Source organism: Roseomonas sp. WA12 (assembly GCF_054165765.1).
The window spans coordinates 4,265,277-4,490,563 of the sequence record NZ_CM135108.1 but is presented as its reverse complement, the minus strand read 5'-3'; the positions used below and the strand labels follow the sequence as shown (position 1 = coordinate 4,490,563).

The 225,287-nt window shown below is 69.6% G+C and carries 208 protein-coding genes, 1 tRNA gene and 2 pseudogenes (1 of these 211 only partly in view); 90 read left to right on the top strand and 121 right to left on the bottom strand.

Annotation, left to right across the window (positions count from 1 at the left end):
* Both rfbD and rfbC read right to left on the bottom strand, forming a co-directional pair.
* Positions 1-22 carry the start of a dTDP-4-dehydrorhamnose reductase gene (gene rfbD, locus ACVBD7_RS21275; RefSeq protein WP_458095236.1) on the bottom strand. Its footprint begins 911 nt before the window's first position, so only the first 22 of its 933 coding nucleotides appear in the window; it begins with the start codon at positions 20-22; its stop codon lies beyond the left edge, outside the window.
* 5 nt (positions 23-27) lie between these two features.
* Complete coding sequence (rfbC, locus tag ACVBD7_RS21270) at positions 28-654, bottom strand: dTDP-4-dehydrorhamnose 3,5-epimerase (protein WP_458095235.1); 627 nt, start codon at positions 652-654, stop codon at positions 28-30.
* 249 nt (positions 655-903) lie between these two features.
* Between rfbC and ACVBD7_RS21265 the strand changes: the two genes are divergently transcribed.
* A complete protein-coding gene (locus ACVBD7_RS21265; RefSeq protein WP_458095234.1) occupies positions 904-1,170 on the top strand; it encodes a hypothetical protein in 267 nt (88 codons plus the stop codon).
* Between the two features lie 183 nt (positions 1,171-1,353).
* Here the strand turns inward: ACVBD7_RS21265 and ACVBD7_RS21260 are convergent, their stop codons facing one another.
* From ACVBD7_RS21260 to ACVBD7_RS21220, 9 genes are all read right to left on the bottom strand, one after another.
* Positions 1,354-2,847 carry a CYTH and CHAD domain-containing protein gene (locus ACVBD7_RS21260; protein ID WP_458095233.1) on the bottom strand — a complete coding sequence of 498 codons (1,494 nt, stop codon included), beginning with the start codon at positions 2,845-2,847 and terminating at the stop codon, positions 1,354-1,356.
* Between the two features lie 635 nt (positions 2,848-3,482).
* The gene (gene phoB / locus ACVBD7_RS21255) at positions 3,483-4,199 is read right to left on the bottom strand and encodes a phosphate regulon transcriptional regulator PhoB (protein WP_458095232.1); all 717 of its coding nucleotides are present in this window, start codon (positions 4,197-4,199) and stop codon (positions 3,483-3,485) included.
* Positions 4,196-4,933: a phosphate signaling complex protein PhoU gene (gene phoU, locus ACVBD7_RS21250; protein WP_458095231.1), complete on the bottom strand. Its 738-nt coding sequence runs from the start codon at positions 4,931-4,933 to the stop codon at positions 4,196-4,198. Before phoU ends, phoB begins: the two co-directional genes overlap by 4 nt.
* 17 nt (positions 4,934-4,950) lie before the next feature.
* Complete coding sequence (gene pstB, locus ACVBD7_RS21245) at positions 4,951-5,733, bottom strand: phosphate ABC transporter ATP-binding protein PstB (protein ID WP_458097743.1); 783 nt, start codon at positions 5,731-5,733, stop codon at positions 4,951-4,953.
* Positions 5,734-5,896: 163 nt separating this feature from the next.
* Complete coding sequence (gene pstA, locus ACVBD7_RS21240) at positions 5,897-6,802, bottom strand: phosphate ABC transporter permease PstA (protein WP_458095230.1); 906 nt, start codon at positions 6,800-6,802, stop codon at positions 5,897-5,899.
* A 6-nt stretch (positions 6,803-6,808) separates the two neighbouring features.
* Complete coding sequence (gene pstC, locus ACVBD7_RS21235; protein ID WP_458095229.1) at positions 6,809-7,738, bottom strand: phosphate ABC transporter permease subunit PstC; 930 nt, start codon at positions 7,736-7,738, stop codon at positions 6,809-6,811.
* Between the two features lie 112 nt (positions 7,739-7,850).
* Positions 7,851-8,855, bottom strand: a complete 1,005-nt coding sequence (gene pstS, locus ACVBD7_RS21230) for a phosphate ABC transporter substrate-binding protein PstS (protein ID WP_458097742.1) — start codon at positions 8,853-8,855, stop codon at positions 7,851-7,853.
* A 537-nt stretch (positions 8,856-9,392) separates the two neighbouring features.
* The gene (locus ACVBD7_RS21225) at positions 9,393-10,742 is read right to left on the bottom strand and encodes an MmgE/PrpD family protein (RefSeq protein WP_458095228.1); all 1,350 of its coding nucleotides are present in this window, start codon (positions 10,740-10,742) and stop codon (positions 9,393-9,395) included.
* Between the two features lie 2 nt (positions 10,743-10,744).
* Positions 10,745-11,719: a tripartite tricarboxylate transporter substrate-binding protein gene (locus tag ACVBD7_RS21220; RefSeq protein WP_458095227.1), complete on the bottom strand. Its 975-nt coding sequence runs from the start codon at positions 11,717-11,719 to the stop codon at positions 10,745-10,747.
* A gap of 125 nt (positions 11,720-11,844) precedes the next feature.
* Here ACVBD7_RS21220 and ACVBD7_RS21215 point away from each other — a divergent pair, with 125 nt between their 5' ends.
* The 3 genes from ACVBD7_RS21215 to ACVBD7_RS21205 are packed head-to-tail and all read left to right on the top strand — an operon-like array spanning position 11,845 to position 14,409.
* Entirely contained in the window at positions 11,845-12,624 is a 780-nt protein-coding gene (locus ACVBD7_RS21215) for an SDR family NAD(P)-dependent oxidoreductase (protein ID WP_458095226.1), read from the top strand.
* Positions 12,625-12,668: 44 nt separating this feature from the next.
* On the top strand, positions 12,669-13,628 hold the full coding sequence (locus ACVBD7_RS21210; protein ID WP_458095225.1) for a tripartite tricarboxylate transporter substrate binding protein: 960 nt from the start codon (positions 12,669-12,671) through the stop codon (positions 13,626-13,628).
* A gap of 10 nt (positions 13,629-13,638) precedes the next feature.
* Positions 13,639-14,409 carry an SDR family oxidoreductase gene (locus tag ACVBD7_RS21205; protein ID WP_458097741.1) on the top strand — a complete coding sequence of 257 codons (771 nt, stop codon included), beginning with the start codon at positions 13,639-13,641 and terminating at the stop codon, positions 14,407-14,409.
* 10 nt (positions 14,410-14,419) lie between these two features.
* On the opposite strand, the gene ACVBD7_RS21200 is transcribed toward ACVBD7_RS21205, so the two are convergent.
* Entirely contained in the window at positions 14,420-15,226 is an 807-nt protein-coding gene (locus tag ACVBD7_RS21200) for an N-acyl homoserine lactonase family protein (RefSeq protein ID WP_458095224.1), read from the bottom strand.
* A gap of 43 nt (positions 15,227-15,269) precedes the next feature.
* Between ACVBD7_RS21200 and ACVBD7_RS21195 the strand changes: the two genes are divergently transcribed.
* The gene (locus ACVBD7_RS21195; RefSeq protein ID WP_458095223.1) at positions 15,270-16,292 is read left to right on the top strand and encodes a LacI family DNA-binding transcriptional regulator; all 1,023 of its coding nucleotides are present in this window, start codon (positions 15,270-15,272) and stop codon (positions 16,290-16,292) included.
* Between the two features lie 99 nt (positions 16,293-16,391).
* Positions 16,392-17,288, top strand: coding sequence for an NAD(P)-dependent oxidoreductase (locus ACVBD7_RS21190; protein ID WP_458095222.1), 897 nt, complete (start codon positions 16,392-16,394; stop codon positions 17,286-17,288).
* Between the two features lie 32 nt (positions 17,289-17,320).
* Here the strand turns inward: ACVBD7_RS21190 and ACVBD7_RS21185 are convergent, their stop codons facing one another.
* Positions 17,321-18,289 (bottom strand): Bug family tripartite tricarboxylate transporter substrate binding protein, encoded by a 969-nt coding sequence (locus tag ACVBD7_RS21185; RefSeq protein WP_458095221.1) that lies wholly within the window; start codon positions 18,287-18,289, stop codon positions 17,321-17,323.
* Between the two features lie 158 nt (positions 18,290-18,447).
* Between ACVBD7_RS21185 and ACVBD7_RS21180 the strand changes: the two genes are divergently transcribed.
* Positions 18,448-18,774 (top strand): NIPSNAP family protein, encoded by a 327-nt coding sequence (locus ACVBD7_RS21180; protein ID WP_458095220.1) that lies wholly within the window; start codon positions 18,448-18,450, stop codon positions 18,772-18,774.
* A 6-nt stretch (positions 18,775-18,780) separates the two neighbouring features.
* On the opposite strand, the gene ACVBD7_RS21175 is transcribed toward ACVBD7_RS21180, so the two are convergent.
* The gene (locus ACVBD7_RS21175; RefSeq protein ID WP_458095219.1) at positions 18,781-19,503 is read right to left on the bottom strand and encodes a GntR family transcriptional regulator; all 723 of its coding nucleotides are present in this window, start codon (positions 19,501-19,503) and stop codon (positions 18,781-18,783) included.
* Between the two features lie 160 nt (positions 19,504-19,663).
* Here ACVBD7_RS21175 and ACVBD7_RS21170 point away from each other — a divergent pair, with 160 nt between their 5' ends.
* Together ACVBD7_RS21170 and ACVBD7_RS21165 are read left to right on the top strand one after the other, a co-directional pair.
* Complete coding sequence (locus tag ACVBD7_RS21170; protein ID WP_073134169.1) at positions 19,664-20,074, top strand: carboxymuconolactone decarboxylase family protein; 411 nt, start codon at positions 19,664-19,666, stop codon at positions 20,072-20,074.
* Complete coding sequence (locus ACVBD7_RS21165; protein ID WP_458095218.1) at positions 20,071-20,988, top strand: NAD(P)-dependent oxidoreductase; 918 nt, start codon at positions 20,071-20,073, stop codon at positions 20,986-20,988. The genes ACVBD7_RS21170 and ACVBD7_RS21165 overlap by 4 nt, the downstream gene beginning before the upstream one ends.
* A 35-nt stretch (positions 20,989-21,023) precedes the next feature.
* On the opposite strand, the gene ACVBD7_RS21160 is transcribed toward ACVBD7_RS21165, so the two are convergent.
* Genes ACVBD7_RS21160 through ACVBD7_RS21150 form a run of 3 tightly spaced genes read right to left on the bottom strand, consistent with a single transcriptional unit; the run spans position 21,024 to position 23,079 of the window.
* Complete coding sequence (locus tag ACVBD7_RS21160; RefSeq protein ID WP_458095217.1) at positions 21,024-21,812, bottom strand: N-acyl homoserine lactonase family protein; 789 nt, start codon at positions 21,810-21,812, stop codon at positions 21,024-21,026.
* Positions 21,809-22,738, bottom strand: a complete 930-nt coding sequence (locus ACVBD7_RS21155; protein ID WP_458095216.1) for an NAD(P)-dependent oxidoreductase — start codon at positions 22,736-22,738, stop codon at positions 21,809-21,811. Before ACVBD7_RS21155 ends, ACVBD7_RS21160 begins: the two co-directional genes overlap by 4 nt.
* Before the next feature lie 5 nt (positions 22,739-22,743).
* A complete protein-coding gene (locus ACVBD7_RS21150; protein ID WP_073134178.1) occupies positions 22,744-23,079 on the bottom strand; it encodes a carboxymuconolactone decarboxylase family protein in 336 nt (111 codons plus the stop codon).
* Between the two features lie 151 nt (positions 23,080-23,230).
* On the opposite strand from ACVBD7_RS21150, the gene ACVBD7_RS21145 reads away from it, so the two are divergent.
* On the top strand, positions 23,231-24,217 hold the full coding sequence (locus ACVBD7_RS21145) for a Bug family tripartite tricarboxylate transporter substrate binding protein (protein ID WP_458095215.1): 987 nt from the start codon (positions 23,231-23,233) through the stop codon (positions 24,215-24,217).
* A 21-nt stretch (positions 24,218-24,238) separates the two neighbouring features.
* Here the strand turns inward: ACVBD7_RS21145 and ACVBD7_RS21140 are convergent, their stop codons facing one another.
* The 8 genes from ACVBD7_RS21140 to ACVBD7_RS21105 form a co-directional block, all read right to left on the bottom strand.
* The gene (locus tag ACVBD7_RS21140; RefSeq protein ID WP_458095214.1) at positions 24,239-25,228 is read right to left on the bottom strand and encodes an Ldh family oxidoreductase; all 990 of its coding nucleotides are present in this window, start codon (positions 25,226-25,228) and stop codon (positions 24,239-24,241) included.
* Positions 25,229-25,262: 34 nt separating this feature from the next.
* Entirely contained in the window at positions 25,263-25,979 is a 717-nt protein-coding gene (locus tag ACVBD7_RS21135) for an SDR family NAD(P)-dependent oxidoreductase (protein WP_458095213.1), read from the bottom strand.
* A gap of 61 nt (positions 25,980-26,040) precedes the next feature.
* Positions 26,041-27,303, bottom strand: coding sequence for an ABC transporter substrate-binding protein (locus ACVBD7_RS21130; protein WP_458095212.1), 1,263 nt, complete (start codon positions 27,301-27,303; stop codon positions 26,041-26,043).
* Between the two features lie 46 nt (positions 27,304-27,349).
* On the bottom strand, positions 27,350-28,057 hold the full coding sequence (locus tag ACVBD7_RS21125; protein ID WP_458095211.1) for an ABC transporter ATP-binding protein: 708 nt from the start codon (positions 28,055-28,057) through the stop codon (positions 27,350-27,352).
* A complete protein-coding gene (locus ACVBD7_RS21120; protein WP_458095210.1) occupies positions 28,044-29,825 on the bottom strand; it encodes a branched-chain amino acid ABC transporter ATP-binding protein/permease in 1,782 nt (593 codons plus the stop codon). The genes ACVBD7_RS21125 and ACVBD7_RS21120 overlap by 14 nt, the downstream gene beginning before the upstream one ends.
* 5 nt (positions 29,826-29,830) lie before the next feature.
* Positions 29,831-30,778 (bottom strand): branched-chain amino acid ABC transporter permease, encoded by a 948-nt coding sequence (locus ACVBD7_RS21115; protein ID WP_458095209.1) that lies wholly within the window; start codon positions 30,776-30,778, stop codon positions 29,831-29,833.
* The gene (locus ACVBD7_RS21110) at positions 30,778-32,175 is read right to left on the bottom strand and encodes an MmgE/PrpD family protein (RefSeq protein WP_458095208.1); all 1,398 of its coding nucleotides are present in this window, start codon (positions 32,173-32,175) and stop codon (positions 30,778-30,780) included. The genes ACVBD7_RS21115 and ACVBD7_RS21110 overlap by 1 nt, the downstream gene beginning before the upstream one ends.
* A 305-nt stretch (positions 32,176-32,480) precedes the next feature.
* On the bottom strand, positions 32,481-33,815 hold the full coding sequence (locus ACVBD7_RS21105) for an aminotransferase class III-fold pyridoxal phosphate-dependent enzyme (protein ID WP_458095207.1): 1,335 nt from the start codon (positions 33,813-33,815) through the stop codon (positions 32,481-32,483).
* A 201-nt stretch (positions 33,816-34,016) separates the two neighbouring features.
* Between ACVBD7_RS21105 and ACVBD7_RS21100 the strand changes: the two genes are divergently transcribed.
* From ACVBD7_RS21100 to ACVBD7_RS21075, 6 genes are read left to right on the top strand one after another with little or no spacing between them, the layout of a single operon-like run.
* Positions 34,017-35,138: a C45 family autoproteolytic acyltransferase/hydolase gene (locus ACVBD7_RS21100; RefSeq protein WP_458095206.1), complete on the top strand. Its 1,122-nt coding sequence runs from the start codon at positions 34,017-34,019 to the stop codon at positions 35,136-35,138.
* Positions 35,135-36,688: an ABC transporter substrate-binding protein gene (locus ACVBD7_RS21095; protein ID WP_458095205.1), complete on the top strand. Its 1,554-nt coding sequence runs from the start codon at positions 35,135-35,137 to the stop codon at positions 36,686-36,688. The genes ACVBD7_RS21100 and ACVBD7_RS21095 overlap by 4 nt, the downstream gene beginning before the upstream one ends.
* Before the next feature lie 10 nt (positions 36,689-36,698).
* Entirely contained in the window at positions 36,699-37,646 is a 948-nt protein-coding gene (locus tag ACVBD7_RS21090; protein WP_458095204.1) for an ABC transporter permease, read from the top strand.
* On the top strand, positions 37,647-38,459 hold the full coding sequence (locus ACVBD7_RS21085) for an ABC transporter permease (RefSeq protein WP_458095203.1): 813 nt from the start codon (positions 37,647-37,649) through the stop codon (positions 38,457-38,459). It abuts the gene before it with no gap.
* On the top strand, positions 38,456-40,075 hold the full coding sequence (locus ACVBD7_RS21080) for an ABC transporter ATP-binding protein (protein ID WP_458095202.1): 1,620 nt from the start codon (positions 38,456-38,458) through the stop codon (positions 40,073-40,075). The genes ACVBD7_RS21085 and ACVBD7_RS21080 overlap by 4 nt, the downstream gene beginning before the upstream one ends.
* Before the next feature lie 10 nt (positions 40,076-40,085).
* Positions 40,086-40,985, top strand: coding sequence for a GntR family transcriptional regulator (locus tag ACVBD7_RS21075; protein ID WP_458095201.1), 900 nt, complete (start codon positions 40,086-40,088; stop codon positions 40,983-40,985).
* Positions 40,986-41,103: 118 nt separating this feature from the next.
* Here the strand turns inward: ACVBD7_RS21075 and ACVBD7_RS21070 are convergent, their stop codons facing one another.
* Positions 41,104-42,147 (bottom strand): MYG1 family protein, encoded by a 1,044-nt coding sequence (locus tag ACVBD7_RS21070; protein ID WP_458095200.1) that lies wholly within the window; start codon positions 42,145-42,147, stop codon positions 41,104-41,106.
* Between the two features lie 193 nt (positions 42,148-42,340).
* On the opposite strand from ACVBD7_RS21070, the gene ACVBD7_RS21065 reads away from it, so the two are divergent.
* Entirely contained in the window at positions 42,341-42,544 is a 204-nt protein-coding gene (locus tag ACVBD7_RS21065; RefSeq protein ID WP_458095199.1) for a hypothetical protein, read from the top strand.
* Here ACVBD7_RS21065 and ACVBD7_RS21060 read toward each other — a convergent pair.
* The 13 genes from ACVBD7_RS21060 to ACVBD7_RS21000 all read right to left on the bottom strand — a co-directional run bounded on the left by ACVBD7_RS21060 (position 42,541) and on the right by ACVBD7_RS21000 (position 54,816).
* Positions 42,541-43,326, bottom strand: a complete 786-nt coding sequence (locus ACVBD7_RS21060; protein ID WP_458095198.1) for an anti-sigma factor family protein — start codon at positions 43,324-43,326, stop codon at positions 42,541-42,543. The two genes, ACVBD7_RS21065 and ACVBD7_RS21060, sit on opposite strands and share 4 nt — an antisense overlap.
* Positions 43,323-43,850 (bottom strand): RNA polymerase sigma factor, encoded by a 528-nt coding sequence (locus tag ACVBD7_RS21055; RefSeq protein WP_458095197.1) that lies wholly within the window; start codon positions 43,848-43,850, stop codon positions 43,323-43,325. Before ACVBD7_RS21055 ends, ACVBD7_RS21060 begins: the two co-directional genes overlap by 4 nt.
* A gap of 58 nt (positions 43,851-43,908) precedes the next feature.
* Complete coding sequence (locus tag ACVBD7_RS21050) at positions 43,909-44,262, bottom strand: hypothetical protein (protein ID WP_458095196.1); 354 nt, start codon at positions 44,260-44,262, stop codon at positions 43,909-43,911.
* A gap of 128 nt (positions 44,263-44,390) precedes the next feature.
* The gene (locus tag ACVBD7_RS21045; RefSeq protein ID WP_458095195.1) at positions 44,391-45,353 is read right to left on the bottom strand and encodes a LysR substrate-binding domain-containing protein; all 963 of its coding nucleotides are present in this window, start codon (positions 45,351-45,353) and stop codon (positions 44,391-44,393) included.
* A gap of 91 nt (positions 45,354-45,444) precedes the next feature.
* Positions 45,445-46,647 (bottom strand): CaiB/BaiF CoA transferase family protein, encoded by a 1,203-nt coding sequence (locus ACVBD7_RS21040; RefSeq protein WP_458095194.1) that lies wholly within the window; start codon positions 46,645-46,647, stop codon positions 45,445-45,447.
* Positions 46,648-46,657: 10 nt separating this feature from the next.
* The gene (locus ACVBD7_RS21035) at positions 46,658-47,788 is read right to left on the bottom strand and encodes a zinc-binding dehydrogenase (protein WP_458095193.1); all 1,131 of its coding nucleotides are present in this window, start codon (positions 47,786-47,788) and stop codon (positions 46,658-46,660) included.
* A gap of 14 nt (positions 47,789-47,802) precedes the next feature.
* Positions 47,803-49,086 (bottom strand): TRAP transporter large permease, encoded by a 1,284-nt coding sequence (locus ACVBD7_RS21030; RefSeq protein ID WP_458095192.1) that lies wholly within the window; start codon positions 49,084-49,086, stop codon positions 47,803-47,805.
* Complete coding sequence (locus ACVBD7_RS21025; RefSeq protein ID WP_458095191.1) at positions 49,077-49,661, bottom strand: TRAP transporter small permease; 585 nt, start codon at positions 49,659-49,661, stop codon at positions 49,077-49,079. The genes ACVBD7_RS21030 and ACVBD7_RS21025 overlap by 10 nt, the downstream gene beginning before the upstream one ends.
* Positions 49,662-49,665: 4 nt before the next feature.
* On the bottom strand, positions 49,666-50,673 hold the full coding sequence (locus ACVBD7_RS21020; RefSeq protein WP_458095190.1) for a TRAP transporter substrate-binding protein: 1,008 nt from the start codon (positions 50,671-50,673) through the stop codon (positions 49,666-49,668).
* Positions 50,674-50,854: 181 nt separating this feature from the next.
* On the bottom strand, positions 50,855-51,832 hold the full coding sequence (locus ACVBD7_RS21015) for a Bug family tripartite tricarboxylate transporter substrate binding protein (RefSeq protein ID WP_458095189.1): 978 nt from the start codon (positions 51,830-51,832) through the stop codon (positions 50,855-50,857).
* A 56-nt stretch (positions 51,833-51,888) separates the two neighbouring features.
* A complete protein-coding gene (locus tag ACVBD7_RS21010) occupies positions 51,889-52,758 on the bottom strand; it encodes an HpcH/HpaI aldolase/citrate lyase family protein (protein WP_458095188.1) in 870 nt (289 codons plus the stop codon).
* A 251-nt stretch (positions 52,759-53,009) separates the two neighbouring features.
* Complete coding sequence (locus tag ACVBD7_RS21005; RefSeq protein WP_458095187.1) at positions 53,010-53,645, bottom strand: pyridoxamine 5'-phosphate oxidase family protein; 636 nt, start codon at positions 53,643-53,645, stop codon at positions 53,010-53,012.
* Between the two features lie 199 nt (positions 53,646-53,844).
* Entirely contained in the window at positions 53,845-54,816 is a 972-nt protein-coding gene (locus tag ACVBD7_RS21000) for an alpha/beta fold hydrolase (RefSeq protein WP_458095186.1), read from the bottom strand.
* Between the two features lie 93 nt (positions 54,817-54,909).
* Between ACVBD7_RS21000 and ACVBD7_RS20995 the strand changes: the two genes are divergently transcribed.
* Positions 54,910-55,836, top strand: a complete 927-nt coding sequence (locus tag ACVBD7_RS20995; RefSeq protein WP_458095185.1) for a LysR family transcriptional regulator — start codon at positions 54,910-54,912, stop codon at positions 55,834-55,836.
* A gap of 75 nt (positions 55,837-55,911) precedes the next feature.
* Here ACVBD7_RS20995 and ACVBD7_RS20990 read toward each other — a convergent pair whose 3' ends face one another.
* Both ACVBD7_RS20990 and ACVBD7_RS20985 read right to left on the bottom strand, forming a co-directional pair.
* Entirely contained in the window at positions 55,912-56,889 is a 978-nt protein-coding gene (locus ACVBD7_RS20990) for a Bug family tripartite tricarboxylate transporter substrate binding protein (protein WP_458095184.1), read from the bottom strand.
* A 99-nt stretch (positions 56,890-56,988) separates the two neighbouring features.
* Positions 56,989-57,735, bottom strand: coding sequence for an aspartate/glutamate racemase family protein (locus ACVBD7_RS20985; RefSeq protein ID WP_458097740.1), 747 nt, complete (start codon positions 57,733-57,735; stop codon positions 56,989-56,991).
* Positions 57,736-57,859: 124 nt separating this feature from the next.
* Here ACVBD7_RS20985 and ACVBD7_RS20980 point away from each other — a divergent pair, with 124 nt between their 5' ends.
* The 4 genes from ACVBD7_RS20980 to ACVBD7_RS20965 are packed head-to-tail and all read left to right on the top strand — an operon-like array spanning position 57,860 to position 62,364.
* Positions 57,860-59,014, top strand: coding sequence for a PrpF domain-containing protein (locus ACVBD7_RS20980; protein WP_458095183.1), 1,155 nt, complete (start codon positions 57,860-57,862; stop codon positions 59,012-59,014).
* Complete coding sequence (locus tag ACVBD7_RS20975; RefSeq protein ID WP_458095182.1) at positions 59,011-59,994, top strand: quinone oxidoreductase family protein; 984 nt, start codon at positions 59,011-59,013, stop codon at positions 59,992-59,994. The genes ACVBD7_RS20980 and ACVBD7_RS20975 overlap by 4 nt, the downstream gene beginning before the upstream one ends.
* 28 nt (positions 59,995-60,022) lie before the next feature.
* Positions 60,023-60,997, top strand: a complete 975-nt coding sequence (locus ACVBD7_RS20970) for a Bug family tripartite tricarboxylate transporter substrate binding protein (protein WP_458095181.1) — start codon at positions 60,023-60,025, stop codon at positions 60,995-60,997.
* Positions 60,997-62,364: an MmgE/PrpD family protein gene (locus tag ACVBD7_RS20965; RefSeq protein WP_458095180.1), complete on the top strand. Its 1,368-nt coding sequence runs from the start codon at positions 60,997-60,999 to the stop codon at positions 62,362-62,364. The genes ACVBD7_RS20970 and ACVBD7_RS20965 overlap by 1 nt, the downstream gene beginning before the upstream one ends.
* A 98-nt stretch (positions 62,365-62,462) precedes the next feature.
* Here ACVBD7_RS20965 and ACVBD7_RS20960 read toward each other — a convergent pair whose 3' ends face one another.
* Positions 62,463-63,131, bottom strand: a complete 669-nt coding sequence (locus tag ACVBD7_RS20960; protein ID WP_458095179.1) for a TetR/AcrR family transcriptional regulator — start codon at positions 63,129-63,131, stop codon at positions 62,463-62,465.
* 110 nt (positions 63,132-63,241) lie between these two features.
* Between ACVBD7_RS20960 and ACVBD7_RS20955 the strand changes: the two genes are divergently transcribed.
* Both ACVBD7_RS20955 and ACVBD7_RS20950 read left to right on the top strand, forming a co-directional pair.
* On the top strand, positions 63,242-64,411 hold the full coding sequence (locus tag ACVBD7_RS20955; protein ID WP_458095178.1) for an efflux RND transporter periplasmic adaptor subunit: 1,170 nt from the start codon (positions 63,242-63,244) through the stop codon (positions 64,409-64,411).
* Between the two features lie 8 nt (positions 64,412-64,419).
* Positions 64,420-67,611, top strand: a complete 3,192-nt coding sequence (locus tag ACVBD7_RS20950; protein WP_458095177.1) for an efflux RND transporter permease subunit — start codon at positions 64,420-64,422, stop codon at positions 67,609-67,611.
* Here the strand turns inward: ACVBD7_RS20950 and ACVBD7_RS20945 are convergent.
* On the bottom strand, positions 67,554-68,354 hold the full coding sequence (locus tag ACVBD7_RS20945; protein ID WP_458095176.1) for an SDR family NAD(P)-dependent oxidoreductase: 801 nt from the start codon (positions 68,352-68,354) through the stop codon (positions 67,554-67,556). The two genes, ACVBD7_RS20950 and ACVBD7_RS20945, sit on opposite strands and share 58 nt — an antisense overlap.
* Positions 68,355-68,380: 26 nt before the next feature.
* Positions 68,381-69,406 carry a Bug family tripartite tricarboxylate transporter substrate binding protein gene (locus tag ACVBD7_RS20940; RefSeq protein WP_458095175.1) on the bottom strand — a complete coding sequence of 342 codons (1,026 nt, stop codon included), beginning with the start codon at positions 69,404-69,406 and terminating at the stop codon, positions 68,381-68,383.
* Between the two features lie 98 nt (positions 69,407-69,504).
* Here ACVBD7_RS20940 and ACVBD7_RS20935 point away from each other — a divergent pair, with 98 nt between their 5' ends.
* From ACVBD7_RS20935 to ACVBD7_RS20900, 8 genes are all read left to right on the top strand, one after another.
* Positions 69,505-70,305 carry an IclR family transcriptional regulator gene (locus ACVBD7_RS20935; protein WP_458095174.1) on the top strand — a complete coding sequence of 267 codons (801 nt, stop codon included), beginning with the start codon at positions 69,505-69,507 and terminating at the stop codon, positions 70,303-70,305.
* Between the two features lie 24 nt (positions 70,306-70,329).
* Positions 70,330-70,914 (top strand): carboxymuconolactone decarboxylase family protein, encoded by a 585-nt coding sequence (locus ACVBD7_RS20930; protein WP_458095173.1) that lies wholly within the window; start codon positions 70,330-70,332, stop codon positions 70,912-70,914.
* A gap of 4 nt (positions 70,915-70,918) precedes the next feature.
* Positions 70,919-71,860, top strand: a complete 942-nt coding sequence (locus ACVBD7_RS20925) for an SMP-30/gluconolactonase/LRE family protein (RefSeq protein WP_458095172.1) — start codon at positions 70,919-70,921, stop codon at positions 71,858-71,860.
* A gap of 36 nt (positions 71,861-71,896) precedes the next feature.
* A complete protein-coding gene (locus ACVBD7_RS20920) occupies positions 71,897-72,874 on the top strand; it encodes a Bug family tripartite tricarboxylate transporter substrate binding protein (protein WP_458095171.1) in 978 nt (325 codons plus the stop codon).
* 43 nt (positions 72,875-72,917) lie between these two features.
* On the top strand, positions 72,918-73,718 hold the full coding sequence (locus ACVBD7_RS20915; protein WP_458095170.1) for an SDR family NAD(P)-dependent oxidoreductase: 801 nt from the start codon (positions 72,918-72,920) through the stop codon (positions 73,716-73,718).
* Positions 73,719-73,740: 22 nt separating this feature from the next.
* Positions 73,741-74,739, top strand: a complete 999-nt coding sequence (locus tag ACVBD7_RS20910; RefSeq protein ID WP_458095169.1) for a Bug family tripartite tricarboxylate transporter substrate binding protein — start codon at positions 73,741-73,743, stop codon at positions 74,737-74,739.
* Entirely contained in the window at positions 74,739-75,563 is an 825-nt protein-coding gene (locus tag ACVBD7_RS20905; RefSeq protein ID WP_458095168.1) for an amidohydrolase family protein, read from the top strand. Before ACVBD7_RS20910 ends, ACVBD7_RS20905 begins: the two co-directional genes overlap by 1 nt.
* A 739-nt stretch (positions 75,564-76,302) precedes the next feature.
* Positions 76,303-76,800 (top strand): hypothetical protein, encoded by a 498-nt coding sequence (locus ACVBD7_RS20900; protein ID WP_458095167.1) that lies wholly within the window; start codon positions 76,303-76,305, stop codon positions 76,798-76,800.
* Positions 76,801-77,096: 296 nt separating this feature from the next.
* Here ACVBD7_RS20900 and ACVBD7_RS20895 read toward each other — a convergent pair whose 3' ends face one another.
* Positions 77,097-79,688 carry an ATP-binding protein gene (locus ACVBD7_RS20895; RefSeq protein WP_458095166.1) on the bottom strand — a complete coding sequence of 864 codons (2,592 nt, stop codon included), beginning with the start codon at positions 79,686-79,688 and terminating at the stop codon, positions 77,097-77,099.
* A 631-nt stretch (positions 79,689-80,319) separates the two neighbouring features.
* Here ACVBD7_RS20895 and ACVBD7_RS20890 point away from each other — a divergent pair.
* Both ACVBD7_RS20890 and ACVBD7_RS20885 read left to right on the top strand, forming a co-directional pair.
* Positions 80,320-81,111 carry an alpha/beta fold hydrolase gene (locus ACVBD7_RS20890; RefSeq protein WP_458095165.1) on the top strand — a complete coding sequence of 264 codons (792 nt, stop codon included), beginning with the start codon at positions 80,320-80,322 and terminating at the stop codon, positions 81,109-81,111.
* 179 nt (positions 81,112-81,290) lie between these two features.
* Positions 81,291-82,907, top strand: a complete 1,617-nt coding sequence (locus tag ACVBD7_RS20885) for a GMC family oxidoreductase (RefSeq protein WP_458095164.1) — start codon at positions 81,291-81,293, stop codon at positions 82,905-82,907.
* Positions 82,908-83,024: 117 nt separating this feature from the next.
* Here ACVBD7_RS20885 and ACVBD7_RS20880 read toward each other — a convergent pair whose 3' ends face one another.
* Both ACVBD7_RS20880 and ACVBD7_RS20875 read right to left on the bottom strand, forming a co-directional pair.
* Positions 83,025-83,813: an SDR family oxidoreductase gene (locus ACVBD7_RS20880; RefSeq protein WP_458095163.1), complete on the bottom strand. Its 789-nt coding sequence runs from the start codon at positions 83,811-83,813 to the stop codon at positions 83,025-83,027.
* Positions 83,813-84,139 carry a nuclear transport factor 2 family protein gene (locus tag ACVBD7_RS20875; protein WP_458095162.1) on the bottom strand — a complete coding sequence of 109 codons (327 nt, stop codon included), beginning with the start codon at positions 84,137-84,139 and terminating at the stop codon, positions 83,813-83,815. The genes ACVBD7_RS20880 and ACVBD7_RS20875 overlap by 1 nt, the downstream gene beginning before the upstream one ends.
* Before the next feature lie 55 nt (positions 84,140-84,194).
* Between ACVBD7_RS20875 and ACVBD7_RS20870 the strand changes: the two genes are divergently transcribed.
* Positions 84,195-84,608, top strand: a complete 414-nt coding sequence (locus tag ACVBD7_RS20870) for a winged helix-turn-helix transcriptional regulator (RefSeq protein WP_458095161.1) — start codon at positions 84,195-84,197, stop codon at positions 84,606-84,608.
* Between the two features lie 477 nt (positions 84,609-85,085).
* On the opposite strand, the gene ACVBD7_RS20865 is transcribed toward ACVBD7_RS20870, so the two are convergent.
* Complete coding sequence (locus ACVBD7_RS20865) at positions 85,086-86,477, bottom strand: MFS transporter (protein ID WP_458095160.1); 1,392 nt, start codon at positions 86,475-86,477, stop codon at positions 85,086-85,088.
* 302 nt (positions 86,478-86,779) lie between these two features.
* Here ACVBD7_RS20865 and ACVBD7_RS20860 point away from each other — a divergent pair, with 302 nt between their 5' ends.
* The 3 genes from ACVBD7_RS20860 to ACVBD7_RS20850 all read left to right on the top strand — a co-directional run bounded on the left by ACVBD7_RS20860 (position 86,780) and on the right by ACVBD7_RS20850 (position 89,723).
* Positions 86,780-87,238: a hypothetical protein gene (locus ACVBD7_RS20860; protein ID WP_458095159.1), complete on the top strand. Its 459-nt coding sequence runs from the start codon at positions 86,780-86,782 to the stop codon at positions 87,236-87,238.
* Between the two features lie 372 nt (positions 87,239-87,610).
* Positions 87,611-88,762 (top strand): AAA family ATPase, encoded by a 1,152-nt coding sequence (locus tag ACVBD7_RS20855; RefSeq protein WP_458095158.1) that lies wholly within the window; start codon positions 87,611-87,613, stop codon positions 88,760-88,762.
* Positions 88,763-89,078: 316 nt separating this feature from the next.
* Complete coding sequence (locus tag ACVBD7_RS20850; RefSeq protein WP_458095157.1) at positions 89,079-89,723, top strand: PAS domain-containing protein; 645 nt, start codon at positions 89,079-89,081, stop codon at positions 89,721-89,723.
* Between the two features lie 357 nt (positions 89,724-90,080).
* On the opposite strand, the gene ACVBD7_RS20845 is transcribed toward ACVBD7_RS20850, so the two are convergent.
* The 5 genes from ACVBD7_RS20845 to ACVBD7_RS20825 all read right to left on the bottom strand — a co-directional run bounded on the left by ACVBD7_RS20845 (position 90,081) and on the right by ACVBD7_RS20825 (position 95,972).
* The gene (locus ACVBD7_RS20845) at positions 90,081-91,184 is read right to left on the bottom strand and encodes a hypothetical protein (RefSeq protein ID WP_458095156.1); all 1,104 of its coding nucleotides are present in this window, start codon (positions 91,182-91,184) and stop codon (positions 90,081-90,083) included.
* Between the two features lie 241 nt (positions 91,185-91,425).
* Positions 91,426-92,052 carry a carbonic anhydrase gene (locus ACVBD7_RS20840; protein ID WP_458095155.1) on the bottom strand — a complete coding sequence of 209 codons (627 nt, stop codon included), beginning with the start codon at positions 92,050-92,052 and terminating at the stop codon, positions 91,426-91,428.
* Between the two features lie 676 nt (positions 92,053-92,728).
* Positions 92,729-94,246, bottom strand: coding sequence for an alpha/beta hydrolase fold domain-containing protein (locus ACVBD7_RS20835; RefSeq protein ID WP_458095154.1), 1,518 nt, complete (start codon positions 94,244-94,246; stop codon positions 92,729-92,731).
* A gap of 149 nt (positions 94,247-94,395) precedes the next feature.
* Positions 94,396-95,391 carry a helix-turn-helix domain-containing protein gene (locus ACVBD7_RS20830; protein ID WP_458095153.1) on the bottom strand — a complete coding sequence of 332 codons (996 nt, stop codon included), beginning with the start codon at positions 95,389-95,391 and terminating at the stop codon, positions 94,396-94,398.
* A gap of 128 nt (positions 95,392-95,519) precedes the next feature.
* Complete coding sequence (locus ACVBD7_RS20825; protein WP_458095152.1) at positions 95,520-95,972, bottom strand: DoxX family protein; 453 nt, start codon at positions 95,970-95,972, stop codon at positions 95,520-95,522.
* Positions 95,973-96,008: 36 nt separating this feature from the next.
* Between ACVBD7_RS20825 and ACVBD7_RS20820 the strand changes: the two are divergent.
* Positions 96,009-96,374: pseudogene (locus tag ACVBD7_RS20820) on the top strand (CoA transferase); the annotation flags it as partial.
* A 64-nt stretch (positions 96,375-96,438) separates the two neighbouring features.
* The gene (locus tag ACVBD7_RS20815; RefSeq protein ID WP_458097762.1) at positions 96,439-96,774 is read left to right on the top strand and encodes a hypothetical protein; all 336 of its coding nucleotides are present in this window, start codon (positions 96,439-96,441) and stop codon (positions 96,772-96,774) included.
* Positions 96,775-97,075: 301 nt separating this feature from the next.
* Here the strand turns inward: ACVBD7_RS20815 and ACVBD7_RS20810 are convergent, their stop codons facing one another.
* The gene (locus tag ACVBD7_RS20810) at positions 97,076-98,029 is read right to left on the bottom strand and encodes a radical SAM protein (protein ID WP_458095151.1); all 954 of its coding nucleotides are present in this window, start codon (positions 98,027-98,029) and stop codon (positions 97,076-97,078) included.
* Positions 98,030-98,130: 101 nt separating this feature from the next.
* Here ACVBD7_RS20810 and ACVBD7_RS20805 point away from each other — a divergent pair, with 101 nt between their 5' ends.
* Positions 98,131-99,543: a dihydrolipoyl dehydrogenase family protein gene (locus ACVBD7_RS20805; RefSeq protein WP_458095150.1), complete on the top strand. Its 1,413-nt coding sequence runs from the start codon at positions 98,131-98,133 to the stop codon at positions 99,541-99,543.
* Here the strand turns inward: ACVBD7_RS20805 and ACVBD7_RS20800 are convergent.
* The 3 genes from ACVBD7_RS20800 to ACVBD7_RS20790 are packed head-to-tail and all read right to left on the bottom strand — an operon-like array spanning position 99,540 to position 101,374.
* A complete protein-coding gene (locus tag ACVBD7_RS20800; protein WP_458095149.1) occupies positions 99,540-100,013 on the bottom strand; it encodes a rhodanese-like domain-containing protein in 474 nt (157 codons plus the stop codon). The two genes, ACVBD7_RS20805 and ACVBD7_RS20800, sit on opposite strands and share 4 nt — an antisense overlap.
* Complete coding sequence (locus tag ACVBD7_RS20795) at positions 100,010-100,513, bottom strand: vitamin K epoxide reductase family protein (protein WP_458095148.1); 504 nt, start codon at positions 100,511-100,513, stop codon at positions 100,010-100,012. The genes ACVBD7_RS20800 and ACVBD7_RS20795 overlap by 4 nt, the downstream gene beginning before the upstream one ends.
* 51 nt (positions 100,514-100,564) lie before the next feature.
* Positions 100,565-101,374: a sterol desaturase family protein gene (locus ACVBD7_RS20790; RefSeq protein ID WP_458095147.1), complete on the bottom strand. Its 810-nt coding sequence runs from the start codon at positions 101,372-101,374 to the stop codon at positions 100,565-100,567.
* 85 nt (positions 101,375-101,459) lie between these two features.
* Between ACVBD7_RS20790 and ACVBD7_RS20785 the strand changes: the two genes are divergently transcribed.
* Both ACVBD7_RS20785 and ACVBD7_RS20780 read left to right on the top strand, forming a co-directional pair.
* Positions 101,460-102,077: a TIGR04282 family arsenosugar biosynthesis glycosyltransferase gene (locus ACVBD7_RS20785; RefSeq protein ID WP_458095146.1), complete on the top strand. Its 618-nt coding sequence runs from the start codon at positions 101,460-101,462 to the stop codon at positions 102,075-102,077.
* The gene (locus ACVBD7_RS20780; protein ID WP_458095145.1) at positions 102,074-102,802 is read left to right on the top strand and encodes a glycosyltransferase; all 729 of its coding nucleotides are present in this window, start codon (positions 102,074-102,076) and stop codon (positions 102,800-102,802) included. Before ACVBD7_RS20785 ends, ACVBD7_RS20780 begins: the two co-directional genes overlap by 4 nt.
* On the opposite strand, the gene ACVBD7_RS20775 is transcribed toward ACVBD7_RS20780, so the two are convergent.
* On the bottom strand, positions 102,784-103,842 hold the full coding sequence (locus ACVBD7_RS20775; protein ID WP_458095144.1) for an SDR family oxidoreductase: 1,059 nt from the start codon (positions 103,840-103,842) through the stop codon (positions 102,784-102,786). The two genes, ACVBD7_RS20780 and ACVBD7_RS20775, sit on opposite strands and share 19 nt — an antisense overlap.
* 341 nt (positions 103,843-104,183) lie before the next feature.
* The gene (locus tag ACVBD7_RS20770; RefSeq protein ID WP_458095143.1) at positions 104,184-105,389 is read right to left on the bottom strand and encodes a D-alanyl-D-alanine carboxypeptidase family protein; all 1,206 of its coding nucleotides are present in this window, start codon (positions 105,387-105,389) and stop codon (positions 104,184-104,186) included.
* A 362-nt stretch (positions 105,390-105,751) separates the two neighbouring features.
* Here ACVBD7_RS20770 and ACVBD7_RS20765 point away from each other — a divergent pair, with 362 nt between their 5' ends.
* Positions 105,752-107,044, top strand: a complete 1,293-nt coding sequence (locus tag ACVBD7_RS20765) for a hypothetical protein (RefSeq protein WP_458095142.1) — start codon at positions 105,752-105,754, stop codon at positions 107,042-107,044.
* Between the two features lie 297 nt (positions 107,045-107,341).
* Here the strand turns inward: ACVBD7_RS20765 and ACVBD7_RS20760 are convergent, their stop codons facing one another.
* On the bottom strand, positions 107,342-108,232 hold the full coding sequence (locus tag ACVBD7_RS20760; RefSeq protein WP_458097739.1) for a formylglycine-generating enzyme family protein: 891 nt from the start codon (positions 108,230-108,232) through the stop codon (positions 107,342-107,344).
* A 14-nt stretch (positions 108,233-108,246) separates the two neighbouring features.
* Positions 108,247-109,698 (bottom strand): sulfatase family protein, encoded by a 1,452-nt coding sequence (locus ACVBD7_RS20755; RefSeq protein ID WP_458095141.1) that lies wholly within the window; start codon positions 109,696-109,698, stop codon positions 108,247-108,249.
* 198 nt (positions 109,699-109,896) lie between these two features.
* Between ACVBD7_RS20755 and ACVBD7_RS20750 the strand changes: the two genes are divergently transcribed.
* From ACVBD7_RS20750 to ACVBD7_RS20735, 4 genes are all read left to right on the top strand, one after another.
* On the top strand, positions 109,897-110,943 hold the full coding sequence (locus ACVBD7_RS20750) for a LacI family DNA-binding transcriptional regulator (protein ID WP_458095140.1): 1,047 nt from the start codon (positions 109,897-109,899) through the stop codon (positions 110,941-110,943).
* Between the two features lie 228 nt (positions 110,944-111,171).
* The gene (locus ACVBD7_RS20745) at positions 111,172-112,161 is read left to right on the top strand and encodes a Bug family tripartite tricarboxylate transporter substrate binding protein (protein WP_458095139.1); all 990 of its coding nucleotides are present in this window, start codon (positions 111,172-111,174) and stop codon (positions 112,159-112,161) included.
* A 76-nt stretch (positions 112,162-112,237) separates the two neighbouring features.
* Positions 112,238-114,058: a chloride channel protein gene (locus tag ACVBD7_RS20740; protein ID WP_458095138.1), complete on the top strand. Its 1,821-nt coding sequence runs from the start codon at positions 112,238-112,240 to the stop codon at positions 114,056-114,058.
* Between the two features lie 716 nt (positions 114,059-114,774).
* On the top strand, positions 114,775-116,451 hold the full coding sequence (locus ACVBD7_RS20735) for an alpha/beta hydrolase (RefSeq protein ID WP_458095137.1): 1,677 nt from the start codon (positions 114,775-114,777) through the stop codon (positions 116,449-116,451).
* Between the two features lie 94 nt (positions 116,452-116,545).
* Here the strand turns inward: ACVBD7_RS20735 and ACVBD7_RS20730 are convergent, their stop codons facing one another.
* The 5 genes from ACVBD7_RS20730 to ACVBD7_RS20710 all read right to left on the bottom strand — a co-directional run bounded on the left by ACVBD7_RS20730 (position 116,546) and on the right by ACVBD7_RS20710 (position 124,033).
* Positions 116,546-117,637 (bottom strand): sensor histidine kinase, encoded by a 1,092-nt coding sequence (locus ACVBD7_RS20730; protein WP_458095136.1) that lies wholly within the window; start codon positions 117,635-117,637, stop codon positions 116,546-116,548.
* Between the two features lie 807 nt (positions 117,638-118,444).
* Positions 118,445-119,623 (bottom strand): 2OG-Fe(II) oxygenase, encoded by a 1,179-nt coding sequence (locus ACVBD7_RS20725; RefSeq protein ID WP_458095135.1) that lies wholly within the window; start codon positions 119,621-119,623, stop codon positions 118,445-118,447.
* A gap of 258 nt (positions 119,624-119,881) precedes the next feature.
* The gene (locus ACVBD7_RS20720) at positions 119,882-121,282 is read right to left on the bottom strand and encodes a PepSY-associated TM helix domain-containing protein (protein WP_458095134.1); all 1,401 of its coding nucleotides are present in this window, start codon (positions 121,280-121,282) and stop codon (positions 119,882-119,884) included.
* A gap of 17 nt (positions 121,283-121,299) precedes the next feature.
* The gene (locus tag ACVBD7_RS20715; protein WP_458095133.1) at positions 121,300-123,567 is read right to left on the bottom strand and encodes a TonB-dependent receptor; all 2,268 of its coding nucleotides are present in this window, start codon (positions 123,565-123,567) and stop codon (positions 121,300-121,302) included.
* 97 nt (positions 123,568-123,664) lie between these two features.
* Positions 123,665-124,033: a DUF2946 family protein gene (locus ACVBD7_RS20710; protein ID WP_458095132.1), complete on the bottom strand. Its 369-nt coding sequence runs from the start codon at positions 124,031-124,033 to the stop codon at positions 123,665-123,667.
* Between the two features lie 885 nt (positions 124,034-124,918).
* Here ACVBD7_RS20710 and ACVBD7_RS20705 point away from each other — a divergent pair.
* Both ACVBD7_RS20705 and ACVBD7_RS20700 read left to right on the top strand, forming a co-directional pair.
* Positions 124,919-125,497, top strand: a complete 579-nt coding sequence (locus tag ACVBD7_RS20705; protein ID WP_458095131.1) for a hypothetical protein — start codon at positions 124,919-124,921, stop codon at positions 125,495-125,497.
* Positions 125,494-125,598 (top strand): annotated as a pseudogene (locus tag ACVBD7_RS20700) (PEP-CTERM sorting domain-containing protein); the annotation flags it as partial. The gene ACVBD7_RS20705 and the pseudogene ACVBD7_RS20700, both read left to right, overlap by 4 nt.
* Positions 125,599-125,763: 165 nt before the next feature.
* Here ACVBD7_RS20700 and ACVBD7_RS20695 read toward each other — a convergent pair.
* The 4 genes from ACVBD7_RS20695 to ACVBD7_RS20680 form a co-directional block, all read right to left on the bottom strand.
* Complete coding sequence (locus ACVBD7_RS20695) at positions 125,764-126,267, bottom strand: hypothetical protein (RefSeq protein ID WP_458095130.1); 504 nt, start codon at positions 126,265-126,267, stop codon at positions 125,764-125,766.
* Between the two features lie 386 nt (positions 126,268-126,653).
* Positions 126,654-126,728, bottom strand: a tRNA-Gln gene (locus ACVBD7_RS20690).
* 68 nt (positions 126,729-126,796) lie between these two features.
* Positions 126,797-127,678: a 4-(cytidine 5'-diphospho)-2-C-methyl-D-erythritol kinase gene (locus ACVBD7_RS20685; protein WP_458095129.1), complete on the bottom strand. Its 882-nt coding sequence runs from the start codon at positions 127,676-127,678 to the stop codon at positions 126,797-126,799.
* Positions 127,679-127,691: 13 nt separating this feature from the next.
* The gene (locus ACVBD7_RS20680; protein WP_458095128.1) at positions 127,692-129,368 is read right to left on the bottom strand and encodes a tetratricopeptide repeat protein; all 1,677 of its coding nucleotides are present in this window, start codon (positions 129,366-129,368) and stop codon (positions 127,692-127,694) included.
* 336 nt (positions 129,369-129,704) lie between these two features.
* Between ACVBD7_RS20680 and ACVBD7_RS20675 the strand changes: the two genes are divergently transcribed.
* Together ACVBD7_RS20675 and ACVBD7_RS20670 are read left to right on the top strand one after the other, a co-directional pair.
* A complete protein-coding gene (locus ACVBD7_RS20675; RefSeq protein ID WP_458095127.1) occupies positions 129,705-130,352 on the top strand; it encodes a Tat pathway signal protein in 648 nt (215 codons plus the stop codon).
* A 147-nt stretch (positions 130,353-130,499) separates the two neighbouring features.
* Positions 130,500-131,627 carry a PA0069 family radical SAM protein gene (locus tag ACVBD7_RS20670; RefSeq protein ID WP_458095126.1) on the top strand — a complete coding sequence of 376 codons (1,128 nt, stop codon included), beginning with the start codon at positions 130,500-130,502 and terminating at the stop codon, positions 131,625-131,627.
* Positions 131,628-131,949: 322 nt separating this feature from the next.
* Here ACVBD7_RS20670 and ACVBD7_RS20665 read toward each other — a convergent pair whose 3' ends face one another.
* The 7 genes from ACVBD7_RS20665 to ACVBD7_RS20635 all read right to left on the bottom strand — a co-directional run bounded on the left by ACVBD7_RS20665 (position 131,950) and on the right by ACVBD7_RS20635 (position 138,469).
* Complete coding sequence (locus tag ACVBD7_RS20665; RefSeq protein WP_458095125.1) at positions 131,950-133,545, bottom strand: ABC transporter substrate-binding protein; 1,596 nt, start codon at positions 133,543-133,545, stop codon at positions 131,950-131,952.
* Between the two features lie 107 nt (positions 133,546-133,652).
* Positions 133,653-134,159 carry a F0F1 ATP synthase subunit B family protein gene (locus ACVBD7_RS20660; protein ID WP_458095124.1) on the bottom strand — a complete coding sequence of 169 codons (507 nt, stop codon included), beginning with the start codon at positions 134,157-134,159 and terminating at the stop codon, positions 133,653-133,655.
* A gap of 13 nt (positions 134,160-134,172) precedes the next feature.
* Positions 134,173-134,940: a F0F1 ATP synthase subunit B family protein gene (locus ACVBD7_RS20655; protein ID WP_458095123.1), complete on the bottom strand. Its 768-nt coding sequence runs from the start codon at positions 134,938-134,940 to the stop codon at positions 134,173-134,175.
* A gap of 59 nt (positions 134,941-134,999) precedes the next feature.
* Entirely contained in the window at positions 135,000-135,239 is a 240-nt protein-coding gene (locus ACVBD7_RS20650; protein ID WP_073134617.1) for an ATP synthase subunit C family protein, read from the bottom strand.
* Positions 135,240-135,301: 62 nt separating this feature from the next.
* On the bottom strand, positions 135,302-136,057 hold the full coding sequence (locus ACVBD7_RS20645) for a F0F1 ATP synthase subunit A (protein WP_458095122.1): 756 nt from the start codon (positions 136,055-136,057) through the stop codon (positions 135,302-135,304).
* A 46-nt stretch (positions 136,058-136,103) separates the two neighbouring features.
* Positions 136,104-136,304 (bottom strand): AtpZ/AtpI family protein, encoded by a 201-nt coding sequence (locus ACVBD7_RS20640; protein WP_458095121.1) that lies wholly within the window; start codon positions 136,302-136,304, stop codon positions 136,104-136,106.
* A gap of 296 nt (positions 136,305-136,600) precedes the next feature.
* On the bottom strand, positions 136,601-138,469 hold the full coding sequence (locus ACVBD7_RS20635; protein ID WP_458095120.1) for an ABC transporter ATP-binding protein: 1,869 nt from the start codon (positions 138,467-138,469) through the stop codon (positions 136,601-136,603).
* Between the two features lie 186 nt (positions 138,470-138,655).
* Between ACVBD7_RS20635 and ACVBD7_RS20630 the strand changes: the two genes are divergently transcribed.
* Complete coding sequence (locus ACVBD7_RS20630; protein WP_458095119.1) at positions 138,656-138,817, top strand: hypothetical protein; 162 nt, start codon at positions 138,656-138,658, stop codon at positions 138,815-138,817.
* Positions 138,818-138,899: 82 nt separating this feature from the next.
* Here ACVBD7_RS20630 and ACVBD7_RS20625 read toward each other — a convergent pair whose 3' ends face one another.
* Positions 138,900-139,481 carry a YqaA family protein gene (locus tag ACVBD7_RS20625; protein WP_458095118.1) on the bottom strand — a complete coding sequence of 194 codons (582 nt, stop codon included), beginning with the start codon at positions 139,479-139,481 and terminating at the stop codon, positions 138,900-138,902.
* A gap of 46 nt (positions 139,482-139,527) precedes the next feature.
* On the opposite strand from ACVBD7_RS20625, the gene ACVBD7_RS20620 reads away from it, so the two are divergent.
* From ACVBD7_RS20620 to ACVBD7_RS20605, 4 genes are all read left to right on the top strand, one after another.
* The gene (locus tag ACVBD7_RS20620; RefSeq protein WP_458095117.1) at positions 139,528-140,547 is read left to right on the top strand and encodes a DUF2891 domain-containing protein; all 1,020 of its coding nucleotides are present in this window, start codon (positions 139,528-139,530) and stop codon (positions 140,545-140,547) included.
* 82 nt (positions 140,548-140,629) lie between these two features.
* Entirely contained in the window at positions 140,630-141,421 is a 792-nt protein-coding gene (locus tag ACVBD7_RS20615; RefSeq protein WP_458095116.1) for a lysophospholipid acyltransferase family protein, read from the top strand.
* A 37-nt stretch (positions 141,422-141,458) separates the two neighbouring features.
* Entirely contained in the window at positions 141,459-142,229 is a 771-nt protein-coding gene (locus ACVBD7_RS20610) for a glycosyltransferase family 2 protein (protein WP_458095115.1), read from the top strand.
* A 138-nt stretch (positions 142,230-142,367) separates the two neighbouring features.
* Positions 142,368-143,354: an asparaginase gene (locus ACVBD7_RS20605; protein WP_458095114.1), complete on the top strand. Its 987-nt coding sequence runs from the start codon at positions 142,368-142,370 to the stop codon at positions 143,352-143,354.
* 68 nt (positions 143,355-143,422) lie between these two features.
* Here ACVBD7_RS20605 and ACVBD7_RS20600 read toward each other — a convergent pair whose 3' ends face one another.
* Positions 143,423-143,686 (bottom strand): hypothetical protein, encoded by a 264-nt coding sequence (locus ACVBD7_RS20600; RefSeq protein WP_458095113.1) that lies wholly within the window; start codon positions 143,684-143,686, stop codon positions 143,423-143,425.
* Between the two features lie 255 nt (positions 143,687-143,941).
* Positions 143,942-144,745 carry an EcsC family protein gene (locus ACVBD7_RS20595; RefSeq protein WP_458095112.1) on the bottom strand — a complete coding sequence of 268 codons (804 nt, stop codon included), beginning with the start codon at positions 144,743-144,745 and terminating at the stop codon, positions 143,942-143,944.
* A 157-nt stretch (positions 144,746-144,902) separates the two neighbouring features.
* On the opposite strand from ACVBD7_RS20595, the gene ACVBD7_RS20590 reads away from it, so the two are divergent.
* The gene (locus ACVBD7_RS20590) at positions 144,903-145,307 is read left to right on the top strand and encodes a hypothetical protein (protein WP_458095111.1); all 405 of its coding nucleotides are present in this window, start codon (positions 144,903-144,905) and stop codon (positions 145,305-145,307) included.
* Between the two features lie 40 nt (positions 145,308-145,347).
* On the opposite strand, the gene hslU is transcribed toward ACVBD7_RS20590, so the two are convergent.
* Positions 145,348-146,682: an ATP-dependent protease ATPase subunit HslU gene (gene hslU, locus ACVBD7_RS20585; protein WP_458095110.1), complete on the bottom strand. Its 1,335-nt coding sequence runs from the start codon at positions 146,680-146,682 to the stop codon at positions 145,348-145,350.
* A 49-nt stretch (positions 146,683-146,731) separates the two neighbouring features.
* Positions 146,732-147,073, bottom strand: a complete 342-nt coding sequence (locus ACVBD7_RS20580; protein WP_458095109.1) for an ArsR/SmtB family transcription factor — start codon at positions 147,071-147,073, stop codon at positions 146,732-146,734.
* A gap of 119 nt (positions 147,074-147,192) precedes the next feature.
* Between ACVBD7_RS20580 and ACVBD7_RS20575 the strand changes: the two genes are divergently transcribed.
* Positions 147,193-148,359 carry an MFS transporter gene (locus ACVBD7_RS20575; protein WP_458095108.1) on the top strand — a complete coding sequence of 389 codons (1,167 nt, stop codon included), beginning with the start codon at positions 147,193-147,195 and terminating at the stop codon, positions 148,357-148,359.
* 226 nt (positions 148,360-148,585) lie between these two features.
* Here ACVBD7_RS20575 and ACVBD7_RS20570 read toward each other — a convergent pair whose 3' ends face one another.
* The 3 genes from ACVBD7_RS20570 to ACVBD7_RS20560 form a co-directional block, all read right to left on the bottom strand.
* Positions 148,586-150,088, bottom strand: a complete 1,503-nt coding sequence (locus tag ACVBD7_RS20570; protein ID WP_458095107.1) for a tripartite tricarboxylate transporter permease — start codon at positions 150,086-150,088, stop codon at positions 148,586-148,588.
* Entirely contained in the window at positions 150,085-150,582 is a 498-nt protein-coding gene (locus tag ACVBD7_RS20565) for a tripartite tricarboxylate transporter TctB family protein (protein WP_458095106.1), read from the bottom strand. Before ACVBD7_RS20565 ends, ACVBD7_RS20570 begins: the two co-directional genes overlap by 4 nt.
* 178 nt (positions 150,583-150,760) lie before the next feature.
* Positions 150,761-151,744: a tripartite tricarboxylate transporter substrate binding protein gene (locus tag ACVBD7_RS20560; protein ID WP_458095105.1), complete on the bottom strand. Its 984-nt coding sequence runs from the start codon at positions 151,742-151,744 to the stop codon at positions 150,761-150,763.
* Positions 151,745-152,027: 283 nt separating this feature from the next.
* On the opposite strand from ACVBD7_RS20560, the gene ACVBD7_RS20555 reads away from it, so the two are divergent.
* From ACVBD7_RS20555 to ACVBD7_RS20540, 4 genes are all read left to right on the top strand, one after another.
* Positions 152,028-153,512 (top strand): hypothetical protein, encoded by a 1,485-nt coding sequence (locus tag ACVBD7_RS20555; protein ID WP_458095104.1) that lies wholly within the window; start codon positions 152,028-152,030, stop codon positions 153,510-153,512.
* Positions 153,509-154,402 carry a hypothetical protein gene (locus ACVBD7_RS20550; RefSeq protein WP_458095103.1) on the top strand — a complete coding sequence of 298 codons (894 nt, stop codon included), beginning with the start codon at positions 153,509-153,511 and terminating at the stop codon, positions 154,400-154,402. The genes ACVBD7_RS20555 and ACVBD7_RS20550 overlap by 4 nt, the downstream gene beginning before the upstream one ends.
* Before the next feature lie 44 nt (positions 154,403-154,446).
* Positions 154,447-155,454 (top strand): zinc-dependent alcohol dehydrogenase family protein, encoded by a 1,008-nt coding sequence (locus ACVBD7_RS20545; protein ID WP_458095102.1) that lies wholly within the window; start codon positions 154,447-154,449, stop codon positions 155,452-155,454.
* A gap of 84 nt (positions 155,455-155,538) precedes the next feature.
* Positions 155,539-156,495, top strand: coding sequence for a hypothetical protein (locus tag ACVBD7_RS20540; protein ID WP_458095101.1), 957 nt, complete (start codon positions 155,539-155,541; stop codon positions 156,493-156,495).
* A gap of 31 nt (positions 156,496-156,526) precedes the next feature.
* Here ACVBD7_RS20540 and ACVBD7_RS20535 read toward each other — a convergent pair whose 3' ends face one another.
* Positions 156,527-157,864, bottom strand: a complete 1,338-nt coding sequence (locus ACVBD7_RS20535) for a UbiH/UbiF/VisC/COQ6 family ubiquinone biosynthesis hydroxylase (RefSeq protein WP_458095100.1) — start codon at positions 157,862-157,864, stop codon at positions 156,527-156,529.
* A 143-nt stretch (positions 157,865-158,007) separates the two neighbouring features.
* Between ACVBD7_RS20535 and ACVBD7_RS20530 the strand changes: the two genes are divergently transcribed.
* The gene (locus ACVBD7_RS20530) at positions 158,008-158,346 is read left to right on the top strand and encodes a P-II family nitrogen regulator (protein ID WP_458095099.1); all 339 of its coding nucleotides are present in this window, start codon (positions 158,008-158,010) and stop codon (positions 158,344-158,346) included.
* A gap of 25 nt (positions 158,347-158,371) precedes the next feature.
* Positions 158,372-159,724, top strand: a complete 1,353-nt coding sequence (locus ACVBD7_RS20525) for an ammonium transporter (RefSeq protein WP_458095098.1) — start codon at positions 158,372-158,374, stop codon at positions 159,722-159,724.
* Positions 159,725-160,023: 299 nt separating this feature from the next.
* Here the strand turns inward: ACVBD7_RS20525 and ACVBD7_RS20520 are convergent, their stop codons facing one another.
* The 4 genes from ACVBD7_RS20520 to ACVBD7_RS20505 are packed head-to-tail and all read right to left on the bottom strand — an operon-like array spanning position 160,024 to position 163,605.
* Positions 160,024-161,034 carry an amino acid ABC transporter substrate-binding protein gene (locus tag ACVBD7_RS20520; protein WP_458095097.1) on the bottom strand — a complete coding sequence of 337 codons (1,011 nt, stop codon included), beginning with the start codon at positions 161,032-161,034 and terminating at the stop codon, positions 160,024-160,026.
* Positions 161,035-161,057: 23 nt separating this feature from the next.
* Positions 161,058-161,444 (bottom strand): MAPEG family protein, encoded by a 387-nt coding sequence (locus ACVBD7_RS20515; protein ID WP_458097738.1) that lies wholly within the window; start codon positions 161,442-161,444, stop codon positions 161,058-161,060.
* Positions 161,444-162,772 (bottom strand): aspartate aminotransferase family protein, encoded by a 1,329-nt coding sequence (locus ACVBD7_RS20510; RefSeq protein ID WP_458095096.1) that lies wholly within the window; start codon positions 162,770-162,772, stop codon positions 161,444-161,446. The genes ACVBD7_RS20515 and ACVBD7_RS20510 overlap by 1 nt, the downstream gene beginning before the upstream one ends.
* Complete coding sequence (locus ACVBD7_RS20505; protein ID WP_458095095.1) at positions 162,769-163,605, bottom strand: MurR/RpiR family transcriptional regulator; 837 nt, start codon at positions 163,603-163,605, stop codon at positions 162,769-162,771. The genes ACVBD7_RS20510 and ACVBD7_RS20505 overlap by 4 nt, the downstream gene beginning before the upstream one ends.
* Before the next feature lie 74 nt (positions 163,606-163,679).
* Between ACVBD7_RS20505 and ACVBD7_RS20500 the strand changes: the two genes are divergently transcribed.
* From ACVBD7_RS20500 to glgX, 3 genes are all read left to right on the top strand, one after another.
* Positions 163,680-164,312, top strand: coding sequence for an arylsulfatase (locus ACVBD7_RS20500; protein WP_458095094.1), 633 nt, complete (start codon positions 163,680-163,682; stop codon positions 164,310-164,312).
* A gap of 236 nt (positions 164,313-164,548) precedes the next feature.
* A complete protein-coding gene (locus ACVBD7_RS20495) occupies positions 164,549-166,129 on the top strand; it encodes an aldehyde dehydrogenase (NADP(+)) (RefSeq protein ID WP_458095093.1) in 1,581 nt (526 codons plus the stop codon).
* A gap of 206 nt (positions 166,130-166,335) precedes the next feature.
* Complete coding sequence (gene glgX, locus ACVBD7_RS20490; protein ID WP_458095092.1) at positions 166,336-168,603, top strand: glycogen debranching protein GlgX; 2,268 nt, start codon at positions 166,336-166,338, stop codon at positions 168,601-168,603.
* Between the two features lie 235 nt (positions 168,604-168,838).
* On the opposite strand, the gene ACVBD7_RS20485 is transcribed toward glgX, so the two are convergent.
* From ACVBD7_RS20485 to pdxR, 5 genes are all read right to left on the bottom strand, one after another.
* Positions 168,839-169,540, bottom strand: coding sequence for an MOSC domain-containing protein (locus ACVBD7_RS20485; protein ID WP_458095091.1), 702 nt, complete (start codon positions 169,538-169,540; stop codon positions 168,839-168,841).
* Positions 169,540-170,262 carry a glutamine amidotransferase gene (locus tag ACVBD7_RS20480; protein ID WP_458095090.1) on the bottom strand — a complete coding sequence of 241 codons (723 nt, stop codon included), beginning with the start codon at positions 170,260-170,262 and terminating at the stop codon, positions 169,540-169,542. The genes ACVBD7_RS20485 and ACVBD7_RS20480 overlap by 1 nt, the downstream gene beginning before the upstream one ends.
* Complete coding sequence (locus tag ACVBD7_RS20475; RefSeq protein ID WP_458095089.1) at positions 170,259-170,819, bottom strand: peroxiredoxin family protein; 561 nt, start codon at positions 170,817-170,819, stop codon at positions 170,259-170,261. The genes ACVBD7_RS20480 and ACVBD7_RS20475 overlap by 4 nt, the downstream gene beginning before the upstream one ends.
* 194 nt (positions 170,820-171,013) lie before the next feature.
* A complete protein-coding gene (locus ACVBD7_RS20470; protein WP_458095088.1) occupies positions 171,014-171,772 on the bottom strand; it encodes a hypothetical protein in 759 nt (252 codons plus the stop codon).
* A 338-nt stretch (positions 171,773-172,110) separates the two neighbouring features.
* Entirely contained in the window at positions 172,111-173,571 is a 1,461-nt protein-coding gene (gene pdxR, locus ACVBD7_RS20465) for a MocR-like pyridoxine biosynthesis transcription factor PdxR (RefSeq protein WP_458095087.1), read from the bottom strand.
* Between the two features lie 86 nt (positions 173,572-173,657).
* Here pdxR and ACVBD7_RS20460 point away from each other — a divergent pair, with 86 nt between their 5' ends.
* Positions 173,658-174,779: a catalase gene (locus tag ACVBD7_RS20460; RefSeq protein ID WP_458095086.1), complete on the top strand. Its 1,122-nt coding sequence runs from the start codon at positions 173,658-173,660 to the stop codon at positions 174,777-174,779.
* A gap of 168 nt (positions 174,780-174,947) precedes the next feature.
* On the opposite strand, the gene ACVBD7_RS20455 is transcribed toward ACVBD7_RS20460, so the two are convergent.
* The 3 genes from ACVBD7_RS20455 to ACVBD7_RS20445 all read right to left on the bottom strand — a co-directional run bounded on the left by ACVBD7_RS20455 (position 174,948) and on the right by ACVBD7_RS20445 (position 180,187).
* Positions 174,948-178,055 carry an efflux RND transporter permease subunit gene (locus tag ACVBD7_RS20455; protein ID WP_458095085.1) on the bottom strand — a complete coding sequence of 1,036 codons (3,108 nt, stop codon included), beginning with the start codon at positions 178,053-178,055 and terminating at the stop codon, positions 174,948-174,950.
* Entirely contained in the window at positions 178,052-179,230 is a 1,179-nt protein-coding gene (locus ACVBD7_RS20450) for an efflux RND transporter periplasmic adaptor subunit (RefSeq protein WP_458095084.1), read from the bottom strand. The genes ACVBD7_RS20455 and ACVBD7_RS20450 overlap by 4 nt, the downstream gene beginning before the upstream one ends.
* Before the next feature lie 159 nt (positions 179,231-179,389).
* Positions 179,390-180,187 (bottom strand): DUF3750 domain-containing protein, encoded by a 798-nt coding sequence (locus tag ACVBD7_RS20445; protein WP_458095083.1) that lies wholly within the window; start codon positions 180,185-180,187, stop codon positions 179,390-179,392.
* 235 nt (positions 180,188-180,422) lie between these two features.
* On the opposite strand from ACVBD7_RS20445, the gene ACVBD7_RS20440 reads away from it, so the two are divergent.
* The 4 genes from ACVBD7_RS20440 to ACVBD7_RS20425 are packed head-to-tail and all read left to right on the top strand — an operon-like array spanning position 180,423 to position 186,274.
* The gene (locus ACVBD7_RS20440; protein WP_458095082.1) at positions 180,423-181,181 is read left to right on the top strand and encodes a Crp/Fnr family transcriptional regulator; all 759 of its coding nucleotides are present in this window, start codon (positions 180,423-180,425) and stop codon (positions 181,179-181,181) included.
* The gene (locus ACVBD7_RS20435; protein ID WP_458095081.1) at positions 181,181-182,191 is read left to right on the top strand and encodes a chemotaxis protein CheB; all 1,011 of its coding nucleotides are present in this window, start codon (positions 181,181-181,183) and stop codon (positions 182,189-182,191) included. The genes ACVBD7_RS20440 and ACVBD7_RS20435 overlap by 1 nt, the downstream gene beginning before the upstream one ends.
* A gap of 55 nt (positions 182,192-182,246) precedes the next feature.
* Complete coding sequence (locus ACVBD7_RS20430) at positions 182,247-185,837, top strand: CheR family methyltransferase (protein ID WP_458095080.1); 3,591 nt, start codon at positions 182,247-182,249, stop codon at positions 185,835-185,837.
* Positions 185,837-186,274: a response regulator gene (locus ACVBD7_RS20425; RefSeq protein ID WP_458095079.1), complete on the top strand. Its 438-nt coding sequence runs from the start codon at positions 185,837-185,839 to the stop codon at positions 186,272-186,274. The genes ACVBD7_RS20430 and ACVBD7_RS20425 overlap by 1 nt, the downstream gene beginning before the upstream one ends.
* 103 nt (positions 186,275-186,377) lie before the next feature.
* On the opposite strand, the gene ACVBD7_RS20420 is transcribed toward ACVBD7_RS20425, so the two are convergent.
* From ACVBD7_RS20420 to ACVBD7_RS20410, 3 genes are all read right to left on the bottom strand, one after another.
* Positions 186,378-186,656, bottom strand: a complete 279-nt coding sequence (locus ACVBD7_RS20420; RefSeq protein ID WP_458095078.1) for a hypothetical protein — start codon at positions 186,654-186,656, stop codon at positions 186,378-186,380.
* Positions 186,657-186,799: 143 nt separating this feature from the next.
* Positions 186,800-187,597 carry an ABC transporter permease gene (locus ACVBD7_RS20415; protein ID WP_458095077.1) on the bottom strand — a complete coding sequence of 266 codons (798 nt, stop codon included), beginning with the start codon at positions 187,595-187,597 and terminating at the stop codon, positions 186,800-186,802.
* A complete protein-coding gene (locus tag ACVBD7_RS20410; RefSeq protein ID WP_458095076.1) occupies positions 187,594-188,394 on the bottom strand; it encodes an ABC transporter ATP-binding protein in 801 nt (266 codons plus the stop codon). The genes ACVBD7_RS20415 and ACVBD7_RS20410 overlap by 4 nt, the downstream gene beginning before the upstream one ends.
* A 137-nt stretch (positions 188,395-188,531) precedes the next feature.
* Here ACVBD7_RS20410 and ACVBD7_RS20405 point away from each other — a divergent pair, with 137 nt between their 5' ends.
* A complete protein-coding gene (locus ACVBD7_RS20405) occupies positions 188,532-189,461 on the top strand; it encodes a fatty acid desaturase (RefSeq protein ID WP_458095075.1) in 930 nt (309 codons plus the stop codon).
* 9 nt (positions 189,462-189,470) lie between these two features.
* Here the strand turns inward: ACVBD7_RS20405 and ACVBD7_RS20400 are convergent, their stop codons facing one another.
* Positions 189,471-189,758: a GNAT family N-acetyltransferase gene (locus ACVBD7_RS20400; RefSeq protein ID WP_458095074.1), complete on the bottom strand. Its 288-nt coding sequence runs from the start codon at positions 189,756-189,758 to the stop codon at positions 189,471-189,473.
* A 132-nt stretch (positions 189,759-189,890) separates the two neighbouring features.
* On the opposite strand from ACVBD7_RS20400, the gene ACVBD7_RS20395 reads away from it, so the two are divergent.
* The 8 genes from ACVBD7_RS20395 to ACVBD7_RS20360 all read left to right on the top strand — a co-directional run bounded on the left by ACVBD7_RS20395 (position 189,891) and on the right by ACVBD7_RS20360 (position 195,421).
* Complete coding sequence (locus ACVBD7_RS20395; protein WP_458095073.1) at positions 189,891-190,502, top strand: DUF938 domain-containing protein; 612 nt, start codon at positions 189,891-189,893, stop codon at positions 190,500-190,502.
* Between the two features lie 303 nt (positions 190,503-190,805).
* Entirely contained in the window at positions 190,806-191,261 is a 456-nt protein-coding gene (locus ACVBD7_RS20390) for an opioid growth factor receptor-related protein (RefSeq protein WP_458095072.1), read from the top strand.
* A gap of 26 nt (positions 191,262-191,287) precedes the next feature.
* Positions 191,288-191,812, top strand: a complete 525-nt coding sequence (locus ACVBD7_RS20385; RefSeq protein WP_458095071.1) for an MOSC domain-containing protein — start codon at positions 191,288-191,290, stop codon at positions 191,810-191,812.
* Positions 191,813-191,868: 56 nt separating this feature from the next.
* On the top strand, positions 191,869-192,303 hold the full coding sequence (locus ACVBD7_RS20380; RefSeq protein WP_458095070.1) for a hypothetical protein: 435 nt from the start codon (positions 191,869-191,871) through the stop codon (positions 192,301-192,303).
* Positions 192,304-192,436: 133 nt separating this feature from the next.
* Positions 192,437-192,631 carry a twin transmembrane helix small protein gene (locus ACVBD7_RS20375; protein WP_458095069.1) on the top strand — a complete coding sequence of 65 codons (195 nt, stop codon included), beginning with the start codon at positions 192,437-192,439 and terminating at the stop codon, positions 192,629-192,631.
* 236 nt (positions 192,632-192,867) lie between these two features.
* Positions 192,868-193,620, top strand: a complete 753-nt coding sequence (locus tag ACVBD7_RS20370) for an electron transfer flavoprotein subunit beta/FixA family protein (RefSeq protein WP_458095068.1) — start codon at positions 192,868-192,870, stop codon at positions 193,618-193,620.
* Entirely contained in the window at positions 193,617-194,534 is a 918-nt protein-coding gene (locus tag ACVBD7_RS20365; protein ID WP_458095067.1) for an electron transfer flavoprotein subunit alpha/FixB family protein, read from the top strand. Before ACVBD7_RS20370 ends, ACVBD7_RS20365 begins: the two co-directional genes overlap by 4 nt.
* Positions 194,535-194,584: 50 nt before the next feature.
* Positions 194,585-195,421, top strand: a complete 837-nt coding sequence (locus ACVBD7_RS20360; RefSeq protein ID WP_458097737.1) for a 3-hydroxybutyryl-CoA dehydrogenase — start codon at positions 194,585-194,587, stop codon at positions 195,419-195,421.
* Positions 195,422-195,510: 89 nt separating this feature from the next.
* Here ACVBD7_RS20360 and ACVBD7_RS20355 read toward each other — a convergent pair whose 3' ends face one another.
* Both ACVBD7_RS20355 and ACVBD7_RS20350 read right to left on the bottom strand, forming a co-directional pair.
* Positions 195,511-196,272 carry a DUF992 domain-containing protein gene (locus tag ACVBD7_RS20355; RefSeq protein WP_458095066.1) on the bottom strand — a complete coding sequence of 254 codons (762 nt, stop codon included), beginning with the start codon at positions 196,270-196,272 and terminating at the stop codon, positions 195,511-195,513.
* A gap of 15 nt (positions 196,273-196,287) precedes the next feature.
* Positions 196,288-197,145, bottom strand: a complete 858-nt coding sequence (locus ACVBD7_RS20350; RefSeq protein ID WP_458095065.1) for a methyltransferase domain-containing protein — start codon at positions 197,143-197,145, stop codon at positions 196,288-196,290.
* A 39-nt stretch (positions 197,146-197,184) separates the two neighbouring features.
* Here ACVBD7_RS20350 and gloB point away from each other — a divergent pair, with 39 nt between their 5' ends.
* The 8 genes from gloB to murJ all read left to right on the top strand — a co-directional run bounded on the left by gloB (position 197,185) and on the right by murJ (position 206,243).
* Complete coding sequence (gene gloB / locus ACVBD7_RS20345) at positions 197,185-197,922, top strand: hydroxyacylglutathione hydrolase (RefSeq protein ID WP_458095064.1); 738 nt, start codon at positions 197,185-197,187, stop codon at positions 197,920-197,922.
* 148 nt (positions 197,923-198,070) lie between these two features.
* Positions 198,071-198,691 carry a flavin reductase family protein gene (locus tag ACVBD7_RS20340; RefSeq protein ID WP_458095063.1) on the top strand — a complete coding sequence of 207 codons (621 nt, stop codon included), beginning with the start codon at positions 198,071-198,073 and terminating at the stop codon, positions 198,689-198,691.
* 33 nt (positions 198,692-198,724) lie between these two features.
* Positions 198,725-200,350 carry an ABC transporter substrate-binding protein gene (locus tag ACVBD7_RS20335; RefSeq protein WP_458095062.1) on the top strand — a complete coding sequence of 542 codons (1,626 nt, stop codon included), beginning with the start codon at positions 198,725-198,727 and terminating at the stop codon, positions 200,348-200,350.
* A gap of 35 nt (positions 200,351-200,385) precedes the next feature.
* On the top strand, positions 200,386-200,973 hold the full coding sequence (locus ACVBD7_RS20330) for a glutathione S-transferase N-terminal domain-containing protein (protein WP_458095061.1): 588 nt from the start codon (positions 200,386-200,388) through the stop codon (positions 200,971-200,973).
* A 2-nt stretch (positions 200,974-200,975) separates the two neighbouring features.
* On the top strand, positions 200,976-201,485 hold the full coding sequence (locus ACVBD7_RS20325) for a cupin domain-containing protein (RefSeq protein ID WP_458095060.1): 510 nt from the start codon (positions 200,976-200,978) through the stop codon (positions 201,483-201,485).
* Between the two features lie 57 nt (positions 201,486-201,542).
* Entirely contained in the window at positions 201,543-203,375 is a 1,833-nt protein-coding gene (locus ACVBD7_RS20320; RefSeq protein ID WP_458095059.1) for a response regulator, read from the top strand.
* A 310-nt stretch (positions 203,376-203,685) separates the two neighbouring features.
* Positions 203,686-204,690: a tryptophan--tRNA ligase gene (gene trpS / locus ACVBD7_RS20315; RefSeq protein WP_458095058.1), complete on the top strand. Its 1,005-nt coding sequence runs from the start codon at positions 203,686-203,688 to the stop codon at positions 204,688-204,690.
* A 26-nt stretch (positions 204,691-204,716) separates the two neighbouring features.
* Complete coding sequence (gene murJ, locus ACVBD7_RS20310; RefSeq protein ID WP_458095057.1) at positions 204,717-206,243, top strand: murein biosynthesis integral membrane protein MurJ; 1,527 nt, start codon at positions 204,717-204,719, stop codon at positions 206,241-206,243.
* Positions 206,244-206,362: 119 nt separating this feature from the next.
* On the opposite strand, the gene ACVBD7_RS20305 is transcribed toward murJ, so the two are convergent.
* From ACVBD7_RS20305 to ACVBD7_RS20225, 17 genes are all read right to left on the bottom strand, one after another.
* Positions 206,363-206,581, bottom strand: coding sequence for a DUF4287 domain-containing protein (locus ACVBD7_RS20305; RefSeq protein WP_458095056.1), 219 nt, complete (start codon positions 206,579-206,581; stop codon positions 206,363-206,365).
* A gap of 46 nt (positions 206,582-206,627) precedes the next feature.
* Entirely contained in the window at positions 206,628-209,576 is a 2,949-nt protein-coding gene (locus ACVBD7_RS20300; RefSeq protein ID WP_458095055.1) for a DUF4175 domain-containing protein, read from the bottom strand.
* Positions 209,573-210,937 carry a diaminopimelate decarboxylase gene (lysA, locus tag ACVBD7_RS20295; RefSeq protein ID WP_458095054.1) on the bottom strand — a complete coding sequence of 455 codons (1,365 nt, stop codon included), beginning with the start codon at positions 210,935-210,937 and terminating at the stop codon, positions 209,573-209,575. Before lysA ends, ACVBD7_RS20300 begins: the two co-directional genes overlap by 4 nt.
* Before the next feature lie 138 nt (positions 210,938-211,075).
* On the bottom strand, positions 211,076-211,744 hold the full coding sequence (locus tag ACVBD7_RS20290; RefSeq protein ID WP_458095053.1) for a glutathione S-transferase family protein: 669 nt from the start codon (positions 211,742-211,744) through the stop codon (positions 211,076-211,078).
* 278 nt (positions 211,745-212,022) lie between these two features.
* Entirely contained in the window at positions 212,023-213,054 is a 1,032-nt protein-coding gene (locus ACVBD7_RS20285; RefSeq protein ID WP_458095052.1) for a serine hydrolase domain-containing protein, read from the bottom strand.
* A gap of 136 nt (positions 213,055-213,190) precedes the next feature.
* Entirely contained in the window at positions 213,191-213,427 is a 237-nt protein-coding gene (locus ACVBD7_RS20280; RefSeq protein ID WP_458095051.1) for a CsbD family protein, read from the bottom strand.
* Between the two features lie 127 nt (positions 213,428-213,554).
* Positions 213,555-213,767, bottom strand: coding sequence for a hypothetical protein (locus tag ACVBD7_RS20275; protein WP_458095050.1), 213 nt, complete (start codon positions 213,765-213,767; stop codon positions 213,555-213,557).
* A 293-nt stretch (positions 213,768-214,060) separates the two neighbouring features.
* The gene (locus ACVBD7_RS20270; RefSeq protein WP_458095049.1) at positions 214,061-215,452 is read right to left on the bottom strand and encodes an amidase family protein; all 1,392 of its coding nucleotides are present in this window, start codon (positions 215,450-215,452) and stop codon (positions 214,061-214,063) included.
* A gap of 12 nt (positions 215,453-215,464) precedes the next feature.
* On the bottom strand, positions 215,465-217,150 hold the full coding sequence (locus ACVBD7_RS20265) for a hypothetical protein (protein WP_458095048.1): 1,686 nt from the start codon (positions 217,148-217,150) through the stop codon (positions 215,465-215,467).
* Positions 217,147-218,049, bottom strand: a complete 903-nt coding sequence (locus ACVBD7_RS20260) for a WxcM-like domain-containing protein (protein ID WP_458095047.1) — start codon at positions 218,047-218,049, stop codon at positions 217,147-217,149. Before ACVBD7_RS20260 ends, ACVBD7_RS20265 begins: the two co-directional genes overlap by 4 nt.
* A gap of 63 nt (positions 218,050-218,112) precedes the next feature.
* On the bottom strand, positions 218,113-219,141 hold the full coding sequence (locus ACVBD7_RS20255) for a glycosyltransferase (protein ID WP_458095046.1): 1,029 nt from the start codon (positions 219,139-219,141) through the stop codon (positions 218,113-218,115).
* A 65-nt stretch (positions 219,142-219,206) separates the two neighbouring features.
* Positions 219,207-219,989: an enoyl-CoA hydratase/isomerase family protein gene (locus ACVBD7_RS20250; RefSeq protein ID WP_458095045.1), complete on the bottom strand. Its 783-nt coding sequence runs from the start codon at positions 219,987-219,989 to the stop codon at positions 219,207-219,209.
* Position 219,990: 1 nt separating this feature from the next.
* Positions 219,991-220,644, bottom strand: a complete 654-nt coding sequence (locus ACVBD7_RS20245; protein ID WP_458095044.1) for a 3-oxoacid CoA-transferase subunit B — start codon at positions 220,642-220,644, stop codon at positions 219,991-219,993.
* Between the two features lie 13 nt (positions 220,645-220,657).
* Positions 220,658-221,338 (bottom strand): 3-oxoacid CoA-transferase subunit A, encoded by a 681-nt coding sequence (locus ACVBD7_RS20240; protein WP_458095043.1) that lies wholly within the window; start codon positions 221,336-221,338, stop codon positions 220,658-220,660.
* A complete protein-coding gene (locus ACVBD7_RS20235) occupies positions 221,335-222,168 on the bottom strand; it encodes an isocitrate lyase/PEP mutase family protein (RefSeq protein ID WP_458095042.1) in 834 nt (277 codons plus the stop codon). Before ACVBD7_RS20235 ends, ACVBD7_RS20240 begins: the two co-directional genes overlap by 4 nt.
* A complete protein-coding gene (locus ACVBD7_RS20230) occupies positions 222,165-222,740 on the bottom strand; it encodes a 3'-5' exonuclease (protein WP_458095041.1) in 576 nt (191 codons plus the stop codon). Before ACVBD7_RS20230 ends, ACVBD7_RS20235 begins: the two co-directional genes overlap by 4 nt.
* Positions 222,741-223,048: 308 nt before the next feature.
* Positions 223,049-225,166: an acetate--CoA ligase family protein gene (locus ACVBD7_RS20225; RefSeq protein WP_458095040.1), complete on the bottom strand. Its 2,118-nt coding sequence runs from the start codon at positions 225,164-225,166 to the stop codon at positions 223,049-223,051.
* Positions 225,167-225,287: the final 121 nt, after the last annotated feature.

Here is a 225,287-nt window from a genome sequence, read left to right as displayed (position 1 = left end):
CGGCCCCCAGGTCAGATGGCATCGGGATCAGAAGGCATCCGGCAGGTCGCGCAGCCGGGGATGCCGCCGGTCCTTGTCCGACAGGACCGGGCCTTCGGGGCAGCCGAGGGCGGCGAAGTCTGGCCAGGGCAAGGCGAGATCCGGGTCGTCCCAGGCCAGGCCGCGGTCATGTTCCGGGCTGTAGAGGTCGGTCACCTTGTAGGCGACCTCGGTATCCGGCGTCAGCGTGATGAAGCCATGGGCGAAGCCGGCCGGGACGTAGAGCTGGTCCCCGCCCTCGTCCGAGAGCCGGCAGGCGATATGGCCGCCGAAGGTGGGCGAGTTGCGGCGGATATCCACGACGATGTCGAGGATGGCCCCCCGAAGCACCCGCACCAGCTTCGCCTGGGCGCGCGGGGGCAGTTGGAAGTGCATGCCGCGGAGGGTGCCCGGCGTGGCGGAGAGGGAGTGGTTGTCCTGCACGAAGACGTCCGTGACGCCGACCGCCTCGAAATCCCCCCGATTGTAGGTCTCCATGAAGAACCCGCGGTGATCGCCGAAGCGGCGGACCGTGATCAGCAGCGGGCCGGCGATCTCATAGGGCCGCGCGGTCACGTTGCCGCTGGTCAGCGCGCGGACGGGGGTCGAAGCATCGATCTGACGCAGCGAAGTCATGCGGTGCGCCACTCCTCTAAGGCTGTGCCCTTCTATCCGGTCGGGCACGGTTGGGCGAGACCGTCCTGGGACAGCCGGACCGGGCGGCCAGGAACTCCCTCCTCATGACGGCGAAGGACGGGGTGCCTGCCGCAAGATGGCGGAAGGGCGGCGAAACCTGTCTCAAGGCCGCCGGAAAGGGTGGCCAAGTTCAGCGGGTCAAAGCCGGGAATGGTCCCGGCCCACGGCGCAAGATGAAGCGGGCGCAAGATGAAGAACGCAGTGTTCGGGGCGCTGATCGCCGTAACTGGTGCCTTCGCCGCAATCCCGGACGCGCAGGCCCAGGGCTATGGCTATGGCTATGGCTACGGCTCGCCTCCGCCGTCCTGGGAGCGCGAGCAGTGGCGTGAGCGCATGGAGTGGCGCGAGCGCCGGCACGAGTTCTGGCGGCACCGGCGGGAAATGGCGGAGCGCCGGGCCTATGAGGCCGGGCAGCGCGATGCCTTCGCGCGCCAGCAGTCCTGGGGCTACCGCTAGTCAAAGCGGTGGGGCCGCCGCGGGACGCTGCACCCTTTCGCGCATGGGCAGGCGGGCCGGCGAATTGATCGGGAACTGTGCCCCCGCCGAGTGCGCTAAGGGCGGTAGGACCGTTGCAGCCGGCTCCGCCCCGCGGGCGCCGGCTTCCCTGGTGCCCAAGGAAAGGCCAGGCATCGCGGCGGATCAGGCAGAAGCTACTATTCCCGGCAGTTCCGTATGTTTGAAGCGTTGCCACGCCTTCCGGAGATCCCCGCGCGACCGCGTGCGCTGCCCCTCCGCCCAGGACCGCAGGGCATCGATCGCGGGCGCGAGCGCCTCCTCGCCCTCCCCGAGCTGCCTTGCCAGGGAGACCGTTACGACCGCGTCGTTCAGGCCGCCGAGATCCTCCTGCAGCGCCTTGGCCCGGCGCAGATAGGCGCGCAGCCGCCCGGGCTTGTGCAGGGGCGCCAGGAACTCGATGCCGTAACGCAGGCGCTTCAGCGCCTTGCGCAGGTCGTGCAGCTCCTCCTCCGAGCGGCGGCGGATGCGGCGACCGCGACGGCGCACCTGACGGGCTAGCCGCCTCTCGAGTTCCGGCGCCAGATCGGCCAGCGGCTCGGCCAGCGCGCCGCCATCAGCCTCGCCCGCGAGCGCGGCAGGGTCCTCGGCCCAGGCCGCGAGGCCAAGCACCAGCATCGTCAGCTCCGGCCCGCAGAGCCAGGCGCGCAGTCTCTCGTGCGCCGCGCGCCGGTGCTCCTCCGCCGGTCCGCGCAGCGCGCTGACCAGCACACCATCCACCCCGTCCTCCCCGGCCCGCACCAGGGTCTGGGTGCAGAACACGTCCCAATCCCGCGCCTCCCCGAGAACACGCCCCACCCTGCGCAGCTCCGCCGTGAAGCGGCGCTCCGCCTCCCCGGCCAGCTCAGGCCGGAACAGGGCCAGCAGCGCGCGAAGGCGGCGGGTGGCCACGCGCATGGCATGCACCCCCTCCACCAGCCCGGCCTCGGCGGCGGGTTGGTTGGCCACCAGGCCGGAAAGGGCCGCGGCGGTGATGCGGCGGAAAGCCTCGGCCGCGCTCACCCCTGGCGGCAACTCGGGCTCCACCGTCTTCTCCGACGCGCGCGGCTCGCCGGCCAGCAGCCGCCAGCCACGATCCGACTTGCTCTCGGCGCCGAGCACCATCGGGACGGCTTGCGCCAGCACATGGGCGAGGCGGAGCAGCGGCAGCGCCTCGCCTTTCTTCAGCTCCAGCTCCAGTTCGCGGATCGGCTCCTCAGCCTCGCCGGCCCGGATCGTGCCCCGGTCAAGCGTCGCATGGATCACCGCGCCTTCGGCCGGCAGCACCCATTCCAAACGCCGGACCTCGGCCGTGAAGACCGCGGACACCCCAGCGGGCCCGACCAGCCCGGCCAGTGGCGTTGCCGCAAGATGCGACAGATCCGGCTGGTCCCCCGGGACGGTCCACTCCCATTCGCCGCGGCTGAAGGGCCCGAGGCCGTCGCGCAGCTTGAGCGTCTGCACCCGGCGCCGGCCGCTGCGCCGTACCCGCAGGCTGGCCCCGGCGCGGAGGAAGGCGCGGTCGGGCGTGTCGTAATAGGTGGTCGTCTCCTCGCGCGCTGGGGCGGCGGGCTTTGCAGGGGCGAAGGCTGCGTGAGATGCAATCGCGGCGTCTGCTTCCGCGGAGAGCTGGAATTTCACTTCCAGCTCCGTAGGGCGAGGTGCTGTTTGGGCTGTCATGGTCGCCAGGAACGTGAAGTGCCCGGGGATGTTGCAGGATGAGGTCGCAAGGGGGCAATCGCCACAAAACTGCAACCCATCTGTCATTGATGTGGGACCACTTCCATCACCGCCGTCGGGCACCGCCGCACTTGACCGGATCGGGGAAGCATCGAACGTTGCAGGCCAGATTGGGCGGCCTATCCAGTCGTAAAGGGCGCGGTCGGGGCGCTGTCGTCCACGCAAATAGGAGGTTGGGCAGGCGCAGCCACCTTGCCAACGCGGTGGACCCGGGGTGATTGGAACCGACTTCTCGGTGGCGCGGTGCGCGACACGCCCGAGTTCGACAAATGTTCCCCAACTTGATGACCAGTAGCCGGCTGGGCCTGGCCAACGATATCCGCCCGGTGACTACCAACCTGCTCGGCCCCGAAAACCGCTGCAGCAATGCGCAGCATATCGGCACATCGGGAGGTCAGGGTATCTAAGTCATCGCGAAGGGGATCATAAGCGGCAGTGCCAAGGTCGGGAGCGCTGAAGGCGACGGGACTCCTTGCGTACGGCACGCCAGCAGGAGGGTTGGGCTTCCCCCCTGCTGCTGACGGGTCCGGCCTCCTCTACTCCTCCAGATCCAGCGCGTAGCCGGCGCTGCGGACCGTGCGGATCACGTCGGTGTCGTCGTCGCCGTTCACCGCCTTGCGGAGGCGGCGGATATGGACGTCCACCGTCCGCAGCTCGACATGGATGTCGCGACCCCAGACGGCGTCCAGCAACTGCTCGCGCGAGAACACGCGGCCGGGATGCTGGAGGAAAAACTCGAGCAGCCGGTACTCCGTCGGCCCGAGATGCAGGGTGCGGCCGCCGCGGGTCACGCGATGGGCGTCCTGATCCATGACGATGTCGTGCCAGGTGAGCGCGCCCTTGGTGCTGGGACCGCTCGCGCGCCGCATCACCGCGCGGATGCGGGCCAGCAGCGCCTCAATGGTGAAGGGCTTGCCAATATGATCGTCCGCGCCGGTGTCCAGGGCGCGGACAGCGTCCGCCTCCTCGGTGCGGGCGGTGACCATGATGATCGGCAGGTCCCGCGTTTCGGCGCGGCGGCGGAGCTGGCGGCAGACCTCGAGGCCGGACATGGCGGGCAGCATCCAGTCCAGCAGCATCAGGTCCGGCTTGGATTCGGCGACGCGGATCAGCGCCTCCGGCCCGTCCGTCGCCTCCTCCACCCGGAAGCCCTGCTTCTCCAGGTTGTAGCGGAGGAGGGTGAGCAGCGGGGCCTCATCCTCCACCACCAGGATGGTCGGGCGCTGGCTGTCGGGTAGGGTGGCGGTCCTCATGCCACGGGCGCCTGCGGTGGCGGCGTGATGGAGGAGAGCTCGGCGGAGACGTCGGCCTTGGGCCGGTCCTCGGGCAGCACGGCGCCACGCACGGCGTAGTGCACGGTCTCGGCGATGTTGGTCGCGTGGTCGCCGATGCGCTCGAAGTTCTTGGCGATGAACAGCATATGGGTCGCCGCGGTGATGTTGCGCGGATCCTCCATCATATGCGTCAGCATCTCGCGAAAGATGCCCGTGTAAATATCATCCACCGGGGCATCGGCAGCCCAGACGCGCTCGGCCAGATCCGCATCGTCGCGCACGAAGGCGTCGATGCTGTCCTTAAGGTTGCGCTGCACGAGCTGCGCCATCCACTGGAAGCCGTTCACCCCGCCGAGGAAGGGCTGTCCGGAGACGATGATGGCGCGCTTCGCGACGTTGCGGGCGTAGTCGCCGATGCGCTCGATATCCTGGCTGATCTTGAGGGCTGCAATGATGAAGCGGAGATCGGCGGCCATCGGCTGGCGCAGGGCGAGGAGGCGGACGCAGTAGCTGTCCACCTCGCGCTCCAGCGCATCGATCGGGGCGTCGCGGCCCACCACCTCGCCGGCCATCTCGGTGTCCCGGCGCACCAGCGCATAGGCGCTGTCCGCCACCTGCCGCTCCGCCAGCCCGCCCATGCGGGCGATCAGCTCGCGGAGGCGCTTCAGCTCTTCCTCATAGGACTTCACGGTTCGCTCCGCTTGCTGGTCCATGATTCGTTTCCTCCGCCTCAGCCGAAGCGGCCGGTGATGTATTCCTGGGTGCGCTGATGCTTCGGCGCGGTAAAGAGCTGCGCCGCGGGGGCGACCTCCACCAGCTCGCCGAGATAGAAGAAGGCCACCTGGTCGGCGCAGCGCGCAGCCTGCTGCATGTTGTGGGTGACGATCGCGATGGTGAAGTCGCGCTTCAGCTCATCGATCAGCTCCTCGATCTTGAGGGTGCTGATAGGATCGAGCGCCGAGGTCGGCTCGTCGAACAGGATCACGTCCGGACGCACGGCGATGGAGCGCGCAATGCAGAGACGCTGCTGCTGCCCGCCCGAGAGGCCCATGGCGGAGCTGTGCAGCCGGTCCTTCACCTCGTTCCAGATGGCGGCCCGGCTGAGCGCCCACTCGATCCGCTCGTCCATTTCCGCGCGCGCGAGCTTCTCGTGCAGGCGGATGCCGAAGGCGACATTCTCGTAGATCGTCATCGGGAAGGGCGTGGGCTTCTGGAAGACCATGCCGACCTTGGAGCGCAGCTCGTTGAGGTCCATGTCGTCCGCGATGAGGTTCTGCCCGTCCAGCATCACCTGCCCCTGGGCGCGCTGCTCGGGATACAGGCTGTACATGCGGTTCAGCACGCGCAGCAGGGTGGACTTGCCGCAGCCGGACGGGCCGATCATGCCTGTCACCTGCCGGTCCGGCAGATCGAGTGAGATCCCCTTCAGGGCCTTGTTCGTCCCGTAGAAGAACTCGAGGTCGCGGATCGAGACCCGCGCCGCGTTCATCATTGCCGAGGAACGAGCGGTCATGCCGCCGAAGGAGGAACCCCCGCGGCTGCCGTCCTTGCTCTCGGCACGGGCCACCGCCGCATCGACTGCCGCCGGGTTGTCGCTCCTCGCTGCCGGGAGGGCAGGCGCACCGGGGATGGCCGCGGAAGGGAGGGGAGCACTGCTACCGCTCATGGAACCGATCCTACTGCTTGGGGGCGCGCAGGACGGCGCGCGCGACGATGTTGAGGGCCAGGACGCCGACCGTGATGACCAGGGCACCCGTCCAGGCGAGAGCGATCCAGTCCTCGTAGGGGGACGCGGCGAAGGAGTAGATGGCGATCGGCAGGCTGGGATACGGGGCGGAGAGGTCGATGTTCCAGCCGTTGTTGCCGAGCGACGTGAAAAGGAGCGGGGCAGTCTCTCCCGCCACGCGGGCGACTGCCAGCAGGATGCCAGTGGCGATGCCGGAGGCGGCCGCGCGCCAGCCAACCATGGTGATCATTTTCCACTTGGGCGCACCCAGCCCGATCACCGCCTCTCGCAGCGTGTCCGGGATCAGGCGCAGCATGTCCTCGGTGGTTCGCACGACGATGGGGATCACGATGATCGCCAGCGCCACGCAGCCGGCCCATCCGGAGAAACCGCCAAAAGGCACGACCAGGATCTGGTAGACGAAGAGCCCGATGAGGATGGACGGGGCGGACAGAAGTATGTCCGAGACGAACCGGACGGCGCCGCCCATGGCCGAGCCGCGGGCATATTCGGCGAGGTAGGTACCGACCAGCAGGCCGATCGGCGTGCCGATGACGGTGCCGATCCCGACCTGGACGAGGCTGCCCACGATGGAGTTCAGCAGTCCGCCATTCGAGCCGGGGGGAAGCGTGACCTCCGTGAAGATCCGGGGGCCGAAGGCCTCCAATCCCCGGACAACGAGAGTGACGATGATGGAGATCAGGAAGGCAACCGCGATGGCCGTCGCGAGGACGCAGAGGGCGCGGATGGTCCGGTCGGTCCTGCGGCGTCGGCGGCCCAGGCGTGCGGCCACCTCCGGGTCGCGCTTCACCGAACCTTTGGCAGCGCTCATCGGCGAGGACATGGTCGTGCTCATGGTCGATCAGGCCTTCAGGCGGGAGCGGAGCAGCCAGCGCGAGGTCGCCAGCACCAGGAACGAGATGACAAAGAGGATGAAGCCGAGGGCGAGAAGCGCGGAGAGCTTGAGGCTGCCGAGCTGGCTTTCGCCGAACTCCAGCGCGACCAGCGAGGCGATGGTGTTGCCCGGACCGAACAGCGATGGGGCGATGCGGTTGGCATTGCCGATCACGAAGGTGACCGCCATGGTCTCGCCGAGCGCGCGGCCGAGGCCGAGCATGATGCCGCCGACCACCGAGATGCGCGTATAGGGCAGCACGACCTTGCGCATCACCTCCCACCGCGTGGCACCGAGGCCGTAGGCGCTCTCCTTGAAGACGCCGGGCACCTGGAGGAAGACGTCGCGCATCGTGGCCGCGATGAAGGGCAGGATCATGATCGCGAGGATGAAGGCCGCGGTGAACAGGCCCGTGCCGAAGGGAGGCCCCTGGAACAGGGATCCGATCACCGGGAGCTCGCCGATCGTGTCGATCACCGCCGGCTGCACATAGGCCGACATCAGGGGCACGATGACGAAGAAGCCCCACATGCCGAAGATAATGGACGGGATCGCCGCCAGCAGCTCGACAGCGGTGCCGAGCGGGGCGCGCAGCCAGGCCGGGGCCAGTTCGGTCAGGAAGAAGGCCACTCCGAAGGCCAGTGGCACCGCCAGGATGATGGCGAGAACGGCGGTGAGGATGGTGCCGTAGATGGACACGCCCGCGCCGAAGACCTCCTGCACGGGATCCCAGTCCGTACCCCAGACGAAGGGAAGGCCGAACTCGCGGAAGGCCATCCAGCCGCCGAGCAGCAGGCCGATGATGATGCCGCCGAGCAGCAGGAGGACGAGAAGACCTGCACCGCGGCAGAGGCCGGCGAACAGGGCGTCGCCGAAGGCGGTGGAACCCTTCCGCATGTGCCGTGCCGGAGTGGCTGTCGGCTGGATCACTGCATCTGACACGTCGGTCTCCGAAGCGAGAACGGGCGACGGCGAACCGCCGCCCGCAATTCCAGGTCAGTCGGTCAGATCAGCGGCCGGTCCAGACCGGCTGGCCGTTGGCCATCACCTCGCGGCCCCAGGCAGTCCTGACGGCGTCCTTCACCGAGGCGGGGAGCGGGATGTACTCGAGATCACGCGCGAGCTGGTCGCCGTTCTTGTAGGCCCAGTCGAAGAACCGCATGACGTTGCGGGCCTTCTCGGCATCGGTCGGGTTCTTGGGGATGATGATGAAGGTCGGGGACACGATCGGCCAGGACTTGGCGCCCTGGGTATCGACCAGGTTCGCCGCGAAGTTGGCCGCCGTCCAATCGGCGTTCTCGGCCGCAGCGAGGAAGGCCTCATGGGTCGGGGTCACAAAGGAGCCGGCCTTGTTGCGGAGCTGCGTGGAGACGAGGCGGTTCGAGGTCGCATAGGCGTTCTCGACATAGCCGATTGCGCCGCGGACGTTGCGGACGGTGCCAGCAACACCCTCGTTGCCGCGCGCGCCCGTGCCCGTGGGGAAGCGGACGGAGGTGCCGATGCCAACCTTCTCCTTCCACTCGGGGCTGACGGCGGAGAGGTAGGACACCCACACAAAGGTCGTGCCCGAGCCATCGGCCCGGTACACCGGCGCGATCGCCGTGGAGGGGAGCCGCAGGCCGGGGTTCATCTCGACGATGCGAGGGTCGTTCCAGCGCGTGACCTTGCCCAGGTAGATGTCGGCGAGCAGTTCGCCCGTCATCTTCATCTGGTTGTCGGCCACGCCCTCGATGTTCACGATAGCGACAAGGGAGCCCATCACCGTCGGGAACTGCGTGAGGTTCTGCTCGCGCAGCACGTCGGCCGCCATCGGGGCGTCAGAGGCCCCGAAGTCGACGGTGCGGTTGCGGATCTGCGCCTGGCCCGCACCCGAGCCGACGGACTGGTAGTTCAGCGTGATGTTGGCGGCGGAGCGGGCCGCCTCCGCCCACTTCTGGTAGACCGGGTTCGGGAACGACGCACCGGCGCCAGTGATCTGGGCCTGTTGCGCGAAGGCCGAACGGCCGCCCAGCATGCCGGCCCCAATGAGCGGGGCGGCAGTGAGCAGAAGGCTACGTCGATTCACCGTGTGATCTCCGTGGATCATGTTTCGCGGCCGGGTATCTGCCCCTGGCTGGGCATTCCTGGCCGGGCCGGAACCTAGGGAGAAGGCGCGACACCAAAGTTTCACTTTGATGACCGAAATATGACAGAACACCCGCGAGCTTGGCTATATTTCCGGAGTTCGCCTTGCGGGTACCCGTTCCAGACACGCCCGAAATTCTGGGTTCCGAATGAATGTTTGCGGAACGGAGCGAGAGGCAACACAGCATCGCGATGTTTGAAATGAAACGCCACCGTTAAAGACCTGGGGGGCCGGGCTGTCATTGAAGTTTCTCTTCGCAGCCTCCGGGAGCACGCCAGCACCCTCTGCTCGCCCCTATCTTCGACCGAGCTTCAGCCTTGGTTACAAGGGACTGAAACTTGGCCGTCCCACCCGGAACAAGGGCCTCGGCAGGTGGATAAAGCCTCCCAGTCGCCAACGAAGGCTATCGCAGGAGCCCCACAGCGCTCAGTGCACACCGCCCATCGAGCGAATGAGGGGCGTGAACTCCGCTGTCTCCAAGTTCATGATCGCATCGATCCAGCCGTCGGCCATCCCCGCCCTGCCGCCGAGCGCGGCATTGTCGCGGAATTTAGTCTCCAGCTCGCGGTCGGTCAGTGGCCGCTCTGCACTGCCGCGCGCATGCTCCACCAGCACGCTGTGCTTCCGCCCGTCCACCTCCTGCACCGTTACCCGTGCTGCGCCGCGCGGCAGCGCCTTGTTGAGGCCCGCCCGCACCTTTGCCCGCAAGGCGACGATGGCCGGGTCGCGCAGGGCCTGTTCCGAGAAATCCGCCACTCCCGCCGAGCCCCGCAGAAGCGCCACCGCCGCGCAGTGATGGATGCTGACGCGGCAGTCCCGCTCGGTCCGCACCTCCCGGTCGCCCCGGTCCAGCAGCAACTGGTCTCCCTCCACATGCACGGCTGCGACGCTCTCGGGCGCCACCCGCTCCCGCAGTTCCAGCCCGGCATCGATTACAGCGTGGAAGACGATGCCGGCGGGATAGGGCTTGTAGGTATTGCGGGAGAACTCCCAGCTCTCGCCCAACCCCTCCGTGATCCGCGGCACCCTCGGCACGTCGCCCATGGCGCGCGCCCAGCCGAGCGGGCCCTCGATCGCGGCCGGGGCGGCCGTATAACCGGCCTGGGCCATCAGCGCGGCGAGCAACCCGTTCCGCGCGGCATTGCCCATGCCGACATTCTTCGCCGCATAGGGCAGGTTCTCTACCAGGCCGGCGGACTGGCTGGCCGCGATGCCGAGCGCGTGCCAGCACTGGCGCGCATCCAGCCTCAGCAGCCGCGCGCAACCTGCCGCTGCACCGAACACGCCGGTGGTCGAAGTGATGTGCCAGCCGCGGTCGTAGTGCCCGGGGGAGACCGATGCGCCGATGCGACACTCCACCTCGGCGCCGAGGAGAAAGGCGTGCAGCACCTGCGCACCTGAAAGACCGCGCAGTTCCGCGAGCGCGAGCAGGGGCGGTGCCACCGGCGCGGTGGGATGGATCACCGTCTCCAGATGGGTGTCGTCGTAGTCCAGCAGGTTGGCGGCGATGGTGTTCACGAAGGAGGCGGCCACCGCGTCCAGCCGCTCCGGGCGGCCGATCACCGTGGCCCGCTCAGGCCCCGAGAAGGGGGCCATCACGCGCAGCGCGGTCTCGACCGCCGGATCCCGCGCCACACCGAGAGCGCAGCCGAAGAAGTTCAGCAACGAGCGCTTTGCCTCATGCCGCAGCCCGGGGGAGATGTCCTCCCAGCCCGATCCGGCGATGAATTTGCCCAGCGCCTCTCCCGCGAAGGGCGGCTGTCCGTTGGTGCTCATGCTCACTGGGCCCGCGTGATCAGGCCGTCCCGCGCTGCCTGAGCCCAGCGGGTATCGTCCTCGCGCAGAAAGGCGGCCAGCTCGCCTGGCCCCATCACGCCGAGATCGGCGCCGATCCCGGCCAGCCGCTCCCGAACACGCGGGATCTGGAGCGTCTTCACCACCGCATCGTGCATGCGCGCGGCGATCGGGGCCGGCAGCGCGGCGGGGCCGACCATCGCGTACCAGCCGGCGAAGTCGTAACCGGGGACGCCGGCCTCGGCGAGCGTCGGCACCTCCGGCAGCAGCGGCGTGCGCGTGGTGGTGGTAACGCCGAGCGCGCGGATCCGGCCCGCCGCCAGGTGCTGCGTGGCTGCGACGGTGCTGTTCCATCCCGTCGGCAGATGCCCGGCCACAAGGTCGTTTAAGATAGGGGCAGCGCCGCGATACGGGATCTCGACCATCTCGATCCCAGCCAAGCGCGTGAACAGGTTGCCGGCATAGGAGATGGCGGCATCGGAGGTGCCGAAGCCGATACTGCGCGGCGTGGCCTTCGCAGCCGCGATCAGCCCGGCCACGTCGCGGAACGGTGCGGTGGAGGAGGCCGTCAGCAGCAGCGGGTAGCGCGAGAGGAGCGAGACGGGCGCGAAGTCGCGGAGTGGCTGGTAGGGCAGGCTCGGCATCACGTAGCTGTTCATCACGTGGCTGCCGGTATCAACGAGGAAGAGATAGCCGTCCCCCTCCGCGCGCGCAACGACCTCGGACCCGATGGAGCCGTTCGCGCCCGGCCGGTTCTCCACCAGCACCGTCTGGCCGAGCACCTGCGACAGCCCGTCGGTCAGCGAACGCGCGAAGATGTCCGTCCCGCCCCCGGGCGCATAGGGCACGACGAGGCGGACGGGGCGCTGCGGCCAGGCGGGCTGGGCGTGCAGAATACGCGGAGCCGCCAGGGCGGCTGGCAGCGCGGCCAGCAGCGCGCGGCGATAAAGTTGGGTCACGGTCTCTTCCTCCCGGCCTCCGCTTCGCCGCCACCCGGGCTTGCGGGGCCACCTTGATATCGATATCACGATGGGCGCGGTCAGGGGGAAGGGTCAATGGCGTCTGTGCAGGAAGCAGGGCACGCATGAGCGACGAGCTGCGCGGACGTCGCGCCCTCGTGACCGGTTCCACCGGCGGGCTGGGGCTGGCCGTGGCGCGCCGCCTTGCCGCGGATGGCTGCGATATCGTGCTGCACGGTCTCGCCGCGCCGGATGCAGCCGAGGAGGTGCGGGCAGCCCTGTCCCGCGACTTCGGCGTCGCTGCCGCCTACCACCGCGCGGATCTCGCCGAACCCGGGCAGATCGTGGCGCTCGGCGAAGCCGCCGGCCCGCTGGACATCCTTGTCAACAATGCCGCCACCCGCCACTTCGCCCCGATCGACGCCATGCCGCCGGAGCACTGGGACGCGGATCTCGCCGTGAACCTCTCCGCCGCCTTCCACACCATCCGCCTGGCGCTTCCGGGCATGCGGTCCCGCGGCTGGGGGAGGATCGTCAACATGTCCTCGATCTACGGCCTGATCGGCACGGCGGACCGCGTCGGCTACGTCGTGACCAAGACCGGGCTGATCGGCATGACCAGGGCCGTCGCGCTCGAGACCGCGCGGCAGGGCATCACCTGCAACGCTCTCTGCCCCGGCACGAGCCTGACCCCCGGCATCGAACACCGAATCCAAGTCCTGATGGAGGCCGAGGGAATGGATCAAGCGGCTGCCACGGCGGCGGTGCTGCATGGCAAGCAGCCCACCGGCCGCTTCGTCGAGGCTGACGCGGTCGCCGACATGGTGGGCTTCCTGTGCGGCCGCTCGGGCCGCGACATCACCGGTGCCGTGCTGCCGATGGATGGAGGTTGGTCCGCCGCCTGAACTGGGACGCGACCGGAACACCGGCGCGATGGAGGAGACAGGAGATGCATCGCAGAACACTGCTGGCCGGCGCGGCCGCGCTCGCGGCGCCGCGCCTGGCGCGCGCCCAGGCCTGGCCCGCCAGGCCGATCCGCCTGATCGTCGCCTGGCCACCCGGCGGCGGCGCGGACATCCTGGCGCGACAGATGCAACAGCCCCTCAGCGCCGCCCTCGGCCAGCCCGTGGTCATCGACAACCGCGGTGGCGCCTCCGGCGCCATCGGCACGGCCGAGCTGATCCGCGCGCCCGCCGACGGCTACACCTTCTGCATCGTGACGAGCACCCTCATCTCCATGGCGCTCCTGCAGCGGCAGTCCTACGACCCCGTGCGGGACATCACGCCCATCGCGCTGCACTCGCGCGTGGCGAACATCCTCGTGGTGCACCCCTCGCTGCCCGTGCATTCGGTGGAGGATCTGGTCCGCTTCGCGAAGCAGCGGCCCGGCGGGCTTTCCTTCGGCTCACCCGGTATTGGCTCGGCCGTGCATATTTCGGGGGAGATGTTCAAGCTGGCGACGGGGGCGAACATGGTCCATGTGCCCTATCGCGGTGGCGGGCCTGCCCTGGCGGATCTCGTCGGCGGCTCGCTGCAGCTGATGTTCGGCAATGCCAGCTCCACCCTGCCCTTCGTGCGGGACGGCAGCCTGCGGGCCATCGCCGTCACCTCCGCCCGGCGGGCGCCCTATCTGCCTGAAATCCCGACCATCGCGGAATCCGGCATCCCCGGCTTCGAGCGGGACGAGTGGTACGGCTGCATCGGCCCTCGCGACATGGCGCCGGCCGCGGTGGAGCGTCTGAACACGGCGATCGGCGCCATCCTCTCCGCCCCGGCCGAGCGCGCGCGGCTACTGGATCTGGGCGCCGAGGTTGCGGTCGGGACGCCCGCCGAATTCGGCGGGCTGATCCGCCGGGATATGGAGGAGATCGGGCGGGTGGTGCGCGATGCCCGGGTCACGCTGGAATAGGGTGGTGGGAATGGCACGAGGGCTGGAGGGCCGGTCGGCCCTGGTGAGCGGCGCCAGCCGTGGCATCGGGCTCGCCATCGCGCGGCGCCTTGCGGCGGATGGCGCGCGGGTGATGCTGGTGGCGCGTTCGGCCGCAACGCTGGAGGCAGAAGCCGCCGGGCTGCCCGGCTGCGCCTTCCATGCCACCGATCTGTCCCTCCCCGGCGCGGCGGCCGAGGCGGTGGAGGCCGCAGTCGGTGGGTTCGGCGGGCTGGACCTGCTGGTGCACAGCGCCGGCGCCACGCAGCGCGGTGACTTCCTGTTGCTGGACGACGCGGCCTGGGCTGATGGCTACGCGCTGAAGCTGTTCGGGGCGGTGCGCCTGTGCCGCGCCGCTTGGCCGCATCTCCAGGCTTCGGGCGGCTCCGCCGTGCTGGTCGCGGGGGTGGGCGGGCGTGTGGCCAGCGCGGACTTCACCATCGGCGGCTCAGTCAACGCCGCCCTGATGAACCTCACCAAGGCCCTGGCAGATCGCGGCGTGACGGATGGCGTGCGCGTCAACGCGATCAACCCCGGCAGCATCCGGACGGGGCGGCTGACCGACCGGATCGACACCCTGGCCCAGGAGCGCGGGCTGGATCCGGAAGCCGCCGCCCGGGCCATCGCCGCCGAGACCGGCGTGGCCCGCTTCGGCGAGCCGGAGGAGATCGCCGGGGTGGTGTCCTTCCTGGCGGGGCCGGACGCCTCCTACATCCAGGGCGCCATCCTGGATGTGGACGGAGGGTGGGTCCGCGCCGTCTGAACCGCCGACCTCAGTCGGCCGGGGAGGCGTCCAGCCGCACCGCGATCCCCTCCAGCCCCGGCGCGGAGGCCGGGTAGCGCTGCAACACGATCGGGTCGTGCCCGGGGATGATGTGGTCCGGGGAACTCGCGAGGCGGTGCAGCGTGTCGTAGCCTTCCAGCATCTGCGCCACGTCGGCGACGATCGGGAAAGGCCGCCTTTGCTGGAAATTGGCGTAGAAATGCGTGGCATCGGAGGCGAGCACGACCCAGCCGCGCCGTGTCCTCACCCGCACGACCTGCAGGCCCAGCGAGTGGCCGCCTACATGATGCACGCTCAGTCCCGGCGCGATCTCGGCGGAGCCGTCATGGAACCGGGCCCGGCCCTCGAACACTCGCCCGACCATGGCCGTCACGTCCGCGGCCTCGAAGGGCTGGCGCAGGACCCCGTGGCACATGCAACGCCCCGTGCAATAGGCCATCTCCCGGTCCTGGATGTGGTAGCAGGCGGCGGGAAACATCGAGTGATTGCCGGCATGGTCGTAATGCATGTGGGAGAGGATGACGTCCGGCACCGACGCCGCGTCCACGCCGATCATGGCCAGCCCCTCGGCCGGCGTGCGGATCAGCTCGCGCCGACGCTTGCGGGCGATCTCCGCGTCAAAGCCGGTGTCGAGCACGAAGCGGCGGTTTCGCCCGATGATGGCCCAGACGAAGTAGTCCAGCGGCATGGGCGCGTTGTCATGCGGGTCGCCGCCAATGAAGTTCTCATGCGCGGGCCGGTCGTGATGGGCGTAGCGCACCGCATGGATCTCGTAGGTGTCGTCGTCCTGGCTCATGGCCGGATATCCCCTCCCCTGTTGCTCGAAGTGGCGCCCGGCCTTGCCGGATGATGCCGGCGGCCGCGGCACGTCCAGCCGCATGCGCGACGTGGCGCAACGGGCCGGCGTCTCGCCGATGACGGTCTCGCGCGCCCTGCGCGACCCGTCGAAGGTCTCCGAACCCGTGCGGCGGCGGGTAGAGGAGGCCGTGCGCGCGGTAGGCTACGTGCCAAACCGTCTGGCCGGCAATCTCTCCTCCATGCGATCCAACGTGATCGGGCTGATCGTGCCCAATCTGGACAACTCGCTCTATGCGCCGACCATCCAGGGCGTCTCGGCCGTGCTGCGGGACAGCGGCTTCCAGCTGATGATCGCCGATGGTGCTTACAGCATGGAAGGCGAGGAGGCGCTGATCACCGCCTTTCTGGCGCAGCAGGTCGCCGGGCTCATGCTGCACGACACGCGCCACACCCCGGCCGCGATCGAGATGATCCGCCGCGCGGGGGTGCCGGTGGTGGAAACGGGTACGCTGGTGCCCGACCCGCTGGACATGGCGGTGAGCTATTCCAACCACGACGCCGCCCGCGCCATGGTGCTGCACCTGCACCGGCTGGGGTATCGGCGTATCGCCTTCGTCAGCCTCTCCGCGGCCCAGAACGATCGCAGCCGGGACCGCCAGCGCGGCTATCGCACCGCGATGGGCGAGCTGGGGCTGGCGGCCGACCCGCGCCTGATGCTCGAGATGCCGCCCGGCCTTGCCTCGGGCGCGGAGGCGGTGGTGCGGCTGGTCCAGGGCGAAGCGGCGCCGGATGCGGTGTTCTTCGCCGGCGACGTGCTGGCCGCGGGTGCCCTGTTCGAGTGCCAGCGGCGCGGCTGGGCGGTGCCCGGCCAGGTCGCGCTCGCCGCCTTCGACGACATCGACATGCTCCGCCACGTCGTGCCGCCGATCACCACCCTGCGCCTGCCCCGGGCGGGGATCGGCCGGCGCGGGGCGGAGGTTCTGCTCGACCGGATCCAGGGGCGCTCGCAGGAGCGGGTCGTCGTCGACCTGGGCTTCGAGATTATTCAGCGCGAAAGTACCTGACCGGCAGAATCTTGGTATCGATATCACGTTTCAGCTTGTCCCCTTCTCTTCGGCTGCATAGACCCGAAGCGAAGGCCGGAATGGCCAGGGAGAGACGTGATGGCGGACGAGGTTCTGGGATTCGTCGGGCTCGGCCAGATGGGCAGCCGCATGGCGGCCCGCCTGCTGGAGGCCGGGCACGCCCTGGTGGTGTACGACCCCGTGGAGACTGCGATGGCGCCGCTGGTCGCGCGCGGTGCACGCCGCGCCGCCAGCCCCGCAGAGGTGGCGGATCTCGCCGACACCGTCCTCGCCAGCCTGCCGACGCCGGCGGTGGTGCAAGCCGTCGGCCTCGGCCCGGACGGCGTGCTGCGCGGCCAGCGGGCGCGGCGCTTCGTGGACTTCTCCACCACCGGCCCCCGTGTCGCCCAGCAGGTGGCGGCGGTCTTCACGGAGCAGGGCCGCTTCTCCATTGATGCCCCTGTCAGCGGCGGCATCACCGGGGCCGAAAAGGGGACGCTCGCCATCATGGTCTCCGGCCCGCGCGACGAGTTCGATGCGCTGGAGCCGGTGCTCCGCGTCATGGGCAAGCCCTTTTTCTGCGGCGAGAAGCCGGGCCAGGCACAGGTGATGAAGCTGTGCAACAACCTCCTCGCCGCCACGGCCCTCGTCGCGTCGTCGGAAGCCATTGTGATGGGGGTGAAGGCAGGGCTGGACCCGAGCCTGATGTGCGAGGTCATCAACAGCAGCAGCGGCCGCAACAGCGCGACGCAGGACAAGTTCCCGCGCGCCGTCATCCCCCGCACCTTCGACTTCGGCTTCACCACCGCGCTCTCCCTCAAGGATGTCGGGCTCTGCGTGGATGAGGCGGGGGCGATGGGCGTGCCGATGGTGGTCGGCAGCGCCGTGCGGCAGATGCTCGCCGTCACGGGCGCGACCTTCGGGCCGGAGAGTGACTTCACCTCCGTCGCCAAGTTGGTCGAGGGATGGGCGGGGGTGAAAGTGGGCGGGGGCTGAGACACCGCGCACCCGCTTTGGCTGCGCGCCTCTCACTCCAGTTGGATGTTGAGGTCGCGCACCACATTGGCCCATCCTGCCCGATCCTCGGCGATGAAGGCACGCATCTCCTCGGGTTTCGTGCTCACGGGGAGTGCGGCCTGGGCCCGGAAGATGGTCTGCACGGCAGGCTGGCTCAGCACCTCCGCCACCACCGTTGCGATGCGCTCCGCGACCGGCATGGGCAGGCGCGCGGGCCCGAGCAGGCCGAACCAGTTCCCCGCGCTTACGGGCATGCCCAACTCCGCCATGGTCGGCGTTTCCGGCAGCAAGGGAATGCGCTGCGTGGCGCCGACGCCCAGGATCCTCACCTTCCCATCGCGCGCCACTGCTTCTGCCGGACCGGCATTGAGGAACATCACGTCCACTTGCCCCGCCACAAGCGCCGTGCTGGCCGGCGCCGCGCCCGTGAAGGGCACATGCAGCATCTGCAGCCCCGCCTGCTTGATGAGGGATTCCATCGCCAGGTGCGAGGTGCTTCCGATGCCCCAGGAGGCAAAGGTAATCCGCCCCGGCTCCGCGCGCGCCTTGGCCAGGAAGCCCTGCAGATTGTCTACGCCGAAGCCGGGCCGCGTCAGCAGCACGAAGGGACCGCGCGCGAAGAGCGTGACCGGCGTGAAATCCGTTGCCGGGTTGTAGGCGAGGCGCGGATAGATCAGCGGGTTGATCGCATGCGTCTCGGCATTCGCCAGGATCAGCGTGTGCCCATCCGGAGCGGAGCGCGCGACCACCTGCGTGCCCACCGCGCCGTTGGCACCCGGCCGGTTCTCGATGATCACGGGCTGGCCGAGAGGGCCGGCCATGGCAGGGGCGATGGCCCGCATCACGACATCCGCGAGCCCGCCCGCGTTCCACGGCACGATGACGCGGACCGGCTGGTCGGGAAAGGCGGCCAGGGCCGGTGCGGCAAGCGGCAGCGCGGCCGCGGCACCGAGGAGGGCGCGTCGTGTGATCTGGGCCATGGCGTGTTTCCTGCTCGTCGTCCTGGCCCTTGTGGCGGGCCTTGGTGAACAGGGTTCCGTGCGCCAAACACTCTGTCAACGATTTTCAGATTGTCTGACAGATGACAGGATGGGTCCGATCAGGGCCAATTCGCCCTGCTGTCAATGGAGAAACGACCTTGATCCATGAGCTCCGCATATATCACTGCGTCCCTGGGCGCCTTCCCGACCTGCTTCGGCGCTTCGAGACGATGACGCTGGACATCTGGCAGAAGCACGGGATCCGCCAGGCCGGCTTCTGGACGGTCGCTATCGGCGATTCGAACCAGGACCTCTACTACTTGCTGGAATGGCAGTCCCTGGCGGAGCGCGAGACGAAGTGGAACGCCTTCCAGGCAGATCCTGAATGGATCGCCAAGCGGGCCGAGACGGAGAAGAACGGTGCCATCGTGGCCAGCATCACCAACCTGATGCTGCAGCCAACAGGCTTCTCGGCCGTGAAATAGGCCGCTTCAGTCCGCCGCGGGCGCCGGGACGCGGCCTCGCGCCGCCTCAGCCTTCTCGCTCGCCTGCTGGTTGAGGATACGAAGGGCGACGCGGGCGGCCTGGGTCACATGGTCCCGGCAGGCCTGCCAGGTGCCCTCCGCGTCCCGCCGCTCGATCGCCTCGACAATGCGGCGGATCTCCGTGACCGTGCGTGGCAGCCGCTCGGGGTCCGAGAGGGTGGTGGCACGGAGCTGGGTGTTCCGGTTCAGCACCTGGTCCAGCATCCGCGCCACATAGGCGTTGCGGCAGCCCCGCAGCAGGACATCGTAGAAGCGCCGCTTCAGCCCCAACAGCGCCACGCGGTCCAGGCCTGGCCGGGCCGCCGCGATCTCCTCGAACACGGCCCGCAGCTCCGCGATCTCGTCCTCGGAGGCGCGCTCTGCGAAGCCCTGGCCTGCCAGTGCTTCCAGCACGGCGCGGACCTCGTAGACCTGGCTGGCCTCGGCCGGGGAAAGATAGGCGACGAAGGGCCCGCGATTCGGCACCACGTCGATCAGCCCTTCCGCCTCGAGCAGGCGCACCGCCTCCCGGATCACCCCGCGGCTGACGCCGAACAGGTCGCAGAGCAGGCGATCGGACAGGTGATCACCTGGCATGAAGCGGCCGCTGATGATCGCCTCACGAAGGCGTTCCTCGACTTGCCGCCGTACAGGTTGTGGCGTGATGCGCAAGGACGCGTCGTTCGGCATTGCTCTCCATGTCCCAGGCGATGGGAGAAGTCCCAGCCGGCCCAGGCAATTTGGTTGCTCGCCCGTTCCCCGTCCAGACAGAAACGAGTAAACCGGCGCAATCGGAATTGACCGACAATCAGACAAGTGTCTAGGCTACAGCAACGACGGAGGAAACAGCATGTCCGACGACACTTGGTTCGAGAAAGGGCTGGAAGTCCGGCGCGCCGTGCTCGGCGCCGAATATGTCGATGGCGGCATCGCCAAGGCCGACGACTTCATGATGGCCTTCCAGCGTATCACGACCGAGTGGTGCTGGGGCTATGCCTGGACCCGCGAGGGCCTGGACCGCCGCACGCGCAGCATGCTGAACCTCGCCATGCTGACCGCCCTCGGCCGCACGCCCGAGATCAAGCTCCATGTGAAGGGCGCGCTGACCAATGGCGTGACGGTGGAGGAGATCAAGGAGATCCTGCTGCACGCCACGGTGTATTGTGGCATCCCGGCCGGTCTCGACGCCTTCAAGGCGGCGCATGAGGTGCTGGTCAAGGAGGGCGCGCTGACCGGCGAACCCGCGAAACCCGCCGAATGAGCGATCGGAGCCTCCGCCGGATCGCCTTCATCGGCATCGGCAATATGGGTTGGCCCATGGCGGCCCGGCTGATCGAAGCCAGCTTCGATCTCGTGGTCTTCGATGCAGTACCCGAGCGCGCCGCCCGCTTCGCGACAGAGGTGGGCGGCGCTGCCGCCGATGATGCGGCCTCGGCTGTGCGCGGCGCCGACGCCGTCATCACCATTCTGCCCACATCGAAGCATGTCGGTCAGGCGCTGGAAGCGATGGGGGATGCGCTGGCCCCCGGCACCCTCGTCATCGAGATGAGCTCGGGCGTGCCGACTGCCACGCGCGGCTTTGCCGAAACCCTCGCCGCGCGTGGCGTCACGATGATCGACGCCCCCGTTTCCGGCGGCGTGCCGCGGGCCAAGACCGGGGATCTCGCCATCATCCTCGGTGGCGAGGCGGAGGCGATCACCCGCGCCGATCCCGTGCTGCGCGCCATGGGCACCACGATCACCCATGTCGGCAGCGTCGGCTCGGGCCAGGCCATGAAGGCACTGAACAACCTGATGGGCGCGGCCGGCTTCCTCATCGGGGTGGAGGCGCTGCTGATCGGCCAGCGCTTCGGCCTTGATCCCGCCGTGATGGTGGACGTGCTGAATGCCTCCACGGGTATGAACAACAGCACGCAGAAGAAGTTCAAGCAGTTCGTTCTATCCCGCCGCTTCGATGCCGGCTTTGGGCTAGACCTGATGGCAAAGGACGTATCCGTCGCGCTTGAGGTCGGGCGCGACACCAATACACCCACCCCCTTCGCGGCGCTGTGCCGGGAAATGTGGGCGAGCGCGCAGGGTTTGCTGGGCCCGGGCCAGGATCACACGGCCATGGCGCAGTTCTCCGAGCGGCTTGTGGGCGAGACGCTTGGCGGCGGGAACCGCGCCGCCGAGTAGAGGCGGGGTCGGGATCACCGTCCCGGCCCTCTCCCTCAGCTGCGCGGCGGCACGTCCAGCCGCGCGACGATACCTTCCAGTTCCGGCCGCGGCGCGGGATAGCGGCGCATCACCTCGGGATCATGGCCGGGAATGATATGCGCGGGGCTGTCGGCAACGGCGCGCAGCCGGTCAAAACCCTCCAGCATTTCGCCGACATGAAAAGCGGTGGTGAAGGGGCGGCCGCTCTCCATGTTCTCGTAGAAATGCGTGACGTCGGAGGCCAGCACCACTCTCCCACGCGCTGTCTCGACCGAGACGAATTGCAGCCCCGCCGAATGCCCGCCCGTGGGATGCAGGCGGATGCCGGGCCAGGGTTCCACCACCCCGTCATGGAAGACCACGCGCCCGGCATAGTTCATCCGCACGATGCCCACCACATCCTCCACCTCGAAAGAGTGGGAGAGCTGCTTGTGGCGCATGTAGCGGCCGCAGGCGTAGTGCACCTCCTCCTCCCGCAGGTGGAAGCGCGCGCGGGGGAAAAGGTCGAAATTGCCGACGTGGTCGTAGTGCAGGTGCGTCAGCACCACATCGTCCACGGCATCGGGCGTGATCCCGATCAGCCCGAGCGCCTCCACCGGGCAGCGCAGGAACTCGCGGCGCCGCTTGCGGGCGACCTCCGCGGTGAAGCCGGTGTCCACCACGATGGCGCGGCCGTCCTTCACCAGGGCCCAGGCAAAGTAGTCCATCGGCATGGGTCCGTCATGCGGATCGCCGCCGATGAAGTGCTCCGCCCGCACGGCGTCCCGGCGAGCGTAGCGGATGGCGTAGACCTCGTAGGTCATGGCGCGCCATCCGCATCCAGCACGGCCTGCATCGCCGCCCGGTCCACCTCGATCTCCACCCCTGCCCGCTCCAGCTCCAGCAGCATGGCAGAGCGCGAATCCCGCTGGCCCCAGCCGCGGCCCAGCGCCTCGGTCATCTCCTCCAGCGTCAGCGCCGCCATGCGCATGGGCACGCCCACTTCACGCCCCAGGGCGCAGGCGAGCGACACGTCCTTATGCGCCAGGCGAAGCTGGAAGGCCGGCGTATCGTAGCTGTTGATGAGGAACTGCTCGGTCACCCCGTCATAGGTGCGGCGCCGGCCATGCACGCCCTGCCGGATGGCGGCGAACAGCGCCAGCGGATCCAGCCCGGCCTTTGACCCCATGGCGAAGACTTCGGCCATGATAACGTTCAGCGCGTAGCCCGAAAGATTGTGCGCCAGCTTGGCAATGCTGCCCGCGCCGATCTCGCCCACGCGGATCGGGCGGTCCCCCATGGCCGCGAGCAGCGGCCGGCAGCGCTCGAACACTGCCGCGTCCCCGCCGACAAAGAAGGCGAGCTTGCGGCTGGATGCGCCGCGCGGTCCGCCGCTGATCGGCGCGTCCAACACGTGCACGCCCTTCTCCGCGCCCGCCGCGTGCAGCTCGCGCACCGCGGAAACAGCGTTCGTTGAAATATCAATGAGCACCGATCCCGGGCGCAGCGTCTCGAACAGCTGCGCCCCCACGGCCTTCACCTCCGCGGGGCCCGGAAGGGAGGTAAAGACCACCTCGCAGCCCTCGCCCATTGCCTGAGGCGAGGCCGCCCATTCCGCACCACCCCCTACCAGCGCATCCGCCGCCTCGCGTCGGACATCGTGCACCACCAGCGCCACATCCGGCGCTTTGGCGAGATTGGCGGCCATGCTGGCACCCATGGTGCCCAGGCCGATGAACCCGACGCGCATGGCGCTCAGCCCTCCCGCTTCTCGAAGACCTCGGTCGCGACCTGCGCGCCCGACATCGCCGCGGGCCAGCCGGCATAGAAGGCGAGATGGGTGATGAGGCCCGCGATCTCCTCCTGCGTCACGCCGTTATCTAGCGCCCGGCCGATATGCACGGAGAGCTGCTCCGGCCGATAAGTCGCGACCAGCGCCGCCACGGTAACGAGGCTGCGGTCCCGCTTGGACAGATCCGTACGCTCCCACAGGTCGCCGTAGACGACGCCTTCCGTGTACTCGACGAGCGCGGGCACGGTCTTACGCACGCGGTCGCGCTGGGCGGATTGCGGGATCGGCTTCGTGCTCATGGGCATCTCCTCCGGTTCTAGCTTGCCACAAGCCTAGGACCGTCAGCGGGCCCACATCAAGCCGTCGTATGATTGTCCGACAAATCTGTTGATCGGCTTCTGGCGCCGTGGTCACCTCCCGGAAGAGGATAAAAATTCGGGAGGAACCCTCATGCGCAGCACCGCCTTGCGTCCGGCATTCCTGCTCGGGCTTGCGGCCCTGATCGGTATCGGCCCTGCTGCCGCGCAGGATTATCCCAGCCGCACCCTCACCCTCATCGTGCCCTCGGCGCCAGGCGGCACGCTCGACGCGCTCGCGCGCCTCATGGCCCAGGGGATGGGTGCCGATCTCGGCCGAACCGTCGTGGTCGAGAACGTCACCGGCGCGGGCAGCGTCGTCGGCACGCAGCGCCTCGTCCGCTCCGAGCCCGACGGCTACACGATCGGCTTCGGCAACCTCGCCTCCATGGCGGCGACGGTTGCCCTCGGCGCCGACCCGAACTTCGATCCGCGCCGGGATCTGACGCCCATCAGCATCGTCGCCAACGTGCCCATGGTCATCGCCGCCGGCCCGCGCTCCGGGATCCGCGACCTGGGCACGCTGATCGAGCGCATCCGCTCCCGGGGCGAGGAGGTCACCTTCGGCACGCCCGGCACCAACACCACCGGCCATCTCGCCCCTGCCTATCTGCTGTCGATCCTCGGCGCGAAGGCCATGCTCGTCCCCTATCGCGGGGCGGGCCCTGCCATGAGCGACCTCGCGGCCGGCACGGTGACGGCGGTCATCGACCAGACGGTCACGATGATCCCGGCGCATCAGGGCCGCACGGCGGTCGCCCTGGCCGTCACGGGCTCGAGCCGAATCGCGCAGCTCCCCGAGGTGCCGACCTTCGCCGAGGCCGGCGTACCGGGCTTCGACATGGTCATCTGGAACGCCATCGCGGGCCCTGCCCACCTGCCGCAGGCGCGGGTGGACCGGCTGCTGAAAGCGATCGATGCCGCCCTGGCCACACCGGCCGTGGCAACCCGCTTCGCTGATCTGGCAACCACCATCCCGCCATCGGCCGAACGCGGCCCCGTGGCCATGCGGGACCGCATTGCCTCGGACGTGACGCGCTGGACCGAGGTTGTCGGCCGCGCCGGGCTCGCCCCGCGCTAGCACCCGCGGCGTTGGCGGCTTCTACCGTTGTGCCGCCAGTGCCCGCACCGCGCCCAGGATGGCATCGGGGATTTCGATCTCCCCCTGCCCCAGCCGCTCCGCACGCAGTGCCGAGGAGCGGTCGAAGGGCATGCGCACGGGCGGGCCGCCCTCCACCGGCCGCGTCGCGCGGATCAGCGCCGAGTAGGCGGAGACCTTGCGCTTCACCTCTTCCAGCGGGGAGAGGAGGTCGGGCCGGAAGGCGATGATCAGGTAGCCGAAGTCCGACAGATGCTCCGGCATCACCGGCGACCCCGCGATCATCCCAAGCAGTTGCACGACAATGCCGAGCCCACTCCCCCGATGCCCGCCCCAGGCCATGAAGGCGCCGTTGAGCGCTGCGACGGGATCCGTCGTCGGCCGCCCCTCTGCGTCATAGGCCGCGTCCTTCGGCAATGCCTGCCCCAGCCGCCGCGCCATCACCGCCTGCGCGTGGATGATGTTGGAGATGCCGATATCCCAGATCACCGGCCCTTCCTCGCCCGGGAAGCCGAAGCAGATGGGATTGGTGCCGAAGCGCGGCTCCGTGCCGCCCGCCGGCGCGACCCAGGGCGTGGCGTTGGAGGCAATCATCACCGCCAACCCCGCCTGCGTCGCCATCTCGGCATAGAAGGACAGCATCCCGGTGTACCAAGTGTCGTTCGCGCCGACGATGGCGATGCCGCTCGCCAACGCCTTGCCGATCGCGATGCGCGTCGCCTCATACCCGACGAGGTAGCCAACATTATCGCCGCCGTTCAGCCGGGCGGAAACGGGCGTCTCCGAGAGCAGCGCGATGGGCCGGCCCTGATGCGGCCTGTCGGCATATCGTTCCGCCACGCTCAGCACCCGCGCCAGCCCGGCATAGCCAAGGCCGCGCAGCTCGCAATCCAGCAGGTGCTCCGCAACCCGCACCGCCTCCGCCGCCGAGAGCCCCAGCCCCTCCAGCCCGCGCTCAGCGAGATGCCGCGCCTCGTCGATCCCGATCCTCATCCGAGGTCTCCCCAGAAACGATAGAGCCGGTGGGTCAGTACATGACCATCCCGCCATCGGCGACGAGCGTGGCGCCGTGCACATAGGAGGCCTCGGGCGAGAGCAGCCAGGCGATAGCCGGTGCGATCTCCTCCGCCGTGCCTAGCCGGTTGAAGGAGGTCATGCCCTCCACCCGCGCCCGGGTCGCGGGATCCTGAAGCGGGGTCGCGGCAAAGGGCGTGTCGATCATCCCTGGCGCGATGGTGTTCACCGCGATACCCTTCGGCCCCAGCACGCGGGCCGCGTTCTTCGTCATGGCCAGCACCGCGCCCTTGCTGGTGGCATAGGAAACGGTGCCCGCCAGCCCGCCGCCGCGCAGTCCTGCCACGCTCGCCACCGTGCAGATGCGCGCGCCCGCCTCCATCATCCCCGCCGCTTCGCGCAGGCAGAGGAAGGTGCCGATCACGTTCACCTCGTGCACGCGGCGGAACATCGCGACCGTGGTCTCCTCGAAGGAGGTGGTCTCGAAGACGCCGGCACAGGTGGCCAGGGCATCCAGCCCGCCGAAGGTCGCCCGCACCTCGTCGAAAGCGCGGACCACCGCCTGCTCGTCGGCCACGTCTACGGCGATGGCCGGATGCGCCCCGTCGGCCACGCGCCGCGCCGCCTCGATGTCCCGGTCCAGGCAGGCCACCTGGTGGCCACGCTCGATCAGCAGCCGCGCGGTCGCGGCCCCGATCCCGCTCCCCGCGCCGGTGATGACAATTCGCATGATGCTCGTATCCCCCAATAGGCGACCCGCCGAACCTGTCGTACGGCAGGCCGACTTTTCGTCAGCGCTTCAGCCAGAAGATCTCGGCGGTGGCCGAATCGCTCGGATAGACGGTGACGGGCCTGTTGTTCTGCCACTGCACCACCACTGGCCCCGCAGTTTCCCGCACACCGCTGGCATCAAACTTCACGCGGCGTCCCGGATAGTACAGGGCCGCGCCCTCAGTAATATCGATCGTGCGCAGCGCTTCGGCCACTGCGCGCCGGTCGGCACGCCCGGCCTTCTCCAGCGCGTCCCGCATGATCCAGATGTCGCCATAAGTCGCGATGCTGTTCTGCCCCATCCAGGGCTCGCCGGAGACGCGCTTGAACTCGTCGATGATCGCCTCCTGCCCCTTGGCATCCCAGTTCCCCACCACTGTGATGAAGCCCTCCATCTGCGCAGGGCGGATGTTCTGCAGCAGATCGGATTGCGCCATGGCGATGCCGTTGCCGATCGTCGGAACCCGCCCCCGGCCGAGACCGAACTCGTTCATCTTCTCGATCAGCAGCTTCACGTCCGAGATGACGGTGATCGGCATGATCATCACCTCGGGCCTCGCCGAGCGCACCTTCTGGATCAGCTGCGTCGCATCCGAAAGCGGCGGGGTGAAGGTCTCGTCCATGACGATGCGCAGGCCGAACTTCGCCGCGTTGTCGCGGACGGGCTGCACGAAGGAGAGGGAGGAGGCTGTGTTGTCCGTCAGGATCGCCACCGTCTCCGGCCGCTTGCCCGCGGCCCGCTGCGCCAAGTCCAGCAGAATGGGTAGGGATTCGTTTGCCTGATCGCCCGCCTTGGCCGAGGTCTGGAATACATAGCGGAAGCCGCGCGTGGTGATCAGGTCGGAGTAGCTGAGCGTCAGCATCGGCAGCTCCGCCCGCTCCGTCACCTCCGTCGCCGACAGGGTAAAGGAGGAGAGATAGGCGCCGGAGCAGGCCACGAGATCCGGGTTGTCGGCCACCATGCGCTGCGCCGCGTTCTTCGCCTTCTCGGTCGAATCACCGGCATCGAACAGCCGCAGCTCCAGCTTCGCGCCGCCGAGCGAGGGCACGCCGCCCCGCTCGTTCACATGCTTGATGCCGAGCTCCGCGCCCATGCGCATCAGCTGACCGAAGCGAGAGTAGATGCCAGAAAGGGGCACCAGCAGCCCCACCTTGATCGTGCTACCTGCTGCCGACTGCGCGCGCCCGGCGCCCGGCAGGAGGCCGGTTCCTGCCAGTGCTGCACCCCCCGCAAGGAGATTGCGCCGCGTGGGCCGCAGAACGCCCGTGCCAGAGATCGTCATCCGTCCCTCTCCCCAGTATGGCGCCGGTTTGCCGGCTGCCGTTGCATCACATGCCCAGATAAGCCTGTCGGACCCGGTCATCGCTGCGCAGCGCCGCATGCGTGCCCTCCAGCACGATGCGCCCGGCCTCCAGCACGTAGCCGCGATCTGCCGATTCCAGCGCCTCGGCCACGCGCTGCTCCACGAGCAGGATCGTCATCCCGGCTTGGCGATGGATTTCTGTCAGCCGGTCGAAGATGAACTCGGCGACGGCGGGGGCGAGGCCCATCGAGGGCTCGTCAAGCATGAGCAGCCGCGGCGAGGAGGCAAGACCGCGGCCGACCGCCACCATCTGCTGCTGCCCGCCCGAGAGCGTGCCAGCCAGCTGGTTCCGGCGCTCCGCCAGGATCGGGAACCATTCCAGGACCTGCGCCAGGTTACGCGCCCAGTCGCGGCGGCCCGCTTCTGTGCTGGCACCCATCTCCAGGTTCTCCATCACCGTCAGCGAGGGAAAGAGCTGCCGTCCCTCCGGCACATGGGCGATGCCCAGATGCGGCCGACGCGCGGCGGGGATGGCCGCCAGATCGGTCCCGTTGAATCGGATGCGGCCCGCCCGCGCCGCGACCGTGCCCGAGATCGTCTTGAACAGTGTCGTCTTCCCGGCGCCGTTCGGCCCGACCACGGCGACGAACTCTCCCTGGCGCAGCTGCAGGCTCACGCCCTTCAGCACCGAAGAGCCGCCGTAGCCGGCGTGCAGATCGTCAATCTCCAGCACGGGCGCTCCACTTGCTTCCGAGATAGGCCTCGATGACGGCGGGATTGCCGGTCACCTCCTCCGGCAGGCCCTCCGCCAGTACGGCGCCGTGGTCGAGCACGACGAAGCGGTCCACCAGCCGGACCATGGCGTGCAGTGTGTGCTCGATGATCACCACCGTGACGCCCTCGGCCGCGATGCCGCGGATCACCTCCAGCAGCCTTTCCACCTCCGGCCCGCCGAGCCCTGCGAAGGTCTCGTCCAGCAACACCAGCCGCGGCCGGCCGGCCAGGGCGCGGGCCAGCTCCATCAGGCGCAGGTCGAGGTTGCTCAGGATGCCCGCGCGCTCATCGGCCATCCCGCTCAGGCCGACCCGTTCCATCGCCGCCCGCGCCAGCGCCCGCGCCTCCTCGATGCTGCCGGCCGCCTGGGCGCCGCTCATGACGTTGTCCGCCACCGACATCCGCGCGAAGGGACGCACCACCTGGAAGGTCCGCCCGACGCCGAGGCGGCAGAGCCGGTTGGGGGGCAGACCCGTCACATCCTGCCCGTCCAGCAGCACGCGGCCGGCATCGGGGCGCACGAAGCCGTTCAGCAGGTTGAACAGCGTGGTCTTGCCCGCACCGTTGGGCCCGATGATGCCGAGAATCTCGCCCTTGCGGATCGAGAAGCTGACCTCCTGCACCGCCTTCACGCCGCCGAATGCGCGAGAGACGCCCTCCGCCTGCAGGATCACCGGCGCATCCGCCGCCACGGCGCTCCTTCCCTGCTCGGGCGCGTCGCCCCCCGCGGCCGAAACTGCGGCGGGGGTGAAGGGTCTGATCGCCGTCCCGCGCCGACCCCGCAGCAAGTCGGCCACCTTCCAGTACACACCCTCCGGCGCGAGAAGGATCACGGCGATGATCGCCACCCCGAACACCACGCCCTGGATGCCCGGCAGCACCGCGCCGAACTGCGCGTGCAGCGTCTCCCCCAAGGGGATCAGCACCAGCGCGCCGATCACCGGCCCCCAGACTGTGCCGACGCCGCCGAACATTGCCACCGTCAGCGCCTGGGCGGAAATCAGCATGCCGAACACCGCTTCGGGCGTGACCACGAGGAGGATCACGGCATGAAAGCCGCCGATCATTCCCGCCACGGCGCCGCTCGCCGTGATGGTGATGAGCTTCAGCCGGCGCGTATCGATTCCTACTGCTTCCGCGGCCGCCTCGTTCTGCTTGATCGCCGTCAGCGCCAGCCCGTAGCGAGAGCGCTCCACCATCCGCATCGCGAGCATCGTGACCAGCAGCAGGCCAATGGCGAGAAGGATGTACACGCGGTGGTCGGCAAACTGCATGTAGGCCCAGCCACGCTCGCGAATCAGCGGCAGCGAAACCTCCTGATGGCCGAGCCAGAGGAAGATGTTCAGCAGCGCCAGCGGATAGGCCAGCATCGCCAGCGCGAAGTAATGCCCCCGTAGCCGGAAGGTCGGCAGGCCGATCAGCAACCCGGCAAGCCCACCGAACACGGCGGCAACCGGGATGCCGAACCAGGGCGTCAGGCCGAGCTTCACGAAAAGCAGCGCGACGGTATAGGCGCCCAGTCCGAAGAACGCGGCATGGCCGAAGGAAACAAGCCCTGTCATGCCCGAGAGCAAGTTCCAGGACAGGCCGAAGATGGCCCAGACGGCCACCAGCGTCAGCGTGAGCTGGTGATAGGAATTGGTGACGAACATCGCCAGCACCGCATAGGCCGCGCAGAATGCGACCACGGGCAGGATCATGCGCGCACGGCTCAGGGCTCGGAACACGGCGCTCAGGTCCTTTCCGACACGCGGCCGAGCAGCCCTTGCGGCCGCAGGAACACCACCAGCAGGAAGACGACGAAGATCGCGGTGTTCTGCAGCTGGGTCGGCAGCAGCAACGCGGAGCATTGCTGGATGACGCCGATCAGCAGCCCGCCCCAGAAAGCGCCGACGGTGGAGCCGAGCCCGCCCAGCACCACCCCCGCATACATGATGATGACGTATTCGAGCCCGACATACGGCGTGAAGGGATAGCTCGAGGCGAGCAGCCCGCCCGCCACGGCCGTGATGCCCACGCCCAGCCCGAAGGTGATCCGGTGCGCGCGGTCCACGTCGATACCCATGTAGAGCGCGGCCTGCACGTTGTCCGCTGCCGCGCGCAGCGACTTGCCGAGGCGGGATCGCGTGATCACCAGCACCAGCAGGATGACAAGGGCGCCCGCGATCGCTGCACCCCAGGCGCGGGCCTGGTTGATGAACAGCACAAGCGCGCCATCCGCCAGCTCAATCTCCCAGGCTTCCGAGGAGATGTCGCTCGGGATCGAGACGGGCACGCTGCCGAAAAGAATCTGCCCGCCGCTCTGCAAAATCAAAGACAGGCCGAGCGTCAGGATCAGCTGGGCATAGTGCCCCTCACCTTCCAACGACCCCACCCGAGTGCCCGTGACGCGCGAGAGCAGGAAACGCTGCGCGACGTAGCCCAGCACGAACAGCACAGGCCCGGCCAGGAGCGCAGCGATGAACGGCCCCGCCTCGTTCCCGAACAGAGTGCCGATCCCCAGCAGGGCGAAGAGGTGGAAGGCGGCGTACATCCCCACCATCATGAAGTCGCCATGCGCGAAGTTGATCACGCGCATCACACCGAAGATCAGGCTGAGGCCGACGCACATCAGCCCGTAATGAGCCCCGAGCAGCAGCCCGGCATTGAGCGCCTGCAGCAGGCCTTCCAACTGCGGCATCACGGCGCGGCGTCCCTCTCCGCAGCCAGCAGGCCAACCAGCGGCGCCATGTCCGCCGTGGCCGGCATGTCTTCGACGAAGCGAAGGATTGCCGCTCCGCGCTCCCGGCCCAAGGTGTCCGTCGCGGCGCGCTCGCAGCGCTCGCGAACCTCCGCCGGCGACGCCGCAACGACGTCGGCGAGCGACCCACTGAGCAGACGACCGTCCAACGCCAGCTCCATCTCCGCGCCTTGCCGGGCGGGGAAGGCGGCAGTGAGCGCAGCATCCTCCTCCAGCGTAATTAAACCTACAAGGCGCTCCATCTCCGGCCCGATCGGCAAGCAGTAGTTCGCCTCCTCGATGGCGCCCCGCAGCAGGGTCGCCGCAACGCCGAAGGGGATGCTCATCTTGGCCTGGAGCAGCTTGGAGAAGGGTCCCATGCTGTCGCAGCCCGGATAGCGCGCGGCGGCTTTCGGCACGCGGATCAGGATTCTCCGGATCTCCTCGGCACGCACGCCATGCTCGCGCGAGAGCTGCAAGGCCAGCTGGCACGCGGTCTGCGCAAAATTGCAGGCAGGGACAGGCTTGTTGTAAACGGCCATGATCTCAGGCCGGCCGTCGAAGAAGCGGATCGCCGGCCGTGTTCCGTCGCGCCGGAAGGCCGCAAACATCCCGGCATCGCCGTCGAGGGCGCTTTCAGACGCTTCTGCGCCCAGTTCCGCAAGCATTGCGGAGGTCACTGCGCTCCGGGCGGCGAAACCGGGGTGGAAGAACATTTCCGTGCCGCCCACTGCCGGCCACTCGTTCAGCCCACCGGTCGCGTTGGCTGCCATGCCGATCGCGCTCGTCGCGCGGTCCAGGTCCAACCCCATCAGCACCGCGGCGGCAGCGGCCCCGCCGATCGGTCCCGTGATGCCAGTGGGGCGGAACAGGCGCGCGAGTTCGGTCGTGAACAGCGCGGCGCCGATGCGCGCGCCGACCTCGTATCCCGCGACAGCTGCGCTGATGAATCGCCGCCCCGATGTCGGCCGCATCCGCGAGAGGGCCAGCAGCGTCGGGATGACGACGACACCGAGGTGGCTGATCGAGGCCGCATGCATGTCTTCACGCACCAGCCCATGGGCAAGGACGGCATTGGCGAATGCCGCATCCCCGACCGTCGTGCACCGAGCCGCCCCGATGATTGGCACACCGTCCGCCACAAGGGGGGCGATCCCGACGGCCTGCCGTCCCCAGGGAAGGTCACGGGCTTCCAGTGCCGCACCGATCACATCCAGAAGGCAGGTCTGAACCTTCCCGACAACGGCCTCGTCATGGTGGTGCGGGGCCAGGGCTGCCGATGCAGCCTCTCGAGCCAGGCTGGGCGCAGCTTGCTCCCGGGCCGGCGCTCGCCTCGCCACCACCGCGCTCACAGGCATGGCGCCGCAACCCGGCATGGCCGGCAGTGCAACATCGTGTCGGACAAGAACGTCTCCTCTCACCCTGTTTCCGGGTGATGAAGCAGCGTCCAACGGCATCGGTCACGAGTCAACAATAATCAGATTGTAGGACAGATCGGGGCTCTGAAACCGATGCGGGTTGGGTGCTGCAACCAGCTCCCGCTCCCGTTCGAGCTCATCGTGAACCCTACGTACAGCGCCAATGCATTGTCAGCGCACCTCCCGCAGTGCCTCTCCCTGGGAACGAGGCGAAAGCCGGGACGGCCCTTACCGTCCCGGCCCCGTCATGCCTGCGCCGCGGCCTGCCGGATCGTGTCCACGATCTGGCCGATCTGGTCTGCGCTGATGCCAAGCGGCGGCGACAGCACCAGCGAATCTCCCGTTGCGCGGATAAGCACCCCGGCCTCGAAGCAATGGGCGGCGACGGCCCGCGCCCGGGCCGGCCCGCCACCGGCGTCCGGGCCGAACTCGATGGCGCCGAGCAGGCCGAGGTTGCGGATATCCGTTACGCCCTGCGCATCGCGCAGTCCGTGAAGTGCCTCCTCCCAGGGCCCAGCGCTCTCGGCCGCCCGCTGGAACAGCCCCTCCTCGTGATACACCTCCAGCGTTGCAAGCGCGGCCGCCGCGGCCAGCGGATGGCCGGAATAGGTGTAGCCATGCATGAACTCCGTCATGCTCTCCGGCTGCGAGGTGAGCCCTGCGGCGACGCGGTCGTTGATCAGCACGCCGCCCATGGGCACGGCGCCATTGGTCATTCCCTTGGCGCAGCAGATCAGGTCGGGCAGCACGCCGAGCGCCTGGCTTCCAAAGGCGGCGCCGAGGCGGCCGAAACCCGTCACCACCTCGTCGAAGATCAGCAGCAGGCCGTGGCGGTCGCAGATGTCGCGCAGCCGCTCCAGATAGTTCACGGGCGGCACCAGTACGCCGGTGGAACCCGCGATCGGCTCCACGATCACCGCCGCGATGGTCGAGGCGTCCTGCGCCGCCACGATCCCCTCCAGTGCATCCGCGAAGTCGAGGCCACCATGGAGCGGACGGCCGCGGCTGAAGGCGTTGCGCGCGGGATCATGCGTGTGCGGCAGGTGCGAGGTCCCGGGCAGGAGCGGCCCGAAATGCTTCCGCTGCGCCCCGATACCGGCAACCGAGAGCCCGCCGAAGCCCACCCCGTGATAACTGCGCTGCCGCCCGACCAACTTCACGCGCTGCCCTTCGCCGCGCACGGCGTGATAGGCGAGCGCCAGCTTCAGCGCCGTATCCACCGCCTCGGAGCCCGAGCCCGCGAAGAAGACCTGGTTGAAGCCTTCCGGCGCCGCCGCCGTCAGCCGGTTCGCGTACTCGAAGGCCGCCGGGTGCCCCAATCCGAAGGAGGAGGCGTAGTCGAGCTGCCCCGCCTGGATGCGGATGGCCTCGACGATGCGCGGATGGCAGTGCCCGGCATTGACGCACCACAGGCCGGAGATGGCGTCGAGGATCTCTCGCCCGTCCGGCGCGGTGTAGTGCATCCCCTCCGCGCGGGTGACGAAGCGCGGGTCCTTTTTCCAGGCGCGGTTGGGGGTGAAGGGCATCCAGAAGGCGTCGAGCGCATTCGGGGGCGTTGCGAAGGAGAGGTCGTCCATCATCGGTCCGTGTCGTCAGGGTGTCGGGAGGGATTCAGCGCGCGCCGGTCGGCGCAGCGGCCGGGCGGCCCCGTTCCTGGACGCGGTGGGGAAAGATGAGGGCGGGCGGCATTCCGCTTGAGCTTTCCTGTTGAGATCGCGGGCGGGACGTTGCAGGATGCTTGCACTTTGGTTCTCCAAAGTCCAGTTGAAGACGAGGCTCGGATGAGCGCTGAACCCTTCCCCCTGATCGAGCTGAGCGGCACGCCCGGGCAGCGCGGCCGCGACTACGGTCGCCAGGCCGCCCCCCGCATCCGCCGCAGCATCGAGCACTACACCCTCCAGCTCGCCGCCGACGGCCACGGGGTGGAGAAGGTCCGGGGCTGGGCGCGGGACTTCCTGCCGCGCATCGAGGCCTTCGACGGCGCCTATATCGAGGAGATGCGCGGCATCGCCGAAGGCGCCGCGGTGCCCTTCGAGGACATCGTCCTCATCAACGCCCGCACCGAGGTGCTCCAGCTCGGCAAGCGCAACGCCGCCAGCAAGGAGCCGGATGGCTGCACAGGCGTGGTGGTGCTGCCCGAGGCCTCCGCGGACGGAGCAGTGATCCACGCTCAGAACTGGGACTGGAAGAGCGAGTGCGCGGAAACCGGCGTCGTGCTCCGCATCCGCAGCACCGACGGCCCGGACATCCTCACCTTCGTGGAGGCTGGCGGCCTCGCCCGCGCGGGACTGAACGCGGCCGGCATCGCGGTAACCGCCAACTACCTGCAGAGCGACCGCGACTACCAGAAGCTCGGTGTGCCGCTCGCGCTGATCCGGCGCAAGCTGCTGGAGAAGGAGTTCGTCGCCCAGTCATTCCACGCGGCCTACACCACCGTGAAATCGGCATCGAACAACATCATCATCAGCCAGGCCGGCGGCATTGCCATCAACTTCGAATGCGCGCCGGACGAGACCTTCCAGGTGCATGCCACCAACGGCCTCATCGTACATGCCAACCACTGGATCAGCCCCGTTGCCCTCAGCAAGCTGAAGGACACGGGCATCGCGAGCACGCCGGACAGCCTCTACCGCGACATGCGCGTCCGTCAGTTGCTGGAAGCGCATCGGGGCGGGCTGGACGTCGCGAAGGTGAAGGACGCGCTGTTCGACGACTACCAGCACCCCTGGTCGGTCTGCCGCCCGCCACGGCCGAACGCGGCCGGCAACCTCTCCGCCACGGTCGCCATGCTGGTGATGCAGCCGGCAAAGGGCATCCTGGAGGTCGCGCCACTCCCCGCGCTGAACCGCCAGTTCACCCGCTACGACCTCTTCTCCAACGCAGAAGGCCGCGCCGCAGCATGAGATCCACTCTCCTGGCCGGCCTGGCCGCGGCCGCCCTCGCCGCCCTTCCCGCTGCAGCCCAGCCGCAGGTGCCGCTGCGCGCCTCGCTGAACTCGGACATCCGCAGCACCCAGCCCGGCGGCAACCGGGACTTCAACACGGACAGCGTGATCCTGCACCTTGTCGAGGGACTGGTCGCACTGAACGAGCAGGCGGCGCCGGTGCCGATGCTGGCGGAGAGCGTGGCGGTCTCCGAGGATGGCCGCACCTACAGCTTCACCCTGCGCGAGGGGGTCACCTTCCACAACGGCGCGCCGCTCACCTCCGCCGAGGTGCTGTGGAGCTTGCGCCGCTACATGGACCCGGCGACGCAGTGGCGCTGCCTGCCCGACCTGAACGGCCGCTCGGGCACGGCGAAGATCGTGGACATGGCCGCGCCCGATGCGCGCACCGTTACCATCACGCTGGAAAAGCCCGCCGCTCTCTTCCTCTCCACCCTCGCGCGCCCGGATTGCGGCAGCACGGGCATCCTGCACCCGAGCTCCGTCGGTGCCGACGGCGCCTGGGTGAAGCCGGTGGGCACTGGCCCCTACAGCTTCGGCGAATGGCGGCGCGGCCAGTATGTGGAGCTCGAGCGCTTCGGGGCTTACGCCTCCCTGCCCGGCGATCGGGACGGCTTTGCCGGCGGCAAGCAGGCGCTGATGCCGCGCCTCCGCTTCGTCGTCATCCCCGATTCCTCGGCTGCCAAGGCCGCACTGCTGGCCGGCAACCTGGACGTGCTGACCGACGTCCCCTCGCCCGAGCTGCCGGATCTGCGCGCCAGCCGCGCCGTGCAGGTGCTCTCCGCGCCCAGCATGGGCGTCACCGCCCTGCTTTTGCAGACGCGCGACCCCTTGCTGCGGGACGAGCGCATCCGCCGCGCTCTGGCCCTCGCGCTCGACGTGCCGGAGTTGGTCTCCTCCATCGTCGGAGACGACGCGCCGCAGAATCCCTCCCCCCTGCCCTCCGCCAGTCCCTTCCGCAGCGAGGCGCAGGCGCGCCGCCCGGCGCGGGATCTGGCCGGCGCGAAGCGTCTGCTGGCCGAGGCCGGCTATCGCGGCCAGACCATCCGCATGGTCACCAACCGCCGCTACCCCAATGTCTATGACGCCTCGGTCGCCGCCCAGGCCATGGCCGCGGATGCGGGCATCCGGATCGAGCTGGAGGTGCTGGACTGGGCCACGGAGCTGGACCGCTACACGCGCGGCGACTACCAGGCGATGGCCTTCATCTACTCCCCGCGGCTCGACCCCTCCCTCTCCTACGAGATGATCGCGGGCCCGAAGGACACCCAGCCGCGCAAGACCTGGGACGATCCCCGCGCCCTCGAGCTGATCCAGCGGTCCACGCTCACCACCGAGCGCGCTGAGCGCCAGCGCATCTTCGACGAGCTGTACGGCCTGTTCATGCAGCAGGTGCCGATGATCATTCTCTACAACCAGCCCGACTACATCGCGGTGCGCCGGGGTGTGACGGGCATGCGCCCCTGGGCGGCGGGCCAGACGCGCCTCTGGGGCGTTACCCGGTCGTGACCCGCCTCGCATGAGCGCCGCCTACGCCCTGAAGCGGCTGGCTTGGGCGATCCCCACGCTCCTGCTCGTCGCCGTGGCCGTTTTCACCCTGCTCCGCCTGGTGCCGGGGGACCCCGCGCAGCTCATGCTCGGCGATGCCGCTGACGCGGTGCAGCTGGACGCGCTGCGGGAGAGCATGGGGCTCAACCACTCCCTCCCCGTCCAGTTCACGCGCTGGCTGGCGGCGGCGCTGCGCGGCGATCTCGGTCGCTCCCTCGCCAACGACCAGGACGTGCTGCCGCTGATTCTGGAGCGCTTCGCGGTCACCGCCCCCATCGTCCTCGCCGCCGTGGCGCTGGCGGGGCTGATCGCGGTGCCGCTCGGCACGGTTGCCGCCTGGAAGCAGAACGGCCCGCTGGACCTGGCCGTGGTGGGCGGCGCCACGCTGCTGCTCTCCATCCCGAGCTTCTGGCTGGGGCTGCTGCTGCTGCTTCTGTTCGGGCTGAAGCTGGGCTGGGTACCGGTGGTCGGCTATGTCGGCTTCGGCGAGGATCCCTGGCAGGCGCTGCTCTACATCGCCCTGCCCGTCCTCACCCTTACCCTCATCGAGACGGGCGTCCTCACCCGCATGGCCCGCAGCGCGGCGGTCGACGTGCTGCGGCTGGAATACGTGGCCCATGCCCGCTCCAAGGGCCTGCGCGAGTCCACGGTGCTGCGCCGCCACGTCCTGCCCAACGCCTTCGCGCCCACCCTCACCCTGCTGGGCATCGTGCTCGGCAACCTGCTGGGCGGCATCGCGGTGATCGAGACGGTCTTCACCCTGCCCGGCCTCGGCCGGCTGATGGTCGATGGCATCTACGCCCGCGACTACCCGGTGGTGCAGGGCTGCATGCTCTTCGTCGCCACGGTCTATGTGCTTGTGAACCTGCTGGTGGACCTGCTGTATCCCTTCTTCGACCCGCGCGTGGCGGCCGAGTAGATGCGTCTCCGCCTCAACGCCCTGATCGGGGGCACGCTGACGGCGCTGGTGCTCGGCACCGCCATCCTCTGCACCGTCTGGACGCCGCAGAACCCGCTCCGGGTTGCGATGCGCGCCCGCCTCAACGCGCCCTCCGCCGCCCACTGGCTGGGCACGGACGAGGTGGGGCGCGACGTGGTCAGCCGCCTCATGGCCGGCGCCGGCACCTCCTGCCTCGTCGCGGCGCTCACTGTCCTTTTCGCCGTGGCGCTGGGCAGCCTCATCGGCCTGCTGGCCGGCTTCGCCCGTGGCTGGCCGGACCGCGTGTTGATGCTGGTGAACGACGCGCTGCTCGCCTTCCCCGGGATCCTCCTGGCCCTCGGGCTTCTGGCGGTGACCGGGCCAGGGCAGTGGGGCATCGTGATCGCCCTCGGGCTGGCCTATGCGCCCACGGTCGCGCGCATCGTGCGCGGCGCTGTGCTCTCGATCCGCGAGCGCGAGTTCGTCGAGGCCTCCCGCTCCATCGGCAACTCCGAACTCTACACCATGGTCCGGCACGTGCTGCCCGGCACCATCTCCCCGCTCATCGTCCTGGCGACCAGCCTGTTCGGCTGGGCCATCCTGGCCGAGAGCGCACTGAGCTTCCTCGGTCTCGGCATCCCGCCGCCCGCGCCAACCTGGGGCAACATGCTCTCGGCCGCACGCCCCTATCTCGAATCCGCCCCCTGGCTCAGCCTCGCGCCCGGCGCCTGCATCGCTCTCACCCTGCTCGGCGTGAACCTGCTCGGTGACGCGCTGCGCGACAGGCTGGACCCGCGGAGCCGGCCGCAATGAGCCTTGCCATGGAACAGGCCGCGACGCGGAGCCCGGCCGCGGCGCCGCTGCTGCGGGTGCAGGGCCTCTCGGTCGGCGCCGGCGCCTTCACCGCGGTGGATGGCATCTCCTTCGACATCGCGCGGGGGGAAATCCTGGCGCTCGTCGGTGAATCCGGCAGTGGCAAGACGGCGACGGGTCGCGCCATCATCGGCCTCCTGCCCCCCGGCCTGGCCCGCACCGCCGGCGCCGTCCGGCTCGAGGGCGAGGACCTCGCCCGCGTCTCCCCGGACCGGCTGCGCGAGCTGCGCGGCGGCGCCATCGGCATGGTCTTCCAGGAGCCGATGGTCTCGCTCAACCCGGCGCTGACCATCGGCGCCCAGCTCGGCGAGGCGCTGGCACTGCACAGCCGCCTCTCGCCCGAGGCGCAGAGGGAGGCGGCGCTGGCCATGCTCCGCCGCGTTCGTATCGCGGACCCCGAGGGCTGCCTGCGCGCTTACCCGCACGAGTTCTCCGGTGGGATGCGCCAGCGCATTATGCTGGCCGCGGTGATGCTGCCCAAGCCCCGCCTCCTCATTGCCGACGAGCCCACCACGGCGCTGGATAACCTCGCCCAGGCCGAGATCCTGGACCTGATGGTGGAGCTGGCGCGGGACAACGGCACGGCGGTGATGCTCGTCACCCACAATCTTGGCCTCGTCTCGCGCTATGCCGACCGCGCCCTCGTCATGCAGCGCGGCCGCGTGGTGGAGGAAGGACCCGCGCGCCGGCTCCTCGCCGCGCCGCGGGAGGACTACACCCGCCTCCTCGTCTCGGCCATGCCGCAGCGCCTGCCCCGCCCGGCCCGCCTGCCGGCCGAGGTGCTGCTGGAGGCGCGTGGCCTCGTGGTGGAGTATCCCGGCCGCGCCCGCTTCTTCGGCCGCCGGCCGGGCAAGCGCGCCGTGGCGGGGGTGGACCTCGCCATCCAGCGCGGCGAGACGGTGGCCCTCGTCGGCGGCAGCGGCTCGGGCAAGACCACGCTCGGCCGCGCCATGCTGCGCCTGGTGCAGCCCAGCGGCGGCCAGCTCCTCTTCCGCGGCCAGGACATCACCCATGGCCGCGGCGCCGCCTTCCGCGACTTCCGGCTGGCCTGCCAGATCGTGTTCCAGGACCCCTATTCCTCCCTCGATCCCCGGCAGCGCGTGGGCGAGATCGTGGCCGAGCCCCTGCGGCACGAACCCGGCCTCAGCGCCGCAGAGCGGGCCGCGCGAGTGGCCGAGACCTTCGAGGCGGTGGGCCTGCCCGGCATGGACGGGCGCTTCCCCCACCAACTCTCCGGCGGCCAGCGCCAGCGCGTGGCCATCGCCCGCGCCGTCGTGCGCCGCCCCGCCATGGTGGTGGCGGACGAGCCCGTCAGCGCGCTCGACATGACCGTGCAGAAGCAGATCCTGGGGCTGATCCGCCGTCTTCAGGCGGAACGGGGATTCGCCTGCCTCTTCATCTCGCACGACCTGGGCGCGGTGGCGGAGGTGGCCGATCGCGTGCTGGTCATGGAGAACGGCCGCATCGTCGAGCAGGGCACGCGGGACGCGATCTTCGATGCGCCCCAGCACCCCTACACACGCGCCCTGCTGGACGCCACGCCGCGCCTCGCCTAGGCGGGCCGCCATGAGCGACACCGGCACCACCCCGCTGCGCCGCAACCTGGCGCGCAACATCCTGGAGCTGCTGCGCGAACGGGGTGCGGCGCCTGGGGACCGGCTCAGCCGCATCGCCCTGGCCGAGGCGCTCGGCGTCTCCCGCACCCCCGTGAACGGCGCCATCGCCCTGCTGGAGGAACTGGGTGCGGTCCGCACCGAGGGCCGCGCCGTGCGCCTGACGAGCCTCGACATCGACCCGGAGAGCCTCGGCGCGCGAGAGGGCGAGACGGGCGTCGCCCGCCTGCTGGTCGCCATCGCCCGCGGCCGGGCCGATGGCGCGGTGCCGGACGACGTTTCCGAGCGGCAGCTGGCGCAGCAGTTCGGCGCCGGGCGGGGCGTGGTGGCCCAGGCGCTCTCGCAACTGGCCGAGGCCGGGGTGGCCAGCCGCAAGCGCGGCCATGGCTGGCGCTTCACGGCCGGCTTCGCCTCGCCCGAGGAGCGCGCCGCCTCCTACCGCTTCCGCCTGCTGATCGAGCCCGCCGGCCTGCTCGAGCCCGGCTTCGCCCTTCCCGCGGGCTTTGCCGCCCGGACGCGGCGCGAGCACGGGCGCTTCCTCGACCGCCCCTGGCGGGACGACGACGCGCCAGCCTTCTTCGAGATCAACGCGGCCTTCCATGCGGGCCTGGCCGAGGCCTCCGGCAACCGCTTCATTGCGGCGGCCGTGGTGCAGCAGAACCGGCTGCGCGCCCTGTCCAACCTCAACTGGCAGATGGGGCCGCAGCGCGTCGCCGTTTCCGTGCGCGAGCACCTGGCGATCCTCGACCTCCTGCAGGCCGGAAGCGCTGCGCGAGCGGCCGAGGCGATGCGCCTGCACCTGTCCGACGCCTTGGCCCTGAAGCCGTTGCGGAAGGCCCGACCTGCAGGATAGGCCTGAGCCCAGCGTCATAGTGTAGTTCAGCAGATTTGCTGGGCGGAGCTCTGACCAACCAGGGTCACTCCCAGCCCCACCGGACGGTGAGGCTGGGCTTGCAGCACAGGCCTGGCCGCTAGCGTGCCCAGGCCTTCTTCAGGGCCTCGATGGGGGAGAGCTTGTTGGCCAGGCAGGCCCTAGCCATCGCGATGACGGCATCGCGGGTGGCAGCGATCGCCAGATGTCCGCCGCGATGCACGAAGATCGCCCCGGGAATCCCGCAAGCCTGTTCCAGCGCATCGTCCTGCAGCCCGCGCCAGGCAGCTGGCATGTCCAGGCGGTTGGCAAGGCTTCCCTTCTCGGCCGGCATGGCCTGCAGCTTCCAGCGGCCATCGGGCTCCGGGCTCATCACGTAGAGGATGGGCATGGCGAGCTCGAAGGCTGTCCGCTGCCAGGGCATGCCGCGCGGCAGCTCCAGCACGTCGGGGTTGATGCCGCTCACCCCTGCCTTGCATTCCTCCCAGGCCTGCGCCACCGCCTGATAGGCAAAGGCCGCCCCGCGCTCCTTCTCGACCTGACGCTCCACCGCCTCGGCAACCATCCGGCTGGCGCGAAGGAAGCTCCCTCGCTGGTGCTCCTCGAAGGCGGCAGGGTTCGACTGGCTCGGCGCGTCCCAGGCACTGTTGAAGGTCTCGACCATCGATGTGAGATCGGTCGGCGCCGCGCGCTCGACACCATTGTCCACCAGGTCGACATGGCGGACGAACTTGCTCCGGATCCCGTCGGCGATGCGCGCGACCATGGCCTCCTCAACCTCGGGGAAGCCGGATCTGGCGAGCACCTTCCGCACATAGAGCTGCCCCAGGCTCAGGCCGCTCTCCGGCTGGACGGCCCGCCAGACCAGCCCGGCCGAACTCAGCGGGTCGCCATTCGGCGCCTTCGGTGCCCCGGGCTGGTGATGGTCGAAACGCCAGCTTGCCTCGTCGGCGGCACCGCCCACGTCCCAGACGATGTCGGCGCTTTTCAGGAGCGCGTGGTCGCGTGTCCGCTTCAGCTCATGCGTGCCTGCATCGCCATCCAGGCCCAGGGCACCGGTCAGGACGACATAGGCGAGGCAGTCATCCGCGTGGAAGGTGCCGCTATGGGTGGCCAGAAGCAGGGGGCGATCAGTCGGGAGCATCGAACATCCTCATTGGCACCCGCGCACCGGCGGGTTCTGTCAGCTCTCGCGGGTCGGCTCCCGCACAAGTCACCTGATGCCCGCCACTTAGCACGCCGATCGCGCCGAAGCGCGGGGCCGGCCCCAATCAGCGCCCGGAGGTCAAGGCGAGCCCAGCCAACGATCCCCGGCGTCAGCGCCGAGGGCGCACCAGATGGCCATCCAGCGGATGACCATGATGGGCGCGAACCCGATGACGTGGATGGCGGTCAACGGCGAATGGCAGCGCGACTGGGTCCGCAGGGATCGATCCAACCCGATCATCGCGCAGCTCCTGCTCGTCGAGCGGACCTATACCTCGCGCGCGCACATGCTGATCCGTCATCGGTGGGCAGGGGCGGGCCATACCTTGGTTTAGGTCGGCCTCGCCCCGAGCTGCCGCCGCACCTCATCGGCCAGCGGGTGCAGCCCGTCGAGTGGAAGAACCCCGGCCAGGCTGTACCCGGTCCCGTTCGTGGCCCAGGTGACGGCCTCGACCGGCCCGCGGGAATGGCGGGCCATGCGGGTGTCCCGCTCAACCGCCATGCCGCGCGTGACCAGCACCAGCCGCGTGCCCTTGTCGTCATCGAACATGAACATCGCGGCCGGGCCCTGGGGCGTGGGCACCACGCGCCCGCCCATGAGCCGGTACCCGGCGGCGGAAAGATCCGGCACCGCAACACGCCGGCCCAGGCGGTCCGAGGCCCAGGCGACCAGCTCCGCGCCGCTGCTCGCGCCCAGTTCCACCGGACGCCGCCTATCCGACGCATAGGCGGCGTAGCTGTCGGCCGCCTGCTGCGCGAGGGCGGCGATGCCATGCGGCGCCTCCGCAGGGCCCGCGACGCCGTGCAGCCACCACCCGCCCGCCGCGCCGCAACCCAGGGTGAGCAGCAGCGCCGCCGCGGCCCGCCACCCCGCCATGGCCGGGCGGCGCCGCGCCGCGACCAGCCGGCCGACCTGCAGCTCGGGCGGGAGCGGCTCCTCCGCGATGGGCGCCAGCGCCTCACGCAGCGCGGCCCTCTGGCGCCGGTAGGCCTCCACCCGCACGGCGACGTCGGGATGCGAGGCCAGATAGGCTTCAACCTCCGCCTGACGCACCGCGTCGAGCCTCAGGTCGACGAGGCCGTGCAGCTCCTCCTCGGTGATCGGGCGTCCGCTCATTTGACCCTCCGCAGCCGGGGCGCCGCAGGGCTGACCTCGGCCGCCCCCTCCATGGCCAGCCGCAGCCTCTCCCGCCCCCGGGACAAGCGCGACATCACCGTCCCGACCGGGATCTTCAACACCTCGGCCACCTCCGCATAGGAGAGATCCTCGACCGAGACGAGCAGGACCACGCTCCGCTGCTCCTCCGACAGGCCATTGAGGGCCCGCAGCAGGTCGCGGTGGCGCAGTCCCTGCTCCTGCGCAGGCAGGAGGGCAGTGGAAGCCTCCTCCGCCGCTTCCAGAGGCATATGCGGGCCGCGCCGGGTGGATTGCCGCAGCCGGTTCAGGGCCAGGTTGTGCAGGATGGCGAACAGCCAGCTCCGCGCGTCGCCATCGGGCCGGCGCTGGTGCCAGCGGCCGATGGCGCGCTCCAGCCCGTCCTGCACCAGGTCGTCCGCGGCGCCCTTGTCCCGCAGCAGTCCCCGCGCGTAACGGCGGAGCGAGGGGATGAGCGGCTCGATCAGCCGCGCCATGTCGTTCATGGCCAGGGCATCCCTCCGGGATGGCGGACCTGCCCGCCCGCCGGGCAGGCCCTCGGGCTCAAGGCTGCTGGTCCTGCACCGGCGCCCCGGGCTGCCCCGCGTCGCCCGGTACGATGACGAGGTAGCGCCGGGGCAGGTCGGCCGCGCCCTGCACCACCTGCCGGATCGGGCCCATGGCGTTCACGATAGCAGCGCCCGCCGGATTGGTCATGAAGTTCGCCAGCGGCTCCAGGGCGCCCTGCCCGTCCCCGTGCTGGGCCAGGAAAGACGCCTCACCCGCGGGTGAGGCCGCCGCCGGAGCCGGATAGTGGTGGCCCTCATGCGCCAGGGCCGGTCGTACCAGGAGGGCAGCAAGGAGCATGTGCCTGCCATGGTCGCCGTGGCGGATCCTGGCGTTTCGAAGCGTGTTCAATGGACTCTCCTCGCTCGGCCGACCGCGCCGTCATGGAGAGAGACACCGCAGGCGAGCGAATATTCCACGCGACTGCCGATTTTTCTGCGCAGTCCGCGCCGGGTCGCACCCCAAGCACCTCGTCGGATCTAGGCACTCAGGCCTCTCGCCCTCCACGCCTCCGTCTCTGCTAGCCCTGCAAGGATGTCCACCGCCAGACGGGCAACAGCCATCGTGGCGCGTGACGACGGGCGGCTCAGCGGGGTGGCGAGAGAGACCGTTCGCTGGAATCCCGGCTCGACGATCCGAAAGGTGTGAAGCTTTGGCGCGTCGGCCCCATTCGGCGGTGCCGCAAAATGGCGGGCGGCCAGCGAGCAGATCGTCGAGCCGTGACCGCGCCGCACCAGCTCGAAAATCTGTGGGGAAGCGTCGATTTCGATCGCGACGTCGAGCGGCACGCCGTGGAGACGTGCCGTGGCCTCGACCAGGCTGCGAAGCCCATGCTCCGGGCCCGGCATCACGAGCCGTAGATGACCCAGCGCCCGCATCGGCATCTCCGCCCTTTCGTTAAGGAATGGCTGGATCAGCGATGGATCGTAAGTCCCGAGATAGAGATCCTCCTCGAGGATCGGCTGCACGGAGGCACCACTGTCCTCCGGCGCGGTGTGCCCGAACAGCAGGGTGGCATCGAGCGTCCCTTCGCGCAGCCAGCGCGTGAGATAACCCGACATGCTTTCCACGATACGAAGCCGGACCTCTGGCAACTCGCGAAGACATGTCTCGATCAGCGGAACGCTGAGGACGCCAATCAGCGATCCGGGAACTCCCAGCCGCACCACACCGGAAGGCGGCGTGTCCCGCCCGAGGATGCTGGCCTTCGCGTCCTCGGCCTGCTTCAGGATCGCATAGGCATGCACCAGGAACTCACGCGCCTGATCAGTCAGCGTCAATCCGCGGGCCCAACGCAGGAACAGCGTGGTCCCGAGCTCATCCTCGAGGTTCTTCAACCGCGCGCTGAGCGCGGGCGAGCTGCTGTTCAGCGTCTTCGCCGCCGCCATCAAGGAGCCGGCTTCGGCGATGGCGACGAAGGCACGCAGGTCCCGGAGATCCATGGTGTTGCCGAGGAGGAGGAGCGCCTTTCTCCCTCCATCCGGCCATCCGCTCAAGCCTTGCTGCCCGGATGCCCGGGCGCCGCGGCCGCCTCTACCTTGTCCCGGCCGCCGGGCCAGGGACTGCTACGCCGAGTTCACGCCGCAATTCCTCGGTGTGCTCGCCTACAGCTGGGGCCGGGCGCCGTAGCGGAGAGGGAGTGGCAGAGAAGCGCGGGATGACGTTGTGCATGGGGATTGCCCCCATTTCCTTATCGGCCACCTCGATAATGGCCTCGCGCCCCTGCACATAGGGATGGTCCAGCAGTTCCGCGACCGAGTGCACCGGCCCCACCGTCACACCCGCCGCATCGAACAGCGCTAGGTTCTCGGCCTGCCCGCGCAGGGCGACAAAGGCACCGATGATGGCATCCAGCTCGTCCCGGTTCGCAACGCGCGCCGCATTGTCGACGAAGCGCGGATCGGTCTTCATTTCCGGCCGCCCGATCGTGTCAAAGATGCGCTCCGCCATGGACTGCATGGAGCCGGACAGCGCAACATAGGCGCCATCGGCACAGGCATAGACGTTGCGCGGTGCCGTGTGAGAGGACTGGTTCCCCGAGCGCATGGTCGGCCGGCCCGTCAGCCGCACATGCGCCGCCTCGGCCCCCACCATGGCGTGGATCGGCTCGAACAGCGACAGGTCGATCACCTGCCCCGGCGCCTCGTCCCGCTCCACCGCGCGGAGTGCCGCCAGGATGGCCGAGGCGCCGTAGAGCCCGGCCACCATATCGGCCATGGCGAGCGGCGGCAGCGTCGGTGGCTTGTCGGCATGGCCGTTCATGAAGGCCCAGCCGGACATGGCCTCCACCAGCGTGCCGAAGCCCGGCCGCAGCCGCCACGGCCCGGTCTGTCCCCAGCCGGAGATGCGCAGGATGATGAGGCCGGGGTTGCGGGCGTGCAGTGCCTCCGGCCCCAGCCCCCAGCGCTCCAGCGTGCCGGGCAGGAAGTTCTCCACCAACACCTGGCTGCTGTCGATCAGCCGCAGCAGCAGCTCGCGCCCGTCGGTCTCGTGGATGTCCAGAGCCACGCTGCGCTTGTTGCGGGAATAGACCTTCCAGAAGACCTCGATCCCCTCAACCCGCCAGCTGCGAAGGTCGTCGCCCTTGCCGGGACGCTCGATCTTGATGACATCCCCGCCATAATCGGCGAGGACATGCGTCGTCATGTTGCCCGCCACCAGGCGTGACATGTCGAGGATCCGCACCCCATCGAGCGGTCCCCGGCCATCCGGCGCGAATTGCACCACCCCTGCCATGCGCTTCGCCTCAACCCATCACGATCAGCGGCTTGATCTCTTCCATCCGATGCATGCGATCGAGCGCGGTGTTCACCTCGTCCAGCGTGTAACGGCCGGTGATCATCCGCTCGAAGGGAATGCGATCGATATGGGCGGAGGCGAATTGCAGCGCCTTCCAGTAGGACTTTGCGTCGCCCGAGAAGGAGCCGATGATGCGGATGTTCTTCTTGACGATGGTTGAAGGGCTGAAGGTGGTTGTTCCCGCGCCGAGCTGCCCGACGGTGACGTAACGCCCACCTTTTCGAACAAGATCGATCCCTTCGCCGAAAGCGTCGGGATGGCCGGTGAACTCCATCACCACATCAGGGCCGCGCCCGTCCGTCAGCGCACGGATCTCGGCCGCGCGTTCCGCATGCGTCGTGCCCTGGATGGTGAAGGTATGTGTGGCGCCGAACTCGCGTGCCAGGGCCAGCCGGTCGTCCGGTGCGCCGATGACGCTCACGCTCCGCGCCCCCGCCACGCGGGCAACGGCCGCAGCCAGGATGCCCAGCGGCCCCGCGCCCTGAATAGCAACGTGCTCCGACGGATCGATGCCACCCAGGTTGTCGAAGGCGTTCATCACGGAGCGAAAGGCGCAGCTGCACAGGCTGGCCACCGCGTCGCTCAGGTTGTCCGGCACGCGGATGCGCCCGGATTGCGGCAGCACATAGCCGTATTCGGAGAAGCCACCGAGCAGGTAGGGCGGCTTCTCGATATTCTCGTACATATAGGCGCGACGGTTCTCGCAAAGCGTCGGCTGCCGCGCCACGGTGCACCAGTAGCAGTTCCCGCAAGCCGTATGCGTCCAGAGGATGCGATCGCCGATGGCGAGCGGCTGGCCGACGCTGTCGCGCTCCGCACCCTCCCCGATGGCCATGATCCGCCCGACCATCTCATGCCCGAGGATGATCGGCAGATCGACGGCCAGCGAGAGATTGCCGCGGGAAAGGTGCACATCCGTGCCGCAGATCGAGCAGGCGGTGGTGCGCACGATCAGCGCGCCCGGCTCCGGCCCGCGGGGTACCGGCACGCATTCGATCTTCACCGGCCTCCCCATCTGCCGGACCACGGCGGCGCGGGAGAACTCGGGAAGGGTGGTGGTGTCGCCGTTGATGGTCATTGCGTCCAGACGGGTCAGAGGTGACGGAACCAGAGGGTGGCGAAGGGCACGAAGGTGATGATGGCCTGCCCGACCAGCGCCGCGGCAAAGAACCAAACAAGATAGGGCATCATGTCTCCCAACCTCACCTTCGCAGCGCGCGCGGCGACGTAGAGATTGGCGGCCATGGGCGGCGTCAGCAGCCCGATCTCGAGGTTGGTTGCGATGACGATGCCAAAATGCACGGGGTCGATGCCGAAGCGCTCGGCCGCCGGCGCCAGCAACGGGCCCATAAGCAGGATGGAGGCGTTCGTCTCCATGAAGGTGCCGACCAGCAGCAGGACCAAGTTCACTGTCAGCAGGAAGGCGATGGGGCTCTCGATATAGGTCGCTAGCCACACCGCAATGTCCTGAGGCACTTGGTTCAGCACCATGGCGCGGTTGAAGATGCCGGTCATGGCGATGATGACGAGAATGCTGGATCCCGTGATTGCGGCGGAACGGAAAGAGCGCGCGAAGGCGGATCCATCGAGCAGCCGCCGGGCGAGGGAGACAGCGATGGCGTAGATGCAGCCCACCGCCGCGGCCTCGGTCGGCGTCATGATGCCACCGTAAATGCCGCCAAGGATCACAACGGGTAGAAGAACAGCCGAGAGCGAATTCAGCAGGATGCGGGACGGAGCTTTGCGCTCCATCGCCCCCCCGGCGTCCCGCACCCTCGTCTCCTGCCCGTTCTTCAGCAACCGGCGCGACAGCACGGCGTGGACGACCAGGAACAGTACAGCCATGAGCACGGCCGGCAGCATGGTCGCGGTAAAGAGCTGCGAGATCGAGACGCCGACCGTCGCACCGTAGAGGATGAGCGGGATCGAGGGCGGCACCAGCACGCCGAGCAGCCCGGCCGAGGAGGTCAGCGAGGCCGTGTAGCCTGGCGGGTAGCCGCGCCGGGCCATCTCCGGGCTGACGATCCCGCCGACCGCGGCGACCGTGGCGACCGAGGAGCCGGTGATCGCCCCCATCATGGCGGAGGCGGCGACGGTGATATAGCCGAAAGCGGCCCGGATCCGCCGCAGCATCAGGTCCGCCAGGGCGATCAGTTCGGCCGCCATGCCGCTGACGTTCATCAGCTCTCCGGTCAGCATGAAGAGCGGGATCGCCACCAGCGGATAGCTGGAAATTTCCTCATAGGGGATGTTGCTGAGCCCGGAGACCGACACACCGAAGGTGCCCATCTGCAGGAAAACGACGAGCCCGAAAGTGACGGCCAGCGGCGCCCCGAGGACGAGGAAAAGGCCCATCAGCCCAAAGGTCAGCCCCACGGATCAAATCCCCCGAGCGGTCGGCCGACCAAGGCCCGCCAGATATCCATGCCGGCGTGGAAGGCCATGAGCACGGCCCCCAGGAGCACGAAGCCGGCGGGAACGGCGATCGGCGTGCCGAAGTCGATCAGCTTCTCGCCCGAGGTCCGCGCGTAGTCGAACAGATCCCAGGCGAGGGCGATAAAGGTGAGGCCGAAGCCGAGCGTCAACAGTGCGGCGATGGCTTCCAGCCCGCGCCGCAGCGGCCCTGGCTTCAGCATCTCCACGATATCGGCCGTGAGGTGCCGGCGGAGATGGCTGCACAGGGCGCCACCGACGAAGGTGAGCGGCGCCATCGCCACGATTGCCCACTCCCCGGTGTCGCTGATCGGCAGGTTGAAGCTACGGATCACCACCGACATGCCGACGGCGCCGATGGCCACCGCCATGGCGGTGACCACCACCGCTCCCTCCACGCGGGCCAGCACCCGCTCGCCCCGCATCACGCGGTCGAGGAGGGAGAGGTGGCCCGGCGCAGTATCAGCGCCGGTCTGCAGGCGGGTGCCGATCACGGGCGACACCTCGTCCACGGCCATGGCCTCATTCCGCCTTTGCCGCCGCGGCCATCTCCTGCCGCAGCTCGGCCAGGCGCTGCGCGCCATAGACGCCTTCCAGCTTCTGCCAGCCGATCTGCCCGATGCGCGCGAACTCGGTCATCGCCTCCTGGCTCGGCACGACGATGTTGACACCACCGGCCCGGAGCTTCTGCAGGAACTCCTCGTTCGCCGCGCGGTTCAGCGCGTTGCCCTGCCGTGCCGCATCCAGCGCCGCCTGGCGCACGATCGCGCGCTTATCCTCCGCCAGGCTGTTCCAGAACCGCGAGCTGACGGTGACGGCGCCCATGGCATAGACGTGGTTTGTCAGGGTCATATGGCGCTGTGCTTCGAACAGGCGCGAGTTGAAGGTGATGCTGGCGCCATTGTCCTGCCCATCCACCGTGCCCTGCTGCAGCGCGACGAAGAGGTTGGGCATCGGCATCGTCACGGCCTGGGCCCCAGCGGCCTCGAAGAAGCTGCGGATTGCGGCAGAGCCGGGCACGCGGATCTTCAGGCCGCGCAGGTCGGCCGCCGTGTTGATCGGCTGGCGCGAATTGGTGACAGCGCGGAAATCCAGCTCGAAATAGGCGAGCGCGACCATGTTGTGCCGGGCCAGCGTGCCGGTCAGCGTGCGCTGCAGGACCCCCTCGGGGTTGTAGAAGATCCGGTCGACCTGCTGCGCGTTCGTTGCGATATATGGCAGGTAATGGATATCGAGGAGCGGATCGAGGCCCGATAGCGAGCCGATGTTCAGGAAGGCGAAATCGAGCCCGCCGCGGCTGAGATCCCGCCCCAGGGCCTCGTCGCCGCCGAGCTGGCTGTTCGGAAAGACGGTAATGTCGATCTCGCCATTGGTGCGCTCCTTCACCAGCCGGGCGAAGATCTGGCTGGCCTCATCGGCCGCATTCCCCTGCGCAAAGACATGACCAAGGCGCGCGCGGGCCGCCAGGGCGGATTCCAACGGAACGGCGCAGGCGAGAACCGCCAGGACAGCCAGGACCAACCTCTTCATGACGCGTCTCCTTCGTTGACTCGCTTCAGGAGTCATCCGGCTCTCTGGCCGGGTTTCCGGTGGAGCTTTGACGCGGTCCGGGCATCGGTGAAGGTCGGAACTCGTGAAGCCGCCTTCCAAAAAGCGGAATGCAGGCCCGGGCGGCGGTGTCCGCCAAGGACGCCGCCGCCCGCATCAGGCCTCAGTCCGGCTTGATGGCCGCTACCTGTATTAGCTCGCTCATGCGGGCGCGGTGCTGGCTCAGCCAGGCCGTGAACGCCGCCCGGCTGCTGCCCACAGCCTGTGCCCCCAGCTGGTCCAGCCGCTGCCGCACCTCTGGCACCGCGAGCGCCGCCCGGGCTGCCTCCCCGACCTGATCGAGCACCGCGTCGGGCGTTCCCGCTGGCGCGTAGAGCCCGGCCCATTCATTGATATCGAAGCCCGAATAGGTCTCCGCGATGGCCGGGATCTGCGGCAGGGGCGCGATGCGGGCCAGGCTGGAAACCGCAAGCGGCCGCAGCTTTCCATCCTGCACCAGCGCCAGCACGGCCGAGACGGAGGCGAAGGTGAAGCTGATCTGGTTTGCCAGCAGGTCCTGCACCGCCGGGCCGCCGCCGCGATAGGCCACCTGCGTGACATCCATCCCCGCATGCCACGCCAGGGAGGCGCAGGCGAGATGCCCCGCGGAGCCATTGCCCGGGGTGCCGTAGGAGAGTGTCCCGGGCTGCCGCTTCGCCAGCGCGACCAGTTCTGCCACGCTGTTCACGGGCAGCGAGGGATGCACGGCCAGGATCTGCGGCGAAATGGTCAGCTGCGTGACCGGCGCGAAGTCCCGCGTGTAATCAAAAGGCAGGTTGCGGTAGAGCGCGTGGTTCGAGCCATGGGCCGCGGCATCCACCAGCAGGTTGTACCCATCCTTCGGCGCGCGAGCGATCTCGGCGGCGCCGATCGTCCCCGTCGCGCCCGGTCGGTTCTCCACCACCACGGGCTGGCCCAGCGACTGCGTCATGGGCGCGGCAATCAGCCGTGCCGAGGCATCCGTGCTGCCGCCCGGCGCATAGGGCAGGACGATGCGGATGGGCCGCTGCGGCCAGGCGCCCTGCGCCCAGGCGGCGGAAAACGGCAGGGCGAGCGCGGCCGCGCCCGAGAGCAGGCCGCGGCGCCGGATGTCCAGACTCATCGTTCCTCCTTTGATTCAGCGGGCGGCCATCTGCGCAACCTTCCCCGCCCTGGCAGCTATCCTGCCAGGGTCAGGATCTCCTCCGCACGGCGCACAACGGGCGGGTCCACCATCTTCCCATCGATGGAGAAGGCACCACGCCCCTCCGCCCGCGCCGCGGCATCGGCCGCCACCACGCGTTGCGCCCAGTCGAGCTCCTCCACGGTCGGGGTGAAAGCCTCGTTCAGCGGGGCCACCTGCGAGGGGTGCACGATCAAGGCGCCACGGAAGCCCAGGCGCCGTGCCCGGCGGACCATCTCGGCAAAAGCCGGGATGTCGGAATAGGCGCCGATGCTGCCGACGAAGCCCAGCGGCAGGATGCCCGCCGCGCGCGCCGCGCAGAGCACGGCATAGTTCGGCGTCAGTAGCGTCTCCGGTTCCGGCACGCCGCCCATCGTCGCCGAGTAGTCCTCCGGCCCCAAGGTCATGGCGGCGACGCGGGGATGGGCGCCGGCGATGGCCGGCAGCACGAACAGGGCGCCCGGCGTTTCCACCTGCAGGATCAGCCTGATCCCGCCGATGGGCAGGCCCCTTTCGCGCTCGAGTTCCGCCACCGTATCGGCCACGTCGCGGACGAAGCCGGCATCCTCCACCTTCGGCAGCACCAGCGCCGTCAGCCCCGGCAGCACCGCCGCTTCCAGATCCTGCCCGATATGCCGGAGATTATGGTTCACCCGCACCATGGCGGCCGTTCCGTTGCGGGTGATGCTGGCGATGGACTCCCGCAGCATCGCCCGCCCTTCCGGCTTCTTCTCCGCCGTGACCGCATCCTCGAGGTCCAGAATCACGCCATCCGCCCCACGCTCATGCGCGCGGGCAATGAAGCGCTCCACATTCGCGGGCACGAAGAGAAGCGAGCGCCAGCGCGGCGGGGCGGTGACGGTCATGCGGCGTGGTTCCTTGTGGTGGTTCGGGGCCACGGCAGCTGCCGCCTCGCAGGAAGGGCCGGAATGCCGGTGTCCGGAGGCGTCGCGATCATGCCGTTGGTCATGGCGCCCACTCTAGCCACTTCCCGCCGCAGCGCGAGGGGTGCTCGCCGGCGATGAGGATCGCCGGCTGCGGACAGGTCAGCGCAACGCAGCGGCGGGGCACGCCCTGCGACAGGGACGGGCCGCCGTCGCACGGCCCCTCGCCTGCCTCAAGACGGAGACGGAGCCTGAGTGCCGAGGCGTTCCCGCAGGGTGGTGTTCTCGGCCTCGAGCACTTCCAGGCGCTCGCGCAGTGGCTGAACGGCAACCGCGATCTCCGCTTCGGTGAAGCGCGGTGTAATGTGTTGCGGGCAGTTCCAGTCGAAGGCCTCGAGATGCAGCCGCAGTATCCGCTCCGGCCTCGCCTTGTAGCCTGGCATGGCGACCATCCCGGCCAGCGCCGGATCGGCATCCAAGGGCACCACCTCCGCATGCGCGTAGATCTTCAGCCGCGCCCGGGCACGGTAATCGACGAGGATCAGCGCGACGCGATCGCTGGCCTTGAGATTGCCGGTACTGATGTACTGGCGATTGCCGCTGTAATCGGCAAAGGCCAGCGTCGCGCCATCGACGACCTTGAGGAAGCCCTTCGGCCCGCCGCGGTGCTGAACATAGGGCCACCCCGTCTCCGAGACGGTTGCCATATAGAAGCTGTCCCGCTCAGCGATGAAGGCGGCCTCGTTCGGCGTGAACCGGTCGAACTCGCGATGGCCGCCGAAGTCCTGCCAGTGCCGCGCGCTGCCCATGGCGTCCTGCACCGCGCGCACGTTCGGCGTCACGGCGATATCGAGAAAACCGTATGACACAGGCTGTATCCTTTGCTTTGGCCGGGTGGCCTGACACTCACGCGTGAACTGCCGGCCCATCCCTCGCACCCCGGCCGCATCCACATCGCGTTGCAGCGGTCTGTCGGCCGGCGCGGGGTTGCGACCAGGCGGTTGAGACATCCTCGGCCAGCCGGGCGCGACCCGCATGCGCGCCGCAGGCCCACCGGGCGCCCTTCCGTCAGGCCGGCAGGAAACGCCGGATATGGTCGGCGATCTCCCGGTGATGCGTGGCCAGAGCAAAGTGGCCGGCATCGAGAAGATGCACCTCCGCCTCCGGCAGGTCGTGCCTGTAGGCCTCGGCGCCCGCCGGCAGGAAGTGCGGATCGTTCCTGCCCCAGACGGCCAGCAGCCGTGGCCGGTGCGCCCGGAAATAGGCCTGGAAGGCAGAATACAGCGCAACATTGGTCCGGTAGCTCAGGATGAGATCGAGCTGGATCTCCACCGCGCCCGGCCGGTGCATGTAGAACTGGTCGAGAATGTAGCCGTCGGGCGCGACGCGCCCCGCCGGCGCGCCATGCTCCCACTGCGTGCGGATCGCGTCATCCGTCAGCGCGGCACGGCAGGCCGCACGGTTGGCCTCCGTCGGCTCGCGCCAGTACGCCTGCCAGGGCGCCCACTCGCTGCTCAGGCCTTCGTCATAGGCATTCCCATTCTGCGAAATGATGGCCGTCACCCGCCCGGGATGCACCATTGCCAGGCGGAAGCCGATGGGCGCGCCGTAGTCGAAGACGTAGAGCGCGTAGCGCGTCAGCCCGATTGCCTCGACGAACCCGCCGACCACCTCGGCCAGCTTGTCGAAGCTGTACTCGAACGCATCCCGGCCGGGCGCCCGGGTGAGGCCAAAACCCGGAAGATCCGGGGCGATGACGCGGTACCGGTCGGCTAGGGCCGGGATCAGGTCGCGGAACATGTGGCTGGCGGTCGGGAAGCCGTGCAGCAGCAGGATGACCGGCGCATCGGTCGGCCCTGCATCCCGATAAAAGACCTTCACGGGACCGACCTGCTGGGTGCGGTACTGGACGTCGATCATGGTCAACTCCGTTGCCTGGCTGGGGCGGGCGAGCACCGGCCCGGGGAAGACCGCCAGCGTTGCGGTCGCCGTGGAGAGCAGAAGGGCTCGGCGCTGAAGCGCTCGTTCCATGCGGATCATGGCGGTCTCCTGCTGCGATGCCGCCAAGATAGGAACTTGCAGGAAGGGCTAGAATGAGCTGTTTCGGACAGGCTTGATTGTAGGATCTGTAACATGGACCGGCTGGATGCGATGGCGATGGCAGTGGCAGCGGTCGATGAGGGATCGCTGGCCGCTGCGGCCCGCCGGTTCGGCCGCTCGGCAGCCTCCGCCACGCGGGCGATCGCGCTCCTCGAGGAAACCGCCGGGGAAACGCTGCTTCTGCGCTCGACACGCGGCCTCCGCCCGACAGATGCGGGCGAGCGTCACCTGGCCGTCTGGCGGGACGTTCTCGCGCGGCTCGACGAGGTTCGCCCGGAGCGGAGAACCGGCGCGGTCGGCGGAACGCTGGTGCTGACGGCACCGGAACTGTTCGGGCGCCTAAAGGTCGTGCCCCTTTTGGAATCCTTCCTGAAGAAGCATCCGCGCGTGCAGGCGCGGGCGCTCCTGCTGAACCGCGTCGTGGACATGCTGGGCGAGGGCGTGGACGTTGCCTTCCGGCTGGCGCATCTCGAGGAAAGCAGCCTGATCGCCACAAAGCTTGGCGAGGTCCGGCAGGTCGTCTGCGCCTCGCCCGGCTACCTTGAGCGCCGGGGCACGCCGCGGAGCCCCGCTGACCTGTCCGGGCATTTCTGCATCGGGATGAACCCGGACGGGAACCGGGAACTGTGGACCTTCCAGAGCGACGGCGCGCGCGCACGAGCGGTTCAGGTGCAAACCGCCTTGTCGATCACCAGCGTCGGGGCCGGCATCGATGCGGCGTTGCGCGGCTCGGGCCTTGTGCGCGTCCTGTCCTATCAGGTGGCCGAGGAACTGGCCGCGGGCCGGCTCCGGCGCGTCCTCGCGGGCCACGAGCCACCGTCAGTCCCGGTCAACATGGTCTTCCGATCTGCGTCGCAGCGCCAAGCCCTCCTGCGCAGCTTCGTCGATCATGCCGGTCCGGCGTTGCGGCGAGAACTGGCGCAGATAGCGACGATCACCGACGAATCACTGGCCTCATGATCCTTCCGTCCCACTTCATCCGGGCAGAGGCTCTCACCGAGCGGCAGCCCCCTGCCAAGGCCACCCGCATCAACCCTACTCCGGTCGAATACCAAGGCGACGGATCAGATCGGACCAGTAGGCGAGCTCGGATGAGGTGAAGGCCGCCAGCTCCGTCGGATTCATATAGGCCGCATAGGTCCCGCTCTCCTCGCAGCGGCGCCGGAACTCCGGCGTCTCCGTCACACGCCGGATCTCGGCGGAGAGCTTGTCCACCACGGGCTGCGCCGTGCCCACCGGCGCGTAGATGCCGAACCAGGCCTCGAGCTCGAAGGCCGGAAGGCCGGCATCCGCCGTCGTCGGCACGTCCGGCAGCATCGGATGACGGCTGCCGCTCGCGACGGCCAATGCCTGAACGGAGCCGTCACGCACGAGGCCGACAACGGCGGGCGGCGTGGTGATCATCAGGTCAATCGTGCCGGCGACAAGGTCGTTCATCGCCGGCCCCGCCCCGCGATAGGGCACATGGACCATCGGCGCGCCGATGATCTGGGCAAACTGCTCGCCACCGATATGCTGGATCGTGCCCGCACCGGAGGAGGCGTAGTTCAACCGCCCGGGATTCTGCTGCGCATAGGCCACCAGCTCCGCGAGGCTCCGCACGGGCAGGTCCTTCCGGACCACGATCACATGCGGTGCCCGCAGCACCAGGGCCACGGGCGCGAAGCTGCGCACGGGGTCCCAGCCCAGGTTCGGGAACAGCGCCGGATTGGCGACATGGCTGCCGGAATAGGCCAGCAGCAGCGAGTACCCGTCCGGCGCCGCCCGGGCGACCGCCATGCTGGCGACGTTCCCGCTGCCGCCCACCCGGTTCTCGACGACGAAGGACTGGCCGAGCGAGCGGCTCAGCGCGTCCCCGAGGAGGCGGGCGGTGAAGTCCCCGCCCCCGCCGGGCGCGGCCGGCACCACGAGGGTCACGGCGCGCTCGGGGTAGCGGACCTCCTGGGCGAAGGCGCGCGTGGCGACGCCTGCCGTGCCGAGCGCCATCAGGCCGCGCCGTGTCGTGCCGGTCATTCTTCGTGTCCTGCCGTTTCCCCGGAGCCGGGGCTGCCCGGTTCCGGGCCGAACCCTAGCCCGCCAAGCCGTGCCGGGGGACCCCAGGGCGGGACAGCCTCAGGGCGCGGCGCGCTCAAAGGCGCGGGAACGCCGCCAGCGCACCCGGCTGTGCCGCAGATGCAGCCCCGCCAGCATCGCAGCCATCCGCAGCGGCGCGCCGATCCCCTCCACCACGGGCACGCCGACCTCCCGCTCCACCCAGGCCGGGTCCAGGAGCACGGGGCACTGCGTGACGCCCATGGCGAGGATCACGTCGCAGCCGGACTCCTTCACCAGCCGCCGCGCGCCCTCGACGAAGTTCTCCGTCATCGCCGACAGGTTGGCGCTGAGATCCGGCAGGTCAAAACCCGAGGCGCGCCAGCCCACCACCTTCTGTTCCATCCCGTAGCGGCGGACGATGGCCTGCAGGAGCGGGATGAGGTCATCGTGATAGACGAGCGCGCCGAACCGGTCGCCCAGGAAGCTGGCCACATGCAGCATCGCTTCCGTCGGCGCGATGACGGGGATGTCCACCACCGATCGCCCGCCATCCACGCCGAGATCGAGCGTGCCGAGCGGCACGACCGCGTCGTAGCCCTCCAGCTCCGCCTGCCGGAAGGCGGCAATGAAGGCGGGTGCGGCGAGCTGAACCTCGGCCGGGGTGAGGCCGTGAACGAAGGGAGAGGCGGGCGTACGGATGATGCCGATCTCGACCTCCGGAGAGGCATAGCCCAGGGCGGCCCGCTCCCGCCGGCGGAATTCCTCCTCTGGATAGTCGCCGATGACGAAGGCGACCCGCACGGGGTGGCGCAGTCCGCGTCGCATTTCGCTCACCTGGTTCCTCCGCACGCGGCAGGGGGTAGGCTTTAAACCCGAACCCGACCTGCTCCAAGATGAGGCGCCGGGCCTTGGTGAGAGGCGAGCGGCGCGTCCCGGGAGAGAAACGACCTTGATCCAGCGCCCGATACCGGCCGTCTTCATGCGCGGCGGCACCAGCAAGGCGGTCATGTTCCACGCCCGCGACCTGCCCGCGGACCGGGAGGCCTGGGCGCCGGTCTTCGCCGCCGCCATGGGCTCGCCCGACCCCTATGGGCGCCAGCTGGACGGCATGGGCGGCGGCGTCTCCTCCCTGTCCAAGGTCTGCGTCCTCGCCCCCTCCACCCGGGAGGATGCGGATGTGGACTACACCTTCGCGCAGGTGGTGATCCGCGAGGCGCGCGTGGATTACCGCCAGAACTGCGGCAATATGAGCTCCGCCGTCGGCCCCTTCGCGCTGGAGGAGGGGCTGGTCACGGCCTCGGGCGAGGCCGCCACCGTCCGCATCTTCAACACGAACACGGGGAAGATCATCCACGGCACCTTCCCCGTGGAGGATGGCCGGCCCCGCTATGACGGGGACCTCTCCATCCCCGGCGTCGGCGGCACCGGCGCCCCGATCCGGCTGGATTTCCTCCTTCCCGGCGGCGCCACGACCGGGCGGCTGCTGCCATCGGGCGCGGTGCTGGACCGGCTGGAGGTGCCGGGCCTCGGCACCATCGACGCCTCGCTGGTGGATGCCGCCAACGCCGCCGTCTTCGTCCGCGCGCGCGATGTGGGGCTGAGCGGGACGGAACTGCCGGAGGAATTGGACGCGAACCCGGAGGCGCTGGCGCGGCTGGACGCCATCCGCCGCGCCGCCTCCGTCCGCATGGGCATCGCCCCCGACGAGGAGGCCGCGCGCCGGATCACGAGCGTGCCCTTCGTCGCCATCGTGGCGCCACCCGCCGACGCGCCCAGCCTGACCGGCGAGACGGTGCGCGCGGGCGAGATGGACCTCCTCGCCCGCGTCATTTCCAACGGGCAGCCGCACCGTGCCCTGCCGCTCACCATCTCGCTCTGCACCGCCGTCGCGGCGCGCATCGCGGGGACGGTGGTGGCCGAGGCGCTCTCCCCCACGGCCGGCACCGGCGCGTTGCGGCTGGGCATGCCCTCCGGCGTGCTGACCGTCGGCGCCGAGGTCGGGCAGGAAGGCGGGGAATGGGTCGCCCGCGCCGGTTCCTTCTACCGCACCGCCCGCCGGCTGTTCGAGGGTCGCGTCCTGGTTCCGGGGAGCGCCTTCGCGTGAGGGCGATCCGCATCACCCGCTATGGCGGCCCGGAAGTTCTGCTGCGCGAGGACATTCCCGTCCCGGAGCCGGGGCCGGAGGAAGCGCTGGTCCGCCTCCGCCATTCCGGCATCAACTTCATGGACGTCCACACCCGGCAGGGAAAATACGACACCTCCCGCACCTACCCCGTCCGCCTGCCCACCACCCTTGGCATCGAGGGCGCGGGGGAGGTCGTGGCGCTCGGCCGTGACGTGCAAGGGCTTCGGGTGGGGGACCGCGTGGCTTACTGCCTGCACTGGGGCAGCTACGCCGAATACGCCGCCGTCCCCGCATGGCGGCTGGCCCCGGTGCCGGATGCCCTCCCACTGGATCGCGCCGCTGCCGCCATGTTCCACGGGCTGACCGCGCACTACCTCGCGCATGACCTCGGCCGCGGCGGGCCCGGCGTGACCTGGCTGGTCCATGCGGCCTCCGGCGGGATCGGGCAGCTCCTTGTGCAGATGGGCGCGCGGCTCGGCGTCACGGTCCTCGCCACCACCTCCACCGAGGCGAAGGCGGAAGCCGCCCGCGCCCGCGGCGCCGCAGCGACCATGCGCTATGAAGGCTTCGACGAGGCCGTGCGCGAGATGACCGATGGTCGCGGTGTGGATGTGGTGTTCGATGCGGTCGGCGCCCCCACCCTGCGGGCGAGCCTCCGCGCCACCCGCCGGCAAGGGCTGGTGGTCAGCTACGGCGCCGTCGGCGGCGCGCTGCGCGACCTCGACCCGATCGAGTTGGGCGAGGCAGGCTCGCTTTTCCTGACGCGCCCGCGCCTGGCGGACCACCTGCCGGATGGCCCCACCATCCGCCGCCGTGCCACCGAGATCTTTGGCGCGCTGCTGGACGGGACACTGGGCATCGACATCGCCAGTCGCCACACGCTGGATGACGTGGAGGCGGCGCATGAGGCGCTGGAGGAACGCCGGGTGGTGGGAAAGCCGATCCTCGATCTACCCTGAGCGACAACGAGACGAGGGAACGACCAGGGTGACGAACCGCCGGACCATGCTGCTCGCGGCGCTTGCCGCGCCTGCCCTCTCCAGGACGGGCGCGCATGCCCAAGGCGGCGCCGCCTTCCCCAACCGCCCGATCCGCATCGTCCTGCCCTACGCGCCCGGCGGCCAGTCGGACACCGTCGCGCGGCTGATCGCGCCGCGTATGGCAGCGGTGCTCGGCCAGTCGGTGGTCGTTGAGAACCGCACGGGCGCCGGCGGCACCATCGGCGCCGGGATCGTCGCCGGAGCGCCTGCGGACGGCCACACCCTGTTCTTCGACACCCCGTCCCTCCTCATCGTCCCCTTTGCGGTGAAGAACCTCACCTTCGACTACGAGCGCGACTTCATCCCTCTCGGGCTTGCGGTGTCGCAGCCCTATGTCCTCGGCGTCACCGCCTCCTTCCCGGCGCAGGACATCGCGGGCCTTGTCGCCTACGGTCGCACCGGCAAGTCCATCAGCTTCGGCACGCCGGGCGTCGGCAGTATCGGGCATCTGGCAGGCGCCCTGCTCGGCCACCGCGCCGGGATCACGATGGAGCACGTCGCCTATCGCGGCGGCGCGGACGCCGCGCGCGACCTCGCGGCCGGCAACCTGGAGGCGGCGATCATCACCCCCAACTCTCTGGATGTGGTGGTGCAGTCCGGCCGCGCCCGCGCCCTGGCCCAGACGAGCGAACGGCCCAGCCCCCTGCTGCCGGGTATCCCCACCATCGCCTCCGCCGGCCTGCCGGGCTTCGACCTGCCGAGCTGGAACGCCGCCGTCCTCCGCACCGGCACGCCGGAGCCGATCGTGGAGGCGCTGGACCGCGCCTTCCGGGCCGCCGTGGACGACCCGGGCGTGCAGGAGGCCTTCCGCCGCATGGGCGGCGAGCCCGGCACGGAAAGCCGCGCCGCCTTCGGCGAGCGCCTCGTGCGGGAGCGCGCCCTGGTCAAGGAGATCGTGGAGAGCACGGGAATCACCTTCTGATGCCCGCCCCCCTCTCCGCGCGGATCGCCGATTTCGTCGCGGCGATCTCGCTCGACCGGCTGCCGGACAGCACGCTGCGCGCCGTCAAGCGCCTGGTCCTCGACACGCTGGGCTGCGCGATCGGCGCGGCCGGGGCGGAACCGGTGCGGATGCTGGAAGGCATCCTGCCCCCGCCCGGCGAGCGCGGCGCGCGCTGCATCGGCAGCGGGCGCCGCACCACGGCGGAGGGCGCGGCGGGGGTGAACGGTGCCCTGGTGCGCTATCTCGACTTCATGGACGTCTACTGGTCCCGCGACATCTGCCACCCCGCGGAGAACATCCCCGTCGCCCTCGCCTGCGTGGAGGAGGCGGGCGGCAGCGGCCGCGCACTGATCGAGGCGATCGTCGCCGGCTACGAGGTGCAGATCCGGCTCTGCGACGCCTTCTCCTTCCAGGACCGCGGCTTCCACCATGTCAGCGCCGCGGGCTTCGTCGTGCCCTTCGTCGCCGGCAAGGCCTGGGGGCAATCCGCCGAGGCCATGGCGCATGGCAGCGCGCTCGGCGGGACCCGGCACCTCACCCTCGGCGTGCTCTCTCATGGCAAGCTGAGCATGGCAAAAGCCATTGGCTATCCCGCGAATGCAGCGGCGGCGATCACCGCGGCACGGCTGGCCGGCGCCGGCTTCACGGGGCCACTGGCGGCCTATGAATGGCTTTTCAGCCGGACGGCCGGGCGTGAGGAGGACCCGGCGGCCTTCGTGCTGGACCTTGATCGCTGGCGGCTGGAAGAGGTGAGCCTGAAGCAGTTTCCCGTGCAGTACGCCCTGCAAGCGCCGGTTGCCGCCGCGATTCGGCTTCACAGCGCGCTCCAGGGCCGGCTGGAGGAGGTGACGGCGATCCGCGCCCGTGTTCGCCCGGAAACCCTCGCCCGCGCGGCCGACGCCGAGAAGTTCCGCCCCACCGATCGCGAGACGGCCGATCACAGCCTGCCCTCCTGCGTCTCCATGGCGCTGTGCGACGGCGCGCTGACCGAGCATCAGTTCGAGGCGGCGCGCTTCCGCGACCCCGACGTCATGCGCCTGACCGCCCTGGTGGAGCCGGTCGGCGATGCCGGCTTCGAGCAGCGCTTCCCCGCCGGCCGCCCCGGTGCGGTGGAGGTGATGCTACGGAATGGCGAGCGGATGGAGGCTGTCGAGGAGGTGCCGCTGGGCGACCGCACACGGCCGATGGACGATGCCGCCGTGGAGGCCAAGTTCCTGGCCCTGGCAGCCCCCGTAATCGGCGCCGACCGGGCGACCCGCCTCATGGCCTTCATCGAGACGCTGGAAACCCAGCCGAGCCTCGACCCGCTGCTGGAACTCTGTGCGGGTCCGGCGGCCCAAGGCTGAGGGGGCGGCCGCGGCACTTGCCATGAGCGACGGTTCCGGCCTTCGACCACACGAGAGGTCCGCGCCGTCGTTTCCGGCCCCGGAAGGCCCCGCGCCCCTTACCCCGGCTCGGTCCGCATCAGACCGCTCAGGACCAGCCGGACCTGTGCCGCGCACATCGCCTCGAGCGAGGGCGCCCGCTCCGCCCCGAGCATCCCGCGCCAGACCGACGCCATGGCGACCGGAGCCATCAGCACGGCAGCCAGCCCCTCCGCCTCCGCCACCTCCGGGCGGAACTCCCCGGCGGCCACCCCTGCGCGCATTACGGCCGTGACCAACGCAAGGCCGGGCGAGAGAACCTCCGTACGGTAGAGCTCGCCAAGCTCGGGAAAGTGCTCGGCCTCGGCGAGCAGCAGCTGGAACACCAGGCTGTCCCGCGGATCCATCCCCACGCGCTGATACCCCAGATGGATCAGCCGCTGCAGCAGCTCCGCCGAGGATCCGGCATGGGCTGCGACCAGCTTCTCCGCCTCCGCGAAGACCGGCTGGATGCAGGAGCGGACGACGGCGGTGAACAGCTCCGCCTTGCCCGGAAAATAATGATAGATCAGCCCCTTAGCTATCCCGGCCCGGGCCGCGGCACCGGCCATGCTGGCCCCGCCGTAACCCTGCGCCGCGAACTCCTCCAACGCTGCCTCGAGGATCTGCGGCAGGCGCTCCGCAGGCGTGAGGCGCCGGCGCGGCACGGTGCCGCTGCGCACCCCCGTCCGTTCCGGAACTTCGCTCAAATCCACCCTCCAGACCGCCCCGGCAATTGACCGAGCCGTCAACAAGCCTATATCCGACTCAGTTATTGACCATTCGGTCGGTAAGCAAGGCCCCGAGGCGCTCCTCCGTCATGCCTGACCATAATCTCATCAATCGGGAGGCTCTCACCGGCGCGGCGGAGCGGCCCGCCCCCGCCCGTCGCCGCTGGTTGACGATGGCAGTCCTCTCCTCCCTCGCGATCGGTGGGGCCTTCCTGATGCGTGGCGAGATCGCGGCTTGGCTGCATCGCCCTGCGCCGGTGGCTGCCTCCCTTCCTGCCGAGCCTCCCCCTGCCCTGACCGTCGCCATCGCCTCAGCCACCCAGCGCCCCCTGGCCCGCATCGTCACCGGCGACGGCTCCGTCGTGGCCTGGCAGGAGCTGGTGATCGGCGCCGAGGCCGGTGGGCTGCGCGTGGCCGAGGTCGCGGTCGAGGAGGGCGACAGGGTCCGGGCAGGCCAGCTTCTCGTCCGCATGGACGAAACCCTGCTCCGCGCCATTCTCGGCCAGGCGGAGGCTGCGGTGGCCGAGGCCCGTGCGGCCCTCCGCAACGCCGGGCAGGACCTCGCCCGCGCCGCCGACCTGTCCCGCAGCGGCAACGCGCCGCGCCAGACGCTGGAACTGCGCCAGGCCGCGGCGCTGCAGGCAGAGGCCCGTGTCGCCTCAGCCGTCGCGCGCCAGGGGGAAGTGGCGGCGCGTCTCGCCCAGGCCCGGATCGTGGCACCTGTGGATGGCATCGTCTCCAAGCGGGGCGTGCTGCCGGGCCATGTCACCTCCGCCGGGCAGGAGATGGTCCGGCTGATCCGCGACGGCCGGCTCGAGCTCGATGCCCGCGTGCCGGAGCTGGAACTCGCGGCCCTTCAGCCCGGCCAGCCCGTTCGCGTCACCCATGGCGACCGCGTCGTCACCGGCACGGTGCGCGCCGTGGCGCCGGTCGTCTCGGCCGAAACGCGGCTCGGCATCGCGCATGTCGCGCTACCCGCGAATTCCGGCTTGCGCCCCGGCATGTTTGCCCGCGCCGAGATCCGCCCCGGCGACGCTCCGGGCCTGACCGTGCCGCAATCCGCCCTCCTCTTCCGCGAGGGCCGCCCGGCCGTGCTCGTCCTAGTGGGCGAGCGCGTGGCGCTGCGTCCCGTCACCACCGGCCGGCGCGACGACGCGGTGGTCGAGGTCACCTCCGGCCTTGCCGAGAGCGAGCGCGTCGTCGTCACCGGCGCGGGCTTCCTCAGCGACGGCGACCGCGTGCGGGTGGCCGACCAGTGAGCGAGCCCATGCACACCTCTCCCGTCGCCGAGCACCGCAATCTCTCGGCGTGGTCCATCCGCAACCCGGTCGCGACAGCCGTGCTTTTCGCCGTGCTGACCATGGCCGGCCTGTTCGCCTTCCCCTCGCTGCGGATCAACAACACGCCGGACCTGGACCTGCCGGCCGTCATCGTCACCGTCGCCCAGCCCGGCGCCGCGCCCTCCGAGCTGGAAACGCAGGTGACGCGCCGCGTGGAGGATGCGCTCGCCGGCCTCGGCGACGTGAAGCACATCACCTCCACTGTCGTGGACGGCGCCTCCACCACTGCCATCGAGTTTGCCGTCGGCACGAATGTGGACCGCGCGACCAATGACGTGCGCGACAAGGTCTCGCAGATCCGCGCCGACCTGCCGGCCGCCATCCGCGACCCCGTGATCACCCGTGTCGAGGCCACGGGCGGCGCCATCCTCACCTACACCGTCGCCGCCCCGCGGATGAGCGAGGAGGAGCTCTCCTGGTTCGTCGAGGACACGATGTCGAAGGCGCTGCTCTCCGTCTCGGGCGTCGCGCAGGTGAACCGTGTGGGCGGGGTCGCGCGCGAGATCCGCGTGGCGCTGCGGCCGGACCGGCTGGTGGCGCTCGGCCTCACCGCGGGCCAGGTGAACGAGCAGCTCCGCGCCCTCAACGTCAACCTGCCCGGCGGCCGCGGCAATCTGGGCGATGGGGAGCAGGCGATCCGCACCCTCGGCTCCGCGGCCAGCGTGGGCGCCCTGCGGGACCGCCCGATCGTCCTGCCTGGCGGCCGCACGGCGCGGCTGGGCGACATCGCCGAGGTGACCGACGCGACGGCGGAGATCCGTACCGCTGCCCGGCTTGATGGCCGCCCGGTCGTTGCCTTCGAGGTGCTGCGCACGCGCGGCTCCTCCGAGGTGCGCGTGGCCGAAGGCGTCGCCGCGCGCGTTGCGGCGCTGCAGGCCGCCGATCCCGGCATCACCATCGTGAAGGTCGCGGATACCGTCGGCTTCGTCCTCGCCGGCTATCACGGCGCGATCGAGGCGCTGCTGATCGGCGCGGGCCTCGCCGTTCTTGTGGTCTGGGCCTTTCTGCGGGACTGGCGCGCGACGGCTATCGCCTCGCTGGCCATGCCCCTCTCCCTCATCCCGACCTTCTTCGTCATGAAATGGCTGGGCTTCTCCATCAACAACATCACCCTGCTCGGGCTGACGCTCGTCGTCGGCGTGCTGGTGGATGACGCGATCGTCGAGATCGAGAACATCGTCCGCCACCTGCGCGAGCGATCAGATGGCGATGTCCGGCAGGCGGCGCTCGATGCTTCGGCCGAGATCGGGCTGGCGGTGGTCGCCACCACGGCAACCATCCTCGCGGTTTTCGTCCCCGTGGCCTTCATGCCCGGCATCCCCGGCCAGTTCTTCCGCCAGTTCGGCCTGACCGTCGCGACCGCCGTGTTCTTCTCCCTCGTCGTCGCGCGCATGCTGACGCCGCTGCTCGGCGCCCTCCTCCTCAAGCCCAAGGCCCGTGCGGGCTCGGAGGAGGTGGGGGACGGCGCGGTGGGCCGGCGCTACATCTCCCTCCTTGGCTGGTGCCTGCGGCACCGTTGGACGACGCTGGGTGGCGCCACCGCCTTTTTCATCCTCTCCCTCGCCCTCGTCCCGATGATCCCGCAGGACTTCGTGCCCGCCAGTGATCGCGGCCGCACCTCGCTAGCGATGGAACTGGCGCCCGGCGCGACCATGGCGGATACCCAGGCCGCGGCCGAGGAGGCCATGCGCATCCTGCGGTCGCGGCCGGAGGTCGCCTCCGTCTTCGTCTCGCTCGGCACCCGCAGCGCCGGCGGTGGCCCGGCGCTGGGCAGCAGCACCAAGGAAGGCGAGCCGCGCCTGGCAGGCCTTACCGTCACCCTGGTCCCGCGCTCGCAGCGGGCCCTGTCCCAGCAGCAGATCGAGGCCGCGCTGCGCCCCGAGCTGGAACGCATCCCCGGCGCGCGCTTCCGTTTCGGCGCGGACGGGCAGAGCGGCGCGAAGCTTGCGGTCACCCTCGTCTCCGACGACGCCACCGCCCTGGAAGGCGCGGTGCGCGACCTGGAGCGGCAGGTGCGGACCATTCCCCAGCTGGCGAATGCCCGCTCCACCGCCTCTCTCGCCCGGCCTGAGCTGCAGATCGTCCCCGACGAAGCCCGTGCGGCGGAGCTCGGCGTCTCCCCCGCGGCGATCGCCACGACGGCGCGCATCGCGACCACGGGCGACGTGGACCAGAACCTCGCCCGCTTCAACCTACCGGACCGCCAGATCCCCATCCGCGTCATGCTCGACCAGCCCGCGCGCGGCGACCTCGCCGCGCTGCGCTCCCTTCGCGTCGAGGGCCGCGCGGGCCTCGCCGTGCCGCTGGACGCGGTGGCCGAGATCCGCCACGGCGCCGGGCCGGCGCAGATCGAGCGGCTGGACCGGGTGCGCAAGGCGACCGTGGAGGCGGAGCTGAACGGGCTCGCGCTCGGCGAGGCGACGCGGCTGGTGGCCGAGCTGCCGATCATGCAGAGCCTGCCCGCCGGGGTGCGCGAGCGCGCGACGGGCGATGCCGAGGTGATGCAGGAGCTGTTCGGCAGCTTCGTCGTTGCCTTGCTGACGGGCGTCGGCCTCGTCTATCTCGTCCTCGTCCTGCTCTTCGGCGGCGTGCTGCAGCCGCTGACGATCATGTCCTCCCTTCCCCTCTCCCTCGGCGGCGCGCTGATGGCCCTGCTGCTCGCGCAGAAGGCGCTCGGTATTTCCGCGGTGATCGGGGTGCTCATGCTCATGGGCATCGTCGCGAAGAATTCGATCCTGCTGGTCGAGTACGCGATCGAGGCGCGCCGCGCCGGCATGCCGCGCACCACCGCGCTGATCGAGGCGGCCCGCAAGCGGGCCCGGCCCATCGTGATGACGACAATCGCCATGGCGGCCGGCATGGCCCATATCGCGCTCGGGGTCGGCGCGGATGCCGAGTTCCGCGCGCCGATGGCGCTGGTGGTGATCGGCGGCCTGATCACCTCGACGCTGCTCAGCCTTGTCGTCGTACCCGTGGTCTATGCGGTGCTGGACGACCTGGGCACCTGGCTGAGCCGGCTCCGTTCGCCGGCCCCGCCGCGCCCCGGTACCGTTGCCGGCGCTCAGCCCCGCTTTTCGAGCAGCCCGCCATCCACGGGCAGGATCACGCCGGTGATGTAGCCGGCCTCGTCGGACGCCAGGAACACGGCTGCATTGGCCACGTCCCAGGCCGTGCCCATGCGCCCCATCGGCACCAGCGCCTCGCGCTCCGCGCGGACCACCTCGCGCGGCACGCCCCGCTCCTGCGCACGCCGCTCGATTGCCATGGGCGTGTCGATCAGCCCGGGCAGGATCACATTGGCGCGGATCCCGTGCCGCGCGTTCTCCATCGCGATGTGCTGGGTCAGCGCATTCACACCGGCCTTGCTGGTCTTGTAGGTGACCGTGGGCCGCGCCGAGAGGGACGAGGTGGAGGAGATGTTAATGATGCAGCCGGATTTCTGGGCGACCATCTGCGGCAGGACATGCTTGCAGGTCATGAACATGCCCTTGAGGTTCATGGCCATGATGGAATCCCACATCCCGGCATCCATCTCGGCCGTCTTCCTGTCTCCCTTGGAGCGGCCGACATTGTTGTGCAGCACGTCGATGCGGCCGTAGCGCTCCACGCAAGTGCGGGCGATGGCGGCGCAATCCTCCTCCGACGTTATATCGGCCCGCAGCACGGAGGCGGGGCGGCCATGCGCCGCAACCGCCGCGCGGGTGGCCTCCGCCCATTCCTCGTTGATGTCCACCAGCAGCAGCGTCGCGCCCTCCTCGGCGAAACGCTCCGCCACGGCGCGCCCGTTCCCCACCGTGTCGCCGGGCTGCTGCCCCGCGCCGACGATGATGGCCACCTTGCCCGCCAGCCTGCCTTGGGACATCCGTGCTTCCTCTTCGCTCGTTCTCATCAGTCGGAGGTGATGCGGCCGTCGGTGACCACGCGGCGCCAGCGCGCCTCCTCGGCGCGCATGAAGCGGGTCATCTCCTCCGGGCTGTTCACCGCGACCGTCAGCCCCTCCCCCGCCAGGCGGGAGTGATAGGCCGGCGACTGCGTCACCTTCCGCATCGCCTCGTTCAGCCGCGCCAGGATTGGCGCCGGCGTGCCGCCCGGCGCGAACACGGCGTACCAGACCTCCGCCTCGTAACCCGGCAAGGTCTCGGCGACCGTGGGCACCCCCTCATAGGCCGGCGTGCGCTGCGGCGAGGTCACGGCCAGGGCGCGCATCCGGTCACCTCTCACGAAGGCCGCCACGCCCCCTGCCGTGCCGAACACCATGTCCAGCCGCCCTCCGAGGAGATCGGTATAGGCCGGCCCGGCCCCCCGATAGGGCACATGGGTGATGTCCACCCCGGCGGTCAGCTTGAACAGCTCCGCCGCCAGATGCACCGCGGAACCGTTGCCGGAGGAGCCATAGGTGAGCTTGCCCGGATCCGCCTTCGCCGCACCGATAATGTCCGCCATGCTGCGATAGGGGCTGTCGGGCCGCACCACCACCACGTTCGGCCCGTGGCAGATCAGCCCCACCTCGGAGAAGCCCCTTGCCGTGTCATAGGGCAGGTTCTTTACGAGGGAGGCGTTGATGGCGAGCGCCGAGGTGGTGAGCAGCAGCGTGTAGCCGTCCGGCGCCGCCTTGGAGGCCAGGTCGGAGCCGAGCACCGTGCCCCCGCCCGCCCGGTTGTCGATCACCACGGCCTGCCCGAGCTCCACCGCGAGCATCTGGGCGAGCTCGCGTCCCACCACATCCGTGCCGCCGCCGGCGGTGAAGGGCACGATCACGCGGATCGGGCGGGAGGGGTATGTCTCCGCGCCCAGGGCCGGCAAAGCACGCAGCGTGGCCAGTGAGGCGCCGCCTGCCGCGGAGAGGCGCAAAAGGTCCCGCCGGGCGGAAAGACTTTCGCTCGCGGCGCGGCCGCCCCGTCTCGCGCTGTCCATGGCGCAGCCTCCCCTTTGTCTTGTCGGCACCCTAAGCACCCGCTTCCACGCTGCGCAAGCGACTTCCAACTGACGGAAGACAAGGTTAGGCTGACGCGATGGCAAAGCAGCCCCGACGCGCCCCGGATATCACCACGGACGAAGCGCCCGACCGTGGGCCCGCGGCGCTTCGCACGGTGCCCCCAGCCACCCCCGTCGGCGGCCTGCCGGGGGACGGGGTGCGGGCCGTGGACCGCGCCCTGGTACTGCTGCGCGCGTTCCGGGAGGAGGATGGGCCGCTCGGCCTGACGGAGCTCTCCCGCCGCGCCGGGCTGAACATGACGACCGCGCTGCGCCTGCTCGGCACGCTGGAGGGGCACGGCTTCGTCAAGCGCCTGCCCGCCGGTGGCTACCTCCTCGGCCCCACGCTCCTCCTGCTGGGCGACGTGTTCCGCCGCTCGCTGCGCCTGGAGCACCATGTGATGCCCGCGCTGGAGCGGCTGCGCGCCGAGAGCCGCGAGAGCGCCGCCTTCTTCGTGCGGGAGGGCGACCAACGCCGCTGCGTCTTCCGGCTGGATTCGCCGCAGCTCGTTCGCGACGTCGCCCATGTCGGCGAGGCCCAGCCGCTCGGCCGCGGCGCCCATGGCCGCTCCCTCATCGCCCTGGAGAGCGGGGAAAGCCTCCCCGTCGTGACCCGAGGGGAGCGCCTGCCCGGGATCGCCGCCATCGCCTGCCCGGTGCTCGATGCCGGGGGAAATGTCGCCGGCTCAATCGGCATCTCCGTGCCGCTCTACCGCTTCACGGCGGAGACGGAGGCGCTTTGCGTGCCTCTGGTGCTGCGGGAGGCCTCGGCCATGACGCGCGACCTCGGGGGCGACCCCGCGCCGTTGGCCCGCGCTGCTGAACATGCCGCAGGCTGAGCGCGGCAGGGAGGAGATGGAACCATGGCCCGGATCGAATTGACGCCCGCTGCAGAGCGAACGCCGGAGGAGAGGGAGGTCTGCCAGGAGGCCGTTTCCGGCATCCGCGGCCGCGTGCCCGCCCCGATGATCGCCTGGCTGAAGAACCCGGAGCTGGCGCGCCGAGGTCAGCGCCTGGGTGAGCTGCTGCGCTACCAGACCACGCTGGAGCCGCGCCTCTCCGAACTGGCCATCCTGATCACCGCCCGCCACTGGACCGCGCATTACGAGTGGACCGTGCATAAGCGCGAGGGGCTGAAGGCGGGAATGGATCCGGAGGTGGTCGCCGCCATCGCCGCGCGCCGCACGCCCGCGCTGGAGGATTCGCGGGAAAGGGCCGTCTACGACGTTTCCACCAGCCTGATGGAGACGCGCCGCGTGCCGGATGCGCTGTACCGCCGCGGGGTGGAGATGCTGGGCGAGCGCGGCATGGTCGAGCTGGTGGGCATCCTCGGCTATTACGCCCTGGTCGCGATGACGCTGAACGTCTTCGAGCTCGGCATGCCCGACGCCTTCGCGCCGGAGCTGGGCGCCGAACCGGGCGACCCGCCCGGCGGCCAGGGAGCCTGACGCCATGTGGGAGCCGAGCCTGCGCTACCCGGATCCGGCGATCCGCGCGCTGGACCACAGCTTCGAGCGGTACCAACTCGCGCTCGCCGGGGTGGAGCGCCTCCACACCGGTTGCCGCTGGGCGGAAGGGCCGGTCTGGTTCGGCGCCTGGCGCAGCTTGCTGTTCAGCGATGTGCCCAACGACCGCATCCTCTGCTGGAACGAGGCCACGGGCCAGGTCACGCCCTTCCGCGCCCCCTCCAACCACGCGAACGGCAACACGCGGGACCGCGAGGGGCGGCTCGTCACCTGCGAGCACGGCGGCGAGAACGGCGGCCGCCGCGTCACCCGCACGGAGCATGACGGCGCCATCACCGTGCTGCTCGATTCCTTCGAGGGCAAGCGGCTGAACTCGCCCAACGACGTGGTGGTGAAGTCGGACGGCTCGATCTGGTTCACCGATCCGCCCTTCGGCATCCTCGGGCACTACCAGGGCATGAAGGCTGAGCAGGAGCTGCCCGCCAACATCTACCGCATCGACGGCGTGACCGGGCGCGCCACGGTGGTGGCGGATGACGTGAACGGCCCCAACGGCCTCGCCTTCTCGCCGGATGAGAGCAGGCTCTATGTCATCGAATCCCGCTCTCGCCCGCGCACCATTCGTGTTTTCGACGTGGCGGGCGACACCCTGCGCAACGGCCGCGTGCTGGTGGAGGCCGGTACCGGCACGCCGGACGGCTTCCGCGTGGACCTGGACGGCAATCTCTGGTGCGGCTGGGGCATGGACCCGGAGCAGGATGGCGTGCGCGTCTTCAACCCCGCCGGTGAGCCGATCGGCCACATCCACCTGCCGGAGCGCTGCGCAAACCTCGCCTTCGGCGGCCGCCACCGCAACCGGCTCTTCATGGCCGCCAGCCACTCCCTCTACGCGCTCTACGTCAACACGCAGGGAACGCCCGGCGGCTGACCGGACGCTGCGACAACGAACCGAGGAAACGACCAGATGCCCACCCGTCGCCAGCTTGCCGGCTTCATCGCGGCGTCCGTGCTTTCCCTGGCCCGCCCGGCCATCGCGCAGTCCGCGCGCATCCCGGAAGGGCCCATCCGCCTCGTCGTCCCCTTCCCGCCGGGCGGGCCGAACGACCTCGTCGCCCGCGTGCTCGGCCAGAAGCTGGGTGCCATCCTCGAGCGCAACCTGGTGGTGGAGAACCGCTCCGGCGCGGGCGGCGTGATCGGCACGGACAACGTGGTGAAAGCCGCGCCGGATGGCCGCAGCCTCTGCCTCACCAGCGCGGGTGCCATCGCCATCTCCCCCGTGCTCGGCGCCCCCATGCCCTTCGACGTGGCGAAGGATGTGGCGCCCATCACCCTCGTTGCGCTGATGCCGGAACTGCTGGCGGTGCCGCCCTCGCTTCCCGTGAACACGGTGGCGGAGCTGGTGGACTACGCGAAAAGGAATCCCGGTCGCGTGAACTACGGCTCATCCGGCATCGGCTCCATGCCGCATCTGGCCGGGGAGGCGTTCCGCGCGGCCGCCGGGATCGACATTACCCATGTGCCCTACCGCGGCGCCGCCCCGGCGGTGACGGATCTCATCGCCGGCCAGGTCCAGATGATGTTCGCGGATATGCCGGCGATGATGTCCCAGGTGCAGGGCAACACGCTGCGCCCGATCGCTCTCGCCAGCGGTGAGCGCTCCCCACTCCTGCCGCAGACGCCCACCATGGCGGAGGCCGGCGTGCCGGTGACCGCCGACAACTGGTACGGCCTCGTCACCTCCGCGAAGGTGCCCGCGCCGATCCAGGCCTTGCTGCAGGATGCCGCCGCGCGCGCGCTGCGCGACCCGGAACTGGTGCGCGCCTACGGCGAGCAGGGCGCGCGCCCGATGGGAGGCAGCCAGGTCGAGTTCCGCGACTTCATCCTGGCCGAGAGCGCGCGCTGGGGCGAGGTGGGCCGCCGCGCAAACATCAGGATGGACTGAGGCATCGCGCAGCGACGCCTTCATCAAGCAGAGGAACGATCACATGGCAGGACGCCTCGAGGGCAAGGTCGCCGTCATCACGGGCGCCGGTTCCGTTGGGCCGGGCTGGGGCAATGGCCGCGCCGCCGCCGTGCTCTTCGCGCGGGAGGGCGCGCTGGTCTACGGCGTGGACAAGGACCCGGCGGCGATGGAGGAGACCGCCGCCCGCATCCGCGAGGAGGGCGGCCGCTTCGCCATGGGCGAGTGTGACGTGATGAGCAGCGCCTCCATCGCCGCCATGGTGCAGGCCGCACTGGCCGAATACGGCCGCATCGACGTGCTGGTGAACAATGTCGGCGGCTCGTCCAAGGGCGGGCCGGTAGAGATGAGCGAGGAGGTCTGGGACACCCAGATCGACTACAACCTGAAAAGCGTCTTTCTGGTCTGCAAGCACGTGCTGCCTGTCATGGAAGCACAGGGCGGCGGCGTTATCGTCAACACTGCCTCCACCTCCGGCATTCGCTGGACCGGCGCGGCGCAGGTGGCCTACGCGGCCGCGAAGGCCGGGATCATCCAGTTCTCCCGCGTCGTGGCCGTGGAGTACGCCGCCCGCGGCATCCGCGTGAACACGGTTGTGCCCGGCCAGATGCACACGCCGATGGTGGAGACGCGCCTGGCCGGCCAGCGCTCTGGCGGGGATGTGCAGGCGCTGCTCGCTTCCCGCGTGAAGCGCATCCCGCTCGGCTTCGCGGGGGATGGGCGCGACACGGCGAATGCCGCGCTCTTCCTCGCCTCCGAGCAGGCACGGTTCATCACGGGCACCGAGATCGTGGTGGATGGCGGCATGTCCGTCCGCTGCGACTGAACGAGGAACAGGAAAGCGCCCGATGAACCCCTCCAGCACGCGCCGCACCCTCCTCGGCGCAGTCCTGGCCGCACCGGCCCTCCGTTCCTTTGGCGCTGCCGCCCAATCCTCCCCGGACAGGTCCTTCCCGGACCGGCCGATCCGCCTGGTCGTGCCCTTTCCCCCAGGCGGCCCGGTTGACCTCTCTGCCCGCATCGTGGCCCAGGCGCTGTCGGAGGAGTTGAAGGCCTCGGTCGTGGTGGAGAACCGCTCCGGCGCCGGCGGCGTGGTGGGAACGGATGCGGTCGCGAAGGCCCAGCCAGACGGCTACACGCTGGGCTTCAGCAGCACCGGCGCAGTGGCGGTGAACGTCACGCTGATGCCGAACAACCCCTACGATTCCCGAAAGGACTTCGCCCCGGTCTCCATCGTGGCCGGCGTGCCCACCCTGCTCTGCGTGAACCCGAAGGTTCCGGCGCGCAGCGTGGCGGAGCTCGTCGCCCTCGCCAAGGCGCGGCCCGGGCAGCTGAACTTCGGCTCCTCTGGCCCCGGAGGCACTCCGCATCTCACGGGCGAGCGCTTCAAGCTGAACACGGGCGCCGTCATCGCCCATGTGCCCTATCGCGGCGCCGCGCCGGCCATCACGGCCCTGCTCGGCGACGAGGTGGAGATCGCCTTCCTCGACCTGCCCGTGCTGCTGCCGCATGTGCAGGACGGGCGGCTGCGTGCCCTTGCGGTCACAAGCCCGCAGCGCTCCCCTGCCCTCCCCGATGTGCCGAGCTTCGCCGAGGCGGGGGTGGCCGGCATGGAGATCGAGAACTGGTATGCCCTCCTCGCGCCGGCCAGCACGCCGCCCGAGCGCGTGGCCCGGCTACACGCCGCCACGGCTGCCGCCATGGCGCGGCCCGCCACCGCCGGCCAGTTCACCTCCCAGGGAGCCCGCATCATCGTCAGCGGCCCCGACGAAGCCCTGTCCTTCATCCGGGCGGAAGTGGGCCGCTGGGGCGAGGTGGTGCGGGCCGTTGGGGTGAGGGCCGACTGATGGCCCGCTTCATCCCCCCGCCGGGCGCCTGCGACGCCCATTGTCACATCTGGGGCCCTGCGGCGCGCTTCCCCTTCGCGGAAGGCCGCCCTTTCACCCCTCCCGATCACGGAAAGGAGGATCTCGCCGCCCTCTACGCCCGCCTGGGCATCACGCGGTCCGTCATCGTGCAGGCCATCGTCCACGGCACGGACAACAGCGCCATGCTCGACGCTATCGCCTCCAGTGACGGCCGCTACCGCGGCATCGCCCTGATCGATGACAGCTTTGACGAGCGCGCGCTCCAGGCCTTGCACGATGGCGGCGTGCGCGGCGTCCGCTTCGGCTTCGTGAAGCACCTGAAGGCGCGCCCCGACCTTGGCTTTTTCCGCCGCACCGTCGATCGCATCGCTCCCCTCGGCTGGCACGCCCAGATCCATCTGGACGCTGCCGATCTGATCGAGCTGCGGGAGGAGCTGGACGCGCTTCGCATTCCCTTCGTCATCGACCATATGGGCCGTGTGGACGCCGCGGGGGGCCTGGATCAGGCCCCCTTCCGCGCCTTGCTGGAGCAGATGCGGCGCGAAAACTGCTGGGTGAAGGTATCGGGCAGCGACCGGGTTTCCACCGCCGGCCTGCCCTTCCACGACGCCCTCCCCTTCGCGCAGGCCTTGATCGAGGCGGCGCCAGAGCGCGTGGTCTGGGGCACGGATTTCCCGCATTCCAACCCGCGTCACGCGGTAGAGGATGACGCTGCACTGCTCGACCTGTTGCCCCTCATGGCCGATCGGGCAGCGTTGCAGGGCCTGTTGGTGGACAACCCGGCCCGTCTCTACGGCTTCTGAGGTCTGGCGCATCAGAAACGGCAGGTGTCGCCGGATCGCTCCGCACCATGGCGGACCTGCCGCGATATCCTGTCAGAGGTCCCGGCCCTGCGTAACATGCTAGGCGAAGCAGCCCGCAAGCTGCGCCGGAATATCAGGTGCGTTCTGCTGCACCCAGCGCCGCATCTCCGGCTCCTCATCCATACGGGCGGCCCCGCCCCAGCGGGTCAGGCTTCGTCCCCTCGGCGGGTCGTGACGGTACAACAGGAAGATCTCATCCGTGCGGAAGGTGGCGACGTAGAGGATGCGCAGCCGGCGTAGCGGAAGGATTGCAGAGCCTGCACACGCGGCAGCTCCATTTCCGCCGCAACCGCTCGCTCCAGGCCGGACCTTTCGGCCTTCGGCAGGCGACGGTCCACGCCGGTGCAGGACGAGGCGGCACTGGCAGCCGCGCTCCACAGCGGCGCGAGGAGCGCCGTCCCGCACGGGATTGAACGCCGTCGGCCACCGACACCGCAACGAAGGCGGAAAACACTCATCCGCCAACGACCGCCAAGCCACCGCCGAGGGCAGGATCCGCGCCTTCCCATGTGATCGGCACCATCGTGCATGCCACTTCTTACGACGGCATCCTGCCACTCCGTGACGCCCATCAGAACAACTGCCGCCGGCGTTCGCGTCCTTGTGCACGTCCTCTCGTAGAAGCTGCGCACCACTCCGCCGTTCCAGCCCTGTCATCAGAGGGAAGGAGAAGACCCGCATGGCCGGCGAGACCGAGGAATGGCAGGACCGCGTGGCGACGCCGAAGCAGGAGGGGCCGGCGCGGCGCGCCATGCTCGCTGCCATCACCTTCTTCGCCGCTCTGCACGTGTCCGGCCCGGCCGGCGCGCAGGTTGCCCGCAATGCCGAGGAATTCCGCGCATTCTGGCAGACATTCCGCACCGCGGCGCTCGCCGGTGACATGGCAGCCATCACGCGGATGAGCCGCCTGCCGGTCGAGAGCCGGGGCGAGTTGGACGACGAACCCGTGCTGCGCCTGACCGCCACTGCGCTTCCCGCCGCCTTTCGCCGGCTGCTGCGCACCGTGGAGGAGGTGGAGACAGGGCGGACGGTGCTTCAGACAATCCGGGACACGCCGGAGCCGTGGGGGGACCCCGCGAGCCTCCGCGCCAACCAGGCACGGGTCGGCAGTCTCGAGTTCAGGCGCGGTCGCGAGGCCTGGCGGCTCGCGACGATCTATCGCGGGCCGGAGGAGTAGGTTGTGAGGCGGGGTGCGGCGCGTCCGGCAGCGGAGTCACGGATGGGGTGGCTTCACTGACCTCTTGGCGGCTCCATCTCTTGCTGCTGCCGGCATTGTGCCAATCAGTCTTGGCAGCGTCGCCCGACACGGCACTGGCCCTGGTCGAGTAATTGGTCGCGGCACTGCTTGGCCACATGCAGGCCAGCGGCTGAGCAGCTCACTCGCAGGTGGTTAACTAGAGCGCGTGAACTGCGGCACATTCTTCAATCCGGCCGCTCGTAGGGAGTGGTTCGAAAATGCGACCTCAGTCAGCATCAGGTGCTGCATTCTCGCGGCAAAACGATGGTGAAGGCCTCCGCGACAGCGTCCTCTTCACCAAGGCTGGCGCCATGCGTCGCCATCCGCTCCAGCTCATCCGGGGGCAGGCGCTGGCGAAGTTCCGCCAGCAGTCGATCATGGACTGCCTGCGAGCCGAAGCTCCGCAGAATACCCCGCTGCGCGTGACAGAGCTGAACATAGCCAAACAGCCGCCCCGCCGTTGCGAGGATGCCTTCGCCTGCTGCAATCAGCGCCACTCTCTCAAGATTGGCGGCGACCTCATGCGGCATTTCCATGAGCCGGGCCGCTGCCAGCCTTTCCGCGATGATCGGGCGCGCACGCGTGATGTCGCCCTCTGCCAGTCGATAGGAAGCCACCGCCCCCGCAATATGCTGCACCCAGGCGGAGCGTGCCTGCACCGGCCCGAGGGAGGCCAGCGCTTCCTCGGCAAGCGCGATGGCCTCGCCCATGCGGCCCGCTGCACAGTGAAGCTCGGCCATGCTCCCCAGCGTCAGGGCGACGTCGCGCGGGCTGCGAAGGCGGCGAGCGATGGAGAGCGCCTCTTCCAGTTCCGCCTGCGCCACCTCAGCCTGATTGCCACGCAGGTGGAAGACAGCACGGGCCCTTAGGCAGGAGACAAGAGCCTTGCTCGCTTTTCCGCCCCGCAGAAGCGCTTCGGCCTCGTCGAGCAGAGGCGCTGCCGCAGCGAGGTCGCCGGCCAGGATGTGCTGCCAGCCCTGCCGCCATAGCGCACGCCCAAGATCGATCCGGCTACCGGCCGTACGGAACAGTGCGACCGCCCGGCGCGCAGCGTCCAGGGCCTGGGCGCCTCTCGGAGCCACCCACCCGCAGCGGCCAAGCCACAGCCGGCCCGCGACATCCGGCGGGGTCGCCTCGTCGATCCTGGAGATCGCCAGGTCGAACCAATCCTGGAGTTCCCCCTTCAGGGACAGTTCGGCCCAGACATGCTCGGTATGGCTCGCCAACTCGACGCCGAGACGCTCATCGCCATCTGGGCCAAACGCCCAGGCGAGGCCCGCCCGGAGGTTCTCGATCTCGGGCGCGTAGACGGCGAACCAGTCCTCGTCCGGTATGAACGGCCAGTCCGCCTCGGCGCGCTCATAGGCTGCGACCAGCCAGCGCGCCAGGCTGCGCCGGGCCTCGGCCAGCTCGGCCCCAGAGAGTCGCTCTGCCGCGTAGTAGCGCGTCGAGTCCAGCAGGCGGTAGCGGGCCTGGACCCCCGTCAGGTCTGCCTGGACCAGCGACTTGTCTACCAGCGCGGCGATCAGGCCATAGACTGCGTCCTCCCCGGACTCGCCACCCGCCAGGAAGGCGGCGGAGCTTGCAGTCCAGGTGCTGCCGAACACCGATAGACGCAGCAAAAGAGCACGCTCCAGCGGCTCGAGCAGGTCGAGGCTCCAGCCGATTGTGGCCTTGAGCGTCTGCTGCCGGAGAAGCGCCGTCCGCCGCCCGGCGCTGAGCAGCTCGAAATGACGCTCCAGTCTCTCGCGAAGCTCCGCCAGGGTCATGGCCTGCAGCACCGGGGCCGCGAGCTCGATGGCGAGCGGGATTCCATCCAGCCGCTGGCAGATCCTCGTGATCTCGCCTGCCTCGGCATCACCCGGTGTAAAGTTGCCGAGTGCAGCGCAGGCCCGCTCGAGAAACAGCTCGCAGGCGGGGTCGTCCGTCAACCGCTCGGCGGTGATCGCAGCGCCGGGTGCCGCCGTGCCCAGGGGCTGCAGCCGGTGCAGCCTCTCGCCCTCTGCGCGGAGCGGCTCGCGGCTGGTTCCCAGGATCACGATGTCCGGGCAGCTTCGCAGGATCTCCTCGGCAACATTGGCGGCGGCGCGCAGCAGGTGCTCGCAGCCGTCCAGCACCAGCAGCCCGCGCCGGCCAGCGAGCGCGGCGATCACGACATGCAGCGCATCGCCACCGCCGACATCGACACCGAGGGCGGCCGCGATCGTGGCCGCGACGAAGCGCGGTTCTTCCAGCGGGCCGAGATCGGCGAACCAGGCACCATCCGGGAAGCAGCCCCTGATGCGGTCCGCGACGGCAAGGGCGACGCGTGTCTTGCCCACGCCGCCGGTCCCCACCACGGTCACAAGCCGCGAACCCCGGACTGCCTCCTCCACCCGTTCGAGATCGCCGCTGCGGCCGATGAGCTTCGTCAATGGGCGGGGCAGGTCCCCCGGCCCGGGCGCGGGTCCGAGCGTCGCCACCCGCGACAACTCCGGGCCGGATGATGCCGGCCGGGACTGCCGCTCGTGCGCGGCGGGGATCTCGGTGACGGGCGCGACGAAGCGGTATCCTCGCCCGGATAGCGTCGCGATGATGCCGCTGCCGAGAAGCTTGCGCAGGCCAGCGACATGGACGGTCAGGTTGCCCTCCTCCACGACCCGGCCGGGCCAAACAGCCTCCAGAAGTTCGTCCTTGGGGACGACGCGGTCCCGTCGCTCCACCAGGGCCAGGAGCAGGTCGAAGGCCCGCCCGCGGATCGGCACCTCCCTTCCCTCTGAGGCAAGGCTGCGGCGATCGGGAAGGAGGCGAAAGGGCCCGAAGGCGAAGGCTCTTGCTGTCTCGGACATGGCCCCTCCCCTTCCTTAAAAGATCCTGCGTGTCTTGGACCGGACGAACCCCGCCGCCGCTCGATCATCCCACAGGGAGACGGATCATACCCGGCGAGCGCAGCCGACCCAGCCTCACCCGGGCGGGCGCGGCACGGCGCGACTTGGCCGAGTTGAAGCGTGGCGGCCGGGGCGGCAGAGCGCCTGCTTCAAGCGGCGAAGATTTCCTGCCCTGCTCCTGCACCGGGCAAGGTATCGAGCGCCGAGCATCGCACTTGCCGGCGCGGGCACGAACGAGCCCCGCTCGAGGGCACTGATCCCACCATACCCGTCCGCACGGAATCTTTGGAATTTTTTGGCGGTACGACCACGATCCCCCGGCGCCGAAGCGCGATTATCCGCCCGGTCCTCAACTCGTGGCTGGCAGGCCAGGCAGGCGAGATGTGGCCGCAAGGCCCCGTCCTGAGCCCCTGGGCCGATGCACCGAAGCGGCGCAGAGCGAGACGGTCCGCCACGGCTCGCAGGATGCCTCCATGCAGCACGGCGCAGCGTACAGCGAGGCCGTGTAGCCGGACCTTCTTTCCCTCATGCGGGGCTGAAGTCGTCGGCCACCGCCCACGCCTCTTAACCCTCTCAGAAAGGAACCCTCATTATGTCCACCACGCGCCGTGACCTCGTGGCATCTACCGCCGCGGCCAGCATCGCTGGCGCTGCTCAGGCTCAGTCGCCCAATCAGGGCGCGGGCCAGCAGCCTATCCGGAACGTCGTGCTCGTCCATGGCGCCTTCGCGGACGGCTCCGGCTGGCGCGGCGTCTATGCCGAGCTCACCGCTCGCGGCTACCGCGTCAGCATCGTCCAGAACCCCCTCACCTCGCTGGCCGACGATGTTGCTGCCACGCGTCGCATCCTCGAGCGCCAGGACGGCCCCACCATCCTCGTCGGCCATAGCTGGGGCGGCACTGTCATCACCGAGGCAGGCGTCCACCCGAAGGTCGCCGGCCTTGTTTACGTCTCGGCCCTCTCGCCCGATGCTGGCGAGACCACGGCGCAGCAGTACGACGGCTTCGTCACGCCGCCCGAATTCGTCCTCGATACGCACAGTGACGGCTTCGGCTTCGTGAAGGCTGAGAACTTCAAGGCCGGATTTGCCGCCGACGCCAGCGATGCGGACGTCGCTTTCATGCGCGACGCTCAGGTGCCGATCGCCATGTCCGCCTTCGGCACGAAACTGACCCAGGCGGCATGGCGCAGCCGGCCGAGCTGGGCAGTGATCGCGACCGATGACAAGGCCTTCGACCTTCGCATGCTGCGCCACATGGCGAGCCGCATCGGTGCCAAGGTGACGGAGGTTGCGGCCAGCCATGCCGTCTTCATGACTCAGCCGAAGGTGGTGGCCGAGGTCATCCATCAGGCGGCGCTGCAGGCTGCCAGCCCCACGCGCTGACCAGAACAACACCAATCCAACATCAGCCAGTGTCGGGCCAACCCCGGCACTGGCCGTCGCGCCGATCGGCCTTGCCGTGGCGCGCTCAGTGCAGCCGCCCCCGGATGACGGGTGCGCAGGCATCGGCCGCTCGTTCGCACGCGAACGATGCTGCCCGATGTGAAAAGGACTTTCGGACCATGATCGATGTTGCTTCAACGCAAGACCACGACTTCTCCATCCGCGCGCGCGAAAACCAGGCACGTCTGACCGCCAGGCTGCAGCCCCATTATGACTTCATCGTCTGCGGCGCCGGCGCATCCGGTTCGGTGATCGCGCGGCGGCTCGCAGAGAACCCAGAGGTGCAGGTCCTGCTGCTCGAGGCCGGCAGCAGCGACGAGGCGGAGGCCGTGCTCGACCCTGCCCTGTGGCCGACCAATCTCGGCAGCGAGCGGGACTGGGGCTTTCAGGCAGAACCCAACCCCCACCTGAACGGGCGTCAGCTGCCGTTGTCCATGGGCAAGGGTCTCGGCGGCGGGTCCAGCATCAATGTGATGGTCTGGGCACGCGGCCATCGCGGCGACTGGGACTTCTTTGCCTCCGAGGCAGGCGATGCATCCTGGGGCTACGAGAACGTCCTCGGCATCTACCGCCGCATCGAGAACTGGCAGGGCGCCCCGGACCCGCAGTATCGCGGCACCGGCGGGCCTGTCTGGGTGCAGCCCGCGGCCGATCCCAGCCCGATCGCGCACGCGATGCTCGACGCGGCGGGCGAGATCGGCATTCCCAGCTTCGACAATCCGAACGGCCGCATGATGGAGGGCGAGGGTGGCGCCGCCATCAGCGACATGATGGTCCGCGACGGCCGCCGCCATTCCCTGTACCGCGCCTATCTCTGGCCCTGGCTCGATCGCCCGAACCTGACCGTGCTAACGGATGCCCTCGTGCGTCGCGTCGTGTTCGAGGGCCGTCGTGCGACCGGTGTGGAATTCCTGCACGCCGGGCAGGTCACGAAGCTGGGCGCGACGGCCGAGGTCGTGCTGTCGCTCGGAGCCATTCAGACGCCGAAGGTGCTGATGCATTCCGGCATCGGCGACCGCGCGGAGTTGGAGCGGCACGGCATCCCGGTGCTGCAGCACCTCGCCGGCGTCGGCCGGAACTTCCAGGATCATGTCTCTTTTGGCTGCACCTGGGAGTATGCCGAGCCGATTGCGCCGCGAAACAGCGGCAGTGAGGCTACCCTGTACTGGAAGAGCCGGCCCGATCTCGACGCACCGGACCTCCTGTTCTGCCAAGTCGAGTTTCCCGTCCCGAGCGACCGGACCGCGGCGCGCGGCGTGCCGGCGCATGGCTGGACGATGTTCGCGGGCCTCGCGCAGCCAGCCAGCCGCGGCCGACTGCGCCTGCAGAGCAACGACCCCGTCGCTCCCCTCGCCGTCGAGGCTAACTTCCTGTCCGAACCGGCCGACATGACGACCGCGAGAGCCTGTGTCGAGCTCTGCCGCGCGCTGGGTAATGCTCCGGCCTTCCGCCCTTTCGTACGGGGCGAGGCCATGCCCGGCGATCTCAAGAGCGACGCGCTCGACCTCTACATCCGCGACGCCGCCGTGACCTACTGGCACCAGAGCTGCACGGCCAAGATGGGCCGGGACGAGATGTCGGTCGTGGATGCCAAGCTCAAGGTCTATGGCGTCATTGGCCTTCGGGTGGCGGACGGCTCGATCATGCCGCGTGTAACGACCGGGAACACCCAGGCGCCCTGCGCGATCATCGGCGAGCGGGCTGCTGAGATGATCCGGCGGGAGCACGGCGCGTAGCCGCTCCCCCAAATTTCGGGATCACGGGGTGCGTTCCTGGGCCTTGTGGCCGGCATTGAGGCGAAACGAAGCCACCCGATGCCGGCCACCCGGCGCACTCCTGTGCGGCAAGCGGAACTACACTGTCGGAATGGTTCCTCCATCGATGACATACTCCGCACCGTGAATGGCCGATGCCCGGTCCGAGGCAAGGAAGGCGATCAGTTCCGCCACATCCTCGGGCCTCGCGGGGCGGCCGAGGGGGATGCCGCCGAGCGCGTCCAGGATGCTTTGGCGAGCGGTTTCGGGCGTTCCGCCGCTGCTGGCCGCCAGCCGCTGCACGAGTGCATCCGCCGCCTCCGTGTAGATCCATCCGGGTGAGACGACATTGACCCGCACGCCCTTGGGCCCGACCTCTTTCGAGAGGGCCTTGCTGTAGGTCACCAGGGCGGCCTTCGTTGCGGCATAGGCGGTCGTTGAATCGTGCAGCGGCAGCCGGCGCTGAATGGAGGCGACATGGATCACCACCCCCGCGCTTCGCTCGATCATATGCGGCAGGAGCAGCCGGTCGAGACGGACCGCCGGCATCAGGTTCAGGTCGATCTCGGCGCGCCAATGCTCCTCGGTCAGGGCCGCGAAGCCTCCGCCCGGGGCCGTGGACCCGCCGAGAACATGCACCAGCATGTCGACCCCGCCGAGGCCTTCGATGGCCGCTTCCGCGAGCGCGCGCGCTCCTTCCGGGCTTGCAAGATCGGCCTCCACGAATCCGGCACCGGCGAAATCCTCAGGCCGGCGTCTCGCCGCGGTCATCACGCGTGCACCCGCGTCCAGGAAGCGCTGGACGGTGGCTCGGCCGGCTCCCTTGCTGCCGCCGGTGACGACGACGCGCTGTCCCGCGAACTCGGCAGGTGTGGTTTGCGGCGGCATCAGGCGATCTCCAGCCCGGCTATCGCGTCTTGCTGAAGCAGGAAGCTGAAGGTGAAGCGGATGGGGCTGCCCGGGAAATCGCCTGTGGTGAGGCCGTCCACGACCGTGCGGCCATTCCGCTCGCGCCACGTCTCGGGCATGAAAACAGCGTGGCTGGCGATGGTCGCCGATTCGATCCAGGTCCGGATCTCGTCTCGTCCCGCGTGGCTCCCGCCATCGTCGCGCACCACTGCGTCCCGTGCGAATGGCGCCAGCATGCCCTCTGCGTCGAGGCGGGCATTGGCCGCGACATAGGCCGCAATTGGTGACGGCAATCCGTTGGTCATCGCTTATCTCCGGAGATTTCTTGCCCGGGCTCAAAGCTGTTTCTAGGCTGCAGGGATGACAAGAACGGACGAAGAAGTAAGGGACTTACCCCGAGGTCAGCGTGTTGCTTACACGCCGGAGATGGCTGCGCAGGGTTTGCAGAACGTCATCAAGGTGCTTGAGGGGCGCTGGAAGCTCGTCATCCTGTTTCAGCTCTTCGGCGGACAGGTGCGACGCTTCTCCGATCTCGAGCGGGCCATTCCCGGTGTCTCGCAGAAGATGCTGATCCAGCAGCTGCGCCAGCTCGAGGGCGATGGCGTCGTTGCGCGCATCGTTCACCATCAGGTTCCTCCGAAGGTGGAGTACCATCTGACCGAATGGGGACAATCACTTTGCCCGGCACTCGATGCGCTGCTCTCATGGGGGGAAAGCGCTCCCTCCGAATTGCGCTTGCAGCTTGTCGAGGCGCGGCAGACTGGCGAGGCTTAAGGGGGCGAACAGCACCGCTAGGGCACCGATCGCTCGCGGCCCTATCCCTGTGATCCAAACTTGCCCATGCCGGGATGGGTTCCCGGGTTGAAGGCGCTCCAGCTGGCCGCTCCAAAGTGTCATCCTGCTGGATCGGGCCAGGGGTGTGGTGCCCGGCTGGCCTCAGCGGCTGCCCGATGGTCCCCCCATGTGATCAGTCCAGAATCAGCGATGCCGCGCGCATCGGCCGGAGTGGAGGCGAGAAGGGAGAAGCTCACCGGCCTTCTCGCGCTCGATCATGCGGAACGGAAGTCTATCGATCGCCTCGGCCGAAGCCGGGGGGGGGTGCTTAGGCCCTGGAATGGCGTGCAGCCATCACGGATGTAGCCGAGGCAGTCCTGGAAGATGATCCGCATGACAAGCTGCTCGTCCTTCTCGATCGTCGCGGCGCGTGCGGGTACTGCGGCGATATGTGCGGCGAGGAGCAGCACGGTCTCTTCACGGGGACATGTCTCCGGGAGGTCCACCCACGGCCGGTGCTGCACCGCGCGGCCGCCGTTCACGAAGGCTGAACCAGGCTGCCAGAAGTGCTGTAACAGCTACCAGCCCAAGACCAATGGGCAGGGGAGAACCTGCCGCGCCGTCACGCATCTTCCCGCCGAGCCAGAAAAGCGGGACCAGGAACACAACGAAGGGCGCGAGCACGCCCCCGAGCCCGCCCGCCGCGACGAGAAGACCGGCCGCCGCTGCCTCCCGGCCCCCGGGCGCATGCCCGACCAGCGCCATTGCGTTGCCCGTCTCGAACAACCCGCGACCGGTCCCGAGAAGCAGCATCGCGAGCAGCGCGGCCGGCATGCCGCCCCAGGGGAAGAGGAGCATTGCTGCGCCCAGGGCCAGCAGCAGCGCACCGGGACGTGCCGGCGGCCAGGCCGGTCGGCCCTGCAGGAGCAAGCCGCCCGCGAGCGCTGCCAGGGCCGTCGCTGCCGCGGCGGCCAGGAACAGCGCACCGAGCGCCTGCGCTGGAATGCGCCAAGCCCCCGCAAGATGCGGCGTCGCCGCCGTGCCCACCGCCGCCAGTGCAAGGCTGCCGAGCAGCGTCGCCGCTGCCGCCCTGCAATCCTCTGGATGCGTCAGAAGGTCCAGGGGCAGCATGGGATCGGACCGACGCTGTTGCTGCCAGACCCACAGGGCCAGGACGAGCAGTCCGAGAACCAGCAGCACGAAGCCGCGGAAGGGCCGGAACGGCGCCGTGTAGAGGGCACCCAGGAGGAGCCCGAGGCAGGCCAGGTTCAGCAGCGCGCCGAGGACATCGAAGGGCCTCGCCACCTGATCGGCCGGCAGCGCCTTGAGGCCGAGTAGCAGGGTACAGAGGGCCAGCAGCAACCCAGGCAGCACCAGGCCCGGCACCCCGAACCCCATGCCGAAACCCGAGAGGACCGGCAGCAGGGTCACTCCCAGCACGCCGGCCAAGGTCACGAGGCCGAAGCCGAGCCCGAGTTGCGCCTCGCCGAACACCGGCCGGACAAGGGCAAGCCCCGCGGCGAGGAGCCCGGCGGAAGCCGCACCCTGGAGCAGCCGCAGCCCGATCAGCGGCCCCTGTTCTAGGGGAAGTGCCGCCGCGATCGAAAGTGCGGCCACGAGGACGACCGCAACGAGGAAGCTGCATCGCGCCCCGAACCGCGCGGCGGCCGCCGCCGCCGGCAGCGCCGCCACGAGGAGGCCGATGGCATAAGGCGGGTGGAACAGGGCAATGGTCTGGGCGGGAAGTGCCAGCCGCTGCATGTGCTGGAACAGCAGCATCGAGAACAGCGCCCCCGGTAGCGACGCCAGCGCCACCCCCAGAAGCAGCGCGAGAGGAGCCTGCCAACGCCCGGTCCCAACCTCAGTCATGCGCTTCCTCCTCACCCGCCCTGCGCGACCACCGTCACAAAGCTCGTGCACAGCCCACAGCGCGGCCGGTCTCAAGCCCGACACGGGCGTTTACACTGGGCCCGCGGTCACGCGGCCTTTCCCAAAAACTGCCAGCGGGCGAAATCCATGGCCAGCATCACCCGCGCAAGACGAGGGCAGAGCGACGGCATGAGACATCGAGAACGCTGCGGCATGCCCGACCTTCGGCGATCCTCGGGCTGGATCGGGTGCTGTGCCCCGCCCAGTCCGTTTCGGGCCGCTGTCCCGGAGGGCGCCTCGCAATGAGGCGCCGATGGTGGCTGGCCGGCCTCGCGGCGCTCTGCGCGGGTCCGGCACTCATCAACGTGCTGGGCCGGGCCGTGCAGGGGGAGGACGGCGCAGCCGGTGATGTTGCGGGGCGGGCTGCCACCTATGCCGGGCGGATCGGGTTGCCCTTGCCGGCAAGCACCAAGGCCGAGTTCGCGGAGTGGATGGTCGGCATTGACGCCGCCGCGCGCCTGGTCCTCGTCATGCCCGAGGCGAGCTGGGCGGCGCTCCGGTCCGGCCTGCCACCAGCATCCTTCGAGGCGGACGGGGCCTATCTCGGACTCGACGAGGGCAGCTGGAGGCCGCACAATGCGCCCGGTCTGCTCTCGGCCCAGCTCTACCCGTGGCGAGACAGGGCGGAGGCGCTGAACATCGGCTTCACCCCTGCAACCGCGGGCGAGGTCCGCGTCTTCGTGTTCTGGCACCAGCTCTGATACGAGCGGCTCCAAACCTCGCGGCGGCCGATCCGTCGCCCAATCCCGAACCGCTGTGGCCTCGACCCAAGAGTTCGCGGCGCAGGCAGCCTGAAGTCTCCAAACATCTCTCCTGGGTCGGCCTGGAACGTCTGCAGCATTTCGTCTCGTATTAGTCGCATGCTCGGATGCTCCGGCCACGAGCTGCCATTCCTCATACAGAAAGACCGCGACACCGCGTTATCGGCGAGGGAGCAAGATGTAAGCTATCAGGACAAGCAGGCCGTTCCTGGCTGCATCGGTGCTGTCGGCCTTGCGGCTGGCGATATGCTGATGTCCATGGGGCTACCATTCCCGCGACATCCTCGACCGTAGCTGAAAGGGACGCCAGGGTTGATCACCACGCTCGCCGTCTCCGGCTACCGCTCGCTCCGCGACCTTGTCGTGCCCCTGGGGTCGCTAACGGTTATCACGGGCCCGAACGGCAGCGGGAAGACGAGCCTCTATCGCTCGCTCCGCCTCCTGGCCGAGGCGGCGCAGGGCCGTCTCGTCGCGGCGTTGGCTGCGGAGGGCGGCTTGACCTCAACGCTCTGGGCCGGCCCGGAAGAGATCGGCCGAGGCATGCGCGCGGGGATACACCCCATCCAGGGCACAATCCGCAAGGCACCGGTCAGCCTTCGCCTCGGCTTCTCCGGTGACGAGTACGGCTACGCGATCGACCTGGGGCTGCCGAAGCCGGACCATCCCTTCCCGCTCGACCCGGCGATCAAGCTGGAGGCAATGTGGACTGGCGAGTTGCCTGGCCGCGCCAACGTCTTCGCTGAGCGCCGAGGACCTCATGTCCGGCTCCGTCGCGCGCGCGACTCAACCTGGCGCGACGTGGCCCTGGACCTGTCATCCTTCGACTCCATGGTCACCCACTGCGCCGACGCGGCGGACGGCTCGGAGCTCCTCGCAGCCCGCGAGCGCCTGCGGAACTGGCGGTTCTACGATGCTTTGCGCACCGACCCGGACGCGCCGGCGCGGCGCCCACAGGTGATGACCTACACCCCGGTGCTCGGCGGCGACGGCGCGGACCTCGCGGCCGCCATAGCCACCATCGACGCGATCGGGGATGCAGCGGCCCTGCATGAGGCGGTGGAGCACGCCTTTCCCGGTGCGCGACTGGAAACAGGGCCGGGCAACCACGGCGGCCTCCTCCTGCACCAGCACGGCCTACTGCGACCACTGAGCCCAGCCGAGCTCTCCGATGGCACGCTGCGTTACTTCCTGCTCGTGGCTGCGCTGCTATCGCCAAGGCCGCCGGAGCTGATGGTGCTGAACGAGCCCGAGGCCAGCTTACACCCCTCCTTGATGCCACCCCTTGCGCAGCTCCTCACGGAAGCTTCACGGCGGTGCCAAGTCGTGGTGGTCAGCCATAACGAGACGCTAATCGACGCCCTACATGGCACTGGCGAGGTCACGGCGGTGCGGCTGCACAAGGATTTCGGCGAGACCTCCGCAGCCGACCTCGACCCGCCACCCTGGGTCTGGCCCAAGCGGTAGGAGCGAAGGCCTGCACAGGGGTTTAGCTCCGGCGAGCGATGCACTCTACACCTGCTCTGACACGCCTCAATCCGCAATCCAGAGTGAATTGGCTGCGCCTTCAAGAAGGACCGCAAACGCCATATCGCGCCCGAAGCAACCGTAGTTTCGGCGTTGGATAGGTCTTGAAAGCGTAGATAGTGAATGAGCCGCCCTCACCAATTGCCGATATCAGCCCCATCGCGATTGTGCAGAATCGTTCTTGCACTACTTATGCTTGCGTTATTTATGATGCTGCTGAACACAAGCACAGCTGACGGGAGGCTGTAGGAGGAGCATGGCCTACGCAATCGGGCAGCCAAACGCCAATCTGCTACCGGACGCTCTCTCAGCCACCAACGTTGGCGTCTGGGAATGGGAAGTCGCGGGCGATTGCATGCGGACCGATCCGATCTGCGCCGCCCTTTTCGGGCTCCCGGCTCACCAGGCCGAGCAGGGCCTTCCGCTCCAGGCCGCATCGGACGCCATCCATCCCGATGACCTTCCCGGCTTTCAGCGGCAACTCGCAGGAGTCGTCGCGAATGGGGGCTTGTTCGTCGCGGAGTACCGCACCTGCCCTTCCTTGAGCGACACGCGGTGGATCCTGGCGCGTGGTCGCTTCGAGACGGATACGGACGGTGTCGTCATACGCGGTCGTGGCATCGTCATCGACATCACAGAGAGCAGAGGGGAAGGGCATGCGGAGGATGGGGCGGTCTTCCTGACAACGCACGTTGAGGAGGAGCTGAGCCCGCTGATTCGCGCAACCGACAAAGCGATTTCAACCTACCAGGAGTTGGAGCAGATGGGGACCGAAGGCGCACCCTTGCGTGCAGTTGCCCGGCACCTCTTGATAGCGCTCGGCCGCGAACTGGTAAAATCAACCAGTCAAGAAAGCCAAGAAGACACGCAGGATCAGCCTCGTTCGGAATCGCTGCACTGACAGCGACGCCTTGATGTGTTCGACCGGTGCGGAGCAAGATCGGATTCTTTGTAGCACTCCCTGACAACTACTCCCTGACCGACATGCCGGTATCAGCACCGATCAGAGCTCAAGAGTCTTACGCCCCCCTCCCAGTTCAAAATGTCCTGGATCTTGCAGGCAGCGGAAGGCCTGCTCAGAAGCCGGCGATTGCCGAGAAGCGGAGATCAGCGCTCACAGGTCTCCGACTTTGAATGAGGCAAAAACGGCTCGCATTTTGATCTATCCGGCCAGCCTGCCCAGGCGTCGCTGCGCCCGCACGAAGCGACGCGTCAGTCGGCCTGCCCTGTTCGCACGGCGACGCAAACGGTCGAGCAGTTAATCCCGGACCGGCGCATCGCCTCCTTCCGGCACGATAGCTTCGGCATCGAAGCCGAGCCCCTTGATAAAAACATTCCAGTCCGCTGGCCGCAGCGCCCCGCCCGTCGCTTGGCGATGGCCGGACCCGTACATCTCGTCCGCACCAGGCGGCCGGTGTTCGGCCAGAAACCCGACCAGGTCGCGGTCCTCGCCAGAGCGGACAGCGAAATGCACCCAACCCGGCCGGTACCCCGTATTGGCCGCCACCACGATCCTGTCCCGTAACCGCCCCCGCCATTGCTGGGCGATCAGGGGATGAATCTGTGTGGGCGAAGCGAAGCGGATCAGCGCCACCTCGCCCCGAACCACCGGTGCAACCCGCCGTGCCGCCTCCAGCTCCCGCTTCACCTCCGCCCGTGCTGCCTGCACGGCCGCCGCCTCCGGACGGTCGCCCGACAGCACGTCCTTCGGCCCGTCCGCCTCCATCAGCAGCCGCAGGGCCGGGGCAGCATCGCCCGATGCGCTGCGCCGCGGCGCGTTCACCAGTGCCGCGGCATCCCGCAAGGCGGTCACGCCGTACCGCCGGGCCGCCTCCATCTCGGGGAACCCGGCCTTCTCCGCCATGTCCCCGATCAACCCCACCGCTGCCAGCCACAGCCAGGGCTCCGCCTCGGCAATGGCATTGGCGCACCAGAAGGCTAGCAGCGAAGAGGTCGGGATTGGGTCCATCCCGTGACCGCTGATGACCGTGGCGCCGGCCGGCGGCGCGCCGGGGATGTGGTGATCCACCACAACGGTGGGCACGCCGGGCTTCGGCGGCGTGTCCCGCACACCCAGGTCGGTGATGACGCATCCACCTGCCGACTCATCCGCCAGTTCCGCCCGCATCGCGTTCGACCAGGGACTTTCGCCTCGGCCTAGGATGCGGGTCCGCACCGCCCAACCCGCCGCCTCGAAGGCTCGGGCGAAGAGGGCGGTAGCGGAGAGCCCGTCCGCGTCGTTGTGGCCGAGAATCCAGACCGGCCGGGTTCGGTCGAACGCCTGGACAGCCTTGGCGAAGGTCGCGGCGGTCTCGCTGCGTGCGGTGAGGGTCTGCATTTCAGAGTAAAGCACTGGCGACACGCGGGTTGTCCCTTGGCGCCTGCTTCGTGCGATTTGCTGGCAAGCCCGATGAGATTGCCGCAGCGGTACTCACATGGGCTCAGACGCGGCGGCGTTCATGCTCGGCCCCGCCATGGTCGTTGATGGCTGGTGGACGGCGGGGGAACCCACCCCGTCCGCCTGCCAGGTTGAGCCGCGCGGGCCATCTAGAAGTCCGCCAGCTGAACGAAGTCGTTCGACTATCTCCGGATCAGCCCAGGGATCAGTTATCCTCGTACCAAGTCACATCACCATCATCGAGATCATAACGCGCCGCCACAACCTTCAGCTTCCGCTGCTCGATCGCAGCCGTCAGCACTGGGCTCTGCGTCCGGAGGCGGTTGGCCACCCTGCGCGCGTTCGCAATCACAGCTTCATCGAGCGACACCTTTCCGTTCGCATCACGCACAGAGAGTACGGCGGGGATGATGGGCTGCACCATCTCACCGATCACGCCCGGAAAAGTACCGTTCCGCTCCACAACGTCCAATGCAGCGGAAACCGCGCCACATCCCTCATGCCCCAGGACCACCACCAGAGGGCATCCCAGCACGCCCACACCGTACTCGATGCTGCCCAGTGCTGCGGTGTCGACCGTATTTCCGGCGTTGCGGACGATGAACAACTCGCCGAGCCCTCGGCCGAACAGAAGTTCAGGCGGCACACGGCTGTCGGAACATCCGACCAGAACAGCGAATGGCGCTTGGCCCCTGGCGAGTTCAATCCGGCGCTGACGCCCATGCGCGAAGTTGTAGGGCGCCTCGTGCTGGTACTCGTCGTTGCCCTTTTTCAGTTGAGCCAGTGCCTCGTCTGGCGTGAGCGAGGTGTGTGCAACAGGATCAGCGGCCATGGCCCTCAAGCCACTCACACCCGTTGCAATGAGCCCCATGCCAATCGTCCGCTTGAAGAAGCCCCGTCGGCCCGATGCTTCGATTCGGTGAGCCGCGGAACCGCAGCAACGGCAGCGTTGGTCCAACATCCAGCAATTTCCTTTGAAGACGCCAAGACGTGCGGCGGCTGCGACCTACTGCCTCGTTCATAGCCCATGGTTCGGCAGCCTCACACATCTGCTGCGTGAAGCTTCCTCAATGATCTTGTTCATGAAGCGCTTGTATGTACACGACGCGCGGCTCCCAGAACTCTGTCCGAAGAGACGGCGTGACGGACGCGATCGGCTGGGCGGGCCCGCCGGTGAACCCTGTCCTCGGCTGCGCTCTCCTGCTGGCCGCCTGGATTGTCCTAGTCACCGCGCCGCTCTTAGAGTCCACAGCGTTCCTCTCGCCGCCGCCGAAGCCAACAGACCCGCTGCGGCATGCGACTGCACCGTGTCGCGCCCTTCACGTGGTCGGCGGCACGCAACGGTGCTTCTCGCGGCGGGCGTGCCGCTTCTGCCACCGCCCGAGCGGCAGCCGGACCAGAAGGCACGGCGCGCCGCCGGTCGAGCAATCCGTTCGATGAAGTAGGGCATGACGCGCACAGCCCTGGACCCGCGGGATCTGTCCCCGCGGGTCCATCAGCCATCGTTACTAGTTCCGAAGCAGCTGCAGGTTCTCACCGAGGCGCTGCTGCTGGCCGAGGTCGTTCAGCTTATCGCGCTCGAAACGGGGCAGCGCCTCCAGCTGGTCGCGCGTTATCCGAAGGCGCCCGCGCCCGTCGGCACCGAACTGGATCTGCTCCATCGCAATGATGGCGCGACGCTCGCCGATGCCAAGGAAGCCGCCCCACTCGATGACGGCGCCCACGACGCGGCCCGTCCCGTCTGCTACGAGGTTCTCGATCTCGCCCGCCTTCTCGTCATTGGCGCCGACAAGGTTGGTACCGATCAGGCGGCCCGCCTCCTCGCGGCTCAGCGACGGCACCGCGGCCGGGCTCGCGGGTGCGTTCGTGGCGACGGGCTGGGCAGGTGCCGACGCCTGACCACCCAGGGCCGGACGCAGCCGCTCGACGGCGAAGGCCTGGGCCTGCTGCGCGCTCTGCACCACGGCCGCCATCCCGAAGAACTCATGGGTGGTGCCGGGATAGGTGCGCTGCTGCACATCCACACCCGCCTCGCGCAGCCGCGCCGTGAGGGTCTCGCCCTCGCTCCGCAGCGGGTCGATCTGGGCCGAGACGATCGTCACCGGGGGAAGGCCGCGCAGGTCGTTGCGGCCGACGAGGTTGACCCGCGGGTCCTGCGCCTGGGACGCGCTGTCGAAGGCGTTCTTGACGAACCACTCCATGCCGCCGCGCGAGAGCGGCAGCGAGTTCGCGTTCTCCTGGTAGGAGGGCGTGTTCATGTCGGCGCCCGCCACGGGATAGACAGCGAGGACGTGGTCGGGACGGGTCAGGTTGCCGTCCCGCGCCGCGATCGCGACGTTGAGGGCGAGGTTGCCGCCCGCGCTCTCACCGGCGACGGCGAGCCGCTCCGGATTGGCGCCGAGCTGGCGCGCATTGGCCAGGGCCCAGCGATACGCCGCCACCGCGTCGTCATGCGCCGCGGGGAAGCGGTTCTCCGGCCCCTGGCGGTAATGCACGGACAGCACCGCGGCGCCGGTCATGGCGGCCAGGGCACGAGGCGTTGCGTCATAGGTGTCGAGATCCGCGACGACCCAGCCGCCGCCGTGCCAGTAGACGATCAGCGGCAGGGCCGCGGCGCCGGCGGGCCGGTTGCCGGGCGTGTAGAGACGCGCGGGCAGCTGCCCGACCGCACCGTCCACCTGCAGGTCGCGGGTCTGCACCGCGGCGACCGCGGGCGGCAGCTGGATGCCGCGGTCGCTCATGACGCGCTTCACCGCGTCGGCCGGGCTGGGCTGACGGCGTGCCTCGCTGGGGGAGAGGGTCTCGAAAGGCTTGGCGCCGAGCGCGGTCAGGGTCTGGAGAACGGCTGCCATATCCGCGGCGGGGCTGGCCGGCGCGGTCGCCGGCTGTGCCGTCGTGGCCGGGGTCGTTCCCGTCGTGGCTGTCTGGGCATGAAGCCCTTGCCCCATCCCGCTCAGGGCGAGGCAGCCCGCCGTGGTGCCGGCGAGGAGGGCGGCCCGGAGGCCTCTGGCCGTGGTCTTCGTCATGCTGATGAGTCTCCGATGGTCCTGCTCAGAAACGGCGCGACCTAGCCAGATCGGGCCCTTTCCGGACGCGTCAAAAGCCTTGGGAGCATCGAAGAGTTGCCCCTCTCACAGACGAGTTGGACGCCGCGTCGGCCTTTCTGGACGCACTGTCAGCCCGATCGCTCCGCCTCAATCCCGGTGATCCGCGAGGCGGACTCGACGCAAGGAAGCTTCTCTCGCCGACCATCCGACGAGCCCGGCCATTCCTGGCCGCCCAGGCTGCGATAGGCAGTCGGGTCCGTCCCGAACTTCCCGCGGAACGCGCGGGAGAGTGAGGTGGGGTCGCTGTAACCAACCGCTGCCGCCACAACCTTCAGCGGCAGATCCGTCGTTTCGAGGAGCCGCGCAGCAGCGCGAAGCCGCACTGACTGCACGAACTCCATGGGACCGCTGCCGAGTGCCCGGGCAAAATGATCCGCGAAGGAGGCACGGCTCATTCCGGCTTTCTCGGCAAGGCCTGCGACGGTGTGCGGAGCGCCGGGGTTCTCCAGCACGGCAAGGGCAGCGCGGGCGAGGCGGGGATCGCCGGGAAGATCGGTCGGGAGAGGACTGCCGGCGCGCCTGAAACGCCCGCGCAGCAGGGCGACGAGGCAGGCTTTCATCAGCGCCTCGGTCATCGCTGCCGTGCCGTGGCCAGGCGCTGCGACCTCCGCCCGCATGAGGTCGAAGACGAGACGGCCAGCCTCATCGGCCGGCACCTCCGCCACCGCGTCTCCCATCAGGTCGAAAAGGCCCAGGGCGCGCCCGTGAGGGGCCGGAATGGAGCCGCAGAGCAGAAGCGTGTCAGGGCTGTCGCCGGCCGTGAAAGCCGCGAGCCCGTCCGCGAAGGGGCCGCAATGCTCTTCCGCCTTCGCCTCCGGCGCCTCGGGCCGGACGTCACCGACGACATGGCCTTGGCGCGGCGGCACGACGATGACGCTGCCGGCCGAGTAGGTCAGCGGAGAGGCGTTGCCAACCCGCACGGTTCCCGATCCGGCGAGGACGTGGTGGACGGTCACGGTCTCGAAGGGTCCGAAGGCAAGCCGCCAGCCCTGCCCGATGGTGCAGACCGAGGTGGAGTGGAGATGAACGACGAGGGTCGCCAGAAGCCGGTCGAGACTGGTCACTGTCATTCCTGCCCACACGCGGCGCAGGAACCGTCCCCCTCCGCGGTGCAGCCCCAACGCGCCACACCGGTTCCGGCTTCGGAGATGTCGGATCCGATCCGAAGCCGTCCGCTCCGAAGTTACCCCTGTCAGGGCAGGCGAACAGAGCCAACGGCGCGCCGACCTCGGGGCCTAAACGGCCAGTCCACGACCTCGCCCGCGAACAGGGCCCACCACACCACCACGGGCTGCAGGGCCAGGCGCGGCAGGTGATACCACCAGCCGAGATGCACCTCCCCGGCCGGCAAACCATCGAGCGCGTGCTTAATGTTCGCGGGGAAGACGAGGACGGCGTAGAGCGCGAGCGCGACCCCCGCCGCGCGGCGAAACCTGCGCGTCAGCAGGCCGGCCGCGCCGGCGACCTCGCAGAGACCTGTCAGCAGGATGACCTGCCGCGGAAAGGGCACCCAGTCCGGCGTGATCAGCAGGAAGGGATCGGGCACGACAAGGTGGAAAATGCCGGCCACGAAGTAGATGGCGGCAAGCACCCAGCGAGCGGCGTCGCGGCCCTTTCCGGGGAGGGATCGGTGGTCCGCGATCATGCAAGGCGTTTCCTCACGGGCAGTGGGGCCGACAACATGGGTCGACGCCGGCCGAAGCGGCAGGGCCTGAGCTGCGCTGACACGTCAGCCCTGTCCCAGGGCCGGGTGACATGCGCAAGGTGGGCGGACCCGGCCGCCACGGCTCTGAACAGAGATACGCTCCCGGTAGGTTCGCCTCGATACCATCCGTCCCCGCAGGGAGGGACACACAGCTGTTTTCTCGACCTCAAGAGCGTGAAAGGGGCTGCGCGCTTCGCCGAACTGGTGCGGGTGCCCGACGTTGTGGTGAACGGGTATCGCCCCGATGCACTGGCACAGCTTGGGTTCGGCATGGAGGAGCTCGCTCGCCCCCGTCCCGTCATCATGCAGGCTTTCGTCAGCTGCTACGGCTCGGGCCGCCCTTTCGCAAATCGCGCGAGCTGGGAGCAGGTTGCCCAGGCCGTGACAGGCATCCTATCTCGACGCCTTGGAAGACGGTCCCTGGCTGCGGATTTTTGCGTTCTCGGGGCTGCAGAATCAGCGAGCAAGCCAGAACTACATGACGTCCATCCGGTCGCGGGTGATCCAGCCGGTCGCAGCAGGCTTGCGGGCCATAGCGCAGAATCGCTCCGGACACGCGGGCGCCGATGCCGTGGAACTCGCCTGGGCGATTCATGGAGAGCTCTGCTTTGGTCCGATCTGCAACCGGCTGCTTGGATTGCAAATGGCTCGGCTGACATCCGAAGAGATCCGGCGGCGCATCGAGAAATGCTTGTTGGGCCGCCTGCCGCCTGACAATGCCAGGACAGGCGGAGCTGAATGACCGCCGACGTCGTACACTCGCTTTAGGCTAGTTCGCTGCGCCCTGCATGCGCTTGGCAAGATAGGGGCCTGCAAGAACGGTCTCGACCGGAGGGATCGAGCATCTGACGACCGGCGCACCATTCGCCTGTGCGCCTGTGCGCCTGTGCGCCTGTGCGCTGGAACGCGGTTTATGGGTCCTCGCTCGTCGGTGGGATGCTCAATCTGCTGGTCAACGGCTCAGGCACTGCGCAATCGCGCGAGGTTTGTGGTCTGCACGACCGATAGCATCGCGCTTTGAAAGGTGAGCATCGCCGGTTCCACTATCGACTGCATGCCGCACCGCCGAGGACGCAGAAACGGGCGCAATGAGGGTGGTTCAGCGGCACGGGCCTGTTCGCCTCGGCAAGGGAGGCGCCCAGCTCGAATTGCGGATCATAGGCCAGGAGGGTGCAGGCGAGGACGGCGGGAGCCCTGGCCCCCTTCCGCTTAACCACCATGCGGGAGGAGGCGCACATCACGCTGTTCGGCGATTTGTTCAGAATGCCCCAGCACGCCTCGGTAATTTCCGGAACCTCGGCGGCCGCATCCATTTCCGGGAAGAGCATGAGGGCCACGGGATCGCCCGCGTCCAGCGGGACGCCGCGCTCAGCGAGAAGGCGTGCGTAGCCCTCGCGCAGCGCTGCCTCCGGCTCGTGCCCGAAGGCAGCGCGGCCGGCGATGTTGATCCGCAAGCCGTTCTCCGCGAGCCATCCCAACCCCTGCATCGTCTTTTCGAAAGAGCCGGCACCACGCTCCATGTCGTGCAGGGCTGCAGCATGGTGGTCCAGGCTGATGCGAAGTGTCAGCTGCCCGGGATACGCGCCGTTGAGGGCGGCAAGGGCCTCCGCGTGGCGCATCATCGGCCGCATGGCATTGGTGAGGACAAGGACACGGAAGCCCCGGCCCAGCGCGTCCGCCAGCATCGGCACGATGTCGGGGTTCATAAAGGGTTCGCCGCCGGTGACACCGATCTCCTCCACCGGCCAGGCATCGCGCTGAATCTCATCGAGATAGGACGCGACATCAGCGGCCGAGAGGTAAACGAGGGCGTCGTTGCGCGGGGAGCTCTCGATGTAGCAGTTCGCGCAGGTCAGATTGCAGAGCGTGCCGGTGTTGAACCACAGCGTCCGCAGGGCCGACAGACCGACCGCGGCTCGTCTCTCCCCCTTTGCAGTAGTCCGGGGATCACGGAACTTGGCCGCGGGCGCCGGGGCGATAGGGGTTTCGACTGTCACAGGGCACTCCGAGGCTCTGGTCGGGCAGGATGTGGTCACGCAGGGTCATTCGGCCATAGTCTTCCCCCTCAACATCGCGCGGGCGGCGCGAGGGGGCCGCTTTGGCGCGCACGCACGATCTGATCGTTATTGGCGCCGGTGCCGCCGGACTGACCGCCGCCGGAGGTTGCGCCAGACTTGGCCTGCGTGTTGCGCTGGTGGAGCGTGACCGAATGGGTGGCGAGTGCCTGAACACAGGCTGCGTTCCCTCCAAGGCGTTGCTCGCTGCGGCACACCGGGCGCAGGCCGTGCGGGACGCGGCGCGCCTGGGCATCACGGCGTCAGAGCCGGAGATCGACTTCAACCGTGTGCGCGCGCATCTCCGCGGCGCCATTGCGGCGATCGCGCCGCACGACTCAGAGGAGCGCTTCCGGGCCTGGGGTGTGGAGGTGATCCGCGGAGAGGCACGCCTGCTCGACCGAACGGGGCGCGTTGCCGCGGCGGGGCGGGTGCTCTCTGCGCCGCGGATCGTGCTGGCGGTCGGCTCGCGCCCTGCTATTCCAGAGCTGGAGGGCCTGGCCGAAACGCCCCATCTGACCAATGAAACGCTCTGGGACCTCGACCGCCTGCCGACCCAGCTCCTCGTCGTCGGTGGCGGTGCCGTAGGGATGGAGATGGCCCAGGCCTTCCGCCGGCTGGGTGCTGCCGTGACAGTCATCGCGGGTGGCCAGCCTTTTACGCGGGATGATCCCGAAGCGGCGGCAGTGGTGCTGGACCGGCTTGTTGCTGAGGGCGTGACCATCCTGCGCGACATCCACGCCATGACAGCGGCCCCGGCGGAGGGCGGCGTGCGCCTCGGCATGGACGACGGGAGCGCGATCATGGGTAGCCACCTGCTGGTGGCGACCGGCCGCAGGGCCGCGGTGGAAGGTTTGGGGCTGGACGCGGCCGGCGTCGCGGTGGACCCGGGTGGCATCCGCGTGGATACGCGGCTCCGGACCACCAATTCCCGTATCCTGGCAATCGGCGATTGCCGCGCGGGCCCGCGCTTTACGCACCGCGCGGGCCAGGAGGGAGCACTGGTCGTGACAAGCCTTGGCCTGGGCATCCCCGCAAAGCCCAATGAGGCCGTACTGCCCTGGGTGACCTTCACCGATCCCGAGTTGGCCCAACTGGGGCTAACTGAAGCCCAGGCGCGGGAGCGGTACCCGGAGGTGGAGGTGCATCGCGAGAGGTTCGCGGAGAACGACCGGGCGGTCGCGGAGGGCGATACGGCGGGCTTCTTGAAAGTCGTCGCCGCCCGCGGCCGGGTTGTCGGCGTCACGATTGTCGGCTCAGGCGCCGGGGAGATGGTGCTGCCCTGGAGCTTGGCGATCGCCGGCAAGGCCTCGCTCTGGGCCATGTCCGGGGCGGTGGTGCCCTATCCCACCCGTTCGGAACTCTCAAAGGCCGTCGCCTTCTCCGCCTACGAGGCGCGGATCTTCGGCCCTTGGGCACGCGGCTGGGCGGGCCTCCTGGCGTGGCTGCGGCGCTAGCGGTCCAGCAGCCGTCCCCAGCGCGCATCGAAAGGGTGGACGGCGCGGGTCGGGCCGCGGTCGTCCACCATGGGCAAACCGAGACGCGCCCAGCGGAAGATCCCACCGCGCAGGTTATACACGCGCACTGGAGGCAGTCCGTAATCCAGGAACGCCTTGGCCATGCGGCCGGAACGCAGGCCGACGGAACAGGAGAGGACGATCGAGGTGCCGTCCGCGATCTCGGCCCAGGTCAGCACTTCCAAGACCGGGGTGCCCGGATGTGCGAGGCGTGCGCCGGGGATGCGGCCCACGGCGTACTCTTCCGGCATGCGGACATCGAGCAGAATTGGCGGATCCCTCTCCAGCCGCGCAGAAAGGGCTTCCGCCGTGACCTCCCGCACGTCCGGCAGGAACGCGGCGATTGCCGCCTCGCAAAGGGAAAGCGCGGCGCCGCGAGCAGTGGGGTCGAAGCGGAACGGACTGCTCAACGCCGCAGCAGAGTCCGCAGCCCCCGAGTAGCCTCGGGCAAGGCGAGCGCGAGCGAGGCGATCGAGACGAGGCTGGCGGTCTGGCAGTAGGCGCAGAGCGCCTTGTTGTCCGCCCATTCCTCCTGCGCCAGCTTCAGGTTGGTGCCGACATCGAAGAGCGTCTTGGCCGCCAGCGCCAAGGGCAACCCGGGCTGCTCCTCCGCCCGGTTCCGCCCACCGGCCGCGGCCAGGGCCGCGGTGACCGCATAGGTGGCGATCATCAGGACGGCGTCCGGCATCTGGAGCCGCTTGTAGGCGTAGTCCGAGGCGTTCACCCGCTCGGAATCGAAAGGGCCCACGGGCGGGTCAGGCAGGCGACGGATGATGCCGGTCTGGTACAGCGTGACGACTTGGCCGATGGCCACGCCGAGCAAGGAGAGGCCGACCAGCCAGCGGCGGCGGCGCAGGTCGGGATCGGTGCGCAGCCGCAGGTCGCGGCTCAGCTCTGAGGGCGTGGGCATGGCAGCTTCCAGGATAGGCAGCAGGGAAACGCCGGGCTAGGTGCTGCTGTTTCAGTGGCGCCTTGCGAGACCACCGCCCCAAAGGCGTGGTTCCTGCGGGCGCCAGGCGTCGCGCTGGGTGCGGAAAGGCATCTCCAGTGAGGGGCGCAGCCGCAAATCGGCCGGATCGCGGTAGCCAGGGACGCCGATCCGCATGTCGCGCTGCGCCACATCCCAGCGGAAGGTGCGATGCAGCCGGTCCCAGAAGCTCAGCCCACTCGTCCAGTTCGAGTCCGTTTCGGCCTTCACGGTGGAGTGGTGGATGCCGTGCATCCGGGGCGTGGTCAGCACGAAGGACAGCACCCGCTCCAGCCGGTCCGGCAGGCGCAGGTTGGAGTGGTGGAACAGGACGGACAGGAAGAAGAAGGTCTGCCATGCCCCGAAGGCGCGGGGTGAGACGCCAAGGAGGGCGACCTGCGCCGCGCGCCAGGGCACGGAGACGAGCATGTCCACCGCGTGAAAGCGCAGAGCAGTGGATGCGTCGAGATCTAGGTCGATATGGTGGACCAGGTGCAGGCGCCAGAGGGCGGGCACCTTATGGGTCAGTACGTGCCAGACGTAGATCGTGTAATCCATGAACAGGAAGCCGACGACATCCCGCGCCCAGGGTGGCAAGGGCAGGCGCTGCGCCAGCCCCGATCTCCGCTCGGCAGCCCGCTGCGCCAGGCGCCGGGCCACGGGCCCCTCCACCGCGGCGACCACCGCCATGCTGAGGGCGCCCATGGCGAGGTTGCGGATCGTGCGGAACGGCTCGGCTTGAGAGCGGCGGCGCAAAGGTGCGCGGCTCTCGGCCAGCAGGATCGCCCCCACCGCCAGGGCCATGCCGGCGCCCAGCAATACAGTCCTGACCTTTCCGCCAGGAGCCGTCGCGGCAAGACTGTGGTGGGTTCGGGACGGGGCAGAGGGCATGGCCGGTGACATGAGGGGAGCTGCGCGGGGCGGCAAGGAGCCGCGTGTCGCACTCTTCGCCCGCTTTCCTGAACCGGGCCGGGCCAAGACGCGGCTCATCCCCACCCTGGGAGCCGACGGCGCGGCCGCGCTCCACCGGCGCCTGACGGAGCAGGCCCTGGGCGTGCTGCGGGCCAGCGGCCTGCCATTCGAGCTGCGCCACACCGGAGCACCGCCCCAGGCCTTCAGGGCCTGGCTGGGCGAGGCAGTACCGCTGGCGGAGCAGGGGATGGGCGACCTCGGCGCCCGGATGGCACGGGCCTCGGCGGATGCGCCAGCGATACTGGTGGGGGCAGACCTGCCCGACCTCGCACCTCGTCACCTGCACGCGGCGGCCGCCGCGCTGGAAACGCATCGCGCCGTGATCGGCCCGGCGGAGGATGGTGGCTACTGGTTGCTCGGCTTGCGTGAGCCGATGCCCTTCCTGTTCGAGCCCATGGCCTGGGGCACCGAGACCGTGTTTGCCGAGACATTGGCGCGCTTTGCCATGCAGGGCGTGACGCCTGCGCTGCTGGAGACGCTGGCCGACCTTGATCGGCCCGAGGATCTCAGCCGCTGGCCGGAGCTGACGTCGTGAGTGGTGTCGCCATCGTCATCCCCATGCTGAACGAAGCGGCATCGCTCCCGCGGCTGCTGCGGACCCTCGCAGCGCTGCACCCGTCACCGGACGAGATCGTCGCCGTGGACGGTGGCAGCGGTGACGGATCGGTCGCGATCGCCCGGGCTGGCGGCTTGCGCGTTGTGGAGCACAACCTGCGCGGCCGGGCGGCCCAGATCAACCGCGGGGTGGACGAGGTCTCTGCAAGACTTGTCTGCGTGCTGCACGCAGATACAACCTTGCCCGATGATGCGGTGGAGGTGATCCGGCGCACCATGACCAATCCCGCCACGGCGCTGGCGGGGTTCACGCCGCTGCTGAGCGGGCCGGAGACAGTGCGTTGGGGCACCAGCTTTCACAACTGGATCAAGACCTGGTACGCACCGCTGATCTTCCGTCCGCACCTGTTTCTGCGCGGCGCGCGGCTGCTCTTTGGCGATCACGCCATGTTCTTCCGGCGCGCAGACTTCCTTGCGGTCGGCGGCTGCGACACGACACTCGCCGTGATGGAGGATGCCGACCTTTGCATCCGCTTTGCGCGGCTCGGTCGCACGCGTCTGATCAACCGCGTGGTCCTTACCTCCGACCGGCGCGTCGCGGCATGGGGCGGGCTGAGAGCGAACTGGATCTACCTGAAGGTCGGTGTGCGCTGGGGGCTGGGCCTGCGGAAGAGACTGGATCAACACTACCCCGACGTGCGTTGAGGATCCTTGCTGCGCAGGAAGCCGCTGGCGATGCAGTGATCGATCATGCGGCGCAGGAAGGCCCAGTCCACTGGGGGACAGACACGGCCGCTCAGGGCACGCAGGTTGCCATCGGCGAAGTGTGGATCACGCAAGAAATAGCTGGCGTAGAGCCCGGTAACGCAGGAATGCCACCAGGCTTCGGCCTCATCGAGATCGCCGGAATCAAAGCTATCCGGAAGGACAAAGCGGGGCGTTTCGAATTGCGGATAGCTGACAGCCAGGTCGTGCAGCAACGCCACCGGGACGGGCGCACCGGAGACGAGATGGAAAATGCGCCCGGTGGCTGCTTCCATCTGCGTCACGATGTCCGTGATTCCCTGCACGACATGGTCGATCGGCACCATATCCAAGCTCGCGCCGGGGGCGGCAGGGATGGTGCGGATGCGACCTTCCGTCACCAGCCGAATCATGCCGTAGAGATTGTCGAAACGGGCGATGGCTCCGTCCGCCCAGGCACCCACCACGATGGAAGGGCGCGCGATGGCAATTGACAGGCCGCGTTCCAGCGCGGCGAGGACCAAAGCTTCCGCCTCGGCCTTGCTCTCCTCGTAGCCGTTCGCGAAGCGCGTCCCGGCGGGCGCGGGACGCTCCGCCACAGGTCCGTTTTGCTCACCGCAGACATAGGCCGTACTGACCTGAAGCAGCGGCACCGGTTTCGGGCCGGCTCGCTCAGCCAGTGCCAGGATCCGCGCTGTGCCCTCCACATTCACGGAGCGGTAGGTAGCAGGGTCGAGGTCGAAGCCCGTAACGGCTGCGCAGTGGATGATGATGTCCAGCCCCGTCGCAAGGCGGGTGAGCCGCGCCGCGTCCAAGCCCAGCTCCTCGCGCCGCAAGTCGACAGGCAGGACGAGAGTTTCTCCGGGCTGCGGAGCAGCGCCCGCCCAGGAAAGGGGCGCCGTATCTCGCGGTTGATCGGCCACACGCATCGGGTTCCGACCAGTCATGGCAACAACGCCATGACCGCTCGCGGCCAGGTGGCTGGCCAGGGCACTGCCCAAGAGCCCGGAGGCACCGGTTATCAGGATCTGCAGAGGGCTGCCCTTATCTGAGGCTCAAGGACGCCGTTAGCCGGGAAGAGAGGTGCCGTCCATGATTCACGCGGCAAGGTAGCGCCCGGCTTCTGCATGCCACAATCGTTGAGCGTCCTTCCGGGTCCTGCGGAGCGGGTCTCCTACGGCCCGAATGATAGGGATCGGGTCGGCCATTGGTGGTTCCCTCACTCCGGCGTCCTCAGGCACGGCTCTGAGGGGTCATAGCAGCATGCGGCGCTGAGACAGCTGCGCCGCCAGTATCGAACGACCACTGCGGTGAGTATCCAAGTTCGTGCCGATAGCGTGCCCTAACCCCGAGGGGAGATCACGACACACTCGCTGCGGACGGCACGGCAGACCCGGCGGGCCTGTTGGTGAGCAAGGCCAACAACACGCGCGCGCCAAAGCCAGCTGGATCGGACCCGCACACGCCGAACCTGCACGGCCCCGCCGCGAGACGCCGCACGGCGCGCCACCGCCTGCGCTGCTACGCGGCCGGTGTAGGCGCCGAGCTGCACCGACCAGCCATGCGCCGAAGCACCGGTGGCGGTAGGGCGCGACGTGTGCGGTGCGGCTGTATGCGCCACCACCTGGCGCTGGGGCACAACGCGCGGCACCGGCGGGCGAAGAGGGGGCGCGGCCTGGGCCAAGCCGACGAGCCGCAGCCCGCCCCGTGCCGCCATCATGGTGCGGCCCGCCGCCGGATTAACGGTCTCAAAGCCATGGTCGAGCAATGCCATGACATGGGCATCCCGCGCCGTGCCCGTTGCGCCACCAAACATCACGGCCACGAGCCGCCGGCCATCCCTCACAGCGCTAGCCGCGAGATTGTACCCGCTCGCGTCGATGTAGCCGGTCTTGATTCCGTCTGCGCCCTCGTAAGTTGTGAGCAGGCGGTTGTGGCCGCCAATGTAGCGCCCGCGCCAATCGAAGCCGGATGCACTAAAATAGGCGTAGCGTTCTGGGAAGTCCCGGATCAGGCGCCGGCTGAGCAGGGCGATATCCCGCGCCGTTGTCACCTGCGCCCTGTCTGGCAGTCCGGAGGCATTCCGGAAAGTCGTTCGGCTCATGCTGATAGCCCGAGCCTTGCGCGTCATCAAACCGGCAAATGCGGCCTCACTGCCATTGGCAAGGTGCTCCGCCAGCGCTGCTGCTGCGTCATTGGCCGACTTGGTCACGAGTGCCATCATCGCCTCCTGCACGGTAATCGTCGAGCCGGGCCGCAGCCCAAGTTTGGAGGGTGGCCGTGAGGCTGCGTGGCGGGAAACACGGATAAACGTCTTTTCCGTCACGCGTCCCCGACGCAAGGCCTCGAACGCCAGGTAGAGGGTCATCATCTTGGCGAGGGAGGCTGGGTGGCGCGCAGCGTCGGCCCGCTCGGCAGAGAGGACCTCGCCCGTATCCGCATCCTGCACGAATGCGGCGTAACGGCGGTCACCCGACTGCGCCTGCGCCGGCCGCGAGTGGGAGGCCGCGGCGCAGAGCACGGCGAGGCAAAGCGCAGCTCTGGACAAGCGCCAACGGGCGCCACTGCCGGATCGCAACATAGCAACTCTCCCCTTCGTCATGCCCGCCCCCCAGGCTGGCCGCGCAGGTCCCTCTCACCGCAGCACCACTGCACGGTAAGCCGTCATCAGCGGCTTGGTCGTAGCCAGCGCAGCCGACCGATTTCCCCCGCGATCGCGCGCAGGATGACCTGCTCAGACCATCACTGGAAGCGCACCAGGGCCGCAGCAACGAAGAGAGATCTTCCGTCACAGATGGTCCGGCACGGACGCGCTCTTCGTGTTGACGGCTGCACAGTGCGGCTAGCCTTCGCCCCGTAGAGATGGCATCGAGCACCACTCTCGTCGCTCATTTCGTGGAGGCCCCGCGCTTGCGCTCCATCCGACTTCTTACGGCTCTCCTCATTCCTGCCCAGATCACGCTGGCAGAGCCTGCCATTGCCCAGCGTAGCGGCCGCCAGAGCGGTATCCCGACTGCTTCCGAGACGGCAGTGGAGGTCCGCACGCTGTCCGAACGGGACCTCCTCTTCGCCTATCACCGGATACTCGGGACGGAGCCAGATTTCAGCCCGCTGGCCGCGCTGGATGTCGATAGCCGACCTCAGCCGACCCGCCCGGTGCGCAACCCGGAACGGGAGCGTCAATACCTCCTCGTATTGGCCGATCGGCGGATCCGCGCCGAGTTCGCCGCCTTTGACCTCAACCGCCGTTTCCGGCTGCAGGTTCCCGTCGATGTCCTCGGTTATTCGGAAGCACTGGGCGGCATCCCAATTCGCTCCGGCCTTCGCCGCGGGTTCTCGATGCGTGACGCGGCGGGCGGTGCGCGTGGCTTCTCGCTGCGCTTTGGTGACACCGATGCTGTCGGCGTGATGCCGACTGCCGGCGGGGAGGCGGCTGCAGAGATACTTCAGCGGGCTGGTCTACCCTCCCTTGGCGCTTGGGCCGGAGAGGGTGTGCTGACGATGGAGATGGTCTTTGCCGCCGCCCTTCCGATCATCCCAGACCTGACCGATATTCCCATCATGGCCAACATCGTCTCTGCCCGGGTCGAGAGCCGGGGACGGATGTTGCACAGCTTCAGCTTCCCAGAAGCTCGTGCCGCGGCCGCCGCATCGAGGCGTCATAGCTATCCATCCCTGCCAAACCCGGAACTATCCGGGGTGAGGATCGGCATGGCCATGCCCGACGCCATGAGCCTTGCACTGCGGACGCATCCTCAGGCTCGTGGCACTGCCCTCTACGACGGCTTGCCAGAGGACCCGGACCTGGCCGCGCCCCAGTGCTCCAGCGGCCTCGTCGCTGACATCCGCGCATTCAGCCTTCCAATGCCGCGAAAGGACGCTTACTCCGCCTGCCTCGCCCTCTCACCCGGCATTGACGCGGGAGCACCCGTCGGGCGCGTCGGGGAAGTTGTGCAGGTCCGCTTTCTACCCGATGTTTCAGCTGCAGCGGTGCGGGCCAGCCTTGAGCGTCTTCACGGTGTCGCGGAAGAGCTGGTCAGCGGTCAGCTTCTGTGGACCGGGCGAGATGCCGCCCTTGATGGCGCGCCCGAACTTCTCCAACTCCGTGCAGACTTGGTGGAACTCGAGGATGGTGGCCCGCAGGGCGAACCCGGTGTCCTGATCTCGATGGTGCTCCGCCCCGTACCGGTTCCGGCGCAATGAGGCGGCTGAGCGAGGTGATTCTGGCTCGACGCGCATCGTACTCGCAGCTCTGTCGCAGAGACTGCAGGGATCGGCGCTGCCCGGACTGGCTAGCTGGGCTGCTCTGACGGATATGCTGCCGACGTTGCGACCATACTCCCTGCGTTGCTTCAAGCCTGAAGCGCTTCAACCGCCTCCATGTCTGGCACTAGATTGCTGGTCTACACGACCCGTCGAGCCGCTTCTGCAGTGAAGAGCTCGATCTACTTCAGCCTGCGCGCCACCAAAATATGGCTTCCTTGTGGTCCTCCAAGGTCTCTATTTAACGCACCTGAAGCCGATGTGGGAGGTCCCGGTCTCGACCGATTGCCCTTGCCGCGCCGCAGGACGGTACCGATGGCAGTAATTGGGGGCGCAGAGATGCGAGCCGCCCTTGATGACTTTGCGCGGAATATAGTTCGCTGAAACGCTGGCCTCCGGTTCCGACCGAGTCAGGAGGCGGTCGGGAACGCAGCATGACTTCATCGACTCACGCAAATGGCCGGGAACCCAGTCCTCCGCCGTCCACTCCCAGACATTCCCGATCAAGTCGACAAGCCCGTACTGGTTGGGCGGAAAGCTGCCCACGGGTGAGGTGCCGGCGTAGCAGTCCGCTACCTGGTTCTCGTAGGGAAAGTTCCCCTGCCACGTATTGGCGAAATGTGCCCCCCCGGGCGCGAACTCATCCCCCCAGGCGAACTCCGCGCCGGGTACGGCCCCATGCGCCGCGAACTCCCATTCCGCCTCCGTTGGAAGCCGCTTCCCGACCCAGTTCGCGTAAGCCAACGCGTCCTCGTGGCAGACATGCACCACGGGATGGCTTGGCTCAGGCGCTCCGCTGTTTCCGTCCGGATTACGCCAACTCGCGCCAGGCCTGAACGCCCACCAGTCGCCCCAGAACCGCATATCGTTCGCGCTGCGCGGGGCCTGGAACACTACCGAGCCAGCAACGAGAAGTGCCGGATCGGCGCCGGGGTAATCCTCCGGGCGGGGCGGTCGCTCCGCCACGGTGCGATAGCCGGTAGCAACGACGAAGCGGGCAAACTCGCCCTGGGTCACGGGAGCTCGGTCCATCCAGAAGCCCTCGACGCTTCTGTCATGCGCCGGGGCCTCTTCGGGATAGTGGCGGTCCGATCCCATGCGGAAGGTGCCGCCCGCAACCCAGACCATCCCCTCCACGACGATCAGCGCCCGCCGCGGTCCCGCACGGCCTCGGTCCAGCCCTGCGTCACGAGGTCACTGCGGATCCGCCACTTCAGGATCTCATTGATCAGCGCGCGGCGGACCGGCTCGTGCGCGGGATCATCCCAGAGGTTTCGCAACTCCTGCGGGTCGGCCTGCATGTCGAAGAGCTGGCCCTCCTCGCTGTCCACGAAGTGGACCAGCTTCCAGCGCTCGTCCCGGATCATCGTCATGAACTCGGTGCCGCTGAGGATGCGGTCGCCTGCATGCTCGGCAAAGACGAAGGGCCGCGGGGCTGCCTCACCATCGGTGAGGTAGGGAAGAAGCGAGCGCGCCTCCATCCAGCGCGGCGCCTTGATGCCGGCCAGCTCCAGAATGGTCGGGCCGAAATCGAAGAGGGAGACGAGGTTGTCCACCTTCCGGCCGGCCGCCACGCGCCCCGGCGCCCAGACGATGGCGGGAACGCGCACGCTCTGCTCGTACATCGTCCATTTCTGGCTGTGACCGTGGTCGTTCAGGCAGTCGCCATGGTCCGAGGTGAAGATGATGACCGTGTCCTGCAGCACGCCACGCCGCTCCAGCGCCTGCATCAGCACCCCGATCTGCGTGTCGATCATTGTGACGTTGGCATAGTAGTGCTCACGCTGGCGCTGCATCTGCTCCGGCGTCGGATTGTCCAAATGCACGACGGCATCATGATCCACGGACAGGTGCTGCTCGCGAAGTTTCCTCAAAGCGGTGGGCTGGCTGTCGATATCGGCGCGGTCCCAGATTGGCTTGGGTAGCTCCCGGCCCTTGTAGGATTCCAGCACCTCGGGCGTCGGGTCGTAGGGCGGGTGCGGACCTGGGATTCCGATCTCCAGGAAAAAGGGATCCTCGCCGCGCCAGGTGTCGATCCAGTGCGCCGCAAGACCGGGGACGAAGTTGTCGGAATGCAGGTGCTCCGGCAGTTCCCAGATGAAGGCGCCCAGGCGATCGCGATAGTCCTCCCGCCGGGCGTAGGTCACGCGGCTCGGCTTCTCCAACCCGTTCGCGAAGAAGGCCTTGTCCCAGTTGTCCATGAAGAAGGGCAGGCGTGGCGTGGCCCGATCCTTGTTCTCAACGACGTGGCGTTCGTGGAAGCCGAAAGACTCCTCGAAAGGGTGCGTGTGCATCTTGCCCACGTTGACGCAGCGATAGCCCATATCCGCGAGTTGGCGCACCCAGGTGTGGGTCCAGCGCTCGTCATTCCGGAACACGCCATTGGTGTGGGGATATAGGCCGGTGAACAGGCTCGCGCGGGACGGCGCACAAGAGGGAGACGTGACGTACATCCGTGTGAAGATGACGCCCTCACTCGCCAGCCGGTCGAGATGCGGCGTCGTCATGTGGTCGAAGCCGGCTGCCGCGATCGTGTCGAAGCGCTGCTGGTCGGTGATGACGAAGACGATATTTGGGCGCCTGGGCGTGTTCACGAGTAATCCTGTTCCTTGCGCCGGCTGGGCGACAGATAAAATCAAAACTGGGCATACCCGGGTGGAGTACCCTCGGCTTCGACGTCCAGCCACTCCACGTGATTTTCGTAGCGCTGCGATCAAGCCAGCGTCAAGTTTGCCATGCCGCATCTCCGGTGCCACTTCTCGCCTGGGGCGTTCCATGGATCCGATCTGCCGATGGACAACGAGCGAACACCGCAACGCCGGCGCCGCCGCCGGATGCAGCGCGTCACCATGACAGAGGTGGCGCGAGCCGCCGACGTCTCTCCCTCGACCGTGTCCCTTTATCTTCGGAAGCCCGGACTGGTCTCACCCATGGTCGGGGGACGCATTGCCCGGGTCGTGGAGGAGTTGGGCTATGTGCCCAGCCTCGTTGCCGGCGGTCTCGCTGCCGCGGGATCCCGGGCCGTGAGCGTCATCGTGCCGACGATCCAGAACGACTTCTTCGCCAGCACGATCGCCGCGCTCCAGGCCGAGCTGGAACCGGCCGGCTTCCAATTGCTCCTGGGTAACAGCGGCTACGACCTGGTCCGCGAGGAAAAGCTGGTGCGGACCGCCCTATCCTGGGCGCCGGCCGCCATCGCACTGGTCGGGCTGGAGCACAGCCGTGGGACGAAGCGCCTGCTGCTCCAGGCACAGACCCCGGTTTTCGAGATCTGGGAGTGCGGCCAGAGCCCGCTCGATACCTCAGTGGGATTTCACCACCGGGATGTCGGTGCGGCGGCGCTTCGGCACCTTGTGGCACGCGGACGCAGGCGGCTGGCCTTTATCGGGGCACGGATGGGGGAGGACCTTCGTGCACGACAGCGGGCCGAAGGCTTCTCCCGCGCTGCCCTGGATGCGGGGATGGACGTCCCCGCCACTCTCAACCTCCCGGCAACCGCGAGCACGGAGGCCGGGGGCCAGCTCGTCGCCGAGGCGCTGGCGAGCCAGGATCGGATCGACGGCATCGCCTGTTCCAACGATCTCATGGCGCTCGGTGCCCTGTTCGAATGCCAGCGGAAGGGAATCCGCGTTCCCGAGGACATGGCGATCATCGGCTTCGGCGATCTCGGCTTCAGCGCCTCCTGTGTCCCGCCCCTTACCACCATCAGGCCTCCGGGTGGCGCAATCGGGCTGGAAGTGGGCCGCCTGATCAATGAGCGGCTGAACCAGCCGTCATCGACACAGGAGTCGAGAACCATCGACCTGGGTTTCGAGCTGGTTCAACGCGGCAGTACCTGAAAGGCATCCTCCCCCCGGCCTTCACATTGACACCCCTTTTCGCAGCGCTACGATGATGTGACCATTGAGGGCTGGGCGGCCGAAGCGTCGCCCAGGCGTAACCAGGCCTGCTGGGCCCGGTTTTCCCCACCGCCAGCGTGAGGAGGGGGCGCCAGGCGCCCCCTCCGTCGCGCGGGCCGGGGGCGCCGGGCACTGTCAGCAGCCAGGTCCAAGAACGAGGAGGGAACCATGCATCTCACGCGGCGCCGGCTTGCCACGGCCACCCTCGCGCTTGCCTCCACCGCCGCGTCTGGCACCGGCGCCCGCGCCCAGGAAGCAGGCTGGCCCAGCCGCCCGGTGCGGGTCCTGGTCGGCTTTCCGCCCGGTGGAGGTGTCGACATCGTCGGCCGCATCGTCCTGCCGCGGGTCGCGGCCCGCCTTGGTCAGCCTTTCGTCATCGAGAACCGCGGCGGCGCCAACGGCAATCTGGCGATGGAAGTCCTCTTTCAGGAGCCGCCGGACGGAAACACGCTCTTCTTCGGCAATGTCGGCAACCTGGCCGTCACCAACGCCCTCTACCCGCATTTGCGTTTCGACACGGGGCGCGATTTCGCGCCGATCGCCCAGGCAGTCGAAGTGCCGCTGGTCGTCACCGTGCACAGCCGTCTGCCAGTGCGCACGCTCCGCGAGTTCATCGACTACGCGAAGGTCCGGCCCGGCGAGCTGAACGCAGGATCCGGTGGCTCGGGCGGGCCATCCCACCTGTCGCTGGAATTGTTCAACCGCAGGGCAGGCACGGAGATCGTGCACGTCCCTTACCGCGGCAGCGCACCGGCACTGCAGGACCTGGCGACCGGGCGCATTCAGATGATGATCGACTCCTACAACATCATGCGCCCGATCGTCGAAGCCGGGCAGGTGCGCCTCCTTGCCATCACGTCGAGCGAGCGCCGCACTCTTCTACCGGACCTGCCGACGACCGCCGAGGCGGGGCTGCAGGATTTCGTGGTCTATGGCTGGCAGGGGCTGGTGACGCGCGCCGGCACGCCTCCCACAATCATCGAGGCGCTGGACAAGGCCATGGCCGCCTCGCTCGACGAGCCCGAGGTGCGGCAGGCCCTCGCCGCCCAGGGTGCGGATGTGCGCTTCCGCGGAGCGGCAGACTTCGCTGCCTTCATGCGCGCTGAGCGCGAGCGCTGGGGCGGCGTGATCCGGGACGCCGGCATCACCCTGAACTGATGACCTGCCCTTCAAAGGTGGCTTGCCCGGCAGGAACACCTCACAAGCCTCCGCCGCACCCGCGGCGAACTATCTGATGGACGCCGCCGCGCGGCGCACCAGACGCGTGCAGCGCGCCCGCCGGCTGCGTCGGCTCCGCATGGTGGTCGCGCACCCTGTCCGCGGAATGGCGGCCCTGCGGGCTTGGCTGCGGCGCGGCGAGTTGGGGGTGCTGGTCCTGGCACTCGTTGTGGGCGTGGCCAGCGGGCTTCTCGCTCGCCTGCTGGGCACGGCGGCCGAGCACCTGCACCTGCTTTTCTTCGGCAGCGGCGCGGAACACGGCCTCAGCGCCATGCGGAAGGTTTCCCCGTCCTGGCTCCTGCTCATTCCCGCAGCCGCGGGCCTTGCCCTGGGTCTGCTGAACCTGGCCCTGAGCCGCTGGTTCCCGCGCACCCCGATCGACCCGATCGAGGCCAATGCGCTCCATGGTGGGCGGATGTCCCTCCGGGACGGCGTGGTTGTCGCGGCCCAGAACCTCATCTCTGCCGGCGGCGGAGCCTCCGTGGGGCTGGAGGCCGCCTATGCCCAGGTCGGCAGTGGCACGGCGTCCCGCTTAGGCCTGGCCTTTGGACTGCGGCGGGGCGACCTCCGCCTGCTCGTGGGTTGCGGGGCTGCGGGCGCCATAGCCGCCTCCTTTGGCGCGCCGCTCACAGGTGCCTTCTATGCCTTCGAACTGGTGATTGGCACCTACGCCCTCAGTAGCCTTGCCCCCGTGCTGGCGGCCGCGGTGGCAGGCACGCTGGCTGCGGGGCTTCTCGGCCAGGCTGGCGTGCCCACACCGGCAGGGGCGATCGGGACACCCGACGCGGGCGATTTCGTCTATTCGCTTCTTCTCGGCGGACTTTGCGGGCTTCTCGCCATCGCTCTGATGCGCGCGATGACCTCGGCGGAGGTGCTGATCCGGCGCGGTGTGCCGTGGCAAGTCCTGCGCCCGGCACTCGGCGGCTTGATCGTCGGCGGATTGGCGCTCGTTACTCCCGGGGTCCTCTCCAGCGGCCACGGGGCGCTGCACGGAGTCCTGCTGACGGACAGCACAGCCCAGGCCCTTCTCATCCTCGTATTGTTGAAAGCGCTTGCCTCCGCCGTCTCCATCGGTTCGGGGTTTCGCGGGGGCTTGTTCTTTGCCTCGCTGCTGCTGGGCGCCATCGTCGGCAAGCTTCTCGCTGCCGCTACCGTGGCTACTACCCTGCCGAGCGTCGACCCCATGCTCCTGTCGATCGTGGGGATGAGCGCCTTCGGGGCCGCCGTGATCGGCGCACCCCTCGCCATGACCTTTCTTGCGCTGGAAACAACGCGGGACTTCGCCGTGGCCGGGCCGGTCCTGGTGGCCGTTATCGCCGCTGCAATCGTGGTTCGGCGCCTCTTCGGCTACTCCTTCGCCACCTGGCGCTTCCATCTCCGAGGGGAGGCGATCCGCGGACCGCATGATGTCGGCTGGGTCCGGGATCTGACCGTCGGCAAGGTGATGCGGCGCAACGAGCGAACCATCCGCAGCGACACGCGGATGTCCGCGTTCATGCGCGACTTTCCATTGGGTTCCAGCAACCAGGTTGTCGTGATCGACGAAGGCAGCCGCTACACGGGGATGATCCAGGTCGCAGAGGCTCATGCGCTCGCCCCGTCCGTCGAGGCAGGAACGATCGAGCCCTTGCTTCGGCTCCGTGACCGCGCGCTCCTCCCGGCCATGAACGTGAAGGAGGCGCTGGCGCTCTTCGAGGCCGCTGAAACCGACGTCATGGTCGTGTTGGACGGCAAGGAGTCCCAACGGGTCATCGGCGTCCTGACCGAAGCCCACCTCCTCCGGCGCTACGGCGAGGAGCTGAACCGACGCCGGAGCGAGGAGGCCGGCATAAGGTGATGTTGTGGGCCTGCGTAGCCGAACGGCAGGCACTGAACAGCAAGGGCCGGGCATGACACCGTCGGGGCTGGTGTCGCACGTGCTTTTGAGCCGTTCCCCGCCGCTAGTTCCTCCGCAAGGTCTGTGTCGTTGGCCAGCATCGCGCGCTCGACGAACCGGGCCCGTCTTTCGGCGCCCCTCGTGCTCCGCTCGCACTCACCGAGCAGGCTGGCCCTCACGGGGGTCATTCCCTTCTCCCCGGCCATGGCCGTGGCGATTTCTGCGGCCAGCGCGCCGTAGGGCCTGCGCTCCGTGCTCGTGCCAGGCGCAAGCGCCTCCGTCAGCCGGGCCAATAGGTCAAACGGCAGAGGCTGGCCAAGGGCATCTGGCCGCTCCGGCTCCATCAGGATCACCCCCATGATGGTTACGGACCCGCTGAGGAGGTAGTCAGCGGTCATGGGAAGCGAAGAGGGCTCGCGCCACGACGCTAGCAAGCGCGCCATCGACAGCAAGACGCCACCTCAAGAGGCCCATGCCGAGGGGCTTGCCAACGACGATTTCCACACCGTCCAGTAACATGCGCTCCAATGTCCGGCTCGCTACCAGCAATCCAGGCATTCCGGCACAAGCCAGGATATCGGACGGAGAATGCCCGGTAACGGCCTTCCCACGGGCGGCACGTGACATTGCTTCAGTGCAGTGTTTTACCACGATCGCCGCTGCGCGAAGGAACCGGGATGACCGGCAACACCCTGCCTCACTGGCTTGAGCGGAACTTCATCCGCACCCTCTGTGGAACGGGCGTCTGGCTCGGAACGCTCTTCTTCGCTGGTTCACTCACGCCAAGCCTCATACCGCGTGACGCTGGCCTGCAGGGCGCTCTGTCCGGTATCTCCTTCATGCTGGGCTACGGGGTCGGCGTGTCCCTGCGTGCGGCCTGGCGCTTCCTTGGCTTTCCGGACTTGGCACAAGGGCGCACCGGCGGCTACCTCAAGCTGCTCGCCGCTGCCGTCTGCATCGGGACCGCCGCGCTCTTTCTCTGGCGCGCGTCGGAATGGCAGAACTCGGTCCGTCTGCTCATGGGGATGGCACCGGTGGAAAGCGGCCGCCCCGCTTTCGTCGCCACAATCGCGCTCGCCGCCGCGCTGCTGCTTCTCCTTCTCGGTCGCCTCTTCAAGCTCATCGCCCGCAGGGTCGCTCGGCTGGTTGGCCGTATCGCGCCGCAACGTGTCGCCGCCCTGATTGGCATCGCCTTCGCCGCCGCAACCTTCTGGGCGATAGGCACCAATATTGTCATGGAGGCGGGCATCCGGGCCCTCGATGCCTCCTATAGCAGCCTCGATGCCCTCGTCGACGACCGTCTCCGCGCACCCGCAGAGCCCTTCAAGACAGGAAGCACTGCTTCGTACATCCGCTGGTCCCAACTTGGACGGCAGGGCCGCGCTGCCGTCTCCGCCGCGCCCTCCCGCGCCGAGATCGAAGCCTTAACTGGCGGGGACGCGCTCGATCCGCTCCGGATCTATGTCGGCCTCAACTCGGCCGAGACCATCGCGGATCGGGTCGAACTCGCCTTTCGGGAGATGCTGCGGGTCGGCGCTTTCGAGCGCTCGGTTCTCGTCGTCACCACGCCGACCGGCACCGGCTGGCTCGACCCCGCGAGCCAGATGCCCCTCGAGTATCTTCACCGGGGCAACGTTGCGACGGTGGCGATCCAGTACTCCTACTTAGCCAGTTGGCTGACGTTGATAGTGGAGCCGAATTACGGAGCTGAAACGGCAGAGCAGCTCTTCCGCAGGGTATACGATCATTGGCGAACCCTTCCGCAGGATACCCGGCCACGCCTTTACCTGCACGGGCTCAGCTTGGGTGCCCTCAACTCCGATCGGTCGGTGGACCTGTTCGACGTCATCGGCGATCCCTTCCAGGGCGCGCTCTGGACCGGTCCGCCTTTCCCAAGCCGCACGTGGCGTCAGGCTACCGCGCAACGGCATCCAGAATCGCCGGCCTGGCTGGCGCGGTTCCGCGATGGTTCGGTGGTACGTTTCTTCGGCGGCCATAACTCGCTCGATGATGCGGACGCGCCCTGGGAACCGCTGCGGATCGTCTTCCTTCAGTACCCAAGTGACCCCATTACATTTTTCGAATCCGGGTCTGCCTTCCGCTCCCCGACTTGGCTGCGCACACCGCGGGGTCCCGACGTATCTCCGCAGCTTCGTTGGTATCCGCTCATCACCTTTCTACAACTCGGCCTCGACATGATACTTGCAACCACGACACCGATGGGCCACGGCCACGTCTATGCTCCGGAACATTACGTAGACGCCTGGATCGCCGTGACCCAGCCGGAAAGCTGGACTCCGGACCGCACCGCGCAGCTTAAGGAAAAGCTTCAGCGCCACTTCGAACAGAACTGAGGGCACCTCGCACGGCGATGATGGGCATCGAACTCCGCGTCCTCCTAACGCACGCATCCGCAGGAAGCTCCCGTATCGAGCACTGGGTGAGCCCCTAACGGCTCAGGCCATCTGGGCCCTCTGCCGGAAACCGGACCTCAACAACAGTCCCAGTTCCTGTCTCGGTTGTGTACCGCGAAAAGGATCCGCGAAGCTGGGCGGCTAGTGCTCGCAGTAAACGCGTGCCAAGGCCGGAGCTGAGGGGCGCTGCAGGCACAGCTCCCTGGACTTTACCGTGTTCAGCCAGGCCAACTCCGTCATCGGTGATGAGCAGCAAGAAGCGTTTCTCCTCACGCTTGAACTGCACGCAGATCGTCCCGGATCGGTCGTCAGGGAAGGCGTATTTCAGTGCGTTCGTGATGGACTCATTTAGGATGAGGCCGAGTGGAACCGCCCGCTCAACAGGAAGGGTGTGTGTTTCTATTTCCGTTTCCAGCGTTATGGGCCTCAGCCCCTCGCCGGCCTGCGCGCTCCTCAGATCGGCGCAAAGACCCACAATGAACTCAGAGGTGTCTACCGTCAGGCCATCTTTCCCGTCAGGTCCGAGACGACCATGAATGCGGGTAAGAGCAACAATGTGGTCCGCTACCGCACGCAGTTCATTTTGAGCCTCTGCTGATTGCGCAGCTCGGGCGCGCAGGTGTAGTAGGCCGACGAGGGCATTAAGGTCATTCCGAACCCTGTGACGAAGTTCGTTCATCAGTAACGTCCGGCCTTGCTCGGCCACCCTAAGATCGGCTGTCACGCGCCGCAGTTTACTCAGCCCTTCATGCATTGCATCAACAATGAAGACTATGACAAAGCCTTCGGCAACGAAGATTGCCGTAGCAACCGCTTCGGGTTCGTCCATCGCAAATGTGCCGAACGGCGGCATGTAATAGTAGGCCATCAACGGAACTGAGAGGGCGACAGCCAGAAGGCCAGAGCCTCTCCCGAAGAGATATGCGGCAAGGATCACAGCTGCAAGAAACAGTGTCGCCGGGTGGTGCTCGGCTGAAAGGATTGGATCCAATGCCCATCGCACCATGTGTGTGCTTGTCACGATGGTTGCGACAAAGAGGACCCGTGCCGTTGCAGGCAGGCGGTCGGTCCACGTGGCAATGTCTGCGAGTGATGGTGTGAGGGGCATCCCCAACAAGTACGGCACGCAACTCGCGCTCATAAGACAAAATCGCGAGTTCTTCCCAATGCCCGACCTACGAATCGGAACAAGAACCGATCAGTGGCTGTCGGCTCTCAATCCCGGCTCGCCCCGGATGACATCCTGCAGTGCCCGTGTACGGGGTGGCGCCAACGGGAAACCGATGCCGTTCAGCCAACGAGAGGACCGCTGAAAGGAGCTAACCTGTCCCACGCGGGTACCGGGCCTCTCGGCGTCCTCAAGGCAAAGTCAGAGTCGCCAACGATTTGTACTTGCCCCCGATAAAGCGCGCAGGCGATGCGCCTGATCACCGCCTTGCCCCTAAGCTCCTTGACACTCTGGCTCCTGGGACCGGTTCGCACCAGCATCCGGACCATTGTGGGTACGCCGAACTGACAATCCAAAGGTGGTGCAGCTGCACGCCGTAAATCGTGGTGATCAAGTTGGAAATGGCGACACCCACCCAGCGCTTGCCACTGCCGCGAACGGTGCTCGCGCTACGCCGAAACGACCTGGGCGAAGAGATGCAGAAAGTTGTTCTCCCGTATCTTCTTGCACAACTCTGAGCGCGGTTGAGGAGCGTCCCTTCGGCCTCAGCACTACGATCAAGCTTTCCGCGATCCAAAGGCGGCACGTCTCCGTCGCGCAGGTCAGACCAGGATTCGCAGTACCCTGCATCTTCCACTTCTTAAGTAAACTTCCCGGCGTTCCATAGAAAGAAGCGCGCACCTTGGTGATATCAGTACCGCCAACGGCTTCTTGGTTAGTACACGAACCTCCTGCTCATACCAGGGCGCTATCGGCAGGCGTCTCCTATGGCGCGGGTCCCTGAGCGCCACCTGGATCGGCCAGAAAGGCGCGGTTCTGCTGACGGAGTAGTGCGGCTTCGTCGTCATACAGGAAGGGCAAGGTGGCGTAGCGCACGCCGCGCGTCACCCGCGCGGCCTCGTGTAGCAGAGAACAGGAGAAGACCACCGCCCCGCCCACCGGAGCGCGATAGCGCCGCGGTCCGAACTCAGGAAACCAGAGCTCGCCGCCGTCGAAGTCGTCGTTCAGATTGATGGTCACGGCGAAGCGCCGATGTGCAGTGCCCTTCGTGGTGTTGTCGCGGTGGGCGCGGAAATGCCCGCCGTCAGCTGCATCGTAGCAGGCGACGATGTAGCGCTCGATCCGGGTGGCTTTGAATTGGAAAGCCTTTTGGATCTCGGGCAAAAGCCGGCGATGAAGCTGGGCGCGCAGGGCGGAGCGCACCGTATCCTCTACGATCTCGTAGTCACGTCGGCGCTTGTGGGAAGCGTCCACCATACCGACTGTTCGTCCGTCCACCTCTCGCATGAAGCCGCTCTCCCGGCCGCCATTCCGCTCGTAGAGGAAGATCAACTCCCGGCAGAACTCCGGGTCCAGTATCCTGGGAAGCGCCAGGACCGGAGCCACAGGCTCGAACCCCATATTCTCGCCTGGCTGTAGCAGGGATCGCAAATGCTCCAGGAGCGTCTCGAGCCTTCCAAGCGGGGCGGTGGCAACAACACGCAGGCCAGGGTCAAGCAGGAGGGCCGCTCCATGGTAGATCGGCTGTTCTCCATCTCCTTCGCCGGGCAGGAGAGCTCCGAACAGGCGACTGACGGCGAAGTCGCGATCGCGAAACACCCTCAGTCCCGGGTAGTAATCTCGAATGGTCGCGAGCAACTCAGTGCCTTGTTGAGTAGCATCGGAAGCCAGAGGCGGGTCAGCGGTAATCGCGAAAGCACAGGCGCGAGTGTCATCCAGAAGGCCACTTAGCTGAGCTGCGCGCAACGTGCTCCAGGCAGCCTTGGTTTGGGCGTGAGCCGCAACGGAGCCGATGAATGCCAGCACGACATAGCGCCCAGCAACGCTATCGAAAGCATAACGCGGATTGCTGTCGGTATTGGCGTGGAACCAGGGAACAGGGTCGCCCGGCTTGAAGCGACCGAGCGGCGACAGATTCAACTTCGATGAACTGTCGTCAGGCATGGGCGTCCCAGGAGATTGACGTCAGCACCGCTACCATCCCGACACCGCTTCGGGAAATAGGCACGCCCTTGCGGCGCGTGTTCTCATCACAGGTCGCACCATTGTGGGTCTGCAGGGGGGAAAGGAGTTCCGCCAAGCGAAGGGCCGCTCTGCGCCCATGTCGGCCCACCATCTGCTCCCAGCGGCATCCCGTAAACAGACACCGCCGGATGCGAACGAGTATGTACTGTCCGAGATGCTGCACCGCTTTCCCAACCCTCAAGACCAAAGGCCAGGCCTGAACCATCGCCGCCGCATCCCAAGCACGGCGTCTGCAGCCGCGATGATGAGCATCGATGCGCCGGTCAGCGGGAAGAGGATGCCTAACCCGATGATGATGGCGAGCAAGCTGCCGGGCACGGGGCGTGGAACTCGCGGAGGAGCAGCCAGCTCACCCTTTGGCCGCCGCTTCCACCACATGACAATGCCGGTGGTCACGAGCGTGAGGATGCCGATGCAGGGCAGCAGCATCAGGAGCTGGTTCGCCAGCCCGAAGTAACGGCCCATGTGGATGGCGACGCCGAGCTCGACGAGCTTCGCCACGGCGCCATACTCGCGGAAGCCGACATCCCCGAGGATCTCGCCCGAGTACTGGTCGATATGGACTGTCCGCTGCCCCTCCGGCTGATGGGGATAGGCGACGGCCATGTAGACCCCTCGCTCACCTCGAGGCAGGCTCAGGCGATAGCCGCCCGGCATCCCGGCGTCGGCCAGGATCCCCACGGCCCGGTCGAGCGAGACCGCCGACGTGGCGGAGCAAGTTGGGCCGCCCTCATGATGGTGCGAGGCGTGATTCGCCTCGCAGACCGCGCCGGCTGCCGAGGTCGGCATGGGCGCCTGCTGTAGTGTCCAGGGCGCATCGGACATGGTGGCAGCTACCGGCCCGGCCGTGCTCTGCATCGGGCGCCTGGAGCCCTCCGGGTAACCCAGGCCGACGGCATTGCTGATGGGTGACAGCACCTTCCCTCCCCACACGGTCGCCCAGGGCAGGCCGGTGATGACGAGGAAGACGACCAGCGCGCCCGTGTAGAGCCCGACCACCTGGTGGATGTCCCGCCAGAACGGCCGGCGTCGCGCCCGCAGGCGGGGAAACCACTTCCCGCTCATTCGCCTGCCCCGGGGCCACCAGAGATAGGCGCCGCTAAGGACGAGGATGAGCGCCCAGGATGCGGCAAGCTCGACGATCGCGTCGCCGAAATCGCCGAGAAGGAGCGAGCCGTGCATCCGGTCAGCGAAGCCGACAAGCGTCCGCTCATAGACATGCGAGCCCAGCACCTGGCCCGTCGGCGGATCCACGAAGACGCGGAGGGCCTCGCCCTGGCCCGTGGTGAGGAAGAGCTGTGCCGTGCGTCCCGGCCCCTCGGGCGTGTCGATGCGAGTGACCCGCCCTCCCGAGTAAGCCTCCTCCGCCGCAGACACCATCGCGCTGGCGGAAACGGAAGGGGCGGAAACCGAGGAGGCGAAGCGCAGCCCTGGCTGAAGGGCGTCGTTGATCTCCCTCTCGAAGAGATAGACCGTCCCGGTCAGGGACAGGACGACGAGGAACGGGACGACAAGGAGCCCGGCGTAGAAGTGCCAGCGCCAGATCATCCCGTAGAGCGACCGAGTGGGTGTGGGCATGACGCTACCTGCCCCTCTCAGAACCGAATGCTGTAGGTGAGATCGACGTTGAGCGGCGCGCCCAGGTAGATCTGCTGCGAGCCGTAGCCCGACCACTCCGCGTAGAAGGCGTTGGTCAGGTTCCGGCCCCGCAGCGTCAGCGTGCCGCCGCCGACCTCATAGGCCACGAAGGCGTCCAGCAGGGTGTAAGGGTTCAGCCTCGTGGTGTTGGCATCGTCCGTGTAGCTGGAGCCGACGTGCCGCACCGCCGCCCCAAAGCTCAGGGGAGTGTCGGCCAGATGATAGCTCGTATAGGCGTTGAGGAGGAAGTTGGCCGAGTTCGGCGGGCGCCGGCCGGACAGGTCCCGCCCGGCGGCGTTGCTCAGCTCAGTATACTCCACCCTCTGCAGCGCGACGTTGCCGCCGAGCTTCCATAGCGGGGTGAGGTCCACGGAGGCATCCAGTTCCACGCCCCGGCTTCGCAGGCTGCCGCCCTGGCGGGTGAGCGAGGGCTGCACGGGGTCGCGGGTCAGGATGTCGTCCTGCTCGATCTGGTAAAGCGAGGCGGTCACGACGGCCCGGTTGTCCAGGACCGCCGCCCTGACCCCGACCTCGTAGGCATCGCCCGAGGAGAGATCGAAGCGGGCGTTGGCGGTGTTGCTGGTCAGGAGAGTGGTAATGGGCACGGTGGCGCGGGTGTACTGCGCGAAAAGGGTAAGCCCCGGCTCCACTTCATAGGTCGTGCCGAGGCGCCAGGAGATGCTGTCGAAGTGGCGATCGAAGCGGCTTGTGGCCCCGCTGTTGAGGTCGTCTATCCGCCGGTCAAGGTTCATGCCCTCGTAGCGGACCCCGCCGAGCACGAGCCAGGAGGGGGTGATGTTGAGCGCGTTCTCGGCGAAGGCGGCGTGAGAACTGACGGTGCTGTCGAAATCCTGCCGGGTGGCGAAGTTGGCCCTGGTGTCGGCCGGAAAGACGCCGCGGACCGGGTTGAAAGGGTCAACGGAAGAGACAGTGCCAAATCGGCGTTTCGAGAATAGGTCGGTGCGGTAGAACTCGTAGCCGCCGGTGAAGCGGTTCCGGAGCCCGCCGATCATTCCGTCAAAGGCGGCCGCGATCCGATCCGAGACGAACTGCTGATCATGGGTGATGAGGGACGAGGTGCGGTCCAGAAGGTTCGTCCGCGCGTTGAAGGTGTAGTCTTCCGAGTTCGCCCAGCGGCGGTCGGAGGTGTAATAGGAAAACTCGTTCGAGAGGGTCCAATCGGAGGAGAGGCGGTAGCGGGCGTTCTCGCGCAGCAAGAAGGCGTCCGACCGCTGTACACCATCCTCTACGTTGAGATTCCGGCTCCGGGTCGCGCGGTCGATGACATAGCCGTTCGGCGCGGTGACGGCGCCGCTCGGATCGCGCGCGAGGGCGCGCGGCACCGTGGTGGCACCCTGGTAAGGGGTACCGTAATCGTCGCGGAAGTATGCGAAGGAGGTGTCCAGCGTCAGCTGGTCCGTCGCACGGGCCGTGAAAGCGGTGGTAAAGGAGAGGCGGCGGACGTCGGTGTCGTCCACGTAACCGTCCGAGGTGGAGTAGCTGAACGCCGAGCGGACCGCGCCCCAATTCCCGAAAGAGTGGTTGAACCCCGCCCCGCTGCGGACGCGGTTGAAGCTGCCATAGCTCAGCAGCCCCTCGTAGAAATCCGCTCCGATGACCGGCTGACGTGTCACCAGATTGATCGTGCCAGCGAGCGAGCCGGTGCCGTTCACAACCGAGGCCGGCCCCTTGATGAACTCCACCCTCTCGAAGGCGAAGCTGTCGTAGTCGCGCGACACGAGACCGGGGTCGACGGACCGGGCGCCGTCCAGCAGGTATCCTACTGCGGTTCGAGGCAGGCCACGGACGTTGGCGGCGGCCGGGGAGCCTGGAATGTTGCCGGCGCGGACGCCGGGCGCGGCGTTATAGACCTCGGTCAGGTCGCGCAAGCCGCGCTCCTGTATCTCCTCCTGAGTGATGACGTCGACGGTGGCCGGGGTCTCGGCCGGCGTCAGGCCGAGGAGGCTGCCCGTCCGCGTCGGCTCGGCGAGGCGAGCTGCTGCAGCTGCCGCGCCGGTCCCGAAGGCTCCGGCTTGGATTCGGACTTCTGGCACCTGGACGGGAGCGTCCTGAGAAAGCGCCGGCCCTGCCAGGCCGGTGGAGGCGAGGAAGGCGCAGCCAAGACCAACGGCCGGGCCGCGACGCGATGAAGGCTGCGCATCGTAGGCGAACAGAGAATGAAGAACGTCGCGCGCCGGGCGCGAGGAAAGGGTGGTCTGGCGCATTGTGCGCATTCCTGAACAGCGGTGATCCGCGCGTGCCGGGCACGCGCAGCAAGGCCGGGCACGGCGCTACAGCGCCTCGCCCGGCGATGAGCCGGTGTCAGGTGGAGGGTGGTGCCCTAGGTTGCTGGGGCGGGTCGCGGGGCGGGCTGGAAGGTAGTCCCTCCCGTCCGAAATGCTCGGCCACCAGCACGTAGGCCAGGGGCATCGGCACAGTGAAGGGCTCGGTGACGGGGAGCGCCGCTGGGCCGAAGCATAGGGTGCAGCAATCGACGGGCTGGCTCACCTTGATCGGCTGGCCATCCTTGCCGACCAGGATCTGGCGTGCTCCTTCGTGGGAGCAGAGCTCGATCAGCTGGGCCGAGGCGAGCTGCGCCATGGCGCGGGCGTGTGGCAATACGGCTCCGGCCCACTGCAGCAGCAGCAGGCAGGCGAGAAGGCGGATAGGGCCTCTCGGGGTGCGACGCATGGAGAGGTCCATAACGGCTCGTAAACCCTCCGTCACCCTGCTCACGGAACCGCATCAGTTCAGGCGGCCGGGTCGCAATCGGCCAAACTCGGACCGTGACCTCAGCGTCGTGGTGGTGCCGGACTTCGACATGTCCACACTTGGTCTCAAATGGCCTGCTGGCCGGGCCGACCATTGACCCGGGAACACCGACCGGGGTGAAGGGCATTGCGGAGCTCGACCTGAAGCGGTGTGTAGGGTACGGGCGCGCCGTACCACACCCAGCAGTATCTGCGCTGGGCGGTGAGGCTGCCGTTCAGCCAACCTTTCCATTCAGGGGTGATTTCGGGATTGGACCTCTGTGGCGTCGCCGCCAAGCCCTGCTATCGTCCCGGAATGAAGCCTATCCTCATCGCCCTGGTCGCCCTCGTTCTCGGAGGCTGTGTCGAAACCCAGATGGTCGCCGTCCGAGATCCCGCGACTGGCTTCCTCGGCCAGTGCGCGGTTCCGGCTGACGGCTCAGGGATATCGGCTCTGTACCGCGGCACCTCGTCCCTCGCCTGTCCGGCGAACTTGGCGGAGCGAGGGTGGGAGTTGGTTCGATAGGGTTAGCGGCGGGCCCAAACGCGAGCGGGCCTCGCCGGTTAGGGCGGGTCGGCTAAGCAGGGGTGGTGAGGAGGACTTACCTCCGGAACGAGCGGGGGTGAATACTGGCCTTGGACCATGTCTGTCATTCACCACTTACGGGCGTGAACGTCGGGATTATTTACGAATTGGACTCGCCCGGCCTCATCGTCTTTGAATAAAAATGTTCTATCTTGCGGCACACTGATTGCTCAACGCTCACCCTTACTCGTGGGGGAGACTAAGTTCGTGCGTGTTAAGACTATCCTGGCAGCTATCGCCATGACGCTCAGCCTCGGAGCAGCGGCTCAGGCCGGCCCGATCGGCTACAACACAATAGTCAAGTACAGCCAGACTTACTCGTCGATCGATGAGCCGACGAAACTCATCACCTTCAGCGGCAGCCTGACGCTCCGCACACATCTCTGGCAGACGCAGGGGCTGAGTATATCTTACAGGCTGTCAGAGCCCTTCTGGGACGAGAGTACCCATCGCTATATCCAGACCAGAACGGGTGCAGCGACTAATGCGGTCCTGCTCGGCTTCTCGTTCTTTATGACCTATAGCAACAGCTATCCCGAGGGCGGCGCCATTCACATCAATCGCTTCAGCTACGGCGGCGATTCCAAGTATTTCCAAGGTTCGCTTGCGACCAACGAACTCTTCCGTGCATCGCTGAGTCTGCATGCTGCACCTGGCCAGCTGCCGAGCGGCGGTGTCGAATTCTTTCATGGAGATGGAAGCAATTCGGAGGTGCAATTTGACGCAGCGTTCAGAGGAGCTACGTTCTCTGGAACTTCTCGGCTTCAGGCATCGGCTCCTGCTACGACATGGGCGAGTGCCGCTTCGGCGGTATTGTGAGCTCAGTCACTCCCGTACCCGAGCCGGCGACCATGGCCCTTTTGGGTGCCGGGTTGCTCGGCTTGGCTGGTGCTCAAATCCGGAAGCGGAAGGTTGCCTAGCCACAACTAGCGTACTGTAAGCGACCGCTGACGACAGCGGTCGCTTAGCCGGCCTATTTTCGGTTCGCTGCGCCAGTTATTTCAGCGTTTGCCACCCTCAATGCTCGCTCATCCTTCTGCGCCCACGCCACCTCACAACGGACAGTGCAGAACCGCTCCTCGCCCTCAGGCCGTAGCCGTTGAGCCAGTTGCGGATAGGCTTTCCGGAGTAGGCGCAGTTGGGGCGCCTGAGCGCTGCAGGGCCATCGCCAGCACTGGGCCTATGCCGAGAACAGAGTACTCGCCGCGCTCACGCCGTGCGGACGGCTCGAAGGTCATGGCCTCCTCGACCTCGAACCGCTCGAGTTGCTCCTGCGCAAGGTCGGTGTCGTTGGCCAGCATCGCGCGCTCGATGAACCAAGCCCGTCCCTCGGCGACCCCCGTGCGCCTCTCGCGCTCACCGAGCAGGCTGGCCCTCACGGGGCTCGTTCCCTTCTCCCCGGCCATGGCCGCGGCGAGTTCCGCGGCCAGCGCGCCATAGGGCTTACCCCCTGTGTTCGTGCCAGGCGTAAGTGCCTCCGTCAGCCGGGCCAACAGGTTAAAGGTTAAAGGCTGGCCAACGGCACCTGGCCGCTCGACGAAGGCGCAGAGGTCCGGGCCGAGATCTGGTGGAAGCGACCATTCCGTCACCGAGCATCGGCTCCGCTCACCCCCGCGGGACGTGCCACCCGTTCAGCCTCGCTCCAAATAATGGCGCGACGGCGAAACGCCCCGAGTGCCGCCCCCAGCGTCCGCCTGTCGCCCGTACCAAGGGCTATCCGGAGGTCCGAAAAACCGCACGCAGAACCGGCAAGTCCGAAGTGCCGCAGTACCCGCACCGGTAGCCGCCGATACCACACCCAGCGGCCTCCCCGCAGGACCAGGTGGGTGATGCGCCCCCGCGACCGACGCCGGGCCGGGTGCTTCGTTGTGTGACGCTCTTGTGTGACATCGATGTGTCCCATGGACCACCGAACCGCCTCCAGAGGCTGGATCGTCAGCGCAAGACACCGAAATGTAAGAAAATTCCGCTCCGCTGGCTGGGGCGCCAGGATTCGAACCTGGGAATGGCGGTACCAAAAACCGCTGCCTTACCGCTTGGCTACGCCCCACCGGAACCAGACACCGGAAGCGGCCGGAACATGTCTCCCCTGGCGCTCCGCGTAAAGCCCCACCGTCATCACGCGGCGGCGCGCACGCCCCCGCCCCACCGCCACCAGGCCACCGGCAGCGCCTCTGCCGCCCGCTCCGCCGTCTCTGCATCACCGAACACGGCGAAACAGGTCGCCCCCGATCCGCTCATCCGCGCCAGCAGGGCCCCGGGCAGCGCCCGCAACGCCGCCAGCACCTCGGCGATCGGCGGGCACAGGGACACCGCCGGCGGCTCCAGGTCATTCCGCAGCGCCTGGAGGGTCGCAACCATCGCCACCGCATCCGCCCAGCCGTCCGGCAAGGAGGCGGGCGGGGAGAACTCTCCCGTCCGCGCAGCAAAGATCCGCGGAGTGGACAGGGACACGCGCGGATTGGCCAGCACCATCCCGAAGGCGGGTAGGCCAGGCGCCGCCGTCAGCGCCTCCCCCACCCCCGCCATTCGCGCGGGGCGGGACGCCAGGCATACCGGCACATCGGCCCCCAGCCGCAGCGCAAGCGCCTCCAGCCGCGCGGTCGCCATCCCCAGCCCCCAGAAGCGGTCCAGGGCCCGCAACGCGGCCGCCGCATCCGCCGATCCGCCACCGATGCCGGACGCCACGGGAAGCCGCTTCTCCAGCATCAGCGCGGCCCCTGGCAGCGGCCGGCCCGCCGCTTCCGCCAGCAGCCGCGCCGCCCGCAACACCAGGTTGTCCGCCTCCGCCACCAGCGCCCCCGCCTCCGGCCCTTCCAGCGAGAGGGACAGCGCCGGGGCGGGCGCGACCGTCACCGAATCCGCCGCTTCCGCGAACACCACCAGGCTGTCCAGCAGATGATAGCCATCCGCCCGCCGCCCGGTGACATGCAAGTGCAGGTTCACCTTGGCCCGCGCGGCCTCCACCAGCCCAGGCGCAGCCACGGACGCATCAGCCATCGTCAAACCCATCTCAGCGCAGCGCCGCAGTGGCGGAAGGCAACCCGTCGCGCATCTTCGCCTCGATCCGCCCCGTCTCGCCCGGCTCCGGCTCCAGGCCCAGCGCGCGGCGCCACTGGAAGCGCGCCTCGGCCTGCCGCCCCGCGGCCCAGTACGCATCACCCAGATGGTCGTTGATGGTGGCGTTGCGCGATTCCAGCTCCGCCGCCTTCTCCAGCCAGCTGATCGCGCCCTTGAGATCGCCCAGGCGGAACAGCGCCCAGCCCAGGCTGTCGGCGATGTTGCCATCCGCCGGCCGGGCCACCACCGCGCGCTCGAGCATCGCCCGCGCCTCGTCCAGCCGCTCCCCGCGCTCCACCCAGGCATAGGCCAGGTGGTTCAGGATCGAGGGCTGCTCGGGCGAGAGCGCCAGCGCCTGGCGCAGATCCGCCTCCGCCCCCGCCCAGTCCCCCGCCCGCTCCCGCGCCATGGCGCGGGCCTGGAACAGCGGCCAATCGGCCGAGGCGGGCTGGCCCAGCCGGCCGATCGCGGAACCATAGGCTTCGGCGGCCTCCGCCGGGCGTCCCTGCCCGCGCAGGACGTCGCCCAGAGCCACGGCGGGCTGCGGCGCCCCCGGATAGGCCTCGGCCACCTGCCGCAGCACCGCCACCGCCTCGTCGCCACGTCCAAGCCGTCCCAGCATCGCCGCCCGGCGCAGCGCCGCCAGCGGCGCCATCAGATCGTCCGCCGGGATCGCACCCAGCACGCCCAGCGCAGCCTCCACATGGCGTTCGTCGGCCATGCTTTCGGCGGTCAGGATCTGCGCGGGCGCAAAGCCCGGCCGCAGCCGCAGCGCCAGTCGGGACAGGATCAGCGCCAGCTCCGGCGACCCCTGGCGCCGCAACGCGGCACCCAGCGCAACCTGCGCCTCCGCCATGCCTTCGGTGGGCGACGCCACCGCGCGGCTGGAAAGCGCCACCCGGCGCGCCTCCGGGCCCGCCGTCAACGCGATGTCGTCGGACCCCACCGCCATAGCATCGAACAGTCGCGCCCCGTCCGCCTCCCGCCCTGCCCGCGCCAGGATGCCGGCGGCGATGGTGGCGAGCCGCATGTTCGGCTCCTCCGCCTCTGCCACCGCGACGCGGATGAAGCGCTCGGCCTCCCGCATTCGGCTGGCCTGGTCGGCGATCATCGCGGCGTGCAGTGCCGCCACGCCACGAAGCTGCCCGCCCTCGGTATAGGGGCGGAGCGTTGCCAATGCGGCGTCGATGTTGCCGCGCCCGGCCTGCGTCCAGGCCAGCAGCAGCGGCTGCAGGATCTGCGCGCTGCCCTGCCGCGGCAGGGCGCGAATGCGCGCCTCCGCCCGCTCCCACCGCCCGGCCTGGGCATCGGACCCGGCGAGCAGCAGGCCCGCGAGCTGGCTCTCGGGTAACCGGCGCGCCAAGCGCATCGCCTCGGGGCGGCCATCCATCACGGCGGCGTTGAAGGCGCGGGTGAGGATCTCCGGCTCGTCCGGCTCCACGGCCAGGGCCGAGAGAAGCGCCTCCGCGGCCACTGCGGAATCGCTCTCATTCGCCGCCAGCCGACCGGCCAGATAGGGCCCGAACGCGCCGTCCGGCCCGATTACCGGAGCGCTGGCAACCGCGGACGGAGAGGCGCGACGCGACGCGCCAACCCCCTGCCCCGGGCGCGCAGGCCCTCCCTGGGCCAAGCGCTGCGGCTCATCCGCCGGGGTTGAGCCGGCGATCCCGGCCTCACCAGCGGCACAGCCCGCAAGCAGCGCCGCCGCCAGAAGCGCGGCCCGCCCGCCGCACCACGCCCTGCGCCTGGGAGCCAGAGGCTCGGACGGAGTGGGGGACCGGAGGGGGGCCTCGGACGGCATCATGCGATGCAGCGTAGGATCACCTGCCCGTGAGATGCCAGCGCCGCATACGCGATTTTGCCTGCCCTGCGCTCAACTGTGGCATTTCTGTGGTGCGCCGCCCTTCCTGCTTCGGGGCGGGTGTGATTGCCTCCCGCAACGAATCCGGGAGAGAGGAACCGATTGATGCGTGCCTTGATTGCCACCCTGGCCCTTCTGGCCAGCTTGGCTGCCAGCCCTGCCGTGGCGCAGAACCGCTTCTGGCTGGTCAACAACGCCGGCGACACGATCCAGAACGCGAATGTCTCGCCCTCCCGCCTCTCCGAATGGGGGCCGGACATCCTGGGCAACGGCGTGCTCCCCTCCGGCAACCGCGTCTTCGTCACCCCCAGCTTCGGCGATTGCGTGCTCGATGTCCGCGTCCGTTACGCCAGCGGGCGGGAGGAGACGCGGATGGCGCTGAACGCCTGCAATATCAGCACGATTGCCTTCGGGAGTGGTGGCGGCGGCGCGGTAGCCGGCGGTCCGGGTGCCTCGATCAGCGGCGGCCCGGGCGCCTCCGTTGCCGTTCCCCGCGGCGGCAATCCGTCCTTCAATTTCGTGAACCGCTCCGGCCAGACGATCCGGGAACTCTATGTCTCCCCGGCCTCACAGAGCAGTTGGGGCAATGACCGCCTGGGCAGCAACGTCATGGCGCCCGGCCAGTCCCTTTGGGTGGATCTCCCGGGCGGACGGGGCTGCGGGACCGACATCCGCGTCGTCTACGGCAATGGTGCCGCCATGGAGCGACGCGGCGTCGAGACCTGCAACCGCACCGACATCGTCTGGCGCTGAGGCCCAGCCATCAGGCCTGATAGGTGCCGCGCGGAACACCCGCGCGGCACCTTTTTTCACGCTTACGTTCTCTTAATGTTCTTGACCTACCCGGGTCCGAATGCCCAAATCTGTTGGAACACAAGGTGAACTTGATCGGAGGCGATAATGCCGGACGGCAGCCTGGGCAGCCCTCTGCTGAACCGTGGATCGACCCTGCCCGGCCTCCGGCGCGGGCGCGGTGCCGTGTCCAACCCTGCCAACCGGTATGAGAGCCGCCGCGCGGACCCGTTCGACGACGGCTGGAGCACCCTGGCCGAGGCCATGGCCGACCTGCCCCCGCTCGCCACCTCCCTGACGCGCGACAACGCCCGCTCCGCTCTCGCCTGGAATGACAGCCCCGATCTCGGCTTCGATCGCGCGGTGAACCCGTACAAGGGCTGCGAGCACGGCTGCATCTACTGCTACGCCCGCCCGACACATGCCTGGATCGGCCTCTCCCCCGGCCTCGATTTCGAATCCCGCCTGCACTTCAAGCCGGAGGTGGCGAGCCTGCTGGAGAAGGAGATCAGCAAGCCCGGCTACGTGCCGCGCCCGATCGCCCTCGGTTCCAACACGGATCCCTACCAGCCCGTCGAGCGCACCCTGCGCCTGACCCGCCAGGTGCTGGAGGTGCTGGAGCGCTACAACCACCCCGTCACCATCGTCACCAAGTCCGCCGGCGTGCTGCGGGATCTCGACATCCTGACGCGCATGGCCCAGCGCAACCTCGTCCAGGTCTGCATCTCCGTCACCACGCTGGACACCCGCCTGGCCCGCATCATGGAGCCACGCGCGGCCACTCCGCTGCGCCGCCTCGCCGCCATGCACGAGCTGTCTCGCGCCGGTATACCCGTCGGAGTGCTGGTGGCCCCCGTCATCCCCGGCGTCACCGACGCGGAGATGGAGAAGGTGCTGGAAGCCGCCCACGCCCATGGCGCCCGTGCGGCCGGCTACGTCCTGCTGCGCCTGCCGCTCGAGATCCGCGAGATGTTCGAGGACTGGCTGAACGCCCATATGCCGGACCGCGCCGCCCGCGTCCTCGCCCTCGTCCGCGAAACCCGCGGCGGCAAGAGCTACGACTCCCGGTTCGGCATCCGCCAAACCGGCACCGGCCCCTATGCCGACATGCTGGCCCGCCGCTTCGCCATGGCGACGAAGCGCCTAGGCTTCGACAAGGCGCGCGAGAACGGCCGACTGGACTGCTCGCAATTCGCCGTGCCGGGCGTTCAGGCGCGGCAGCTCGAGCTGCTGTAGCGCTCTCTGCACCGGGGGGAGGAGGAAGGAACTCCTCCCCCCCCGGGCCCCTCACCATTATCTTTTTCTATCGGTTGGGAATGCTTCGTTGGCGGTGCGTCTTGGGGCCATAGGCCGAAGCGATTGAGAAGCCGTAACCTCCACAGAAGCGCCCCAGAACACGTCCCTCTCCGCGGCAGCCGCAAAGGGGTCCAGGGGCCTAGGCCCCTGCCGGGTGAGGCCTGGAGAGGGCAGCACCCTCTCCAGGAGGCAAGAACGGAACCTCGTCAGGCAAGGGCCCTCGGCAGCACTGCCGGAGGCCCCTCCCGCATTCGCGCCGGGCTTACTGGCCCACGCGGACGTAGCGTAGCGGAAAGTAGTTATCCGCCATCTGCTGCAGCGTGATGTTGTTCCGCGCCGCCCAGACCACGACCTGCTGATGCAGCGGGATGTGGCCCACCTCATCGGCATGCAGCCGCATCGCCTCGTTGATCAGCTGCTGGCGCTTCGCCGGGTCCGTCTCCACCGCGATCTGGCCAGTCAGCTCGTCGAAGCGCGCATTGCTCCAGCCGCCGGAGTTGAACACGCCGCGCGCACCGCCGCGGGTGCTCATGATGTTGTACAGCGTATTGTGCGCGTCATAGGTCGTCGGCGTCCAACCCAGCATGTAGAAGCTCGTGTTGTACCGCGGCGCCAGGATCTCGGCGAAGTAGCGCGCGCGGGTCTGGGCGTTCAGCGTCACGCGCACGCCGACACGCGCGAGCATGGAAACCACCGCCGTGCAGATCGCCTCGTCATTGACGTAGCGGTCGTTCGGGCAGTCCATCGTTACGCCGAAGCCGTTCGGATAACCGGCCTCCGTCAGCAGCCGGCGCGCAGCGTCCAGGTTCGGCCGCACGACGCGGTCCTCCGCCTCGACAAAGCCGTTCACGCCCGGCCCGATCATCATGCTGGTGGGCCGCGACTGGCCACGCATGATGCGCGTGCGAATGGCCTCGAGGTCGATTGCCTGCTGCATGGCGCGGCGCACGCGCACATCGCGGAAGGGGTTCTTGCCCTTCACGTCGGACTTCAGCAGCTCGTCTCGCGCCTGATCCATGCCCAGGAACACCGTGCGCAGCTCGGCCTGCTGATGGATGCGCACATTGCCCGCGCGGCTCAGGCGCTCCGTGTCCTGCGGCGGCACGGTGTAGATCATGTCCACCTCGCCCGAGAGCAGGGCGGCGACCCGCGTCGCGTCATTGCCGATGACGTTGAACACCACCTCGTCCAGGTTGTGCTCCGGCTTGTCCCACCAGTTCGGGTTCGGGCGCAGCACCGTGCGGCGGTCAGGCTCGCGGCTGGCCAGCACGAAAGGGCCGGTGCCGTTCGCATTGCGGGTGGCGAAGTTCTCCTGGCCGGTTGTCAGGTCCACCGCCTGGGTGGCGTTATTCGCTTCCGCCCAGCGGCGGGACATCATCGCCCAGGTGGTGATCTCCTCGAGGAAGATCGGGTCGGGCGCATGCGTCTCGAACTCGACGGTGAAGTCGTCGATCTTGCGGATGTCCTTCACCGAGGACAGCACGGAGGTGAGGTTGGACCCCTGCGCCCGCACACGTTGCGCGCTGAACAGCACGTCATCGGCAGTGAAGGGCGAGCCGTCATGGAACTTCACGCCCTGGCGCAGATTGAGGCGCCACACGGTCGGGGAGGGCTGCGTCCAGGAGGTGGCGAGCGCGGGCTCGACCTTCAGCTCACGGTTCCGGCGGACCAGCGGCTCGTAGATGTTCTGCGTGAAGGTGAGAAGGAAAGTCTCGTTCCGCGCGTAGGGGTCCATAGAGTTGACGTCGCCGTCATTGGCCCAGCGGAAGGTGGCGGCCTCGGCGGCCCCGGTTCCAGGGCCGGCAAAGCCCGCGCCTAGCATCAGCGCCGCAGCGCCTGCCATCAAAAGTCGTCGCATCCCGGATCTCCCGCTTGGAATCTTCGGGAAGGCTAGGCGGATGACGCAGAAATGAAAACGGGGGCCAAAGGGCCCCCGTGAAACATTCGAACTGGTGCTGACCCAAATCAGGCGGCGCGGAGAACTCGCGGCAGGTCGGCCACGGCCCGGTCGATCATGGCGGCATCGGCCTCCGGCGTCAGCCGCTCCGCGATCACGGTGCTCGCGGCAGCCGCGGCGATCTCGGCAGCAGCCTGGCGCACCTCGGCGAGTGCACTGGCCTCGGCAGCGGCAATCCGGTCCATCGCCATCCGCTCGCGGCGGGCAGCGCCCGCCTCGGCCTCGGCAGAGGCGGCAGCGGCCACGCGATCGGCCTCGGCACGGGCGCGGGTAATCATCGCCTCAGCCTCCTGCACGGCCTGGGCACGCTCGGCTTCGGCCTGCTTGCGCATCACCTCGGCCTCTTCACGCAGCCGCGTCGCCTCGGCCAGCTGGGCGCGCACCTGATTGCCGCGGGCGTCCAGCAGGGCGCCCAGCCGCTTCCAGATCATGCCCCCGAGGAGGACAATGAACAGGACGAAGGAGACGGCGACCCAGAATTTCGGGTCCAGCCAGAAATGCTCGTAATGGTGCATGGCGTGCGCCCTCTCAGCCGGCCGGCGTCAGGTTGCGGGCCGCCAGCTCGCGCTGCACGGCAGCGGCCACCGCGGCCTTGTCCGTCACGCCCGACAGGCGCTGGACCATGGCCTCGGTCGCATCGGTCGCCACCTCGCGCAGGGCCCCCATGGCGGCGTCACGCGCGGCACCGATCCGGGTCTCGGCCTCGGCAATCTGCTTGTTCAGCCGCTCGGCCAGCGCCTCGGCGCGAGAGGCGGACTCGGCCTGGGCGGCCTGGGTCGCGGCTGCAACCGAAGCCTGGGCCTCGGCCCGCGCACGGGCCGTGCTGTCGCGGCGCCCGGCCTCGGCGGCATCGGCCTCGGCACGGGCGTCACGTGCCGCGTCGAGATCGGCCGCAATGCGGGCCCGGCGGTCGTCCAGCACCGCGGCCACCGGCGGAAGCAGGAACTGGTAGCAGAGGAAAACGAACAGCCCGAAGATGACGAACAGCCACACCACCTGCGAGATCATCAGGGGGTTGCCGAAGTCGAGCTGCGGCATGCCGCCGCTATCGGCCGCGGCCTGCGCCGCATGGTCGTACTCGGCGGCGGTGCGGTTCGCCTCACGCACCGCGCGGGCGCGGTCGCTATCCGCCTGCACGGCGACGCTCTCGCCCTGCTGGCCCGGCAAGGGCGCGCTGGTTTGCACCCCTCCGCTGGAGGCAGGCGCGGTGACGTGCTGGGCGAACGCGGGCGCCTGCGAAAGCAGGAGCGCCAGGGCCACCACAGACAGCATCGGGGCGTGCAGGAGGCGGATCATGCGGTCTCCGTTCCGCGGCGGACGGCGGGGAACAACTCCCCGCCGCGCCACGGACCCGATCAGGCGAAGAGGATCAGGAAGGCGATGAGCAGCGCGAAGAGCGCGACGGCTTCCGTAAGGGCGAAGCCGAGAATGCCGATCGGGAACACGGTGTCACGGGCCGACGGGTTGCGGGCCACCGACGAGATCAGCGTCGAGAAGATGTTGCCGAGCGCGAGGCCCACGCCGAACAGCGCGAAGACGGCGATGCCGGCGCCGAGCGCCTTGAAGGCGCCGAGATAGGCGGCAGGATCGTTCATCGGAGAGCTCTTCCTTGTCGAAAGGTTGGGGTCGAGAGGGTGGAGGCGGTTACCGGCGCGGCTTAGTGCAGATGCACCGCGTCGTGCAGGTAGATGCAGGTCAGGATCGCGAACACATAGGCCTGCAGGAAGGCCACCAGGATCTCGAACCCGACGAGCAGCACGTTGACGGAAAGCGGCAGGAGCGCGGCCACCGGCCCGATCATGCCCAAACCGCCGAGGAGAACGACGAAGGTCGCGAAGACCTTCAGCAGCACGTGCCCCGCCACCATGTTGGCGAAGAGACGCACAGAGAGGCTGACCGGACGGGAGAGGTAGGACACCAGCTCCACCGGCACGATGATGGGCGCGAGCCAGAGCGGCGCCCCCTCGGGGAAGAAGTAGCCGAAGAACTTCTTCCCGTGCAGCACCAGGGCCACGATCGTCGTCACGAAGAACACGGTGGCCGCAAGGCCGAGCGTGACCGCGATGTGGCTGGTGTAGGTGAAGGCGTAGGGGAACAGGCCGATCAGGTTCCCGAACAGCACGAACATGAACAGCGCGAAGACGAAGGGGAAGTAGCGCTTCCCTTCATGCCCGACCTGCCCGGTCACGAGGTTCTCGATGAACTCGTAGAACATCTCGGCCGCGGCCTGGAAGCGGCCCGGCACCAGCGCGCGGCGGCGAATGCCGACCAGCATCAGCGCCGTCACCAGCCCCACCGCCAGCAGCATATGCGCGTTCGACTGGGAGAAGCCCACAGCCCGGCCGATCGGCCCGAGGACCGGGATCAGCTCGAACTGGCTCAGCGCGTCGATCGTCTTGCCTTCGGCGGCCACAGTTCGGTCCTTGCTGGCCCGGCCGGGGGCAAACCCCGGCGGAAATTCACGGTCCGGCGCCGGGCCGGGGACTGAACAAGCGATAGATGTTCAGCACCCCCGCGGCGCCACCCACCACGAAGAAGACGAGGAAGAGCCAAGGGAAGGTCCCGAGCCAGCGGTCCAGGCCAAAGCCCATCGCCGCGCCCACGACAAGCGCCGATACCACCTCGACCCCCGCGCGGAAGCCAATTCCCCACGGTCCCACCGGCAGTCCCCCCTCCCCCTTGGCGGGTTTGGGATCCAGGCCCTGACGGGTCCTGGCCTGCCGAAGTCGGTCGTCGAAGCCGTCCCGGTGTTCCACTTCGCTCCCCCGCGGTTACCCCCCGGAAGGCAGGGGGTCCCTAAATTGGCGTCCATGTGGTGTCAAGCGCGTGCGGCACCGCAACACCTGCTTAACACCCGCTTCATGCCCGCTGTTGCGCCATTCCCGCGTCGCGGCGCAAGCCGTTGCGTCCGTGCAAGTGGCGCCAAGGGGGTTCGCCTCCCCGGCCCCTCCCCCACTCAGGCCCCGATGAAGCCACCGGACTGCCGTGCCCATAGCCGCGCATAGACCCCGCCCCGCGCCAGCAGCTCCTCATGGGTCCCGCTCTCCGCCACCCGCCCGGCCTCCAGCACCACCAGCCGGTCCAGGCTGGCGATGGTGGAGAGCCGATGGGCGATGGCGATCACCGTCTTCCCCTCCATCAGGGTCGAGAGCTGGTCCTGGATTGCCGCCTCCACCTCCGAATCGAGGGCGCTCGTCGCCTCGTCCAGCACCAGGATCGGCGCGTCCTTCAGCAGCACCCGCGCGATCGCCACCCGCTGCCGCTGCCCGCCCGAGAGCTTTACCCCCCGCTCCCCGGCATGGGCCTCCATCCCCTGCCGCCCCCGCCAGTCCGAGAGCGCCTCGATGAACCCCTCCGCCGAGGCCCGTCGCGCAGCCTGCGCCACCTCGGCATCGGTCGCCTCCGGCCGGCCGAAGCGGATGTTGTCCCGGATGGAGCGGTGCAGCAGCGCCGTGTCCTGCGTCACCATCCCGATCGCGCCGCGCAGGCTCTCGGCCGTCACGCCCGCGATGTCCTGCCCGTCGACCGTGATGCGCCCGACCTCCGGGTGGAAGAAGCGCAGCAGCAGGTTCACCGCCGTGGTCTTGCCGGCGCCCGAGACGCCCACCAGCCCCACCCGCTCCCCCGGCGCCACATCCAGGTCGAACCCGTCCAGAACGGACGCGTCCCGCCGCCCATAGCCGAAGCGCACTCCCTCGAACCGGATCGCGCCCCGTGTCACCACCAGCGGCCTTGCCCCCGGCGGGTCCGGCTCGGTCGGCGGCACGGCCAGGCTGCCCATCGCCTCCTGCACCACGCCGATATTCTCGAAGATGCTGGCCACGTTGAAGGCCACCCAGCCCGACATGTTGGCGATCTGCCAGGCCATGGGCAGGGCCGTCGCCACCGCCGCCACCCCCAGCTCCCCCCGCGCCCACAGCCCGATCGAGACCGCCGCCATCCCCACCAGCAGCACCGCATTGAGCGCGGAGAGCAGGGCCGAGTTCAGCGTCACCAGCCGCGTCTGGTTCTGGAAGGCGCGGGTGAGGCCCATCAGCCCCTCCTGCACAAAGCCATCCTCCCGCTCGGCGCGGGCGAACAGCTTGATGGAGAGAATGTTGGTGTAGGAATCGACGATCCGCCCCGTCAGCAGGCTCCGCTGCTCGGAGGCCGCGCGGGACCGGTCCCGCATCCGCGGCACCACGAAGCGCAGCAGCGCCGCATAGGCGACGAACCACAGCAGGATCGGCAGCGTCAGCCGCCAGTCCGCGCCGCCAAGCCAGAACACCGCGCTCGATCCGTAAACCACGATGTACCAGACCGCCGTCACGGCCTGGACCACCGATTCCCGCAGCGCCGGCCCCGCCTGCATCACCCGGTTGGCGATGCGCCCCGCGAAGTCTTCCTGGAAGAAACCCCAGCCCTGGCGCGAGACCAGCCGATGCGCCTGCCAGCGGATGAGGCTGGTATAGGCGGGGTTGATCCCCTGGTTCATCACCAGGTTCTGCGCGAGGATCGAGGCCGGCCGCAGCACCAGCAGCACCAGCCCCATCACCAGCAGCCCGCCCCCGGCCTCCGCCCACAGCCGGTCCGGCGCGTGCTGCCCCAGCAGCGCCACCACCCGCCCGATGAAGACCGGGATCAGGCTGTCCAGCACCGCCACCACAAAGCCGGTAACGAAAAGCGCCACCACCAGCGCCTTCGCCTGGCGTGCGAAGTGCCAGTAGAAGCCCAGCAAGCTCCGCGGTGGCGGCCCGTCCGGTACCGGCACGCCCAGCCACCGCGCGGCCCGGGTGCCCGGCGGGGCAATCGGGTCGATGAAGGATTCGAAGGGGCGAAAGGGCATGGGGCCGGGTGTAGTCTCCAGGGCAGGCCCCTGATAGCAGCCGCCCGGATCACCAGCGGGCGAGGTCCCCGCTTGCGCCCTGTATTCGGACCACAGAACGGCGCGAGCCAACCGTGCCCGCAAACGGGTCAGCACCAATGAGAGCAGACAAGAAGAACTCCACCCCCAAAGGGGCAGGACGGCGCAATGCTCAACCAGACCGCCCAGACCGGAAATCCGCTCAGCAAGCAGACATCGAAGCCCGGCAACCAACTGGACTACGAGCTCGGACAGCCTGTGAAGGAGGCCAATAAATCCGAGGGCCATGCCGGCAACACCGGCCCCTTCGGCGATGTCAGCAACGATTGAGCAGGACGTAGCCCCGCCCCGCGGCAGCCCTGAGGAAAAAGATGAGAGGGTCCGGGGGAGAATTCCTTCTTCCCCGGCCGTATCAGGCCAGCAACCGCAGCGCCACGAACCCGCCGATGATGGCCACCGCCGTCACCCCGGCGATCAGGTTCAACCGGCGCTCGATGAACACCCGCGCCGGCGGCCCGAACTTGCGCAGCAGGAAGGCCAGCAGAAAGAACCGCGCTCCTCGCGTGACCACGCTGCAGACGAAGAACACCAGCAGCGAGAAATGCGCCGCCCCCGCCGCGATGGTCACCACCTTGTAGGGGATCGGCGTCAGTCCCTTGATGAGGATCACCGCCGCCCCCCAGCGCTCGAACCAGGAGGTGAAGGTCGCCAGCGCATCGGCATGGCCGTAGGCGGAGAGGACGGGCAGCGCCACCGCCTCGAACAGGAAGGCGCCGATCGCATAACCCAGAAGCCCGCCCAGCACGGAGGCGATCGTGCAGATGGTGGCGTAGCGATACGCCTGCTCCGGCCGCGACAGGCACATCGGAATCAGCATCGCGTCCGGCGGGATCGGGAAGAAGCTGCTCTCGGCGAAGGATACCGCGCCCAGCAGGGCGGGCGCCCGGCGATGGGCCGAGAGGGCGATGATCCGGTCGTACAGGGCGCGCAACATGGCCGGGGGCTTCCCATGCCCCGGGGTGGCCGGCAAGGCTGTTCCCATGCCCGCCCACCCCGACATGCCCCTGCTCGATCAGTCCCGGCTCGACGAAACCCTGGCCGCCCGCCTCGCCACAATCGCCCTCGGCCATGTGGAGCGCGAATACCCCAACAAACCCGGCCACGTCCTGAACGGCCCGGGGGACGCGCGCACCCCCGCCACCCTGCACCCCGTCTTCTTCGGCAGCTATGATTGGCACTCCTGCGTCCACGCCTACTGGATGCTGGCCCGCCTGCTGCGCCGCTACCCCGCGATGGAACCCGCCCCCGCCATCCGCGCCCTGTTCCAACGCCGCCTCACCCCCGAAGCCGTCGCGGCGGAAACCACCTACCTCGCCCAGCCCGGCACCCGCGGCTTCGAGCGCCCCTATGGCTGGGGCTGGCTGCTCGCGCTCGCCGCCGAGCTCGCCCACCACGAGGCCGAACCCTGGGCGCAAAGCCTCGCTCCCCTGGCCGACGCCTTTGCCCAGCGCTTCCGCGACTTCCTGCCCCTCGCCACCTACCCCGTCCGCGTCGGCACCCACCCCAACACCGCCTTCGGCCTGCTGATGGCTGCGGAGGCGATGGAGGCCGATCTCCCCCTCCTCCGCGCCACCGCGCTGCGCTGGTACGGCGCCGACCGCGTGGCCCCTGCCTGGGGCGAACCCTCCGGCGACGATTTTCTCTCCTCCACCCTCATCGAGGCCGCCTGCATGGCCCGCCTGATGCCTCCCGAGGGTTTCGCCGCCTGGTTCGACGCCTTCCTGCCCGATATCGCGGAAGGCCAGCCCGCTACCCTCTTCACCCCTGTCACGGTGTCGGACCGCACCGACGGCAAGATCGCCCATCTGGACGGCCTCAACCTGTCCCGTGCCTGGTGCTGGCGCCGCCTCGCCGCCACCCTGCCGTCACAGGACCCCCGCCGCGCGCCCATGGAACTGGCAGCCGCCCATCACCTGGAAGCCGGCCTGCCCCATGTCGCCGGCCACTACATGGGCGAGCACTGGCTCGCCTCCTTCGCGGTGCTCGCCTTGGAGGGGTAGGGCCGGCCCGGAAATCCGGGTATCGTTCCTGCAACCGGCCCGGGACGCACGCGGCAAACCGACAGGCCGGAAGGGAGACCGCTTGCCAGCGCCGCATCACGACGCCCCGGGCCCCGGCCCTCTGCCGCCCCTGCCCCCGCCCGACCGGGCCGGAGACTGGCGGGACGCGCTGGCGTTCTACGGCATGCTCGGCCTTTTCGCCGGCTGCTTCCTCGGCTGGGGACTGATCGCGCTGCCGCTCTCGGCGCTGCTGCCACCCCGAATCGGCGGCCCCTTCGGCCGCCGCGCCATTGGGGCAGGCTTCCGCTTCCTGCTCGGCGCGATGGAGCGCGCCGACCTCGTCCGGCTCGACCTCTCCGCCCTTGCCCCCCTGCGGACCGCGCGCGGGCTGGTCGTCGCCCCCAACCACCTGTCCATGCTGGACGTGATGCTGGTCGTCTCCCATCTGCCGGATGCCGTCTGCATCATGAAGGCGGGGCTGGAGCGGAACCCGGTCCTCGGCGGCGGGCGGCTGGCCGGTTACATCCCCAACAATTCCGGCCTGCCCCTGATCCGCCGCGCGGCGGCGGAGCTTCGCGGGGGCGCCAACCTCCTCGTCTTCCCCGAGGGCACGCGCTCCCCCGATGGTCGCGTCGCCGCCTTCCACCCCGGCTTCGTGCTCATCGCCCGCCGCGCCGGCGCGCCGATCCAGCCCGTCTTCCTCGAGAGTAACACCCGCTACCTCGGCAAGGGCTGGCCCGTCTGGCGCCGCCCCGCCTTCCCGCTCCGCTACCGCGCCCGACTGGGGGAGTGCGTGACCGTCACCGGCAGCGCCGAGGCCTTCGCCGAAGCGCTGCGCCGTCAGCACGTCGCAGCCCTCGGCGCCCCGGGTTGAACCCCTTGAGGCCCCTCTTCGTCAGGACTGGCACGCGGTGAGCCGCACCCATCTCGTCGTCATCCCCAGCTACGACACCGGCCCGCAGCTCGCGGAAACCGTCGCCGCCGCGCGCGCCGCCTGGCCCGTGGTCTGGGTGGTGGTGGATGGCAGCACCGACGGCTCCGCCGAACCGCTCCGTGCCATCGCCGACCCCGGCTTTCGCCTGATCGAGCGCCCACGGAATTCAGGCAAGGGCGCCGCCCTCCGCGACGCGCTGGAAGCCGCCGCCCAGCAGGGCTTCACCCACGCCCTGACCATGGACGCCGACGGCCAGCACCCCGCCGACCGCATCGCCGACTTCATGGTCGCCTCCGCCGACAACCCCGCCGCCATGGTCCTCGGTACCCCCGTCTTCGGTGCGGAAGCCCCTCTCCTGCGCGTCCGCGGCCGCCGCATCTCCAACTGGTGGGCGGGGCTCGAAACCCTCTGGTGCACCCGCACAGGGGAACCCATCCGCGACAGCCTTTTCGGCTTCCGCGTCTATCCCATTGCTCCCCTGCTCCGGATCATGCGCCGCAATCCCTGGATGCGCCGCTACGACTTCGACGCGGAGGCTGCCGTTCGCCTAGCCTGGGCGGGCGTGCCGGCCGTAAACATCCCCGCCGCCGTGCGCTACCTGAGCAAGGCGGAGGGTGGCGTCTCCCACTTCCGCTACGGGCGGGACAACCTGCTGCTGACGGGGATGCACACGCGGCTGATGCTGGGATTCCTGGCGCGGCTGCCGGTGCTGGCCTGGCGGCGGGGCCGCAACGGCCGGGGAAGATGAACTCCCCCGGACCATCTCCTTCCTCCTTCTCCGAGTTCTCGTCTCGCCGGCATCGCTGGCGCGCCAACGCTAAATCCCAAAAATAGAAGGGGGTCCGGGGGATACCTCCCCCCAGCCTTCTCAACGCGAGATCAGGCAATGCCCGAGACACTGGTCGAAATCCGCCGCGGCGGCACGACGGAAAGCATCCACCACGGCGTCGCTGTCGTCGCCGACGCCCAGGGCCGCATCCTGCACGCCTGGGGCGACCCGGATCTCCTCACCTTTCCCCGCTCCTCCCTCAAGCCCTTCCAGGCCCTCTCCCTGGTGGAGAGCGGCGCGGCGGATGGGCTCGATTCCGCCCATCTCGCCCTCGCCTGCGCCTCCCACCGCGCCGAGCCCTTCCAGGTGCAAATGGTTGAAGCCTGGCTCGCCCGCATGGGCCATGGCGAATCCGCCCTGGTCTGCGGCCCCGCCTTCCCGGTCGGGGAAGCGGATCTGGTCGATGCCGCGCGGTCGGGCGGCAAGCGCCGCGCGTATCACAACTGCTCTGGCAAGCATTGCGGCTTCCTCGCCGCCGCACAGGCCTTCGGCGCGCCGCAGGGCTATGAAAACCCCGACCACCCCGCCCAGCGCCACTGGCTCGCCGCCCTCTCCGAACTGCTCGGGCACGACGCCACCGCACTGCCCCAGGGCACCGATGGCTGCGGCCTGCCGGCGCTCGCCATGACAGTGGCCGACTCCGCCCGCGCCGCCGCCCGCTACGCCGCCCTGGGCGTGACCGAGCCCCGGCGCGAGGCCGCCATTCGCCGCCTTCTCTCTGCCATGCGCGAGCACCCCGACCACATCTCCGGCCGGGGCCGCCCTACCTCGAAAATCGTCGCCGCCACCGAAGGCCGTGTGGTGCTGAAGGAAGGCGCAGAGGGATTCGTCCTCGGCTTCGTGCCGGAGCAAGGCCTGGGCATTGCGGTAAAGCTGCTCGACGGCGCCTCCCGCGGTAAAATGGCCGTCTTCGCGACGGTGCTCGGCCGCCTCGGCCTCCTGCCGCCCGACCGTGCCGCCGATCTCGCCCGCGCCGTCGAGGCGCCGGTGCTGGACAGCAACAACCGCGTGGTGGGGGAGGTCGCGGCGCTGCCGCTTGCCTGAACAGGGCCGGCTCAGGCACCCCGGGTCGAGGACGCCCGGGTGCAGTTCCGGCCCTCGCCGAAGGGCGCCTAGCGGCCGGCGCGGGCCCGCGCGATCAGGCGGTCATAGGTCGCGCAGGTCTCGTCCGAGGTCGGCTGCAGCATCGCGGTCTGCATCTGCTCGGCAATGGTCTGCGTCAGCGCGGCGTTGCGGGACATGAGCGGGCCCATGAGGTTGGTCAGCTCCGTCATCTTCACCTCGGCCTGGGCATCGGTGCAGGCCGCCATGGCGCCGCTCGACAGGGCGGTGCCAATGGCAAGGGTGGCGATGCGGAGAAGCTGCGTGGAAGTCATCGGGTCACGTCCGTTCTGTTCTAAAACAAAACGACCCTATGACCACTTCCTTCCGTTTGGATGAACGGCCAAGGCGGAATGCGTACGCGACCGTCCAAAGTTGCCGCAGCTTGGCACCGTGCGGAAAGGGCACACCTCGGCAGCCCGCTCCTTACTCAACCAGGGCTAGACACGCGCCCTGGTGGCCACCGACGATGTCCACCCGGTCCTAAATGGCAGCACCGCCACAGTCTCTGGCAAGCACGGGGCGGCGCCCTAACCCGTGCTGCCGTCCCGAAGCGCGTCATAGGCCGCCCGAACCCGGTCCGCCCCATAGAGCCGCTCGAACTTCCGCACGGTGAAATGCGCCTTCGCCACGCCACGGAAGTGCTCAAGGAAGGCAAGGTTGATCGCCGCCCCCGCCGCTGCCCCGATAATCGGCACGGCCTGGGCCGAGAGCTTCAGCCCCACCGTCCCCGTGAACCGCGCCGCGATCGCGCCCAGGAACCCCGGCAGCAGGCCGGAAACCAGGCCCGACGCCGCATTCGGCAGCATCTGCGCCAGGGCGATGCGGGCAGCGAAATAACCCGTCTCCGCCAAGTCGTCCTCTGCGGTGGTCGGGCTGCCGATGGCAAAGACGGCCATGCACTCGGCGGCCGTGGCCGCCACCTTCGGGTCCTCGCCGGCCTCGGCCGCCTCGGCTGCGATCTGGCGCAGCAGGATGGTGGTGGAAACCGGCAGCTCCGCCAGCGTTCCCAGCAGCCCGAGCGCCCCGCCCGCCGCGCCGCTCGCCATGGCGATGCCGCGATGAAACCAAGCCGTGTTCATGCCGAAGGGGGTCCGGCGCGGCTCGCTGCCGACGGCCGTAGACCAAGCCTTCTCCAACGCCCGGCGCACCGCGCTGTCCACCTGGTCGCGGATCGATTCGGGCAGCCGCGCCTTCAGCGCTTCCACCGGCGTGCCGGCGATTGCGGCCGCCCGGGCCGCGAAGGAGGGTCCCTCCAGCGTGGCGACGGCCTTGGCCAGCTCGGTCTGCGCGTCCTCGGGCAGGGTCAGCAGGGCAGGAAGGGTCGTGCTCATGGGCGCGCCGAGGATGTTGTGCTCATGGCACAAGAAATGGCCGGCCGGCGGCGGGGTTGCATGGCGATCGAAGCACGTTCGAAGGGGCGGGTCGTTGCTCCCGCTCCCCGATGGCCCTATCCCCGCCCCGGGATGCGCGAGGGGGTTCCGGGCCTTGGTGACACTGGCGGTGCTGGTCGTGATCGCCCTTCTGGGTGCGTGGGGCTGGCGGCTGTGGTCCGTGCGGGACGGGCGGCGGAAGGCGGTCGACGCGCTGATACTAGAATGCCCGGGGATGGAGGACCGACTGGAGGGCCGCGACACCACCCTTCTGTTCAGCGATGCCGAGGAGATGGTCGGCCTCGCCTCCTACCGGATCACCAAGCTGCTCCCCTTCTCCACCGTACGAAAATGGCGGGTGGAGCCGATCTACAACGGCAAGGACCGTCGCGTAGGCTGGAACTTCATCATCGAGACCAGCGACTGGCAGGAACCTATCTGGACCCTGCGCATGCGCTCCGGCCCGGGCAATGCAGTGCCGAACTTCTGGATGGCCAAGTTCAGCGCACATCTGAACGGGTAACCGCACGACGGGGAGGGCAGACCCCTCCCCGACTGCACGCTCAGAGAATGAAGCGCGACAGATCTGTGCTCGCCGCCAGCGGTGCCACCTTCTCCCGCACATAAGCCGCGTCCACCCGCACCGTATCCCCGCGCCGGTCGGACGCCGTGAAGGACACCTCCTCCAGCAGTCGCTCCAGCACCGTCGCCAGACGCCGCGCGCCGATATTCTCGATGCGGTCGTTGATATCCGCCGCAAGCTCCGCGACCGCGTCGATGGAATCCGGCGCGAAGTCGAGCGTGACGCCCTCTGTCCCCATCAGCGCCGTGTACTGGCTGGTCAGCGCGTGCTCCGGCTCCGTCAGGATGCGGCGGAAATCGTCCCGCGTCAGGCCCTTCAGCTCCACGCGGATCGGCAGGCGCCCCTGCAGCTCCGGCAGCAGGTCAGACGGCTTGGCGATGTGGAAGGCGCCCGACGCGATGAACAGGATGTGGTCCGTCTTCACCGGCCCGTGCTTCGTGTTCACCGTCGTGCCCTCGATCAGCGGCAGCAGGTCGCGCTGCACGCCTTCACGGGACACGTCGCCGCCGCGGAACCCGTTCTCGGTGCGCGCGCAGACCTTGTCGATCTCGTCGATGAAGACGATGCCGTTCTGCTCGGCATGGTGCACAGCGTCGCGCGTCAGCTTCTCCCCGTCGAGCAGCTTGTCCGCCTCCTCGCGCTGCAGCGTGCCCCGCGCCTCGGCCACCGTCATCTTCCGTGCGCGCGTACGCCCGCCGAACATCTTGCCCATCATCTCCTGGATGTTCTGGGCACCGGGCGGCATGCCCGGGATGTCCATGGCGCCGATCGGCGTGGCCTGCTCGGCCACCTGCACCTCGACTTCCTTGGTATCGAGGCTGCCGTCGCGCAGCATCTTGCGGAACTTGATGCGCGTCTCACCATTGGCGCCCTCGCCGACCAGCGCAGTGATCAGCCGCTCCTCAGCGTTGAGCTCGGCCTTCGCCTGCACCTCGGCGCGGGCAGCCTCGCGCAGCTGCACGATGCTGGCCTCCACCAGGTCGCGCACGATCTGCTCCACGTCGCGTCCGACATAGCCGACCTCGGTGAACTTCGTCGCCTCCACCTTCAGGAAGGGCGCATTGGCCAGCCGCGCCAGCCGGCGCGCGATCTCGGTCTTGCCGCAGCCGGTCGGCCCGATCATCAGGATGTTCTTCGGCACCACCTCCTCGCGCATGCCGTCCGGCAGCTGCTGGCGGCGCCAGCGATTGCGCAGCGCGATGGCGACGGCGCGCTTCGCGTCGTGCTGGCCCACGATGTAGCGGTCCAGCTCGGAGACGATCTCGCGCGGGGAAAGGTTCACGGCTTCGGCGACGGAAAGGGAGGGGGTGTTCATCTCATGCATCCGGGCGCGGAACGCGCGCCCCTTGGGGGTGTGCAGACAGTCAGGCGGTCTCGACGAGCCGCGCGAGGGGCGGGTCCTGCCGCGCGCCGCTCAGCACGGCATCCAGCAGGCCGGGAAACCGCGCATCCAGCTCCGCGCGCCGTAGGGAGACGACGCGCGCCGGCCCCTCCACCCGAACCCGCACCACGCCGGCCTCCCGCAGTCGGGCGACGTGATAGGTGAGGTTCGTCTTCGTCGTGCAGTGGAGGAAGGAGGAGCAGCGCTTCTCGCCGCTCTCCGCCACCATCAGCACAATCGCCCGGCGGATCGGATCCCTCAGCGCGTCCAGCACCGCGGAGAGGTCAATGGTCTCCGGGTCGGGATGAGGAAGCGCCTTGGACATGCACACGAGATAGGCAACTCCACCCCGCTCTCCAAGGGGTATGTCCAAGACCTGTTGGACCAGCTTGACCGAAGTGGATGGACAACCATATGGTCCAATAACCTTTGGACTTTGCCCCCATGCCGCGCTCCCTGTTCTGGCTGGCCCTCGGCACCTTCGCCGTCGGAACCGGCACCTTCAGCATCGCCGGCCTGCTACCGATCATCGCGGAAGATCTCGGCGTCAGCGTACCCGCCGCCGGCACCCTCTCCCTCGCCTTCGCCCTGGCCTATGCCCTCTCCTCCCCCGTGCTGGCCGCCCTCACCGCCGGGCTGGAACGGCGCCGCGTGCTCGTCTTCGTTCTCGCGGTCTACGCTCTGACCACCCTCGGCTGCGCCCTCGCCCCCGACTATGCCGGCCTCATGCTTCTGCGGATCGCCGCAGCCCTCTCTGCCGCCCTTGTCGCCCCCACGGCCGGCGCACTCGCCATCGCCCTCGTCGAGCCGCACCACCGCGGCCGCGCCATGGCCCTCGTGATTGGCGGCATGACCCTCTCCACCGTGCTCGGCGCCCCGCTCGGCACGCTCATCGGCGACCATTTCGGCTGGCGCGCCTCCTTCATCGCGGTCGCCGCCCTCGGCGCCGTCTCCGCGGCCGGCGCCCTCGCCTTCCTCCCGCGCATCCCTGGCGCCAAGGTGGCTGGCGTCATGGAACGCCTCTCCGTCGCCGCCCGCCCGGAGGTCGCGATGCTGCTGGCGCAGACCGTCGTCATCTTCGCCGGCGCCTTCGCCCTCTTCTCCTACCTCGCCCCCTTCTTGCGGCTGACCCTTGGCCTGGGCGGCCCCGGCACGGCCCTCGCCCTTCTCCTCACCGGCCTCGGCGGCCTGCTCGGCGTCTCCCTCGGCGGCTGGGCGGGCGACCGGCAGGATCCCCGGCGCTTTCTCATCCTCTCCAACATCGCCCTCGCCGCCGTGCTCGCCGCCATCTCCCTCACGGTGGAGACGCTCGCCCCCACCCTCGCCCTGCCCCTGGTCCTCGGCCTGCTCGTTGCCTGGGGCGCCACCAACTGGTGCTTCCCCGCCGTGCAGCAGGTGCGCCTCGTGGCCCTCTCGCCGGGCTTGGCCCCCGTGCTGCTCTCCCTCAACGCCTCAGCCACCTATCTCGGGGTTTCCCTTGGCGCCCTGTTTGGCGGCTTGGCCATCAACGCCGGCGCCCTGCGCGAACTCGGGCTGGTGGCGGGAGCGGTCGTGGCGGTCGGCGCGGTGATGGTGTGGCGGATGGGCGCGCGGACGGCTGCGGCGGTCTAGGCGGCCTCCAGGGGAAGCGCCGCTTCCCCCGGACCCCCTTCGCCAGGAAACTGAGTTTCCTGGACCTTCCATCCGTTGAGGGTGCGCCTGGGGTCCGTGACCTCGGGCGACTGACACGGCCGCTCTCGCGGCCTGATCAAGGGCCTGCGGCCGCGCCTTGGCCGGCCGCTCCCCCGAAAACTCGACGCGGGGTCCGGGAGGCGTCGCCTCCCGGGGGCAACCCGCGCTAGGCCATCCGCTGCCGCCGCACCAACCCCCACAGCCGCGGCCCCACCAGAGCCAGCGCGGCAATCACGAGGATGCTCAGCGAGATCGGCCGCGTGAGGAAGGTGGTCCAATCCCCCTGGCTGATCGTCAGCGCCTGACGAAGCGCCTGCTCCGCCATCGGCCCCAGGATCATCCCGATCACGACAGGCGCCGTCGGGAAGTCGAAGCGCCGCATGAACATGGCGATGATGCCGATGCCATAGAGCAGCACCAGATCGGTGACCGAATTGCTGATCCCGTAGGTGCCGATCGTCGCGAAGACCAGGATGCCTGCGTACAATTGCGGCGTCGGGATCTTCAGGATGCGCGCCCACAGGCCCACCAGCGGCAGGTTCAGCACCACCAGCATGACATTGGCGATGTAGAGGCTGGCGATCAGCGTCCAGACCAGCGTCGCCTGCTGCGTGAACAGCAACGGCCCAGGCTGGATGCCATAGGATTGGAAGGCCGAAAGCATGATCGCGGCCGTCGCAGATGTGGGCAGCCCCAGCGTCAGCATCGGCACGAGAATGCCGGCCGCAGCCGCGTTGTTCGCCGCCTCCGGCCCCGCCACGCCCTCGATGGCGCCGGTGGTGCCGAACTCATGCTGATGCTCCGGGGACACCAGCTTCCGCTCGGCGTAATAGCTCAGCATGGTCGGCATCTCCGTGCCGCCCGCGGGCAGTACGCCGAAGGGAAAGCCGAGGAAGGAGCCGCGCAGCCACGGCCCGATGCTGCGCCGCCAGTCGGAGGCGCTCATCCACAGCCGCCCCACCGGCCGCACCACCTGCTTTTCCTCCGTATGCCGCCAGGCCATGTGCAGCGTCTCGCCCACCGCGAACAGCGCGACGGCGACGAGCACGACGTTCACGCCATCCAGCAGCTCCGGGATGCCGAAGGTCAGCCTGGGCTGCCCCGTCTGCAGATCGATCCCCACCAGCCCGAGCATCAGCCCGAAGCCCAGCGAGGCGAGCCCGCGCAGCGCAGAGCCACCCAGCACCGCTGAGACGGTGACGAAGCACAGCAGCATCAGCGAGAAATACTCGGCCGGCCCCAGCTTCAGCGCGAGATCCACGACGACAGGCCCGACGAAGGAGATCCCCAGCGTCCCCACCGTCCCCGCCACGAAGGACCCGATGGCGGCGGTGACAAGCGCTGGTCCCGCCCTCCCGTTCCGCGCCATCTTCGCGCCCTCCAGCGCGGTAATGATCGAACCGGATTCGCCCGGGGTGTTCAGCAGGATCGAGGTGGTCGAACCGCCATACATCGCGCCGTAGAACACGCCGCAGAACAGGATGAAGGCCCCCGTCGCCTCCACCTTGAAGGTCACGGGCAGCAGCAGCGCGATGGTCAGCGCCGGCCCGATGCCCGGCAGCACGCCAATTGCGGTGCCAAGGAAGCAGCCGAGCAGCGCCCAGCCCAGGTTGATCGGCGTGAGCGCATTGCCGAAGCCCATGCTCAGGCCGGAGATCACGTCCATCATAGGATTCCCTCCAGCACGCCCGCGCCGATATTCACGCCCAGCAGCCGCGAGAAGGCGAGAAACGCTCCCAGCGTCACCGCGATCCCGATGGCCAGATCCCGCAGCGGATGGCGAGACCCGAAGGCGGCGCAGACCAGCACGTACTGGATGGTTGCGGCGATGACGAAGCCGAGCCAGTCGATCAGCGCGATCTGCACCAGCAGTCCCGCGCCCAGCAGGCCCAGCGCCCGCCAGTTCGTCGGCGGCGCCGCCATCGCTTCCTCGTTCTCCCCGCTCCACCCGCCGCGCAGCGCGACGGAGGACAGCGCGGCCCCGAGCACGACGAGAATGGCACCCACCAGATACGGCACCGCCCGCGCGCCGACCTGGGCGTAGAGCGGCGAATCCGGAATCGCCCAGGCCGCATAGAGCGTGAGCAAGCCAAGCAGCACGACGAAGAGCCCGACGCCGAGATCGGCGCCCGGCGTTCCGGCCCGCGAGAGGGGTTGGTTCATGGAGTTCCCGTTCCCTGGTCCCGCCGCGGCGGGTTCCTCACCGGCTGAATGACATGCCGCCGCAGCGAGCGGAAGCGGGCAGGCGCAGGGCCCTTAAGCGCAGCGTCAGCCCGCGCCGGGAATCGCGCCCGGAACGGGCGCGCCGCATTCCCATGCAGCGCGCCCGCAAGACGTGGCCTCAGGCCAGGCCGATATCGCGCAGAACCGCGACCGTCGCGTCGTTGTCGCGCTTCAGGAACTCCTCGAAGGTGCCCCCCTCCAGGAAGGCGTCCTCCCAGCCGCGCGTCTCTAGCAGCGCCTTCCAGGCCGGCACCGCGTGCAGATCGGTGGCGAAGCGCGTGTGGTTGGCGCGCACCTCGGCGCTGATCCCCGGCGGCGCGAACAGCCCGCGCCAGTTGCCCAGCACGATGTCGATCCCGCTCTCCTTCAGCGTCGGCACCGCGGGGTCCGCGCGCGTCTCGCCGCTGGTGGCCAGCATCCGCATCCGCCCGGCCTTGATCTGCTCGGCGAACTCCGAATAGCCGGAGATGCCGGCCTTCACCTGCCCGCCCATGATCGCCGCCTGGGCCGGCCCGCCACCGGCGAAGGCGACATAGGAGGCCTCCCGCGCATTCCGCCCGACCGACTTGATCATCAGCCCGAGCAGGATGTGGTCCATCCCGCCCGCCGAGCCGCCACCCACCGCGACGCCGCCGGGGTTGGCCTTCAGCGCATCCATCAGCCCCTTGATGTCGCGCAGCTCGGAATTCGCCGGCACTACGACAGCCAGCGTCTCATCGGTCAGCCGCGCGATCGGCGTCACATCCTTGATGCCGACCGGGCTCTTGTTGGTGATCGTCGCGCCGACCATCACGGCACCCGCCACCATCAGCGCATCCGGCCGCCCGCGGCGCTGCGCAACGAAACGCGGCAGCCCCACCGCGCCGCCGGCGCCGCCCACATTCTCGAACTGCATGGCGCCGACCAGCCCGGCGCCGCGCGCCACTTGCTCGATCGCGCGGCCCAACCCGTCCCAGCCGCCGCCGGGCGCCGCGGGGATGAACATGTTCAGGCTCGGGTAGCGCGGCGCGCCCTGGGCGCGCGCGCCGCCGGGCAGCAGGAATGGCAGCGGCAGGGCCGCGGCGGCCGCCAGCAGCGAACGGCGGGCAATCGGGCGTGTCATCGGTCAGGTCCCTCCCATGGGAATCTTCGGCGCAGACTAGACTGTCCGGCCCAGGAAGCTGAAATCCCACCCGCGCCGGAATCATCGCGCCCGCATTAAAGCCCGGTCATCAACGCCCGCCCTCGCACCCCCGTGATGACCTGCGATTGCGCCAGCCTGCCCGCTCCACCACTCGGAATGGCACCTGTGTCTTTTCTGCAATTGCGCCGTGGCTTTCATGCGACGATCCTGCACGCCATCGGGCCGAACGGGCCTGGCGGCGGCTTGGAATCGGGGTTGCGGAATGCGCGGGATCGTCGCGGGGCTCTGGGCAGGAGCCGGGCTGCTGGCCCTTCCTCTCCTCTGCGCGCCGGCCCTCGCCCAAGGATCCGGCCAGAACCGCCCGGGTGCCGAGCGCGAGGCCGTGGTCGCCAATGAGACCGGCATGGCCGTGCGCGAGCTCTACCTCGCCCCCGCCACCGAATCCGCCCCGGGCCCCGACCGCCTCGGCGCGGACACCTTGCCCTCCGGCGGCAGCCTCCGTCTTCGCCTCGGCCGCAACCAGCCCTGCGCCTGGCAGCTCCGCGCCGTCCTCGCCGATGAGACGGTAGAGGAGCGGCGCGTGGATCTCTGCCGCGCCGCCCGCGTCACCCTCGGCGATGCCTCCGCCCCGGCGCGGGAGGCCCTGGTCAACAACGACACCGATCTCGAGATCCGCGAGATCTACGCCGCCCCGCCCGGCGCCGCCTCTCGTGGGCCGGACCGGCTGGGGGCCGAGACCGTGCCGGCCGGCCGCACCCACCGCCTCCGCCTCGGCCGGCGCCGCGACTGCCTCTTCGACATCACCGCCGTCATGGCCGATGGGTCGGAGGTCGCGCGCCCCCGGGTGGATGTCTGCCGCAACCCCCGCGTCACCCTCGCCGACCCCTCCCTGATCTGGCGGGACGTCACGGTCGCCAACCGCGCCGGCCGCGCGCTGCAGGGCTTGCACATCGTCCCCGCCGGTCGCGGCGGCGCGCTCGAGGCCGAGGAGGGCTGGGGCGTGGACCGCATGGGCAGCGAGATGGCGCCCGATGGCAGCACCTTCCGCCTGCGCATCCGCCTACCCGCCTGCGCGGCCGATCTCCGCGCCACCTATGAGGACGGCACGGCCGAAGCGAAGCGGGACCTGGATGTCTGCACCACCAACCCCGTCGCCTTCGACGGCAGCGGCATCCCCCGCCCGGCCGAGCGGACGCTGACGGTCATCAACCGCCACGGCGCCCGGATCGACGAGATCTACGTTTCTTCCTCCTCCGAGGGCGACTGGGGCCCCGAGCGCCTGCCGGACGGCCTCGGCCGCAACGACAGCCAAGCCCTCTCCGTCCCCGTGGAATGCGTCGCCGATATCCGCATCGTCTTCCCCACCGGCGGTGCGGAGGAGCGGCGGGAGGTGAATATCTGCCAAACCCCGCTCATCGCCTTCCGCCCGGGCTGGACCATCGCCGCCCGGCTGGACGAGGGAGAGGAGGAGGACGGCGCCCCCCGCCCCGGCAGCATCCGCCTGCGCAACGCCGCCCGCCTGCCCATCATCGAGCTTTACCTCGACCCACATGAGGGCCCGGCCGACGCCCCGCGCGGCGAGGACCGGCTGGGTGCCACCGTGCTCGGCGTGAACGAGACTCTGGACGTCGCCCCGCCCGATGGCGGTGCCTGCCTCGCCCGCCTCACCGCCGTCTTCCGCGACGGGCGCGAGGTGGTGCGGAACCCGATCGACCTCTGCGCCGGAACCGAGGTGCCCCTACCGTGACCGCTCGCCCCACCGGCCGCCTCATTGGCCGTCTCGCCGCCCTCGCCCTCCTCCTCGCGCCCCTCGTGGCCGGGGCGCAAACCGCGGCCACGGCGCCCGAGGCACCCCTCACTCCCGTGGTCGATTCCCTGCGCGGTGCCTGGTTCGCCGGCGAATGCGCCGCTCCCAACGCCATGCTCGCCCTCTCCGCCCGCGGCGCCGCCCGCGTCCCGGCGGACGGTCCCGGCCGGCTGCTGCGCTTCACCGAATCCCGCCCCCTCGAATCCGGCTGGATGGTCGCCACCGCCCGCGGCCCCGAAGCCCCCCGCCTGATGATCCGCGCCGCCGGTGCCGGCGCGCTCGAATCCGCCGAGCCCGCCAACAAGACCCGCGACGACCGCCTTCCCGGCGACACCCCCGTCACTGCCTGGCGCCGCTGCCCCGCCACCCCGCTCTCCTTTGCCAGCCAGGGCGAGGGCGTGGCCTTTCTCGGCTCGCTCGAACTGCTCGAAGCCGCCTGCGGGCCCGGCTCGGGAAGCGTGGCCGGTTGCGGCGCCGCCCTCATCCGGGTGGGCGATGTCTCCGGGGACAACCTCCTCGGCACCGCCGAGATCGCCCGCCTCCTCCGCGGCGCCGCCTGGCTCCTCTCGCTCCAGGCCGAGATGGGGCAGGAACTCGGCGGCCTGACGGGCGCGGCCGGGGCGCTCGGCGGCGTTGCCGCCGCCCGGCTGATGGTCGAGAGCCTGGATTACGACGGCGACGGCCGCCTCTCCGCCCGCGAGCTGGCGCAGGACCGCGGCACCCTCGCCCTGACAGGCGATGCCCGCGGCCGCCCCCTCGCGCTCGAACGCCTGTCGGAAGGCGTCGCCCTGATTCGCGGCATCGTGGAAGGCCTGCTGGGCGGCGAATAGCCCGCCCACGCGTTTCATCCGCCGAACAGGTGGCGGAGGCCTTAGTGAAGGCGGTTGTCGTGCGCAGCCCGGGCGGGCTGGACAGGCTGGAGATGGTGGAGCGCCCGGATCCCGGCCCGCCCGGCCCCGGCGAGATCCGCGTCGCCCTCCATGCCAGTTCGCTGAACTTCCACGACCTTGGCGTTGCCACCGGCCGGATGCGCTCGGCCGATGGCCGCGTCCCCCTGGCCGATGGCGCCGGCGCGGTGGAGGCGGTGGGCAAGGGCGTGACCGACTTCGCCCCGGGCGACCACGTCGTCTCCTGCTTCTTTCCGGACTGGCAGGACGGCCCGCCCACGGTCGCCGACTTCAGCCGCACTCCCGGCGACGGCATCGACGGCTTCGCGCAGGAATACGTCACCCTGCCCGCCACCGCCTTCACTCGCACCCCACGCGGCTACAGCCATCTGGAAGCCGCCACCATCACCACCGCCGGCCTCACCGCCTGGCGCGCCCTGGTCGTCGATGGCGGCCTTAAGCCCGGGGATACGGTGCTGGCGCTGGGCACCGGCGGCGTCTCCATCTTCGCGCTGCAGCTGGCCAAGCGCGCCGGCGCCCGCGTCATCATCACCTCTTCCTCGGACGAAAAGCTGGAACGCGCCCGCGCCCTGGGTGCCGACGAGACGATCAACTACCGCGCCGAACCGGAATGGGGCGCCCGCGTGCTGGCGCTGACCGAGGGCCGCGGCGTGGACCATGTGGTCGAGGTCGGGGGGCCGGGCACTCTGCCGCAATCCATTCGGGCCGTGCGCGTCGGGGGCCACATCTCCCTCATCGGCGTCCTCACCGGCCGTGGCGGCGAGGTGCCGACGGCCCTCCTCATGGCCAAGCAGGCCCGGCTCCAGGGCCTGATCGTCGGCAGCCGCCGCCACCAGCAGGATTTCGTCCGCGCCCTCGACGGCGGCGCGCTGCGCCCGGTGATCGACCGCGTCTTCCCGCTCGATGGGCTGGCGGATGCGTTCCGCTACGAGGAGTCGGCGGGGCATTTCGGCAAGATCGGGGTGGAATGGTAGCCCCGGCCTGACCGTCCCGGGCGAGGCCGGCGAGGATTCCTTCATCTTCCAGTGCGTGAATGCATTGATCGGAGATGGAGCGGGATGCCCGCCTCACTGGCCCTGCTGTCGATGCTCGCCAATGCCCAGCCCGGGAACCCTGCGCGGCGGCCGCGCTGGCTCGCGCAGCTCCTCGCATGGGCCCGGCAGGCCTTGAGGCACCCGGCCCTCGTGCCATCCGCCGCCACTGAGGCGGCCGGACCGCCTGTCGACATCGCACCCGCCACCCCGGCAGGGCCCACCCCACCCCCGGCGATCCCGGCGCATTACTGGACCGACCAGCTCTGGGGTAAGGGCTTCCTGATGCCCGGTGGCACCGCGGAGGCCAAGCGCCTCTGCGGCCTGCTGCCGCTCTCCAACGCGGTCACGCTGCTCATGATCGGGCGGGATAGCGGCGGCGTCGCGGCCATCGCCGCAGCCCGTGGCAGCCGCATCTCCGCCCATCTAGACGATCCGGAGGTGTCGCTGGAGATGGGAACCGCGCTCGCCCGGTTCGGCAAGCGCGTCACCCGCGCCCCCTGGAATCCCTGCAACCCCGCCTTCCGCGCTCGCTACCACGACCACGCCCTGGCGCTGGAAGCCTTGCGACGGTGCCCGCCGGACAGACTACTCCCTGCCCTTACCGCCGAGCTGAAGCCCGCCGCGCAGCTCGTGATGCTCGACATGGTCAGCACCGCGCCCGCCCGCCCCGGCCGGGACCTGGACCGCTGGCTGGAACTGGAAGGCCGCGCCGAACCACCCCCGACAGAGGCGGAGATCGGGGCGGCGCTGGAAGCCCATCGCTACAACCTCCACGTCGTCGAGGATGCCGGCATCCGCCAGGGCCCCGCCGTGCTGGAAGCCTGGGCCGGGCTGGTCGGCACCATGGCCGCGGGCCCGGACCGGCCGAGCCGCACCGCCGCTCGCGCCCTCGTCGCGGAGGCCGAGGTCTGGCTGCTGCGCCAGCGCCTGCTGCAATCCGGCACCATCAGGCTGCTCCGCTGGCATGTCAGCCTGCGCTAGCAGCCAGCCCCCGAGCCTCAACCCGAAGGCATTACCCCCCGGCCATCAAACCCCGTCCGGCCAGCAGGCCGGAAGCCGCCCCGCCGCCCAACCCCATGGCCCGCCGCGCGAAAAAGCCCTTCAACACGGGAATCCGGTCCACCGCCGCAATCCCCAGCCGCCGCGCGATCCGCACCGGCGCCAGGTCGTTCCCGAACAGCCGCTCCAGCGCATGGGTCGCGCCCAGCATCATGAGCGAGTCCGGCCGCCGCGCCGCCTGATAGGCCGCGAGTACCGACGGCGACCCCACATCCGCCCCCGCCGATCGCGCCTGGATCACCAGTTCCGCCAGCGCCGCCACGTCGCGGAACCCCACATTCAGCCCCTGCCCGGCGATCGGGTGGATGCCATGCGCGGCATCCCCCACCAGCGCCAGCCGGGTATCGGTAAAGCGCATCGCCTGCAGCGCCGAGAGCGGATAGGACCAGCGCCCGCCCACCAGCTGCAGCCGGCCCAGATGGCTGCCCATCCGGCGCGCCACCTCCCGGGTGAACTCCTCGGGCGCCATCGCCATGAAGCGCGGCGCCAGGTCGCTCCGCTCCGACCACACGATGGCCGAGGCATGCGGGAAGCCTTCTCTCGCCGCCCGCGCGCGCTCCCCCTCGCCCTCCGGCGACGCATCGGCCAGCGGCAGCTGCGCGAAGGGCCCGTTGGGCAGGAAGGCCTCCAGCGCCGTGCCGCCATGCGGCCGCTCATGCGCGATAGCGCAGACAATGCCGGACGTCCGGTAATCCAGCCGCGCGGCCCCGATCCCGGCCTCGCCGCGCAACCCGCTCCGCCGCCCCTCGGCCGAAACCGCCAGCCGCGCCCGCAGCACCCGCCCGTCCGACAGCCGCGCCACCACCCCGTCCGCCCCGCGATCGAGCACCGCCGTCATCGGCGCCAGCACCTGGAGCCCGGGCAGCCCTGCCAGCCGCGCATTCAGCGCCACCCGAAGGGACCGCGCCTCGACCATCCAGCCGAAGGCCTCCTCCCCCATCTCCGCCGCATCGAAATGCAGCCGCAGCGGCGAAGGCGCCTCGCCCGGCCGCCCGTCGCTCACCCGGATGCCTGTGATCGCGCAGGGCACCTCCGGCAGCAGGTCCCACAGCCCGGCCGCCGCCAGCAGGTTCCGGCTGCCCGCCGCGATGGCATAGGCCCGCCCATCAAAGGCGGGGAGCTCCATTGGCGGCAGCGCCTGCGCGTCCACCACGGCCACCGTCAGCCCCGCCGTCGCCAGCGTCGCCGCCAGCGTGCCACCCACGGGCCCCGCGCCGATCACCAGCACGTCCACATCCGTCGTCGGCTCGGACCTCGGCTCATCGCTCCGGACGGGGCTGGGCGGCATCATCGGGTGTTCCTGCATCACGGGGCGGTGTTCTGCCCATCATTTGGGCAGCACACCAGCCTTCGTCACCCTGCCCACGTGTAACGACGTGGCACGCAACTCGCATAAATGCCCCCACTCAAGCGGAGGAAGGGGGCCGCGTAACGATGAAGTTGGTGATGGCGATCATCAAGCCGTTCAAGCTGGACGAGGTGCGCGAAGCGCTCACCCCGCTCGGCGTGCAGGGGCTGACCGTGACCGAGGTGAAGGGCTTCGGCCGGCAGAAGGGGCAGACGGAAATCTACCGTGGCGCCGAGTACCAGGTCTCCTTCCTTCCGAAGCTGAAGATCGAAGTGGCCGTCCCGTCCGAACTGGTGGACGCGGTGGTGGAGGCGATCGCCTCCACCGCGCGCACCGGCAAGATCGGCGACGGCAAGGTCTTCGTGCTGGATCTGGAGCGCGCGCTCCGCATCCGCACCGGCGAGACCGATGCGGGGGCCCTGTGAGACAATGACGAGCAAGGAAACGACGATGCGACCCCATCTGCGCGCCAAGGGGGGCCTTCTCGCGGCCGCCACCGCGGCAGTGCTGCTGGCCGGCCCGGCCCTGGCCCAGGACACGCCGGAAACCACCGTGAATGCCGGCGACACCGCCTGGATGCTCACCTCCACAGCGCTGGTCCTGATGATGACCATCCCCGGCCTCGCGCTCTTCTACGCGGGCATGGTCCGCAAGAAGAACGTGCTGTCGACGCTGATGCAGTCCTTCGCCATCACCGCCATCGCGACGGTGGTGTGGATGGTGGCCGGCTACTCCCTCGCCTTCGGCGAGGGCGGCGCCTATGTCGGCGACCTCTCCAAGCTGCTGCTGCGCGGCGTGGCCGAGAACTGGGACAAGCCCTTCACCCTGGGCACCAGCGATGACGCGGTGGTCTTCACGATTCCCGAGACGGTCTTCCTGATGTTCCAGATGACCTTCGCCATCATCACCCCCGCCCTCATCTCTGGCGCCTATGCCGACCGGATGAAGTTCTCCGCCATGGTGCTCTTCACCATCCTCTGGCTGCTGGTGGTCTATGCCCCCGTCGCCCACTGGGTGTGGCACCCGAACGGCTGGATTTTCGACCTCGGCGCTGCGGACTTCGCGGGCGGTACGGTCGTGCACATCAACGCGGGCGTCGCGGGCCTCGTCGCCGCCATCGTCCTCGGCAAGCGCGTCGGCTACGGGCACGACAACATGTCGCCCTTCAACCTCGGCCTCGCCGTCATCGGCGCCTCGCTGCTCTGGGTGGGCTGGTTCGGCTTCAACGCGGGCTCCGCCGGCGCCGCCGGTGGCCGCGCGGGCATGGCCATGCTGGTGACGCAGATCGCCGCCGCCGTTGCAGCGCTGGCCTGGGTGTTCGCGGAGTGGCTGGTCAAGGGCAAGCCCTCCGTCCTCGGCGCCATCTCCGGCGCCGTCGCCGGCCTCGTCGCCATCACCCCGGCCGCGGGCTTCGTCCTGCCCGTGCCGGCGCTGATCATCGGCGCGGTCGCCGGCCTCACCGGCTTCTGGGGCGCCACCGCGCTCAAGCACTGGTGCGGCTATGACGACAGCCTGGACGCCTTCGGCGTGCACGGCCTCTGCGGCATCGTCGGCGCGCTGCTGACGGGCCTCTTCGCCTACGGCCCGCTCACCGCCACCACGGCAGTGCCGGACGGCGCCTATGTCGGCGGCATGGAACTCCTCACCAAGCAGGCCATCGCCGTCGCCGCGGTCTTCGTCTTCACCGCGATCGCCACCTGGATCCTCCTCAAGATTGTGGACGTCATCGTCGGCCTCCGCGTCACCGAGGAAGAGGAGCGCGAAGGCCTCGACGTCACGCTGCACGGCGAGCGCCTGGGCTGATCCCTGGCTGAACAGAGAAGGCCCCGGCGGAGCGATCCGCCGGGGCCTTTTTCTTTGCGGGAAGGCCGGGGGAGTGAACTCCCCCAGACCCCCTCCTTTTTCTATCGGACTGCCGTGGATGCGATGATCAAAGGACGGCGCCGCAGGCCATGAATTTTTGGCAGCAAGAACCGCCATGTCCCACGCCGAGGCTCATCGAGCCTCGGCGCACCGCAAGCCGAGCATTCCGCGGCAGCCAGAAAGAAGAAGATGAGGGAGGGTCCGGGAGGGAGAATTCCTTCTCCCTCCCGGGACGCGCCTTAGCGGAAGGGAATCGCGTACATCAGCCCACCGGCGTTCCACAGCCCGTTCGCCCCGCGCTGCAGCTTCAGCGCGCTGCCCTGCCCGACATTGCGCTCGAACACCTCGCCGTAATTGCCCACCGCCTTGATGGCGTTCAGCATCCAGCGGTTGTCGAGCCCGAGGCGGGACCCGAACTCGCCGCTCGTGCCCAGCAGCCGCTGCGCCACCGGGTTCTGCCCCGCCGCCATCTGATCGGCATTGGCGGCGGTGATCCCGGCCTCCTCGGCCTCCACCAGCCCGTAATGCACCCAGGCCACGATGTTGCTCCAGGCGTCATCGCCGTTGCGCGTGAACGGGCCGAGCGGCTCCTTCGAGATCGTCTCGGCCAGCACCATGTAATCCGCCGCATTCGCGACGCCTGCGGACAGTGCGCCGGCCAGCGCCGAGGCGTCCTGCGTCATCGCGTCGCAGCGGCCGGCGAAGAAGGCCTGGTACATCGTATCCACCCGCTCGAACACCACGGGCTGGAAGCGGATGTTGCGCGCGCGGGCCACGTCGCCCAGCGTTACCTCATGCGTCGTGCCCTGGGCCACGCAAACGGTCGCGCCATCCAGCCCCTTCACGTCGCGCACCCCGGCATCGCGGCGCACGGCGAAGCCCTGGCCGTCATAGAAATTCACCGGCCCCTGGTTCAGCCCGATCGAGGCATCGCGCAGGAAGGTCTGGGTGGAGTTGCGCAACAGCACGTCAATCTCGCCGGACTGCAGCGCGGTGAAGCGGTTCTGCGCCGTCAGGCTCACGAAACGCACCTTCGTCGCATCGCCCAGCACGGCGGCGGCGATGGCGCGGCAGTAATCCGCATCCAGCCCCCGCACATCGCCGCGCGAATCCGGCGTGGAGAAGCCGGCAAAGCCCGTGGAAACGCCGCAGGCGAGCGTACCGCGCTGCTTCACCGTATCCAGCGTCGCAGCACCGGCCGCGCTGGCCAGGCCGAGGACGGCACAGGCCGCCAGCAGAAGTCGCTTCATACAATTAGTCCTTGTTTTGAAGTTCAGAGGAGGGAGAAGGCGATGGCGGCGAGCGACAGCACCGTGATGGAGGCGAAGGTCAGCACCATGCCCGCGACCCGCAGGCGATGGTCATGCGTCGCACGCCCGATGCTCAGTGCGTGCGCCAGTCGGCCGAGCAGCATGCCCAGCCCGGCCAGATGCAGGATCCAATGGGCGACCCCCATCACCTCCACCGCCAGCATGAGCAGCAGCGTCAGCGGCACGTATTCCGCGAAGTTCCCGTGCACGCGCACCGCGCGATGCAGCGCCGGGTCCTCACCGAGGCCGAGCGACACCTTCGCCCGCCCGCGCGCCTGGATCACGCGCGCGGACAGCACCAGGAAGAACAGGCCGGACACCCCGGCATAGAGAGGCGTAACGGCGTGCATCACGCCGCCAGCGCCGCATCCACGGCTTCGCCCAGGCGTGCCACCACGAGATCGATCTCCTCCTCGCTGGCGGTATAGGGCGGCGCGAGCAGGATGTGATCCCCCGCCACCCCATCGGCCGTGCCCGCCCCCGGATACACCGCCAGCCCGCGCGCCAGCGCCTCGTCCCGGATCCGCAGGTTCAGCTTCCGAGAGGGCTCGAACGGCGCCCGGCTGCCGCGATCCGCCACCAGCTCGATCGCCTGGAACAGCCCGCGCCCACGGATATCCCCGACATGCCGGTGGTTCCCGAAGCGCTCCGTCAGCCCGGCCTCCAGCCGCGCCCCCAGCACGCGCACCCGCTCCAGCAGCCCGTCGGCCGCGATCGCCTCCTGCACCGCCAGCGCCGCCGCACAGGCCACGGGATGGGAGAGATAGGTGTGCCCATGCGCGAAGGCGCCCGAGCCCGCCATGATCGGCGCCAGCACCCGCTCGCTCATCAGGATGGCGCCGATCGGCTGGTACCCGCCGCCCAGCCCCTTCGCGATCGCCTGGATATCCGGCGACATCCCCTCCTGCTCCCAGGCATGCAGCGTGCCCGTCCGCCCCATCCCCGACATCACCTCGTCGAGGATCAGCAGCGCCCCGTGCCGGTCGCAGATCTCCCGCACCGCGCGGAAATAGCCGGAAGGCGCGGCAACGCAGCCTGCCGTCGCCCCCACCACCGTCTCCGCCACGAAGGCCGCGACGTTATGCGGCCCCAGCCGCTGGAACTCCCCCTCCAGCTCCTCCGCCAGCCGCGCTACGTAACCAGCCTCATCCTCCCCATCCCGCATCTCGCGATAGGCGAAGGCCGGCGACACATGGCTGAACGCATCCGCCAGGATCGGCGCATAGGGCTTCCGCCGCGCCGCATTCCCGCCCAGCGCCAGTGCCCCGAGCGTGTTGCCGTGATAGCTCTGCCGGCGCCCGATGAAGCGCGCGCGCTGCGGCTCGCCCTTCTCCACGAAGTGCTGCCGCGCCAGCTTCAGCGCCGCCTCCATCGCCTCGGACCCGCCGGAGACGAAATAGGCGCGGCTCAACCCGCCGGGCTCATGCCCCACCAGCACCTCGCCCAGCCGCTCCGCCGGCTCGTTCGTGAAGAAGCCGGTATGCGCGTATTCCAGCGCCCCCACCTGCCTCTGCACGGCCGCCACCACGGCCGGATGCCCATGCCCCAGGCAGGACACCGCCGCCCCGCCCGACGCGTCCAAAATCTCCCGCCCATCGGACAGATGCAGCCAGGAGCCGCGGCCCCCGGTGGCCACGGGCGGCGCCGTGCGGCCGCGATGCAGAAGGCGGGAGTTCATCGGAGATCCTCGTCGGAAACGTATCGGGACAATTCGGCCAGCCGCGCCTCCGCCTGGCGCAGCCGCTCCATCGAAGCGGCCCCGCCCTGCGCGAACACCGCCGCCGCCAGCGCCTGCGCCAGCGACACCGCGCCGGTCAGCGAATGGAAAAACCCAGGCCCACCGGCCTCGAACCGCAGCAGATGCCCGGCCCCGCGCGAGACCGGCGCCACCGCCGAATCTGCCAGTGCCACCAGCACCGCCCCTGCCGCCCGCGCGGCCGCCGCCGTCCGCACCGCCTCGGCCGAGTAGGGCGCGAAGCTCACCAGCACCACCGCCTCGCGGGGAGCGAAGGCGTCGAAATCCAGCTCCTCCGGCCCTTCGGCGCCGACAAGCCGCGTCTCCGGCCGGAACAGCCTCAACTGGTAGTGCAGCAGCCCCGCCACCGCCCGGCAGGAGCGAAACCCCGCGCACCAGATCCGCGGTGCCCGGTGCAGCGCCGCCGCCGCCCCCGCCACTGCCCCGGCCTCCAGCCCGCCCAGCACGGCCGCATCCGCTGCCACCATCGCGGCAGGAAGGTCGTCCCTGGCGCGCGCCCGGCCCGAAAACGGCGCCGCCGGCCGCCGCGCCTCCACCAGTGCCGCCCGCAGCGGCTCCCATCCGGAATAACCCAGCGCCTGCGCCAGCCTCGTAAAGCTCGCCGGCGTTACACCCGCATCCCCCGCCAACTCGCGCATCGAGCGCGTCGTCGCATCGAAGGCATGTTCCGCCAGGTACCGTGCCGCCGCCCCCAGCCGGGGCGGCAGCCCCGGCAGCGCCAGGCGCAACTGTTCGAGCGGTCCATCCTGCACCATGAAACACACAATGCACCGAGGCACAGAATCCGCAACACTTGTTTCATTAGCAGTCGCGGGTCACACTCCGGGCCATGCGGATCGCCCTCATCCACGCCCTGCGCCACTCCCCCCCGCCGGTCGAAGCCTCCTTCGCCCGTCTCTGGCCCGAAGCCGCGCTAATGAACCTGCTCGACGACAGCCTCTCCGCCGATCTCGCCCGTGACGGCGCCCTCACCCCTTCGATGACTGACCGCTTCCTCGACCTTGCCCGCTACGCCGTCGGCACCGGCGCCGACGCCATCCTCTTCACCTGCTCCGCCTTCGGCCCCTGCATCGAGGCGGTCGCCGCCGAACACCCCACCCTCCCCGTCCTCAAACCCAACGAGGCCATGGTGGCCGACGCCGTGGCCATCGGCGGCCGCATCGGCCTCCTCGCCACCTTCCCGCCCACCCTCGCCAGCATGCCCGCCGAGTTCCCGGCCAGCGTCACCCTCGTCCCCCAGCTCGCCGGCGGCGCGCTCGACGCCCTGAACCGCGGCGACCCCGACCGCCACGACGATCTCGCCGCCCTCGCCGCCGGGAACCTCATGGACTGCGACGTCATCGCCCTCGCCCAGTTCAGCCTCGCCCGCGCGGCGCCCCGGGTGGCAGCGGCCACCGGCAAGCGCGTGCTGACCACACCGGATAGCGCGGTGCTGGCTATGAAGGCGCGGTTGGGGCGGTAAAAGGCCGGGGGGAGGTATCCCCCCGGACCCCCTTCTATTTGTGAAGTGTTTGCTGGCGCGTGGGAGGCGATGGCGCTCCCCTCAACCGGGAAAAACAGATGACGGGGGTCGAACGCATGCGTTCGACGGGAGAATACCTCTACCCGGCCTTTTCCTGGCGAGCGCCCAAATGTGCTATGGCACCCGTCACGCGGCCCGGTTCCTAACCGAGGCACGAACCAGACGAGGAAGCCCCCATGTCCCTCACCGGCGAAATGCTGATCGGCGCCACGGCGCTCCGCGGCACGGACAAGCCGATCCGCGCGATCGAAGCCGCCACCGGCCAGCCCCTGGAACCCGCCTTCGGCGGCGGCACCGCAGCCGATGTGGACCGCGCCTGCGCCCTCGCCTGGGCCGCCTTCGACACCTATCGCGAGACCACCCCCGAGGCCCGCGCCGCCTTCCTCGAAGCCTGCGCCCAGGCCATCCTCGACATCGGCGACGAGCTGATCCTGCGCGCCATGGCCGAGAGCGGCCTGCCCCGCGGGCGCCTCGAGGGCGAGCGCGGCCGCACCGTCGGCCAGCTCCGCCTCTTCGCGGCCGAGGTGCGGGACGGCACCTTCGTCTCCGCCCGCATCGACCCCGCCCTGCCCAACCGCACCCCCCTGCCCCGCCCGGACCTCCGCGTCCGCATGATCCCGCTCGGCCCCGTGGCGGTCTTCGGCGCCTCCAACTTCCCGCTGGCCTTCTCGGTCGGCGGCGGCGACACCGCCTCGGCGCTCGCCGCCGGCTGCCCCGTGGTGGTGAAGGCCCATTCCGCCCATCCCGGCACCTCGGAACTGGTCGGCCGCGCCATCCAGTCCGCGGTGAAGTCCTCCGGCCTGCCGGAAGGCGTCTTCTCCATGCTCTTCGGCTCCGGCCAGGTGGTCGGCCAGGGGCTGGTGGCGGATCCGCGCATCAAGGCCGTCGGCTTCACCGGCTCCCGCTCGGGCGGCACGGCGCTCATGAAGACCGCAGCCGCCCGCCCCGAGCCCATCCCCGTCTATGCCGAGATGAGCAGCATCAACCCCGTCTTCCTGCTGCCCAAGGCAATGGCCGCCCGCGCCGCCGCGATCGGCAAGGGCTTCGTCGGCTCCCTCACCCTCGGCGCCGGCCAGTTCTGCACCAATCCCGGCCTGGTGCTCGCGCTGGAAGGCCCCGAGCTCGATACGTTCCTCGCCTCCGCCACCGAGGCCCTCGGCGGCGCCCCTGCCCAGACCATGCTGACCCCGGGCATCCTCTCCGCCTACCAGACCGGCGTCTCCCACCTCGCCGGCAACAACCGGGTGCGCAAGGTCGCCTCCGGTCAGCTGGCCACCGCCGGCACCCAGGGCGAGGCCGCCCTGTTCGAGACCACCGCCGCCCACTTCATGGAGGACCCGGCCCTCGCCGAAGAGGTCTTCGGCGCCGCCTCCCTCGTCATCCGCTGCCCGGATGTCGAGACGATGCTGCGCCTCGCCGAAGGCCTGGAAGGCCAGCTCACCGCCACCATCCAGATGGATGAGGGCGACGTGGAGATGGCCCGCCTGCTCTTGCCCGTGCTGGAGCGCCGCGTCGGCCGCATCCTGGTCAACGGCTACCCCACGGGTGTCGAGGTCAGCCACGCCATGGTCCATGGCGGCCCCTACCCCTCCACCTCGGACGGCCGCTCCACCTCCGTCGGCACCCTCGCCGTCACCCGCTTCCTCCGCCCCGTCTGCTACCAGGACATGCCGGACGCCCTCCTCCCCGCCGCGCTCCGCGACGGCAACCCGATGGGCCTGTGGCGCCGGATGGACGGGGTTCTCGGGCAGAACTGAGCCCCTGTTCTCCGGGGTGGCACACGCCACCCCGGATTCCATGCCGTGGCTTCACGGCACCAGCTCCGGCGAGCGCTGCCCGCGGCCACAAGACAAAGCAGAGAAGTAGAAACCCCGAACCGCCGCTGGCGCTTCAACCGCGCGGGGACAGCGCTTGATCGAGCGATGACGGGCCCCGCCATCTCCGAACAGGTCCGCCCGCCCCCATGCCCGACAGCAGCACGCCGACCATCGGCCGCGCCAGCCTCGCAACCACCACTTCGAACAGCCAGAACGGCCGCCAGGCGAGGATCAGCGAGGGCCGGCCCTTCCCGCTCGGCGCCACCTGGGACGGCTTGGGCGTCAACTTCGCCCTGTTCTCCGCCAACGCCACCAAGGTCGAGCTCTGCCTGTTCGACGCCACCGGCGAGAACGAGATCGAGCGCATCACCCTGCCGGAATACACGGACGAGGTGTTCCACGTGTACCTGCCCGACGCCCGCCCGGGCACGGTGTACGGCTACCGCGTCCACGGCCCCTACGACCCCGCCAACGGCCACCGCTTCAACGCCAACAAGCTGCTGCTCGACCCCTATGCCAAGGGCACCGTCGGCCAGCTCAACTGGCACCCCTCCCATTTCGGCTACGTGATGGAGAGCGGCGACGACACCACCTTCGACGAGCGCGACAGCGCCCCCTACACGCCGAAATGCCGCGTCGTGGACCCCGCCTTCACCTGGGGCAACGACCGCTCGCCCAACGTGCCCTGGGGCGAAACCATCTTCTACGAGACCCATGTGAAGGGCTTCACCCAGCTGCACCCCGCGGTGCCCGAGCCCCTGCGCGGCACCTATGCCGGCCTCGGCCAGAAGGAGGTGGTGGACTACATCAAGGCGCTCGGCGTCACCTCGGTAGAGCTGCTGCCCGTCCACGGCTTCCTGCAGGACCAGCACCTCACCGATAAGGGCCTCGCCAACTACTGGGGCTACAACACCCTCTCCTTCTTCGCGCCCGAACTGCGCTACTCCGCGACCGGCTCGCTCAGCGAGTTCAAGGAGATGGTGGCGCGCCTGCACGCCGGCGGCCTCGAGGTCATTCTCGACGTGGTGTACAACCACACCGCCGAGGGCAATGAGCGCGGCCCGACGCTCTCCTTCAAGGGCATCGACAACGCGTCCTACTACCGCCTGATCCCCGACCAGAAGCGTTACTACATCAACGAGACCGGCACCGGGAACACGGTGAACCTCTCGCACCCCCGCGTGCTGCAGATGGTCACCGACAGCCTGCGCTACTGGGTGCAGGAAATGCACGTGGACGGCTTCCGCTTCGACCTCGCTACCATTCTCGGCCGCGAGCCCTATGGCTTCGACGAGGGCGGCGGCTTCCTCGACAGCTGCCGGCAGGACCCCATCCTCTCCTCCGTCAAGCTCATCGCCGAGCCCTGGGACATCGGCCCCGGCGGCTATCAGGTCGGCGGCTTCCCGCCGGGCTGGGCCGAGTGGAACGACAAGTTCCGCGACACCGTGCGCGAGTACTGGAAGGGCGCCGAGGGCAAGCTTTCCGCCATGGCGACCCGCCTCACCGCCTCGGGCGACGCCTTCAACAAGCGCGGCCGCCGCCCCTGGTCCTCGGTGAACTTCGTCACCGCGCATGACGGCTTCTGCCTGCACGATCTCGTCAGCTACAACGAGAAGCACAACGAGGCGAATGGCGAGGACAACCGCGACGGCCATTCCGACAACCAGTCCTGGAACTGCGGCGCCGAGGGCCCGACCGAGGACCCCGAGATCAACGCGCTGCGCGAGCGCCAGAAGCGCAACCTTCTCGCCACGCTGATGCTCTCCCAGGGCACGCCGCTGCTGCTGGCGGGTGACGAGCTCTCCCGCTCGCAATCCGGCAACAACAACACCTACTGCCAGGACAACGAGCTCAACTGGATCGACTGGGCCAACATCCCCGAGGACGGCCAGTCGCTCATCGAGTTCACGCGCAAGATCATCGCCCTCCGCAAGGCGCTCCCCATCCTCCGCCGTGGCCGCTTCCTCACCGGCCGCCACAACGCCGAGCTCGACGTGCTCGACGTGGACTGGGTATCTCCGAGCGGCCAGCCCATGCGCCCGGAGCAGTGGGACGACGCCAGCGCCAAGTGCATGGGCATGCTGCTCGACGGCCGCGCCCGCGCCACCGGCATCCACCGCCCCGCAATGGATGCCACTGCCCTGCTGGTGCTGAACTCGCACCACGACGTCGTGTCCTTCACCCTTCCGGAAGTCGCCGGCGGCTCCGCCTGGCACTGCTTGATGGACACGAACCTGCCGAACGGGCTCGAGGTGGAAATGTTCAGCGCTGGCGACACCTACCTCGTCACTGGCCGCTCCACCCTGCTCTTCACCCTGGAGCTGGAACAGGGCGCCTCGATTGCGCTCAAGAACGCGACCCAGGCTCTGCAGGACCTTTCGGAGACGCCCTTCGAACTGCCGTCGCAGGAGTAGGCCGCGCGGCTGGCCTCATGAGGCTCTGCCTTCTGATCACTCCCCGACCTTCCAGGGAGGACGGTTGAGGAGTGATCCGGCGAGGGAGGCTGGTGATCGGGCACTCCGTCACGATCAGAAGTTGCAGCGGCATGCTTTCCGTCCGACAGGACCGAAGCACGCCGACCATCGCCCGACCTTTCTTGTCCCGGATGCCTGCGACATTCGTTGATGCCGCCCCGCGGCGCTGAAGCCCTTACGCTCCCTCCAGCCTCGCCCGCCAATCCTCCACTTCGCCGCGCGCCAGGCGCCGTTCGGCCAGGCTGCGCCACCCCTGGGCAAGTTCCGGCAGAGCGGCAACGGCCTCCAGCCCTTCCTGGTCGAGTGTCTTTACATAGAGCAGCCGCAGGAGTCGGGAGAGCGTCCAGGCCGGGTTGGGACGCTCTTCCAAGATCATCGCGTCTCCCGCCCGCAAACTGCCCGGGCGCAGCACGCGGCAATACCAACCCGTGCGCAGCGATGTCTGGATCTGCTGCGCCATCCCGCGCACCCCGAAGCGGTCGTCCAGCTTCCAGCAGGGCTGCCGCCCCTGGCTGACCTGCAGCAATGCCGTTCCCGCCCTCCAGACATCGCCCACGCAGATATTACGCTCATCGGCGCCCACCACGGCGAGGTTCTCTCCGAAGGCACCTGGACCAGCAAGCGCCCCCAGGGCCGCGTCGCTGGCCGAGAGCTCGTCCCGCCAAACGCCGTAGTGGTCGAGCGAGTAGAGATGAACCGCCTTCTCCGGCCCGCCATGGTGGCGCAAGTCACTCTGCTCGTCCCCATCAAGCCCGAGAGGACCGATCGCCACCGGCCCTTCGATCTCCCGCTTCACGATGGCACTGCGTGCCCCGGGGCGTCCGAAGGGAACCGCACGGCCGACGAGCACGGCGCTGATCGAGGCCACCCCGTCCATCACGCCCCGTCCTCATGCAGGGCAGCAAGCCAGTCCGAGATAATCCGCCTCCCGCGCTCCGCCGCAGCCGGTCCGTGCCGGGCCGCATCGGCGCGGAGCGCCCGGGGATCGTGCCCGGATGCTGCGATCTCCGCAGCATGCCCGACCAGCCAGCGCTCGAAGCCGAGGTCGGACGCCTCCGGATGGAACTGCAGCCCGAGCCCGTGGCGGCCAAGCGCAAAGGCCTGATTGCGGCAGGCCGGCGTGGAAGCCAGCAGCTCGGCACCCTGCGGCAGGTCGAAGGTGTCCCCATGCCAGTGCAGCACCGGGGCACCATCGCCGAGATGGCGCAGCGGGCCACTCGCGCCCGCCGCGGTCAGCGTCACCGGGGCCCATCCCATCTCCTTCGCACCATCCGCCATGGGATGGACCTGCGCCCCCGATGCGCGCGCCAGGAGCTGCGCGCCCAGGCAGATCCCAAGGTTTGGCCGACCGGCAGAGAGCCGCGCACGAAGCAGGCCCAGTTCATCGGCAAGGAAGGGATAACGGTCCTCGTCACAGGCACCGATCGGTCCGCCGAGCACGATCAGCAGGTCGGGGGAGGCGGGTTCGGCCATGGCGGAGAGCAGGTCATCCACTCCCGCATCCAGCATGTGAACCCCGTAACCAGCCGCCGCGAGCGCGGGCGCGAAAGCGCCGAGATCCTCGAACTGAACATGGCGGATGACGAGCGCCTGCCTCACGGGACGGCGCACCTTCCCTGCCCTGCCGAAGGCGACGCGGCCGCCATCGGCACAGGGGAAAGGCCTCCTGCCTCAGCGACGAGCAGCGCGATCTCGGCACCGAGCGCGATATCCTCGACGTGGCCGAAGCTCCGCCGCCGGAGCCGCCCCTCCGCGTCGATCAGCAGGAGGGTCGGCGTTCCATGCATCGCATAGGCCGCCATCGTCACGGGCGTGCGTCCCCCGCGCGGGTCGGGCGCATCGATCCCGATCGGGAAATCGAGCCGGTACTCGTGCGCGAAGGCGGCCAGCACCTCCGGCGTGTTCGCGGCATGGTGCTCGAACACCGTGTGAAGGCCGAGCACGGCGACGCGCGCGGGATGGAAGGCGCGGCGCACGCGTCCGAGCTGCGGCAGAGCGTGCTCCACGCAGCCCGGGCAGAGCATCTGAAAGGCGAGCACCACCACCACGCGACCGCGCAGTCCGGCGAGCGAGAGCGGCTCTCCCTCAGGCGTGTTGAGCCAGCTGCCGGATGTGCTCCAGGGCAGTGCCAGGCGCGGCGGTCTTGCTTCAGCCATGACGGTCTTTCCTCGGGCTCGGGTGCATCAGGGGCACCGCCCTTCAGCTCGGCGGTCAGTGCGCCGAAGTTCACGCGGAATGGCCGCCCCTCAATCACGAGGCCAGGGAGCCAGATCGCCCGGCGCGCTCGGCCCCGGCAACACGCTCCGGGCCCTGCGCGCGGGGACCGCAGCCCCCGCACCTCCGGCGCGCTTCAGCGCGTCCGGGCGGGTGCTGCCCGTCCGGGCAGGCTGAGATCGCCGGAGGCCACGTCGAACACCTCCGCCACGCAGAGCAGCGGGGCGTGCAGGTTCGCATTCACGCGCAGCCCGGCCGTCACACCATCGAAGCGCGTCTCGCGCAGGCCCGGTGCTCGTGTCAGAGGCACACGCACCTCGACCTGGTCACCCGAGAAGGCAGGCGGCAGGTCGGGGCTGGAGATCAGCAGCGGCACGCCAGGCCAGTCGCCGGGCAGGCGCGGCTGCGTGCCGGCGGGGATGTCACGCACCTTCAGCGCGCCGGGGCCGCAAGCCGCGTCCGGAGCCAGCACAACCCAGTGGCTGTGCCAGACATGGCGGTTCTCCTTTCGCCCGGGTGCCCCGTCGTCGAAGTCGGGATGGAAGGTCACCGCCAGCGCCAGGATGCCCTGGTCTGCCTCAAAGCCGACCTCGGCCGAGTTCACGCTCGTCGGCCAGACATAGGCGTGCACCTGGCTGCCCTCGAACCGCCCGGTCGCGGCGGGCTGTGTTGCACCCGCGCGCCCGGCCACCTGGATGCGGAACACCGCCGTTTCGCCCTCGATGGCGATGGCAGCCCTCACGACATCATAATCGGCGACGCGGCTGTTGCCGCGCGGGGCGTCGATCTGATGCGCGGGATGGCGCGCCTCCTGCGCGGCGCCGACGCCTGGCAGGCCAAAGGCAAAGCTTCCCAGGACGGCGGCCACCGGCCACCAGCGATTGCTCATGCTCATCGTGCCGAGACTCCTCTTGAACGGTGGATGGCGCCCGGGAGATCTGCCCGCTCCTCGCAGACGCTGGATCGGCGCCGGGCGCGAACCGGGTACGACCGCGGCCAGCCCGCCGAACCCGGCGATGTCGAGATCACGTTCTGCCCTGGCGCATCGACGACCCGTGTTGCACCCGGTGACTTAACCGGCGCACCGGACTGCCCGAAAGATCCGGTTCTGAGATAACGGGTAGTCCGGTCCACGGACCCGGCGCGCAGTCGAGTGCGACAGGTGCGACACCTATTCCCTCACGCAGCAGCAGTTTGAGGGATCCGGCGGTGCCCCTGAGCCCTGCGCGAACACTAACGGCCTGGTCGGGATCGGGAGAGCGCACGCACCGCGCTCTCCATCTCCGCCGCATCCAGCGAGGCGAAGCCGAGGCGAAAGGCGTTCCGGATGCCGCCCTCATCGAGCGCGAAGTGCGCGCCGGGCGAGACGGCGAGACCCTGCTCCAGCGCCCGTGAAGCCCAGAGCTCCGCGTCGACATTCCCTTGCACCGCCGCCCACACGGCAAGGCCACCGGCGGGCGCCCGGAAGAGGAGCGCATCGCCAAGCTCGCGGCGCAGGGACGCCACCAGCAGGTCGCGCCGCTCCAGGTACACCTTGCGCGCCCGTCGCGCGTGCCGAGCAAGCTCGCCATCCTGCAGGAGCTCGGCGATCCCAAGCTCGAGCGGCACGTCGCCCTGGCGATCGATCGCCTGGCGCGTGGCGACCATCTGGCGGAGCAGACGAGGCGAGGCGACGACGTAGCCCAGCCTCAGACCGGGAGCGAGAAGCTTCGAGAAGGATCCCACATAGACCACCGGGCTTCCCGCCCTGAAGGAGGTGGATGCCGCCAGCGGCAGGATAGGTCGGCCCTCGAAGCGGTAATCCTGGTCGTAGTCGTCCTCGATCACCGTCAGCCCGTGCTCGGCGGCAACTGCCAGCAGAGCGAGGCGACGCCCGGCCCCCAAGGTGACGGTGGTCGGATACTGGTGATGCGGCGTCACCAGCACACCGCGAACGGCCGCTTCACGCCCGACGAGTTCACGAAGCGCGTCGACGCTGATCCCGTCACTGTCGACGGGCGTGCCGAGAACGCGCGCACCGGCTGTCCGGAAGGCCTGCCACGCCAGCGGGTAGCCCGGGTTCTCCACGGCGATGGCGGCCGCTGTGTCCCCGGCGATCGCGCGCGCGGCAAGGAACAGGCCCATCTGGCTTCCGCGCGTCAGCAGCACGTCCTCGGGACCGACCACGAGCCCGCGCGTGCTGGCAAGCAACTCCGAAACCGCAACCCGCAGACCCAGACTTCCCTGTGGATCTCCGTAACCCTGCGCGTAAAGGAAGGTCTTTGATGGCAGTGCCCGCCGGAAGGCGCGCGCCAGCTCGGAACCCGGCAACAGGCGAGGATCGGGCGTGCCGTCCGAGAACATGAGCCGGGGCGCCACCATCCCGGCTTCCACAGGGGCGCCGCCGTCATGCCCCTCCATATCGCTCCGCACCGGCGCCGATGGCGGCATCGCATCGGGTAGATCCTCGGCCACGACAGCGCCGCGGGACGGGTGCAGGCGTATCCAGCCCTGAAGGGCCAGCTCGTTATAGGCCGCCACAACCGTGTTGCGGTTCACCCTCAGCTCTTCCGCCAGCGTGCGCGTGCCTGGCAGCTTGGCACCGCGCCGAAGCCGCCCGCGCTGGATGTCCTGGATCACCGCGCGCGCGATCCGAAGAAACAGCGGCGTGCCCGGCTCCTGCACCAGCTCGAAGGCCTGCGAAGGTCGTGTCAACCGGACCATCCTCTTTCTCGAAACCGGCTCTATCAGATGGTCCGGTGCAGCAGCTAGTCCGGATGCGCCCATCAGAGGTCGTTGCCATGTCCCGATCTGTCATCACCCGGATCAACGCCAGGCCTCTGGCCGCTGCTGGCGGGCCGGAGCCGTCACGAGTGGCCAGCCGCGCCCGACAGCGCCCGCTGTGTGGCCGTAGGGATGACATGGCCCTCTCCTTCACCGCCCTCATGCTCACGACCATGCTCACGGCCATGCTCACGGCCATGCTGCCGGCCACCGCCAGCGCCCAGGGCACCCCTCCGGCCGATGCGGAGCAGATCGTGGACGCGCTTCGCGCCAATGCGGGCAACATCCCGCACACCCGGCCCACTTTCGCGAAAGGCCAGTGCGCAACAGGCGAGTTCGAGCCAGCGGCTGAAGCGGCGCGCGTCACGCGCTCGGTCAGCTTCACCATGCCCGGGCGCGTCACGGCCCGCTTCTCCGTCGGCAGCGGCAATCCTGCTGTGGCTGACACCAACAGGGCCGTCCTTCGCGGCTTCAGCTTCCGTATCGAGACGGGCGGCTCCGCATCGGAGTTCCTGATGGAGAACGCTCCGGTCCACTTCGCCCGATCGCAGGACCAGATGCTCGCCTTTCTGCGGGCACGCCTTCCCGGCCCGGCCGGCAGCCCTGACGCGGCAAGGGTCCGCGCGTTCTCCGAGGCAAATGACGAGACGCTCAACCAGGCCCGCTTCGTCGCGGGCAGGTCGCTTCCGGGCAGCTTCGCCGGCACGACCTACTGGGGCGTGCACGCCTATCCCGCGACGAATGCGGAGGGCATCACGCGCTTCATCAAGTTCAAGGTCGTTCCGGTCGAAGGGGAGGTGACGCTCTCCGACGAGGAGGCGCGCTCCAGGCCCGCCGACTTCCTTCAGCGCGACCTCGAGCAGCGGGTGGCGGCACGTCGCGTCCGCTTTGATGTCGTCGCGCTTCTCGCCCGGCCCGGCGATCAGACGGCGGACGTCACGCTGCGCTGGCCCGACGAGGACGCGCACGAGGCCGTGCGGCTCGGTTCCCTCGCGATCACATCCCTTGCGGCCAACGAGACGTGCGACGCCGGCTTCTTCGATCCCTCCCGTCTCGCGGAAGGCATTGGGCTGCCCATCGACGACATCTTCGCGGCCCGGCTCTCCGCCTATGCGATCTCGTTCGGGAAGAGGCGCTGAGCCGTTGTCCCCGGGGCGGTGAACAGGCCGCCGCCCCGGGTTAGGAGTTGAACTTTTCCAAGCTGTAACGCCAACGCCAGAGGCGGAAGGCCTGCTCCGGGAAGGCACCAACCGTGGCTGGAAGCAGCACATAAATGAAGGTGGCCCCGTCCTCAGGGGCCAGCCGCACTACTCCGCCGGCGCCGGATGTGCCCCATGCGCCACGCGCCGCCCGCCCCGCCGCAGCCCCTTCACGCTCCGCTCCAGCGCATCGAAGCCGAGATAGAGCACGGGCGTGATGAACAGCGTCAGCACCTGGCTCACCGCCAGCCCGCCCACCACTGCAAGGCCAAGTGGCTGGCGCAACTCTGCCGCCGCACCCCAGCCGGCCGCGATGGGCACTGCACCAGCCGCGGCAGCGAGCGTCGTCATCAGGATCGGCCGGAACCGCAGCACGCAGGCATCGCGCACGGCCACGCGCGGATCGGCACCCTCGCGCTGCCGGCTCAGGGCCACGTCCACGATCATGATGGCGTTCTTTTTCACCAACCCGATCAGAAGAAGCACGCCGATCACCGCGATGACGGAGAGGTCCATCCCGAACAGCCAAAGCGTCGCCAGCGCACCCAGCGCCGCCGCGGGAAGGCCGGAAAGGATGGTGAGCGGATGCACCAGGCTCTCGTAGAGAACGCCCAGCACCACATACATCACGATCACGGCGGCCAGGATCAGCATGCCCTGGCCCGCCAGCGCCTGCTGAAACACCTGCGCCGTGCCGGAGAAGGCGCCGATCACGCCCGGCGGCGGCTGCATCTCCCGCTCCACCGCCTTGATCGCGTCGGTGGCCTGCCCCAGCGCGACGCCGGGCGGCAGGTTGAAGCCGATCGTCACCGCGGGAAGCTGGCCCTGATGCGCCACCGTCAGCGGCCCCGTGCCGCGCTGGATCGTCGCCAGCGCCGAGAGCGGCACCAGCCGCCCGGTGTTGGAGCGGAGATACAGTTTCTGCAGCCCGCTCTCGTCCCGCTGGTCCTCCGGCAGCGCCTCCACGATCACCGGATAGGCGTTCGCCTGGGCATAGATGGTCGAGATCTGCCGCGCCCCGAAGGCGGAGTAGAGCGCCTGGCGCACCTGGTCCACGTTCACGCCCAGCGCGGCGGCGCGGTCACGGTCCACCTGCACGTTCACCACAGGCGCATCCAGCTGCAGGTCCGTGTTCACGTCCTGCAGAAGCGGGCTGGTCCGCAGCCGTGCCGCCAGCCGCTGCGCGAAGTCGTAGAGCGATCCCGATTCCAGCCCCTGCAGCGTGTACATGTACAGCGTGCGGGACTGCCGCGCGCCGAAGTTCAGGTTCTGGATCGGCTGCAGGAACACCTGCATCCCTGGCACGCGGGACGTCTCGCGCCGAAGCCCCTGGATCACGTCAGTCACCAGCGGCCGCTCGGCCCGCGGCTTCAGCTCCACGAACATGCGCCCCTGGTTCACCGAAAGGCTCTGCCCGCTCGCACCGATATTGGAGGAGACGCTCTGCACATGCGGGTTCGCCTTGATAATGGCCGCTACCTGCCCCTGCATCTCCGTCATCGCCTCATAGGAGGCGTCGCGCGGCCCCTCGGTCGAGACGCTGACGAGGCCCGTATCCTCTACCGGGAAGAAGCCCTTCGGCATCGCCACCGCCAGCCAACCGGCAGCCGCCATGGAGGCGAAGAACACGCCCCAGGTTACGATCCGGAAGCGCAGCGCGCGGTCCAGCATCCAGGCATAGCCGCGCTCGATCCCGCGGAATCCCGCCTCCAGGAAGGCATCCACCCGCCCGGGCTTGGCATGCGCCGGCAGCCAGGAGGACATCAGCGGCGTGAGGGTGAGCGAGACGAAGCAGGACACCGCAACGGCCAGCGTCACGGTCGCCGCGAAGGCGTTGAACACGCGCCCCACCACGCCGCCCATCAGCAGGATCGGCAGGAACACCGCCGTCAGCGACAGGGTGATCGAGATGATGGTGAAGCCGATCTCGCGCGAACCCGTCAGCGCCGCCTCGAAGGGATCCATCCCCTCCTCCACGTGCCGGATGATCGCCTCGAGCATCACGATGGCGTCGTCCACCACCAATCCCACGGCCAGGGTCAGCCCCAGCAGCGTCACGTTGTCGATGCCGTAGCCCAGCGCGTACATCAGCGCGAAGGTGCCACAGAGCGAGATGGGCACCGCGACCATCGGGATCAGCGTCGCCATCAGCCGGCGCAGGAACAGCCACACCACGAGCACGACGAGCCCGATCGCGATGACCAGGCTCTCCTGCACGTCATGCACCGCGGCCCGGATCGAGAGCGAGCGGTCGAGCGAGACATCGATCCGCGCCCCCGGCGGCAGCGCCGATTGCAGCTCGGGCAGCGCGGCGAAGACCCCGTCCACCACCTCCACCGTGTTCGCATCCGGCTGGCGCTGCACTGCCAGCGTGAGCCCGCGCACCCCGTTGCGATAGGAGGCGATGCGGTCGTTCTGCACCCCGTCCACCACCTCGGCGATATCGGCCAGCCGCACCGGCGCGCCCGAGCGCCCGGCAACAACAAGATTCCCGAAGGCCTCGGCATCCGGCGGCTGGTCATTCGCCCGCAGCACCAGCTGCTGCCGCTGGCCCGAGAGCGTGCCGACCGGCGTGCTGGAATTGGCCGTCGCCACCGCGCCGCTCACCTGGTCCAGCGTCAACCCCATCGAGGCCAGCCGGTCCGCCCGCATCCGCACGCGGACCGAGTACAGCTGCTCGCCATAGGTCACCACCTGCGCCACCCCCGGCACCCGGGACAGCGCGGGCGAGACAAGGGTCGAGGCGATGTCGTTCAGCTGGTACAGCGGCACGTCGCCGCCCGAGAGCGTCAGCAGCACCACCGGCGCATCCGCCGGGTTCGCCTTCCGGTAGGAAGGCGGCGTCGTCATCTCGATCGGAAGCCGCCGCTGCGCCCGCGTCAGCGCCGCCTGCACATCCTGCGCGGCCGCGTCGATGTTCCGGTTCAGCACGAATTGCAGCGTGATCTGCGTCGTGCCCTGGCCGGAGGTAGAGGAGATCGCGTCGATCCCCGTGATGGTCGAGAATTCCCGCTCCATCGGCAGCGCGACGGAGGTCGCCATCGTCTCCGGGCTCGCCCCCGGCAGCTGCGCGCTGACGGTGATCACCGGGAAGTCCACCCGCGGCACGGCCGCCACCGGCATCAGCCGGTAGCCCATGATCCCCGCGAGCACGATCGCGGCCGAGAGCAGCCCGGTCATGACCGGGCGGCGGATGAAGATCGCGGAAAGGTTCATCGGGCGTCGGCCTGGGCTTGGGCCTGGGTCTGGGTCTGGGCCTGCTGCACCCGCTGCCCGCCGCCGTCAGCCTGGGGCCTTGGCGCCGCCCCGGGGTCCCGCACCGTCACCCGCGCGCCGTCGCGCAGCCGCTCGATGCCCTCGGTCACCACCCGCTCGCCATCGGCTACCTGCCCCTCCACCACCGCGCGCCCGGCCGCCATGCGGACCACGCGCACGGCCACCCGACGCGCCGTGTTCTCCGGCGTCACGGCATAGAGGAAATTGCCCCCCTGCCCCGCCCGCACTGCGGCGATGGGCACGGAGGTCGCGCGCGCATCCACCCGGGGGATCATCACCACCTCCAGGTACTGGCCCGGCCACAGGCGGGACTGCGCGTTGTCGAACCGCGCCTTGAGCTGGATCGTGCCCGTCCCCGTGTCCACCGCGCTGTCCACGAAGACCAGCTCGCCCTCTACCGCCCCGCGCGGGTCGCCCGGCGCCTGGACCCGCACCTTCGCCACCTCGCCCCGCTCCCGCGTCGCGCGCAGCTCGCCCAGCCAACGCTCGGGGACCGCGAAGGCCACGTTGATCGGGTCCGTCTGGGTGATGGTGGCCAGCACCGCGCCCTCGGAGGCCCGCACGAAATTGCCCGACTTCACGGGCAGGGTTCCCAGCCGCCCGGCCGCCTCGGCCCGGATGGTGGCGAACTCGATGCTCAGCCGGGTCTGCGCCACCACCGCCTCACCAGCGCGCACGGTGGCGGCCAGCCCCGTCGCATCCGCCTGCGCCTGCTCCGCCCGCTGGGCCGAGGCATAGGCGTCCGACCGAAGCGAGGCATAGCGCCGCGCATCCGACTGCGCGCGCTCCAGCTGCGCCCGGTCCCGCGCCAGATTGGCCTCCTGCTGGGCCAGCAGCGCCTGGGCGGTGCGGGAATCCAGGGTGAACAGCAGGTCGCCCGCCTTCACCATCTGGCCTTCCTGCACATGGACCCGCTCCACCTGCCCATCCACGCGGGAACGGACCGAGATGATCGAGACCGCCTGCGCCGTGCCGTTCGCCGCCACCTCCACCGGCACCGCACCCACCGTGGCCGGCGCAGCCGCCACGGCCACCGGCGGAGCAGCGGCTTCCTGCGCCTGCGGGGAAGAGGCACCGATCAACAACAGGCAGAAGGCGACGATCGCAGCGCGCATCTCATGGTCCCGGCCGGAAGCCCCTATTCTGGGGGCCGCATGGTTTAACCGAAAGTGTTCTCTGCATCCCGTCGCATGCAGTGACGTATTGTCACGGTGTTTGTGACGTTCCGGGCACGTTCCAAGAACCGGGCCAACCCGGCCCTTCACCCCTGCCGCTCACCCCGGCGCCACAGGAGCCGCCAGCGAAGCGGGCGGCGTGCCCGGCCCGTCCGGCCCGCGCATCCCGATCCGCCCCAGCCCCGGCAGCTTCACCGCCGGCCGGCGGACATCCACCCCCGCCACCGCGCCCAGGATGTTCACCTCCAGCCCCTCCACCCAGCCGAGGGTGACGCCGGCATACCCGCCCAGGCTCAACCGTACCCCGGTGCCCGAGGGCGTGGCCCGCAGCCACCGCCCGTCATAGGGGTAGTCCTTCCCGATCGCGTTCGGCGGCAGCGCCACCCGGATGCCCGGCACTGAGGCCAGCACCGCGGCCACGAAGGTGTTGGAATTCGGCCCCGGCCAGGCCCGGTAATCCCCCTGGTTGCGCCAGGCATAGCCGGCAATGGCCGCCTGCATCGGCGCGATCATCGCCGCTGCCTCCGCCCCATCGGCCGCGAACACCACCTCCGGCACGCTGCCGAACCACCGCCCGTCCGGCTCGAAGCCGTTCAGCCGGATCGGCTCGCCCCAGGCGGTGTAATCGTAGCGCGAATAGCTCCGCGCCCCCTCGGGCTTGATCACGATCCAGCAATGGACGGCGAACACACCCCGCCAGCGAACCGTCGGCGCGGCGAAAACCCGCACCACCGCGCCGGGATTCCGGGCCGCCGGCGGCAACAGCCCCGCGCTGGACCGATCGGCCGCCCACCAGTCCGTTCCGGCCATCCGGACCCGGTACAGCGTAGCGGAAATGCCGAGCGGCAGGATGTAGAACAGGGCAAAGAGGAGCAGCCCGGCTTTGAGGATCGTCATGGTCGGGACCTATGTTTGGTGGCCCCTGCCGCACCGCAACCGTCCCTGCCACCCCGGAGTCCCGCGCCGTCCCTGTCCCCGTCCCGTCAATCATCCGTCAGAATACCGCGAGGCCCGCCGAAATGCGGAGTGGTCCTCCAGGCCTTTAATTTAGGTTAGCCAGGGCGGCCACGGATCGGTGGGACAGTTGCGAACCGGTCAGCCCAGAGGGCGTCTTGCAGGAGTACCACTACGGATGATCGCCCTCGACATGCCACCGCCCGGGCCGGGGGACTTCCTCTTCCGGCGCCTCAACGGCCTCTCGGCCCTCACCCCCGCCGACCGCGCCCTCCTCTCCTTCGTCAGCCCCAGCACCCAACTCCACCACGGCGGCGAGGAGCTGAACGAACAGGGTGAGCCGGTGCGCGAGGCGCGGCTGATCCTCTCGGGCTGGGCCGGCACCGTCCGCGTCCTCCCCGACGGTCGCCGGCAGATCTTCCGCCTCATGCTGCCGGGCGACGTGATCGGCCGCTGCGACCAGCCCCAGCCCCTGGCCCTCTCCACCACCCAGGCCCTCACCGTGCTGGAAACCGTCGAGCTGGAGCCCGTGCTGGCCCCGCTCCGCGCCGATGCCGCCTCCCAGTCCCGCCTGCGCGAAGCCCTGTGCCTCGATGCCGCGCTGGAACAGGCCGCCCTGCTCGACCACCTGATGCGCCTCGGCCGCCAGACGGCGATGGAGCGCACCGCCCACCTCCTGCTCGAGCTGCGCCACCGCCTCTCGGCCGTCGGCCTCGCGGGCCCGGACCGCTTCCCCCTGCCCCTCACCCAGGAAACCCTGGCGGACACGCTCGGCCTCAGCACGGTCCATATGAACCGCACGCTGCAGGAACTTCGCCGCGCCCGCCTCCTCCGGCTTGAGCGCGGCCAGGTCGAGCTGCCCGACCCCGACCGCCTGGCCGGAATCGCGGACTACACGCCGCCCCGCATCTCCTCCCGGATGCCCGCGACCCGCTGATGCGTCGGGATGTCGTGGCCATCGGCGGCTCGCTGGGAAGCACCGCCGTCCTCAGGCGCATCATCGGCGGCCTCCCGGAAGGCTTCCCGGCCGCCCTCCTCATCGCCACCCATGTGCCAGCCAGCAGCGCGGGCTACCTTGCCGATGCCCTGGCCGGGCACTCCGCCCTGCCCATCGGCCTGGCGGTGGACGGCCAGCCCGTGGAACCCGGCCGGATCTACATCGCCGTGCCGGACCGCCACCTGATGGTGGCGGAGGGCGCCATCATGCTCGGCACCGGCCCGCGGGAGAACATGGCCCGACCGGCGGTTGACCCCCTCTTCCGCTCCGTCGCCCTGTCCTACGGCCCCCGCGCCATCGGCCTCGTCCTCACCGGCCTGCTGAACGACGGTGCCTCGGGCCTCGGCGCCATCAAGGCCATGGGCGGCGTCGCCATGGTGCAGCACCCGCTGGATGCGGAGGCGGAGGACATGCCCCGCGCCGCGCTGGAAACGGTGGAGGTGGACCATGTCGGCCGCGCCGACGAGCTGGCCGGCCTTCTCGGCGTCCTGGCAGGCTCGCCCGCGGGCCCGGCCGGGCCCATGCCGCCGGAACTGGAGCTGGAGGTTGCGATCGCCGCCGGCCGCCGCCTCGGCTCGGACCAGCTCCGCGGCATGGCCGACCCCGTCCCCCTCAGCTGCCCCCATTGCCACGGCGTGATGTCGGAGATGCGCGGCGTCCGGCCGCTGCGCTACCGCTGCCAGATCGGCCACGCCTTCACCGCCGAGGCTCTGGTCGCCTCGCAGGAGGGCGGCGTGGGCGAGGCGCTGCGCATCGCCATGCGGATGATGGAGGAGCGCGTCGAGCTGGTCACCCGCATGGCGCGGGAGGCACGGGAGAGCGGCCGCAATGCCGTCGCCGAGCTCTACGAGTCCCGCGCCACCGAGTACACCGGCTACGCCGCCACCCTCCGCCGGGCGGCAACGATGGATCTGCGCATGTCGCGCCAGGCCAGGCCGCAGGAAATCTAGGAAGCCGGAAGCCGGACAGCGGCCTATAACCCCGACTTCCAGGGAGTTCGACATAGTGAGCCTTGCGGAGCCAGAGGGCGCCCCGCCGGCGGGGCCCACCCGGCCGGAACCGGTCGCCGTCGTCGGCCTCGGCGCCTCCGCGCCCGCCTTCCCCGTCATCGTGCGGCTATTCGGCCTCATGGCGCGGGATAGCGGCGCCGCCTTCGTCATCGTTTCCGAATCCCGCGACGCCATCGACGCGGAGGCCCTGGTGCAAACCCTGAACGAGGGCGGCCTCCTTCCCGCCCAGCTCGCCGCCGACGGCCAGCGCCTGGAGCCGAACCGGATCTACGTCTCCCCCGTGGGCATGATGACCACGCTATCGGACGGCCATCTCCGCATCACTCCCCCGCACGAACGGCCCGGCCACCGCGGCACGATCGACACCTTCCTCATCTCCCTGGCCGACCACCAGCGGGAGGCGGCGGTCGGCATCATCCTCGCCGCCGCGTCGGATGCCGGTAGCATCGGCGTCGCCCGCCTCAAGGCCTGCGGCGGCCTCATCCTCGCCCAGGGCAAAGATCGGGGCGAAAATCAGGGCGAAGACCAGATCGAACCGGGCGGTACGGACGGCGCCGCCGGAATGGCCGACTTCCGCGTGCCGCTGGACGAGATCCCCGCGCGCCTGACCGCTCTCGTTCGCCATCTCGCCGCCCTCGATGCGCCGGAGGAGACCGCGTCGCTGCGCGACACCGGCGAGAGCCGCCTGCCCGCCATCGCCACCATCCTGCGCAACCGCACCGGCCACGACTTCCACGGCTACAAGGCCAACACCTTTCTCCGCCGCATCCAGCGCCGGATGCATGTGCTGCGCACCGACAGGCTGGACGATTATGTGGAGCGGCTGCGCGCGGAGCCCGAGGAGGTGCAGAACCTCTTCGAGGACCTGCTGATCGGCGTCACCCAGTTCTTCCGCGACCCGGCCGAGTTCGAGCTGCTGGAGCGCCAGGTCATCCCCGCCCTGCTGCGCGACAAGACAGCAGCGGACACGATCCGGCTCTGGGTGCTCGGCTGCGCCACCGGCGAGGAGGCCTACTCCCTCGCCATGCTCCTGCGCGAGGCGACCGCGCCGATGGACGCGCCCCCGCATCTCCAGATCTTCGCGACGGACATCGACGGCCGCGCGCTCGCCGTCGCCCGCGCCGGCCGCTACCCACAATCCATCGAGAGCGACATCTCGCCCGAGCGCCTGGCCCGCTGGTTCGTCCGCGAGGGCGAGACCTGTGTCATCCACAAGGACCTGCGCGAGATCTGCATCTTCTCCGCGCACAACGTCATCAAGGACGCGCCCTTCTCGCGCACCGACCTCGTCTCCTGCCGCAACCTGCTCATCTATCTGAACGCGGACCTGCAGGACCGCGTCATCCCGCTCTTCCACTTCGCCCTCCGACCCGGCGGCTACCTGTTCCTCGGCCCGTCGGAGAACGTGACCCGACACGCCCGCCTCTTCGCGCCGCTGGACCGCAAGCACCGCGTATTTCAGCGGCAGGAAACCCCCACCCGCGTCTTGCCGGAGTTTCCCCTCACCGCCCGCCCCGCTTCCGGCCTGCCCATGGGGGCGGAGCCGATCGCCCGCGCCCTGCCCAGCGCCACGCTCGGCCGCCGCGCCGAGCGCATCGTGGAGCGCTACGCCCCGGCCTATGTCATCGCGGACGCCGAGTACCACGTCCTCAACTTCTCCGGCCGTACTGGCCCCTTCCTCGACCCCAGCAGCGGCGTGGCCAACCTCAACCTTCTCAACCTCGTCCATCGCGACCTGCGGCTGGACCTGCGCGCCGCCCTGCTGCGCGTCGCCTCCGAGCGCCGCACCGTCCGCATCGGCCCGCTCCGCATGGGCGAGGAGGGCGAGGCGCGCCGCGTCGGCCTCTCCGTCGAGCCGCTGGGCGAACACGCCCAGGACCCGCCGCACTTCGTCGTCCTGTTCCAGGATCTCGGCCCCGATGCGGCCGCCGATGGCGAGGACGTGCTGCGGGACCCCGCCATTCTGCGCGACGAGCACGTGCTGCGCCTTGAGGGCGAGCTGCGCCTCACGAAAGACCGCTTGCAGGCCACGATCGAGGAGTTGGAGAGCACCAACGAGGAGCTGAAATCCTCCAACGAGGAATACCAGTCGATCAACGAGGAGCTGCAATCCGCCAACGAGGAGCTGGAGACCTCCAAGGAGGAGCTGCAATCCGTCAACGAGGAACTGCAGACCGTCAACGGCGAGCTGGCGCATCGCGTGAACGACCTGGCGCGCACCAACAGCGACCTCAAGAACCTTCTCGAATCCACGCAGATCGCCACCCTGTTCCTCGACAACGACCTGCGGGTGAAGAGCTTCACGCCGAGCATGTCCGAGGTGTTCCACCTCATCGACAGCGATCTCGGCCGCCCCATCGCCCATATTGCCCCCCGCGTGCCCTATCCGGAGATGGCCGACGACCTGCGGCGCGTCCTCCGCACCCTCTCGAGCACCGAGCGCGAGATCGGCCGGGTGGAGGGCCGGCGCTTCCTCGTCCGCGTGCTGCCCTATCGCAGCGTGGACAACTTCATCGCCGGCGCCGTGCTCACCTTCCTCGACATCACCGAGACCGCCCGCGCCCAGGAGGCCATGCGCCAGGCCGAGGAGCGCGCCCGGCTGGCCGCCTCCGCCGCCCGGATCGTGACCTTCGAGCTCAACCTTGCCTCCGGCCGCTTCACCCATTCCGAGAGCTTCGAGCCGGTCTTCGGCATGGCCCCGCCCAGCACGCTGGCCGCCATGATCTCGGCCGCCCATCCCGAGGACCGCGACCGTCTCACCCTCGCCTTCGACCGCGCCGTGGCGCTTGGCGAGCCGCTGGACGCCGAGGCCCGCCTCCTCTCCGGCCGGCGGGAGCTCTGGATCCGCTTCAGTGGCGCCCGCGCCGACGGCCAGGTGCTGGGCATCTTCCAGGACGTGGACGACCGCAGGCGCGCCCAGGCCCAGCAGTCCCTCCTCATGGCCGAGCTGCAGCACCGGGTGAAGAACATCCTCGCCGTCGTCCGCTCCATCACCCGCCGCTCGCTCGACAGCGCCGAGAGCCTGGACGAGCTGCGCAGCCACTTCACCGGCCGCATCGACGCCCTGGCCCGCACCCAGAGCGTGCTCGCCAACCGCGGGGTCGAGGGCGTGCGGCTGGACGAGCTGGTGCGCGACGAGCTGGCCGCCAGCCTCGGCCATGATGGCGAGCAGGTGGAGATCGAGGGCCCGCCCATCCTGCTGAAGGACAAGGCGGCCGAGACCTTCGCGCTCGCGGTCCACGAGCTGACCACCAACGCGGTGAAGTACGGCGCCTTGTCCGACCCGAACGGCCGGCTGCGCGTGAGCTGGCGCATCCTGCACACGAGCGGCGGCGAGCGCCTCACCCTCGAGTGGCGGGAACAGGGAGTGCGGCTACTCGACACCCGGCCGTCGCGCAGCGGCTTCGGCCGCCGCCTCATCGAGCGCGGCCTGCCCTACGACCTGGATGCCGTGACGGCGCTGGAATTCCTGCCCGGCGGGGTGCGCTGCACGGTGGAGCTGCCACTCGGCTCCCGCGTGGTCGCCCTCGGGCCTGACGAGGGATGGGACGCCGCCCCCCATCCGGAACGGGAGGCGGAAGCGTGATGGACGTTCAGAACAAGACCGGGGAACCCACCGAGCGACGAGGCGGGGGGTCGGCCGGCAGGCCGCTGGTCGGCCTCGCCGTGATGGTGGTCGAGGACCAGTACCTGATCGCCGAGGACATGTGCCTTCTCGTCGAGCGGCTCGGGGGCACGGTGATCGGCCCGGTCTCACGCGTCGCCTCCGCCCTGGCCACGCTGGAAAGGCAGCGCCCGGATCTCGCCCTGCTGGACGTGAACCTGGAGGGGGAGCGGGTCTATGCCGTCGCCACCGCCCTGCGCGAGTCCGGCATCCCCTTCGTCTTTACCACGGGCTACGACGCCTCCGTGATCGACCCGCGCTTCCGCGACACCCCGCATCTCGAGAAGCCGATCGCGGAGATGGCGCTCATGGGCGTGCTGCGTCGCTGGGGCATAGCCGGCGCCGCCCCCGCGCCCTGAGCCTTGGGGCGGGCCCCGCCCCATCGCCCGTATCACGGCAGCGCTCGAGGGCGCCCGCTCGCAAGGCGTGTCCCGCGGCGTCCAGCCGGCGCCGCGTCCCGCCTCAGCCGGCTGCCCCGGCAACCCGCGCAGGCACCGCCGGCATTGCCACCGACACCGGCCCGGACAGCACGGGCTCATGCGCGGCAACAACCGCCACCAGCCGCGCCCGCAGCAGGGCCGCTTCGGCCCCTGTCATGGGCGCCTCGGCCACGCATCGCTCCAGCTCGGTCCGGAGCGCGCGGAAGGCCGCCACCCGATCCGGTGCCGGCACGCGCCCGAGCACCCGATCCAGCGCCTCCCCGACCGCATCCTCCAGCGTCGCGTCACCGTCTTCGTCCATTCGTCCCCCTCCGCATCCCGGCCGTATCCAGCATGCCTGGTCCTCGACCCTAGGACTCGGCCCCGAGCCGACGCATTAGCGCATAGTAAGAACGACCGGTCATTCCATACAATGTGACAGGTCACACAACGTGACAGGCCCGCTCAGCGCTCCCGCCCCAGCGCGCTCTCATGCCAGCGCCGCAGCAGAAGGTGCGAGACGAGCGACAGCAGCAGGAAAATCGCTATCCCCGAGAGCGAGATCAGCGCCAGCGCCGCGAACATGCGCGGGATCTGCAGCTGGTACCCCGCCTCCAGGATGCGATAGGCCAGGCCCGACCCCGCGCCCCCCGCCCCCGCCACGAACTCCGCCACGATCGCCCCGATCAGAGACAGCCCGCCCGAGATCCGCAGCCCCGCCAGGAAGAAGGGCAGCGCGGAGGGCAGCCGCAGATGCAGCAGCGTCTGCCAGCGCGACGCGCCGAGCAGCCGGAACAGGTCCTCGAGGTTCCGGTCCGTCCCCGCCAGCCCCGCGCCGGTGTTCGAGACGATGGGAAAGAACGCGACGATCCAGGCGCAGATCAGCAGCGCCGCCGGCACGTCGTCCACCCAGATGATGATGAGCGGCGCGATGGCGACGACCGGCGTCACCTGCAGGATCACCGCGATCGGCAGGAAGGTCATCTCCACCAGCCGCGAGCCGCTGAACAGCACCGAGAGCACCACCCCCGACACCACCGCCGCCAGCAGCGCCAGCATCGTGATCCGCAGCGTCACCGCCAGCGCGGCCGACAGCGTCCCCCAATCCGCCACCAGCGCGCGGGCGATCGCGACCGGCCCGGGCAGCACATAGGCAGGCACGGCGAAGTGCCGCACCGCCAACTCCCACCCGCCCAGCAGCAGCAGCCCCATCACGGCAGGCGCCAGCACCCGCGCCCAACCCGGCACCTCCGCCCCGCTCATGCCGCCATGGCCCCTTCCAGCGCTGCCGAAACGGTGCGGCACAGCGCGGCATAGCCGGGCGAGGTGCGGTACGCCTGATCGCGCGGCCCCAGTGCTTCCCCCTTCGGCGCGGCGACCGGCACCTCCGCATGCACCCGCCCCGGCCCCGCCGCCATCACCACCACGCGGCCGGAGAGCAGGACGGATTCGAACACCGAATGCGTCACGAACACCGCCGTGAAGCGCTGCGCCTCCCACAGCCGCAGCAGGTCGTCGTTCAGCCGGTTGCGCGTGATCTCGTCAAGCGCGGCGAAGGGCTCGTCCAGAAGCAGCACCTCCGGCTCCGTCACCAGCGCGCGCGCGATCGAGACCCGCATCCGCATGCCGCCCGACAGCTCCCGCGGATACAGCGCCCCGGCCGCCTCCAGCCCCACCCGCGCCAGCATTGCCGCCGCCCGCGCGCGCCGCGCCGCCCAGGGCACACCCGCCAGCATCAACGGCAGCGCCACGTTATCCAGCGCCGTCTTCCAGGGCATCAGCGTCGGCTCCTGAAACACGAAGCCCAGCCGCGGCCGCACGCCCCCCGCCCAGTCGATCCGGCCCTCCGAAACCGTGGCCAGCCCCGCGATCATCCGCAGCACCGTGCTCTTGCCGCAGCCCGAAGGCCCGAGAAGGCTGACGAACTCCCCCGGCGCGATCTCCAGTTCCATCCCCTGCACCGCCGGCGCAGCACGGCCATAGCGCTTGCCCACCCCCCGCAGCGCCACCAGCGGCTGCGCGGCCGCCTCGCGGCTCATGCTCGGGACGGGATCGGGCATCGGGCGGGCCCCTCCTCGCGGCACCTGGCCCGCCTTGCACGCCCCGGGCCGCCTTGACCAGACCGCACGCACCGCCTCCCCCCGCGCGGCGCGGCATTTGCTTGCAGCCCATTCGGAGCCAGGAGGAGGGTTACGGCATGAGCACCACGATGATGGCGGCCCCCAAGCCGCGCGAGATGATGCATCTCAACACCCGGTCCGACGCGCGCGGCGCGACCCGGGCGGGGATCCACATCGCCCTCATCCTGGCCAGCGGCGCGCTCACCGCCTGGCTCTGGGCCCGGGGCCTGACCCTTTTCCTCCTGCCCGCCATGGCCCTGGCCGGCGCCATCCAGGCCGCCCTCTTCGCGCCCCTGCACGAGACCTGCCACTACACCGCCTTCAAGTCCCGCCGCGTGAACGCCGCCTTCGGCTGGCTCGTGGCGCTCACGGCCCTGCGGAACTGGCATTTCTACCAGGCCTTCCACCTCGCCCATCACAAGCACACCCAGGACCCCGAGCACGACCCGGAGCTGTCCCCGCCGCCCCCCGGCACCATCCCCGCCCTTCTCACCCGCTTCGTCGGCCTGCCCTACTGGCGCGCCCAGCTCACGGTCTGGGCCCGCGCCTGGAAGGGCGACCTCTCGGCCTATCCGTTCATCCACCCCGCCGCTGCGCCGCGCATCATCGCCAGCATCCGCGCGGGCTCGGCCCTCACCATCGCGCTCGCCCTCGCCGCCAGCCTCGCCTTCGGCTGGATGGCGGTGTTCCTCTTCTGGGTCGGCCCCCAGCTCCTCGGCCAGCCCCTGCTGCGCCTCTATCTGCTCAGCGAACACACAGGCTGCACCGAGGACAGCAACGGCCTCACCAACACCCGCACCATGATGACCACCGCCCCCGTGCGCCTGCTCATGTGGGAGATGCCCTTCCACGCCGAGCACCACCTCTACCCCTTCATCCCCTTCCACCGCCTGCGCGACGCCCACGCCCTGCTGCGGGACCGCCTGGCCGAGATCGGCCCCGGCTATGTCCGCTGGAACGCCGACCACATCCGCACGCTGAGCAAGTCCGGGCGCAAGCCGGGCTGAGGCGCCGCTTCAGTCCTCGGCGGCGACCAGATCCGCGTATTCCGGGTGCTTGCCGATCCAGGCGGCCACGAAGGAGCAGCTCGGCACCACCATCAGCCCCTCCGCCCGGATCAGGTCCAGCGCGCCCCGCACCAGCCGCGACCCCACACCCTGCCCGGACAGTTCCTCGGGCACCTCGGTGTGCACCAGCTCGATCACCCCATCCCCGCGCCGCCGATAGGCGATGATGGCGGTCGCCCCGCCCTCCTCCATCTCGAAGCGGTGCCACTCGCGATGATCCGTGACCTGCCCTGCCATTTCGCGCCGCTTCCCATTCCATCGCCGGCCCAGGATCGGGCCCGCCCAAGGGTGGCAACGCACCAGCCCCGCCGCAATCCGCCTCACCCCCAGGGGATGACAGCCCCGCGCCCCACCCCCAGGCTGCCCGCCATGAGCCAGCCACCCGACGACACCCGGCGCCACGCCCCCGCCGCCGCCCGCAACCGGGACCCCATCCTCGCCACCCTGCGCCCCCTCCTTCCCGCCCGGGGCCTGGTCCTGGAGATCGCCAGCGGCACCGGCGAGCACGCCGCCCATCTCGCCGCCGCCCTCCCCCACCTCACCTTCCAGCCCAGCGACCCCGATAGCGCCTCCCGCGCCAGCATCGACGCCTGGTGCGCCGGCCTCCCCAACATCCGCTCCGCCCTCGCCCTGGACGCCGCCACCCCCGACTGGCCCATCGCCGCCGCAGACGCCGTCCTCTGCATCAACATGATCCACATCGCCCCCTGGCCCGCCACGCCCGGCCTGATGCAGGGCGCCGCCGCCCGCCTGCCCCCGGGCGCCCCCCTCCTCCTCTACGGCCCCTTCCGCCGGAACGGCCGCCACACCGCCCCCAGCAACGCCGCCTTCGACGAAAGCCTTCGCGCCCGGAACCCCGAATGGGGCGTGCGAGACCTCGAAACCGTCGCCGCCACCGCCGCGGAGCACGGCTTCTCCGCACCCGACATCCACGAAATGCCCGCCAACAACCTCATCCTCGCCTTCCGGCGCCGCGGCTGACCCGTCGCGCGGGTGGCCCCAGGAAGGCGTCGCCTCCCTGGACCCTCCACCGGGGTGGCAACGGCCACCCCGGACCCCGCGATCGGTTTTTCCGGGCACCCAGCGATCAGAGTCAGCGCCGCAGGCAATTCTCTCTGGCGCCAAAACCGCCCCGTCAGTCGCCTGAGGTCATCGACCTCAGGCGCACCCACCCCAAACAGATGGTGGGGTCCGGGGAGCATCATGCTCCCCGGTGGAGGGGGTACGGGGGAGGCAACGCCTCACCCGGGCCAACCACGCCCCCGCACCCCGCGTTTCCCATCCATGCCCACCCCTCTCCACGCCTTCCTCAGCGGCAGCGCCCCGGATTCCCGCGGCCGCCGGATCGGCGACATCCTTGCCTTTGACGACGCCCGCATTGAATCCGTGCACGACTTCATCCAGTGGCTCTTCCCTCTCCCGGAACCGAGCCGCGCCGTCCCCAACTCTCCCGTCCTCACCCCCGAGGACGCCGCTGCCATCCGCGCCGACCCGCGCGCGCAGGACGGGCTGCGCGACGCCCTGGCCCGCATAGCCCGCTTCTACGAAGCCACCGATGCTTGGCTCACCCCCTTCGACCACAACCACCTCCGCATCACCCGCATCCTCTCGGCCACCCGCAACCTGCTCGGCCCCGAGGCTGCCCGCGCCTTCCACGCGCATGTCACGGCCCTGAACGGGACGGCGGGCGCGCCCATCAACGCGGAATCCCTGCGCCACTGGTCGCGCGCCCTCGGCTGACCGCGTGTCAGGGGCTAGAAGCCCGCATGGCCGAAGCTCTCCACGCCCCCACCCCCGGCTCGATGCTCGCCCGCCTGATCGACGGCCATGTCGCCCCGGGCCGCCTGACCTGGATCGGCCTCCGCCCCGCCCGGCGCGAGCCCATGGATGTGGTGGAGGAAGCCCTCGCCGAACCCGGCCAGGGCCTGCGGGGAGACCGGTTCTCCAGCACCCGCAACGGGACCCGCCAGGTCACCCTCATTTCTGGCGAGCACCTCCGCTCCATCGCCGCCTATCTGTCGCTGGAGGAGGTCTCGCCGCACCGCCTGCGCCGCAACCTCGTCACCTCGGGCATCAATCTCTCCGCCCTGAAGCACCGGCGCTTCCGCATCGGGGCCGCGCTGCTGGAATATTCCGGCGAATGCCACCCCTGCACCCGCATGGACGAGGAATTGGGCCAGGGCGGCTACAATGCCGTGCGCGGCCATGGCGGCATCACTGCCCGCGTGCTGGAAGGCGGCCCGATCCGTGTCGGCGATGCCGTGACGCGCCTGTTGGACCGGGCCGGCTGAACGCCCGGCCCCCGGCACGCGTTCCATTCGCCATGAGCCCTGGCATGAACCCCAGCATGAACCCCGCCACAGACCAGTCCAACGACCCGCCGCCGATGGTCGAGCTGATCGAATCCCGCCTGGAACGCCTCGACCTCACGCCCGAGGCCGCCTTCCGCCAGGCCGGCCTCCCGCCCGACCTCCTGGTGCGCCTGCGCGACGGCACCGCCCCGGTTCCCCGAGGCGCGCGGCTGGTGCGCCTGGCCGAGGTGCTCGGCACCTCCGTCTCGTGGCTCGTGGGCCTGGACCCGGATGTCGCACCCCCCGCCGAGATGCTGGAGGAGGAGCAGGGCAGCCTCGGCCTCCTCGCCGGTGACGAGGAAGCCCTCCTCCGCGCCTACCGCTCGCTGGACTTCCCCACCAAGGCCGCACTCCTCACGGTGGTGCGCAAAATGACCGGCCCCGAACCCGTCCCGGACGTCCCGGCAAAGGCCCGCCGCAAGCCGGGCTGATCACCTGTCAACGCGCGGAAATCTCAAGGAAATCCGCGCCGAAAACCCCTGCCGGCCCTGCCGTCCTGCCATGCCCGGAGCGAGGGCGGGCAACCGTTGCGCACGGCGCACCTCTCCCCACATCCCTCCCATCATGATCACCTTCCTCACCATCCTCGTCGCCCTTGGGATGCTCGGCACCCTGGGCACCCTGCTCTTCGGCATGGTCGGCATGGTCCGAGGCAGCGACGACGCCCAGCGCTCCAACGCGCTGATGCGCTGGCGCGTGACCCTCCAGGCCGTCACGCTGCTGCTCTTCGCCCTGCTGCTCTACATGATGCGCGGCTGAGCCGCCCGCCCCGGTGGCGGCCCGCTCCGGCCGCCCCTGCCTGACGCGCGCCCTGCCTGACACGGACCGGCCTGCCGGCCCCGCTTGCCGCACCTGGGGGCGCGTCCTATAGACCCCGCTCGATTCCGCGGATGCGAAGGCCTGCAAAGGGCCCAGCAAGCCTGCCCGTCCGGGGCCGCCCAGGTCCCCCAAACGCGCCGGAGAACCCGGCGCCCCTCAGAGGACCGTCGCCCGGCATGAAGCTCCTCGTCCCCGTCAAGCGCGTCGTCGACTACAACGTGAAGGTTCGGGTGAAGCCCGACGGCACGGGCGTCGAGACCGCGAACGTCAAGATGTCCATGAACCCCTTCGACGAGATCGCCGTCGAGGAGGCCGTGCGCCTGAAGGAGAAGGGAGTCGCGACGGAGATCATCGCCGTCTCCATCGGCCCGGCCCAGGCGCAGGAGCAGATCCGCACCGCCCTCGCCATGGGCGCCGATCGCGGCATCCTGGTCGAGGCCGAGGGCACGGTGGAGCCCATCGCGGTCGCCAAGCTCCTCAAGGCCCTCGTCGAGAAGGAGGGCCCGCAGCTCGTCATCATGGGCAAGCAGGCCATCGACGACGACATGAACGCCACCGGCCAGATGCTGGCCGCCCTTCTCGGCTGGGGCCAGGGCACCTTCGCGAACAAGGTGGAGATCGCCGACGGCGCCGCCACCGTCATCCGCGAGGTCGATGGCGGCCAGGAGACCGTGAAGCTCACGCTTCCCGCTATCGTCACCACCGATCTGCGCCTGAACGAGCCGCGCTACGCCAGCCTTCCGAACATCATGAAGGCCCGCAAGAAGCCGATCGAGACGGTGAAGCCCGGCGATCTCGGCGTGGACACCGCCCCGCGCCTGAAGGTCCTCAAGGTCGAGGAGCCGCCGAAGCGCCAAGCCGGCGTGAAGGTGGCCTCCGCCGCCGAGCTCGTCTCCAAGCTGCGCAACGAAGCGAAGGTGATCCCGTGACCGTCCTCGTCCTCGCCGACCACGACAACGCCGCCATCAACCAGCCGACCCGCTCCGCCATCGCGGCCGCCGGCAAGCTGGGCGACGTCACCCTGCTGGTGATCGGCCCGGAGGCCGTGGCCCAGGCCGGCGCGAAGATCGCGGGCGTGGCCAAGGTGCTGCATGCCGCCGCCGAGCACATGCTGGCCGAGCCGGACGCCGCCCTCATCGCGTCCCTCGCCGGTGGCTACACCCACATCCTCGCCCCCGGCTCCGCCCTCGGCAAGAACGTGATGCCCCGCGTCGCCGCCCTGCTGGACGTGCAGCCGATCAGCGACATTTCCGGCATCGTGGACGCCGACACCTTCGTGCGCCCCATCTACGCCGGCAACGCGCTCGCCACCGTGCAGTCTTCGGATGCGAAGAAGGTCCTCACCGTTCGCGCCGCCTCCTTCGACCCGGCCGCGGCCGAAGGCGGCTCTGCCTCCGTCGAACCCGCGCAGGCCGGCACCGATCCGGGCGTTTCCTCCTTCGTCGGCGCGGAACTCGTGAAGAGCGAGCGCCCCGAGCTGACCGCCGCCCGCATCGTCGTCTCCGGCGGCCGCGCGCTGGGCTCCGCCGAGAACTTCCACATCCTGGACGGCATCGCGGATAAGCTCGGCGCCGCCGTTGGCGCCTCGCGCGCCGCGGTGGATGCCGGCTACGCGCCGAACGATCAGCAGGTCGGCCAGACCGGCAAGATCGTGGCCCCCGAGCTCTACATCGCCTTCGGTATCTCCGGCGCCATCCAGCACCTCGCCGGCATGAAGGACAGCAAGGTCATCGTGGCCGTGAACAAGGACGAGGAGGCGCCGATCTTCCAGGTGGCCGATTACGGCCTGGTCGGCGACATCTTCAAGCTGATCCCGGAAATTGAGGCGGAGCTCGCCAAGTGAGCGAGACGACGCCGACAATCGAATCCGTCGGCGTCATCGGCGCCGGCCAGATGGGCAACGGCATCGCGCATGTCGCGGCCCAGTCCGGCCTGCCCGTCACCATGATCGACGTGAAGGCGGAGGCGCTGGAGAAGGCGCTCTCCACTATCCGCCGTAACATGGACCGTCAGGTGACGAAGGGCGCGCTCTCCGCCGAGGACCGCGACGCGGCGCTCGCCCGCATCACCACCGCGACCGACATGTCCGCCCTCTCCGGCGCCGACATCGTCATCGAGGCCGCGACCGAGCGCGAGGAGGTGAAGAAGTCCATCTTCGCCGCGCTCTGCCCGCACCTGAAGCTAGGCGCGATTCTCGCGACCAACACCTCCTCGATCTCCATCACCCGGCTCGCCGCCGCCACCGATCGCGCCCCGCGTTTCATCGGCATGCACTTCATGAACCCCGTGCCGGTAATGAAGCTGGTCGAGGTCATCCGCGGCATCGCGACCGACGAGCCCACCTATCAGGCGACCGAGGCCCTGGCCCGCCGCCTCGGCAAGACCACCGCGACGAGCGAGGACTTCCCAGGCTTCATCGTCAACCGCATCCTGATGCCGATGATCAACGAGGCCGTCTACACGCTGCATGAGGGCGTGGGCGACGTCGCCTCCATCGACCTCGGCATGAAGCTTGGCACCAACCAGCCCATGGGCCCGCTGGAACTGGCCGACTTCATCGGCCTGGATACCTGCCTGTCCATCATGCAGGTGCTCCACGAGGGCCTTGGCGACAGCAAGTACCGCCCCTGCCCGCTGCTGGTGAAGCATGTCGAAGCCGGCTGGCTCGGCCGCAAGACCGGCCGCGGCTTCTACGACTACTCCGGCGAGACACCGCGCCCGACCCGTTAAAACCTGACGCGCCAGCTGACCGGCGCGCCAACGCTACTGGCAAAAATAGAAGGCGGCCGGGGGGTACTTCCCCCCGGCCTTCCTGAACCTCAGCCGCCCTGGCGCAGGTTCAGCTCGGCGATCCCCGCCGCCACGTTCACGCCCGTGTTGCTCTCGATCGAGAGCGGCTGCAGCGCCACCTGGTCGTTGCTACCGCCGATCAGCACCGCGCTGCCCAGGCCAAGCCCGGCCGAGACATTGGACGAGGCGCCGGCATAGGTGCCGGCCAGGCTGCCCGGCGCCACGTCGCTGCCCGTGTTCACCACCGTCCACAGCATCGTGCCGCGGCCCGTCACGCCGATATCCACGCCGAAGCGGCGGATCTCGCCGTGATAGCGCTCAACCGGCCCGTTGCTCGGCTTGAACTCGCAGGTCAGATCGCGGCTGGAGCCGAAGATGAACCCAACGCCACCCGAGACGTCGCACTGAAGCTGGCCCACCCGCGTGTTCCCGCGCGGCGCCGGCTGCACCATCACCGTGCCCGTCTGCACCGAGCCGGGAGGCACAGGCTGGCCGGGCTGCACCAGCGTGCCGGGAACAACGGTACCCTGCACGGCCTGGCCCGGCACCACCGGCTGCGGAGTCACCACCGTACCGGGCATCACCGTGCCGGGCACCACGGTCGTAGAGCCGGGAACGACGGTCCCCTGAACGACCGCGTTCGGCACCACCACGGTGGTGTTCGGGGCCGGGGCAGCCGTGCCCGGCGCGGGCGGCACGTACACCACGGGCGGCTGCCCGCCGGTCTGGGCCAGGGCAGGGCCCGCCAGGGCCAGAAGGGCGGCAGCGGCCGCCAGGGATGCGCGGTTCATGGCGTTTGTTCCTTGTCAAAACAGGCCATGGACGCACTCAACCCCTTTTGGGGGCGTCCCGGCCAGGTTCGAACAACGCACGGCACCTCCAGCGGCTTCATCCGTCACCGCCCAGCCCGCCTGCGGCACTCTCGCCCGGGCCCGGGCGGCACGGCCCGACGACACGCGCTCCCCCGGGATCATCCCCAGAACCACCTTCCGCGCCTCGATCAGCGTCACCCCGCCAAGCTGCGGCGCCACCTTCCGGCCCGCCGCCTCCCACAGCCGCGCCCCGCGCAGCAGCGGCCGCGCATGGAAAGGCGGGATGAACAGCGCCGCCTCCCGCCGCTCCACCGTGAACATCGACCGTTCCAGCAGCCGCGCGAGCTGCCCGGGCGAATAGGGCTGCCCGTGCCCGAAGGGTGTCCGCTCCAGATGCGCCCAGACCGAGCGCCGGTTCGGCACCACCGCCAGCAGCCGCCCCTCCGGCCGCAGCACCCGCCAGGCCTCCCGCAGCACCCGCCGCGCGTTCTCCGCCGCCTCCAGCCCGTGCACCAGCAGGATGTTGTCGAAGGCCATATCGGCGAAGGGCAGCCGGTCCTCCTCCGCCAGCGCCGCGGCACAGGGCCCGTCCGCCGGCCAGGGCGCCATCACGCCCCCTCTTCCGCCCCCGGGCGCCAGCGCCTCCGGCGTCGCCGAGACCAGCCGCGCCGCCCCTCGCCGCCACAGCCGCAGATACGGCCCGGCATGGCCCAGCCCCAGAACCTCCCGCCCCGTCAGCTCCGGCCAGACCTGCCGCAGCCGCGCGCGCAGCACGCGCCGCGTCACCGCCCCGAGAGGCGCCTCGTAGAAGCCCTGCAACCCGCGGGCACTGAAGTGGACCTCGGCCGCCATGCGGGGGATATAGGGCCTTCGCAGCCGGGGAGACAGGCGATGACGTGGACGATCCGGGCCGTGCCCAACCTCTCCGACAACTACGCCTGGCTCCTGCGGGATGATGTCACCGGCACCGTCGCCCTCTGCGACCCCGGCGACGTGAATCCCAATCTCGACGCGCTGAAGGACATGCCCGAGCCCGGCCGGCTGGACTGGATCCTCCTCACCCATCACCACCCCGACCATATCGACGGCGTTGCCGGCGTGGTCGCCCGCACCGGCGCCAAGGTCCTCGGCGCCGCCGCCGACGCCCACCGCCTGCCGCCCCTCGACCTCGCCGTCCGCCCCGGCGACAGCGTCCCCCTCGGCAGCGGCAACATTGAGGTGATCGACAGCCCCGGCCACACCATTGGCCACGTCGCCCTGCACATCCCGGACGCTCACGCCGTTCTCGCCGGGGATACCCTTTTCTCACTGGGCTGCGGCCGCCTGTTGGAGGGCAGCCCCGCCGACATGTTCCGCGCCCTGCAGCTCCTGAACGCCCTGCCCGGCGACACCCTCGTCCTCTGCGGCCACGAATACACGGAGAGCAACGCCCGGTACGCCCTCACCGTGGAGCCCAGCAATGCCGCCCTGAAGGCCCGCGCCGAAGAGGTCCGTGCGCAGCGCAAGGCCGGCCACCCCACTGTCCCCACCACGCTCGATCAGGAGCGCGCCACCAACCCCTTCCTTCGGGCGCGGAATGTCGAGGAGTTGGCGGAGCGCCGGAAGGCGAAGGACACCTTCAAGGGGTGAGCAAAAGGCCGGGGAGAAGGAATTCTCCCCGGACCCCTCATCTTTTTTTGCAAGGCTGCCGCGGACAGACGATCCAGGCGCGCCAGAAATACACCCCAGAAAAAGGAGGGGGTCCGGGGGAGTTCACTCCGCCGGCCTTCAACGCCTCATGTTCTACGAACCCCGCAACGGCCACGGCCTCCCCTGGGACCCTATCAAGGCCATCGTCGCCCCCCGTCCCATAGGCTGGATCGCCACCATCGACGCGGCCGGCCGGCCCAACCTCGCCCCCTATTCCTACTTCGCCATGGTCCATAACGGCCCGCCCATGATCGCCTTCGGCAGCGAGGGGCTGAAGCACTCCGCTGCCAATGCGAAAGCCACGGGCGAATTCACCTTCAGCCTCGCCACCCGCGCCCTGTTCGATGCCATGAACGCCTCCTCCGGCAATCAGCCCGAGGGCGTCAACGAATTCGAATCCGCCGGGATCGAGGCCGCCCCCAGCCGCCTCGTCCGCCCGCCCCGCGTCGCCGCCAGCCCCGCAGCCCTCGAATGCCGCGTCGTCCACGCGCTGGAGCTGCACGACCAGGACGGCCGCCCCAGCAACGGGTTCCTCACCATCGGCCAAGTCGTCGGCATCCATATCGACGAGACCTGCCTGAAGGACGGCCGCTTCGACATGGTGGCCGCGGGCACCATCGCCCGCTGCGGCTACCGCGACTACGCGGAGGTCACCGAGCTGTTCGAGGCGTTGCGCCCGACGGATGGCGGCGCCTTCCCGCCGCGCTGAACCCGCGTAAATTACCAGAAACGGGAGAGAACCATGTCCATCCGGGTCACCGGGCGCCTCACCCGGCGCATCGCCGGCGCCGCCCTGCTCGCGCTCGCCCCCCTGGCCGCGGCCGCCCAGAGCGGAACGCAGAGTGGAGCCCCCGGCGGAACGACGAGCCTGACAATGGCGGTCGGAACCCCCGTCACCAGCCTCGATCCGCATTTCCACAATCAGGCGCCCAACAACGCCATGGCGGACGTGATCTTCGACAAGCTCGTCGGCACGGATGAGAGGGTGCGGCTCATTCCCGCCCTCGCGGAATCCTGGCGCCCGGTCGCGGACGGCGTGTGGGAGTTCAAGCTCCGCCCCGGCGTCACCTTCCACAACGGCCAGCCCTTCACGGCCGACGATGTGGCCTTCAGCCTCGCCCGCGTGCCGCAGGTGGTGAACAGCCCCGGCTCCTTCTCCGGCTACACGCGCCCGATCCGGCGCGTGGAGGTGGTCGATCCCCTGACGGTGCGGCTCCACACCGACGGCCCCGCCCCGCTGCTGCCGACCGACCTCGCCAATATCCGCATGCTCAACCGCGCGACGCATGAGGGCGCGACGACGGAGGACTTCAATTCCGGCCGCCTGGCCATCGGCACCGGTCCCTACCGCCTCCGTGCCTACCGCAACGGCGAGCGCGTGGAGGTGGAGCGCAACGATGCCTGGTTCGGCCCGCGCCAGCCCTGGGCCAACGTCACCATCCGCTTCATCCCCTCCGACCCCGCGCGCACCGCCGCCCTCCTCTCGGGCGATGTGGACTTCATCGACCAGGTGCCCACCAGCGACCTCGCCCGCCTGCGCCGCGAAGCCCGCGTGCAGCTCAGCGAAATCGTCGGGCTGCGCCTCATCTTCCTCGGCCTCGATCGCAGCCGCACCGGCCCCACGCCCTTCATCACGGATGCCGAGGGCAAGCCGCTCGCGACCAACCCGCTGAACGACCACCGCGTGCGCGAGGCCCTGTCCCTCGCGATCGACCGCGGCAGCATCGCGGACCGCGTGATGGAGGGAGCCGCGACCCCCGCCGGCCAGTTCCTGCCCGAGGGCAGCTTCGGCCATGTCCCCGGCCTCGGCGCCCCCACGGCCGACGCCGCCCGCGCCCGCGCCCTGCTGGCCGAGGCCGGCTACCCGCAGGGCTTCCGCATCACCCTACACGGCCCCAACGACCGCTACGTGAACGACGCCCGCATCGTGCAGGCCATCGGCCAGATGTGGACCCGCATCGGGGTCCGCACCGCGGTCGAGGCGATGCCCTGGGCCAGCTACATCGCCCGCGCCAGCCGCCAGGACTTCTCCGCATTCCTCTGGGGTTGGGGCAGCAACAGCGGCGAGGCCTCCAACCCGCTCCGCGCCCTTACCGCCACCTATGACGTCCCGCGCGGCTGGGGCGCCAGCAACCGCGGCCGCTACACGAATGCGGAGCACGACCGCCTGCTCGGCGAAGGCCTCCGCACCCTGGACGACCCGGCGCGCGAAGCCCTGTTCCAGGGCGCCACCCGCGTCGCCATGGAGGATGTCGGCATCGTCCCGCTGCACATCCAGAAGAATCTCTGGGCCATGCGCCGGGGCCTCGCCCACACCGCCCGGGCGGATGAGATCAGCCGCCCGCAGGACATCCGCCCCGCTCCCTGACCCGCCTCCTCTCCACCTCTCGCCGGAGCACCCCGATGCGCCTCTTCTCCTCCCCCACCAGCCCCTTCGCCCGCAAGGTGATCGCCTCCGCCATCGCGCGCGGCGTCACGCTCGAGATCGTGGACGTGAACCCCCATGCCAGCCCCGCCGAGCTGCTAGCCGCCAATCCCCTCTCCAAGATCCCCTGCCTCCTGCTGGATGACGGCACGGCGGTCTTCGACAGCCCGGTCGTCTGCGAGTACCTGGACACGCTGGGCGCCGCCCCCTCGCTGATGCCCGCCTCCGGCCCCGCCCGCCTGCGCGCCGCCACCATGCAGGCTCTGGCCGACGGCATCATGGACGCGGCCTTCAGCCGCCGCATGCAGGCCTCCCTGCCCCAAGATGAAGGCCGCATCGCCTTCGACACCCGCCAGAAGGCCGCCATCGAGCGCGGCCTGGACCGGCTGGAAGCCGCCCCGCCCGAGGGGCTGCACGACACCGGCGCGATCGCCGCCGCCTGCGCCCTCGGCTATCTCGACTTCCGCTTCGCCGCCGAGCCCTGGCGGGCCACCCACCCCGCCCTCGCTGCCTGGTTCGAGGCCGTCTCCGCCCTACCGCCCATCGCCCGCACCGTCCCCGCCTGAGGATGGCGGCCATGAACCTGCGCGACCCCGGCCTGCCAGCGGAAGCCGTGATCGTGGCGCTCGGCCTCCTTCCCCACCCGGAAGGCGGCCACTACCGCGAGACCTGGCGCGACGCCCCCGCCGATGGCAGCCGCGGCGCCGGCACCGCCATCCTCTTCCTGCTCGTGGCGGGGGAGCGCAGCCACTGGCACCGCGTGGATGCCGCCGAGGCCTGGCACTGGCACGCCGGCGCCCCCCTCGCGCTCCGCATCTCGGACGGCACAGCACCCGAAACCCGCCGCCTCGGTCCCGACCTCTCCGCCGGTGAAGCGCTTTTCTCCCTGGTGCCCCCTGGCCATTGGCAGGCCGCCGAAAGCCTTGGCGCCTGGTCCCTCGTCGCCTGTACGGTCAGCCCCGCCTTCCTGTTCGAGGGATTCGAGATGGCCGCGGCGGGATGGGAACCCGGAATACCCAGGCCCGAACGACCCGCAGAAAAGGTTGTAGCACCAAGATGTGATGAAACCCTTGGTTGATTAAGCAGACCCCGCTACCCTGCCCTCGCCATGTCGCGGCAGGGAGGCCGGCCGGCAATGCTGCATGCCCCAACGGCCTTCGTGCTCAGCTTCGCCCTCGCCGCCACTTGCGGCGTGATCCTGCTCTTCCTCTGGTTCCAGGACCGGCGGCACATCGCCACCGCCAGCTGGGGCGCCGCCCACAGCCTCGGCGCCGTCGCTCTCCCTCTCCTCGCCCTGCGCGGCCTCATCCCCGACGCGGTCTCCATCCAGTTCGCCAACGTGCTGATGGCGGCCACCTACGGCCTGATCTGGGCCGGTGCCCGGCAGTTCGCGGCGGGGCCAGATAGCCCCCGCGTCACCGCCACCCCCATCCTGGCCGGCGCCGCCGCCTGGCTTGCCGCCTGCCAGATCCCGGCCTTCCTCCAGAGCCTCGACGCCCGGGTGCTGGCGATGGGACTGATCGCCGCGGCCTACTACCTCGCCGCCGTCTGGGAATTCCGCCGCAGCGAGCCGGTCCGCACCCTCCGGTCCCGGCCTCTGATCATCGGCATCCTCATCGCCAACGCGGCCGCTTACCTGCTCCGCATTCCCTGCCTTCTCATCCACCCGCTCGACACCTCCGCCGAGGGCCTGCCCGCCACGCTGTGGTACGATCTGCTGGTCATCCTCGGCACGGCGCTCGCCGGCAGCACCGCCCTCGCCCTCGTCGCCCTCATGCGCGAGAAGGAGGAACAGGAGGCCAGCGCCGCCCTCCGCAGCGCCCGCGACGCGGCGGACCGCGCCAGCGCCGGCAAGAGCCGTTTCCTCGCCCATATGAGCCACGAACTGCGCACACCGCTGAACGGCGTCCTCGGCCTCGCCCAGCTCCTCCGCGACGACGACGCCCTCTCGGAGACGCAGCGGGACCGCGCGGCCATGCTGGAACGCGCCGGCCGCCATCTGAACGCCCTGCTGAACGACGTGCTGGACCTCTCCAGCATCGAGGCCGGCCGGCTGGAACTCGTCGCCATTCCCACCCGCCTCCACCCCCTGCTCGAGGACATCGCCGGCCTCTCCCGCGCTGCCGCGGGCTGCAAGGGCGTGCATCTCCGCCTGGACACCGCGCCGGACCTGCCCGAGGCCGTCCTGTGCGACCCGCTCCGCCTCCGCCAGATCCTGCACAACCTCCTCGGCAATGCCGTGAAGTTCACCCCGCCGGGCGGCGCCGTCACCCTCGCCGCCTACCGGGGCGAAGCCGGTGGCCTCCTTCTCGCTGTCACCGATGACGGGCCCGGCGTTCCCGCCGATGTCCGCGACCGCCTCTTCCAGGACTACGCCCGCGCCACCCGGGAAGCGGCGAAGGGCGACGGAACCGGCCTTGGCCTCGCCATCTCGGCCGGGCTCGCCCGGGCAATGAAGGGCAGCATTCGCTTCGGCACCCCGCCGAACGGCAAGGGCAGCGTCTTCGAGGCCTGGCTCCCCCTACCGGACACCGTGCCCCCCGCCCTGCCCGCCGCCCCCGAACCCGCGCCCCGGGCCTGCCAGCCCGCCGCCTGCCTCCATGTGCTGGTGGTGGACGACGTGGCCGTGAACCGCCTGGTCCTGCGCGCCATGCTGGAAATGGCCGGCCATGCCGTGACCGAGGCCAGCGACGGCCAGTCCGCCCTCGACACCATCGCCGCCACCCGGCCGGACATTATCCTGATGGACGTGCTGATGCCCGGGATGGACGGGTTGGAAGCCACACGCCGCATCCGCGCCCTGCCCGGCCCCGTCGCCCGCACCCGCATCCTCGCCGTCACCGCCGGCGCCATGCCCGACCAGATCGCCGCCTGCCTGGACGCAGGGATGGACGGCTCCGTCACCAAGCCCGTGGACCGGCGCGCCCTGCTCGCCACGCTGGAGGCGCGGGAGCCGGTCGCCGCCTAAGAAATCTTCCCTCTACCCCGGAGAAACCGCCGCGGCCCCGTCCTGCCCTGTCAACCGCCTCGGGTCTTGGATCCGGGGCGGACCTTCAGCAAAGCAACCCCAGCCGAAGAAAAAGATGATGGTGAGGGATCCGGGGAGAGGAAGAATTCCTTCTTCCTCTCCCCGGCGTCACCAGCACCCATAGCTCAGAACAAGCCCACCCGGCACCACACCTGCTTGACGCGCCCCGCCCGCAGCGGGACACCCCAGGCCCCATCCCCACGAAGCCCCCGGCGCTCCAACCGCCGGCGGGCCAGGAGCCGATCTCCCCATGTCCCAGCGCGTCTTTTCCGGCATCCAGCCGTCTGGCGTCCCCACCCTCGGCAACTACCTGGGCGCCATCCGCAACTGGGTGCCGATGCAGGACACGCATGAGAGCATCTTCTGCGTGGTGGACCAGCACGCCATCACCCAGTTCCAGGACCCGCGCGAGCTGACGCGCCAGACCCGTGACATGGCCGCCGCCCTGCTGGCCTGCGGGCTGGACCCCGAGCGCTGCATCCTCTTCGTGCAGTCCCATGTCCACGCCCACACGCGGCTGGCCTGGATCTTCAACTGCGTCGCCCGCATCGGCTGGCTAAACCGCATGACGCAGTTCAAGGATAAGGCCGGCAAGGACCGCGACAACGCCGGCGCCGGCCTCTACGTCTATCCCAACCTCATGGCCGCCGACATCCACGCCTATCACGCCACCCGCGTGCCGGTGGGCGAGGACCAGAAGCAGCATCTGGAACTGGCGAACGACATCGCTGAGAAGTTCAACCACGACTACGGCGAGGAGTTCTTCCCGCATATCGACGCGCACATCATGGGCGTCGCCGCCCGCGTGATGTCGCTGCGCGACGGCACGAAGAAGATGTCCAAGTCGGACCCCTCCGACCAGTCGCGCATCAACCTGACGGACGACGCCGACACGATCTCCCTCAAGATCCGCCGCGCCAAGACCGACCCCGAGCCCCTGCCGTCGGAAGTCCAGGGCCTGGAAAGCCGCCCCGAGGCCCGCAACCTCGTCGGCATCCTCGCCGCCATCACCGGCACCACGCCCGAGGACGTCCTGCGCCAGCATGGCGGCCAGGGCTTCGGCACCTTCAAGGGCATCCTGGCCGACGCCCTCGTCGCCCATCTGAACCCCATCGCCGACGAGACCCGCCGCCTGCTGGCCGACCCCGGCTCGGTGGACGCGCTGCTGCGCCGCGGCGCCGACCGCGCGCGCGAGATCGCGGAACCCATCGTCGCCAAGGCGGAGAGGCTGGTCGGCTTCCTTCCCGCCCGCTGACCGCGCCCCTTTAGGTTGAACGCGCCGTGCTGAAGGGCATCCTCACCGTCGGCAGCTGGACCATGGCCAGCCGCGTCCTCGGCTTCCTGCGGGATATGCTGATCGCGGCCAGCCTCGGCGCCGGTCCGATCGCGGACGCCTTCTTCATCGCCCTCAAGCTGCCCAACCTGTTCCGCCGCCTCTTCGGCGAAGGCGCCTTCAACGCCGCCTTCGTCCCCGCATTCGCCACCACCCTCACCCTCAACGGCGCCGCCCAGGCCCGCGCGCTGGCCGAGCGCATGTCCACGCTGATGACGCTGTGGCTCACCCTCCTCACCGGCCTTGCCATGGTCTTCATGCCGCAGGTGCTGCACGTCCTCGCGCCCGGCTTCGTCGATGAACCCATCCGCTTCCAGCTCGCCACCGAGATGGCGCGGATCACCTTCCCCTATCTCGTCCTCATCTGCCTGACGGCGCTGATCTCCGGCGTGCTGAACGGGCTGGACCGCTTCGCGGCCGCCGCCGGCGCGCCCGTGCTGTTCAACCTGCTGTCGATGGCCGCCCTCTTCGTCCTCACCCCCTATGTCCCCACCCCCGGCCACGCCCTGGCCTGGGGCGTCACCATCTCGGGCGCCGCCCAACTCCTCCTCGTCTGGATCGCCGCCGCCCGCGCCGGCATGCCGCTGCGGATCGTCTCCCTCCCCCGCCTCACGCCCGAGGTGCGGGATGTCCTGCGCCGCATGGTCCCCGGCCTGATCGGCGCCGGCGTTACCCAGCTCAACCTGGCGGTGGACGTCGTCATCGCCTCCCTCCTGCCGCCCGGCGCCGTCTCATACCTCTATTATGCGGACCGCATCGGCCAGTTGCCGCTGGGCGTCATCGGCGCGGCCGTCGGCACCGCCATGCTGCCGCTGCTCGCCAAGCAGATCCGCGGCGGCAAGCCGCTGGCCGCCCATCGCACGATGAACCGGGCGCTCGAATTCTCCCTCGCCCTCGCCCTGCCCGCCGCCGCCGCCCAGGCGCTCCTCGCCTGGCCCATCATCTCGGCCCTGTTCATGCGCGGCGCCTTCGGCGAGCTCGAGGCCGCCGCCACCGCCGCGGCGTTGACCGTCTACGCGCTGGGCCTGCCCGCCTTCATCCTGGTGAAGGCCTTCGTGCCCGCCTTCTTCGCCCGCGGCGACACCGCCACGCCCGTGAAGATCAGCCTCGTCATCGTCGTGATGAACCTCGCGCTGAACCTGATCCTCACCCGCTACCTCGCCCATGTCGGAATCGCGCTCGCCACCGGCATCTCGGCCTGGATCAACGTCATCGCCCTCGCCTGGGTGCTCCGCCGCCGCAGCCAGTGGCGCCCCGATCGCCGCCTGCGCCGCCGCCTGCCCCGGCTGCTGCTGGCGACCCTGGCGATGGCCGCCGTCCTCCTTGCCCTCCGCTGGACCCTGCCGGATCCGGTCGGCTCCACGGCGCGGCTGATCGTGCTCGGCATCCATGTGGTGGCGGGAATGGGGACCTATTTCGCGGTGGCCCAGGTGCTGGGCGGGTTGAGCCTGGGCGAGCTGCGCCGGCGGCGCTGAGCGGCTCCAGGGGAGGCCTTGCCTCCCCTGGAGCCCTCCACCAGGAAACTGGTTGGACCTATAGGTCCAACCCTGGACCTTCCGTCTGTTCTGGTGGCCGGTGGGCCGAGCCGGCCGCCCTAGGTGCCCGCCTCGTCGCTCGCCAGCATGTGCGCGACGATGGCGTTCGCATGGCCATGCCCCATCCCATGCTCGTTCTTCAGCATGGCGACGAGCTCCATGTGCTTGGCCGGGCCGGCCTTGCGCACCAGCTCCTGCCACTCCGAAATGGGGCGCCCGTATTTTTTCTCGATTGAGGGGAAGTAGGAGGCAGGCCCCTTGAGCACCTTGTCCGTCACAGCGTCAGAACCTCCTCCCTTAATACCGGCTGCGGGCCAGCCACTCTCAGAACAGCCGCAGCAACCGGTCGATGTAATCCAGCTCCGCCGCCGGCCGCTCCCGCTCCGCATGCCGCCGCCGCAGTTCCTCCTGCAGGCGCCGGGTGCGCAGGATCTCCGCCTCCTCCGGCACGCGGGTGTCGCCACCCTCCTCGGCGCTGCCATTCCCCTCGCGCAGCCGGCGGCCGAGCGGATCGCGCCCCTCGCCATTCTCGGCCATCTGGTCCTGGCCTTCGCCCCCCTGCTCGCCGCCCTCGGCCATGGCATCGCCCTGGCCTTCGCCCTCGCCCTCCTGGCCCTCGCCGGGCTGGGGCTGGTCGGGGCGGCCGAACTGCCGCTGCATCCGCTGCGCCATCTGCCGCCCACCCTCGGACAGCTCGCGGATCGCGCGCTCCTGGTGCGGGCGCGGGTCGGTGCCTGATCCCAGCGCTTCGGCGCTCTCGCGCATCGCCTGATCCGCCCGGCCGAGCGGCGCCGGCACGTCCCCAGTTAGGTCCCCCTGCTGCTGCATCAGCTCGCCCAGCGCCCGGCGCAGCGCCCGCTGCACCCGCGCCTCGGCCGCCGCATCCGGTGCCGGCTGCGTCGCGGGTTCGGGCGGCAAGTTGCGGTTCCAGGGATAGGCCTGGCGCCGTTCCCGCTCCCGCCGGCCGGTATCGGCCTCCGCGCGGCGATGGGCCCCATCCAGCAGGCGCGATTCCCGCCGCACCATGTCCTGGATCACGCCCATCTGCTGCTGCCCGCGCTGGCGCTGCTGCCGGCGCTCCTGGCGCTGGTTCTCGGCCATCTGGCCGTTTTCCAGCTGCTCCAGCATCCGCTCCAGCTCCGCCAGCTCGCGCTCGGCCTCCTCGGGGCGGTCCTGGCGGTTCTGCTCGCGCATGCGGTCCGTGCGGCGCTCGGCCTCGCGGCGGTCCTGCGGGCGGGCCTGGGGCGGCGGGGCATCCTGCGGCGCCTCGCCATTCTCGCGCTGCGTCCGCTCGGCCAGCGCATCCATGTGCCGCCGCACGGCCTCGCGCAGCTCCTGGATGCGGCGGTCCGTCTCCGTCCGCGCCTGGTCGCGCTCTGCCTCGCGACGCTCCGCTTCCTCACGCCGCGCCTGCTCCTGTTGGGCCCGCTCCTGCCGGGCCTGCTCATTCTCGGCGCCCGGCGGCTGCCCGGCTCGCTCGCGCCGCTCGGCCTCCGCCCGCTCCTGATTCTGCTCGCGGTCCTGCGCCTCACGCTCGGCCTGGGGCCGCTCCCCCTCCGGCCGAGGCTCCGCCCCGGCCTGCCGGCGCTCCTCGTTCTCGCGCCGCTGCTCGCCCTCGCGGCCCTCCCGCTGCGCCTCCGCCCGCTCGCGCTCCTGCCGCTCCCGCTCGCGCAACGCCTCGCGCAGACGCTCCCGCGTCTCAGCCAGGGACCGTGCCGTGCGATCGGCCCGCCCCTCCTCCAGGGCCAGCGCCATGTCCCACATCGTCTGCTGCGCCTCGCCCACCGCCTCCAGCCGGGTATCCGCATCCAGGCGGCTCCGGGCGGAGCGCAGCGCCAGCGCGGTCGCTGTGTCGTTCTCGAAGGCCAGCGGGTTCTCGGAAAGCCGGTCCAGCCCCTCCATCGCCCGAGCGCGCGCGGTCGGATCCAACGAGAGCCCCTTGCGCAGCAGGATCAGCCCGCGCGCCACGGGGTGGTTAAACCCCCGCTCCGGCAGGGTCACCCCCGCCTCCTCCGACCGCCCCTCCTGCCCGGCGCCGTCCCGTGCCACCAGCCGCACACGCACGGGCAGCCCGGCCCAGGGATGCGCCGACAGATCCGGCTGGGCCACCCCGCGCGGCGTGCGGGCCTGCCCCGGCGGCAACGGCAGATCCACCGCGACCGGCGCCGCATCCGGGCGCGCGACGAGCCGGATTTCCGCCCCCGCTGCGGCCACGCCCCAATCGTCCTCCGCCCGCCAAGGAATGCGCGTGGCAAGGCTGCGCGCCCCCGGCCCGGTCGCCTGCCCCGGCGGCTCGGCGAAGGAAATCCGCGGCGGCGCATCCGCCTGCACCGCGATCGACCACCCCGCCACCTCGCGCCCGCCCTGGCGCACGCTCACCCGCCCGCCGGCGTCCAGCACCGCCTCCGCACTGTGGCTGCCCGGGCCCAGGGGCTGGAACACTGCCGCCGGCAGGTCGTCCCGCAGCAGCTCCGGCGCCCCGCTCCCGCCCGAGAGCGCCGCCCGCAGCCGGCTTCCCGCCGGCACCGAGGCACTTCCCCCCGAGGGATCGAGGAACACCGGCGGCGCCCCCGTATAGGCCGGCGGCGTCACCCAGGCCTCCAGCCGCGGCGCCAGTCCCGGCACCGCCGCCGCTCCGTCGGGCCACAGCGCGCGCCGGATCCGCTCCGGCGCCTCGCTCCCCGCCATGGTCAGCGCCGCGACGAAGGCCACCGCCAGCCCCGTCCGCAGCGCCCGCGGATCGCGCGCCGCCAGCCCCGGCCGAGGCATTCCCGCGCGCAGGGCACGAAGCCGCGCCGCCTCCCGGGCCTGATGCGCCCGCCACAGCGCCATCGCCGTGGCATCGCCCCCCGCCGGCCGGTCCAGCAGCGTCGCCAGCGGCCGGTGCTTGAGGCCCGAGGCCCGCTCCAGCCGCCGGTCCGCCGCCTCATCCCCTGGCAGCACGAAGCCCCGTGCGCCCCGGATCGCCGCAACCAGCAGCGCCGCAATCAGCACGGCCAGCAGAACCAGGTGCGCCAGCGGCGACAGCAGGAGGAACAACCCGGACAACGCGAGGGTGAGGAACAGCCCCACCACCCCCACCACCGGCCAAGCCCGCGGCCACAGCGCCTCCCAGAACAGCACCAACCGCGCACGCAGCCGCAGCCGCCCGAGCCGCCCCGGACCAACAGCGGCCTTCACAGCAGGAACCGGGCGCCCACCCACCGGCCCGTCCGGCGCGCCGGAGGACCCGGCCGCGCCGCGGCCCGGCGGGCGGGTGCCCGTCCCGCTCAAGCCGTTACCCCTGAGCAATCCTGGTCCAGCCACTCCGGCACCACCTGCCCGGCCAGCAGCGCCTCATGCGACTGCCGCGCCCGCGTCACCGCCCATCGGTTCCCGTCCACCAGCACCTCCGCCGCCAGCGGCCGGGCGTTGTAGGTGGAGGACATGGTCGCGCCGTAAGCTCCGGCATCCAGGAAGGCCACCAGCGCCCCTGGCGGCAGGTCCGGCAGCGCCCGGCCGCGCGCGAAGGTGTCCCCGCTCTCGCAAACCGGTCCCACCACTTCGGCGGGTGACAGCGGCGCGTGCAGCAGGTCCGGCGCCAGGGGCAGGATGCCGTGCCAGGCCTCGTACATAGCCGGCCGCACTAGATCGTTCATCGCGGCGTCGAGCACCACGAAGCGCCGGGCCTGCCCACGCTTCTGCAGCACCACCGAGGACAGCAGCACCCCCGCCGGACCCGCGATCCACCGCCCCGGCTCCAACATCACGGGCAGCCCCAGCGGCCCCAGCATCGCCTTGATCGCGCCTGCCAGCGCGGCCGGTGAGGGCGGCAGCTCGTCCCGATACGGGATGCCCAGGCCCCCGCCGCAGTCCAGCCGCTCCACCGGCAGCCCGCGCGCCATCAGCGCCCGCGCCAACTCCGCCACCCGCCCATAGGCCGCGCGATACCCCGCCATCCCCTCGGTGATCTGGCTGCCGATATGCACGGCAAGCCCGATCGGCCGGATGCCCGGCAGCGCCGCCATCCGCGCGTACAGCGCCGCCGCATCGGTGTAGGCGATGCCGAACTTGTTCTCCGCCAGCCCCGTGGAGATCTTCGCATGCGTCCGCGCATCCACATCCGGGTTGATGCGCAGCGAAACCGGCGCCATCCGCCCCATCCCCGCCGCCACCTCGGAGATGCGCTCCACCTCCTCCGCGCTCTCCGCATTGATCTGAAGGATGCCCTCCTCCAGCGAGAGCGCAATTTCCCGATGCGTCTTGCCCACGCCGGAGAACACGATGCGATCCGCCGAAATCCCCGCCGCCCGCGCCGCGCGCAACTCGCCCTCGCTCACCACATCCGCACCGGCGCCCTCGGCGCCCAGCACGCGCAGCACCGCCAGGCTGTCATTCGCCTTCACGGCATAATGGATGGAGGCCTGCAGCCCCGCCTCGGCCAGCGCATCCCGCAGCGCGCCGTACCGCCGCCGCAGCGTGTCGGCGGAATACACCCAGGCCGGCGTGCCCACCTCGCGCGCGATCCGCACCAGCGGCACATCCTCCATCACCAGCCCGTCCAGCACATGGGCGGTCAGATGCGGGCGGCGGGCGAGAAGCTCCGCGAAATCGGGGTCGGGCGTGTCCTGCTGGACGGGTACCGGGGAGGCCATCCCCCTAGTTTGGGGACGGCGGGGCGCGGCGGGAAGCGTTACTTGCGGAAGAAAAGACCGGGGGGAGGGATCCCCCCGGACCCCTTCTCTTTCTGTCAGTAGCGTTGGTACGCCGGCCGAACCGGCCCGACGAAAAACTCACCGCGCATAAGCATACGGCCCGCCCCGCTCCAGCGCCCGTCGATAGGCTGGGCGGGCCTGGATGCGCGCCAGGAACGCCCCCGGATTCGGCCGCCCTGGCCCGAAGGGCGACCGCCCGGCGGCGGCCTCCAGCGGAAAACTCATCATCACATCCGCGGCCGTCATCTCCGGCCCTGCGAACCAGCCCGTCTCCGCCAGCGCCTCGTTCCAGTAATCCTTCAGCCGCTCCAGGTTCGGGTCCACGATCCCCTTCTGCAGAAGCTCCGCCATCCCCTGCGCGGCCGCCTGCATTGGCGCCGGCACCCGCTTCGCCAAGCTGCCAAAGATCAGCGTCATAACCAGCGGCGGCATCGCCGACCCCTCGGCATGGTGCATCCAGTGCCGGTACTGCCAGAACGCCGGGCCGCCCTCCGGCGGCACCAGCCGCCCCTGCCCGTACCGCGCCAGCACGTACTCCACGATCGCCCCTGTCTCGGCCACCACCATCCCGTCCTCGGTGATCACGGGCGCCTTGCCCAGCGGATGCACCGCCCGCAGTTCCGGCGGCGCCAGCATCGTCGCCGGATCGCGCTCGTAGCGCCGGATCTCGTAGGGAACCTCCAACTCCTCCAGCAGCCACAGCACGCGCTGCGAGCGGGAGTTGTTCAGGTGGTGCAGCGTGATCATGCGTCGCCCCAGGGCCGTTGCGGACCCATCCTGGCCGCCCTCCCTCCCGCCCGCCAGGGCACGGCAAGCAGGAATGGGTGACGTGGCGATGACGTGCAGGGGAGCGGCCCCTTGGGGTCATTGCTTGCCGAACCCGCCTCCGGATCCGCCACGCCCCGGGCAACCTGCCCCCCGACCATGTTGGAATCCGGGCGAGAACACGGCAGACGAGGGCAGACACCCTTCACGGATACCCCGGTGGCGCCGTCCCGCACCCGGCCCACCCCCGTCCGTCCCACCTACTCCGGCACCGCCAGCGCCTCCGCCCCGTCACCCGATCCCGCGCCCAATGCTGGCATGATCCCCTCCGCCAGCAGCGCGTGCAGCGACGCCATATGAACAGGGTCGCGCGGCGCCGCCGGGTCCGACAGCATCACCACGCTCAACTCCATCTCCGGCACCAGATACAGCATCTGCCCGCCATATCCCCAGGCGAAGAACACCCGCATTCCCCGCGCCGCCGCGATCCACCAGCCATAGCCATAGAGCTGCCCGCTCCAGGAGGAGCGCGTGCGCGGAACCCAGCCCTCCGCGATCCAGTCCGCCGGGATCACCCGCGCCCCGTTCCATACGCCGCCCAGCCGGTAACACTCCCCGAAGCGCAGCAGCGCGCGCGCCGTCAGCCGCATGTCGTTGCCGCCGTAGTACCGGCCCTGCGGATCGCGCGGCCAGGCCGGGATGGCGATGCCCAGCGGCCCGCCCAGCCAGTCCCGCGCCAGTTCCAGCAAGGGCCGCCCCGCCGCTCGCGCCAGCGCCGCGCCCAGAATGTGCGTGGACCCCGTGGAGTACTGCATCCCGCCCCCGGGCTGGTCCACGAAGGGCCGCGCCAGCGCATAGGCCACCGGATCCCGCGCCGCCGCCCAGCCGCCGTAATTCGCGCCCGAGGTCCGCTCCAGCCCCGCCCGCATCGTCAGCAGGTGCCCGACCGTGATCGCCTCCACCCGCGGGTCCATCCCCGCCGGCCGGATGCCCAGCAGAGGCAGCACGGGCTGGTCCACCCCCCGCAGCACGCCGCGCGCGATGGCGCAGCCCACCAGGGCGGAGAGCACGGTCTTGGACGCGGATTTGATATTATGCGGCACGTCCAGCGCCGGCCCGCGCAGATGCCGCTCCGCCAGGATCCGCCCACCCTGCGCCACCGTCACACTGTGCAGGCGCGGAAAGGCGGCAGCGTCCCGCAACGCCCCGTCCAGCGCCGAGGCGCGCAACGGGCGCGGCGCGAGGGGAAGAAGGGCAAACCCGATCAGCGGGCGGCGCGGCAGGGCATTCATGCCCAGCGCAAAATAGGGGCGCCCGGCACCACCCGACAGGCCCGGAGACGATCCGTTGCAGTGGCCCGGACAAAGAGAAGGGCGGCGCAGCAGCCCCAAGGGACCGCCACGCCGCCCTGAACCCGAACCCGCCGGATCAGATGATCCGCAGGCGCCCGAGCAGCCAGCCGAAGCCCACGGCGATGGCGGCCGCCGTCAGCGGCTGGTCGCGGATGTAGTCCTCGAGCTGGCCGATCTGGTTCTGGACCTCGCCCTGAACTTGGTTCTTCTGGCCCTGCGCCTGGGTGCGGCTGTCGCCGATCAGGCTGCCCACGCCTTCCTGCACCTGGCCCGCCGCCTGCTTGCCGGCGCCGATGATCCGATCGCTGTCCATTGTGTCTCTCCTCGATATCGATGACTGAGTGCCGATGAAGCCTGGGGGCCACGGCGCCGCGCTTGGCCCGCGGGGGTGGAAACGTGGAGAGGCGGCCGGGGTTGTCAGGAAACGACTCGCCGCTCCGTCAGCCGCCGGCGACGCCCCGGGTCACCAGCCCCGTGCCGCCGCAATTCGGGCAGGCCCCGGCCGCGACCTTGCCGCTGCCGCCGCAATCCGGGCAGGCATCCTCGCCCGTGCCAGGCGTGCCTGGCGGCGCGTCGTCGCCCGGGTTCATCTGCCCGGCGCGCGTCTGGTCGCCCGTCACGCCCGGCGGTGTGCCGGCCTTCTCGTCGGACATGCCACGAACCTCCGAAACGACAACGTGAGGCAGAGATAACGCCGGCCTGCCCCGTCGCGTTGCCTCCCAGAGAGGGCTCCGCCCTCTCCGGACCTCGCCCGCCAGGGGCCGAGGCCCCTGGACCCCCATCGGGCTGCCGCGGATCGATACCGCCCTTGCAGCCGCCTCGGGTCATCGACCCGAGGCGCACCTCCAACGAAGCCTTTCCGACCGATAGAAGAAGATGATGGTGAGGGGTCTGGGGAGAGGAAGGATTCCTTCTTCCTCTCCCCGGGGCCACCAGCACCGCCCGCTCAGGCCAGCCGCGGCTCCGCCACAGGGATCGCCGTCTCCAGCAGTGCCCCTGCCTCCAGCAGCACGTCCTCGCGGTACCGCCCGGCCACCAGCTGCACGCCGAGCGGCGCGGGGCCGGACAGGTCGGTGGTCACCGTCAGCCCCGGCAGGCTCATCAGCGGCAGCCCTACCTGCGGCAGCATGCCCTCGATCACCCGGTCGAAGGCCTCCGGCGATTCCAGGTCCAACAGATCAGGGAAGGGCAGCTCGGCCGAGACGGGCATGAGCGCCACCGGATAGCGCTCGAGGAACAGGCTCCATTCCCGCAGGAACCCCGCCCGCGCCTGCAGCCCGTCCTGGAAGGCGTTCATGTCCGGCTCCGGGCACAGCCGCTCCATCTGCGCGAAGACGAAGTTGGCGTCCGGATCGTTCTCCTCCGCCAGCGCCCGCTTCATCCCGCGCCGGCTCTCGGCCAGCCACAGCATGGCCTGCAGCCGCGCGGGCTCGCGCAGCGGCGGCACCGGCGTCTCCGCCACCGTCCAGCCCGCATCCTGCAGCCGCCGGCCTGCGGCCCGCACGGCCGCTTCCACCTCCGGCGTCGTCGCCATTCCCTCCGGTCGCACGCAGAGCGCGGCACGCTTGGGGAAAGCCGGCCCGTCCAGCGGCGCCGGGGTCCACCAGGGGTCGCGCGCATCGGGGGCCGCCATGGCCCGCAGCGCCAGGCGGATATCCGCAATGCTGCGCGCCAGCGGGCCGGAAACCGCCATCAGCTGCGCCCCGATCGCCCGCTCGCCTGAGGACGGGTTCCAGGCCGGCACCCGCCCGATCGTCGGCCGCAGCCCATGGATGCCGCAGGCATAGGCGGGATAGCGGACCGAGCCGCCGATATCCGTCCCATGCCCGATCGCCCCGATCCCGGCCGCGACCGCCGCCGCCGCCCCGCCCGAGGACCCGCCCGGCGTCAGCGCGGGGTTCCGCGGGTTGCGCGTGTGGCCATGAAGCGAATTGCGCGTGAACCAGTGCAGGGAAAAGGCCGGCGTGTTCGTCCGCCCGATGATCACCGCCCCCGCCTTGCGCAGGTTGGCGACGACGGGATTGTCCGCCTTCGCGACCAGGTCGCACTGGATGCGCAGCCCGTTGGTGGTGGCGTGCCCCTTCTGGTCGACATTGACCTTGGTGGTGACCGGCACCCCCGCCAGCGGCCCGGGATCCTCCCCGCGCGCGATCGCCTCGTCCACCGCCCGCGCCGCCGCCAGCGCCTCCTCGGGCATGAACTGCACCACCGCGTTGATGGCGGGATTGGCCTGGTCCAGCCGGGCCAACGCCTCCCGCGCCACCGCCTCGGCGGAAAGGTCCCGCGAGCGGACCAGGGATGCGATCTCGCTCGCCGTCAGGCGCCAGGATTCCGTCATGGCCACTCCGCGTCAGGGATTGGCGGGATCCTGCCGCAACGGCATCGTCCGCAGCCATGTTACGGGGTAGCCGGCGAAATCAGCCGCGTCCAGAACGGGCGGAACGGAGACGGTCCGCCCATCGAAGCGCAGGATGCGGATCGCGGGATAGGGGCCGGTGCCCGGGCCGATCCGCAGGTTAGAGGCATGCCCGTCCTCCAGCACCACGCGCGACCAGCTCTCGCTGTCCCAGTCCCGCCGGCGGTCGGTGTCGTGCTGCAGCACGCGCAGGCCGTAATCGCGGCCCGGGAACCAGATCGGCGCCACGCGGTAGGACATGATGTCGGGCGTGACGAGCGCCACGCCGGGATCGACGAGGACGACGACGTTGAAGGCCGCGCCCGGCGGCACGCGCTGCGCCACGGCGCGCACCTGCGTCATCATCGCCTGCTCATGGGCCGAGGCGACGCTCTGCAGGTTGTTGTAGCCGAGCGAGGGCAGGAGCACCCAGGCCGCCGCGATCCCCGTGACGGCCGCGAGCCCCAGCCGCCGAACCGCTGCCGAGAGCGGCAGGGCGGCGAGGAGCAGCGCGGCGACGCTGACCCAGAACAGCGGCCGCCAGCCCTGGTCCACCATCGGCCAGCGCAGCCCCACGGTCCAGGTGCCGGACATGGACTCGATCAGCAGCGTCGGCAGCACCAGCCCCGCCGCGATTGCCAGCACCAGCCCTGCGTCCCGCAGCCGCGCCGGCGCCTCACCCCGCGTGACCAGCAGCTGCAGCCCGGCGGCCGCCAGGCCGAACAGCGCCGCCAGCCCGATGCTTGCCCAGCCGAGGAGCCCGAGCGCCCGGATGGCGAAGGGATGGTAATGCGCGAGCGTCAGCCCCTCCCAAAGGGAGGAGGGCAGGTTGCGCAGCAGAAGGGAGGGATCCAGCGCGTAGTACTGCGCCATGGCCGGGTTCTGCGTCGTCTTCCACATTAGCACGAAGGCGCCAAGCAGCAGCGGATAGGGCAGGACCTCGGCCACCGCCACCGCCAGCCGGCGCGGCAGCCCCTGGCTTTGCAGGCGCGGGTTCAGCAGCGAGAGAAGGCCGATCCCGACCACCGCGCCCACCTGGAAGGTGTAGCTGCCGAAGGCCGCGAACCAGAGCACGAGGGAGAGCCCGTACCAGCCCGGCGCGCTCCGCCCGCCATTCACCCAGGCGGCGAAGGCGGCGATGGACAAGCAGCTCAGCGAGAGCGCGCCCATGAAGTTCCAGGCGATCTGGTCGGGCGAGGTGTGCAGCAGCCAGACCCCGCCGAGCATGCCCGCGCCGAGCGCGATGCCCCGTGCCCGCCCCTGCGTGGCCGCCCGGACCATGAGGTAGATCGAGACGCCGAGCAGCGGCTGCACCAGCAGCCGCGTCAGATAGGGCCCGTTCGCGCCGTTGGCGTAGAGCGCCCGCATGGGGATGTACCACCAGGGCGAGAGCGGGTTGCGGTCGTTCATCGCCCAGAAAGCCTGGGCGCGGGCCGAAGCATTGGGAGAGGACAGGATGAGGAGCCAGTTGTAGTCCTCCCCCATCGCGCCGATCCGCAGCCCGAAGGGCAGGCCGAGCCGGCGCAGGACGGCGAAGAGCACAACGGTCGCCACCGAGGCGAGGAGAACGAGCGCGAGATCGGCCACAAGGCCGCGGGCCGAAGGGCCGAGCAGGCCGCGCCGCGTGGTGTTGACGCTCATGCCCCCGCATCCCCGAAGCAGGAGAGATAATCCGTGATCCGCTCGTCCGGATCATAGGGCTCGCTGGCGAGAACCAGCAGGGCAGCATCGGCGGTGTGCGCGTATTGCAGCGTCCAGGTGCCCGGCGGAACATGAAGCCCGGCATCGGGGCCGGAGAGGCGCACGGCGCAGCGCCGGGTGCCGTCATCCATGGCGATGGTCACCGCCCCCTGCGTCGCGATGAGGAACTGGTGGGAACGGCGATAGGCGCCACCGCCCCGGGCCCAGCCATCCGGCGCGCCATCGATCACGTAGAGGCGGCGCGGGGTGAAGGGCAGGGCCGAATCCAGCGGCCAGTGGGAGAGGCGGCCGCGCGGGTCCCGGTGGGATTCCGTGACGACGACGCGGCAGGGCGCGTCCTCCGGCAAGGCGCGCGGCTCGACCGCCGCATCCACCCCGGCATAACCGATGACGCGCGCGGGATTCCCGACGACCACGGCGTTGGCGGGCACATCCGCCGTGATGACCGTGCCGGCGCCGACCATGGCGCCCGGCCCGACGGTCAGGCCGGGAAGGATGGTGGCGTTCGCCCCGATCGAGGCGCCGCGGCGCAGGGTGATGGGCGGCAGCGCCCCCCGCTGCACCCGGCTGCGTGGGAACATGTCGTTGGTGAAGGTGGCGTTGGGCCCGATGAAGACATCGTCCTCCACCCGCAGCCCGTCCCAGAGCTGGACGCCGCATTTGATCGTCACGCGGTCGCCCGTGACCACGTCGTTCTCAATGAAGACGCCGTCGCAGATGTTGTTGTCCGCCCCGATCACCGCGCCGGGCAGCACATGCGCGAAGGCCCAGACCCGCGTGCCCTCGCCGATCCTCTCGCTCTCGCACAGCGCCTGGGGATGGATGCGGGGCGGGTTCATGCGGGCTCGCTCATGCAACGGATGGAACACGGAACAGGGCGGCGAAGCCAGGAGGCAGCAGCATCAGCCAGGCGAGAGGCGGGCGGGAGCGGCCGCCCGGCCCGGCGCCTGCACCGGCCCGTCCAGCGCATCGGGCGCCGCGATCAGCCCGGCCCCGGCGCCCGGCCCGTTCTCCTCGCGGCGAGCGACGATCGCGTTCGGCCGCCCCCGCACGTTCTCGCTGATCCGCCAGACATAGATGCCGATGATGCCGAGCGAGAGCAGCGTCATGAAGCCGAAGAACAGCACCGCGATCATGATCGGCACATAGCCCTCGACGGGAATATCCCGGAACAGCCAGGCCAGCAGCACCACCATGCCGACAATCACCGAGAGCGCGCCGCCCACCGCGCCAATCCCCACCAGCAGGGTGATCGGCAGATCGGAGAAGGCGAACACGCTGTCCACGAAGTAGCGCAGCCGCTTGGCGAAGACCCAGGCGCTCGTCCCCTTGGTCCGCGCACGCCGGTCATAGGGCACCTCGAGCCGCCGGAACCCCACCCAGAACAGCTGCCCGATCAGCGAGCCCGACCGCTCGTCCAGCGCCAGCAGCGCGGTGCGCACCGCCTCGTTGCAGCCGAAGATGTCCACCCCGCCCGCCGGCACCTCGCGGATAACGTACCGCTTGTACAGCCGCCAGTAGGTCTGCGACAGGAAGCGCGCCATTCCCGGGTCCTGGCGGGAAGCCCGCACGCCCAGGCACAGATCCGCCTCGTCGTCCCGCAGGATCGAGAAGAACCGTTCCGCCAGTTCCGGCGGCTCCTGCAGGTCGGCCGCCATCACCGCGAAATACCGCCCGCGCGCGGCCATCAGCCCTTCGCGGATGGCGGCGAAGGCCCCGAAATTGCGCGAGAGCGCGAGAAGCTGCGCCGGGAAGCCGAGATTGGGCAGCGCCGCCCGCAACAGCGCCTCGCAGTGATCCGGCGAGGCATCCACCACCAGCACCGCCTCGAATCCCGGCACGCGCGCCGCCAGCCCGGTCAGCGCCTCGATCAGGTCGGGCAGGTTTTCCTCGTTCCGGTAGATCGGAACGATGAGCGAGCAGGTGATCATGGAACCCGGGAACCGCGGAACGGCGCCCCCATATCAGCCCCCCTTCGTTCCGGCAAACGAGCGCGTCACTCCGCGCCGAAGCGCGGTTCCCGCTTCTCAAGGAAAGCCGCCCGCCCCTCGCGGTGATCGGCCGAGAGGAACAGCGTGGCCTGGAACCCCCGCTCCACCTCCAGCGCGGCATCCAGCCCCGCCGCCAGCATCGACTTGGTCAGCGCCATCGGCCCCGGCGCCTGGGCCGCGAGGAAGCGCGCCCGCTCCACGGCGAAATGCAGCGCCTGGCCGCGATGCACCACCTGCTCCAGCAGCCCGATCCGCTCGGCCTCGCCCGCCGTCACCTGCTCGTGCAGCATCAGGATGCGCCGCGCCCGCCCGGCGCCCACCCGCGCCGGCAGGGTAAAGGGCAGGCCGAGATCGGCCATCAGCCCCACCTTGCCGAAGCCCGCCATGAAGCGCGCATCCTCGGCCGCTACAACCAGATCGCACGCGCAGGCGAGCGACAGGCCGGCGCCCACGCACCATCCCTCCACCGCGGCCACCACGGGCTTGGACCCGGCCGCGATCAGCCGGATCAGCCGGTGCGCCCGCCGCAGCCGCTCCCGCCCCGCCAGCGCATCCGCCACTTCCATGCCCGAGAGGTCACCGCCCGAGCAGAAATTGCCCGACGCCCCGGTGACGACCACGGCGCGCACGCCAGGATCGCCCTCGGCCTCCTCCAGCACATCCGACATCCGCTCGCGCAGCGGCACCGCAAGCGCATTGCGCCGTGCGGGATAATCCAGCGTCAGCACCAGCACCGCGCCTTCCCGCGCGACGCCGAGCGACATGCCCTCCGGCAAGGTCGTGCTCATGCTATGCCACCACCGCCCGCGCGTCCTGCACGGGCGCCGCCGTAACGGAACGCAGGTGCTCCAGCGTCACGCCCGGCGCGAGATCCCGCAGCACGAAGCCCTCCTCTGCCACGTCCAGCACCGCCAGGTTGGTGTACACGCGCGACACCGCCCGCATCGCCGTCAGCGGATAGGAACAGGCCTCCACCAGCTTCGGCCGCCCGTCCTTCGTCGTGTGCTCCATCATCACCCAGACGCGCTTCGCACCGGCGGCCAGATCCATCGCGCCGCCCACTGCCGGCGCCGTGTCGTTCTCGCTCGTCGCCCAGTTGGCGATGTCCCCATTACTCGCCACCTCGAAGGCACCGAGCACGCACAGGTCGATATGCCCGCCGCGGATCATCGCGAAGCTGTCGGCATGATGGAAATAGGAACCGCCGGGATGCAGCGTCACCGGCTGCTTGCCCGCATTGATCAGCCAGGCATCCTCCTCGCCCTTCGCGGGCGCCGGCCCCATGCCGAGGATGCCGTTCTCCGAATGCAGCACCACCTCGCGCTCCACCGGCACATGGTCCGCCACCAGTGTCGGGATCCCGATGCCGAGATTGACGTACCACCCCTCCGGAATGTCCTGCGCGACACGTCCAGCCATCTGCGTGCGAGACCAGGTCTCCATCGTCGTGCCTCCTCTATGCCCAGGGCGCGCCGCGGCGCACCTGCACCACGCGGTCCACGAAGATGCCCGGCGTCACCACGCGCTCGCCCTCGATCGCGCCGAGATCGACGATGTTCTGCGCTTGCACGATCGTCAGCTTCGCCGCCATCGCCATGACAGGGTTGAAGTTCCGCCCGCTCCGCCGATAGGTCAGGTTCCCCCAGCGGTCGGCCTCCCAGGCTTCCACCAGCGCCACATCGCCGGGAAGGGCTAGCTCCATCACATGGGGGCGACCGCCGAACTCCCGCATCTCCTTGCCCTGGCCCAGCTTCGTGCCGGCGGCCGTCGGCGTGAAGAAGGCCGGCACGCCCGCGCCCGCCGCGCGCATCCGCTCCGCCAGCGTCCCCTGCGGCACGATCTCGAGCTCCAGCTTGCCCGCCTTGTACAGCTCCTCGAACACCACCGAGCCCTGGCTGCGCGGGAAGGAGCAGATGATCTTCCGCACCCGCCCCAGCTCCATCAGCCGCGCCAGCCCCGTGCGCCCCGTGCCGGCATTGTTGGCAACGATGGTGAGGTCCGTCGCTCCCTGCTCGATCAGCGCCTCGATCAGGTCGTCGGGCTGCCCCGCCGCACCGAAGCCACCCACCAGCACCGTGCTGCCGTCCCGCACGCCCTCCAGGGCCGCCGCCAGGTCCCGGACGATCTTGTCGATCACGTCTGCTCTTCTCCCGAACGCATGAAAGGCGCGATCTCGCCATAGGGCGTGAGCGCCGCAATCCCCGGCATATCCCCCGCCAGCAAGGCCCGCCCGGCCTGCAGCGCCGCGCCATAGGCCGCGCGCGCGATGGCCCCGCCCACGCTCACCCGACGCACACCCAGCTCCGCCAGCCGCGCCAGCGGCACCGCACCGCTGCGCGGCCCGATCAGCACATTCACCGGCCGCGGCGCCACGGCGCGCACCACCGCCACGATCGCCTCCTCATCCGGCAGCCCCGGCGCGTAGAGGCAATCCGCCCCCGCCTCCGCAAAAGCCACCAGCCGCCGGATCGTATCCTCCAGATCCGGCCGGCCGTGCAGGAAGTTCTCCGCCCGCGCCGTCAGCACGAAGGGATGCGGCGCCTCCCGCGCCGCCCGCACCCCCGCCGCCACCCGCGCGACAGAGGCATCGAACCCATGGATCGGCGCCGCCGGATCCGCCGTCGTGTCCTCGATCGTGCAGCCGCACAGCCCAACCCCGAACGCGGCCCGCACCGTCGCCGCCACATCCTCGGGCGACGCCCCGAACCCGTCCTCCAGATCCGCCGAAACCGGCAGGTCCACCGCACGCACGAGATCCCGCGCATTCCCCAGCGCGTCCTCGCGCGAAACCGCCGCCTCCATGTCCCGCCGGCCAAGCATGAAAGCCAACCCCGCCGAGGTCGTCGCGACAGCCCCGAAACCCAGCCCCGCCATCAACCGCGCGCTTCCCGCATCCCACGCATTCGGCAGCACGAAGCACCCAGCCTCGTGCAGCGCTCGGAACCGCTCCGCCCGCTCCCCGATCACGCCGCCATCTCCACTGCCTGGTCATTGGTGAAGCCATGCAGCCGCATCGGCGCCGGCACCATCCCGTGCATCGTGCGCAGCAGATTCACCGCCAGCCACGCATCCTCCAGCGCCCCGTGCAGCGCCGTCTCCCGCGCCAGCCCACAGGCCGCCGACGCATGCGCCAGGCCGGACCGCTCTCCCGGCCGATGCCGCCGCCACGCCAACATCGTGCAGTACTCGTCCGACCACGGCCGCGGCATCCCCAGCCGGTCGAACTCGCCCCCCAGCATCCGCCGGTCAAACGATAGATTATGCGCGCACCCAATCGCGCCCCCGAAGAAGTCCGCCACCTCGGCCGCATGGGCCGCAAACCCCGGCTGCCGTGCGAGATACGCGTCCGACATCCCATGCACCCGATACGCCCCGAAATGGCAGCGCATCCCCGGCGCGAACACGAGATGCAAGGTCGCCTCCGGCTCCAGCGCCGCATCCAGCCGCACCGCGCCCAGCGACACCACCCGGTCCTGCCCGGTGCAACCCGTCGTCTCGGTGTCGAACACGATGACGGGGCGGCCGATCAAACTCTGCATGCTCTCAATCTGCCATAGGCTTCCAGGGTCGTCTCCCCCGGCCCCCGGGTGAAGCGTCGCCTCCCCCAGACCCCCTCCACCGGGGAGTATGATACTCCCCGGACCCCAGCATCTGTTTCCAGGGGTCCCGCCGAGGGTCCACGATCCTCGGCGACCGGCAGCGCGGTCTTTATGGCCAAATCCATCCGCCCGCGGCGCCACCCTCCATCGACCGGCGCGCCTAAGAACCCGACGCGGGGTCCGGGGAGGCCGTTGCCTCCCCGGTGGAGGGGGTACGGGGGAGGCAAAGCCTCACCCGGGCGGCCAGATCAGCCCCCCGCCAACTCAATCACCGCATCCGCCGCGAAGGCCCCCTCCCCCTCGGGCAGCACCAGCACCGGATTCACATCCACCGACACCAGCCGCTCCCCCGCCGCCATCGCAAAGGCGGACAAGGCCGAAACCGCCCGCGCCAGCGCCGGCACATCCGCCCGCGGCCGCCCGCGCGCGCCATCCAGCAGCGGGAAGCCGCGGAGCGACCGGATCATCCTCTCCGCCTCCGTCGCATCCACAGGGCAGCGCCGCAGCGCCACGTCGCGCAGCACCTCGATGAAAACGCCGCCCAGCCCGACCATCACCACCGGCCCGAACACCGGGTCGCGCGTGATGCCCAGCGCCATCTCCACCGCACCCACCACCTGCCGCGCGACAAGGATGCCCGTCACCCGCGCCCCCGGCGCATTCACCGCCGCATTGGCCAGCAGCCGCGCATGCGCCGCACGCACCCCGTCCTCGTCGGCGATGCCGAGCAGCACGCCGCCCACCTCGGATTTGTGCAGGATGTCCGGCGACAGCAGCTTCATCACCACGGGAAAGCCGATCTCCCGCGCAGCCGACACCGCAGACTCCGCATCGCCAACCGCCACCTCCGGCACGGGTGCGATCCCGGCCTCCGCCAGCAGCCGCTTCGCCTGCGCCTCATCCGGCGTCGTACCTGGCAACACCACCGAAGGCAGCGCCACATCCGCCCGCGCCGGCCGCGCGAAGGCCGCCCCGAACCGCCCCTGCGCCGCCAGCGCCACCACGGCGCGGGACGGGTCCTCGAACACCAGGTACCCGTCCGCCTCGTAATCCCGCACCTGCGCCGGCGCGGCCAGCACGCTCAGCACCCACAGCCGGTCCGGATGATCCGCCTTCACCCCGTTCAGCTCCGCCCGCAGCCGCGGCGCCAGGGCGGGCGAACCGCCCACCCCCGTGAAGAAGGCGATCAGGCTCGAATACCCGCCGTCCTCCACCATGCTCCGCGCGAAGGCGCCGACGAGCGACATGTCGTTGAACACCTGCGCCGTGCAGTCCACGGGGTTGGACGGATTGCTGAACGGCACCAGCCCCCGCAGCCGCGCCTGCGCCGCCTCCGGCATGGGCGGCATGGCCAGCCCGTGCTCCTCCGCCGCGTCGGAAATCATCACCCCCGCGCCGCCGGAGATGGACACCACCCCCAGCGTGTTCCCCACCGGATAGATCCGCGGCGTGGCCGCGTAGCACACGTCCAGCAGCTCCTCGGTGTTGCGCGCCCGGTGCACGCCGAACTCCTCCAGCACCACCCCCGTCACCGCATCGTCGCCCGCGATGCTGGCGGTGTGGGACTGCGCGGCATGCGCCCCGAGCGCGGACCGCCCCACCTTCATCATCACCACGGGCTTCCTCGCCCGCCGCGCCTGATCCAGCGCCGCCAGGAAGCGCGGCCCCTCCCGCACTCCCTCGGAATAGCAGGCGATCACCTCCACCCCGTCGTCTTCCGCCAGGTGCCCGATCACATCCCCCAGCGTCACCTCGGCCTCGTTGCCCGTGGTGATCAGCACCGGCGTCGCGATCCCCCGGTTCCGCGCCGCGACGAACAGATGCGTGCCATAGGCGCCGGACTGGCTCGCAATCCCCACCCGCCCGCGCCCCGCCACGGGATCCACCGGCCACCCGCTGTCAAAGGAGGAGGTGAAGATCGGGAAGTAGCCCAGCGGCGCATTGAACAACCCCAGGCAGTTCGGCCCTAGCAGCCGCATGCCATAGCCGCGCGCGATGGCGACCAGCCGCTCCTGCGCCGCCCGCCCCGCCTCATCCACCTCGGCGAAACCAGCCGTGAACACGATGGCTGCCGGGCACCCCCGCCGCCCCAACGCCTCCACCGCCGCCTCCGCCAGCGCCCCCGGTACCGCGACCACAGCCGCATCCGGCACACCCGGCAGCGCATCCACATCCGGGAAGGCCTGCACCCCCTGCACCCGGTCCCGCTTCGGGTTCACCGGCCATAACGGCCCCGCGAACCCGCGCGCGATCATATTGGCCAGCGGGCGCCCCCCGATCCGGGTCGGCTCGTCCGACGCGCCGATCACCGCGACGCTGCGGGGTGCCACCATCGGCCGCAAAGACCCATACCCGCCATCCGCCATCGCGCGCCCCTCCCCCTGTTCAGGAGAACGCTGCGCTCGGCGCGAGCACTGGGCAAGCCGGTGGCCTCGGGAGGCCAGCCTCCCGAACCCAGGGCAAACGCGAAGCGTTTGTCCCGCGCTG

Coding starts and splice junctions, on each gene's coding strand:
- ACVBD7_RS20905 (WP_458095168.1), top strand. CDS start 74,739: ATGGCCCGCTTCATCCCCCCGCCGGGCGCCTGCGACGCCCATTGTCAC.
- ACVBD7_RS20350 (WP_458095065.1), bottom strand. CDS start 197,145: ATGGCGGCCGAGGTCCACTTCAGTGCCCGCGGGTTGCAGGGCTTCTAC.
- ACVBD7_RS20840 (WP_458095155.1), bottom strand. CDS start 92,052: ATGGCCGCTGATCCTGTTGCACACACCTCGCTCACGCCAGACGAGGCA.
- ACVBD7_RS21095 (WP_458095205.1), top strand. CDS start 35,135: ATGAGATCCACTCTCCTGGCCGGCCTGGCCGCGGCCGCCCTCGCCGCC.
- ACVBD7_RS20250 (WP_458095045.1), bottom strand. CDS start 219,989: ATGAGCACGACCTTGCCGGAGGGCATGTCGCTCGGCGTCGCGCGGGAA.
- ACVBD7_RS20420 (WP_458095078.1), bottom strand. CDS start 186,656: ATGGACGAAGACGGTGACGCGACGCTGGAGGATGCGGTCGGGGAGGCG.
- trpS (WP_458095058.1), top strand. CDS start 203,686: ATGTCCCAGCGCGTCTTTTCCGGCATCCAGCCGTCTGGCGTCCCCACC.
- ACVBD7_RS21165 (WP_458095218.1), top strand. CDS start 20,071: ATGAGCGATCGGAGCCTCCGCCGGATCGCCTTCATCGGCATCGGCAAT.
- ACVBD7_RS20785 (WP_458095146.1), top strand. CDS start 101,460: ATGGCCGGTGACATGAGGGGAGCTGCGCGGGGCGGCAAGGAGCCGCGT.
- ACVBD7_RS20230 (WP_458095041.1), bottom strand. CDS start 222,740: ATGCAGAGTTTGATCGGCCGCCCCGTCATCGTGTTCGACACCGAGACG.
- ACVBD7_RS20440 (WP_458095082.1), top strand. CDS start 180,423: ATGATCGCCCTCGACATGCCACCGCCCGGGCCGGGGGACTTCCTCTTC.
- ACVBD7_RS20435 (WP_458095081.1), top strand. CDS start 181,181: ATGCGTCGGGATGTCGTGGCCATCGGCGGCTCGCTGGGAAGCACCGCC.
- ACVBD7_RS20880 (WP_458095163.1), bottom strand. CDS start 83,813: ATGCCGCCGCAAACCACACCTGCCGAGTTCGCGGGACAGCGCGTCGTC.
- ACVBD7_RS20335 (WP_458095062.1), top strand. CDS start 198,725: ATGTCCATCCGGGTCACCGGGCGCCTCACCCGGCGCATCGCCGGCGCC.
- ACVBD7_RS20890 (WP_458095165.1), top strand. CDS start 80,320: ATGTCCACCACGCGCCGTGACCTCGTGGCATCTACCGCCGCGGCCAGC.
- ACVBD7_RS20570 (WP_458095107.1), bottom strand. CDS start 150,088: ATGATGGACGTGATCTCCGGCCTGAGCATGGGCTTCGGCAATGCGCTC.
- ACVBD7_RS20540 (WP_458095101.1), top strand. CDS start 155,539: ATGCCCGCCTCACTGGCCCTGCTGTCGATGCTCGCCAATGCCCAGCCC.
- ACVBD7_RS20985 (WP_458097740.1), bottom strand. CDS start 57,735: ATGCGACGCGGACTGCGCCACCCCGTGCGGGTCGCCTTCGTCATCGGC.
- ACVBD7_RS20485 (WP_458095091.1), bottom strand. CDS start 169,540: ATGGACGGGGTGGCCTCGATCAGCGCCGTGCTCGTCGGCCGTGCGGTT.
- ACVBD7_RS21140 (WP_458095214.1), bottom strand. CDS start 25,228: ATGAGGATCGGGATCGACGAGGCGCGGCATCTCGCTGAGCGCGGGCTG.
- ACVBD7_RS20360 (WP_458097737.1), top strand. CDS start 194,585: ATGGGCAACGGCATCGCGCATGTCGCGGCCCAGTCCGGCCTGCCCGTC.
- ACVBD7_RS20225 (WP_458095040.1), bottom strand. CDS start 225,166: ATGGCGGATGGCGGGTATGGGTCTTTGCGGCCGATGGTGGCACCCCGC.
- ACVBD7_RS21175 (WP_458095219.1), bottom strand. CDS start 19,503: ATGCCGAACGACGCGTCCTTGCGCATCACGCCACAACCTGTACGGCGG.
- ACVBD7_RS20605 (WP_458095114.1), top strand. CDS start 142,368: ATGCCCGAGACACTGGTCGAAATCCGCCGCGGCGGCACGACGGAAAGC.
- ACVBD7_RS20560 (WP_458095105.1), bottom strand. CDS start 151,744: ATGACACGCCCGATTGCCCGCCGTTCGCTGCTGGCGGCCGCCGCGGCC.
- ACVBD7_RS20395 (WP_458095073.1), top strand. CDS start 189,891: ATGAGCCAGCCACCCGACGACACCCGGCGCCACGCCCCCGCCGCCGCC.
- ACVBD7_RS20595 (WP_458095112.1), bottom strand. CDS start 144,745: ATGAGCACGACCCTTCCTGCCCTGCTGACCCTGCCCGAGGACGCGCAG.
- ACVBD7_RS20450 (WP_458095084.1), bottom strand. CDS start 179,230: ATGCGCGCTGCGATCGTCGCCTTCTGCCTGTTGTTGATCGGTGCCTCT.
- ACVBD7_RS21135 (WP_458095213.1), bottom strand. CDS start 25,979: ATGCGAATTGTCATCACCGGCGCGGGGAGCGGGATCGGGGCCGCGACC.
- ACVBD7_RS21200 (WP_458095224.1), bottom strand. CDS start 15,226: ATGAGCCAGGACGACGACACCTACGAGATCCATGCGGTGCGCTACGCC.
- ACVBD7_RS20825 (WP_458095152.1), bottom strand. CDS start 95,972: ATGATCGCGGACCACCGATCCCTCCCCGGAAAGGGCCGCGACGCCGCT.
- ACVBD7_RS20445 (WP_458095083.1), bottom strand. CDS start 180,187: ATGACGATCCTCAAAGCCGGGCTGCTCCTCTTTGCCCTGTTCTACATC.
- hslU (WP_458095110.1), bottom strand. CDS start 146,682: ATGAACACCCCCTCCCTTTCCGTCGCCGAAGCCGTGAACCTTTCCCCG.
- ACVBD7_RS21110 (WP_458095208.1), bottom strand. CDS start 32,175: ATGCCTGTGAGCGCGGTGGTGGCGAGGCGAGCGCCGGCCCGGGAGCAA.
- ACVBD7_RS21150 (WP_073134178.1), bottom strand. CDS start 23,079: ATGAGCACGAAGCCGATCCCGCAATCCGCCCAGCGCGACCGCGTGCGT.
- rfbC (WP_458095235.1), bottom strand. CDS start 654: ATGACTTCGCTGCGTCAGATCGATGCTTCGACCCCCGTCCGCGCGCTG.
- ACVBD7_RS20400 (WP_458095074.1), bottom strand. CDS start 189,758: ATGGCAGGGCAGGTCACGGATCATCGCGAGTGGCACCGCTTCGAGATG.
- pstC (WP_458095229.1), bottom strand. CDS start 7,738: ATGCGGAAGGGTTCCACCGCCTTCGGCGACGCCCTGTTCGCCGGCCTC.
- ACVBD7_RS20460 (WP_458095086.1), top strand. CDS start 173,658: ATGTCCCGATCTGTCATCACCCGGATCAACGCCAGGCCTCTGGCCGCT.
- phoU (WP_458095231.1), bottom strand. CDS start 4,933: ATGGACCAGCAAGCGGAGCGAACCGTGAAGTCCTATGAGGAAGAGCTG.
- ACVBD7_RS21040 (WP_458095194.1), bottom strand. CDS start 46,647: ATGGCAGGGGTGGTGCAATTCGCGCCGGATGGCCGGGGACCGCTCGAT.
- ACVBD7_RS21100 (WP_458095206.1), top strand. CDS start 34,017: ATGAGCGCTGAACCCTTCCCCCTGATCGAGCTGAGCGGCACGCCCGGG.
- ACVBD7_RS20930 (WP_458095173.1), top strand. CDS start 70,330: ATGGCCCGGATCGAATTGACGCCCGCTGCAGAGCGAACGCCGGAGGAG.
- ACVBD7_RS21080 (WP_458095202.1), top strand. CDS start 38,456: ATGAGCCTTGCCATGGAACAGGCCGCGACGCGGAGCCCGGCCGCGGCG.
- ACVBD7_RS20685 (WP_458095129.1), bottom strand. CDS start 127,678: ATGGCTGATGCGTCCGTGGCTGCGCCTGGGCTGGTGGAGGCCGCGCGG.
- ACVBD7_RS21085 (WP_458095203.1), top strand. CDS start 37,647: ATGCGTCTCCGCCTCAACGCCCTGATCGGGGGCACGCTGACGGCGCTG.
- ACVBD7_RS21020 (WP_458095190.1), bottom strand. CDS start 50,673: ATGAAGAGGTTGGTCCTGGCTGTCCTGGCGGTTCTCGCCTGCGCCGTT.
- ACVBD7_RS20740 (WP_458095138.1), top strand. CDS start 112,238: ATGGACGCCGCCGCGCGGCGCACCAGACGCGTGCAGCGCGCCCGCCGG.
- ACVBD7_RS20835 (WP_458095154.1), bottom strand. CDS start 94,246: ATGACGAAGACCACGGCCAGAGGCCTCCGGGCCGCCCTCCTCGCCGGC.
- ACVBD7_RS20705 (WP_458095131.1), top strand. CDS start 124,919: ATGACGCTCAGCCTCGGAGCAGCGGCTCAGGCCGGCCCGATCGGCTAC.
- ACVBD7_RS20455 (WP_458095085.1), bottom strand. CDS start 178,055: ATGAACCTTTCCGCGATCTTCATCCGCCGCCCGGTCATGACCGGGCTG.
- ACVBD7_RS21060 (WP_458095198.1), bottom strand. CDS start 43,326: ATGAGCGGACGCCCGATCACCGAGGAGGAGCTGCACGGCCTCGTCGAC.
- ACVBD7_RS20565 (WP_458095106.1), bottom strand. CDS start 150,582: ATGAACCAACCCCTCTCGCGGGCCGGAACGCCGGGCGCCGATCTCGGC.
- ACVBD7_RS21065 (WP_458095199.1), top strand. CDS start 42,341: ATGGCCATCCAGCGGATGACCATGATGGGCGCGAACCCGATGACGTGG.
- ACVBD7_RS20410 (WP_458095076.1), bottom strand. CDS start 188,394: ATGCCCGATCCCGTCCCGAGCATGAGCCGCGAGGCGGCCGCGCAGCCG.
- ACVBD7_RS21055 (WP_458095197.1), bottom strand. CDS start 43,850: ATGAACGACATGGCGCGGCTGATCGAGCCGCTCATCCCCTCGCTCCGC.
- ACVBD7_RS20330 (WP_458095061.1), top strand. CDS start 200,386: ATGCGCCTCTTCTCCTCCCCCACCAGCCCCTTCGCCCGCAAGGTGATC.
- ACVBD7_RS20915 (WP_458095170.1), top strand. CDS start 72,918: ATGGCAGGACGCCTCGAGGGCAAGGTCGCCGTCATCACGGGCGCCGGT.
- ACVBD7_RS20620 (WP_458095117.1), top strand. CDS start 139,528: ATGCCCGCCCACCCCGACATGCCCCTGCTCGATCAGTCCCGGCTCGAC.
- ACVBD7_RS20950 (WP_458095177.1), top strand. CDS start 64,420: ATGCACACCTCTCCCGTCGCCGAGCACCGCAATCTCTCGGCGTGGTCC.
- ACVBD7_RS21190 (WP_458095222.1), top strand. CDS start 16,392: ATGGCGGACGAGGTTCTGGGATTCGTCGGGCTCGGCCAGATGGGCAGC.
- ACVBD7_RS20600 (WP_458095113.1), bottom strand. CDS start 143,686: ATGACTTCCACGCAGCTTCTCCGCATCGCCACCCTTGCCATTGGCACC.
- ACVBD7_RS20510 (WP_458095096.1), bottom strand. CDS start 162,772: ATGAACTCCCGCCTTCTGCATCGCGGCCGCACGGCGCCGCCCGTGGCC.
- ACVBD7_RS21025 (WP_458095191.1), bottom strand. CDS start 49,661: ATGGCCGTGGACGAGGTGTCGCCCGTGATCGGCACCCGCCTGCAGACC.
- ACVBD7_RS20515 (WP_458097738.1), bottom strand. CDS start 161,444: ATGCACGCCGTTACGCCTCTCTATGCCGGGGTGTCCGGCCTGTTCTTC.
- ACVBD7_RS20425 (WP_458095079.1), top strand. CDS start 185,837: ATGGACGTTCAGAACAAGACCGGGGAACCCACCGAGCGACGAGGCGGG.
- ACVBD7_RS20875 (WP_458095162.1), bottom strand. CDS start 84,139: ATGACCAACGGATTGCCGTCACCAATTGCGGCCTATGTCGCGGCCAAT.
- ACVBD7_RS20790 (WP_458095147.1), bottom strand. CDS start 101,374: ATGGCCCTGGCGGTGGGGGCGATCCTGCTGGCCGAGAGCCGCGCACCT.
- ACVBD7_RS20945 (WP_458095176.1), bottom strand. CDS start 68,354: ATGTCCCAAGGCAGGCTGGCGGGCAAGGTGGCCATCATCGTCGGCGCG.
- ACVBD7_RS21265 (WP_458095234.1), top strand. CDS start 904: ATGAAGAACGCAGTGTTCGGGGCGCTGATCGCCGTAACTGGTGCCTTC.
- ACVBD7_RS20865 (WP_458095160.1), bottom strand. CDS start 86,477: ATGACTGAGGTTGGGACCGGGCGTTGGCAGGCTCCTCTCGCGCTGCTT.
- ACVBD7_RS20495 (WP_458095093.1), top strand. CDS start 164,549: ATGTCCCTCACCGGCGAAATGCTGATCGGCGCCACGGCGCTCCGCGGC.
- ACVBD7_RS20525 (WP_458095098.1), top strand. CDS start 158,372: ATGCGACCCCATCTGCGCGCCAAGGGGGGCCTTCTCGCGGCCGCCACC.
- ACVBD7_RS20405 (WP_458095075.1), top strand. CDS start 188,532: ATGAGCACCACGATGATGGCGGCCCCCAAGCCGCGCGAGATGATGCAT.
- ACVBD7_RS20270 (WP_458095049.1), bottom strand. CDS start 215,452: ATGACGGAATCCTGGCGCCTGACGGCGAGCGAGATCGCATCCCTGGTC.
- ACVBD7_RS21035 (WP_458095193.1), bottom strand. CDS start 47,788: ATGACCATCAACGGCGACACCACCACCCTTCCCGAGTTCTCCCGCGCC.
- ACVBD7_RS21045 (WP_458095195.1), bottom strand. CDS start 45,353: ATGGATCTCCGGGACCTGCGTGCCTTCGTCGCCATCGCCGAAGCCGGC.
- lysA (WP_458095054.1), bottom strand. CDS start 210,937: ATGGCCTCCCCGGTACCCGTCCAGCAGGACACGCCCGACCCCGATTTC.
- ACVBD7_RS20390 (WP_458095072.1), top strand. CDS start 190,806: ATGCCCACCCCTCTCCACGCCTTCCTCAGCGGCAGCGCCCCGGATTCC.
- ACVBD7_RS20650 (WP_073134617.1), bottom strand. CDS start 135,239: ATGAACGATCCTGCCGCCTATCTCGGCGCCTTCAAGGCGCTCGGCGCC.
- ACVBD7_RS20940 (WP_458095175.1), bottom strand. CDS start 69,406: ATGGACAGCGCGAGACGGGGCGGCCGCGCCGCGAGCGAAAGTCTTTCC.
- ACVBD7_RS20660 (WP_458095124.1), bottom strand. CDS start 134,159: ATGCACCATTACGAGCATTTCTGGCTGGACCCGAAATTCTGGGTCGCC.
- ACVBD7_RS20675 (WP_458095127.1), top strand. CDS start 129,705: ATGCGTGCCTTGATTGCCACCCTGGCCCTTCTGGCCAGCTTGGCTGCC.
- ACVBD7_RS20995 (WP_458095185.1), top strand. CDS start 54,910: ATGGACCGGCTGGATGCGATGGCGATGGCAGTGGCAGCGGTCGATGAG.
- ACVBD7_RS20575 (WP_458095108.1), top strand. CDS start 147,193: ATGCCGCGCTCCCTGTTCTGGCTGGCCCTCGGCACCTTCGCCGTCGGA.
- ACVBD7_RS20625 (WP_458095118.1), bottom strand. CDS start 139,481: ATGTTGCGCGCCCTGTACGACCGGATCATCGCCCTCTCGGCCCATCGC.
- ACVBD7_RS20505 (WP_458095095.1), bottom strand. CDS start 163,605: ATGGTGCAGGATGGACCGCTCGAACAGTTGCGCCTGGCGCTGCCGGGG.
- ACVBD7_RS20870 (WP_458095161.1), top strand. CDS start 84,195: ATGACAAGAACGGACGAAGAAGTAAGGGACTTACCCCGAGGTCAGCGT.
- glgX (WP_458095092.1), top strand. CDS start 166,336: ATGCCCGACAGCAGCACGCCGACCATCGGCCGCGCCAGCCTCGCAACC.
- ACVBD7_RS20955 (WP_458095178.1), top strand. CDS start 63,242: ATGCCTGACCATAATCTCATCAATCGGGAGGCTCTCACCGGCGCGGCG.
- ACVBD7_RS20735 (WP_458095137.1), top strand. CDS start 114,775: ATGACCGGCAACACCCTGCCTCACTGGCTTGAGCGGAACTTCATCCGC.
- ACVBD7_RS21070 (WP_458095200.1), bottom strand. CDS start 42,147: ATGCTCCCGACTGATCGCCCCCTGCTTCTGGCCACCCATAGCGGCACC.
- ACVBD7_RS20285 (WP_458095052.1), bottom strand. CDS start 213,054: ATGAATGCCCTGCCGCGCCGCCCGCTGATCGGGTTTGCCCTTCTTCCC.
- ACVBD7_RS21075 (WP_458095201.1), top strand. CDS start 40,086: ATGAGCGACACCGGCACCACCCCGCTGCGCCGCAACCTGGCGCGCAAC.
- ACVBD7_RS20500 (WP_458095094.1), top strand. CDS start 163,680: ATGCGGATCGCCCTCATCCACGCCCTGCGCCACTCCCCCCCGCCGGTC.
- ACVBD7_RS20530 (WP_458095099.1), top strand. CDS start 158,008: ATGAAGTTGGTGATGGCGATCATCAAGCCGTTCAAGCTGGACGAGGTG.
- ACVBD7_RS20860 (WP_458095159.1), top strand. CDS start 86,780: ATGAGGCGCCGATGGTGGCTGGCCGGCCTCGCGGCGCTCTGCGCGGGT.
- ACVBD7_RS20925 (WP_458095172.1), top strand. CDS start 70,919: ATGTGGGAGCCGAGCCTGCGCTACCCGGATCCGGCGATCCGCGCGCTG.
- ACVBD7_RS20275 (WP_458095050.1), bottom strand. CDS start 213,767: ATGTCCGACGAGAAGGCCGGCACACCGCCGGGCGTGACGGGCGACCAG.
- pstA (WP_458095230.1), bottom strand. CDS start 6,802: ATGAGCACGACCATGTCCTCGCCGATGAGCGCTGCCAAAGGTTCGGTG.
- ACVBD7_RS20630 (WP_458095119.1), top strand. CDS start 138,656: ATGCTCAACCAGACCGCCCAGACCGGAAATCCGCTCAGCAAGCAGACA.
- ACVBD7_RS21160 (WP_458095217.1), bottom strand. CDS start 21,812: ATGACCTACGAGGTCTACGCCATCCGCTACGCTCGCCGGGACGCCGTG.
- ACVBD7_RS20280 (WP_458095051.1), bottom strand. CDS start 213,427: ATGGACAGCGATCGGATCATCGGCGCCGGCAAGCAGGCGGCGGGCCAG.
- ACVBD7_RS20260 (WP_458095047.1), bottom strand. CDS start 218,049: ATGAACCCGCCCCGCATCCATCCCCAGGCGCTGTGCGAGAGCGAGAGG.
- ACVBD7_RS20795 (WP_458095148.1), bottom strand. CDS start 100,513: ATGCCCACGCCCTCAGAGCTGAGCCGCGACCTGCGGCTGCGCACCGAT.
- ACVBD7_RS21000 (WP_458095186.1), bottom strand. CDS start 54,816: ATGATCCGCATGGAACGAGCGCTTCAGCGCCGAGCCCTTCTGCTCTCC.
- ACVBD7_RS21130 (WP_458095212.1), bottom strand. CDS start 27,303: ATGACGATCTCTGGCACGGGCGTTCTGCGGCCCACGCGGCGCAATCTC.
- ACVBD7_RS20895 (WP_458095166.1), bottom strand. CDS start 79,688: ATGTCCGAGACAGCAAGAGCCTTCGCCTTCGGGCCCTTTCGCCTCCTT.
- ACVBD7_RS21145 (WP_458095215.1), top strand. CDS start 23,231: ATGCGCAGCACCGCCTTGCGTCCGGCATTCCTGCTCGGGCTTGCGGCC.
- ACVBD7_RS20290 (WP_458095053.1), bottom strand. CDS start 211,744: ATGATCACGCTGCACCACCTGAACAACTCCCGCTCGCAGCGCGTGCTG.
- ACVBD7_RS20325 (WP_458095060.1), top strand. CDS start 200,976: ATGGCGGCCATGAACCTGCGCGACCCCGGCCTGCCAGCGGAAGCCGTG.
- ACVBD7_RS20555 (WP_458095104.1), top strand. CDS start 152,028: ATGCGCGGGATCGTCGCGGGGCTCTGGGCAGGAGCCGGGCTGCTGGCC.
- ACVBD7_RS20920 (WP_458095171.1), top strand. CDS start 71,897: ATGCCCACCCGTCGCCAGCTTGCCGGCTTCATCGCGGCGTCCGTGCTT.
- ACVBD7_RS20655 (WP_458095123.1), bottom strand. CDS start 134,940: ATGATCCGCCTCCTGCACGCCCCGATGCTGTCTGTGGTGGCCCTGGCG.
- ACVBD7_RS20965 (WP_458095180.1), top strand. CDS start 60,997: ATGCCCGCCCCCCTCTCCGCGCGGATCGCCGATTTCGTCGCGGCGATC.
- ACVBD7_RS20715 (WP_458095133.1), bottom strand. CDS start 123,567: ATGCGCCAGACCACCCTTTCCTCGCGCCCGGCGCGCGACGTTCTTCAT.
- ACVBD7_RS20265 (WP_458095048.1), bottom strand. CDS start 217,150: ATGAGCGTCAACACCACGCGGCGCGGCCTGCTCGGCCCTTCGGCCCGC.
- ACVBD7_RS21170 (WP_073134169.1), top strand. CDS start 19,664: ATGTCCGACGACACTTGGTTCGAGAAAGGGCTGGAAGTCCGGCGCGCC.
- ACVBD7_RS20355 (WP_458095066.1), bottom strand. CDS start 196,272: ATGAACCGCGCATCCCTGGCGGCCGCTGCCGCCCTTCTGGCCCTGGCG.
- ACVBD7_RS20745 (WP_458095139.1), top strand. CDS start 111,172: ATGCATCTCACGCGGCGCCGGCTTGCCACGGCCACCCTCGCGCTTGCC.
- ACVBD7_RS21225 (WP_458095228.1), bottom strand. CDS start 10,742: ATGAGCACCAACGGACAGCCGCCCTTCGCGGGAGAGGCGCTGGGCAAA.
- ACVBD7_RS20475 (WP_458095089.1), bottom strand. CDS start 170,819: ATGGCTGAAGCAAGACCGCCGCGCCTGGCACTGCCCTGGAGCACATCC.
- ACVBD7_RS20520 (WP_458095097.1), bottom strand. CDS start 161,034: ATGAAGCGACTTCTGCTGGCGGCCTGTGCCGTCCTCGGCCTGGCCAGC.
- ACVBD7_RS20635 (WP_458095120.1), bottom strand. CDS start 138,469: ATGCCCTTTCGCCCCTTCGAATCCTTCATCGACCCGATTGCCCCGCCG.
- ACVBD7_RS21215 (WP_458095226.1), top strand. CDS start 11,845: ATGAGCGACGAGCTGCGCGGACGTCGCGCCCTCGTGACCGGTTCCACC.
- ACVBD7_RS20320 (WP_458095059.1), top strand. CDS start 201,543: ATGCTGCATGCCCCAACGGCCTTCGTGCTCAGCTTCGCCCTCGCCGCC.
- ACVBD7_RS21205 (WP_458097741.1), top strand. CDS start 13,639: ATGGCACGAGGGCTGGAGGGCCGGTCGGCCCTGGTGAGCGGCGCCAGC.
- ACVBD7_RS21115 (WP_458095209.1), bottom strand. CDS start 30,778: ATGCCGCAGTTGGAAGGCCTGCTGCAGGCGCTCAATGCCGGGCTGCTG.
- ACVBD7_RS20665 (WP_458095125.1), bottom strand. CDS start 133,545: ATGCGACGACTTTTGATGGCAGGCGCTGCGGCGCTGATGCTAGGCGCG.
- ACVBD7_RS20990 (WP_458095184.1), bottom strand. CDS start 56,889: ATGACCGGCACGACACGGCGCGGCCTGATGGCGCTCGGCACGGCAGGC.
- ACVBD7_RS20900 (WP_458095167.1), top strand. CDS start 76,303: ATGGCCGGCGAGACCGAGGAATGGCAGGACCGCGTGGCGACGCCGAAG.
- ACVBD7_RS20375 (WP_458095069.1), top strand. CDS start 192,437: ATGATCACCTTCCTCACCATCCTCGTCGCCCTTGGGATGCTCGGCACC.
- ACVBD7_RS21185 (WP_458095221.1), bottom strand. CDS start 18,289: ATGGCCCAGATCACACGACGCGCCCTCCTCGGTGCCGCGGCCGCGCTG.
- ACVBD7_RS20850 (WP_458095157.1), top strand. CDS start 89,079: ATGGCCTACGCAATCGGGCAGCCAAACGCCAATCTGCTACCGGACGCT.
- ACVBD7_RS21010 (WP_458095188.1), bottom strand. CDS start 52,758: ATGACCGTCACCGCCCCGCCGCGCTGGCGCTCGCTTCTCTTCGTGCCC.
- ACVBD7_RS21090 (WP_458095204.1), top strand. CDS start 36,699: ATGAGCGCCGCCTACGCCCTGAAGCGGCTGGCTTGGGCGATCCCCACG.
- ACVBD7_RS21155 (WP_458095216.1), bottom strand. CDS start 22,738: ATGCGCGTCGGGTTCATCGGCCTGGGCACCATGGGTGCCAGCATGGCC.
- ACVBD7_RS20470 (WP_458095088.1), bottom strand. CDS start 171,772: ATGAGCATGAGCAATCGCTGGTGGCCGGTGGCCGCCGTCCTGGGAAGC.
- ACVBD7_RS20750 (WP_458095140.1), top strand. CDS start 109,897: ATGGACAACGAGCGAACACCGCAACGCCGGCGCCGCCGCCGGATGCAG.
- ACVBD7_RS20385 (WP_458095071.1), top strand. CDS start 191,288: ATGGCCGAAGCTCTCCACGCCCCCACCCCCGGCTCGATGCTCGCCCGC.
- ACVBD7_RS20380 (WP_458095070.1), top strand. CDS start 191,869: ATGAACCCCGCCACAGACCAGTCCAACGACCCGCCGCCGATGGTCGAG.
- ACVBD7_RS20370 (WP_458095068.1), top strand. CDS start 192,868: ATGAAGCTCCTCGTCCCCGTCAAGCGCGTCGTCGACTACAACGTGAAG.
- ACVBD7_RS20935 (WP_458095174.1), top strand. CDS start 69,505: ATGGCAAAGCAGCCCCGACGCGCCCCGGATATCACCACGGACGAAGCG.
- ACVBD7_RS20885 (WP_458095164.1), top strand. CDS start 81,291: ATGATCGATGTTGCTTCAACGCAAGACCACGACTTCTCCATCCGCGCG.
- ACVBD7_RS20245 (WP_458095044.1), bottom strand. CDS start 220,644: ATGGAGACCTGGTCTCGCACGCAGATGGCTGGACGTGTCGCGCAGGAC.
- phoB (WP_458095232.1), bottom strand. CDS start 4,199: ATGAGGACCGCCACCCTACCCGACAGCCAGCGCCCGACCATCCTGGTG.
- gloB (WP_458095064.1), top strand. CDS start 197,185: ATGACGTGGACGATCCGGGCCGTGCCCAACCTCTCCGACAACTACGCC.
- ACVBD7_RS21210 (WP_458095225.1), top strand. CDS start 12,669: ATGCATCGCAGAACACTGCTGGCCGGCGCGGCCGCGCTCGCGGCGCCG.
- ACVBD7_RS20535 (WP_458095100.1), bottom strand. CDS start 157,864: ATGATGCCGCCCAGCCCCGTCCGGAGCGATGAGCCGAGGTCCGAGCCG.
- ACVBD7_RS20910 (WP_458095169.1), top strand. CDS start 73,741: ATGAACCCCTCCAGCACGCGCCGCACCCTCCTCGGCGCAGTCCTGGCC.
- ACVBD7_RS20720 (WP_458095134.1), bottom strand. CDS start 121,282: ATGCCCACACCCACTCGGTCGCTCTACGGGATGATCTGGCGCTGGCAC.
- pstS (WP_458097742.1), bottom strand. CDS start 8,855: ATGCTGGGCGGCCGTTCGGCCTTCGCGCAACAGGCCCAGATCACTGGC.
- ACVBD7_RS20415 (WP_458095077.1), bottom strand. CDS start 187,597: ATGAGCGGGGCGGAGGTGCCGGGTTGGGCGCGGGTGCTGGCGCCTGCC.
- ACVBD7_RS20725 (WP_458095135.1), bottom strand. CDS start 119,623: ATGCCTGACGACAGTTCATCGAAGTTGAATCTGTCGCCGCTCGGTCGC.
- ACVBD7_RS20580 (WP_458095109.1), bottom strand. CDS start 147,073: ATGTCCAAGGCGCTTCCTCATCCCGACCCGGAGACCATTGACCTCTCC.
- ACVBD7_RS20710 (WP_458095132.1), bottom strand. CDS start 124,033: ATGCGTCGCACCCCGAGAGGCCCTATCCGCCTTCTCGCCTGCCTGCTG.
- ACVBD7_RS20760 (WP_458097739.1), bottom strand. CDS start 108,232: ATGGTCTGGGTTGCGGGCGGCACCTTCCGCATGGGATCGGACCGCCAC.
- ACVBD7_RS20340 (WP_458095063.1), top strand. CDS start 198,071: ATGTTCTACGAACCCCGCAACGGCCACGGCCTCCCCTGGGACCCTATC.
- ACVBD7_RS21105 (WP_458095207.1), bottom strand. CDS start 33,815: ATGATGGACGACCTCTCCTTCGCAACGCCCCCGAATGCGCTCGACGCC.
- pstB (WP_458097743.1), bottom strand. CDS start 5,733: ATGACCGCTCGTTCCTCGGCAATGATGAACGCGGCGCGGGTCTCGATC.
- ACVBD7_RS20670 (WP_458095126.1), top strand. CDS start 130,500: ATGCCGGACGGCAGCCTGGGCAGCCCTCTGCTGAACCGTGGATCGACC.
- ACVBD7_RS21015 (WP_458095189.1), bottom strand. CDS start 51,832: ATGAGTCTGGACATCCGGCGCCGCGGCCTGCTCTCGGGCGCGGCCGCG.
- ACVBD7_RS20255 (WP_458095046.1), bottom strand. CDS start 219,141: ATGATCACCTGCTCGCTCATCGTTCCGATCTACCGGAACGAGGAAAAC.